Origin of the sequence: Streptomyces sp. NBC_00503, assembly GCF_036346895.1 — a bacterium.
Taxonomy (GTDB): Bacteria; Actinomycetota; Actinomycetes; order Streptomycetales; family Streptomycetaceae; genus Streptomyces.
This window is the reverse complement of sequence record NZ_CP107855.1, coordinates 6,981,224-7,208,051: the sequence shown is the minus strand read 5'-3', so window position 1 is coordinate 7,208,051 and position 226,828 is coordinate 6,981,224. Positions and strand designations below refer to the sequence as shown.

Below are 226,828 nucleotides of genomic sequence, written 5' to 3'. Positions count from 1 at the left end.
GCCTGATCCATGGCCGCCGCAGTCGCACCCGAACGGCCGGGCAGGGCCCCGGAGTCGGCGGCCACGGTCATCCTGGCCGGCGGCCACGAAGGCGCGGCCGCGGCCGGGGCCGTGAGCGCGGGCCGGCCGCTGGCCGAAGCCGTGCGCCGGGCGCTCGCCGCCTCGCCCGACCCGGTCTGCGTGGTCCCGATGACGCTGGGGCGCGACCCCGGGCTGATCGCCGACTGCGCCCGCGCGCTGCGCTGGCTGGGCCGTGACGAGGGCCGCGGGCGGCTCGCGCTGGCCCCGCCGTTCGCCACGGTGGACCATCTGACCGCGTGGCTGCGTACCGCCGCCCTCAAGGCGGTGCGCGAGGCACCCGGCACCTCGGCCGTCCTGGTCACGGCGCCCGCCGCCGGGCCCTTCGAGGACGCCGACCTCTTCCGGGTGGCCCGGCTGGTGCGCCAGTACGGGCACCACCGCTGGGTCGAGGTCGCCTTCGACGGCGGCGACCCGGACCTCGCGGAGGGCGTGGAGCGGTGCCGCCGCCTCGGCGCCGGTCACGTCGCCCTGATCCGCGCCGCGTTCGCCGCTCCCGCCGAGCTGCCGGCCGGGGTCCTGGACACCGGCCCCCTGCTGTCGCAAGCGGCGCTCGCCCAGGTGGTACGGGCCCGGGTGCAGGAGGCCCTGCACCGGCTGTCCCACGGGCAGGACGGCATCACCGAGGGGCTGGACGCCGAGCACGGCCACGGGTACGCGCACACCCACGGCCCGGGCGGCGACCACGGGCACCCGCACGGCGAGGGCGAGGGCCAGGGACACGAACACGGGCACAGGCACAGGCACAGGCCCGAGCATCCCCACGCACCCGAGCATCCGCACGGGCAAGGCCACACGCACGGCCACTCCCACCACTGATCCGAGGGAAGGGAAGTACCACCATGTCCGGTGGCGCCAAATACCTCTACGGAGAAGGCTCCGTAGAGATCAACGCCGGCCGCCGCAAGGCCAAGGTCACCGTGTCCAACACGGGCGACCGCGCGGTCCAGGTCGGCTCGCACTACCACTTCTTCGAGGCCAACCGGGCCCTGGACTTCGACCGCAACGCCGCCTACGGCATGCACCTCGACCTCCCCGCCGGTACCGGCGTGCGCTTCGAGCCGGGCGACACCCGCGAGGTCGAGCTCACCGCGTACAGCGGACACGGCCGGCTGATCGGCTTCAGCTCCCTCGTCGACGGCGGCCTCGGCTCCACCGACACCCGCATCCGCGCCCTGCGCCGGGCGGTCGAACTCGGCTTCAAGGGCGCCCGGATCGAGGACGTCCACACCGAGACGGCGCCCCGCGCCGCCGGCGCCGGTGACTCCGGTGCGGGCGGCTCCGGTGCGGGCGGCTCCGGTGCGGGCCGGGGCCACGGGGCCAAGGGCGAAGACGGCAAGAAGAAGAACAAGACCCCCAAGAAGGGCGAGAACTGATGGCCGTCCTGAGCCGCAAGCAGTACACCGACCTGTTCGGGCCGACCGTCGGCGACCGCTTCCACCTGGCGGACACCAACCTGGTCGTCGAGGTCGAGAAGGACCACAACGAGGGCCACTACGGCGACGAGGCCGTGTACGGCGGCGGCAAGGGCATCCGCGACGGCATGGCCCAGGACCCGCAGGCCACCAACGCGCAGGGCGCCCTCGACCTGGTCATCACCAACGTCGTCGTCATGGACGCGATCCTGGGCGTGGTCAAGGGCGACCTCGGCATCAAGGACGGGTTCATCGCGGGTCTCGGCAAGGCCGGCAACCCGCACACCCAGTCCGGGGTCCACCCCAAGCTGGTCATCGGGCCCGGCACCGAGGTGATCTCGGGCGAGCACCTGATCGCCACGGCCGGGGGCATCGACACCCACATCCACTTCATCGCCCCGCAGCAGGCCGAGCACGGCCTGTCCAACGGCATCACCACGCTCATCGGCGGCGGCACCGGCCCCTCCGACGGCACCAACGGCACGACCTGCACCCCGGGTCCGTGGAACATCGGCCGCATGTACCAGGCGGTCGAGGACATGCCGGTCAACGTCGGTCTGCTGGGCAAGGGCAACGGCTCGCTGCCGGACGCCCTGATCGAGCAGATCGAGGCGGGCGTCTGCGGTCTGAAGGTGCACGAGGACTGGGGCACGACCCCGGCCGCCCTGAGCAAGGCCCTGGACGTCGCCGACGACTACGACGTCCAGGTCGCGGTGCACACCGACACCCTGAACGAGTCCGGTTTCTTCGAGGACACCCGCTCGGCCATCGACGGGCGCACCATCCACACCTTCCACACCGAGGGCGCGGGCGGCGGCCACGCCCCCGACATCATGCGGGTGGCCGGAGAGCCCAACGTCCTGCCGTCCTCCACCAATCCGACGCTGCCGTACACCGTGAACTCGGTGGACGAGCTCCTCGACATGGTGATGGTCTGCCACCACCTGTCGCACGACATCCCGGAGGACGTGTCCTTCGCGGACTCCCGCGTGCGCGCCGAGACGATCGCCGCCGAGACGGTGCTGCACGACGAGGGCGTCATCTCGATCTTCTCCTCCGACTCGCAGGCCATGGGCCGCATCGGGGAGTCCTGGACCCGCGCCTTCCAGACCGCGCACCACTGCAAGGACAAGCGCGGCAAGCTCGACGGGGACACCGAGCGCAACGACAACTTCCGGGTGCTGCGCTACCTGGCCAAGATGACGATCAACCCGGCGATCGCCTCGGGCACGGCCGACTACATCGGTTCCCTGGAGGCGGGCAAGCTCGCCGACATCGTGCTGTGGCCGATCAACTCCTTCGCCGCCAAGCCGAAGATGGTCATCAAGGGCGGGCTGATCAACTGGGCGCTGATGGGCGACCCGAACGCCTCGCTGCCGACCCCGCAACCCGTCTACTACCGGCCGATGTTCGGCGCGTACGGCAAGGCCCGGCAGGCCACCCGCGTCTCCTTCATGTCCCAGGCCGCGATCGACCTGGGCGTACCGCAGAAGCTGGGCCTGGACAGCAAGGTCCTGCCGGTCCGGCACTGCCGGACGGTCGGCAAGCAGCACATGGTCCGCAACGACGCGCTGCCCCGGATCACGGTGGACCCCGAGACGTACAAGGTCAGCCTGGACGGGGTGCCGGCCACCATCGAGCCGGCCCGCGAACTGCCGCTGAACCACCTGTTCTACCTGGCATGAGCATCACCGTGGACTCCCCCGGCGCCACGCCGGTACAGGCCTTACTGGTCAGCCTCCAGCTGACCGACTCGGCCTTCCCCAGCGGCTTCTACACGCTCTCGCACGGCCTGGAGGGCTACGCACAGGCCAAGGCCGTGACCCCCGAGGGCGTGCCGGAGCTGCTGGCCGACCTGCTGCGGCACTCGGTGGGCCCCTCCGACGCCACCGCGCTGGCGCTGGCCCACCGGGCCGCGCTGGCCGGTGACTGGGACGCCCTCGCCGAGACGGACCAGCGGCTGAACGCGACCAAGCTGAACGAGGGCCTGCGCCGCGCCGCCACCCGCACCGGCCGGCAGCTGCTGGACCTGGCCCAGGAGTGCGTCGGCGGCGAGCCGCTGGAGCAGTACGCGGCGCTCGTCGCCGCCAAGCGGGCCCCCGGCTCACAGGCCGTGGCCGCCGGGGTCGCCTACGCGGCCGCCGGGGTACCGACCCAACAGGCGGTGGTGAGCGACCTGTTCGCGTACGCCGCCAGTTTCACCGGAGCGGCGCTGCGGCTGCGGCTCACCGACCACCGCAGGGCCCAGGTGGTCCTGCGGTCCATCGCGCCCGTCATCGAGGAGGTGGCGGGCGCCGCCCTGCGGCGCGAACTCGCCGATCTCGGCGGGTGCGTTCCGATGGCGGACGTGATGTCGGGCCGTCACGAGCGGGCCGAGGCACGGCTGTTCGCCACCTGATCCCTGTTATCCGGATGTCTCTCCAGAAGGTATGTGACTTGCGATGAACGTGGACAACGTCCTGCGCGTCGGCGTCGGCGGCCCCGTCGGCTCGGGGAAGACGGCGCTGATCGAGGCCCTGGTTCCCGTGCTCATCGAGCGCGGCCACCGGCCCGCCGTGATCACGAACGACATCTACACGCAGGAGGACGCCCATCACGTGCGCCGCACCCTCGCCGGGGTGCTCGACCCCGAGCGGGTCGTCGGCGTGGAGACCGGGGCCTGCCCGCACACCGCCGTGCGCGACGACCCGACGATGAACCTCGCCGCCGGCGCCGAGATGCTGGAGCGCTTCCCCGACGTCGACACCCTGCTCTACGAGTCCGGCGGCGACAACCTCACCCTGACCTTCAGCCCGGTCCTCGTCGACATGTTCCTCTTCGTCCTGGACACCGCGGAGGGGGAGAAGATGCCCCGCAAGCGCGGGCCGGGCATCACCGAGTCCGACATGCTGGTGATCAACAAGATCGACATCGCCCAGTACGTGCGGGCCGACATCCGGGTGATGGAGCGCGACGCGCACCACGTGCGCGAAGGGCGCCCCGTCGCCCTGACCAACTGCCTCACCGGCGAGGGCCTGGAGGAGATCGCGAACTTCATCGAGTCCTTCCGCCGGGTACCGGCGTGAGCATGGTGGCGGCCGTGCCCGAAGCCCCGGTCCCGCCCGAAACCCCGTTCCCGCCCGGTGCGCCGGTCCCGCCCGCACGGCTGGACCCGGCGCACTACGAGCCCCCGCGCATCCCCCTGGAGGTGCTCCGGCACGCTTCGGTGCCGGACACCCTGGGCGTGGGGCGACCGGGGAAGGTCGGCCTGCTGGAGCTCGGCTTCGAGCGCGCCGGCGGGCGCACGGAGCTGGTGCGGCACTACCAGAAGTCCCCGCTGCAGATCATGCGGCCGCTCTACTTCGACCCGCACCGCCCCGACCTGCCGATCACCTTCCTCATGTCCACCGGCGGCGGGATCATCCAGGCCGACCGGCTCCGCACGGACCTGGTCTTCGGCCCCGGCACCTCGGGGCACGTCACCACCCAGGCGGCCACCAAGGTCTACCGGATGGAGCACGACTACGCCGTCGCGCAGACCTTCCTGACCGCCGGGCCGGACGCGTACGTCGAGTACCTGCCGGATCCGGTCATCCCCTACGTCGATTCGCGCTTCTACCAGCGCACGATCGTCACCGCCCACCCCACGGCCACGGTGCTGGCGAGCGAGACGGTGCTGTCCGGCCGGCTCGCGCGCGGGGAGCGCAACGCCTACGAGGTCTTCGCCTCGGACTTCGAAGTACGCAGGCCCGGCGGCGAGTTGGTCGCGCTGGACACCGTACGCCTGGAGCCCGGCGGGTCCGGGGTCGACGGTCCCGCGGTACTGGCCGGACATTCCGTGATGGCCTGCTTCTTCGCGGTCAGTCCGCTCGCCCCCGCCCGGGAGCTCGCCGATCTGCTGCACGCGACGCTGGCGGGCCGCGGACTCCCCTACGGGGTCAGCGTGTTGCCGCAGGAGTGCGGGGCCTGGGTGCGGATGCTCGGCGAGCACACCGAGGCGGTGACCCTGGCGCTGGCCGCCGCCTGGGACGCGGTGCGGCGGCGCCTGATCGGCGTACCGGCCCCTGACCTGCGCAAGACGTAGGCCGCACGAAAGAGACGGCCCAACCCAACTCCACCTCCTGCCCGTTCACGATCAAAGAGAGCTCCGCCCATGCCCAGTGGCTACGACACGGGTAATACCGCCTGGATGATGGCGAGCACCGCGATGGTGCTGCTGATGACTCCCGGCCTCGCCTTCTTCTACGGAGGCATGGTCAAGACCAAGCACGTGCTGGTGATGCTCAAGATGAGCTTCGCCTGCCTGTCGCTGGTGACGATCCTGTGGCTCGCGGTCGGTTACACCCTCGCGTTCGGCAAGGACTCCGGCGGCGGCCTGATCGGCAATCTCGACCACGCCTTCTTCCAGGGCATCGGGATGGACTCGCTGCACGGCTCCATCCCGACGGTGATCTTCGCCTGCTTCCAGATGTCGTTCGCGATCATCACGGTGGCGCTGATCAGCGGCTCGATCGCGGGCCGGGCCACCATGAGGGGCTGGCTGGTCTTCGTCATCGCGTGGACGATGCTGGTCTACGTGCCCACCGCGCACTGGGTGTTCGCCCCCGACGGCTGGATCCAGCAGTCCCTGGGCGCGCTCGACTACGCCGGCGGCCTGCCGGTCGAGCTCAGCTCGGGCGCCTCGGGACTCGCGGTCGCCATCGTGCTGCGCAAGCGCCGGGACTTCGAGCGCGAACCGATCCGCCCGCACAACCTGCCGCTGGTGGTCATCGGTCTGGCCCTGCTGTGGTTCGGCTGGTTCGGCTTCAACGCGGGCTCCGCGCTCCAGGTCGCGGGCAGCGCCCCGACCACCTTCTTCAACACCCAACTCGCCGCCGCGGGCGCGATGATCGGCTGGCCGATCATCGAGAAGTGGCGCCTGGGTCACGTGGAGATGCTGGGCGTGGCTTCGGCGGCGGTCGCGGGCATGGTGGCGATCACCCCGGCCTGCGGCGAGGTCTCCCCGCTGGGCGCGCTGATCATCGGTTTCATCGCCGGTGTGGTCTGCTGCTTCGCCATCAACCTGAAGTTCAAGATCGGGGTCGACGACACCCTCGACGTGGTCGGCGTGCACGGCTGGGGCGGCATCGTCGGCGTCCTGTCCATCGGCTTCTTCGCGACGGCCGCGATGAGCGGCAAGAAGGGCCTCTTCTACGGGGGCGGCCTCGACCAGCTGTGGCGCCAGGCGGTGGCCATCCTGGCGGTGGGCACCTTCGCCTTCGTCATGACCTGGCTCATTGCCCGGGCGATCGACAGGACCGTCGGCTTCCGCGCCTCCGAGGAGTACGAGAACGTACCCGGCCGCGAGGAGGAGGTCGCCTACGACAACGAGACCCTCGAGCAGATCCGCGACCGGATGGACGAGTCCGGTGGCGCGCCCAAGGAGCACGCGGTGGTGGGCGCCGACGAGCGTCAGGACGCCGCGCTGCTGGCCGAGATCCTCTCCGTGCTGGACCGAAGGGAGCGCGACAAGTGATCACCCTGACTGCTGCCGCCGTTGCGGACTCCGGCGACGCCTCGTGGCTGATGATGGCTTCGGCCCTGGTGCTGCTGATGGCCCCCGGCGTGGCCTTCTTCTACGGCGGCATGGTCCGCACCGGCCAGATCATCGCCATGCTGAAGATGATCTTCTTCTGTGTCGTGATCGTCACCGTCCTCTGGTACGCCGTCGGCTACTCGCTGGCCTTCGGCCCCGACGCCGGCCACCTCGGCATCATCGGCACCCTGGACCACGTCTTCCTGCGCGGGATCGACGCCTCCTCGGTGTCCGGAACCGTGCCCACCGTCACCTTCGTGGTCTTCCACATGTCCTTCGCGATCGTCACGGTGGCCCTGATCGCCGGTTCCATCGCGGGCCGTGCGAGCATGCTCGGCTGGATCGCCTTCGTCATCGCGTGGACCCTGCTGGTCTACATCCCCATGGCGCACTGGGTCTTCGACCCGGAAGGCTGGGTCGCCAAGCAGCTCGGCGCCGTGGACTTCTCGGGCGGCACGGTCGTGGAGATCGGCTCGGGAGCGGCCGGGCTCGCCCTCGCGATCGTCGCGGGCAAGCGGGCGGACTTCGACCGCCAGGGCATTCGGCCGCACAACCTGCCGCTCGTCGTCATCGGCCTGTCGCTGATGTGGTTCGGGTGGTTCGGCTTCAACACCGGCTCCTCGCTGGGGACCCCGGGCGGGGCCGCGATGGCCTTCCTCAACAGCCAGCTCGCGGCGGGCGCGGCGATGGCCGGCTGGGCGGTCACCAGCTGGTGGCGCACCCGGCAGGTCGGCCTGCTCGACATGTGCATGGGCGCCGTCACGGGCCTGGTCGCCACCACCCCGCTGGCGGGCGGGGTGAGCCCGGTGTGGGCCACCGTCATCGGCTTCCTCGCGGGCCTGACCTGTGCGTTCGCGATCAGCTGGAAGTACCGGCTCGGCGTGGACGACACCCTGGACGTCGTGGGCATCCACGGCTGGGGCGGCATCGTCGGCATGGTGATGGCGGGGCTGTGCGCGACCGGCACGCTCACGGGCCACAAGGGCCTGTTCTACGGCGGCTCCTGGGACCTGCTCGGCAAGCAGCTCACCGCCACCGTGGTGCTGGGCCTGTTCTCGTTCGCGATGACCGCGCTGATCGGCAAGGTCATCGAGGCCACCATCGGCCTGCGCCAGCCCGGCGGACTGGTCGAGAAGGAACAGGCCTACGCCGAGGTCCTCTCCGACCACCTCAAGCAGCTCTCGGCCGACGACAGCCGCGCGACCGGGACGAGCGAGGAGCCGGAGAGCGCCTCCGCCCTGGTGGCCCGGCTCCGGGAGGTCCTGCTGACGGGTCGGGAGAACGGCGGTGACCTGGGGCGTTAAGAGCGCGTCAGGATCGTGACCCGCGCGTGAAATTCCTGTCAGGTTCCGTACGCTCAGTGCTCGGTCGTACTGATGGCCGAAAATCGAGTTGCACGACAGGAGCACCACGATGGCCTCCGCCACCGCCACCCCGACCACGCGCCTGCGTGCCTGGCTGCTGGACGGTCTCACCGACCGCCCGAAGCACCACGCCGGCGAGGACGGCCCGCAGGCGACGGGAACCGACCCCGAGGGCCGGCCGTGGTGGCGGGTGATGTGCCTGACGGGTCTCGACTACTTCTCCACCCTCGGCTACCAGCCGGGCATCGCGGCGCTGGCTGCCGGCCTGCTGTCACCCCTGGCGACGATCGTGCTCGTCGTGCTGACCCTGTTCGGCGCGCTGCCGGTGTACCGGCGGGTGGCCGAGGAGAGCCCGCACGGCGAGGGCTCGATCGCGATGCTGGAGCGGCTGCTGTCCTTCTGGAAGGGCAAGCTGTTCGTCCTGACCCTGCTCGGGTTCGCGGCGACCGACTTCCTCATCACCATCACGCTCTCGGCGGCCGACGCCACCGCGCACCTGGTGGAGAACCCGCACCTGACGAGCGTGCTCAGCGGTCACCAGATGGTCATCACCCTCATCATGATCGCCCTGCTGGGCGCCGTGTTCCTCAAGGGGTTCAGCGAGGCCATCGGCGTCGCCGTGGTCCTGGTCATCGCCTACCTGTCGCTGAACGTCGTGGTCATCGGGAACGGGCTGTGGCAGGTGCTCAGCGAGCCGCACGTCATCGGGGACTGGACCGAGGCGCTCACCGCCCAGCACGGCAACCCGGTCATGATGGTCGCCATCGCGCTCCTCGTCTTCCCCAAGCTCGCCCTCGGCATGTCCGGCTTCGAGACGGGCGTGGCCGTCATGCCGCACGTCCAGGGCGACACGGGCGACACCCCCGCCAAGCCCGCCGGACGGATCCGCGACACGAAGCGCATGCTGACCACGGCCGCCGTGATCATGAGCGTCTTCCTCATCACCAGCAGCTTCGTCACCACCCTGCTCATCCCGGCCGATCAGTTCAAGCCGGGCGGCGATGCCAACGGGCGCGCCCTGGCCTACCTGGCCCACGAGCACCTGGGCTCCGCCTTCGGCACGGTCTACGACGTCTCGACCATCCTCATCCTGTGGTTCGCGGGGTCCTCCGCGATGGCCGGCCTGCTCAACCTGATGCCGCGCTACCTGCCCCGCTACGGCATGGCCCCGCACTGGGCCCGCGCCCTGCGCCCGATGGTCATCGTCTTCACCCTCGTCGCCTTCCTCGTCACCTGGATCTTCGACGCCGACGTCGACGCCCAGGGCGGCGCGTACGCCACCGGCGTCCTCGTCCTCTTCACCTCCGCCGGCGTGGCCGTCACCATCGCCGCCCGCCGAGCGGGGCAGCGCGGCTGGACCATCGGCTTCGCCGTGATCTCCGTGGTGCTGCTCTACACGACCGCGGTCAATGTCGTGGAGCGGCCTGACGGCGTGAAGATCGGCGCCTGCTTCATCGCCGGCATCATGGCCCTCTCCCTCCTCTCCCGCCTCGCCCGGGTCTTCGAGCTGCGCGTCACCCACGTGGAGCTGGACGACATGGCGGAGCGGTTCGTCCGCGACACCGCCAACCGCACGATCCGGTTCATCGCCAACGACCCGGGCAACCGGGACAAGGCCGAGTACCGCGACAAGGTCGAGCAGATCCGGACCGACAACGACATCCCGGCCGGCGACGACGTGCTGTTCGTCGAGGTCACCGTCCTGGACCCGTCCGAATTCGAATCGGGCCTCAAGGTGCGGGGCGAGGTGCTCCACGACCGCTACCGTGTCCTGACGCTGGAGAGCTCCACCGTGCCCAACGCGCTCGCGGCCCTCCTGCTCCACGTGCGCGACAGCACCGGCCAGCGCCCCCACATCTACTTCGAGTGGACCGAGGGCAACCCGATGGCCAACTTCCTGCGCTTCTTCCTCTTCGGCCAGGGCGAAGTCGCCCCCGTCACCCGCGAGGTCATCCGCGAAGCCGAACCGGACCGGGCCCGCCGCCCCCACGTCCACGCCGGTTGATCCACCACGACCTACTACAGTGATGCGGACGCTCTGCATCACCGTAGACGCGGAAGTGCGGAGGAGCCTCCCGGATGGGCGACACGAAGGCGGAACGCCGGCCGGCCGGTGAGCTCGAAGCCGCCGTACTGGCCGCCCTGTGGGCCGCCGGGACCCCGCTGACCCCGGTCCGGATGCAGGACGCGCTCGGCGGGACGCTGGCGCGGACGACCGTCACCACGATCCTGTCCCGCCTCTACGACAAGGGCACGGTCGACCGGATACGCTCCGGCCGCGGCTTCGCCTACCTGCCGACCGAGGACGCCTCGGGACTGACCGCCCGGCGGATGCACGCCGAGCTGGAGAAGACGGACGACCGCGGCGCCGTACTGACCCGCTTCGTCTCCCGGCTCAGCGACGAGGACGAACAACTGCTCCGCGCACTGCTCGAAGGGGACGCCCCGTGATCTACATGGTGTGGCTGCCGCTGCTCCTCCCCTTCCTGGCCGGCCCCGCGGCCGGCCGGCTCGCCCCCTCGCTCCACCCCCGCCGGGCGGCCTGGCTGCTGGCCGGCACCGCCGTGGGCCTGGCCGCCGCCAGCACCACCGCACTCGCCCTGCTGATCGTCCCGGGCGCCACGCACCTGCACGCCGTGGCCGCCCTCGGCAAACTCCTGACCCCCCTCGCCACCGGTTCCCCCGACTCCGTGATCGCGGTGGCCGTCACCGCCGCCGGACTCCTCACCTGGTGCGCGCTCTCGCTGGGCCGCGCCCTCCACCGCCGCCTCACCCAGCTGCGCCGCGCCCGCCGGCTGGCGGCGCGCGCCGACGGCGAGCTCCTCGTCCTGCGCGACGACTGCCCCGACGCCTACGCGCTGCCCGGCCGGCCGGGCCGGATCGTGGTGACCACCGGAATGCTGCGGACCCTGTCGGCCGAGGAGCGCGAGGCCCTGTTCGCCCACGAGCGGGCCCACCTGAGGGACCGCCACCACCTCTACGTGGCCGCGGCCGAGCTGGCCGCCCTGTGCCACCCCGCGCTGCGCACCCTGCGCGAGCCGCTGACCTACGTGCTGGAGCGCAGCGCCGACGAGGCCGCCGCCGCGGCGGTGTGCGACCGCCGGCTGACGGCCCGCGCGATCGGCAGGGCCGCCCTGGCCTCCCGGGCCGCGGCCACCCGCACGGCGGACCGGCCCGGACTGGCACTGGCCGCGACGGCCGGACCGGTCCCGCGCCGCGTCGCCGCCCTGCTCGGCCGGCCCGCCGGAGCCGCCCTGGGCAGGCCGGGGAGCCCCGGCCTGCCCCGGCGGCTGGCCGCGCCCCTGATCGCCGCCACCCTGCTCGCCTGCCTCGCCCTGTCGGCCGCCGCGACGGTCGAGGCCGCCGACGATCTGCACGCCGGGATCGAAGCGGCCCAGGGCGAGGCTCCGCGGAGCCAGCCGCCGACCCGCTGAGCGGGCCCGCTCCCCCGCATGGCGAACACTTGACGCAAGGTTGACCGCTTCCAAGGAGAGCCCGCGGCGAAGGTCAACTACTTTCCCTGGCATGCCCCTACACCCCCCACCCCTGCCGGTCCTCCCGTACCGCAAGCCCACCCGCGGCCGCGACTACTGGGAACTGGACAACGTACTGCCGGATCCGGAAGCCGTACGCGAGCGCCTGCTCGCCCGGAACGACTGGACCGAGGGGTACCCCCACAAGCCCGAGGCCTGGCCGGGCCTGCGCTCCATGCCCGCGCTCGAACCGGACGAACTCGCGCACGTGGAACGGCTGGTGCGCAAGGCCACCGGAGCGCCGCGGATCTGGGCGCAACAGCCCGCCGGCGGCGGCACCTTCAATCACAACTGCGTACAGGTCGTCGGCGAGGGCGAGTGCGAGCCGCGGCCCCACACCGATTCGCGCACGCTGTGCCGGTACGCGGCGGTGCTGTACCTCAACCCCCGGGTCCCCAAGGGCTGCGGCACCAGCTTCTACCGCCAGAGCCTGCCGGGCGGCGCCCTCGGCGGCAACCAGGTGGCCGCGCCCCACAACAACCTGGTCGACGCGTTGGGCACCCGCTTCGTCGCACCGGACTCCTTCGTCGAGGACATACGGGTCCCCCACCGGGCCAACAGGCTGCTGCTCTACTCCGCCAACCTGATCCACACCGCCACCGCCTACTGGGGCCAGACCCTGGAGGACAAGCGGATGACGGCGGTGTTCTTCTGGATGGCCTGACCGACCGGTCACCGGACCAGGTCCCCGGCGTACAGCGGCCGCCGCCACACGATGCGGCGGCGTACGGCGTCCAGGTCGGCCCGCAGCGGACTGGGCGGCACCGCCAGCACCGGGCAGGGGGCGTGCGCCAGGCAGTAGCGGGAGACCGAGGGGCGCAGTGCGCGCAGCAGCGGGCCGCGCGGGCCCGTACCGACGACCAGCAGGTCGTCGGGGTCGCGGACGGAGTCGACCAGCGCCGCGCCCGGTGTGCCCCGGACCGTCAGCCCGGCCAGCGTCACCCCGGAGGGGGTACCGCCGAAGGCGGTGAGCAGGACCTCACGCAGCCGCTCCACCGCCGCGTCCCGGGATGCGGCGAGCAGCGGTGTGCCACCCCCGCCGCGCCGGGCGCCGGGTCCGCCGAGCGGGGGCTGCCAGGCCAGGACGACCCACAGCTCCGCGTCCCGCGCCCGTGCCTCGGCGTGCGCCACGTGCAGTGCCGTCACGCTCCCGAGGGATCCCCGCGCCCCCACCACGACTCGTCCTCGCACCGCGCCGTCCTCCCTGTCCGCTGCCTCCGTCACCTTCATGGAACGGCGGCCGCGGACTCCGGGACAGGCTTCCTGACGGCCTCATGACGCCGGGACCGCAAACCCTGACGGACCTCTGACGGGCCCCTGACGGACCCGGCGTCCTCGGCGAGGCCACGGACCCGGTACTCGGCCCGCACCTGAACGGTTCAGCCGGTGAAACCCCGCTCGCGCAGCGCCTGCTCGATCCGCGAGCGGTGCTGCTCCTCCCAGGCGTCGAGGGACTCCCCGGCCTCCTTGGCCAGCTTCGCCAGCGCGGCCCGCAGGACCTCGTCCTGGCGGGCGGCCGGGGTGACCACGACGCCCTCCTCGTCGGCGACCACGATGTCCCCGGGGTGCACGAGGACCCCGCCGACCCGGGCCGGTACGCCGAGCTCCCCGATCTTCTCCTTGGCGCCGGGGATCGGGACGACCCCGCGGGAGAAGACGGGGAACCCGGCTTCGCGCACCTCGCCGAGGTCGCGGATGACCCCGTCGAGCACGAAGGCGGCGATGCCCCGCCGCTGCGCGACGGCGCACACGTTGCCGCCGGCCAGCGCGTACTCCACGTCGCCCGACTCCACGACGACGACGGAGCCCGGCTCCGCGCGGTAGATGGCCGCGTGCAGCATCAGGTTGTCGCCGGGCTCGCACCGCACGGTGTACGCGGGTCCCGCGATGCGCGGCGAGTCCCACAGCGGGCGGATGCCGATGTCCATGACCTGCTCGCGGCCCAGCAGGTCGGCGAGGGTGGTGGGGGGAACATCCTTGAATGCGTCGTCCATGCCGGTCGGCCTCCGTACTGTGAAAGTGCTGGTCGCAGCTGGTTCCGCGGTCCGGCCCCGACCTTACGGGTGCGCGCGCGACCCGGGCCCGCCGCCCCTCGTACCTCCTTGTATCTGCTCGCATCTGCCCGTACCTGCCTGCACTTCGACGATGCCCCGGGGTCTGCTGTCCGCGAACCCGCCCCACGGCGGCGGGCTTCGCGTGATTGGCTGCCGAGATGGAGATCTTGGTTCTGGGTGGAACGGCATGGCTGGGCCGGGAAGTGTCCCGGCAGGCGATCGAACGCGGTCACCGGGTGACGTGCCTGGCGCGCGGCGAAAGCGGAGCGGTCGCCGACGGGGCGACGCTGGTGGCCGCCGACCGGCGCGGCCCTTCGGCGTACGAAGCCCTTCGCGGCCGCACCTGGGACGCGGTCGTAGAGGTCTCGTGGCAGCCGGGCTTCGTCCGCGCGGCGCTCGACGCGCTGGGCGACCGGGCCCGCCACTGGACCTACGTCTCCTCGGTCAGCGCCTACGCCTCCCACGGCACTGCGGACGCCGACGAATCCGCGCCGCTCCTGGCCCCGACCGAGCTGGACGAGGTCGGGCGCGAGGCCTACGGCGAGGCGAAGGCCGCCTGCGAGCACGCGTCCACGGCCGCCGTGGGCGAGCGCCTCCTCATCGCCCGCGCCGGGCTGATCGGCGGCCCCGGCGATCACAGCGGCCGCTCCGGCTACTGGGCCGCCCGCGCCGCACTCGATCCGCGCGGCCCGATGCTGGTCCCCGACGAACCGGACATGCCCACCCAGGCGGTCGATGCGCGGGACCTCGCCGCCTGGATCCTCGACTCCGCGGAGAAGGGCACCACCGGTACGTTCAACGCCGTCGGCCCGGCCGTCCCGTTCTCCGAGTGGATCGAGCTGTCCCGCGGCGTCGCCGGCCACACGGGTCCGGTGGTCACCGCCGATTCGGCATGGCTGCTCGACCGCGGCGTGGCCGAGTACATGGGGCCCGACTCGCTCCCGATGTGGGTGGTCGAGCCGGGCTGGGAGGGATGGTCCGCCCGCAACGGCTCCGCGGCAGCCTCCGCCGGCCTGCGACACCGCCCGCGGGCGGAGCTGCTGGCAGACACCCTGCGCTGGGAACGCGAGCAGGGCCTGACCCGGGACCGCCGGGCCGGCCTCGCCCCCCGCCGCGAGCGCGAGCTGCTCGACGCGCTCGGAGTTCCCGGCGCCTGCTAACCCGACCGCTCGGCTCCGTATCCCGCCGAGGCGATCGCCGCGACGACGGCGGCCGGATCCACGGACCCGTCGGTGTCGACGACGGTGCGGCCCGTGCGGATGCTGGTCGCGCTGGCGACCACCCCCGCCAGCTCCTCCACCTCGTCGTCGATCAGCAGGCCGCAGCTCGCGCAGTGCATGCCGGTCACGGTGAATTCCATCCGCGTGTTCCCCGTCCCCCGCGTCCTCACTGGGTGCCTCCCGGCGTCTCGAAGGTGATCCGGCCGCCGTACATGCCCATGCCGCAGCTGTACGACAGGGTGCCGGGCTTGCGGGTACCCAGGTCGATGGCGGTCTTCCCGGTCGTGGGGAGGATCTTCTGGACGCCCAGGTCGGGGACGACGAAGGAGCGGACGCAGCCGCCCGTCCCCTGCGTGGCGACCACCAGCGTGGTGGGAACCCCGGCCTTCACCGTGACGGCGGCCGGGCTGTACGAGGTCGTACGGGCCTGGATGGTGACGGTCTGGCTGCCGTCCGCGTCGACCACGACGTCCTTGGCCGCCCCGCCCTCCGGCGCGCCCTCGCCCACCGACGCGGCCGCGGCCGCCGAGGGCCCGGCGACCGGCCACCAGCCGCCGAGGCGCAGCCCGGACCCGAGCGTCCACACCGCGACCAGCAGCACCACGACGGCGGTCACCAGGGTCAGCCGCCCCTGCCACAGGCGGGCGGCGGAGCGCAGGAAGAAGCCGAGGACGGCGAAGAGCGGTCCGGTCCCGAGGACGAAGCCGGCCATCACCGCCGCTCCGGCCAGCGGGGCGCCGGAGGTGACGGCGACGAGTTCCACGCTCAGCGTGACCCCGCACGGGATGAGCACGGTCAGGAAGCCGAGTACGGCCGGAGTGGTGACGGCGGTGGACTTCGCGGACCGGCGGACCCTCCTGCCCCAGGAGGCGGGCGGCCGGGGCACGAAGCGGCGTACGGCCGGCACCCCGAACATGTCCAGCGCGAAGAGCAGCATCAGCACGCCGGCGAGCAGCATCAGCGCGGCCTGGGTGCGCGGGCCGGGCTGGATCGCGGCGCCGAGCAGACCGAGGGCGGCGCCGAGCAGGGTGTGGGAGACGAGCTTGGCGCCGAGGAAGGCGCCGACGGGAGCGAACAGGCCGCTGCGCTCCCACCTCTCCTTCGACCACTCGGCGGAGCGGCGGCCGACGGCTCCGGCGAGCAGACCTCCCTGGACGGCGGCGCAGGACGCGCCGCCGGCGAACAGACCGGTGGAGACACCGGTGACGAACAACGCGGTGGTGGAAGCCATGAAGGGACGGACTCTCTGTGCGTCACAGCGGATCAGGACACGGCGCAGCACCCCGGCCGCCCGGCATGCGGGCGGGTACGGGTGCGGGGCCGGTCAGGTCCGGCTGACGCAGAGGGAGTCGAGATCGGGCGCGCGCGGCTGCGCGCACACCCGGTGCGGTACGGGCCCGGCGGGGCCCGCGGCCACGGGAGGCGGGTCCCAGGCGGCGGAGCCGGCGAGGTTTCCGGCCGGCACGGCCGTGTCGGCCGGGGTCCACGCCGAGGCCAGTGGGCAGTCCTCCCCGGAGACCGAGCAGCCGCCGTCGGCACCCTTGTCCGCGGTGGGGCCCGTTCCCATGTCCATGGCCGGGTCCATGGCCGGGTCCATGGCCGCCGAAACGGCCGAGTCCATCGCGGGCACGGCAGTCATGGCAGGCATGCCCGCCATCTCAGCCATGGGATGCACGGGATGCGTGAACAGACCTCCGCAGACGAGCAGCACCACCGCCACGACGCCTGCGACGACGGCCGCCGTGCGTCGTGGGGCCCGGATGATCTGCATGGCCGCGATGCTACGCCAGCCGCCCGGCCGTCTCGCGGACCGGGGCGGCTCTGCCACTCTGGAGCCATGGACGCACCTCTGCGCGGCGCATGGCTGCGCGCCGGAATCAGCCGTGACGACGGCCCGCTGCGGGAAACCGGGCACGTCGTGTGGCTCCAGACCGGCGGCTTCTACGCGGACAGCCGCGGTTTCGCCGGAACCACCTCCTACGAGGGCGGCCGGGTCACCTTCCACCACGACGCCGGCACCCCGGGCCACGACGTCGGGACCCTGCGCTCCGAGGGCACCCTCATGATCGAAACCGGCACCAACCTCGACGGCAGCACGTTCATGGAGGTCTGGACACCGCTGCCCCACGTCGAGGGCCCCGAGGGTTCCTGGACCAGCGGGGGCGCGCAGACGGTCCGGGTGGGCAGCCACGTCGTCCACGTCGACGCGGCCGGCCGCGGCACCCACCTGCTCCTCCCGGACTGACCTCCCCCGCCTGTCTTCCTCCCCTCAGCTCCCCGGGAGCAGCCGGGTCTCCGCGGTCGGCAGCTTGTTCCACCAGTGGCCGTACCGGCTGTAGACCGCCGGGTCCCGGTCCGCGAGGAAGGCCGTCAGCGACCGGGCCTCGTCGGCCAGTGCCTCCCAGGTCCCGTCCGGCAGCGGGTGGAAGGCGGTCGCCTCGATCCCGCCCGCGGTGGGGCGCCACACTCCGGCGACGTACCCGTCGACCAGCAGGGTCGCCAGGGTGTCGCCGTTCACGCGGGTGACGAGCTTGCGGTACTGCGGCGGGACGACGCGGTCGCGGTCGGAGTAGGCCAGCAGGGTGCTGTCCCACATGGCCATCAGCCGGGGCGGTGCCGGTGTGTCCTCGTCCGGTCGGGGTGCGCCCGGGACGTCGAAGAGTTCTTCGCCCTTCGGCCCTTCGAGGCGTTCCACGCGCGGCCCGTGGCCTTCGGGCTCCGTCGGCGCCCGCAGTTCCTGGAGTGCCTTCCTGACCCTGGCACGCTGGACCATCGCGAACTGGGCCACGTCCGCCACCGAAGCCGGTCCGAACCCCTCGAGGTAGCGCAGCACCAGCTTCCGCAGGGACTCCTCGGAGGCCTCCGGGTCCGCCGGCACCGCCCTCGGGACGGTCGGGGGCGCGATGTAGGACGGGCGCTCACCGAAGGACCACGGCCGGGCGGTCGGTGCGTGCAGCAGCGGTGCGTACTGCCGCAGCCCCCACCAGGCGCCCGGCTGGGCGGGCGCACCGAGCCGCTCGCCCAGCCAGGCCTCGCACTCGGCGTTCGTCCGGGGCCGGTCGGCGAAGGCGAGCAGCTCCGGAACCAGCGCGTCGGCGTCCTCGGCGGTCAGCCCGGACGCCGTGAAACGGTCCCCCAGCCGGGATGCCCGTACCCCCGGCTGCACGGCCTCGCGGAAGGCGGTGAAGTCCTCGTGGTGGACGGCGTGCAGGGTGATCCGCATCAGGGTCGCCTTGACGACGGTGTGGCGGGCGAAGGCGGCGTCGAGACCGGCCGGGTCGAAGCCGCTGAGCCGGTTCCACAGCGCGAGATAGGGGGAAGCCGGCTGCTGCGCCTGCAGGGCGACCACGCGCCGGATCCCGTCCTCGACGCCGAGCGGCGCCCGCTCCAGCAGCAACTGCCGGGCAAGAGTGGAACGGTTGAGTCCTCGTGCGGTGATCGTCACGGCGGTCACTGGATGCTCCTGCGGTGCGGGTGTCCGGGGTCGGCGGGGCAGGCGAAGACGTTGAGTTTGCCCCAACGGCCCACGGTGGTTCGGGTGGGCTCACCGGCGTCCGCGGCGGCCGGGGCCCGGTCCTCCCGCGGTTGCCAGCTGTGGTGTCCGCCGCCCCACTCGGAGCTGTCGATCGTCAGCAGCAGTCGCATGGGGGTCGCGCAGGTCGGGCAGTCCATGGCGGAGGCGTCGGTGAGGTTCCAGGACGCGTGGCCGCCGGCGCGCCAGCCGGGCGGGATGGAGAGGTCGAACTGGTAGGTGGGCCAGTCCCATTCCTCTTCCTCCAGGTCCGCTTGCTCCGCCGCCTCCTCCAGGGCCTCTTCCCGGGCCTCGATCCGGGCGCTCAGCTCTTCGGGCAGCAGACCGGCGAAGGGGTACGTGACCACCTGCTCGGGATGGAGCACGCACGGCTCCGGCACGTAGCCCTCGTAGCCGACGACCTGCGGGCGCGCAGGCTCGGCCAGCACCTCGGCGACCTCCCACGAGCGGCGCCAGCGCAGGTCCGTGAGCATGCCGGTGCGGTTCTCGCCGTGGGCGTCGAAGGGGCACCAGAACACCTGGAGCAGATCGCAGCCGTCCGGTCCCGCGAGCAGGTCGGGGACGTCCTTGCGGTACAGCTGGGCCAGGCCGATCAGCGGGAGCGGATCGGTCTCCTCGGCCCCCGTCACCCGGTGCCTGCGCCGCAGTTCGGCCAGGAGCGAGCGTTCCTCGTCGGTGGGCCCGGAGTCCGGGTCCCGGGCCCACGCGGTGGCCAGGACCCGCCGCTCCCGGTGGATGTCCTCGGGACGGCGGCCGCTGCGGTGGCGGTGCGGCTCGGTGCACACCGGCCACGGCTCGTCCGCCGGCCACAGCAGCGGCCCGCCCACGGAGCTGACGGACGCGTCCGGACTGCCCGGCCGCGGGTGCAGCCGGGTGGTCGTGGCTCTGTGGGCGGCGAGCTCGGGGAAGAGCGCCTCGACGTCGAGCGGGCGCGGCGGGGTGGTCCTCGTCATGGCCCGACCCTAGTGCTGTGGCCGGAAAGGTTTGCCGGGTCGCGGCGTCCGGTGCGGTGCATCGCAAGGCGGAGGACTGCGGCTCGTACTGGACGTACCGCCGCGGTCCGACAACGTGGCGAGGTGCCGTGCCGGGCGCCTCGACCCGGCAAACCTTTCCGGTCACAGCACTGGACAACGGGCCGCCGCGGACTCCCGGCCGCCCCGCCCCGGCCCGCCCCGGCCCGCTCAGCCCCCGCCCGCTCAGCCCTTGGTGATCCTGACCACCCCGGTTTCCGTGCCCTGGTAGAGGGTGCCGTCGGGGCCGGTGGTTCCGGTCATCTGGAGCGGGTTGTACACCAGGCCGATGCCCAGGAAGGAGCTGGTGAGCTGCGCCCCGGTGGCCGGGTCGAGCACGGAGTGGCGGTACGAGGCGAAGGTCTGGACGCCCGCGCTGCCCGTCGGCCCGGTGACGGAGACGGTGTAGATCTTGCCGTCGGCCACGGAGAGCCGGGGCAGGGCGGCCGACTTCACGGAGCTGTTCCACACCAGGCTGCAGCCCGTCCCCTCGGCGTTGACGTCGACCCGGCTGAGGCCTCCGTCGAAGTTCGCGGAGGACGGCTTGCTCTCCGGTGCCCCCGCGGGCAGGGCCGGGTAGGGGTATCCGTAGGTGTTGGTGACGAAGACGCTGCGGCCGGAGGCGATGACGGCGTCCTCGGTCCCGCTGTTGGCGTACTGGGTGAGCACCGGGGTGGAGCAGATCGGCGCGGGTCCCCCGTCCACCCGGTAGACGAGCAGGTTCTCGTGCCCGGCGGCGTTGTCGGTGATGGTGACGTACTCCGTGCCGTCGCCCGGTCCGAAGAAGCTCGGGGTGGCCCCGGTGCCCCAGCTGAGCTGGCCGGGCTTGCGGCCGGGACCCCGGTCGTACGGGGCCCGCCAGTCGATGACGGGGGTGCCGTCCGGCGATTCGGACAGCAGGTAGAGGGCGTGGTCGGTGGCGACCGCCGTGTGACCGGGCACGGTGGAGATGCTGTTCTGCACGCCTTCGCCGGTGCCGATGGCGCGTACCGCTCCGGTACCGGTGTCCGCGGTGCCGATCACACCGCCGGTGGTGGCGAACCAGACCTTGCCGTTCCACGCGGGGGCCAGGCCGACGATGTTGTCGCCTGCGGGGACGGCCGCCGTGAGCGGGGTGGACTGATCGACCGTCAGGGTCCAGCCGGAGCCGCTGCGGTGGTGGCCGATGCGGACGAGGTTGTTGTCGCCGTCCACGGCGACGAGCCGGTCGTCGTTGTCGAGGTAGGAGTAAACGCCCCCGAACAGGCTGCCCTTGGGCAGGGCGAGGGAGGCGAGGTCGGTTCCGGTGGCGGGATCGAGCAGGTGCACGGTCGGGGTCTGTCCGAAGATCGTGGTGCACAGGGTGACGACGTAGCCGTCCGATCCGATGACCACGGTCGGGCAGGCCGAGGCCAGCGCGGTACGGGAGTACGCGATCTTCCCGGTTCCGGGGCCCGGGTAGGGCGTGGTGTCGCTGGAGGCGCTGTCGCCGTGCATTCCGGCGGTGCCGTTGGGTGCGCCGGCCGGGTTCCGGGGCGGCAGCGGACCGTAGGCCGTGGTGTCGGCGGAGGCGTCGCCGGCGGTGGCGCCGAAGGTGCCCAGGGCAACGACCAGGGCGAGGGAGAGCGCGGCGAAGCGCCCGCCCGCGGGCAGGGAAAACGGCATGGGGGTGTCCTCGGACAGGAAGGGGCGGCAAGGAGACGACATGGGGGCCGCACGGTCGATCGGCGTACGGCGAGGGCCGGTTGTGGTGGCCCGGGCCGCGCTCCGATCGCGGTGGCGCACCGGCACGGCCCTGACGGAGACGCTAGCCGGTGATCGCGACCACCGGCCGGCTCCGGTCCACACCGCACAGCATGTTCATGCCCCTGCAGCACTCTCGCAACAGACCGCCGCGAGCGGACGCCCGAGGTTCGTCTACACTCCTGTAGACAATGGTTCGGGGGCCGACGGCTGCCCGGCCGGCATCGGCTGTGCGGCGCGGGCCGCGCCGGAAGGGGTGGGGCGGAGATGTCGGAGACGGACGGCCGGCCGAAGACGGAGCGACGGACGCGGATACCGTCCGCGGCGGACGGCGGGGCTCCCCGCCCGGACCGGACCGCGGCCGGCCTCTCCAAGGTGCCCGAGGTCACCGCCTGGTTCTGGACGGTCAAGGTCCTCACCACCGGCATGGGGGAAACGGCCTCCGACTTCCTGGCGAGGACCCTGGGCCCGGTGCCGGCCGGCTGCCTCGGGCTCGCGGGCCTCACGGCCCTGCTGGTCCTGCAGTTCCGGGCCCGCGCGCTACCGACCCTGGACCTACTGGTCGGCGATCGTCATGGTCAGCGTGTTCGGGACGATGGCCGCGGACGTCGTGCACGTCATCGCCGGCATCCCCTACTCGGTGTCGGCCGTGGGCTTCGCCCTCGCCCTGGCCGCGGTCCTGGCCCTCTGGTACGCCTCGGAGCGGACCCTGTCCATCCACAGCATCCACACCACCCGCCGCGAGGCCTTCTACTGGGCGACGGTGCTCACCACCTTCGCCCTGGGCACCGCGGTGGGCGACCTGACCGCCGGGACCCTGCACCTGGGCTACCTGCCGTCCGGATTCCTCTTCGCCGCCCTCATCGTGCTGCCGGTGCTGGGCCGCCGCTTCCTGGGGCTGAACGCCGTGGCCGCCTTCTGGGCCGCGTACGTCCTGACCCGGCCGCTCGGCGCCTCGTTCGCGGACTGGATGGGCGTTCCCACCGCCCGCGACGGCCTGGGCTGGGGAACCGGCCCGGTCAGCCTCGCGCTGCTGGTCCCGATCGTCGCCCTCGTGGGCTACCTGGCGGTGAGCCGCGCCGATACGCCGGGCGGGGGCCCGCGCCGCTGATCCGCCCGGCCGTCCGACCACCCGACCACTCGGCCGCCCGGTTGCCCGGGCGGACCCACCCGGCCCTCAGCCGGCCGCCGGTCTCGGGTGCACGACCGCCCGGTCGCCCCGCGGCCCGAACAGGTGCAGGATCTCCACGGCGGTCGTGCCCGCCGGACCGAACCAGTGCGGTTCCCTGGTGTCGAACTCGGCCACCTCGCCGGGGCCGAGGGTGGATTCGTGCTCCCCGATGACCAGGCGGAGCTCGCCCGCGAGGACGTACAGCCACTCGTAGCCCTCGTGGGTGACCAGCTTCGGCTCGCGCGGAGCCAGTACCTGCTTGAACACCTGCACCCGGCCCGGATACTGCGTCAGGGGTACGAGGGTGCTGCCGTGCCCCTTGTGCAGGGGCGCGAGGTGCACCCGGGGGTCGCCGCTGGCGGGCGCGGCCACCAGCTGGTCGAGGGCGATGCGGTGCGCACGGGCGAGCGGGATCAGCAGCTCCAGGGTCGGGCGCCGCTTACCCGATTCGAGGCGGCACAGCGTGCTCACCGAGAAACCGGTCGTGGCGGCCAGCGCCTCCAGCGTGAGTCCGCGGTCCCGGCGCAGCGCGCGCAGCCGGGGCCCGATGGCGTCGAGGATCCGCTCGACCTCCCCGCCCGTGCCGTTGTCGTTGTCCATGGCTCCATTTTGCAGTCTTCGCAAATCTTCTGGGTCCTCGAGGGCGTCCGGCCGGAGCATGGCCGCACAGATTCCGACCCTGTGAGGTAGGCCGTGACCGCCACGATTCACGCAGTTCCCCCCACGCCCGCGCTGAGCGCACGCAGACGCTGGACGGTGCTGGCCGTCTGCTGTCTGAGCATGTTCCTGGTGGGCCTGGACACCACCATCGTCAACGTGGGCCTGCCCGCCATCGGGCGCGGACTCCACGCCGGGACCCGGTCGCTCGAATGGACCGTGGACGCCTACACCCTGGTCCTGGCCAGCCTCCTGATCACCTCCGGCGCGATGGCGGACCGCTTCGGGCGCCGCAGGGTGTTCCGGCTCGGGCTGAGCGTGTTCGCCCTCGCCTCGCTGCTCTGCGCGATCGCCCCCTCGGTGGAGATGCTCGTCGCGGCCCGGGCGGTCCAGGGAATCGGCGCCTCGATGCTCAGCCCCGTGGCACTGGCGATCGTGGTGAACGCGATGCCCGACCCGAAGGAGCGGGCTCAGGCCATCGGGGTCTGGGCGGCGGTCTTCGGGCTCAGCATGGCCGTCGGCCCGGTCACGGGCGGCGCCCTCGTCGCCTCCTTCGGCTGGCGGTCGCTGTTCTGGATCAACGCGCCGGTCATCGTGATCGCCCTGGTGCTCAGCTCCGTGTTCGTCCCGGAATCCCGGGCGCAGCGGCCGCAGCGCCTCGACCTGCCGGGCCAGCTCCTGCTGACGGCGGTCATCGGGAGCTCGGTCGCCGTCCTCATCGAGGGTCCGCACATCGGCTGGACCTCGCCCCGGGCGCTGTGCGCGTACGTGTTCACCGCCGCGGCGGCGGCCGCGTTCGTACGGGTCGAGTCCCGCCGGAGCGAGCCGCTGATGGATCCGCGGCTCTTCCGCACCCCGGCCTTCCGCAGTGCATTCCTGGGCGCCGTCGCGGTCTTCGTCGCCCTGAACCTGACCCTGCTGCTCAACACCCTCTACCTGCAGCACACCCGGGGATGGACCCCGCTGGCCGCGGGTACGGCCACCTTGCCGATGGCGGTCGGAGCGGTGTTCTGCGCTCCGCTGTCCGGCCGGATGACCGGCCGCGGCGGGCCCCGGCTGCCGCTGCTGCTGGCCGGCGGGTTCATGACGGCGGGCGGGCTCTGCCTGGTCCGGCTCGATGCGGACACCGGCGTGCCGCTGCTGCTGCTCGCCTACCTGCTCATCGGCACCGGGTTCGGGTTCGCCAACGCTCCGATCACCAATACGGCGGTGAGCGGACTGCCGCCGGCCAGGGCCGCGGTGGCCGGAGCGATCACGTCCACGGCACGGCAGTTCGGCGCCGCGATCGGTATCGCCGTCGCCGGCGGGCTGGTCGCCGGTGCGGACCCGGCCGCTCTGGCGCGGGCCTCGCGGCCGGGCTGGATCCTGGTCACCGCCTGCGGGCTGTTCCTCTTCCTCGTGGCCCGGTCGGCGAGGCGGCCGGCCGCCATCGGTGGATGACGGCCGGCCGCGGGCCCGGACTCGGGCTCAGCCTCGGGCCCGGAATCGGGCTCAGACCAGGTCGAACCGGTCCAGCCTCATGACCTTGTCCCAGGCCGCGACGAAGTCCTTGACGAACTTCCCCTTCGCGTCGTCGCTCGCGTAGACCTCGGCGAGCGCGCGCAGCTCGGAGTTCGAGCCGAAGACGAGGTCGACGCGGGTACCGGTCCACTTGACCGCCCCCGCGGCGTCCCGGCCCTCGAAGGTGTCCTCGTCCCCGGCCGTCGTCTTCCACGTCGTGCCCAGGTCGAGCAGGTTGACGAAGAAGTCGTTGGTCAGCGTCCCGGGGGCCGTGGTGAGGACGCCGAGCTTCGACTGCTGGTGGTTCGCGCCGAGGACGCGCAGACCGCCGACGAGGACCGTCATCTCGGGGGCGCTCAGGTTCAGCAGGTTCGCCTTGTCGAGCAGCAGGTACTCGGCCGACAGGCGGTTGCCCTTGCCGAGGTAGTTGCGGAACCCGTCGGCGGCCGGTTCGAGCGCCGCGAAGGACTCCACGTCCGTCTGCTCCTGCGAGGCGTCCGCGCGGCCCGGGGCGAAGGGGACCTCGACCTGGACACCGGCGTCCTTGGCGGCCTGCTCGACGGCCGCGCCGCCGGCCAGGACGATCAGGTCGGCCAGCGAGATCTGCTTGCCGCCGCTCTGCGCCGAGTTGAAGGACTCCCGGATGCCCTCCAGCGTGCGCAGCACCGTGGCCAGCTCGTCGGGGTTGTTGACCTCCCAGCCGCTCTGGGGCTGGAGGCGGATGCGCGCGCCGTTGGCGCCGCCGCGCTTGTCGCTGCCGCGGAAGGAGGAGGCGGAGGCCCAGGCGGTGGAGACGAGCTGGGACACCGACAGGTCCGAGGCGAGCACCCGGCTCTTGAGCGCGGCGATGTCCGCGGCGTCGACGAGCGGGTGCGTCACCGCGGGGAGCGGGTCCTGCCACAACAGCGTCTCGGAGGGGACCTCGGGGCCGAGGTAGCGGACGACCGGGCCCATGTCGCGGTGGGTCAGCTTGAACCAGGCGCGGGCGAAGGCGTCCGCGAACTCGGCCGGGTTCTCGTGGAAGCGGCGCGAGATCTGCTCGTAGGCCGGGTCGATCCGCAGCGACAGGTCGGTCGTGAGCATCGTCGGCGCGTGGCTCTTGGACGGGTCGTGGGCGTCGGGCACGGTGCCGGCTCCGGCGCCCGCCTTCGGCCGCCACTGGTGGGCGCCGGCCGGGCTCTTGAAGAGCTCCCACTCGTAGCCGAAGAGGATGTCGAAGAAGGTGTTGTCCCAGGTGATCGGGGTGTTGGTCCAGATCCCCTCGAGACCGCTGGTGATGGCGTCGCCGCCCTTGCCGGTGCCGAAGGAGTTGGCCCAGCCCAGGCCCTGCGCCTCGATCGGGGCGGCCTCGGGGTCGGCGCCCACGCTCTCCGCCGGGCCCGCGCCGTGGGTCTTGCCGAAGGTGTGGCCGCCCGCGATCAGGGCGACCGTCTCCTCGTCGTTCATCGCCATCCGCAGGAACGTCTCGCGGATGTCGCGCGCCGCGGCGAGCGGGTCCGGAGTGCCGTTGGGGCCTTCGGGGTTGACGTAGATGAGGCCCATCTGGACGGCGCCGAGGGGGTTTTCGAGCTCCCGGTCCCCGGTGTAGCGCTCGTCGTCGAGCCAGGTGGTCTCGGGACCCCAGTAGACGTCCTCGTCGGGCTCCCAGACGTCGGCCCGGCCGCCGCCGAAACCGAAGGTGTCGAAGCCCATGGACTCCAGGGCCACGTTGCCGGTGAGGATCATGAGGTCGGCCCACGAGAGGCTCTGGCCGTACTTCTTCTTGACCGGCCACAGGAGGCGGCGGGCCTTGTCCAGGTTGCCGTTGTCCGGCCAGCTGTTGAGGGGCGCGAAGCGCTGCTGGCCGGCCCCGGCGCCGCCGCGGCCGTCGCTGATGCGGTAGGTGCCGGCACTGTGCCAGGCCATTCTGATCATGAACGGGCCGTAGTGGCCGAAGTCGGCGGGCCACCAGTCCTGCGAGCTGGTCAGGACCTCGGCGATGTCCCGCTTCACCGCCGGGAGGTCGAGGGTGTTGAAGGCCGCCGCGTAGTCGAACTCCTCGCCCAGCGGGTTGGCCACGGCGGGGTTCTTGGCGAGGATCTTCAGATTGAGGCGATCCGGCCACCACTGGCGGTTTCCGCCGCCCTGGGTCGGGTGCGCGGCGCGTTCGTGCGCGACCGGACAGCCCGTCGCGCCCTCCGCCTTCGCGTCGGTGACGATTGCATCATGGTTCTCAGACATGGGAATCCTTCCGGACCGGACCAGGCGGTCACGGTGATCAGGAACTGCATGCGGTGGAACATTGGTGGCTCAGGACCCCGGCAACGGGCCCGGCTCCGTGGATCGTCCTGACGCCGAGGTTGTCGCTCACGTCCAGTCTCCCGCTGCTTTGGAGTCTGTCTGTCCCTTGGCTATCGACGGAACCGATCCTACGATCGACGGAATCCAAGTCAAGAAAGACACCAAGCCCATATCCCGTCGGTTTCCGGACGTCGGCCGGTAAGTTTCGGGGTACCCGTCGAACCTGAAAAGGTGAGCCGATATGAGTGACCTGCTGGAACGGCTACGAGGGCGCGCCTGGCGGATGACCTCCCAGCGGCGCGTGGTCGCGGAGGTCCTCGACGGCGACCACACGCACCTCACGGCCGACGAGGTGCACGCCCGCGCGGTGCGGCTGCTGCCCGAGATCTCCCGGGCCACCGTCTACAACGCCCTGGGCGAGCTCGTCTCCCTGGGCGAGGTCGTCGAGATCACCACCGACGGCCGGGCCAAGCGCTACGACCCCAACGCGCACCAGCCTCACCAGCACCTGGTCTGCTCCGGCTGCGGCCTGATCCGCGACGTCCACCCGCGGAGCAGCCCGCTGGCCGGGCTTCCGGACGAGGAGCGGTTCGGCTTCACGGTGACCGGGGCCGAGGTCACGTACCGCGGACTGTGCCCCGCCTGCGCCCAGTCAGCGCAAGGCGGCGCCTGATTCGTCCCGTTGCATCTGGGGACGCCCGGTGATGCCGGTCGCCGTCAGGACGGCCATGATCCACCCCACGGACCAGCGGCCGATCCCGATGGCGTCGGGGAGGCAGCTGGGTGGCGCCCTGCGGAATCGGATGCCACCGGTACGGCGCCGGAGCCCTCCAGGACCCGGCCCCTACGAGGCAGCCGACGCTCAGCGGCGGTGGATCCGGTCGATGTCGTACCACTTCGAGACGCAGGCGGAGACCCAGTCGCGCTGGTAGTTCTTGGTGTAGAAGGGCTCGGCGAGGTTTCCGATGTAGAGGGGCTTGTAGCCGACGTCGGTGGTGCCCTGCCGGGCTTCCTTCTCGATCCGGGCGTTCTGGGCGTCCCAGGCCACCGATCGGGTGACGGTGGTGGTGGTGAGGGTCTGGACGGCGGGGACGAGCGTGGCCATCGAGGCCAGCGCGAAGGCGCCTGTGGCGATGACGGCGAGGGGTGCGTACCTGGTGGTGGTCGCCCGGCTCGCGAGGTGGCGGCCGGCCCACTGGCCGAGCAGGGCTCCGTAGGCGCAGAGGGCCAGCACCATGGGGACGAGGTAGTTGGTCCAGGTTCGGGCGTAGGTCCAGCCGGTGGGGCCGTAGCCGCTGCGCAGGCCTGCGGCGACGGCGAAGGAGCCGAGGACGACGACGAGTGCGGGGAGGAGCCACAGGGCGATGCGGGTCAGTCGCGGGACGGTGTGGTCCAGTGCTCGCCGGCCGGTGGTGGTGCGCAGGCCGATGGCGAGGCCGATGAGGATGCCTGCGGCGGCGGCTCCGAGGTAGGCCCACTGGCCGGTGACGGAGTCCCACATGAGGAGCCAGTCGTGGGTGGTGGCGCGCAGGCCCTTGCGGGTGAGGAGGGATTCCTTGGAGGGGTTCTGGGCGCGGCGCCAGCGGGCTCCGGGGGAGGTGTAGAGGAGGAGCAGGCCGCTGAGGAGTCCCAGGCACCAGGTCAGGCACCAGGTGAAGGGGCGCCAGGTGGTCGCGAGCCGGAACCGGGGGATGGCCAGGAGTCCGGCGCCTGCGCCGAGGAGTCCGGTGACCAGCGTGAACGGCTCGCTCAGGGTGCCGAGCGCGGCAGCGATGAGGAACGTCGCCACGAACCCGAAGGTCCGGGCTCTGCCGTTGGGCCGGCGGACGGTCCAGATTCCCAGCAGCAGTGCCCACACTCCGATGGCGCTGGGAACGGTGTGCGAAATGGTGGCCGGTGCCCACAGCAGTACTTGATAGTTGCGGGTTCCGGCGAAGTAGATCAGGGCCTGGAGGACCAGGGCGGTGGCGGTGAGGAGGAGCAGGCGGGGCCTGGCTCCGAGGAACCGCATGAACTGGGCGCCGAGGAGGACCAGGCCGAGGGTGAAGGTGACGGCGATGACGGTCGGCAGGATCTTGGTGCCGATGAGTCCGTCGCCGTAGATGACACCGCTCAGGAAGGCGTTGGCGACGCGGCCGTTCTGGGTCATGTAGAAGTCGGAGGTGATGCCGAAGACGCCCATGTCACGGGATTTCCAGGCGGCGCACCAGTCGTCCGAGGTCGGTCGCACGTAGAGCCCGAGGAAGCATCCGACGGCGACCAGCGCCCCGGACACGGTCACGAGGATCCCGGCAGTGCCGAGCATGAACCCGCGGCCGAACGCCCGCCGGTCACTGCCCCGGACCGCTGCGGGGGAATCCGTCAGGGGATCTCCCTCCCCCTCGAACCCGCGCTTGTCCGCGCCGGTCACATCAGTGCTCATTCACCAGTCCTTAACGTCGGCGCAGGGCGGGTCCGGTCACAACAATGTGCACGGCGCCGCGCCCACCGGCATCCGGAGGCCACGCGGGTGGGCGAGTTCGCGAGGGGCCTGGGTCGTCTCTTTCGGATCTTGTCGGTCAGGTCCGCGTCGTCCGGTGCCGTGCCTCGGCGCGCTGCCGGGGCTGCCGCGTACTGGACGTACTCGGGTGCCCCGGCAGTGCGCCGAGGTGCGGTGCCGGGCGGCGCGGACCCGACAAGATCCGAAAGAGACGGCCCAGGTCACCCGGGCGGCGGCCCTGTCGTGGTGGGCTCGGCCCGTCGCGTCCACGATGGAAAGTCCGGGGCGACCCGCACACGCACCTCCTACGGAAGGAACGGCGATGCCCGCTGCCCCGCTCGTCCGCTGGGCGGTCGTGGCGGCGTCCCTCGTGAGCGTCGCCCTTCCCGTGTGCATCTCCACGGGGCCGGCCGGCCGGCCCGCCGAGGGAGCACGCTCGCCGTTCCTCGTCAGACCCACGGGACACCAGGGTCACGGCGCCGCCCTGTACGGCAGCTACGCGTTCCTGCCGATGCCCGCCGCCCTCACCCCCGCCGTCGGGGTCCTGTCCAACACGACCGCCACCGAGGGCATCACCCCGTCCGTGGCCGCGGGCGCGCGGTACATCGAGCGGAGCAACGTACTGCGGCTGGCGTCCGGCCGGTGGAAGTACCTCCCCGACGGCCGGACGGCTTCGGTGGTGGTGGCCCCCGAGGATCCGGCGGCCCGGCGGCAGATCGAGCGGAGCCGTGCCTGGCTGGCCGCCGGACGGGTCCCGGGCAGGTCTGCGGCGCAGCGCGCGGCGGCCGGGCGGGCCCTGCTGGGGATGCGCGCCCTGCTCCGGCCGGACGGGGCCATGGCGGCGGGGTGGACCCCCGGCTGGATGTACTCCTGGCCGCGCGACTCCAGCTTCGCCGCCGCCGCGTTCGCACACACCGGGCACGAGGCCGAGGCCTATCGGATCCTGCGCTACAGCGCGCGGACCCAGCGCGCGGACGGCACCTGGGAGGCGCGGACCAGGCTCGACGGTTCCGGACCGCCGGACGGCAGGCGGTGGCAGCTCGACGCCAACGGCTGGGTTCCCTGGTCCACTTGGCAGTGGTACCGGACGGCGCCCGGCGCGACCCGGCAGGCCCGGCTGGCCGTCCTGTACCCGATGATCCGCAAGGCGGCCGACCATGCGGCGGCCTCGCTGGGGAAGGACGGGCTGCCCCCGGCCTCCCCGGACTACTGGGAGCTGATGACGGCCACCCCGAACATCGGCACGGCCGCCCCTCTGCTCGCCGGGCTCAACGCCTCCGCGGACCTCGCCGCGGAGCTGAACAAGCCGCAGGACGCGGCCCGTTGGCGCGCCGCCGCCGGGCGGCTCTCCTCCGCGCTGGCCAAGAGCTTCGCCCCCCTGGGATACCGGCGCACGGCCGACGGACGGCACGGCCACGACAGCGCGGTGACCTTCATGGCACCCCCCTTCAACGCGGCCCCGGCCGGTCTCCCCCGAGCGCTCGACACCACGTACGAGGCCCTGCTCCTGCCCAACGGCGGCATCACCCCGGGGAACGATCCGAAGGCACCCTGGGGCGGGAACGCCTGGACTCCGAGCACCTCGCTCTTCGCCCTCGCCTGGGCCGGCACGGGGAGGACGGAGAAGGCCGGGCAGGTCCTGGACTGGGTCCTGTCCAAGCGGAACCCGCTCGGGGAGCTGCCCGAGAAGGTCGACGGCGCCGGCCGGCCCTCTTCGGTCGCGCCGCTGGCCTGGACGGGCTCGATCACCGTCCTCTCCCTGCTGGCGCTGGACGGCGAGGCGCTCCCGACGCCACCTCTGCGCCCCTAGACCGTCTCCAGCGGACCCGGCAGGATCCGAAAGGGGCGACCTACGGCTTGACCGCCCGGTGCCACGGGGCCGGCGGGCCGGCCGGCGGCTTGGATCCGGGCGGCGGGGTCGGGGTGATGACGTGCAGATCGGCGTCCAGGCCGAGGGCCGCCGCGACGTCCGTGCGGGGTCCGTCGGCCACGCCCGCCGGGGCGCCCGTGAACAGCATCCGGGATTCCTGCCAGTCCTGCGGGCCGCCCGTGCCCGCCATGCCCACCAGGCCGACCGCGCCCGTGCTCGCGCGGCCCACCAGCATGTCGCCCACGACGCCCACGGCGCCGTAGCCGCCCGGACCGCCGGTCTCGGTCACCGGGGAGAACCGGGGTGCGGGCTGCCCGCCCGCGGTGGCCAGGGTCGTGGCGACGGTGCCCTTGCCGGGCCTGCGGAAGAACAGGCGGACGCCGTCGCCCTCCGGCACCGCCGAGAGCACGCCCGTCGTCGGGGGCAGATAGGTCGGGAAGGGGCCGCCGAGCGGGGCGCCCGGCGTCGGCTGGACCCAGGCGAGTACGGAGCCGTGCGTAGCCGCGTACACGTGGCGCCGCCCGGACCTGTCGGTCTCGGCGACCGGATCGCCCTGAAGACCGGCGCCGCCCAGGGCCTTCCATTCGCCGAACGCCCCGTCCGGAGCCGACTGCGCCGCGGCCCGCAGGGTGCGCCGGGAGTCGCGTACGTACGCCGTCATGCGGCCCGACTGATCCACGGCCACGGCCGGCCCGCTGATCGCCGAGGTGCCGGACCGGTCGACGGTGTCCGGGGAGCCCAGTGACCTCCACGGGCCGAATGCGCCGTTGGCCTCGGACTGGACGGCGTACACGAGGTCGCGGCTGTAGTCCTGGTGCTTCGCGCCCAGGGTGGTGCGGGTGGCGAACACCGCGAGCCTGCCGCCGGGGAGCCGGACCGCGGTCGCCCCGGTGTCGAGCGCGGTGCCGGGGCCGGTGCCGGGGCCGGGGATGAACTGGGGCCCCTGCCAGGGAGCCTTCTCTCCGCCGCGCGTCCAGTACGCCATGCGACCGTCCAGTACGGCGAAGGCCCACACCCGTCCGGGGGCGCCCTCGGCCATCCAGGAGGCGGCGTCGCCCCGGCTGTAGCGGATGGTCTGGTTCCAGCCGGCGCCGGTGGGCCGGGTCGCGGTCTTGCGGTCTCCGCAGCCGGCGGGGCTGCGGCACCAGTCCTCGCGGTCCGTCCAGGCGTAGGTCTTGAGGTAGCCGAGCTTCTCCTCGGCCGCGCGCGCGTCGAGCGTCGGGGGCAGGCCGGTGTTGGGGTAGCTGATGTAGTTCTGGATGGAGAAGTGCGGCCGGTCCGCGGACTGCGCGTAGCGTTCGCTGGCGGCCTGGACGAAGCGGGCGCCGTACATGTGGTCCTGGTGGTCGAGGAAGACCCCCGTGGCCTCGATCCTGCCCGGGGTCGGGTCCTGCGTCCGTATCGTGGTCGGCTTGTACGTCGACAGCACGCCCGCGATCGCGGCTATCGCCTGGTCCTTGGTGTACGAGAACGTCTGCTTGACCGGCGAACCGGAGGACAGCTGGGCCTCGAGGGCGGTTATCTTGCCGTCCCACAGTCCGCGCAGGCTCTGCGGGTTGTCCCCCGAGATGCTGCGGGCCTCGCGGAGCTCCATCCACACGAGGTTGACCTCGGGGCGGGCTATGAGGACGTCGACCTCGGCACTGCCCCCGCCGGCGGTCCGTACGGACTTGCGTTCCCAGGGGCTGGTCCGGTCGCCGGTGGCCATCTGCGCGTAGGCGCCGCGTACGCCGTTCTGCCGGGCCTCCGAGTAGGCGGCGTGGTCGGCGGGCCCCACGGGGTCCTGCAGTGCCCCGCCGTGCGCCTCGTTCCTGCCGTCGGACTCGCCGGAGGTGAGGTAGACGGTGGTGACCTTGATGCCGGCGGCTATGGAACGGCTCACGTCGGGGTTCATGAAGAAGAGGTCGTCGTCGGGGTGCGCGACGATCTGGAGGGTGGAGCCCTCGGTCACACTGGCCTGGTCCGCCGTTTCCTGGCCTGCGCCGTCCTGCCGCCCGGTGTCGCCCGCGCCGTCGTCGTAGGCCCATGCCGTCACACCGGCGGCGCCGACGCATACCGCGGCGACCAGGGCCGCGAGGCGGGTACGGCTGACCAAGGACATCTGGAACACCTCGGGGTATCGGAAACGGCCGGGCCCAATTATGCCTTGTTCGCTTGCCGATGACGCACCTTCAAACGCCATATCAAACAAACTGAGTTGAATGCGCAATATCAGGGATTTATCCCCTTTGTCGCTTTCGGGGCCAAGGCCTCCCGCCCCGCTCCCGGTTTGGGGACCAAGGCCTCCCGTCCCGGCGCAGGCTCCCGTGACGGACGGCACACCGCTCGGCGGATCCGTCCGGCGTCGGCACCGGAGCGACGGGCCCCGCGCGGCGAGCGCGCCTGCGGTGGCCATCGAGACGCTCGGCTACGGGTCGTACCAGGTCAGGCCGCGTTTACGGCCGGGCGGCGGCGGTTCGGGGCTGTTGGAAAGCCCCGAGTCCGCCGCCCGCCCGGACGTCTTCTCCCGGTACTGGCGGTACGGTCCGCCCGGAACCGGCGGACGGGTCTGCCGCCGAGCCGGTTCCACCGGATCCTCGTGAGCAGTCTCACGCCGGTGGAGGTCAGTCGACGCCCAGGAGGCGCCGGCGGTCTTCGGGGCTGGACCCGAACTCCGCGCAGGGCGCCCGGTGGACGATGCGGCCCTTCTGTACGACCACCACGTCCTGGGCGGCGGAGAAGGCGAGACCCAGGTTCTGTTCCACGAGGACCACCGACATGCCCTGCGCGCTCACCTCGCGGATGACCTCGCCCACTTGGGAGACGATCGCGGGGGCGAGGCCGTCGGACGGCTCGTCGAGGAGCAGGAGGCGCGGATTGCGCAGCAGGGACCGGGCGATCGCGAGCATCTGCTGTTCACCGCCGGAGAGCTGGTCCCCGCGGTGGCCGAGCCGCTCCCCCAGCCGCGGGAGCAGGGCGAGGACTCGGTCCCTGGTCCACGGGCCGCGGGCCGGTCGCCTCGAGGCGATCGTCAGGTGCTCCGCCACCGTCAGCGGTGCGAAGACCCGGCGGCCCTGCGGTACGAGGCCCACCCCGGCCCGGGCGATCACATCGACGCGGGATCCGGCGATCTCCCGGCCGCCGAGGGTGACGCTGCCTTCGTACGGCCGGACGAGACCCATGACGGTCGAGACGAGTGTGGTCTTCCCCACCCCGTTGCGGCCGAGGACCGCGAGGGTCCCGCCTTCCTCCAGGTCGAGATCGACACCGTCCAGGACGACGCCCCCGGCGTAGCCGGAGCTCAGTCCACGGATTGTGAGGAACGGATTCACGAGGCGGCTCCCGTCGTGCCGAGGTAGGCGTTCTGGACCTCGCTGGAGGCCCGGACCTCGTCCGGGGTGCCGGTGATCAGGTGTCTGCCGAGATGCATGACCGTCACCGTGTCGGCGAGCTCGAAGACCATGTCGAGGTCGTGCTCGATCAGGAGCACGGTCACTTCGGCGGGCAGGGCGGCGACGAGCTCGGTGAGTCGCGCCGTCTCGGCCGGAGACATCCCGGCGGCCGGTTCGTCCAGCAGCAGCAGCCGGGGTTCGGTGGCCAGGGCGACGGCCACCTCCAGCTGCCGCCGTTCGCCGTGCGAGAGGGCGGCCGCCTCGGCGTCGTGCCGGGTGGGCAGCCCCACCCGCTCGAGCAGCGTCCGCGCCTGCGCGATCGCCGCCGTCCGGGCGCTCACCCTGCGCCAGCCGCCGGCACCGGCCGCACGGCGCAGCACGGCGAGGAGGACGTTCTCCAGCACGGTCTCGCGCAGGAAGAGGCTGGAGTGCTGGAACGTCGCGGCGACGCCGAGCCCGACCCGGCGGTCCACCGGCAGTCGGGTCACGTCCTGGCCGTCGACGAGGATGGTTCCGGCGGTGGTCGCCAGCGTTCCCGAGATCAGGCCGAACAGCGTCGACTTTCCGGCGCCGTTCGGGCCGATGACCGCGTGCCGGGCACCCCGGCGCACGGTGAGGCCGACCTCGTCCAGGGCCCGGAAGGAGCCGAAGTGCCGGGACACCCGGCGTAGTTCCAGTAGATCGCGTGTGGTCACGCCGTCCTCCTTCGGATCAACCGGGCCGGGAGCCGTACGCCGGCCAGCCCGCGGGGCAGCGCGTAGACGGCGATGACGAAGAACACTCCGAGCAGCAACGGCCCGCGGCCCGCGACGACTTCGAGGTGTCCGAGGTAGTCGCGGGTGAGCCAGACGAGCGCGGCTCCGGCGCAGGCCCCCCACAGCGAGCCGGAGCCGCCGATGACGACGGCGAGCAGGGCCAGGGCGGCGATCTCGAACCCCGCGTCGCCGGGTGAGACGAACCGCTGCACGGACACCCACAGGCCGCCGGCGACCCCGGCCAGCGCACCGGCGCCGCAGTAGGCGGCCAGGGCGTACCTTCGGGTGGGGTATCCGATCGCGCTCATGCGGCGCTCGTTGTCCCGGATTCCGCGCAGGGCGAGGGCGAAGGGGGTCGAGCCCAGGCGGGAGACGGCCGCGAAGAGCGCCAGGAACACGGTCAGGACGTAGAGGTACACCAGCCCGTCGAGTTCCAGCGCGGGCATCCCCGGCAGCGGTACGACGGGCGGGATGCCGGACACGCCGTCGGTGCCGTTGGTCAGCGACTTCCAGTTGACGGCGGCGCTGTAGACGATCTCGCCGATGGCGAGCGTCAGCATCAGGAACACCACGCCCCGGGCCCGCACCGCCAGCCATCCCGTGACGGCGGCCACCAGCGCGGAGACGCCGGCGGCGATGAGCAGTTGGAACGCCCCGACGTCGGTGAGCCGGGTCGCGACGATGGCCGCCGTGTAGGCGCCGACGCCGAAGTAGGCCGACTGGCCCAGGGTCGGCAGTCCGGTCAGACCGGTGAGCAGGTTCACGCTGATCGCGAGGAGGGCGAACACCAGGATCCGCGACAGGGTGCCGATGGCGTACGGGCCGAGGAGGAAGGGGGCCGCCGAGAGCCCGAGGACGACGGCGGTCGTGGACAGCCGCCGTGCGGCGGTTCCGTCGGATCCGGGCGGGCTCATGCGCGAACCCCCGACGGGACCAGGCCGTGCGGGCGGACGACGAGCACGGCCAGCATGGTGCCGAAGAGCAGGAAGGGGGCGTACTCCGGGAGGAGCGCCACCCCCAGTGTCTGCACCTGGCCGATGAGGAGCGCGCCGACGAGCGCGCCGCGCACGGATCCGAGACCGCCCACGACCACGACGACGAGCGAGAGGACGAGGACGGTCTCGTCGACGCCCGGGCCGGGACCCAGGATCGGTGCCCCGAGGACACCGCCCGCCACGGCCAGGGCCGCGCCGAGCGCGAAGACCCCGTAGAGCACCTTGCGGATGTCCACGCCGAGCGCGCGGACCATGTCGCGGTCCGCGACGGTGGCCCGTACCAGGGCTCCGAGCGGGCTGCGCTCGAAGAGGAGGTGGACGACGGCGGCGAGGACGGTGGCGACGCCGATGAACACGAGCCGGTAGAGGGGGTAGGCGTGGCCGAGGAGGTCCACGGTCCCGCGCAGCGACCTCGGCGGGTCGGTGGGCAGCACCTCGCCGCCGAAGGCGGCGGCGAGGAGATCGGCGACGATGAAGGTGATGCCGAGCGTCAACACGGCTTGGTCGAGGTGCCCGCGCCGGGCCAGCGGCTGGGTGAGGAACGTCAGCGCCGCTCCGCCGCAGACCCCGACGAGGGCGCCTGCGGCCAGCGCGAGGAGCAGGCCCCACAGGCTTCCGTCGGAGAGGGCGTAGGCGATGTAGGCCCCGGCGAGGTAGAGCGTGCCGTGAGCCAGGTTGAGCACGTCCATCATGCCGAAGACCAGGGAGAGGCCGACCGCGATCGTGAACAGCAGCAGACCGAAGGCGATTCCGTCGACGACGCTGACGAAGTTGCCGTCCAACCATCCGTACATGTCAGCCGCCCAGCCGGACGAGCTCTGAACCGACGCTGTTGGCACCCTGCTTGACCTCGCGCAGGTACCAGGGCTGTACGGGCGTGCCGCCGGCGTTGAAGTGCCAGGTGCCCCGCGGGCTGTCGATGTCCCCCACTGCGGCGATGGCGGCGTTGACCGTTTCCGAAGTCACCGTGGAACCAGCGGACTTGATCGCCTTGTCGAGCACCTGCGCCGCGTCCCATGACGCCATCGCGTAGGTGGTGGGGGCCGAACCGTAGGCGGCCGTGTAGGCGGGGGCGAACTGCTTGTTGGCCGCGTTGTCCAGGTCGGCGCCGTAGTTGAGGGCGGTGAGGATGCCTTCGGCCGCCTCGCCCTGCCCCTTGAGCACGCCGCCCTCGGTGAGGAAGCCGGGTGCGTAGAGCGGGATCTTGCCGGCCAGGCCGAAGTCCCGGTACTGCTTGACGAAGTCGACGGCCGCGCCGCCGGCGTAGAAGCAGAAGACGGACTTGGCTCCGGACCGCTCGATCTGCGCGAGGTAGGGCTGGAAGTTCTTGGTCGCCGGGAACGGCGTGTAGACCTCCTCCCCCGCGATCCTGCCGCCCGCCGGGAGGAAGGTGGACTTGAAGCCCTCCACCTCGTCCTTGCCCGCCTGGTAGCCCGCGGCGATCAGGAAGACCGGGCCGCCGGCCTTCTCGGCCACGTACTTGCCCAGCGCCTTGCCGGGTTCGTCGTTGACGTACGAGGTGCGCCAGATGTACTTGGTCCCGGTCAGGGTCGTGGGCGAGGCGTTCGAGCCGACGAGCGGGACCTTGGAGGTCTCGAACAGGTCCTTGACCCCGTTGATGGTGGCCGAGCTGACCACGCCGCTCACCGCCAGCACGTGGTCCTGCTTGACCAGCTTCTCCGCCGCCGCCTTGCCCGAATCGGCGCTCTCCCCCTCGTCCGCGACCACGATCTCCACCTCGCGCCCGCCGAGTCTGCCGCCGCGCTGTTGGACGTAGAGCTCGAAGCCCTGCTTCATGTCGTCGCCCAACGCCTTGTAGGTCCCCGACTGCGGGACGAGGAGCCCGATCTTCAGGGGCCCGTTCTGCTTGTCGCCCTCGCCTGTCCCCAGGCTCGCGCCGCCACATGCCGTGGCCAGGAAGAGGGTTGCCGTCGTCGCGGCGATCAGAGCAATGGGACGGGTTCGACCTGCCATGGAAACTCCGAACGTTGTCAACCGGCGCTGGAGGGCCGGATGTTGCTGATGGCCTGGGCCTGGGCGAGCTCGCTGGCTGCCCGGCAGCGCATCGGAAGTGACACGTGTCTATCTCGTATTGCTGACGCACGTCAATAGTTCGCAATATCACCGGCCGCGCAGGACCCGAACCCCTTGACCCCGGCCCAAGTCATGGCGCAATACTGACCATCGTCAAAATCACGCTATGCCGATTTCGGCGACGGGCTCTTGATCAGTCAGGGAGTGAAGCACCATGACCGACGTTCCATCGCGGCGCGAAATCCTCAAGAACACCGGGGTGTTGGCCGGCGCCACGCTGCTCTCCGGCCTGCCGGGCACGGGCACGGCGCAAGCCGCCCCGCGCACGGCCGGATCCCCACCCGTGGTCGACGCGCCCGCGGGCCGGCTCCTCGGAAGTGCCGAAGGGGGCCTCGAAGTCTTCAAGGGCGTGCCCTACGCGGCCCCGCCGGTCGGCGCCCTCCGATGGCGCCCGGCCCAGCGCCATCCCGGATGGCAGGGCACGCGCGATGCGACCGCCTTCGGGCCCAGCGCACCGCAGCCCTACCGGGAAGGGGGCGACCAGGTCCTCGGAACCCACGGCTCACCCCCCTTCGACGAGGACTGCCTCACGCTCAACGTCTGGACCCCCGGGGCCGGTTCCGCCAAGCGGCCCGTACTGGTGTGGATCCACGGCGGCGGCTTCATCTCCGGATCCGGCTCGCTGCCGAACTACTCCGGCGAGACCTTCGCCCGCAACGGCGACCTCGTCGTCGTGACCATCAACTACCGCCTCGGACCCCTTGGTTACCTCTACTTCGGGGAGGACGGCGCCGGCGGGAACTTCTGGCTCACCGACCAGCTCGCGGCACTGAACTGGGTACGGGACAACATCGCCGCGTTCGGCGGCGACCCGGACAACATCACCGTCGCCGGACAGTCCGGCGGCGCGCTGTCGGTCGCGGCGCTGGCCGGAGCCCGGACCAAGGGCCGCCCGCTGTTCCGGCGCGCGATCCTGCAGAGCCCGCCGCTCGGACTGAAGATCCCCACCCGCGCCGAGTCGCTGCAGCGCACCGCGAGCTTCCTGGACATCGTCGGAGCCAAGGACGTCGCGGAGCTCCGCGCCGTACCCTGGCCGCGCCTGATCGCCGCCACCTTCGAGATGTTCGGGCGTACCGCGCAGTGGGGGTACTGGTCGACCCCCTTCCTGCCGGTGCTGGACGAGGTCACCCTGGACCGCAACCCGGCCGACCTGCTGCTCAGCGGCGCCGGGGCGGACATCGAGGTCCTGGTCGGCTGGACCAGGGAGGAGGCGAACTTCGCCTTCGCCCTGAGTGAGCCCTACGCCGCTGCGACCAAGGAGCAGGTGCTCGCCAGGGCCCGGAACACCTTCGGAAACCGGGCGGCGCAGGCCTACACCGCGTACGAAGAGGCCCGGCCGGGCGCCCGCCCGCTGGACGTGCTCATGGACCTGATCACCGACGACCTGTTCCGCATGCCCTGCGTGGCGCTGGCCGAAGGGCGGGCGGCCCGTGGACGCCCGGTCTGGGCGTACCAGTTCAACCTCCCGACGCCCGCGCACAACGGTCAACTCGCCGCCGCGCACTGCCTGGAGCTGCCGTTCGTGTTCAACAACTTCGACAAGTGGTCGCAGGCCCCCTTCCTCGCGGGGCTGGGCCCCAGGGTCCGTGACGGTCTCGCCGCGACCGTGCACGCGTCCTGGATCTCCTTCATCCGCACCGGCGACCCCAACCACCACCCCATGCCGCAGTGGGACCGCTACGGCCGGGACTCCCGCACGACGATGACCCTGGACTCGGTCACCACCGCCACCGAGGACATCGCCGGATACTGGCGCCGCCTGCACCATCCGGCGCTGCCGTAGCCACGAAGCCGCCCCGGGGCCCCGGTTCCGCGTCAGAGGTGCTGGAGGAGGGTGGAAGTGAACTCGGCGGTGGTGGCGCTGCCGCCGAGGTCGCGCGTGCGCACCGGGGTGGTGGCCAGGACGCGGGCGATGGCGTCCGTGATGTCGGCCGCGGCCGCGGGGTGGCCGAGGTGGTCGAGCATCATGGCGGCGGACCAGATCGCGCCGATCGGATTGGCGATGCCCCGACCGGCGATGTCGGGGGCCGATCCGTGGACCGGTTCGAACATGGACGGGTGCTCGCCCCGCGGGTTGAGGTTGGCCGACGGGGCGATGCCGATGCCGCCGGCCACCGCGGCCGCCAGGTCGCTGAGGATGTCCCCGAAGAGGTTGGAGGCGACGACGACGTCGAAGCGTGCGGGGTCGAGGACGAACTTGGCGGCCAGCGCGTCGATGTGCTCCTGGTTCCACTCCACCTCGGGGTGCTCGGCGGAACGCTCGGCCACCAGCTCGTCCCAGAACGGCATGGTGTGCACGATGCCGTTGGACTTCGTCGCCGACGTGAGCGGGCCGCCGCGGCGTTCGGCGAGGCCGAAGGCGAAGTCGAGGACCCGGGTCACTCCCGCCCGCGTGAACACCGCTTGCTGCACGGCCATTTCGTCGGGGCGCCCGCGGTTCATCCGGCCGCCGATCTCGCTGTACTCGCCTTCGGTGTTCTCCCGCACGACCACGAAGTCCACCTCGCCGGGCACGGCCCCGCGTACGGGGCTGGGCAGGCCCTCGAACACGCGGATCGGGCGGAGGTTGACGTACTGCTCGAAGGCGCGGCGGATCGGGATGAGCAGCCCCCACAGGGAGACGTGGTCCGGCACTCCCGGGTAGCCGACCGCGCCGAGAAGGATCGCGTCGTGACGGCGGAGCTGTTCCAGTCCGTCCTCGGGCATCATCGATCCCTGGCTCAGGTAGCGCTCGCAGGACCAGTCGAACTGCTCGTAGGTGAAGGTGATGCCGTGGCGCTGCCCGACGGCGTCCAGGACCTCGCGTGCCGCCGGGAGGACTTCGGTGCCGATGCCGTCACCGGGGATGAGGGCGATGCTGTGGTGGGTCATGGCCCGCATTCCAGCAACCGGACGCCGTCCGGGTCCAACACGTATCCCCGATCTCTCTCATAGGCCGGCCCTATGAGTGGGTGGGACGGGGATCCGGGACGGCGATCTCCAGGAAGGCGCGGGCCGCCGGTGTCAGCTGCGCCTTACGGCTCACCAGGACGTTGTGCTGGAGGCAGGCCGGTTCCAGGTCGAGGACGAGGGCTCCGGCCCGTTCGGACAGGTCGGCCCAGGACCGTGTCACCACCGCCAGTCCGACACCTGCGAGCACCAGGGGCAGGAAGGCCATGCGGTGTTCGGTCTCCACCGCGATGCGGACGTCGACGCCCTCTGCTTTCAGGTCGTCGACGTAGGCCCGGATCCCGGTCCCCCGCTGCCCGACGATGAGCCGGTGCCCTGCGAGCTGCTCCGCCCGCACGGCCCGTCCGGGCGGGAAGGGGCCGTCCACCGGGGTGATCAGGACGAGCCTGTCCTCTCCGAGGCGGTGCGGGACGACGTCCCGGCCCGGCAACGGCGAGGAGGTGGTCAGCAGCCCGAGTTCACAGCCTCCCGTGCGCACCGTCTCGACCACGTGCTCGCGGGTGAGGGCGACGCGCAGGCTGAGCGACACCTCCGGATGGCGCTCGGTGAAACGCTGGACCAGGGTGCTGAGGGGTTCGATCGTGGGTGAGGCCATCGCGGCGATCTCCAGGCGCCCGCCGCGCAGTTCACGGACGGCGCCGACGCTCGCCCTGGCCAGTTCCAGCGCGTGCAGGGCTTCCCGCGCCCGCGGAACCAGCGCGGTGCCGGCCTCGGTCAGGACCACCCTCCTGCCGATCCGGTGGAACAGGCTGCTGCCCAGGTCGCGTTCCAGGGTCTGCACGGCCTGGGACAGGGACGGCTGGGACACGTAGAGCGCCGCGGCCGCCCGGTTGAAACCGCCGTGGTCCACGATGGCGAGGAAGTACGTCAGCTGCCGGAAGTCCACGGTTCAGCGCCTGCCGTCCGCGACGGACCGAACTTTGTGGATCACCGTCGTACCGATACGCCACGTCGTCATGCATGCCTCCGCTTCCATCATGGGATCGAAGAATATTGACGGTCGCCATAAATGCGCAATATCTTGAGCGGGCCGAAGACTCCCGATCCCGGTCTGGAAGGACGCACCGAATGGGTTTCGCCCAGGACCGCACCGCGCCCGTCGTTCACACCCGCTCGGGTCCGATCCGCGGCATCGCCGAAGACGGGCTGGCCGTGTTCAAGGGCGTGCCGTACGCGGCGCCGCCCGTCGGGCCCCTGCGGTGGCGCCCCGCACAGCCGCATCGCGGATGGAGCACCACCCTCGACGCGACCGCGTACGGACCCAGCGCCCCGCAGGCCGTCCGCGAGGGCGACCCCGTCCTCGGCGGCCACGGCTTCCCGCCCTTCGACGAGGACTGCCTGACGCTCAACGTCTGGACCCCCGGAGCCGACGACGCCCGCCGCCCCGTCCTGGTCTGGATCCACGGCGGCGCCTTCGTCTCCGGGTCCGGAGCGATGCCGAACTACTCCGGCGAGACCTTCGCGCGCCACGGCGACCTGGTGGTGGTGAACCTCAACTACCGGCTCGGGCCGCTCGGCCTGCTGTCCTTCGCGTCGGACGACGGCGCCGAGTGCCGCAACCTCTGGCTCACGGACCAACTCGCCGCACTGCGCTGGGTCCAGGACAACATCGCCGCCTTCGGCGGGGATCCCGACAACGTCACCCTCGCCGGCCAGTCCGCCGGCGCCCTGTCCACCGCGGCACTCGCGGACCCCGGAGGCCGCGGCCGCCTCTTCCGGCGAGCCATCCTGCAGAGCGTCCCGCTCGCCATGCCCCTGGCCACACCGGCCGAGTCCCTGGCCCGCACCGCCGCCTATCTGGAGATCGTCGGCGCGAAGGACGAGGACGAGCTGCGCACGGTGCCGTGGCCGCGACTGGTCGAGGCCACCACCGGACTCCTCGCCGCCACGACGCAATGGGGGCACTGGACCGCACCGTTCATGCCGGTGCAGGACGAGGGGACGCTGGCGCGGCACCCCGCCCTCAGCCTCCTCGACGGTCCGGGCGCCGACATCGACGTCCTCATCGGCTGGACCGGGGAGGAGTCCGCCTTCACCTTCGCGCTGGGCGAGGCGTACGCGGCCACGACCAGGGACCAGGTGCTCCGCCGGGCACGGGACAGCTTCGGCGACGGCGCGGCCGGAGCGTACGCGGCGTACGAGGCCGCCCGCCCGGGCGCCCGACCGCTCGACGTCCTCGTCGACCTCACCACCGACGAGCTGTTCAGGAAGCCGACCCTGGCCTTCGCGGAAGCGCGGGCGGCACGGGGTCGCCCGGTCTGGACGTACGAGTTCGGTTTCCCCACCCCCGCGCACGAGGGCCGCCTGGGCGCCCCGCACTGCCTGGACCTGCCGTTCGTCTTCGACAACTTCGACAAGTGGGCGCACGCGCCGTTCCTGGCGGGGATGGACACCGGGATCAGGGACGACCTCGCCAGGACCGTGCACCGGGCGTGGATCTCGTTCATACGCACCGGCGACCCCAACCACCCCGCCATGCCGCGCTGGGACCGGTACGACCAGCAGTCGCGCACCACCATGCGCTTCGACACCGTCACCTCGGCCGTCTCACATCTGACGCGGCACTAGTGCCGCGTCAGGGAAGGATCCGGTCTTCGCGTCTGTTCGGTGAGGGAGTGGTCCCAGGAATTTCCGAGCAGAGGGGCGAGGCTGTGTCAGAGCTTTTCGATGAGGAGACGCGCAAGCTGCTGGACGGGAGGAACTTCGCCACCGTCGCGACGCTGAACCGGGACGGCGGGCCGCAGACATCGGTGGTCTGGATCCTCCGGGAGGGCGATACCGTGCTGTTCTCCACGACGGCCGGGCGCCAGAAGGCGCGGAATCTCGCGCGGGATCCACGGATCAGCCTCACGGTCTTCGACACCGCGAACCCGTACCGGTCCGTAGACGTCCGCGGCACCGCCGAGCTGATCGACGACCCGGCGAAATCGCTGCCGTACAGGCTCTCTCAGAAGTACCTGGGCGAGGATCCCCTGGCCGAGTCGGAGGAGGTGCTCCGGCTGATCGTCCGGGTGACCCCGCAGAAGGTCACGGGCTTCTCCGTCTGAGGCACGCGGACGCCGGTCGCCCGGTCGCCCGCCGTGCCGAGCACAGCGGGTCGGCCGGACGGGCTACGCGTCGTGGTTGCCGACGGTCTTGCGGGGCAGGGCCAGGCACAGCGCCGCGCACAGCAGGTAGGCCGCGATCGCCCAGGGCCCCGCGTGGGTGAGGGCGCTCGTGAGGCCCTTGTCGGCACGGGAGAAGAAGACGCTGCCGATCACCGCGACGCCGAGGGCCCCGCCGAACTGCTGGGCGGTGGACAGGATCCCGGAGGCCCCACCGGCGAGTTGGCCGGGCACGGTGCTCAGGATGGTGTTGACCAGCGGGATGATCAGGAAGATCAGGCCCACTCCGGCCAGGAACAGTCCCGGAACCAGCGGCCAGGCACCGGTGTGGGACGGGGCGGAGTCCCGGGCCGCCCGGCTCACCCAGTACAGGCCGCCGGCCATGGCCAGGGCGCCGAGGATCAGCACGGAGCGGCCGAGCTTGGCGGCCAGCGGGTCGACCGCGGGAGCGGCGAGGATCGAGCCCGCGCTGAAGGCGATCATCAGCAGCCCGGCCTGGGTGGGGGTGTAGCCCTGCCCGTTCTGCAGCCAGATGGTGAAGACGAGCATGAAGCCGGACATGCCCCCGTAGAAGAGGAGCTGGATGAGCAGACCGGCGCTGAAGGCGGGCTTCCTGAACAGGCTGACGGGGAGCAGCGGATGTTCGATGCCGCGCCTGGACTCGAGGGCGGCGGTCGCGATCAGGGTGAGGACACCGGCCGCCAGGCAGAGCCAGCCCCACAGCGGCCAGCCGTTGGAGCGGCCCTGGACCAGCGGCAGCACGATGGCTACGAGGGCGGTCGCCAGCACCAGGTTGCCCACCGCGTCGATGCGCCCGGTGAAGGATCCGTCCCTGGAGGCGGGTATCCACTTGGCGCCCAGGAGCAGGACGAGGGCGGCGAGGGGCAGGTTGACGGCGAAGATGGTGCGCCAGCCCCATCCGAACAGGTCCCAGTCGGTCAGTACGCCGCCGAGCAGCACGCCGACCGCGGTGGACAGGCCCGCGATCGCCCCGTAGAGGGCGAAGGCCTTCCCGCGTTCCTCGCCGTCGAACATCGTGCGGAACGAGGCGAGGACCTGGGGCATGATGATCGCCGCCGCCACTCCCTGGACTCCGCGAGAGGCGACCAGGACCTCGGCGCTGCCGGCGAGCGCGCTGGCCAGGCTCGCGGCGGCGAAGGCGCCCACCCCGGCCATGAACAGCCGCTTGCGCCCGTAGCGGTCCCCGAGGTGCCCCGCGATGATCAGCGTGGCGGCGAAGCCCAGCATGTACGCGGAGACGGTCCACTGGAGCTCGGCCGGTGTCGCTCCGAGCTCCTTGCCCATGGACGGAAGCGCGGTGTTCACGATCGACCCGTCGATCATGTCCATGAGCGCCGCGAGGATCATCACGAACGCCGCCGCCCATCGCCGGGGATAGGGCGTGAGCGTCCCCTCGGGGCGGGTCTCGGCCGCGTCCCGCCTGTCGCTCGTGCTGGAGGTCATGTCGCTCCCTAGAATTGCTGGACTTTCGGGTATCTTGAATACCGAGCTATTCGCCACCATGGAGGAAGGATCCCTTGAATGTCAAGCGAGACTGAGCCGGTCGAGTCGCGACTGGGCAGAGCCGTACAGGCCTACCAGTCGGCCGTCGACGACTTCGACCGCGAGCTGGCCCGCCTGATGGGAGTGAACGAGACGGATCTACGCTGCCTGGAGATCCTCATGGGCACCGAGGAGACCACCCCCCGCGAGCTGGCCACCCGCCTCGGCCTGACCACCGGCAGCGTCACCACGATGCTCGACCGCCTGGAAAAGCTGGACTACCTCACGCGCAGCCCGCATCCGACCGACCGCCGCATGACCCTGGTCCGCGTCACACCCGAAGCCACCCGGCGCGCCCACGGGCTGATGGCCCCGTTCCTCGGCGACGCCGGCCAGCAGGTCACGACCCGCTACGACGCCGAGCAACTGGAGCTGGTCGCGGACTTCCTGACCTTCACCCAGGAGATCCAGCAGCGCCACGTGGACCGGCTGCGCACCATGGAGTCACCCCGCCCCGGGCGGACCGGCGGCCGGCAGAGCCCCGGCCCGCGCGCAGGCGGAGCCGCCCGGTCGTAGCTGCCCGGCCGTAGCCGCCCGGCCGTGACCGGTCGATCGCAATCGATCGTATCGATCGCTTCCATTCCCTATGATGGCGGTACCGGGGCACACCCCCCGCACCGTCACGACCCCAGGGGGACCGGATGAGACCGCACGTGGACCAGCGGCAGGCGCAGGTGCGCGAGATCCTGCGGGTGCGGGGCAGCGTCCGCGTGGCGGAGCTCGCCCAGGAGCTCGGCGTCTCCCCCGTGACCCTGCGGCGGGACATCGAAGCGATGGCGGCGCGGGGCGAGATCCAGCGGATGCACGGGGTGATCAGCAGGGTGGCGGCGGGTCGTGCCACCACGGCCGCACCGGTGTCGGCCCGGGCCGCCGCTCCGTCCGGTGACGGCGGCGAGGGCCTGGTGATCGGCATGGTCGTACCGACGACCGAGTACTACTACGCCGACGTCGTGCGCGGGGCCCGCGAGGTGATCGAGGCGCGGGGGGCGAGGCTCACCGTGGGACTGACCCGGTACCTGCCGGGCGAGGACCGGACCCAGGCGGACCGGCTGCTGTCGACGGGGGCGGACGGCCTGCTGCTGACCCCGACCTGGGACACCGGGTCGCCCGGGCCCGGCGAGGGCGCCTGGACGGCGGAGCTGCCGGTGCCGACCGTCCTCGTGGAACGGTGGGCTCCGCCGGGCCATCCGGCGGCGGGGCTGGACCGGGTGGCCTCGGACCACGCGCACGGCGCGGCGCGGGCCGTACAGCACCTGGCGCAGCTCGGGCACCGGCGGATCGCGCTGGCCAGCCGCGAGACGCCGACGTCCGCGCGGCTGCGGGCCGGGTTCGAGGCGGCCGTGGCCGCGCTCGGGCTGGAGCCGGCGCCCGCGTGGCCCGAGTCCGGGGCGAAGGCGGCGGCCGGACAGGGGCCGCTCGCGGAGGCGGAGCTGTTCGCGCGGACCCTGGACTACCTGTGCGCGGCGGTCCAGGAGAGCGGAGTGAGCGCCGCCCTGATCCACAGCGACACGGACGCGATCATGCTGATCCCACGGCTCCAGGCGCGGGGAGTGCGGGTGCCCGAGGACCTGATGGTCATCACCTACGACGACGAGGTCGCCGGACTGGCCGACGTACCGCTGACGGCCGTGGCTCCCGCCAAGCGCGAGGTGGGCGCGCGGGCGGCGGCGCTCCTGCTGGACCGGTTGTCGGCGGGCGCTCCGCAGGACGTTCCCCGCCAGCACCTGGAGCTTCTTCCGCTCCTGACCGTCCGCCCGTAGGGGGTCGGGCCGCACCGGAATCCAATTGATGGTCGATACGAGCGTAAAGAACGTTCGATCGATACAATCGATTGCGATCGGGCCGGGACCGTTCGGCCCGTGCCCGAGAGCGCCTGGGGGGCCCGTGCGAGAACACGTCCGCGAGCGACACGAACGGGCGGTCGCGATCGTGCGCGACCACGTCAGCCTGCCCGTCGCCGACCTCGCCGTCCTGCTGGACGTCTCGATGGCCACCGTCCGCCGCGACGCGGAGATCCTCGTCTCCGAGGGGCGGCTCGGGCGGATCCACGGCGCTCTGGTGTGGCCGGGGACCGGTCGGCCGGTCCCCACCCCCGCACGGGCCGCCCCGCGGGCCGCGGAGGGGACCGTGGTCGGGATGGTCGTGCCGACCATGCACTACTCGTTCTCCGAGATCGTCCAGGGTGCCCGCAGCGTGCTGGCCATGCGCGGGGCGCGGCTCGTGCTCTCGCTCTCCGGCTACTTCGCCGACGAGGACCGCACCCGGATACGGCGGCTCACGACCTCCGGGGTGCACGGCCTGCTGGTGGCCCCCAGCTGGGAGGACGGAGCACCCGGCCCCGGGGAGGCCGACGCCGTCCTGGAGGCCTCCGTGCCGACCGTCCTGGTCGAACGGTGGACCAGGACCGGCAGCCCGGCCGACGCCCTCGACCGGGTGCGTTCCGACGCGGCCCACGGGGCGGGATCCGCCGTCCACCACCTGGCCTCCCTGGGCCACCGGCGCATCGCTTACGCACTCCAGAACAGCCCGCACGCACAGCAGTTGAAGGCGGGCTTCGAGACCGCCCTGGCCACCCTGGGCCTTCCCGCCGCGGTGGCTCCCGGCTTCGGCCCGGGCACTCCCGCCTCCGAGTCGCACCGCTACGACCTCACCCTGGAGCACCTGCGTGCCGGTGTGCGCGATCACGGGGTCACCGCCGCGCTCGTGCACACCGACGCCGACGCCGTCGTCCTCCTGCCGCGCCTCCAGGCCCTGGGGATCCGCGTCCCCGAGGACCTCGCGCTGGTGGTCTACGACGACGAGGTGTCCGGGCTGTCCGAGCCGGCGCTGACCGCCGTGGCCCCGCCCCGGCACGCGGTCGGCGCGGCGGCCGCCGGGCTGCTGCTCGACCGGATCGACGGCCGGGCCGCCGCGAACACGGGGCCCCCGACCGTCCCCGCGCCCCGGCTCCACATCGACCTGCTGCCCCAACTGCGCGTCCGGGACTCGTGCGGCGCTCGCTCGCCGCGTACAGATATGACCGTTCGAACGAATCGATCCCTGCACGACTCTTGAGTCATATTTCGATCACATGCTAGAAATCCGGTGAGCGGAACGCCCCCTCCCCGCTCCCACCCCGTCACCGCCTCGATGCCGAGCGGTCGCCTCCTGCCGCGCGCGGACCCCGCTCGCGGCCGTGGCATGCCGTCCGGCCAGACGGTCACGCCCCCACCCTGGAGGCTCCATGTCCAGCCCATGGTCCCGCCGTTCCTTCCTCCGCCTCTCCGGCACCGCCGTCCTGCTCGGCTCGGCCTCCTCGGCCGGCGTCCTCGCATCGGCCGGCGGCGCGTTCGCCGTCGACGCCTACGACACCCTCCGCCTCAAGTGGCGGGACATGGTGCTGGGCACCGGGTTCGACCCGGCGGCCGCCCCCTTCGCCCAGAAGCTCGCACTGCTGGGCACCCAGGCCTCCGAGGTCCGGTCCACGATGGCCGCCGTCAGCGGATCCCTCTGGCCGGACCTGCCCCTGACCGTCTCCAGCTCGATCACCGGCAGCTACGCCCGCCTGGCCACCATGGCTCAGGCCCACGCCCAGCCCGGCACCGGGCTGACCGGCAGCACGGCGCTGGCGCAAGAGATCAAGACCGGCCTGGACCACCTGTACAACCAGGCCTACAACCCGTCGAAGAGCCAGTTCGGCAACTGGTGGGACTTCCAGATCGGTTCTCCGCAGCTCCTGCTGGACATCACCACGGTCCTCTACGACCAGCTCTCCGCCACCCAGATCGCCAACCACCTCGCCGCCGTCGACAAGTTCGTCCCCGACTCCTCGGTCACGAGCTACACCGGAACCAGTACCGGAGCCAACCGGGTCGATCTGTGCCGCTCGCTGGCGCTGCGCGGCGTCCTCGGCAAGAGCGACGCCAAGATCACGCTCGCGCGGGGCGCCCTCTCCCCCGTCTTCCCCTTCGTCACCAGTGGCGACGGCTTCTACGCCGACGGATCGTTCGTCCAGCACAACTACCTCGCCTACACCGGCTCCTACGGCGCGGTGCTGCTCGGCGGACTGGCGAGCCTCTTCTCCCTCCTGAGCGGTTCGCCCTGGGCGGTCGGCGACACCAACCGGCAGATCATCTTCGACTCGGTGGAAGGATCCTTCGCCCCGTTCCTCTACAACGGCCTGATGATGGACTCGGTCTCCGGGCGCTCCACCAGCCGGGGCAACCCGAGGACCAACGCGTACGGGTTCCAGGGCGGCGACCACGGCCGCGGCCACGGCGTCCTCTCGTCCATCGTCCTGCTGGGCGGCGCGGCGAGCAGTGCGGAGAACCAGCGCTGGCGCGGTGTGGTGAAGGGCTGGATCCAGCGCGACTACTACAGCCCCGTCCTCACCGACACCGACCTGGGCATCGCGGCGCTGGCCCGGCTCAAGGCCGTACAGGACGACAGCGCCGTCACCGCGATCGCCGAGCCGACCGCGCACCGGATCTTCCCCGGCATGGACCGGGCCGTCCACCGCCGGCCCGGCTGGGCGGCCTCCATCAGCATGGCCTCGAAGCGGATGGGGTACTACGAAACGGGCAACGGGGAGAACCTGCGCGGCTGGCACGCCGGCGCCGGAATGCTCCAGTGGTGGGGGGACACGTACGCCAACGGCCAGTACACCGACGGCTTCTGGGCCACCGTCGACCCGTACCGGCTGCCCGGGACCACCGTCTCGAAGAAGGCCCTCGCCGACGCCGAGGGCGGCGCCTGGGGCCTGCCGCGGCCGGACGTGAACTGGGTCGGCGGCGCCACCGACGGAGAGTACGCGGCCATCGGCCAGTTCGTCCGCGGGTTGTCCAGCACGCTGTACGCGAAGAAGTCCTGGTTCTGCCTGGCCGACTCGATCGTCTGCCTCGCGGGCGCCGTCCGGGGCACCGACGGCGTCGCGGTGGAGACCGTGATCGACAACCGCAACCTCGGCGCCGCGGGAACCCAGGCCCTCACCGTCAACGGCGCCGCCCAGTCCGCGGCCCTCGGCTGGTCGGCCACGCTCACCGGAACCAACTGGGCACAGATCGCCGGCCACGGCGGGTACGTGTTCCCCGGCGGAGCCACGGTCAAGGCGCTGCGCCAGGCCAGGACCGGGTCCTGGCACGACGTCAACACCAGCGGCACCACCGACCCGATCACCCGCCGCTACCTGACCCTCTGGATCGACCACGGCGTGGACCCGGTGGACGCGGCCTGCGTCCACATCCTGATGCCCGGGGCCACCACCGCGGCCACGGCGGCACGGGCCGCCGCCGCCGGCTGGCTGACCGTCCTCGCCAACGACAACGACCAGCAGGGCATCGCGGTGCCCTCGCTCGGCGTCACCGCCGTCAACTTCTGGTTCGCCGGCACGGTCGGCGCCCTCACCGCCGACAACCCCGCCTGCGTACTGGTGCGGGAGCACGGCGACGGCACCGCCACCCTCTGCGTGTCGGACCCCATGCGGATGCGGACCGCCCTCACGGTCACCTGGAACCGCCCGGTGGCCTCCGTGATCTCCAAGCCGGCCACGGTCACCTCCGCGACCACCGGCTCCGCCCTCACGCTCACCTTCGGGGACCTCACCGGGAAGGCGGGAGCCACCCAGGAGATCGAGGTCGTCCTGGGCTGACCCGGACCACGAGGGAACGCAGCAGCTCCGGGTCCGCCTCGGTCAGCCGCTCCAGGACCAGCCGCCCAGCGGCCGGCTCCACCGGCACGGTGGAGGGGACGACCAGGACCGCGCAGCCGGCCGCCTGGGCGGAGGCCGTACCCGTGGGGCTGTCCTCCACGGCCACGCAGGACCGGGCATCGACGCCCAGGGCCTTCGCCGCGGCGAGGTAGGGGTCGGGATGCGGCTTGGTCCTCGGGGTCTCGCCCTCCGCCACGGTCACGGCGAACCGGTGTGCGCCGAGCCGCTCCAGGACCAGGTCCACGATCGGGCGGGGGGAAGCGGAGACCAGCCCGATCGGGACGCCGGCCGCGGCCAGCGCGTCGAGGAGTTCCACCGCCCCCGGCATGAGCCGGGGGCCGCGGGCGACCCGCTCGTGGAATCCGGCCAGGAGGTCCTCCTCGATCTCCACCACCGTCCGCGTGGCCCCGCCGGCGGCGTGCAGGTGGCCGGCCGTGTCCGCAACCGACCGTCCTACGACGTCGGCCACGTCGGCCTCCGTCAGCGTGTACGCCAGGGACGCGGCCACCGCTTCGGCCGCCTGCCACCACAGCGGCTCGGAGTCGATCAGCGTCCCGTCCATGTCGAAGAAGACCGCCCGCACGTCAGACCCCGGCCGGTACGGGGGCGACGGGGGCCGAGAACGGCAGTCCGTCGAGGGTCCAGTGCGAGTCGGCGGTGAGCCCGAGGCTCGCGTACACCTGCGCAGCGACGTCCTCGAAGCGCAGCTCCCGGGCGGGAGTTGCGGTGGGGACGTCCGGGCCGCAGCAGGCGACCCAGGCCGTCCGCTCCTCGACGCTACGACCGCCGTGGCCGCCGCTGTCCCGGTGGCCGTGGTCGGTGACGACGATGACGGTCCAGGTCTCCCGTGCGTATCCGGGACGGGCGCGGACCGTGTCGAGCAGGCGGCCGAGGCGTTCGTCGGCCCGCTCTATCGCCCGCAGGTACGCGTCCCCGCAGCCGAGCAGGTGTCCGGTCTCGTCGACCGAGCCGAGGTAGACGAAGGAGACCTCCGGGTCGTCGGTCGCCAGCACGTGGACGGCTTCCCCGGTGACCTGGTCGTCGCAGACCTGCCAGTCCTCGCTGGTGTCCGCGCGCGGTGCGACGTACGAGAGCCTGCTGGGTGCGGCGAACAGCGGGCCGCCCTGGCGGGCGAGCAGCAGCGGCTCCCAGCCGGCGGCCACGAAGGTCTTGCGGCCGTTCTCCTGGGCGAGCCTGGTGGTGAAGTCCGGGAACACGTCGAGGCGGTGGCCCGCGAAGTTGTTGCCGTAGACGCCGTGCTTGGCGATGCCCACTCCGGTGACGACGGTGGCCCAGCAGGGACCGGACATCGTGGGCGTGGCCTCGTCGATCTCGATGGGGCCGAGGAATCCGGCGGCGGCCACCGCGTCGAGGTGCGGTGTGGCCACGGCGGGGAGCGCGTCGAGTCGTACCCCGTCTATGCCGACGACGAGGACGTGGCGGCGGGGGTCGGGCGAGGTGGACAAGGGTCGGTTTCCCGTCTTCGGTAGGTGGATGGATGGGTGGAGGCGGCCGGTCAGTGGACGGGGTCCTCGAACTTCTCCGTGGCGCCGCGGGGTTGCTCTTCGAGCGCGGGGGCGGCTCCACGTCCCGTGAAGAATCCCGACAGGCCGGCCAGTCGGCTGCCGGGGCCGGTGAGCCGGATGCTCAGCTTGGTGACCTCCACGGGAGGGAACGCGTGGATGCGGCGGACGCCGACGGTCCGGCCGGAGGCGATGACCTCGCCGTCCACCAGGATCTCGTGCCCGCTGATGAACTGGCCGTCCGTGAGCTCTTCGTTCAGTTCCAGGTGGTCGAGCACGACGGGCCTCGTGAACCGGGCCTCGACCGTGCCGCCCGGTCCGGTGGCCAGCCGCGGGACGAAGGGCCGGGCGAAGCTCCGTTGCACCTCCGTGGTGAATTCGAGCAGGCGCGCGCGGTCCGCGGGGTCGATGCGGCCCGTGCGATCCGGCGGGACGTTCAGGAGCAGGCCGGCCCCGAGTCCGAGCGAGCGGTACCAGATGGCGAGGAGGTGATCGCGGCTCTTGAGGGTGTGCAGGTCGTCCGGCTGCCAGAACCAGTGCCCGCGGATGGGTACGTCGCACTCGGGCGGCAGGTACCGGGCCCGGCCGAGCGGGGCCGCGCCGTCGTCGTAGATGCTGATGCCGGTCGTGTCGACGGTGTACCGGCAGGGGTCGGCCGCCAGGCCGTCCTCGTTGCCGATCCAGCGGATCGTCGGGGAGCCCATGTTGAACACCATGGCGTCCGGCTGGTGTTCGGCGATGACGGCCGTGACGGCGTCCCAGTCGTAGGTCCTGCCCTCGGATCCCGCGCCGTCGAACCACAGCTCGTACAGGGGGCCGTACTGGGTGCACAGCTCGGTGAGCTGCTCCAGGTAGAAGGCGTCGTAGGCTCCGGGGTCTTCGTAGCAGGGCGCGTTGCGGTCCCAGGGGGACAGGTAGAGGCCCAGTCCGATGTCCGCTTCCCGGCAGGCTTCGGCGAGTTCGGCGACGACGTCGCCCCGGCCGTCGCGCCAGGGCGACGAGGCGACCGAGTACGCGGTGGTGGCGGTCGGCCAGAGGCAGAACCCGTCGTGGTGCTTGGCGGTGAGGACGACGTACCTGGCGCCGGCCGCGACCGCGGTCCGCACCCATTGCCGGGTGTCCAGGGCGGTCGGGTCGAAGGTGGCCGGGTCCAGCGTGCCGTCGCTCCACTCGCGGCCGTTGAAGGTGTTGATGCCGAAGTGCAGGAAGAGACCGAACCCGCCTCTCTGCCAGGCGAGTTGTGCGGGTGTGGGGCGGGTGGTCATATCGCGTTCCCTTCGGGATCGGGAGGCGGGACGGAGCCGGCCCCTGCGCCCCCACGGCTGCGGGCCGGCTCCTCACAGTGGTCACGGCGCCGTCAGGCGGTTCGCATCCACACGGCGGTTCCTCCTGGCAGCAGTCCGCTCCCGGTGAGCGGCCCACTGGCCAGCAGGAGGCTGGAGCGAGGTGGCAGTTCGACGGCGTCGACGCCTAGGTTGACGAGGCAGGTGAAACCGGCGCCGCGGGTGAAGGCGAGGACCCCGTCCGGGGCCGGGAGCCATGCGAACTCCCCCGCCACCAGGTCGGGTTCCTTGCGGCGCAGGCCCAGGGCGCCGCGGTAGAGCTCCAGCGTGGAAGCCGGGTCGCCCTGCTGCGCGGCGGCGCTGAACCCGGCCCAGTCCGGGGGCTGCGGGAGCCAGGGGCTGTTCGTCGCGCCCTCGGGGCTGAACCCGTACGGGGCCCCGTCCCCGGACCAGGGCAGCGGCACCCTGCAGCCGTCGCGGCCCCGGTCGGTGAATCCGGAGCGGGGCCACCTCGGGTCCTGGAGCAGCTCGGCCGCGATGTCCTCGACCTCGGCCAGGCCGAGTTCCTCGCCCTGGTAGACGTATGCGCAGCCGGGCAGGGCCAGGGTGAGCAGCGCCGCGGCGCGGGCGCGGCGCCTGCCGAGGGCGAGGTCGACGGGGACGCCTTCGGTGACCGGATCCCAGCTGTGCCGGGTGTCGGCCCTGCCGTAGCGCGTGACGTGGCGGATGACGTCGTGGTTGGAGAGCACCCAGGTCGGGACCGCGCCGACCGGCCCGTGGTCCGCGAGGGTGCGGTCGATGACCGTGCGCAGCGCTTTGGCGTCCCAAGCGGTGCCGAGGAAGGGGAAGTTGAAGGCGGTGTGGAGTTCGTCGGGACGCAGGTAGGCACGGAAGCGGTCCCGGTCCTCGAGCCAGATCTCTCCCACGAAGACCCGCTCGCCCTCGTAGGAGTCGGGGACGGTACGCCAGGAACGGTAGACCTCGTGCACCGGGTCCTGGTCGGTCCACGGGTTGTCGTTCGCGTCGCGTGCCCGGTAGTCGCTGACCTCCGGCAGGCCGGGGGCCTTCGCGAGGTGGTCGGCGACGTCGATGCGGAAGCCGTCGACCCCGCGGTCCAGCCAGAACCTCAGGACGTCCTCGAACTCGGCGCGGACGTCGGGGTGTTCCCAGTCGAAGTCCGGCTGTTCGGGGGCGAAGAGGTGCAGGTACCACTCGCCGTCGGCGACCCTGGTCCAGGCGGGGCCACCGAAGTGGGACTGCCAGTCGTTGGGCGGCAGTTCGCCGGCCGGTCCGCGTCCGGGGCGGAAATGGAAGCGGTCCCGCTGCGGTGATCCCGGGCCGGCGGCCACAGCCCCGGCGAACCAGGGGTGTTGATCGGAGCAGTGGTTGGGGACCAGGTCGATGATGATGCGCAGGCCCAGCGCGTGGGCTTCGGCGATGAGTTGCTCGGCCTCGGCGAGGGTGCCGAAGACCGGGTCGATGTCGCGGTAGTCGGCCACGTCGTAGCCGCCGTCGGCCATCGGGGAGGCGTACCAGGGGCTGATCCAGACGGCGTCGACGCCGAGTTCGGCCAGGTAGGGCAGGCGGGCGCGGATGCCGGCGAGGTCGCCGACGCCGTCGCCGTTGCCGTCGGCGAAGCTGCGGGGATAGATCTGGTAGACGACCGCGCTCCGCAGCCAGTCCTTGTTCTTCATCTACTTCACTGCTCCGGCGGTGAGTCCCGATCGCCAGAAGCGCTGCAGGCAGAGGAAGGCGATCACCAGCGGGATCACTGCGATCAGGGAACCCGTGATGGCCAGCGAGTACATCTCGGGGCTCTCGGTGGTCGAGACGTTCCACATGTGGAGGCCGAGGCTGACGGGGTACAGGTTCTTGTCGTTGAGCATGATCAGCGCACCGTAGAAGTTGTTCCAGCTCGCGGTGAAGGAGAAGAGGAAGAGCGTCATGAATCCGGGCGCGAGCATCGGCAGCGCGATCTTGCGGAAGGTCCGCACCTCGCCGGAGCCGTCGACCCTGGCCGCCTCGATGACCTCGTACGGCACGTAGCCCTCGGAGAAGACGCGGGCGAGGTAGACGCCGAACGGGTTGACGAGCGAGGGGATGAGCAGGGCCCAGTAGGTGTTGGTGAGACCGGCCTTGGAGGCCAGCAGGTACATGGGCAGGGTCAGGACGGCCCCGGGTACGAGGACGCCGGCGAGGACCACGCCGAAGAGCTTCTCCTTGCCCGCGAAGGCGTACTTGTCGAAGGCGTATCCGGCCGCGACGGAGACGAGCGAGGAGAGCGCGGAACCGACGACGGCGTAGACGACCGTGTTGAGCAGCCAGCGCCCGTAGATGCCGTCGTTGTGGGTGAAGACCTCGTGGATGTTGGAGAAGAGGTTGAACTCCCCGAACTGGAAGCCGTTGGTGGCGAAGAGGTCGCGGCGGTTCTTGGTGGCGGCGATCAGCAGCCAGCTGATCGGCATCAGCGTGTAGAGCGCCAGCATGACCAGTACGGTGTTGACGGCGGTCTTGGAGGCCCAGGCCCGCGGGGCGCGGGGGCGGCTCGGCGCCGTGGAGTCGACGGGCGGCACGGGGGTGCGCTCGACGGTGCGGGAGGGGAGGGCTTGCGTGCTCATGATTCCTGCCACCGCTTCCCGATCCGGGTGACCAAGAAGGACAGCGCCCCGGCCACGAGGGCCAGCAGCAGCGACGCGGCGGCCGCGGAGGCGTAGTCCTGGTCGATGAAGGCCTTGCTGACTATGTACATCGTGGGCGACCAGTCGTTGCCCAGTGCCTGCGCCTTGTCGGAGAGCAGCCTGGGCTCGGTGAAGAGCTGGATCGCTCCGACGCAGGTGAACAGGACGGTCATGACGACGGAGGACCGAATGATCGGCACCTTGATGCCCAGGGCGATGCGCCAGGCGCCCGCTCCGTCCACAGTGGCGGCCTCGATGACCTCGCGGGGCACCGCCTGGAGCGCCGCGAAGAAGATCACCATGTTGTAGCCGATCCACTGCCAGACGGCGATGTTGACCATCGACGAGAGGGAGTTGGCGGGTGAGAAGAAGTTCCAGCTGCCGCCCGCGCCGTCGATCCATTCGATCACGGGGCTGAGTCCGGGGGTGTAGAGGTAGATCCAGATGATCGCGGCGATCAGTCCCGGCACGGCGTGCGGCAGGAAGAAGGCGAGCTGGAAGAAGCGCTTGGCCCGGGCATAGGTCGAATCGACGAGGAGGGCCAGGCCCAGCGCGCCGCCGATCATCACCGGGATGTACAGCACGCAGTACGTGGCGACGTGCAGGAAGGACGTACGGAACTCCGGATCGGCCAGCACCGCCGAGTAGTTCGCCAGACCTGCGAAGGTCCGTTCGACGCCGCCGAACCCGAGTCCAGAGGACTGCTCCCGAAACACGCTCATCCACCCCGCGTAGACGACCGGCGCCACCATGACGAGGGCGAACAGGACGAAGAACGGGACGAGGAACAGGGCTGCGGCGGCGCGCTGGTTGCGGCGCAGCGCGTTTCCGGCGCGTGCCGGAGCGACGGGGGGTGATGCCACGGTTGGCTCCTTGGCGGTGCGGGTGGTTCAGACTTCAGGCGGCCGGGGTCCGGGGTGCGGCTTCCGGCTTCCGGCTTCCGGCTTCCGGCTTCCGCGGAGGGGGGTGGCCGCAAGGGTTCGCGGCCGCCCCCGTCGCGTCACTTGGCGAGCTTGAGCCCACGGCTCTCGATGGTGGTCCGGGCCGATTCCTGGGCCTTCACCAGACCGCCGGCGAGACCGTTCTTGGCCGCCTCGTCCTTGAAGTCGGCGTTGACCTTGCCCCAGACCGGGCCCCAGGTCCAGCCGGGGACGATCGTGTCGATCTGCTCGCCGGTCAGCTTGTAGAAGTCCTGACCGCCGAAGTAGGAGGTGTCGAAGGCCTTCGCCGCCACCGCGGCCATCTCCCGGTTCGCGGGCAGGCTGCTGCTCGGGTTCTTCAGGGCGCCGATCCGGGCCGTCATCGCGGCCGGGTCCGTGGTCACCCACTTGACGAACTCGGCGGCGGCCTTGGTGTGCTTGCTGCCCTTGGGCACGGCGAAGCTGGTGCCGCCGAACATGCCGCTGGCCGGGGTGCCCCAGTTCGGGATGGGGGCGACGCCCCACTTGCCCTTGAGGTCCGGCATGGTGGAGATCATTCCGCCGCCGCTCCAAGCGGCGCCCACGATGCTGGCGGACGTGCCGTCGGCCCTGGACTTGTTCTCCTCCGGAGTGCCGGAACCGTAGTTGAAGACCAGGTCGTCCTTGAGCATCCCCTGCCAGAAGGCGGCGACCTTCTGCGAGGGGGCGTCGTTGATCTCGGGCTTCCAGGCGCCGTCCTTGATCTGGAACCATTTGGCGCCGGCCTGCCAGGAGAGCGTGGCTTCCAGCGGAGTGTCGGTCGGGAAGTTGCCTATGCGCGCCTTGGGGTCCGCCGCCTTGATCTTCTCGGCGGCCGCACGGTACTCGTCCCACGTCGTCGGCACGGACACCGCGTACTTCTCGAAGAGGTCCTTGCGGTAGAAGTACACCTGCGGAGTCGCGTCGAAGGGGACCGACCACGTCTTTCCGCCGAAGGTCACCAGGTCCTGGATGCCGGCCGGGAAGCTCTTCTTCACCAGTTCGCCCGAAGAAGCGGTGAGGTCCTCCAGGTAACCCTGGCTCGCGAACTCCGGGACCATCGCGTACTCGATGGTCGTCACATCGGGCGCGGCGCCCGCCTTGATCGCGTTGCTGATCTTGCTGTAACCGTCAGCCCCGCCCGGGATCTGGGAGAACTGGACCTGGATGTCGGTGTGCGTCTTGTTGAACTCCGCGGCCGCGGCCTCGGCGCCGGCGGTCCAGGTCCAGTACGTGATCGTCACGGGCTTGCCGTCGTCCTTCGGGGCCGACGAGGTGGTGGAGCCGGAACCGCAGGCGGAGGTCAGCAGGGCAAGGGACACCGCTGCGGCCACCGCGCCGTAGACACGCAAGGACTGAGCCTTCATCTGTACTGCTCCTTGGCGAGTGGGCTGAACGACTTGAATCATTCGCCCACGCATCTTGAACGTCAAGACCATGTGAACTATTGATCAAAACGATCAGATCGCCAGCCCGTCACCGGGTGGCCGAGCTCGGCGCCGTGCCCACGGCCTCGGCATGGCGGGCCGTCCAGTCCCTGAGGCCGAGCAGCCGGTCGGCCTGTTCCGGCGGGATCGTGCCGTCCTCCTTCGGGCCGACGTCGAGCAGCGGATTGCCGCCCATCCCGATCGTTTCGGTGAACAACCGCACCAGCTGGCCCACCGACTTGTGGTTGCCGTCGGCGCGCTGGTAGCCCCACGAGTCGTTGATCGTCAGGCACAGCTCCCACGGACCGTCCGGAGCCTCCACGGGTGGTCGGTGTGGGCGTGCACGGGACGTCCGCGGCGCGGGAGGTGTTCCGGCTCCCGGACCTGTGGCAGCTGCCTCGGCACTGTCCGAACTGCTCCACAACGCCATCGCGGCCGCACCAGGCTCCCCGGCCCGGGCGTCCGCCGAGATCTGGGCGGCGCTCTGGCGGGTGGCCCAACTGCCACCGCCGGTCCTCCAGGGCGCCCCGCACCCGGCCGTCACCCTGGCCGTCGCACACATCGAGGCACACCTGGCCCGGCCCCTGGCCGTACCGGACGTCGCACGGGCCGCCCGGGTGTCCCACAACCAGCTGACCCGGCGCCGTCCGCGCGGCGGCGACGCCGGCCTCCGGCTGAGCGCAGGTCGATTCGGCCGACGAACCGCGGGCCGCATCGATCAAGGTCGCGCCACGCGTTCATGGCGCCCGGATCGCCCGCGGTGCGACGCCGCTCTCGCCGCCGGTCCTCGGGTTGGGTGGCGAGCCCGGCGGGAGCGGGGCTGTTATTTCAGGTACTTGTCGAAGAACGCGGTGGCGTAGCGGATCGCGGTCTCGCGCTGCTCGGCGGGCTTCAGCTGCTGAGGGGTGCCGGTTGCGTTCGCGCTCTCGCACCGGCCGCCGGGGCGGTTGCGGTGGTCGACGGTGACGTCGTCGGTTGCGAAGGCCGGTCCGGTGCCGGGTGTCCAGACCGTGTTGAAGAAGTTGTGGTTGCCGCCGGGTACGTCGTGGTGTTCGACGTGCGGGTTCCCGGCGGCCATCGCGACGGGGATTTTGCTGTCCTCCCACATGGCGTCGCAGGTTCCGGCGACCAGGGAGAGGGGGACGCGGGTGATGTGTTCCTTGTCCGCGTCGATGCCGTTCATGGCGGGCGCGAGTGCGAGGGTGGCACGGAGGTGGACGCCGGACGGGAGCTTGTGGCTGTCCAGGGCCTGGGCGAGGACACCACCGCCGCCGCGGGAGTGTCCGAGCGTGCCGACCCGGTCGAGATCCACGTGGTCCGTGAACTGCTTGAGCTCCCGCAGCGGGCCTTCCCCGGTGGACAGCTGCTCCCACATCTCCATGTGCTTGTCCAGCAGGGCCGCCCGCGCGACCTGGCCCTGCTTCTTCTCCTGGGCCTGGATGCCGTTGGCCGCCACCGACACCACGATGTAGCCCTTGTCGGCCAGTGCCTCGGCGAGGTAGGAGTAGCCCAGGTAGTTGCCGACCGGCTCGGCGCCCTTGGCGCACGGCCAGCCCTGGGCGCGGACCGGTTTGTCACCCGCGGCGCAGGTGTCGCCCCAGCCGTGCAGCATCATCACCAGGGGATGCTTGCCCCCCTCCAGATCGCGCGGGTAGGTGACGGCGGCCTTCAGCTCCGTACGCTTGCCGTCCAGGCCCGGTGGCGCGTAGGCGCTGTCACCGAAATCGTAGGTGAGCCGGGCCGAACCGGCCGTTGCGTCCTGTACTGAGACCTTCGCCGAGCCGACGATCTCGGGCTGGGCGTTGCCGCAGGAAGCGGCCCCCAGGACGACCGAGGCGACGGCCGTCAGGGGGAGGAGGCAGCGGCGCAGGGAGCGAGGGGGCATACGCATGGGCAAAGGGGCCTTTCGGGACGCGGGGCTTCGGCGGGGACGGCCGCTCGGGCCGGTGGGCGCCGTGGCGACCCTCTCGACGGTATGCACCCTGGTCGTCAGGGATGTATCAGGCGAAGCGCGCAGGCGTATCAATGAGCGTCAAGGGCTACGAGATCGCGCCGGAGCCGGGGTTGCGGGGTGGCGGGGTGGGCCTTTCGGTCATGGAGTGCGACCTGCGATGCAGGCACCGTTCCTCCTGAAAGGTGACGATTAGCAGCCGCTTTCGCTCCGCTTGGATGGGGGCTGAGGAGGCCCACGGTGGGCGTCCGGATGGAGCGGTGTGATGAGTGCTCGGCGTACGGCTTGCTGTGTGACACCCCTGGTCGTGGGTGTGATCGGGCTGCTCGCGGTCTTCGCGGCGGTCCGGTTCAGCGGCGACTTCGGCAAGGCCTGGGCGATCACCTACACGGCGAAGACCTCCGGATCCGGCACGTACGGCGTCACCTACCAGGACACCGAAGGCCGCTATCCGTGGGAGGACACCGACGTGCGTCGGCACTCCGAGGGCGATACGGCCGGAGACTGGCGGAAGGAAGTGGTGATCGTCGACGGGAAGAACGCCAAGGTGACCATCATTCCCGCCAAGGGAGCGGTGGCCACCTGCGCGATCCTCCTGGACGGCCGCAAGGTGCTCGCGCGGGGGACCTCGCCCGCGGCCGGGCAGCCTGCCGTGTGCGAGAGCGCCATCAAGGACTGATCGCGGACGCGGCCGTTGCGAAGGACTGCGCGGCCATGAGCAGCATCGGGAAACCGAGCTCGGCCTCGAGGGGGGACAGGCTGCCCGGGGTTCCGCTCACACCGACCACGACTCTTCGCACAGCTGCTTCCCCTCGCCTCTCCATCGACCGGATCCCATGAAAGGGCTCGTTTCGAACGTGCGGGGTGGTCGCTTATCGCCTTCTGACGCGAGAACGGGAAACCATGACGCGTTTCTGACGGCCCCCGGCGCCGCCTGTCAGCGATGCGTATGGACTCGGCCGGTCGCCGTCAAGGTCCCGTCATGGGGTGTCCACTGCGGTGAGAACTCGGGGATAGCTTCGGTGTCGTGCCCCGGACCGCCTCCCCGCATCCGGGGCCTCCCCACTGCCACTCGTGGTTCCTCTGGGAGGGCCTCATGTGTTTGTTCCAGTACGAAGACGACCCGGAGCCTGAAGAACGGGTCCCGGCCGGGCCCCTGTACGTACCGGCCCGGCCGGGAGCCGCGCAGGTGGTGGTGCGCCTGTTCCGCACCCCGCTGGGGGCCCGTACCGCCGTCGGCTTCACCACCGCGGAGCGACTGGCCGCCGTCCTCGGTGAGGGGCAGCCCTGGATCCGGCTCTCGGAGGCCGCGCTCCGCGCGATGGCCGAGCCGCTCGGAGCCTCGCTGCTGACCGTGGACCCGACCCTCACCGCTCCTGCGGTCACCACGGCGACGGCCACCAACGGTCCGGCCACGGCTTCTGTCCCGCAGGTGCCCGAGACCGTTGCCCGGACCGTCTGAAGGGGGTCACGCCATGACCATCACCGCTCTCCCGGAGATTCCGGCCGGTACCGATGACCTGTCCATATGGCCCGCCTCCACCACTCCGCTCCCGCACGGCGGCGACCTGGCCGTCGGCGGGGTGTCGCTGACGGAGATCGCCGAGCGGTTCGACACCCCGGCCTACGTGCTGGACGAGGGCGAGGTTCGTGAGCGCTGCCGTACCTACCGCAGCGCCTTCCCCGACTCCGCCGCCGACGTGCTCTACGCCGCCAAGGCGTTCCTCTCCCGCGCGATGGTGCGCTGGGTCCGGGAGGAGGGCCTCGGCCTGGACGTCTGCTCCGCCGGGGAGTTGGAGCTCGCCGTCACCGCCGGTTTCCCGCCCGAGCGGATCGTGCTGCACGGCAACGCCAAGTCGCCCCGGGACATCGAGACCGCGCTGCGGCTCGGGGTGGGCCGGATCGTCATCGACGGCCCCTCCGAGATCGCCCGGATCGCGGCCGCCGTCGGTGCCACTGGACACCAGAGGGTCATGGTGCGGGTGGTGCCGGGGGTATCCGCCGGGGGCCACGAGAAGATCCGCACGGGCACGGACGACCAGAAGTTCGGGCTCTCCCCTGCCGACGGATCCGCCCAGCAGGCCGTGGCCAGGATCCTGGGCCAGCCGCAGCTCGAACTCACGGGCCTGCACTGCCACATCGGATCCCAGATCACCACCGTGGACTCCTACCTGGTGGCGCTGCGCCGCATGGTGCGGCTGATGGCCGACATCCACGCAACCCACGGAGTCGTCCTGCCCGAGCTGGACATGGGCGGCGGCCACGGCATCGCCTACCGGGCGGGGGAACCCGCCCTCGACCTCACGGCGCTGGCGCGCATGCTCCGTACCGAGCTGGCCGCGAGCTGCGCCGCCGCCGGACTGACCGTCCCCCGCCTCCTCGTCGAACCCGGCCGGGCCGTCGTCGGGCCCGCAGGGGTCGCCCTGTACCGGGTGCTCGCCGTCAAGCACACGGGCGAGAAGGTCTTCGTCGCCGTCGACGGAGGCATGAGCGACAACCCGCGCCCCGCCCTGTACGGAGTGCGCTACGCACCCCGGCTCGTGGGACGCCACTCCCCCTCCGGATCCCGTACCACCACGGTCGTCGGCCGGCACTGCGAGGCGGGCGACATCCTCGCGGCCGACGTGGAGCTGCCGGGCGACATCCACCCCGGCGACCTGCTCGCCGTCCCGGTGTCGGGCGCGTACCAACTCTCCATGGCCTCCGGGTACAACATGGTCGGCCGTCCCCCGGTCATCGCGGTCCACGAGGGCACGGCCCGGGTGCTGGTCAGGCGCGAGACGCTGGACGACTTCCGCAGCCGCGACATCGGCGACTGATGCCACATCGTGCAACGTCTGCCGTGTGGTGCGCGGCGCGCCGACTCGTCCCCCTGCACACCGGGGTCAGCCGGCGTGGACGTGGGGGCGGCGGGCCCGGTCCGGTTCGGCTTCGCGGATGACCTCGCGGGTGACGGGGGCGACTTCGCCCTGGCCGAAGAGGAAGAAGCGCAGGAAGTTGGCCATCGGGTTGCCCTCGGTCCACTCGAAGTAGATGTGGGGGCGCTGGCCGGTCTCGTCGCGTACGTACAGGAGGAGGGCGGCGAGGGCGTTGGGGATGGAGGAGCTCTCCAGGGTCAGGACCCGGTAGCGGTCGTGGAGCACCTCACCGCGGACCCGCATGCCGGACTCGAACTCCGACGCGTCCAGGACGGTGACCTCCACGAACATGACGTCGTCCTCGGACGGGATGTCGTTGTCCGCGCGGATCTGCTGCTTCTTCTGCCGGTACTCGGCGAGGTCCCGGCTGTCGGGCTCGTTGGCGATGAAGCGGATCGTGCGGTTGGAGGTGTCGCGGATGAAACGGGCCGCCATGTCGTCGAGCTCCACGTGCGTGACGCGCAGTTCGAAGACGCGTGCGAGACGGGAGAGGAGGGAGAGGGCCATGATGCCGGCGATGAAGCAGGCGCCGATCTTCACGCCGTCGGGGCGCTCGACGACGTTCACGGCGGTGGTGTAGACGAGGACGGCGGAGATGACGCCGAAGCCGATGGTCCAGCCGCGCTGACCTGCTTTGCGGGCGGCGATGGTCACGGCGACGGCCGCCGAGGTGATCAGCACGAGGACGCCGGTGGCGTACGCGCCGCCCTGGGCGTCGACGTCGGCGTTGAACAGCCAGGTGACCAGGAACGCGATGAGGGTGAAGACGATGACCATCGGGCGCAGGGCGCGGGCCCAGTGCGGGGCCATGCCGTAGCGGGGCAGGTAGCGCGGCATCAGGTTCAGCAGGCCGGCCATGGCCGAGGCTCCGGCGAACCAGAGGATGAGGATGGTCGAGACGTCGTAGACGGTGCCGAAGGCGGAGCCCAGGTGCTCGTGGGCCAGGTAGGCCAGCGCGCGGCCGTTGGCCTCGCCGCCCGGCTTGAACTGATCGGCCGGGATGAGCAGGGTGGTGATGAAGCTACTGGTGATCAGGAAGACGCTCATGATCACGGCGGCCGTGGTGAGCAGCTTCTTGGTCCCGCGGATCCGTCCCTCCGGCTTCTCCGGGGTGTCGTCCGCATCGCCCTGCACGTGCGGCATGACCGCGACGCCCGTCTCGAATCCGGACATGCCGAGCGCGAGCTTGGGGAACACGATGAGCGCGATGGCGATCATCATGAACGGGTTTCCGTGCTCGGTGGTCAGCGCGTCCGACCAGTCACCGATGACGTGCGGCTCGCTGATCACCTGCCACATGCCGACCCCGATGACGACGACGTTCAACGCGAGGTACGAGGCCACCAGGACCACGGCCACGCCGATGGCCTCGCTGAACCCCTTCAGGAACACCGCGCCGAGCAGGGCGACGAGGATCAGGGTGATCAGTACCTCGTGGCCGTGGAGGGTGGAGGTGAGGTGCGGGTTCTCCACCATGTGCGCGGTGGCGTCGGCCGCCGAGAGCGTGATCGTGATGAGGAAGTCGGTCGCCGCGAACCCGAGCAGGGTCAGGACGAACAGCTTGCCCTTCCAGAAGGACAGCAGCCGCTCCAGCATGGCAATCGAGCCCTCGCCGTGCGGGCTCTCCTCCGCCACCCGCCGGTACACCGGCAGCGCACCGAACAGCGTGAGCAGGACCAGCACGATGGTCGCCACCGGCGACAGCAGTCCGGCGGCCAGCGCCGCGATACCGGGCTGGTAACCGAGGGTCGAGAAGTAGTCCAGGCCGGTCAGGCACATGACCCGCCACCAGGGGCGGCCCTCGTGTGCGGTATCGGCGTGGGACTGCTGCTTGGGGCGGTCGGTCAAGCCTTCCAGCAGCCACGCGCGCAGGCGTGAGGTGCGGGCAGGGGTGGCCATCGTGGGGGGCTCCTGTCGTACGGCAAAGAATCAGCCATCGGCGTCGACGGCTGAGCAAGCGTACGCAGCCTGATCACTTATGCCCGCAGTTGAGCCAATCCTGACGCGTCCTTAACACGCACCCTCCCTGTGGCGTAGTGGACGTACTCCCGTTGCAGCCGGAACCCCGCCTGCCAGGCCAGCAGACGGCTGGGCCGGTTGTGGCGGGAACAGGACCAGCTCGGCATCCGGCCGCGAGCCGCGATGTCCTCGCACAGTGCGTTCACGCAGGCCAGGGCCAGGTGCTGACCGCAGTGGCCGGGATCGGCGTGGACGGCGACGTCCTCGTACCGGCTCCCCATGAGGTACGTACATGCCACCGCGAGCAGGCGTCCGCGCTGGAACGCGCCCCAGGCGGCGCCCGACCCCGCGAGTCCGTGGGGCCCGCCCCACGTCGCATGGATCCAGGAGGCCTCGGGCGGGAGCCCGGCCAACGCCGGGGCGTCCTCGGCCGTCAGTCGCCGGACGGTCGCACCGCGCGGCGGCCGCACCTGCAGTGGGGGTTCCTCCTGGACGTAGACCATCCACTCGCGTGGCTCGACCCGGGAGAGGACAGCGCGCATGGCCGGCGCGAACTGTTCCGGAGCCTCGACACGGGTCACCGCGAGGGAGGCCAGAACGCTCGACGGGAGCTCGTCCGGATCGCCCCGCAGGACGACGCGGTCACCGCACGAGACGGCGACGACCCGGGGAGAGTCGGGCCGGTCGGCCCACCAGAGCCCGTTGCCCGTGGTCAGGACGTGCTCGGCGAGAGCCGCGACTCCCGAGGCGCCGACAGGAAACCAGCGGGCGAGGGCGGGATGGCGGGAACGCCTGAGCTCCATCACGTGCATGCCTCCTCTCAGGGCAGAAGACGGAGGGCGGGGGCGGCCCGGACGGGGGCCGCCCCCGCCAAGGAGCCGACGAGGTGTGGATCAACACCGGCTGTCCATCCAACTGCCCCGCCGGGCGGTACCCAAGGGCTCATACGGGCAATTGACGCCACCTTTACGGAACCCCTCCGAGGCGGCGTCTCAGCGTGATCGCGCTGACGCCGAGCAGTGCCAGACCTGGTCTCCGCCGTCCGGGATGGAGATGCCGCTGAACACGCTGAAGGTGACGTGGGACGAACTTGCCTCAGGGATATCCGAACAAGAAATGATCACCTGTCGATTGGATATGACCGCACTCACAGTCGACTGGCCCGGAACAGAATGTTCCGGCGAACCTCCGGCTATTTTCGGCCAGATTCCTTGGCGGAAAGGGTGTTGAGCAGTGCGGCGCCTCGTTCGGCGTCGTCGACACTCACTGCGAACTCGACGCCTTTGCGGGGGCGGATCACCAGGCATTCGCCCGCACGGAGCATGACGGTCGTGCCCAGCCCGCTGAGGCGGTAGCCCCAGCCGCCCACCTGCGCGGGGGTGCGGACCTCCATGCGGGCCGAGTCGATCTCCCCCGCCGGCCAGCGTCGTCGCGGCCAGCCGAGCGGCCCGAAGGCCACCTCCAGGCTGGAGTCCGTCACGCGCGCCTGCACGGAGGAGCAGAAGAGCACCAGGACGGAGGCGATCGCGAACGGTGCGATCAGCGTCCACTGCAGGCCGATCAGGCCGCAGGCGGCCGCCAGTACGCCGGCCGCGGCCACCAGGCCCGTGAGGGCGGCGGTCAGGTGGAGCCAGGGGTTGGCGGTGCGGGAGAGCCAGACGAAACGTTCCCCCTCGGGGATCTCCATCACCCCGCCGGCCGCGTCCGGACCCCCCGGAACGCTGTGCACCCCGCGCCGCCCGGCCAGCCATCCGAGCAGGCCCGCGGCCACCGCGGCCACGGCTGTGATCGCGACCCCGGCACCCACCGACCCGGCGTCCCTCCAGTCGGCCCGGTCCAGATTGGCGCGCACGATCGAAGCCTGTGCGCCGGCCAGGAACACTCCGCCGAAGCGGAGCGGCGCATCGAGGTGCGGGTACCCGGCGGTGATCCGGCTGGCGAGCCTCTCGACTGATGAGCCCCTGACGGGCTTCAGCCGAGGCCGGGGACGGTGGATACGAAGAGGTCGATGAGCTTGATGCCGACGAACGGCAGGACCAGGCCGCCGAAGCCATAGACTGCGAGGTTCCGGCGCAGCAGGTCGTGGGCGGAGGCGGGCTTGTAGCGGACGCCGCGCAGGGCGAGCGGGATGAGGGCGACGATGATCAGGGCGTTGAAGATGATCGCCGAGGTGATCGCTGAGGTGGGGCTGCTCAGGCCCATGATGTTGAGCGCGCCGAGTCCCGGGTAGGCCGCGGTGAACATGGCCGGGATGATCGCGAAGTACTTGGCCACGTCGTTCGTGATGGAGAAGGTGGTCAGGGCGCCTCGGGTGATGAGGAGCTGCTTGCCGATTTCGACGATTTCGATGAGTTTGGTGGGGTTGGAGTCCAGGTCCACCATGTTCCCGGCCTCCTTGGCGGCCGAGGTGCCGGTGTTCATCGCCACGCCTACGTCCGCCTGCGCCAGGGCGGGCGCGTCATTCGTGCCGTCGCCCGTCATGGCGACGAGCTTGCCGCCCGCCTGCTCCCGCTTGATCAGCGCGAGCTTGTCCTCGGGGGTGGCTTCGGCGAGGTACTCGTCGACTCCGGCCTCGGCGGCGATGGCCCGGGCCGTCAGTTCGTTGTCGCCGGTCACCATGACCGTACGGATCCCCATGGCGCGCAGCTCCGCGAAGCGCTCCCGGATGCCGTCCTTGACCACGTCCTTGAGGTGGATGATGCCGAGGACCCGCGGGCCGTCCCAGTCGTGGACCGCCACCAGCAGCGGGGTGCCGCCGGACTCGGACACCGCCGCCGACCACTCGGCGGCCTCGGCCGGAACGGTCCCGCCGCGTGCCACCACCCAGTCGCAGACCTGCGTCACCGCGCCCTTGCGGATCGCGCAGCCGGCGCCGTTGTCCCAGCTCAGGTTGACGCCACTCATTCGGGTGCGGGCACTGAATTCGGTGAAGCGGGGGTTGCTCAGATCCTCGGCGGCGGCCGGCTGGAGCCCGTACTGCAGGGCCAGGGCCACGACGGAGCGGCCTTCCGGTGTCTCGTCGGCGAGGGAGGACAGCTGGGCGGCGTCCGCGAGCTTGACGTGGTCCACGCCGGGTAGCGGGATGAAGGCCGCGGCCTCGCGGTTTCCGAGGGTGATGGTGCCGGTCTTGTCGAGGAGGAGGGTGTTGATGTCGCCGGCCGCCTCGACGGCACGCCCGCTCATCGCGATGACGTTCCGCTGGACCAGGCGGTCCATACCGGCGATGCCGATCGCGGAGAGCAGGGCGCCGATCGTGGTGGGGATGAGAGTGACGAGGAGGGCGACCAGGACGGTCGTGGACTGGGCGGTGCGCGCGTACGCGGCCATCGGCTGGATGGTGACGACCACCAGGATGAAGATGACGGTCAGGGCGGCCAGCAGGATGTTGAGCGCGATCTCGTTCGGGGTCTTCTGCCGGGTGGCCCCCTCGACCAGAGCGATCATCCGGTCGATGAAGCTGTTGCCGGGCCGCGAAGTGACCCGTACGACGATCGAGTCCGACAGGACGGTCGTACCGCCCGTGACACCGGTCCGGTCGCCGCCCGACTCCCGCAGGACCGGGGCCGATTCGCCGGTGACGGCCGACTCGTCCACCATCGCGGCGCCGTCGACCACGTCCCCGTCGGCCGGGATGAGCTCGCCCGCCTCGACGAGGACGAAGTCGAAGGGCTGGAGCTCGGCCGGGGCCACCGCCTCGGTCTCGGCGCGCCGCAGGTTCGTCCCGTACGTCCAGTGGTTCAGCCGGAGCGCGACCGTGTCCGTACGGGCCTTGCGCAACGACTCGGCCTGGGCGCGGCCGCGACCTTCGGCGACGGCCTCGGCGAGGTTGGCGAACAGGACCGTCAGCCACAGCCAGACGCTGATCACCCAAGTGAAGACGGACGGGTGGACGAGCGCCGAGAGCGTCGTCAGGACCGATCCGACCGCTACGACGAACAGCACCGGCTTCTTGACCAGTTCACGCGGGTGGAGCTTTCCGACGGCCTCACGCGCGGAGGCTGCGAGGAGCTCGGGCTCCAGCATGTTCACCTGGCCGGAACGCTTCCGGGACGGGCGGTTGACCGGGGTCCGCGGAGGGGTTCCGAGACCCGGGGGAACGTGCTGCGCGGTGGCGGGAGCCATGAAAGGACCTTCTGGTGAGTTCGGCTTCGGCAAGACACCCCTGCCGGCAAGCCGGGCAGGGGTGCTTGAGAGAGGGGTGTCGCCGCCGGGGGACTACTCCATGGACCCCCTCGGCCGTCATGTGAGTGATCGAGGCCCCCCGGCAGCGCAACAAGCAGGAAACTACCGCCCGATGCCGAGCTGTCCCCCATCAACGCGGAGGAATTGGCGCCGTCTTGACGGCCGCGCACGAGATCCGTCAAGCGTCCGTCAGGGGTGCGTCAACGCAGGTCAGCGCGGTTCACTGCACGTCAGCGCACGTCGTCGGTGATGCGGAAGCGCAGCCGGCAGATGACCGCGTCGGTGTCGCGGCGTACCGCGTGGGCGACGACGGAGCCGCGCTGGTTCTGCAGCATCCGCTGCCACAGGTGGGCGGGTTCGGTCTCCGGGATGAGGACGGTCACCTGGGTGCCCGGGTGCGTCTGCGTCAGCTCGCGCACGTATGCCGACACCGGGCGGCCCAACGAGCGGGTGACGGAGGGCACCTCGACCAGTTCGACCCCGGGCTTCCACAACTCCCAGTCCCGTCTCAGGGCTTCCGCAGCCTGCTGGTCCTCGGGAGTCGGGTGGGTGACGGTCACGGCGAGGACCTCGTCGCCGAGCGAGCGGGCGGCGGTCAGGGCCTGGCAGGTCAGTTGGGACAGTCCGGAAACCGGTACGACGACCAGCGAGCGGGAGCGCAGGGGCGCCTGCGGGATGCGGCCGAGCTCCAGGCGTTCACCGATCTGGGCGTAGGCACGGTGGATCTTCTCGAACCCGAGGACGATGAGTGGCAGGGCGAGGACGATCAGCCAGGCGCCCTCGGTGAACTTCGTGGCCGTCACGACCACCGCCGAGACACCGGTGAGCAGCGCGCCGAACCCGTTGAGGGCCGCCTTGGCCCGCCAGCCCCGGGGACGTTCGCCGCGCCAGTGCCGGACCATGCCGACCTGGCAGATGGTGAAGCCGACGAAGACGCCGATCGCGAAGAGCGGGACGAGGGTGTTGGTGTCGCCGCCGGAGAAGACGAGCAGGGCCGCCGAGACGAGTGCCAGCCAGACCACACCGTGGCGGTGCACCTGGCGGTCGGCCTTGAGGGCGAAGACGTGCGGCAGGAAGTTGTCGCGGGCCAGCAGGCTCATCAGCACCGGAAGCCCGCCGAAGGAGGTGTTCGCGGCGAGCGCGAGGAGCACCATGGTGGCGAACTGGACCACGTAGAAAGCAGCGTTGTGACCGAAAGACGCGTCCGCGAGCTGAGCGAGGACGGTGACCCCCTCGACCGGCTGGAGGTGGAAGCGTCCGATCAGGACCGACAGGCCGATCAGCATCACACCCAGCAGGGCGCCGAGCGCCACCTCGGTGCGCTGAGCACGGCGAGCGGCCGGGGCACGGAAGGACGGCACGGCGTTGGCGACGGCTTCGACGCCGGTCAGGGCGGAACAGCCGGCCGCGAAGGCCTTCAGCAGCAGGAGCGCGCCGACCGTGGTGGCACCGTCCCCCAGGGCGGAGGCGTGCCCGGAGGCCGAGGCGGTGCTCACCGGCCCGTCGCGGAACAGGCCGACCACGACCATCGCGAGGATGGACCCCACGAACACGGCGGTGGGGACGAGGAAGGCCTTGGCCGAGTCCACAACCCCCCGCAGGTTCACCGCCGTGACCAGGACCAGCACCCCGAGGCAGATCCACACCCGCTCCGGGTAGAGCTCCGGGAAGGCCGAGGTCAGGGCGGCCACGCCGGCCGTGACGGAGACCGCCACGTTCAACACGTAGTCGAGGATCAGTGAGGCCGCGGCGACGAGGCTCGTACGTCGGCCGAGGTGCCTCTTGGCTACGGCGTACGATCCGCCGCCGTCCGGGAACGCTGCGATCACCTGCCGGTACGAGGCCACCAGGACGGCCAGCAGCGCCGCGATGGCCAGGGTGACGGGGAGCGTGAATCCGAGGCCGTAGGCGCCCGCCGCCGCGAGGACCAGCACGATCGACTCGGGCCCGTAGGCGACGGAGGCCATCGCGTCGAGCGACAGCGCGGCGAGGCCCTGGAGCGCGGTCAGCCGGTGCGGGTCCTCCGCCCCCTGCGTCCGTGCGCCGGTATCAGGAGGTTCCTCCGTGCCCGGCGTCTGTCCTGCCGTCGTCGACTTTTCCATGTGCATGGTCATCTCGCTCGTTCCTCCGTTGGACAAAGTGAGGACAGCGTCCGGACGGCGCGGCCGGATGACCAGTGCTCTTGGCGCGATCCATACGGCTGCCGCCCCACTCTTCGCGCACTCCTTACGCCGGGACCGGCGCGTCGTATGGGATGCGTCAAGACCTCGCTGGGGTGCGTGACTCCCCCTGCGGCGGGGGCAGGCTTGCTGTGGGGGCAGGCTTGCTGTGAGGGCACAGGAGGCATCACATGTCCGGGTACCGACACCGACTCCACGACCGCGCCGTTCTGCTCGCGGCGCTCGTGGCCCCCTTCCTCGTAGCGCTGGCGCTCGTGCCGTTCCGCGGAGATCTCTCGGCGACCAACGAGGCTCTGATCATGGTCGTCGCCGTGGTCGCCGTCGCCGCACTCGGCACCCGGGCGGCCGGCGCCCTGGCCGCGCTTTCGGCGGCCGCCTGGTTCGACTTCTTCCTCACCAGGCCCTACCAGCGGTTCGCCATCGCCGACGGCGACGAGATCCAGACGGCCGTCCTGCTGCTCGTCGTCGGGCTGATCGTCTCCCAGCTGGCCGTACGCGTGCGCCGGCTCCAGACGGTCGTGGTCACCGACGCCTCCCACCTGTCCAGCCTCCAGGGCACCGCCCGGCTGTCCGAGGACGGCGGCTCACCGGAAGCCGTGGTCGAGTACGTACGGCGCGAGCTCGTCGGCCTGCTCGGCCTGCGCGCCTGCCGCTTCGAGTACGGGACGCTGATGGGGAGCTTGCCCAGGCTTGAGCACGACGGCAGCCTGTGGCTGCGCCGCGGCGGCAGGATCACCCAGTACGCGGACTGGCCGGACGGAGAGACGGAACTGCGGGCCGTCGGCGGCGGCCACTACTACGGCCGCTTCCTCCTCGATCCACTGCCGGACCGGCCCCTGCCCCCCGAAGAGGCCCGCCTGGTGGCGGTCGCGCTGGCCGCGCAGGCGGGCGCCGCTCTGGACACGGCCGGCCTCTCCCACCAGGGCTGACCGGCGGTTGACCGGCGATTCACGGCCCCTGGCGTAAGTGCGGCGTTAAGAGTTCCCTGGCGGCCGTATGGACACCGTCAAGGCCTCTTAACGCCGGGATGAAGACACGGTTATCTCGTCATCGGCCGTCTGGCCGATTCTTTTCTTCCCTCTTCATCCAGGAGCTCACGGTGGCCGATCTGGCCTTCGTCGTCACCACGGTCGCGGTTTTCGCGCTGGTGGCCCTCATCGCCCGGGGGGTGACCAAGCTGTGAACGCCGAAAACATCATCGGCCTCGTCGTGGCCGTCTCCCTGCTCGGATACCTCATCCTCGCCCTCGTGTACCCGGAGAGGTTCTAGCCACCGATGAGTCCCGTTCTCGCTGGTGTGCTCCAGCTCCTCGCACTGATCGCCGCGCTCGCACTGGCCTACCGCCCCCTGGGCGACTACATGGCCAAGGTCTACTCCTCCGAGAAGCACTACAAGCCGGAGAAGTGGATCTACAAGGCCGTCGGCGCCAACCCGTCGGCCGAGATGCGCTGGCCCGCCTACTTGCGCGCCGTCCTCGCCTTCTCCGCGGTCTCCGTCCTCTTCCTCTACGGCCTCCAGCGGGCCCAGGGGATCCTGCCCGGCTCGCTCGGCTTCTCCGCGATCGACCCGGACCAGGCCTTCAACACGGCCGCCTCCTTCGTGTCGAACACGAACTGGCAGTCGTACTACGGCGAGCAGGCCATGGGCCACGTCGTGCAGACCGGCGGCCTGGCCGTTCAGAACTTCGTCTCCGCCGCCGTGGGCATGGCCGTCGCGGTCGCCCTCGTACGGGGCTTCGCCCGCTCCCGCACCGGTGAACTCGGCAACTTCTGGGCCGACATGGTCCGCGGAGTCGTCCGGATCCTGCTGCCCATCTCGGTGATCGGCGCGATCGTCCTGGTGGCGTGTGGTGCGATCCAGAACTTCGCCGGGATCCACGAGGTCGGTCAGTTCATGGGCGGCTCGCAGCAGTGGAACGGCGGCGCGGTCGCGTCGCAGGAGGTCATCAAGGAGCTGGGTACGAACGGTGGTGGCTACTTCAACGCCAACTCCGCCCACCCCTTCGAGAACCCGGGCCCCTTCTCGAACCTCTTCGAGATCTTCCTGATCCTCCTCATCCCCTTCTCGCTCACCCGCACCTTCGGCCGCATGGTCGGAAACCTGCGCCAGGGCTACGCGATCCTCGCCACGATGGCCACCATCTGGCTCGGCTTCACCGCGCTGATGATGTGGACGGAGTTCAGCCACCACGGCCCGGCGTTGGACATCGCCGGCGGGGCGATGGAAGGGAAGGAGACCCGGTACGGCATCGCCGCATCGTCGATCTTCTCGGTCGCGACCACGCTCACCTCCACCGGCGCGGTCAACTCCTTCCACTCCTCCTACACCGGCCTCGGCGGCGGCATCCAGCTGCTGGGCATGCAGCTCGGCGAGATCGCGCCCGGCGGCGTCGGCTCCGGCCTCTACGGCATGCTGGTCATGGCGATCATCGCGGTGTTCATCGCGGGCCTGATGGTCGGCCGGACCCCCGAGTACCTGGGCAAGAAGATCGGCACCCGCGAGATCAAGTTCGCGGCGCTGTACATCCTCATCACCCCGGCCCTGGTGCTGTGCTTCACGGCTGCGGCGATGGCCCTGCCCACGCCGGCCAACTCGATGACCAACAGCGGGGCGCACGGCTTCTCCGAGATCCTCTACGCCTACACCTCCGGCGCGAACAACAACGGCTCCGCCTTCGCGGGTCTGAACGCCGACACCCAGTGGTTCAACTCGACGATCGGCATCGCGATGCTGCTCGGCCGCTTCCTGCCCATGGTGTTCGTCCTGGCGCTGGCCGGTTCGCTCGCCGAGCAGAAGCCCGTCCCCGAGACGGCGGGCACCCTGCGCACCGACAAGCCGCTCTACACCGGCCTGCTCGTCGGAACCATCCTCATCGTCACCGGTCTGACCTACTTCCCGGCCCTCGCGCTGGGTCCGCTCGCCGAAGGGCTCGCATCATGAGCACCGCCACACCTACGAGGGCTCCGCACCAGGACGTGCCCACCGGACACAAGCCGGACAGCGGCCGCGTGGGCGGCGGCCTCTTCGACCCCAAGCAGCTGCTGAAGTCCTTCCCCGACGCGGTGAAGAAGCTCGACCCGCGCGTGATGGTCAAGTCCCCGGTCATGTTCGTCGTCCTGATCGGCTCGGTCGTCACCACCGTCCTCGCCATCAAGGACCCGACCGACTGGTTCGGCTGGGCGATCACCGGCTGGCTGTGGCTGACCACCATCTTCGCCAACCTCGCGGAGGCCGTCGCGGAAGGCCGGGGCAAGGCCCAGGCCGACACCCTGCGCAAGGCCAAGACCGACACCATCGCCCGCCGTCTGACCAAGGACGGCATGGGTGAGGAGCAGGTTCCCGGCACGGAGCTGCGCATCGGCGACCTGGTCGTGTGCCAGGCCGGGGACATCATCCCGGGCGACGGTGACGTCGTCGAAGGCGTCGCGTCCGTCGACGAATCGGCCATCACAGGTGAGTCCGCTCCGGTGATCCGCGAGTCGGGTGGAGACCGCAGCGCGGTCACGGGCGGTACGAAGGTGCTCTCCGACCGGATCGTCATCAAGATCACGACGAAGCCCGGCGAGACGTTCATCGACCGCATGATCGCCCTCGTCGAAGGCGCGGCCCGGCAGAAGACGCCCAACGAGATCGCGCTCAACATCCTGCTGGCCTCGTTGACGATCGTCTTCCTCCTCGCGGTCGTCACTCTCCAGCCGTTCGCCATCTACGCGGGCGCCGAACAGTCGATGATCGTGCTGACCGCCCTGCTGGTCTGCCTCATCCCCACCACCATCGGCGCCTTGCTCTCCGCCATCGGCATCGCCGGCATGGACCGCCTGGTCCAGCGCAACGTCCTGGCCATGTCGGGGCGCGCGGTGGAAGCGGCGGGCGACGTCTCGACGCTGCTGCTCGACAAGACCGGCACCATCACCCTCGGCAACCGCCAGGCCTCCGAATTCGTCCCCGTCAAGGGCACGACGGAGGCCGAACTCGCCGACGCCGCCCAGCTGTCCTCCCTCGCCGACGAGACCCCCGAGGGCCGCTCGATCGTGGTCCTCGCGAAGGAGAAGTACGGACTGCGCGAACGCCACCAGGGCGAGCTCGCGCACGCCACCTGGATCGAGTTCACCGCCCAGACCCGCATGTCGGGCGTGGACGTGGACGGCAAGCAGACCCGCAAGGGCGCGGCCGGCTCGGTCATCACCTGGGTCAAGGAGCAGGGCGGCCACGTCTCCGACGACGCCGACCTCCTCGCCAACCGGATCTCCGAGGCGGGAGGCACCCCGCTGCTGGTCGCCGTCAAGGACGACAAGGGCGCCCGGATCCTGGGTGTCATCCACCTCAAGGACGTGGTCAAGGAGGGCATGCGCGAACGCTTCGACGAGCTGCGGCGCATGGGCATCAAGACCATCATGATCACCGGCGACAACCCGCTCACCGCGAAGGCCATCGCCGAAGAAGCGGGCGTGGACGACTTCCTCGCGGAAGCCACTCCCGAGGACAAGATGGCCCTCATCAAGCGGGAGCAGGCCGGCGGCAAGCTCGTCGCCATGACGGGCGACGGCACGAACGACGCCCCCGCCCTCGCCCAGGCGGACGTCGGCGTAGCCATGAACACCGGCACCTCGGCCGCCAAAGAGGCCGGGAACATGGTGGACCTGGACTCCAACCCCACCAAACTCATCGAAATCGTCGAGATCGGCAAGCAACTCCTCATCACCCGAGGCGCACTGACCACCTTCTCCATCGCCAACGACGTCGCGAAGTACTTCGCGATCATCCCGGCCATGTTCGCGGTGGTCTACCCGGGCCTCGACAAGCTCAACATCATGGGCCTCCACTCCCCGGAGTCGGCGATCCTGTCCGCGGTCATCTTCAACGCGTTGATCATCATCGCCCTGGTCCCCCTCGCCCTCAAGGGCGTCCAGTACAAGCCGACCAGCGCCGACAAGATGCTCCGCCGCAACATCGGCCTCTACGGACTCGGCGGCCTCATCGCCCCGTTCATCGGCATCAAGATCATCGACCTTCTCATCTCCCTCATCCCCGGAATCGGCTGATCTGCCATGAACACTTCCGTATCCAGCACCATCCGCCTGATCGGCGCGGGCCTGCGCGCCCTCCTCGTCCTGACCGTGATCTGCGGGGTCATCTACCCGCTCGCCGTCACCGGCATCGCCCAGGCCGCCTTCAACAACAAGGCCAACGGCTCCGAGATCAAGGACAAGAGCGGCCAGGTCGTCGGCTCCTCCCTCATCGGCCAGACCTACAACCTGCCGAAGAAGGACCCCAACGACGCGGAGGAAGCGTCCAAGCCGGACCTCAAGTGGTTCCAGCCGCGCCCCTCCAACGGTCTCGGCGCCAACAGCGTCAACACCCAGTACTCGCTGATCCTCTCCGGCGCCACCAACCGCTCCGCCGACAACGGCGCCGTCAACGGCAAGTGCACCGACCAGGCGGAGGAAGGCACCCTCTGCGCCCAGGTCACCGCCGCCAAGGCCGCCGTCATCGCCGACAACACGACCGCGTCCTACGCGGTCAAGCCCGAGGACGTGCCGGCCGACGCCGTCACCTCCTCCGGCTCGGGCCTGGACCCGGCCATCTCCCCCGAGTACGCCAAGCTCCAGATCCACCGCGTCGCCGAGCAGAACAAGCTCGACGTCAAGCAGGTCGAGAAGCTCGTCGCGGACCACACCGAGGGCCGGACGCTCGGCTTCATGGGCGAGCCCCGCGTCAACGTCCTCGAGCTCAACATCGCCCTGAAGGCACTGTCCAAGAGCTGATGTTCCACATCGCACGGTCAAAGAAGCCGGCGGGGCGCCGAAGCTCCCCCAGCCACCGCTGGGAGGAGCCCAGTGCCCCGCCGGCTTCTTGCCGTGCCCGCAACGAAGGAAAGGCTGCACACCGATGACCCGGGTGCTGGTAGTGGAGGACGACCCGCAGCTCGTCCGCGCACTGAAGATCAACCTCCAGGCGCGCAAGTTCGAGGTCGAGGAAGCCACGGACGGCAGCACGGCCCTGCGGCTCGCCGCCGCCCACAAGCCGGACGTCATAGTGCTCGACCTCGGACTCCCCGACATGGACGGTATCGAAGTCATCAAGGGTGTCCGCGGCTGGAGCAAGGTCCCCATCCTGGTCCTCTCCGCCCGGCACACCTCGGAGGACAAGATCCGCGCCCTGGACGCCGGCGCGGACGACTACGTCACGAAGCCCTTCAGCATGGACGAGCTGCTGGCCCGACTCCGCGCCGCCACCCGCAGACAGGAGCCGCTCGAGGCCGACCAGTCGGCCGAGGTCTCCGTCGTCACGACCGACGAGTTCAGCATCGATCTGATCGCGAAGAAGGTGCACCGGGGCGAGCGCACCGTACGGCTGACCCCGACCGAATGGCACCTGCTGGAGATCCTCATCACCCACCCGGGCCGACTGATCAGCCAAGGGCAGCTGCTGCTGGAGGTCTGGGGACCGACCTACGGGGAGAACACCAACTACCTGCGCGTGTACATGGCTCAGCTACGGCGCAAACTGGAGGCGGATCCCTCACACCCGCGCTATCTGATCACCGAGCCGGGCATGGGATACCGCTTCGAACCCTGATCCCCCGCACGAAGATCCACAGCAGAGCCCACACCACCAGCAGAGAAGAAGAGTCGGAACATGGGACGCGGCAAGCTCCGCATCTACCTCGGCGCGGCACCGGGCGTCGGCAAGACGTACGCGATGCTCTCCGAGGCGCACCGCCGGACCGAGCGGGGCACCGACTGCGTCGTCGGCTTCGTCGAGCACCACCACCGCCCGCGCACCGAGGTCATGCTGCACGGCCTCGAACTCGTCCCGCGGCGCGAGATCGCGTACCGCGGCTCCACCTTCACCGAGATGGACGTGGACGCGATCCTCGCGCGGCGCCCCGCCGTGGCGCTGGTGGACGAGCTCGCGCACACCAATGTGCCCGGCTCGCGCAACGCCAAGCGCTGGCAGGACGTCGAGGAACTCCTCCAGGCCGGCATCGACGTCGTCTCCACCGTCAACATCCAGCACCTCGAATCGCTGGGCGACGTCGTAGAGACGATCACCGGGGTCCGGCAGCGGGAGACCGTGCCCGACGAAGTCGCCCGGCGGGCCGACCAGATCGAGCTCGTCGACATGTCCCCGCAGGCGCTGCGCCGCCGGATGGCCCACGGCAACGTCTACAAGTCCGACAAGGTCGACGCGGCCCTCTCCAACTACTTCCGCCCCGGCAACCTCACGGCCCTGCGCGAGCTCGCCCTGCTCTGGGTCGCCGACCGGGTCGACGAGTACCTCCAGGAGTACCGCGGCGAGCACAACATCCGCTCCACCTGGCAGGCCCGCGAACGCATCGTCGTCGGCCTCACCGGCGGCCCGGAAGGCCGTACGCTCATCCGCCGCGCCGCCCGCCTCGCCGAGAAGGGCTCCGGCGGCGAGGTCCTCGCCGTCTACATCGCCGCCAGCGACGGCCTGACCTCCGCCTCCCCCAAGGAACTCGCCGTCCAGCGGACCCTGGTGGAAGACCTCGGCGGCACCTTCCACCACGTCATAGGCGACAGCGTCCCCGACGCGCTGCTGGAATTCGCGCGCGGGTGCAATGCCACGCAGATCGTGCTCGGCGTCAGCCGCCGCCGCTCCTGGCAGTCCGTCTTCCGACCGGGCGTCAGCGCCACCGTGGCCCGCGAGTCCGGCCCCGACCTCGACGTCCACATCGTCACCCATGACGAGGCCGCCAAGGGCCGGGGCCTGCCGGTCGCCCGCGGAGCGCGGCTGGGGCGCTCGCGCATCATCTGGGGCTGGGTGGCCGGTATCGCCGGCCCGGCTCTGTTGACCGTCCTGCTCAACCAGATCGTCCCCGACATCGGGCTCGCGAACGACATGCTGCTCTTCCTCACCTTCACGGTGGCGGCGGCACTGTTCGGTGGGCTCCTCCCTGCCCTGGCGTCGGCGGCCTTCGGGTCCCTGCTCCTGAACTACTTCTTCACCCCGCCGCTGCACGAGTTCACCATCTCCGACCCGAAGAACATCGTCGCCATCGCGATCTTCGTGGGCGTGGCCGTGTCCGTGGCCTCCGTGGTCGACCTGGCCGCTCGGCGCACCCACCAAGCCGCCCGACTGCGGGCCGAGTCCGAGATCCTGTCCTTCCTCGCCGGCAGCGTCCTGCGCGGCGAGAACTCCCTCGACGCCCTGCTGGAGCGCCTCCGCGAGACCTTCGCCATGCAGTCGGTCGTCCTCCTGGAACGCACCAGCGAAGTCGACCCGTGGACCACGGCCGCATCCGTCGGCACCGGCGCCGTCAGCCGCCCCGAGGACGCGGACGTCGACCTGCCCATCGGCGACAACATGGCCCTCGCCCTCACCGGCCGGGTGCTCCCGGCCGAAGACCGCCGGGTACTGGGTGCGTTCGCAGCCCAGGCAGCCGTCGTACTCGACCGCCAGCGCCTCGTCGACCAGGCCGAGAAGTCCCGGGAGCTCGCCGAGGCCAACCGCATCCGCACCGCGCTCCTCGCCGCCGTCAGCCACGACCTGCGCACCCCGCTCGCCGGCATCAAGGCCTCCGTCAGCTCCCTGCGCTCCGACGACGTCGAATGGTCCGAGGAGGACAAGGCCGAGCTCCTGGAGGGCATCGAGGACGGCGCCGACCGCCTCGCCGCCCTCATCGGGAACCTCCTCGACATGTCCCGCCTCAACACCGGCACCGTCGTCCCCCTGATCCGCGAGACCGACCTCGACGAGGTCGTCCCCATGGCACTGGGAGGCGTACCCGAGGACAGCGTCCTCCTCGACATCCCCGAAACCCTGCCGATGATCGCCGTCGACCGCGGACTGCTGGAACGGGCCGTCGCCAACATCGTCGAGAACGCCGTCAAGTACAGCCCCGACGGCCAACCGGTCAACGTCTCGGCCAGCGCCCTCGCCAGCCGCGTCGAACTGCGCGTCGTCGACCGCGGACCCGGCGTCCCCGACGAGGCCAAGGACCGCATCTTCGAACCCTTCCAACGCCACGGCGACGCCCCGCGCGGAGCCGGAGTCGGCCTCGGCCTCGCCGTCGCCCGCGGCTTCACCGAGGCCATCGGCGGCACCCTCACCGCCGAGGACACCCCCGGCGGCGGCCTCACCATGGTCATCACCCTCCCCATAGCGGGCAGCGCCCCGCCGGTCACGGCGGAACTCCCGACCTCGGCGGTCACCTGACATCGCGGCGACCGCCGACCAGGCTCGGTCCCGGCGATCGCCGGTCACTTCCCGTGGCCGGCGATCGTCGCTCGTCTCAGTGCAGTGGGCCCGCGATCGCGGTCAGCGCGGCGAGGTGGCGCTTGTAGGTGTCCAGTCCCTCCCCGGTCAGGCACAGCCAGGTCCGGGGCCGGCGTCCGACCTGCCCCTTCTCGACCGTCACCCAGCCCGCTTCTTCCAGGCGCGAGACCTGTTTCGACAAGGTGGAGTCGGTGATCTCCACGAGATCCCGGACGTAGGCGAACTCGGCCTTCTCCACGGCAGCGAGCGCCGCGACGATCGACAGGCGGACCGACGACTCCAGCAGGGGCGCGAGTCCGTGTCGCGGATGGGAACCCTGACCCGCACCCTTCGAGGCTTCCGGCGTCATACGGCGCGCGCCTCCCGCCAGGCCGCCACGGCGGCCGGCAGCGCGCACGCGACGGCGGCCACGGCCGCAAAAGCGATGCTGTCCAGGAAGACGGTGAGGCCGAGCACGAGGGCCAGGACGTAGGCGACCGCCCAGACGCCGATCACTCTGAGGTGGCGGCCGCCGTACCCGCGCGGGACCACGGGCTGCCGAGTCGCGAACAGGGACAACCCCATGACCACAAGGGCGTTCGCCAGCGTGCTGACGATGGTCCCCGTCGGCCCGTGCCACATCAGCACCGCCGGTACGAGCGCGAGCTGCCACACGGCGAACAGCCAGAGGTAGCCGGCGTACCAGCCACTCCGCCCCCTCGCGGCCGACTCGATCCGCGCGATCCCCTTCAACGATGCGACCGCATCGGCCTGTTCAGGCATGGCACACCCCTCCCGTCGCCGCCGGGCAACCTTGACCTGCCACCCCGGCGTCTACTTTCCGCACTAGCAACTACTTGCCGATGAGGAAGCCAACACCTCTTGACGCGCTCCTTCCGCGCGACCGGCGATCTTTGACGCGGCCCTGATGACCTGTAGGAAGACCGGACTCACCCCTTCACCCGACGGCCATCAGAAGGACGTCAAAGTCCCGTTCAGGAGCTTGCCGCCGCATCCCCCGTACGCTGGGATGGAGTCATGAACAGCGGTCCACGCCACGACGATCGGCCACCGAATCAGGTGCAGCCGACGGCGCCCGCTGTCCGCCCGGCCGTCTGAAACCGGCCGCGCGTCCTCCGCGTATCTGCCGACTGCCCCCGAGGGGTGCCGGTCTTGGCCTCGTACGCGCCCTCACCTCCACCGCATGACCTGAGCCCGCGCCCCTGCTTCAAGCCGGGGCGCCAGGGGCGTCAGTCATGCCTGCTTCCAGGAATCGACATGTCCTCATCCCTGCCCGCATCCCTGCCCGCATCCCTGTCCGGACGTACCGTCCTCGTCACCGGAGCCACCTCCGGCATCGGCTACGAGACCGCCCACCAGCTCGCCGAGCTCGGCGCCACCGTCCTCGTCCACGGCCGCACCCCCGAAGAGGCACAGGCCGCGACCGACCGGCTGATCGCCTCCGCAGACATCTCCGCCGCTCTACTGCGGCCGCTCGCCGCCGACTTCGCCCGCCTGGACGAGGTCGAGAACCTCGCTCACGCCGTCGTACGGGACCACCCGCGCTTGGACGTGCTCGTCAACAACGCGGCCATCGCGGCGCCGGAGCGCCACACGCTCACCGCCGACGGCAACGAGATCTCCTTCCAGGTCAACTTCCTCGCCCACTACCTCCTCACCAACCTCCTGGAGCCCGCCCTCACCAGTGACCCCGGCGGGCGCGTCGTCAACGTCTCGTCGGCGCTGCACCGTTCCGGGGCCATCCAGTGGAACGACCCGCAGCGGGTGCGGCGTTACTCCCGCCTCGCCGCGTACGCCCAGTCGCAGCTGGCCCTGACCGTCTTCGCCGCCGACCCGCGCGTCACCGCCGTCTCCGTCAACCCCGGCGTGTGCGAGACCGGCCTGCTCCCCCTCTACGGGCACGAGGGCGCGCCGGCCGCCGAGGGCGCCGAGCACGTCGTACGGCTCTGCGACCCGGCCACCGAGATCGTCAACGGCGCCTACTACGACCGCTCCGAGCGCGTCGCCCCGGCCGCCGCCGCCACCGAGGACCGGACCATCAAGCGCCTCAACAAGCTCGCCGACCTCCTCGTCGGCCACACCGCCTGAAGGGGTACCCGCACATGTCCAAGCGCGCCCGCAAGAAGAGGTCCCGCCGCAAGAAGGGCTCCAACCACGGCAGCAAACCCTGCTGCTAGTGCCGCGTCAGGCAACGTTTGCCTGTTGAGGAGCGGCGTCCGGTGCGTGCTCTCGGTGCGCCGGCCGGAAGCGCTCGTACTGGACGTACTTGGCTTTCGGCCGGTGCGGCGAGAGTGCGTGCCGGGCGTTGCGACGGGGCGAACGTTGCCTGACGCGGCACCAGCCACCAGCCCGTTCCGCGGGGCGGCCTCTGACCAAGGCCGCCCCGCCGCCATGTCCCGACAAGGAACCTCATGATCAACCTGCCGTCCCACCGACTCCCGGACCTCCTCCGCTGGTTCCCCACGGGGGCTCCGGGCTCAGCCGCCCTCACCGAGCACGTCCTGACCACCGAGGCCGGCCGCTGGTGGGTGGACCGCGTCATCCAGCCGCGCGTCATCGCCGCCGAATGCGGGGACCACGTACTCCTGCGCGGAGACCCGCAGGCTTTGGCGCCGCATGACCTCTCGGTCTTCGCCGACCGCTCCATCGAGGCTGCCGGGCGCTTCCTTCCCCTGATCGGGGCCGCCTTCGACCGGGTCGTACCGTGGCAGCGCGTGGTGTACATCAAGCGCTCCCCCGTGCCGGCCACCCTGGCGCCCAGGGGCGTGACCGTACGCAGGCTGAACGCCCGGGACACACGCACCCTCACCACCCTGCCGATCGCAATGAGCTGGATCCACCGCACCTGGGGCGGACCGGAAGCCCTCGCCCGCTCGGGCTATGCCTGGGCCGCCTTCCACAATGACCGCATCGTGGCCCTGGCCTGCACCTACTTCCTCGGCACCGCCTATGAGGACGTGGCCTGCGTCACCGTGCCGGACCCGCGCCTGCAGTACCTGGCGCTCGACTGCGTCAACGCCCTGGGCTCGGACATAGCGGCCCGCGGCCACACGCCCAGCTGGACCTGCTCCGCGAGCAACCGCCCCGGACGCCTGCTCGCCTGGACCGCCGGTTTCCGTCCGGAGCGGGAGTACGCCCACTACGCCGTCGGCAAAGCTGCGGCAACCGGAAGAGTGGCGGTGGGGTGAGAGGCGATACTCACCGGGTGGACTCCATCTACCGCAGCACGGCGGGCCGCGAGCACATCCGCCGCTGGTGCACCGACCGGCTCGACGCATGGCCGGTGCCGCACGAGCGGGCGACCTTGACGGCCGGTGGAGCACAGACCCACCTGGTGAGCGCCGGTTCCGGCCCGACCACGGTGATCTTCGTGCCGGGTACGAACTTCAACGCCGCCGCATCTCTTCCCCTGGCCACCGCCCTGGTCGCGGCCGGCCATCGGCTCGTCCTGCCGGACGTCCCCGGACAGCCCGGTCTCAGCTCCGGGGAGCGCGGAATCTCCGGCGGCCGCCTCTCGTGGTACGGCACCTGGCTGAGCGAGGTCCTCGACGCGGCCGCCGCGACGGGTCCCGTGGTGGTGGTCGGGCACTCCTTCGGCGCCGCGATCGCGCTGTCCAGCCCGTCGCCGCGCATCGACCGTCTCGTGCTCGTCTCCCCCGGCGGACTGGGCAGGCTGCGCCTCACTCCCGGGCTGCTCGTCGTCTCCGCCGCCTGGTTCGTCCGACCGACTCAGGCGCGCAGCACCCGGCTCCTGCGGGCCATGCTCGCGCCCGGCCACCAGCCGCGCGAGGAGCTGGTGGAGTGGATGACACTGGTCGCACGTCACTCCCGCTCGAGTGGAGCTCCGGGCGTGGCGGACCTCCCGGCGTATGCCGTTCCCCGGCTGGTCGCCACGGGAGCGCACGACATCTTCCTGCCCCCGCGACGGCTCGCCCCGGCCGTCCGGACCCTGCTCGGCACCGACCTGCGCGTCATCCCGGACGCCGGCCACCTCGTGACCGAGGAACACCCCGGCCGGCTGGCGGACCTTGTATGAGCGGAATCATCGAGCACAGCGATCGCCCCCGCGGCTGTAACGCTCACCGGAACTCGGCCAGCCGGCGCCGCAGCCCCAACACCGTCAACCCGGCCGCGAGCAGCAGCGACGCGCCGGCCAGCGGGCCCCGCGTGTTCAGCGCCCCGCGGCCTTCCTGGACGGCTAGGTCGAAGTGCCGCTGGTTGACGGCGGTGACCTCGTCCAGAGCCTTCATCCATCCGCCGAAGTGGGCGTTTGAGGTGTCCGACGCCCAGCCGATGCAGAAGACCGTGGCCTCTTGCTGCTTCCCTTCGGCCACCAGCCGCCGGATGGTCCGGTCGTCGCGCTGGTAGACGGCGTACGCCTCGACAGTCTTCTCCGCGGCCTCCCGCTCCCCCGCGAAGGTAATGTTGTCCAGCTCGCGCCGGTACTCACCGGTGAACCGCTTGTCCTCATGGTCCTTCCGGTACCCCGCCCAGAGCTCGTCGAGCTTCCGGTCGTACGTGTCGAGTCCGGCGCCCGCGATCCCGTACAACTGCTGCGACTTGTCGAGGAAGGACAGCTCGTACGCAGCTCGGCGGTCCGGGTCCAGGAGGTAGCGGCTTTCGTCCGCGTTGGCGTCGTAGCCGATCGCCTTGGACCGCGACAGTGCGATGACGGAGTCGAAGGAGTCCCGACGGGCCACCTTCATACGGTCGTTGGTGATCGCGAGCAACTGCGCTCCGGACACCACCGCGACCACGGCACAGAGGGTGGCGGCGATCAGGCCCGGGTTGAAGACCCGGTGGAAGCGGCGGGCCAGGCGGACCTGGAGCAGTACGAGCGCGGCGATCAGTAGCATCCCGAGGACTGCTTCGGCGATCCGCTGCACGGCGAGGTCGCTGCGCGCCGCGGCATACCGCCGCTCGTACACCGCGTTGTTCGCGTCGACGAGCTTGCGGGCCTGCGGCAGCAACCGGTCGGCGAGGAGATCGGTCGCGGTCCGGTAGTCCTCGCGCGCGGCGTCCTTGCCGCCGGCACGGCTGTCGTTCTCCAGTGCCCGCCCGAGTAGCTCCTGGTAGTGCGCGAAGTCGTCGGTGAGCGTCACGACGACAGCCTCGGTGGCCGGGTCGCCCTCCGAGGAGGCCGCGAGTGTGCGCAAGGAGCGGCTGATGGTCTCCTGGGCGTCCCGGTAGAAGCCGTTGGCCTTCGCGTTCGACTCCTCGAAGCGTCCCTGACCGGTGCCCGAATCTCCGCTGGAGAGCAACATGTTCGCCGCTTGGGCGTCCATGTCATTGAGTGCGAGGTTGAGTTGGGTCGCGGAAATAGTGCGGGGTGCGTCTCGCTGGGCCGTCTCGTCCCAACTGGTACTCGCCCCCGCCGCCGCGACCACGAGCAGTATCAGCAATCCGGCGGCAAGGAGCACACAGGCCCCGCGGGCGAGGCGCAGCCGGCCGAGCAGGGTGGCCCGGTAGCGGTCGGCGATCAGCCGGGCCGCCCGGACGATCGCGGCAGGAGGCCGCAGTCCCGACGATCCTCCGCCGCGTTCCTCTCCGGTGAGCGGTCGCAGAGGCCCGGGGTCGCCAGCGTCGGGTGCGGGGCTCTCCGTGAGGGTTCCCGGAGCCCCGGCTACCTCGGCCTGTTCGGTACCGGCGGTGATCGTCACGCACTCTCCAGCCCACACCCGGGCCGTTCGTACGGCCCTGCGTGCACGCCAGCATCTGGCTCAACTGTTCTACTCACCAGGCGCGTTGATGGACCCCATACGCGGAGGGAATCCAAATTGACGGGGCCTTGACGTGGTACTTACGGGTCCTTGTCAGCGCCCCCGCCGCCTTCACCCCGCTCACGCGTCGAAGCGGTACCCCATGCCGGGGGCGGTGATCAGATGGCGCGGGTGCGATGGGTCCGCCTCAAGCTTCCGCCTGAGGTGCGCCATATACACCCGGAGGTAGTTGGTCTGGGTTCCGTACGAGGATCCCCACACCTCCTGGAGCAGCCGGCGCTGGCTGACGAGCTTGCCCCGGTTGCGGATCAGGACCTCCAGGAGGTGCCATTCCGTCGGTGTGAGCCTGATGTTCGCCCCTCCGCGTCTGGCCTTCTTCGCGAGCAGATCGACGGTGAACTCCTCAGTCTCCACGACCGATTCGTCCACGGCGTCCGTGCCCCGTGCCGGTGTGCGGCGGACGACGGCTCCCAGCCTGGCCATCAGCTCGTCCATGCTGAAGGGCTTGGTGATGTAGTCGTCGGCGCCCGCGTCCAGGGCTTGGATCTTCTCCTCGGAACCGTGGCGGGCGGAGACCACCAGGACGGGCACCTGCGACCATACGCGAAGCCGCGTAAGCACCTCGATCCCGTCCATGTCGGGCAGCCCGAGGTCGAGCAGGACGGCGTCCGGGCGTCGCGCCGCCACGGCGTCCAGAGCCGCGCGCCCGTCGTGCGCGCAGTCCACCTCGTACGTGCGCGCCTTCAGATTGATGACCAGCAACCGTGCGAGCCGCGGCTCGTCGTCCACCACCAGCACCCGGGTCATCGGCGTGCCACCTTCCTGTCGTTACGTCCCCCATGGACATCCGATCACCAGAGAACAGCGGATTCGGTCCGCCTCGGCAGGCGTTGACGACCTCCATACGCCGACGGACGTGACCTTGACGCCCCCCTGATGACGATCAGCCCCTCCTTGACGCACCGCTGATGCCACCCCGGAGCACACATGGCCCGGGAGGCCGGAACCCTCCCGGTCCGCCCGTATCAGGGCCGTGTCAGAGCGGTGTCAAGGTCGGGGCGACCTCCTTGAGTCCGTCCTCACAAGGCAGTTGGATGAAGGACGTGAACAGCGGTCTGCGCCACGACGACCGGCCACCGCATACGGTGCGCCCGGCCTCGCGCGCTGCTCACCCGCCGGTGCGTTGACGCACCGCCCCGTTCGCGGCCGCCCGCCCCTCCGCCCGTAAGTCGGGCTGCCGCTCGCGCCCCGTGCCCGCCCCCATCCCTGGCGGGCACGGGGCCGCGCTCTTCGCACGCCCCGGTTCCGTCCGCCCGGTCGGCAGTCGGATGCCGCGCCGCGCCCACGTTCCCGCGTACCACTGGAGACAGTTCATGATCGAAATCGCCCCGCAGCAGCTGCCCGCCCTGAGCCGCTGGTTCCCCACGGGCTCACCCGGTCCCGGGGCCCTCGCCGAGCACGTGCTGACCACGGGTTCCGGCGTCTGGTGGGCCGACCGCCCCGACCGGCCCCGCGTCCTCGCCGTCTCCTGCGCGGCCCACGTGCTGCTGCGCGGCGACCCGAGCGCGCTCGCCCCGGGCTCCCTGAGCCGGTTCGCCAACCAGTACGTGGAGGCACCCGCACGGTTCTGGCCCTCCCTCGGCGCCGCCTTCGAGCGTGTCGACCCCTGGGAACGCATGGTCTACGTCCACCATGCACGGGCGCTGCTCCCCCGGCCGCTGCGTGGCGTCACGGTACGGCGCCTGGTGCCCGGGGACGCTCCGGCGCTTGCCCAGCTGCACTCCGAGAACGCCTGGATCCACGCCAGTTGGGGCGGGCCCGCCGGCCTCGCCGCCTCCGGCCACGGTTGGGCCGCGTTCGCGAAGGACCGGGTCCTCTCGGTCGCCTGCACCTACTTCCTCGGCAGCGCCTACGAGGACATCGCGGTGGTCACCGTGCCCGACCGGCGCCGCGAGCACCTCGCGCTCGCCTGTGTCGCAGGCCTGACGGACGACATCCAGGCCCGTGGACACACCGCGAGCTGGTGCTGCTCGCGCGACAACCGGCCCAGCCGGCTCCTTGCCTGGTCGGCCGGGTTCCGGCTGACCCGCGAGTACGTCCACCACGTCACGGGACGCGCCAGGGCGCTTGCGGTCCGGGCCGCCCCGGTACCCGCTTGAGCGGCGCACCCGCCTGCGTATCTCAGGTCGCCAGGTCGAGGCGTGCCTCCTCCAGGTCCAGGGAGCGCTGGAGCCGTCGGCGGGTGGTGTCGCTGATGCGGTGGTCGTCGTAGAGGCGTTGGAGTTCTACGGACTCCACCCGGATCAGGTCGCGGCGCAGCAGCCGGTAGACGTGGTCCGCCGATCCGGCCGGGTCGGCTTCCTCCAGGCGGTCGCGGGCATGCTCCAGGCGTGCCTGCAGACTGCGCCGGAGCCGGTCGGCCACCACGTCCGGTACGGCTTCGAGGTCGGACATCTCATCCAGCCGCCGGATGCCGGCCGCGGCCAGACTGCACCGGGCGGAGGCCTCCTCGCGCTCGGTGTGGTCGGGCTCGAGGGCGATCCCGGAGCGGCGGACCACGTCGGCCAGGGTGAAGCCCTGGGCGACCAGCGTGACCACCACCACCGAGGTGGTCAGTACGAGCACCAGCGGGCGCTGACCGAGCAGGCTGCCGTCGTCCGCCGCGACGGGGATGGAGAGGGCCGCGGCCAGGGGGACGACGCCCCGCGTACCGGCCCAGGTCAGCACGGCCGGAACCCGCCAGGAGGGCCGCGCGCCCGCGCTCCTCTGGACGACGGCCGACAGCGGCAGCACCCACAGCAGGCGCACGGCGATCAGTGTCACGGCGACCACCAGCGCGTACAGGGGCCAGAGCCGGTCGGCAGCGCCGAGCGCGGCGACCTGCCCCGGCAGGGTGAGGCCGATCAGGCTGAAGACCACGCTCTCCAGCAGGAAGACCACGGTGCCGTTCACCGCGTGCAGCTGGATCCGTATGGGGGCGTTGGTGAACCGGTCGGCCCGGCCGCCGAGCACCACGCCCGCCACCACGACGGAGGTCACGCCGGACGCGTGCACCGCCTCGGCCAGCACGTAGGCGGCGTACGGCGTCACCAGGGCGATGACGGTCTCCAGTACGGGGTCCTCGGTCCTGCGCCGGATCAGTGCCACGACCCCCGCGACCGCTCCGCCGATCAGGATGCCGCCGCCGGCGAGCAGGGCGAACTCGGTGCCCGCCGCCCGCCAGGAGAACCCCGCCGAGGCCGCTGCGACGACGACCGCGACCCGGAAGAGCAGGAGCGAGGTGGCGTCGTTGAAGAGGCTCTCGGCCTGTACGAGGACCTGGACGCGGGGCGGCAGGGCGAGCCGGCGGCCGAGTGCGGTGACGGCGACCGGGTCCGTACTCGCGAGGATGGCCCCCAGGACCAGCGCCATCGGCCAGGTCAGCGGGGTGAGCAGCGATGCCACCGCCCCGACCGCAGCCGCCGAGGCCAGCACCAGACCGACCGCGAGGACGCTCACCGGCTTCCACACCAGGCGCAGTTCGCGCCAGGACAGTTCCTCGGCGCTCGCGTAGAGCAGGGGCGGGAGAACGACGAGACCGATCAGTTCGGGACTGACCCGGATCTCCGGAGTGCCCGGGATCAGCGCGACCACGAGGCCCGCGACAACGAGCAACGACGGCGCGGGAATTCGCCAACGCCGGGCCCCGGTCGCCACGACCGTGGCCAGCACCACGAGGAACAGGACCGTACCGACGCTGCGCATGTGAAGCCCCCACCGATTCGACGCAGGCCACGCGGCCCGCGACGCCGACCAGACTTCCCGGCACACCGCCTTCACCCTATCGGCGCATCGGCCGTCAATACACCGTCAAAGTCCCGGCCGAGGACCGTCAGGAGCGCGTCAGGGAGGTTCTGTTCACGGTATCGCTGGTGTTCGCTGGTCAGGTTGAGGGCGCACAGAGGAGTCGGGTACGCGTGAGTACGGAAACCATCGTAGGAATCGTCGTCGCGGTCTGTCTGGGGGGCTATCTGGTCCTGGCCGTGTTCTTCCCGGAGAAGTTCTGACGATGGCGACCACGCAGGCGTCCGGCCCGGAGGCGGAACCGGGGACGGAGCCGCAGACGCAGGACCGACGGGCCATCGCGCGCCCCGGAAGACTCAAGGTCTTCCTCGGGGCCGCCCCCGGCGTCGGCAAGACCTACCGGATGCTCGACGAGGCCCACCGCCGGGCAGCCCGGGGTTCGGACGTGGTGGCCGGCTTCGTCGAATGCCACCGGCGCCGGCACACCGAGGCGAAGCTCGACGGCCTGGAGAGCCTCCCCCGCGCCGGACACGAGTACCGCGGCGGCCGGTATGCCGAACTGGACAGGGAAGCACTCCTGTCCAGACGGCCCCAGATGGTGCTGATCGACGAGCTCGCCCACACCAACGTCCCGGGGGCGGGCCGGCACCCGAAGCGTTGGCAGGACGTCGAGGAGATCCTCGCCGCCGGGATCGACGTCGTGACCACCCTCAACATCCAGCACCTGGAGTCGCTCAGCGACGTCGTCGAGAAGATCACCGGTGTTCCGCAACGCGAGACCGTGCCCGACGAGTTCGTACGCCGCGCCCACGAGATCGAGCTGGTCGACATACCTCCCGAGGGGCTCCGCCGCCGGATGGCGCACGGCAACATCTATCCCCCGGAACGGATCGACGCCTCCCTCGCCAACTACTTCCGCCCCGGCAACCTCATCGCGCTACGGGAGTTGGCGCTCCTCTGGCTGGCCGACCGGGTGGACGAGGCCCTCCACAAGTACCGCACCGAGCACGGCATCGGGGATGTCTGGGAGACCCGGGAGCGGGTCGTGGTGGCCCTCACCGGTGGACCCGAGGGCGAGACCCTCATCCGCCGCGCGGCCCGCATTGCGGGCCGCTCCGCCGGGGGTGAACTACTCGCCGTGCACGTAGCGCGCAGCGACGGGCTCGCCGCGGGCGTCTCCCACGCGGCTCTGGCCGGACAGCGGGCCCTCGTGGAGGACCTCGGTGGCAGCTACCACTCCGTAGTCGGTGACGAAGTACCCACCGCACTGGTGGACTTCGCGATGGCGGAGAACGCCACCCAACTGGTCCTCGGTACGAGCCGCCGCCGTCGGCTGGAACGTTTCCTCACCGGCCGGGGCATCGGCGAGACCGTGGTGGCGCTGTCCGAGGACATCGACGTCCACATGGTCACGCACGAGCGAGCGGGCCACGGCCGGCTGCTGCCCTCCCGCCGCCGTACGCTCCCCACGTCGCGGCTCATCGCCGGACCGGCGGCCGCCCTGCTGCTCCCGTTACTGCTCACGCTCGCCCTCGACCGCGTGCGCGGCACTCTGAACCTCACCAGCGAGGCGCTGCTGTTCCTGGTGGCCGTCGTCGGCGTGGCCTGCATCGGCGGGGTGGTCTCGGCCCTGATCGCGGCGCTCACCGCCGCACTGCTGCTGAACTACTGGTTCATGCCGCCGATCGGGGAGTTCACGATGAGCGACCCGGACAGTGTGCTGGCGCTGGCGGTGTTCGCCGTCGTCGCCGCTACGGTGGCCGCCGCGGCGGACCGGTCCCTGCGACTCTCCCGCCGCTCGGCGCGGGCGACGGCCGAGGCGGAGACGATGTCCTCCCTCGCCGGCAGCATCGTCCGCGGCGACCAGACGATCCCGGCCCTGCTGGAACGCACGCGGGAGACCTTCGCCATGGACACCGTCGAGCTGACCGCCGAAGCCCCCGACCCGGGTGCGGGAACGGACGGCGGACGCCGCACCCCCGGCGCGGCGGATCCCGCCCTTGTGGTGGCCGCCGGCCACGAGGCCTTCCTCGTCCTGCGCGGCCGTACCCTGCCGTCCTCGGAGCGCCGCGTCCTGGCCGCCTTCGCCGCGCACGTCGGTGCCGCCGTCGAGCGGGCCCGTCTGGCCGAGGCCGCAGCCGAGGTGGCGGCCGAAGTCGAACCCATCAAGGCGGCCGACCGCCTGCGCACCGCCCTGCTCCGGGCCGTCAGCCACGACCTGCGGACCCCCTTGGCCGGGGCGCTGGCCGCAGTCGGCTCCCTGCGCAACCAGGAGGTGGAGTTCTCCGCCGAGGACCGGGCCGAACTGCTGGAATCCGCCGAGGTGTCCCTGCACCGGCTGAACCGCCTGGTGGAGAACCTGCTCGATCTCAGCCGTCTGCAAGCCGGCGCCCTCACCCTCGACCTGCGGGCCACCACACTCGAGGAGGTCCTTCCCGTCGCGCTCGACTCGCTGGAACTCAGCCCCGGACACCGGCCCGCCATCGACGTACAAACCCTGGAAGCGGTACCGGCCCTGCTGGCCGATCCGCCCCTCCTCGAACGGGTACTGGCCAACCTCGTCGGCAACGCCGTCCGCCACGCGCCCGCTGACCGTCCGGTCCTGGTGACGGCCAGCGCCCTGGCAGGGCGGGTCGAAGTCCGGATCGCCGACCACGGCCCTGGCATCGCCGCCGACGACCGCGAGCGGGCCTTCGAGCCCTTCCAGCGCCTCGGCGACCGCGACAACACGGCCGGACTCGGCCTCGGACTCGCCCTGGCCAGGGGACTCACCGAGGCCATGGACGGCACGCTCACCCCCGAGGACACACCCGGAGGGGGCCTGACCATGGTCCTGTCCCTGCCCGTCGCCGCCCAGGTGACAGCGGGACGGCCCTGACCGCATGACGTCGACCCTCCACCTGCGAGCCGAACCCGGGCAGCGCTCCCAGCACATGATCATCTGCGGCGACGACGGACTCGCGCACCGCCTGGCACAGGAGCTCGACGCCGTCTGCGGTGAGGCCGTCACGGTCGTACTGCCTTCGCGGCGCGAGGGGCACGGCGGCGGGGTCGCCGCCCTGCACCGCGATCCGCGCTCCCCCGTAGAGCTGCTCGTCTCCGCCCGCCCCGATGAGCAGGCCCTTCGGCAGGCCGGCGTGGAGCGTGCCGCCGCGCTCGCGCTGACCTACGGCGACGACCAGGTGAACACGACCGCGGCCCTGCTCGCCCGCAGCATCAACCCGCACGTGCGCCTCGTCATCCGCATGTTCAACCGGGAGCGCGGCCGCCACCTCGAACTCCTCCTCGACCGGGCGGCAGCCGCTCATTCCTCGTACGACGACGGCCTCATCGACGCGTCCACGACGATCCTCTCCGACGCCGACACGGCCGTCCCCGAACTGGTCGCCGCGGCGGCGGTCGGACACGGACCCACCCTCCAGGTCGAGGGCAAGGTGTTCCGCGGTGTCGTACGCCCCGCCGGGACCCCGCCCCACGCGACGGACCTGGCCACGCTCGCCGTTCTCTCCGGCACGCACATGGACGACCCGCAGGGCGGGGACAGTGCGGAAACCCCGGGCACGAACGGCACCCAGCTGCTCCCCGATACCGCGACGGCCTACCACCGCCAGTTCACGCACGGCCGCCTCATGCTCGAAGAGGTCACCCAGCACCACGCGCCGGAGTCCCCCTCCCGACGGCGGGACTACCGCGGCTGGCTGCGGGACCGGTTCGGGCACCTGCCCTGGAGGATCTTCGTCTCCCGCGAAGTGACCGCCGTGTTCGGGGTCCTCGGCGTGGCCGTGGTCCTCCTGGCCACGGTGACGGCCCTCGTGGAGGACGGCCCCCTGTGGAAGTCGGTGTACCTGCCCCTCCTGGACATCTTCACCATGGGCGACCCGGCGACCGAGGAGTCCACGGCCCGCCAGGTCCTCCAGCTCATCGCCGGTTTCGTCGGCCTGGCCGTGCTCCCCCTCGTCGTAGCCGCCGCGATGAACGCCACGCTGGCCTTCCGCGCCGCATCGGCCAACCACGTACCGGACGCGGCCCTGCGCGACCACATCGTCCTGGTCGGCCTCGGCAAGATCGGCACGCGCGCCCTGGCACAGCTGTGCACGACCGACCACACGGTCGTGGTCATCGAGCGGGACCCGCAGGCGCGTGGGGTCGCGCTGGCACGCGAGCTCGGCGTGCACCTACTGCTCGAGGACGCCGCCGCTCCCGGGGTGCTCGACCTCGCCCGCATAGGCACCAGCAGATCGCTGCTGGTCCTCACCCACGACGACGGCGAAAACCTCGACATCGTGATGGCCGCCCGCGAGAGCAACCCCCAGGTGCGTGCCGTGATGCGCCTGTACGACGACGACTTCGCCGCCACCGTCTCCCGCACCCTGCGCGCCGGCTACCCGGAGGCGCTCACCCGCAGCCGCAGCGTCTCGGCGCTGGCCGCGCCCTCCTTCGCCGCCGCGATGATGGGCCGCCACGTACTGGGCGTCATGCCCGTGGAACGCGGCTCCCTCCTCTTCACCGTCGTGGACGTGGCGGGCCATCCCGACCTCGAAGGCCGCTCGATACACGCGGCCTTCAAGGAGCACGAGTGGCGGGTACTCGCCGTCGGCCCCACGACCACCGGCCGGCAGTCGGCATCCTCGACCGACACCCTCGGTGGTTTCCGCACGGACCGGCCCGCCTTCAACTGGCGCCCGCCCCACGGACGGGTGCTGCGCCACGACGACCGCGTCGTGCTGGTGACCACACGCCGCGGCCTGGACATCCTCATGACGGGCGTCCAGCCCCGCCCGACGGGCCGCCGGCCTCGCCCGGCCCAGTGATCTACCCTCGACCGGAGTCGACGTCCGACGGATCCTCAACAACCTTCGACCGGGAGGCAGCCTGTGCACCACGACGACGAACCGGTCTTCAAGCGGAGCCAGTGGGGAACGAACCGCTATTACTACAACGCCCGCAATCCCGTCGGGCTCGTCCTCATCGTCATCACCGTACTCGCCGTCGGAACGATGCTGATCCTCATGGCCAACCGCGCCGGCCCCTTCGCACCACCACCTGCCCCCGCACCCTGGAATTCCCCCTCAGCCGCCCCCGGCTCATCAGGCCGCTGACCCGACAGGGGCCACCGCGAATCGGCCACCGTCAAAAGGCCGTAGCGATCACATCAGCAGTGCGTCAGGGTCCGGCACCCGGGCTCTGACCGGCCCTAACGTCACCTCCATGGAACGACGTTTCACACAGTCCGCGACCGGTGCAGACACCACCGCCTCGGAGCCTCCAGGACCTCTCGCACGCGACATCCACTGGGCCGGCGAGCGGCGCTCGGCCATCGGTATCGCGTCGCTCCTGTGGTCGGCCCTGCTCGTCCTGGACGCGGGCGTCGGGCGGCTCGACGCGACCCGCGGGGCCCTGTGGACCGGTCTGGCCGTCCTCGTCTTCGTGATCCTGCTGCCCGCGAGGGTCTCCGTAGGCCCCGGTCTCCTGAGCGCCCGAGGACTGCTGGCGGAACACACGATCCGCACCGACTCCCTGGTCTCGGTGAAGTGGTCCGACGGGGTGGCCCAGCGACTGGTCCTCCACGACACGGCAGGAAACCGGGCCGAGATCGATCCGACCGTCCTGATCCGCAACCCCGCGATGTGGCACCGCCTCGACACCGACACCCGCACATCGATCCAGCGCGGCACCCTGCGGTACGGGGTGACCGCCCTGGGCGAGTTGGCGGAGCGCATCGACCGCGAGACGGCCCTGACCGTCTTCAAGGCCTCCGGCCTGCATTGACCGGCCGCCGGGGGGGCCGCCGCCGGAAGCGTGAGCGTCACGGCGAAGCCGGGGCCGGCAGACGCAGCTTCAAGGGCGCCTCCCATGCTCTCCATGAGGTCACGGCACATCCGCAAGGTCAGACTGTCCGGCCTGCGACTCGGATGCGTCCCGCGTTCCGCGCCCAGGACCGTCTCGTCGGCACCGTCTTCCATGTGGATCTCCACCTGCCCGGCACGGACCTCGGCCGTCAGCTGCGGGGCCCGGTCCAGCGGGCTGTATCGCTGTGCCTCGGCCGCCGAAGCGGTCAGTACGCGCGTGAGCACGGCCGCGTCGGCGATCACATCGGGCAGCTGCTCCGGCAGCCTGCACTGGATCGTGTGACCGCCGGGTCCCAGTGCATCGAGCACTGCGGTCAGCACCTCGTCGAGGGCGACCGGCCGCAGGTACAGGTCGAGCGCCCCGGCGTGCAAGCGGCTCAGCTCGTCGAGATTCGAAAGGAGCTGGACGGCGCGGCCCACCGACGACCGGGCTGCGGCGAGGAGCCGGGTCTCCTCCGGATCCGTACCGGCGCCCATGCTGCTCAGCGCTTCGTCGGCCGTACTCAGCGGGCCCCTCAGGTCGCGGCTCGCGGTGAGGAGGAGTGAGGCCCTGGTGTGCTCGGCCTCGGCGCGCAGCCCGGACTCGGCATCGTGGGCGGCGAGCCGGCCATGGGAGTAGGCCCCCCGGTACTCCATGGTGCGCCGGGAAAGCATCTCCAGCCCCGCTGCGAGAGCAGCGGTGGGCCGCCGCCCGTGCGGCTCGACGAAGCCGACGACCACGTCGGAGCCCGCCTGGGCCAGGCGCTGCCCTTCCTGGAGCATCGCGTGCGTCTTTCCCACCCCGGGGGCGGCCCCGAGATAGATCCGCAATCGCCCACGCGCCATGGTCGGGCTCCTGCCCCGTCGTCACGCCCGCACCCTCATCTCCATGGTGCTCCGCCGTGACCGCCTGCGCCCTCTGCCGTGCCGGTCCGGGCCGGTGCCGATCTGCTGCTGCGCGGCCGCTTCGCTCCTCAGGCCCGCCGCCCGTCGGCCGGTGCCTTCAGCAGTCGGTCCAGCTCCTTCCCGGCCTCGCTGTACCCGGCGTCGGAGATCCGTTGCAACTCAAGCAGGTCGCCGGTCGAGGCCGCGCGTCGAGTGAGCAGAAGGCCGGCGTGCATGGATCCCTCGTCCAAGAGCTCGCTCAGCTCCTCAAGGTCTCCGGCCGTGTCAGCGAGGTCGGCCAGCCGGTCCAGAGCGGTCTCGTTGCCCTCGTCGGCCAGCGCCCGCAGCGTCTCCCGCTCCATACTCATGTTCGCCATGACCCCATGCTGCAACCCTGCCCCTGGGGCAGGGTCAAGTGGGAGGATCGCCGGGTGATGATCACCATCGGGCAGCTGGCCAGGTACGCCGGAGTATCGATCAAGACCATCCGCGTCTACCACGACAAGGGACTGCTCCCCGAGCCCGACCGCGACGCGTCCGGCTACCGCCGGTACGGCGCGAGCGACGCCGTCGACCTGATCAAGATCCGGACGCTCGCCGAAGCCGGAGTCCCCCTGGCCCGTATCCGCGACCTGCGGTCCGCGACCGACGAGGAGTTCCAGCAGTCGCTGCGCACGATCGACGACGAGCTCACCGCCCGCATCCGCGACCTGCAGACAACACGGGGACGCCTGCGCCGACTCGCCGCCGGGCAACTGTCACCGCTGCCCGCCGAGGTCTGCGCTCATCTGGAGCACCTGGCCGGCTGGGGGTTCTCTCCTCGATGGGTGGACCTGCAACGCGACCTGTGGATCCTCGTGTTCGCCACCCACCCGGAGCTCGCGACCACCCTGTTCCACGACCAGGCCGAGACCCTGGCCGACCCGGCGACACGGCAGCTCTTCCTCGACTACGACCGCGCGTACGACCTCGACGCCGAGGATCCCCGCATCGACGACCTCGCCCACCGGATCGCCGAAGCGACCCGTAACCGCTACGGACCCCACGAACTGCCCGGGCAGGACGCGCCCTCCGAGATCCCCGCCCTCATCCAGGGCACGGTCAACGCCTCTTCCCCGGCATGGCAGCGACTCGACACGCTCATCCGCGCGCAACTGAACGCATGACCCCGACCCGATCCGGTTCAGTACAACAGGTTGCACCGAGCCCGCGCAGGGCGCCCGAGGCCCTTCGCCCGCCTCACGACGGTCTACCAGGAGAAGAAGGCCGCTCCCAGGAACCAGGGCAAGGCTGAGCGCATCCAGAAGTACGGTGCGATGCAGTTCCGCGAGTACACCGCGGAGTGGAAGGCCGGCCGGCGCGACCTCGCCGAGTCCTCGCTCCGCACCCTGGAGTCCCTCCTCGAGCACCACATCCTCCCGACCCTCGGCAGCCGCCGGATGAGCACCTTCGACCACAAGGTCGTGGCCGGCTTCATCCGGACCATGGAACGCAACGGCGCCGGCCTCGCCACCCAGTCCAACGCCTTCGACAAGATGAAGTCGGTCCTCCTCGACGCCTACCGCCTCGGCATCTACACCGAGAACCCCGTCCTGGGCGTCTAGCGCATCACCGAGCAGGTCAACCAGACCACGAAGACCTACGGCCGCCTCAAGCACCGCAAGCCCACCGACTACCGCGACGTCCCCCTCCCGGCCCGCGTCCGGGAGACGATCGAGTGGTACGCCGACAAGCACGGCACTGTCGACGGCTACCTCCTCCGCCACCCCATGGACCCCACCAGGCCGTTCCTGGCTTACTACGTCCAGACGTCGGGGAGCCCTGTTCCTAGGGACTGTTTCTTGGATCATGTGCGGAGCCAGATGATGAGGGCTGCGAGGGTGTTGCGTTTCTTGTATCGCTCGCTGTCGAAGCCGGTGGGACGGCCGCCTCGGGAACCTCGGTTCTTGCGGTGTCTTTGCTGGTCGAGGCGTTCGGGGATGGTGTGCCGGATTCCGCGTCGTCGCAGGTAGCAGCGGTTCCTTCGGGATGTGTAGGCCTTGTCGGCCAGGACATGGTCGGGGCGGGTGCGGGGCCTTCCGACGCCGATGCGGGGCACGGAGACCTGCTCCAGCACCCGCTCGAACTGGGGCCCGTCGCCGTAGTGTCCGGGTGTCAGGAGGAGGGCGAGAGGCCGGCATCGGCCGTCCGCGACGAGGTGGATCTTGGTGGTGAATCCGCCGCGGGAGCGTCCCAGGCACTCGCCGATCTGACCACTTCTTCGAGCCGGACCTCCAGTTTCCGCAACACCGGATCGACCTGGTTCGTCCCCCGAACGTCCCCCTTTTGAGGACCGGATGCCGCCGGTGTCTTCCTCGCGTCGGCAGCGTGCTGGTGGGCCCGCGCTGCTGTCGAGTCCACCGACACCTCCCAGTCGATCCGGCCCGCGGCATCCTCGGCGGCCTGGATCCGAGAGAGCAGCATCGCCCACGTCCCGTCCACTGACCAGCGGCGATGGCGTTTGTAAACGGTCTCCCACGGCCCGAACCGCTCCGGAAGATCCCGCCACTGGACACCCGTCCGGACCCGGTAGAGCACCCCGTTGATCACCCGGCGGTGATCACTCCACCGGCCCCCACGAGCACCACCAGGAGGCAGGAACGACTCCAGCCGACCCCACTCCTCGTTCGTCAGATCCCCACGGCCCATACGGCAAGCCTGACCCCAACACCCCACTCACGTCGGGAGATCCGAAAAACAGTGCCTAGGACTAGCGGGGCTCGCTGTGCCCGCCGAACCATTTGGTGCGCCTGCGACCCGTGGCCGGGGCGGGCGTCGGGGTGGGGCGGTCCTCGCCGAGGGCTTGGGCGGTTTGCGCGCGGGCGGCGTCACGCTGCTCGATCAGGTCCTCGCGTTCGCGGTCCACGACCGCGCTCTCCCGCTTCGAGGTGAGGGAAGCATCGTGGCGGGCCAGGCGGTTGCGGCGGGAGGCCCGGCGGGCCGCCGCCAGGACGAGAGCAAGGCCCAGGACGGCGGCCGCTCCGACAGCGATGCCGTAGAGGAACAGCGCGCCGGTCGAGCTGGTGACGTGGTAGCCGAAGACCGAGAAGTCATTGGTGAGCTCGTGGGCACTGCCGAGATTCGCCATGACGCCTGCCACGGCGAAGATCAGCGCAGCGATCAAAAGGATGAGACCGAGGATGAGGATCATGGAGCACTCCCTGCTCCGCACTGCCACGTGCGAATGAGCTGCGGCCGGCGGAAGCCCGCCGATCCACACAGCGTCTACCCGAAGGCGACAGGGCCAAGCGATCCCGGCCCGGCGTAACCGGCGGCCCACTCGCGTCCGCGGCAAATCCGGGCCCCATCGAACAAGGTGTCCCAAAGCCCCCCTTTCCTTCGGGCTGAGCATCCCGGCCGCGGGGCCGTCGGCGGATGAGTCCGGGGCCGATCAGCCGCGGTGGATGCCGTGGCGGGCCGTGACCCACCCGTCACCACTCCGCGGCCCTGAAACGATCCGGCAGGCACAAGCGTCACCGGGGCCGGGGCCGGGGATGTTCACTCCCGCTCGGCCAGGATCCGGCCCGCCATCAGATGAGGACACCCCCACCTCCAACCCGGCGTCGCCATCCGCATCCGTCTGACAGCAGCAGCCATCGCCCACCTGCCGGATGACCGGCGGGCAGGACGAACGTGATCTCGGTCCGCTGCTCGCTCCGGGTGCGTTCCCACATGGACGGTCAGCTCCTCTCCTGCGGGGGCGACGGCTCGGCCATCCCTGCCTGCTGAGCCGACGCCGGTAGCGGGTGGTTGCGCCACCCGCTACAACTGTCGCCCGCACGGCCGCACGGTCCCGGATTCGGGTCTGCGCCTACGGCCCGAGGTGGGGCGCGCGTCGGTGCGCCCACGCGCCGGTCGGCAACCAGCCAGAAGAGGCCTGCTTGCGCTCCTCCGCCGATACCGGCGCCGGGCTATGCTGCGGGACAGAGCGTTCCCGTTCCAGACCCTGACGGCGCGTTGCCTGCCAGATTTCCGCGTCGCGGCCCGGTCACGATCCGCCGGCCCCGGCGCATCCGAGGGCGTGGTCCGTCCCCATCCTGGAACGCAGGTTGCCGGACCGGCCTTGCCCGCCGCGCGCACACCCGCACCGGGAAGCGACAGGAGGAGCCGGAGAGTCCGGCTCCGACCGGCACGTACCCGGCTGGTCCCGAACCGAGGCACCCCATCATGCGTGTCCCCGATCCGAACGCCCACAGGTACGACGAGAACGGCCGGGTGCTGATCGCTCCGGCCGGTGAGCTCGACATCTCCACCGTCCACTCGCTGCGCGCCTCACTGGCGCGATGCCTGGACGACGGCGTCCGCACCATCGACATCGACCTGTCCGCCGTCACCTTCTGCGACTGCAGCGGCCTGGGCGTCCTCCTCTCCTCCTGGTGGCGCATCACGGCGGCCGGAGGAACCCTGAGGCTGCACCACCCGCCGCCCGCACTGGTCCGGATCATCGACATCACCCGTTCCGGCTTCCTGCTCGGCGACCCTCCCGCTCCCCTCCTCACCGCCCTTCCCGCCGGCCTGGGCGGTGTGCTGTGACGGACACCTCGCCGCTGGGGCGTTCCCAGAGGATCCGCCGCGGGGCTCCGTACGGTCCCGACAACATGATCGCGATCCGCCTGCGGCGGCTGAACCGGTGGCAGGCCGAGGGCCTGAGAGAAGACGTGGCGGACCTGTACGTGGAGTCCTCCCACCCGGCCGCGGGCACGGCCCACAGCAGCCGGCAAGCCTTCCTCCAACGCTTCACGGGCGATGTCCGCCAGCCCGGATTCGCCATGCTGGTCGCGGAGCGGTCCGCCTTGCTCGGATGCGTCTTCGGCTTCCCCCTGCGGCGCGACGGCTCCTGGTGGAGGGGGTTCCTCGGTCCCCTTCCCCGGGACATCGAACAACTCACCGCCTCCGGCCACGTCTTCGCCGTCACCGAAGTCGTGGTCGCCCCGCACGAACAGGCCCTCATCCTCGGCCGACGGCTGCAGGAGCGGCTGCTGGACGACCATCGCGCGTCCCTCGGCGCCACCCTGGTGGCCGAGTCCGACACCAGGAGCCTGGCCGCCTTCCGGTCCTGGGGGTGGCGCGAGGTCGGCAGGGTCCACAGGCCGCCCGGCACGGCGCTGCACCGGGCGCTGGTGCTGCCCCTCGGGAAGGCACCGGCAGCCTCGTCCGGCCGGGGGCTCCCCCCGGGTGCCCGGCGGCCGGAGCGGTGACGGGTGGCCGGTCGGCCAGGATCCGGGTCCTGGTGGCCGAGCAGGCGGCCCGGCGCGGCGAACGGATCGCGGTGATGGACGTGTGCACGGCTGCGGTGGCCGCGCTCCCGATCGACGGAGCAGGAGTGTCGGCCATGTCCAAGGCCTCGCCCGGCCATCCCCTGTACGCCACCGGCCCGGTGAGCGAGCGGATCGAAGAACTCCAGCTCACGCTGGGCGAGGGCCCAGGTGTGGATGCCTTCGCCCTCGGGTCGGCCGTCCTGGCACCCGATCTGCGGGCCGACGGGGAACGGCTCCGATGGCCCGTCTTCGCCCTGGAAGCCGTCACCGCCGGTGCGGTGGCGGTGTTCGCGTTCCCCCTGCGAATCGGTGGGATCAGCCCCGGTGTACTGGACCTCTACTCCGGTGTGCCGGGCGAGCTGGACTCCGCGGCACTGGCCGATGCCATGGTGTTCGCCGACACCGCCACGCTCGTACTCCTCGGGGCCCGGATCGACGGGGTGGGCGGCGAGGAACTCGGCGGCTACCGGGCGGAGATCGACCAGGCCACCGGCATGCTCACCGTCCAGCTCGGTGTGGGCATCGAGGAGGCGTTCGTCCGTCTGCGCGCCTACGCCTATGCCCACGGACGGCGGCTCGCCGAAGTGGCGGCCGATGTGGTGGCCCGCAGACTGCGGCTGTCGCCGGACCGGGACGCGGACGAGGAACAGAGCGCCGCCGACGATGCCTGACAACAGAAGGTGTACACGATGAATGAACAGCTCCTCGCCAAGGCATTCGTCGAACTTGCGGACAACCTGGTCGCGGACTTCGACCTGATCGACTTCCTCCGCATGCTGACCGACAGATGTGTCGGCATGCTCGACGTGAACGCGGCCGGCGTGCTCCTCGCCGACCACAACGGCGAACTCCGCGTGATGGCCGCCTCCGACGAGCAGGTCCGCCTCCTCGAACTGTTCCAGCTCCAGAACGACGAAGGCCCGTGCCTGGAGTGCTTCCACACCGGCGCACCCGTCACCATCCCGGACCTGAGCACGGAAACCGCCCGCTGGCCGCGCTTCACCGCGCAGGCCCGCCACAGCGGGTACTCGGCGGTCCAGGCCCTGCCGATGCGACTGCGGGACGAGGTCGTCGGAGCGCTGAACCTGTTCCGTGCCCGCCCCGGCCCCTTCGATCCGGCCGCCACGCCCGTCGCCCAGGCCCTGGCCGACGTCGCCACCATCAGCCTCCTGCAACAGCGCTCCTCCCAGCAAAGCACGGTGCTCAACGAGCAGTTGCAGACCGCGTTGAACAGCCGTGTGCTGATCGAGCAGGCCAAGGGCAAGCTCGCCGAACGGCAGGGCATCGGCATGGAGGAGGCCTTCAGCGCACTGCGCGGCTACGCCCGCGCGCACAACCGGCGACTGTCCGACCTGGCCGGCGCCTTCGTCGACGGAACCGAACCTCTCGCCGGGCTGATCACCTGACCGTCAGCGTGCTTCCTCACGCCCCCCGGTCGCGGTCCCGACCTCGGTAGCGGTCCCGGTCGCGGCGTTCCTCACGGCTCCGGCGACCACGGTGCTGCCGGGCGTAGCGGCGGTCCCAGCGGTGCTCCTGGTCCCGACGGTCGCGGTAGTCGCCGTAGTCCTCATAGCCGTGATGATCTTCGTAGCCCCGGTGGTCGTCGTGGCCGCGGTGGTCGCCCTGATGACCCGATCCGCCCCGCCGTCTGCGGTGCACCAGGGCGAAGAGCAGGATCCCGGCGGCCACCCACAGCAGGTGGTTGAGGTAGCCGAAGAGGAACAGGGCCACCAGGAGCACGAGAAGCACGACGGACACGAGTGGTCCCTTCCACAGCGGAACAGGTCATCGCTGCCGGGGACCGGGGCTTCACCCAGCAGCGTAGCCCCGCAGGGAGCCCGGCGACAGCCGTCGGGCCCCATTGACAGCCGCCACCCCTCGGCGTTGACTGACTGGGACGGCGTTGGGCCGTAGCGCCCCGGACAGCTCCGGAGCCAGGCCTTCCACCACCCGCTTCGCCCGGACCCCGCGGAACGCAGGTACCACCCCTGTGTCCGCCGTGCAGGTCCCGGCCGCGCCCTTCCGGATCGTTCTCCGCCTGCCGGCACCAACGCGCCATCGAGCGAGGAGAGTCGACGGATATGCAGCACAACGACGTACGAGCCGGCAACAGCGGGGGAACTCCATGTCCAGGTCCGTGATCATCATCGCGGCCCTCGTCGCCGCGGCCCTCATAGCCGTGACGGCCGTCCTCCTGGCCACGCTCGGCCACCACCGGATCGGACACGGTCTGAAACGGCGCTTCGGCCCCGAGTACGAACGCCTCGTGACCCGCCACGAAGGCGACACCGAGGCCGCGGACCGAGAACTCGGCGAACGCCTGAAACAGCACGGCTCCGTCAGGGAACGGCCGCTGTCGCCGGCCTCCCGGGAGCAGTACGCGGCCCAATGGGCCGGAATCCAGAAGCGGTTCGTCGACTCCCCTCAGGAGGCGGTCGCCGAGGCCGACGCGCTGCTGGCGCGATTGACCGCGGACCGGGGCTTCCCGGCCGACGGGCCGTTCGAAGAGCGGCTCGCCGCGCTCTCCGTCCACCACGCGCAGCACGTCGACGGCTATCGCGGCCTGCACGGAGCCGCCCGCGGCCGTGGCAGCACGGAGGAGAACCGCAGGGCCATGACCGGGGCGGGGGAGCTCTTCGACGCGCTGGTCGCAGAGCAACCGGCCGACTCGGGCCGGCACCGTCCACAGCGCCACCACGCCCGGGGAGGCGGTCCGCGATGACGTACGACCAGGAACGCGCACAGCAACTCCCGCCCCCCGGTCCGCTCCCCGGGCGGCACGATCCACGCGGGGGCCCGGTTCGACGGCCCCTGCCCCCCGAGGGGCCGCCCGAGACCCGCACGGACATCCCGGCCTTCGTGTCGCTGCTCGCGCAGAGCGACCGGGACCGGCTGACCCTCCGCCTCCAGCACGCCCTCGGCACCTTCGTCCGGAGCCCGCGCGAAGCGGTCGACGAAGCCGACACCGCCTTCGCCGACGCCACCACCCGCGTGACGGCCGCGCTCGTCGAGCGGCGGCGCGTCATCGACTCCGCCCACCGCAACCTCGGATCCGAAGCCGAGACGGAAGACCTGCGGCTCGCCCTGCGCCAGTACCGGGAGATCACCTTGCGGCTGCTACGCATGTGAGCGCCCCCGCTCCGACCGGCCCCTGACAGCCGGCGGGGCGGCCCATCCTCCCCGATGAGCCGCCCCGCCGGCCTCTCGTCGTCACCGCACGAACGAAGCGGTCCTTGGCTGCGTGTGGAACGCGGACCGTACGAAGCGGGCCGCGGTGAATCCGATCAGGGCCGTGGCTGCTGCCAGTCCGATGCCGGTCGCGTCGAGCGGTTCGGTCTCCAGGATCGACCGGAGTGCGGGGAGGTAGAGCGCGGCTGCTGCGAGGAGCGCGGAGGCGAGGACTGCGACAGGGAGGAAGAGGTTCTCCCTGGTCATCAGGCGGGCTCGCAGACCCAGGACCACTCCGAGCTGGCCGGCGAGCAGGGCGAGGAAGAGCACGCTCTGCCAGGGCAGGTTCCAGGCGCGGGCGAGGAGAGCCGCTGCGAGACAAGAAGCGGTGACCACGGTGGCGAGCAGGAGCAGCCTCTGCCAGGCGCCGGCGCCGAGGATGTGTTGTCCGGGCGGGCGGGGAGGTCTGTTCATGGCGCCCGGTGAGACGGGTTCGGCGCCCATGGCGACTCCGGTGAGGCCGTGGGTGAGGAGGTTGATCCAGAGGATCTGTCCGGCCCGCAGGGGCAGGGGGAGGCCGATGAGGGGGCCGGTGAGCATGACGAGGATCTCGGCCGTTCCGCCGGCCAGGCCGTACACGAGGAAGCGCCGGATGTTGTCGTAGACGCGACGGCCTTCCTCGACCGCCGCGACGACGGTCGACAGTTCGTCGTTGGTGAGCACGAGGTCGGCGGCCTGCCGTGCGACCTCCGTGCCGCGCGCGCCCATGGCGACGCCGATGTCGGCCTGGCGCAGGGCGGGCCCGTCGTTGACGCCGTCGCCGGTCATCGCGGTGACGGCGCCGTGGGAGCGCCAGGCTTCGACGATGTCCAGCTTCTGCTGCGGAGTCGTCCGCGCGAATACGCGGACGGTAGTGAGGTCCGCGACCCGGCCGGCGGCGAGGTCCGCACCCGTGACCACCTTCTCGTGCGAGCTGTCTGCGGACAGCAGGCCGACCTCGCTTGCCACGGCGCGCGCGGTGGCGGGGTGGTCTCCGGTGATGAGGATGGGGGTGATGCCCGCGGCCCGGCAGGCGGCGATCGTGGCCGCGGCCTCCGTTTTGGGCGGGTCACTGATGGCGACCAGGCCGAGCAGGTGGAGGCCGGACTCGGCGTCGGCGGGGTGGTCGGGGACTTCGTCCCGCATACCGGAAGCGACGGCCAGGACGCGGAAGCCTCGGGCAGCGAGTAGCGCGGCCTGCTGTTCCGCTGTGTGGAGCAGGTCCCTGGGGTCGGCCAGGACTGCGGGGTCGAGGATCGCTTCGGGCGCGCCCTTCAGGCACACGAGCACCCGGCCCTCGGGCGTGGTGTGCAGGGTGGTCATGCGTTTGCGCAGGCTGTCGAAGGGGGCTTCGTCCGCACGCGGGTGGTTTTCGTGGAGGTCGGCCTGATCGGCACAGCCCGCCTTGGCCGCGGCCGTCAGGAGGGCCGCCTCGGTGGGATCGCCCATGGGGGTCCAGCGGTCGTCGGGCGCGGCGGGTCCCGTCGGCGGGCGGATCGAGGCATCGTTGCAGAGCGCCGCCGTGGTCAGCAGTTCGCGTAGCGGATCCCATTCCACCGGCGTCGGGCGCCGGCCGGCGATCAGGACGTCGCCTTGCGGCTCGTAGCCGACGCCGGAGAGCTCGGCCGTGGCATGGGGCATCCAGACCTGCTGGACCACCATGCGACCTTCGGTGAGGGTGCCGGTCTTGTCCGTGGCCAGGACCGATACGGAACCGAGCGTCTCCACAGCGGGCAGACGGCGTACGAGCGCGTGCCGCGTGGCCATGCGGCGGGCACCGAGGGCAAGGGCGAGGGTGACGACGGCGGGCAGCGATTCCGGTACCGCGGCGACCGCCAGGCTGATGGCGGTCACCGCCATGATCCCGACGGGCAGGCCTTGCAGGAGGCCCAGTACGAAGACGACCAGGCACAGTCCGAGGGTGGCGGCGGCCAGGATCCGTCCGAGGGAGGCGAGGCGGTGCTGCAGCGGGGTCGGCTCCCGTCCGCCGTCGAGGAGGGCGGCGATACGGCCGAGTGCGCTGGCCGCACCGGTCGCCGCAACGGTGGCCACGCCCCTCCCCCGTACGACGACGGTTCCGGCGCTCAAGGTCGTACCCGGATCCTTGTCCACCGCGACGGACTCGCCGGTGAGCATGGACTCGTCGACGAGGAGGGCCGATGCCTCGGTGAGTTCGGCGTCGGCGGCGACGATGTCGCCCTCGCCGAGGAGGAGCACGTCCCCGGGTACGACGTCGGTGGCCGGGACTTCGCGTGGCGTGCCCTCCCTCAGTACGCGTGCTCCAGGGGCCGACATGGCCGAGAGGGCGGCCACCGCGTTGTCGGCGCGGATCTCCTGGGCCACGCCGACGGTGGTGTTGAAGAGGATCACCAGGCCGATGACGACGGAGTCGGCGTGGTCGCCGATGGCGATCGTGAGCAGGACCGCGCCGATCAGGACCATGACCAGGGGGTCTCGGAGCTGGGCCAGGACCCGCACGTAGAGAGGTGTGGCCGGCTGGGCGGCGATTTCGTTGCGGCCGTGTTCGACGAGGCGGCGCCCGGCCTCCCGTTCGGTGAGGCCGCTGGGTTTCAGCGGGGTGGCGGGTGCTTGGCTGGCCGCGGGCGCGGACATCAGGTCCCTTGCGCGAGGGGGACGGTGATGACCGGGCAGTGTGCCCGGTGCAGCAGTCCGTGGACGACGGAGCCGAGCCTCATGCCGGTGTAGCCCCCGTTTCCGCGGCGGCCCAGGACCAGGGCCAGGGCGTGTTCGGCCGCCTTCGCCAGCTCCTCGACCGGGTGGCCTGCCAGCACTTCGTGGGTGAGCGAGACGTCCGGGTATTTCTCCGACCAGCCGGCGACGGTCTCGGACAGCATGCGGCGCTGCGCCTGGAGGCCTTCGTTCCTGTCCTGGAACGAGAGCAGGGGCTGGTGCCACACCGAGATGGCCCGCAGCATGCATCCGCGTACGCTCGCTTCCTCGAAGGCCACGGCCAGCGCCGCCTTCGACGACTCGCTGCCGTCGACCGCGACGACCATGTACGGCGACAGTTGACTGACGTGCTCCGCATCGCCGACGACCACGATCGGACAGTGCGCCTGCGCGACGACGGGCACCACCAGCGAACCTGCACTGAGGAACTCCTCGGTGCGGCTGAGGTGTCGCGAACCGAGCACCAGCATGGGGGCGTTCAGGGAAAGCCGGCCGAGGACGGGGGCCGGAAGCCCGTCGAGCAGGTGGGTGGACGGCTCGAGATCCGGGTGCCGCGAGCGCGTCCACACGGCGGCCGCTTCGAGGGTTTCCGCTCCGGTCCGGCGCAGGTCGATGCGGTGCGTGCTCCCATCGGCGTGCTGGGTGTTGTGTTGCGGTGGCACCACCAGTGCGAGATCCAGGCCGAGCGCCCGGCGGTGCGCCTCGTCGGCGGCCCACGCCAGGGCCATGTGCCAGTCCCTGACCGGGTCGATTCCGACGACGATCTCACGACCTGTCATGTTCTCCATTACGACTCGCTCCCCTGATCGTTGCCGTGCCGCGGGATGAGCAGCACGGGACACCGCGCGTGGTGCAGGAGGCTGTGGGCCACGTGCCCCAGCGTGCGGCCGATGTAGCCCGGCGAGCGCCTCCCGCCGACGACCAGCAGGTCCGCGTCCTGCGAGGCCTCGGCCAGTACACCGGCCACCGAGAAGCTCTTCTCCAGGTCGGCGTGCACGGTCAGGTCCGGGAACTCCTCGCGGATCAGGGCGGCCATGGCCGTCAGGCGCTCCGCGTGCCGGCCGCTGATCTCCTCGACGTCGTCGAGCATGCTCACGACGTTGCCCACGGAGTGCAGCAGGTTCCATACGTGCAGCAGCCGCAGCGACGCCTTGCGCAGCCCGGCTTCGCACGCCGCGTACCGGACGCAGTCGAGGTCGTGTTCGTCGTGGACTCCGGCCAGCACGCTGCCCGTCTCGACCCGCGGGTCCGTACCCCGCAACACGACGAGGGGGGGTGGTGGCGCTCGCGGCGGCCTTGAGTCCGACGGAGCCGAGCATCAGCGAGGTGAACCCGCCGAGACCACGGTGGCCGACGACGATCGTGCCGTGGACGCCGGCGGCCCGGTGGAGGCTCAGTACGGGTGCGTTGCGGCTGAACTCCGTGGTGACGGACAGATCGGGATGGAGTTCCGCTACGGCCGCGGCGGTGTCATCGAGCAGTTCGCGGCCCGCCGTGCGGACCCGTTCGATGGTTTCCACCGATGCGTAGACGGCTCTGCTGTCCGTGTCGGCGGCGTGGACGATGTGCAGGGTGCTCCCCCGCCGTGCTGCTTCGGCCGCGGCCCACAGGGCTGCCCCGCGTGCGGGGTCCGACCCGTCGACGCCGACGATGACCGACCCGAGTTCCGGACCGGCAGTGATGCCTTCCATGGTTTCTCCTGATCGAGGGCCATCGTGCTTGCCCTCTCACGCTGACATCGCGGGCGCGTGGCCGGCGAGGGCCATAGGGGCCAGGGCAAGGGCCGACTGGCCCCTCCCCGGCTCCCCTCCCCGGCTCCCGGAATCGGCGTACGCCCCCGTGGACGGACCCGGTCGGCCCTCGTACAGGACCGTTCGGCCCTCGATAGGGATGCCGGCGGGGCGGATGGTGGCTGGTACGGGTGGTGCACACCAGCCCTCTGCGCCCCTGCATGACGACGTACGGGAGGTCCGCTCGTGAAGTACACCCAGGTCGGCGAGGTGATGACGGCAGATGTCGTCTCGGTGGACCGTTCGACGACGTTCCGGGGAATCGCCAAGCTCCTCGCCGACTACGACATCACCGGACTGCCCGTCGTGGACGAGGACGACCGGGTGGTCGGCGTCGTCTCCGAGAGCGATCTGCTCGCCCGCAAGGCCCTGACGGCCGCGGACATCATGACGGCTCCCGCTGTCACGGTCCGCGCGCAGGAAGGCGTCTCGGAGGCCGGGCAGCTCATGACGCGCCTGGGTCTGCAACGCCTTCCGGTCACCGACGAGGAAGAACGCCTCGTCGGCATCGTCACCCGGCGTGACCTCCTGCGCGTCTTCCTGCGTCCCGATGCCGAGATACGGCGGCACGTGAGCGAGGACGTGCTGTCGGACAGCATCGGGGCGCCCACCGGGGCGGTGGACGTCCACGTCCTGGACGGTGTCGTGACCCTCGCGGGCCGGCTGGAACGGCAGAGCCAGATCCTCCTCGCCCTGCGCCTCACCGCACGACTGGACGGTGTCGTCGCCGTGGTCGACGAACTCACCGCCCGCACGGACGACTCCCGTCTGATCCCGCCCGAGCGCGGAGCGCAACCCATCACCTGGTGACCGCGGAACACTCCGCGCTGCCTGAGGAGGCCACCGTCATGAACCACCACGTAACCGTCGGCGTCGACGGCACCCCCCAGAGCCTCTCCGCAGCCCGCTGGGCAGCCCGCGAGGCCATGCTCCGGCAGGCCCCCCTACGGATCGTCCACGCCGCGGACTGGTCTTCCGGCACGCTGATACCCGAACTGGATCCCGGGACGCGCGACCGCTGGGCCGACGAGGTCCTGGGCTCCGCCACCGACGAGCTGAAGCGGGCGTATCCCCATCTGGAGATCTCCACCCGTCGCCTCTCGGGCAGGCCTTCCACGGCTCTGGCGGCCGAGGCCGAGAGCGCCGGCCTCCTGGTGCTCGGCTCCCGCGGGCTGGGCAGTGCGGTGGGCTTCATGGTCGGCTCCGTGAGCCTGTCCACCCTCACCGCCACCGACACACCCGTCGTCCTCGTACGGGCGGAGGAGGACGGCCGGGAGAACGCGGCCCGCACCCCCTACGGCGAGATCGTCGTGGGCGTCGACATCCACCAGGCCTGCGACAGGGTCCTGGCCTTCGCCTTCGAGGAAGCCGCGCGCCGCGACTGCGCGTTGCGGGCGGTGCACGGCTGGAAGCTCCCTCCCGCGTCCGGCTACTCTCCCGTCCTCAATCCCTCGATCGCCCGCGAGGTCGACCGCACCGTCGCCCAGATGCTCGACGACATGCTCATGCCGTGGCGGCTGAAGTTCCCGGACGTGCGGCTCGAGGAGGAGACGTTCATCGGATCGGCGGGACGCGAGCTCGTCCAGGCCACCACGGGCGCGGACCTCGTCGTCATCGGACGCCGCATCCGCCGCTCCCCCATGGGCACCCACCTCGGCCCGATCGCCCACGCCGTCCTCCACCACACGGCCGCGCCGGTGGCCGTACTCGCCCACGACTGACCACCCACGCGGCCGGCTCTTCCGACCTGCTGGTGCTGGGTTCCCGAGGGCTCGGCAGCATCGCCGGATTCATCCTCGGGTCCATCGGCGCCGGGACCATCGCCGCGGCCGACCGGCCGGTCGTCCTCGTCCGGGCACCGCTCGACGGGGCAACGCCCGCCGAAGGTTCCGGAACCGACGGCCCGATCGTGACGGGAATCGGTCGCGCCATCGCGACGGCCGTGGACGAAATGATCCGCCCCTGGTGCGAGAAGTACCCCTCGGTGACCGTCAGCCCCGAAGTGCGCATCGGGCAGTCCGCGATCCAGCTCGTGGACGCCTCCGAAGGTGCCGCGCTCGTCGTCGGCAGGCGCATCCGACGCTCCGCCTACGGCACCCGCATCGGGGCGATCACCCACGCGGTCCTGCACCACGCCACCTCGCCCGTCGCCGTCATTGCCCACGAGTGAACGCACCGGTGTCCCCTGCTCGGGTCAGGTTTGCGCGGGCTTGCGGGTGCGTCGCCTCAGGCGGCGCAGCTCGTCGGTGCCCCACACCAGGGCGGGGAAGACCGCGATGAGGGCGACCACGTCGAGGGGCAGGGCGGCGGTGGCGAAGAGGCCTTGCAGGGGCGGCACGTAGACGAGGGCCGCCGTGAAGACGAGTTCGAAGGCGATGCCGGCCAGGAGCAGCGGGTTGGTGAAGAACCCGATGGAGCGCAGTGACGCGTGGTCGGTGCGGGCGGCGACCGCCGTGCCGACCTGGCAGGTGACGATGCCGGCGAAGGTGGCGGTCGTCGCGGTGACGTAGGCGTGGTGCAGTGGGGTTCCCGGGCCGGTGGGGTCCCCGGGGGTCCAGCCGGCCCGCCACAGCACGTAGAAGAACGCGGTCATGACCAGGGCGGCGGAGACGGTGCCGAGGTAGCCCCAGCTGCGGATGAGCATGTCCTTGGAGATGACGCCCTGAGAGCTCGGCCTGGGTGGCCGGCTCATGCTGCCCGGCTCCGCTCGTTCGCGGCCCAGGGCGAGCGCTGGGAGGGTCTCGGTTCCGAGGTCGATGGCCAGGATCTGCAGGACGGTGAGGGGAAGCGGGACGGAGCCGCCCGAGAGGGCGAAGACCAGGAAGGGGATCACCTCGGGGGTGAGGTGGGCGAAGATGTAGACGATGAACTTCCGTACGTTGTCATAGACTTGGCGGCCGGATTCGATCGCGGTGACGATGGTGGCGAAGTTGTCGTCGGTCAGCACCATGGTGGACGCCTCGCGGGCGACGTCGGTGCCGGAGAGCCCCATCGCCACGCCGATGTGGGCGCGGTGCAGTGCCGGGGCATCGTTGACGCCGTCGCCGGTCATCGCGACGATCAGCCCGTGGGCCCGTAGGGCGTCCGCCACCTTCAGCTTCGTCTCCGGCGAGGAGCGGGCGAAGACCACCTCGGCGTCGCCGTCCGCGAGGAGGCGGTCGAGGTCGTGGTCGCCGATCGACTCGGACTCCGCGACCACGATGAGGCGGGGTTCCCCGATACCTACCTCGCGGGCCACGGCGGCGGCGGTTGCTCCGTTGTCACCGGTCACGATGTGTACGAGGAGTCCTGCTTCGTGGCAGCGCCGTACCGCGGCGGCGACCTCGGGCCGCGGGGGATCGTAGAGGCCCACGAGGCCCAGCAGGGTCAGCTCCGTCTCCGCGTCCTCGCGGCGGGTCGCCGAAGCGGCGCCGCCCAGTTCGCGGGTGGCGACGGCGAGTACGCGCATGCCCCGCCCGGAGAGTTCTTCCGCCGCGGCGTGCGCCGCGGCGTTCTGGGCGGCGTCCAGGGTGCGGGCCAGGACGGATTCCGGGGCTCCTTTGACGATCAGTCGCATGCCGCCGTCCGCCGGATCCCGCTGGACGACGGACATCAGACGCAGGCGGGGGTCGAAGCGGAAGACGGTGTGGCGGCCCGTGTCGCGAGCGCCGAGGTCGAGCGGGGCACCTCGATCGGCGGCGCCGGCCACGAGCGCGATCTCCGTGGGGTCGCCGTGGAGTTCACCGTCTGCGTCCCTGGTGACGGTGGTGCACAGGGCAGCGGCAGCTGTGAGTCGTACGGCCTCGGGGCCGGGGTTCGCGCCGCCGGCGGGTGTCCAGGTGCTCTGGAGCCGCATCCTGTTCTGGGTGAGGGTGCCGGTCTTGTCGGTGCAGATGACGTTGGTGGATCCCAGGGTCTCCACGGCGCTGAGCCGCTTGATGACCGCCCCTTGGCGTGCCAGGAGGCGCACTCCGACGGCGAGGGCGAGCGTGATGGTCGGCAGCAGCCCTTCGGGCACGTTGGCGACGAGCAGCCCGATGGCGAACATCAACGCGTCCGTCAGCGGCAGGCCCACGGCGACGCCCAGGACCAGGAACAGCGCGCCCATCGCGACCGCGACGGCGGCGATGAGCCATGCGACCTTCTTGACCTGCTGCTCCAACGGGCTCGGGTCCCGTCGCGTGCGCTGACTGAGAGCGGCGATGCGCCCGAGTTCAGTGTGGTCACCGGTGGCGAAGACCATCGCCCGGGCCTGGCCGGCGGTGCAGGTCGTGCCGCTGAAGACGAGGTTGGGTTCATGCAGGAGCGTGGACCCCGCGGTACCCGGCCCGGCGATGCGCTGGGCCGGGGTGGACTCCCCCGTCAGCATGGACAGGTCGACTTCGAGTCCACCGTCGACGAGTCGGACGTCGGCGGGCACTTTGTCGCCCTCGTCGAGGGTGATGATGTCGCCCGGCACCAGGGTGCGGGCCTCCGTCTGCCGGGACTTGCCGTCACGGATCACCATGGCGTGTTCGGGGAGGTACTTAGCGAGGGTTTCCACCGCCTGCTCGGCCTGGCGCTCCTGGAGCAGGGCGAAGGCGGCGTTGACGAGGACGATGGCGACGATCGCGATTCCGAGCACGCGGATGTCGGCGACGAACGCCATGGCCGCGGCGGCCCACAGCAACAAGGCGAGCGGGTGCACCAGTTGACGTACCAGCTCGCGTCCCAGGGAGGTGTGGCCCTTGCGCCGGACCTCGTTGGGCCCGTAGACCGCGAGCCGGCGTTCCGCCTCCCGCGTGGACAGCCCGTCCGCTCCCGTGTCGAGCTCCCGGCGCAGCAACGGCAGCGGTTCGCTCGGATCGCGCGGTGTGGGCGGCACTCCTCCCTGAGGAGGGAGATGGCCGGTGAGCGCCTCAGTCATCGTCGACTCCTGATTGAGTGGGCAGTCGGCCGGACCAGCCGGGTTCCACGCGCTGCCAGTCCCGTCCCATGGCGGGTCTCCGGCACCGGGAGTCTTCTCATGGAGCGGGTGAGGCGGCAGCGGTGAGTTCGGCGCCGATGTGGTGCGCCCAGGCCTGGATGCGCTCGGGGTTGCGGAAGTCTCCGCCCTTGCCCTGGCGTACGAGGGTGCGGGCGAGCAGGCCGGGCGTACCCTCCGTGAGGCTGCCGCCGAAGGTGATGTGGTCGCGGGCGCCGAGCTGCCGCATCTGCCGGGCGACCGCCCGTACCGGCGGGATGTCGTTGCGTTCGGCGGAGGAGTCGACCGGTCCGCTGCTGAACAGCCAGACGGGACGGTGCTTCAGGTACCGGGCGTTGCGCTTCGCGCAGCGCCGGGCCCGGCCGTTCCACCGCCCCGCGTACAGGGAGCCGCCCAGCACCACCCCGTCGTAGCCGCGGACGTCCGTGACTTCGCCGGCCGGGACCACCCAAACGTCGATGCCGTCCTCGCGCAGCGCCGTTCCGATCTGCTCCGCGATCCCGGCGGTCGCACCGTGCTTGCTTCCGTAGGCGACCAGAACCTGTTTCGCACTCATGCGCTTCCTCCTTCGGTCGTTCCTGCGAGCCCGTACGCGATACGTCTTGGCGCTTCCTCCACTGTCCACTTGGGAACGCCCGGCCCGTAGGGCCCACCGGGGGCCGGGTAGGGGCCGTTCGGCCCTCTCGGGGCCGGGTCCCGGCCATGAGGGCGGCCTAGTCCCCGGGAAGCCGGAACCAGTGCTCGTCTCCGGCCGCCACCACGACGGCCTGTTCCCCGGGGAGCATGAGGGCCAGGGGACCCTGGCAGGATTCCGGCACGGTGACGCCGAACCTGCCGGGGAGCAGTCGGACGCGGACCCCGCGGTGTCCGCGATGGCAGAGCGTGAAGGAGACGGGCTCCATCTCCCGTAGGGGGACGGGATCGATGTACAGGCCTTCGGGGCCGGTCTCCAGACCCGTGATGCCGCGCTCCGCGAGGTCGAGGGTGCCGGCCATGGCGCCCAGGTGGATACCCTCGCCGGTGGTCCCGCCCTGGATGTCCGTGACGTCGCCGAGGAGTGCCTCCTGGCAGTACTTCCAGGCGTCCGGGTCCTTCTGGCGGGCCAGTACCCAGCCGTGGACGAGGCTGCTGAGCGTCGATCCGTGGCTGGTGCGCGGCAGGTAGTAGGCGACGGTCTCCCGCCACACCGCGTCGTCGAGCCGGTAGCCGAGCCGGGCGAAGAGGCCGTACAGCTCGGCGGGCCGGAAGAGGTGGCCGAGCATGATCACGTCGGCCTGTTTCGACGCCTGGTAGCGGTTGACCGTGTCCCCTTCGGCTTCCAGGATCCGGTCGAGCCGGCGGACGTCGCCGTAGCGGGCGCGGTAGGCCGCCCAGTCCAGCTCGGCCAGGTCTCCGTATCCCTCGAACTGGCTGATGACGCCCCGGTGGAACGGGACGTACAGGCGGCGGGACACCTCTTCCCAGCGCTCCAGCGCGCCGCGGTCCAGCGCGAGCCGCTCGGTCAGTTCCGTCCGTCGCGCGGGGGGCAGTTCGTCGAGCAGTTCGAGCCCCTGGTGGATCACCCAGGCGGCCATCACGTTGGTGTAGGCGTTGTCGTCGATGCCGGGTTCGGTGACATCCGGATAAGCGTCGTGGTATTCGTCCGGGCCCAGCACACCGCGGATGCGGTAGCGCTTTCGTCCGGGGTCGTATGCGGCGGCTCCGGCCCAGAAGGCCGCTATCTCCAGGAGGAGTTCGGCGCCGGGGCCGTGCAGGAAGCCGGTGTCCCCGGTGGCCCGCCCGTACCGGCAGACGTTCAGGGCTATCGCGGAGCCGACGTGGCGCTGCAGGTGCGAGTGGTCGGGCAGCCAGCGGCCCGAACGCGGGTTGAGGTGCAGGGCCTGGCTCTCCTCCTGTCCCGAACTTCCGCTCTGCCAGGGGAACATCGCCCCGCTCTGACCGGCTTGCCGAGCAGCATCGCGGGCGGCCGGGAGACGTCGGTGGCGGTACATGAGCAGGGCCCGCGCGACCTCGGGGAAGTGCAGGGTGATGTAGGGCAGGACGAAGAGTTCGTCCCAGAAGACGTGGCCCCGGTAGGCCTCGCCGTGCAGCCCCCGCGCGGGGACGCCCACGTCCAGCTCGGCCGTGTGCGGGGAGAGCGTCTGCAGCACGTGGAAGACATGGAGGCGCAGGATCCGGCCCGTCTCTCCCGCGACGGTCAACTCCCCTTGCTCCCAGAGCCGTTCCCAGGCCGAGTGCTGTGACGTGAGCAGGTCCGGGAATCCGGGGGCGCGCGAAGCGTGTTCGATCGCGCGTGACAGGAGATCGCCGGTCGGCCTGTCGAGGGAGGTGTACAGGGCCGCGGTCTTCACCACCACTGCGGAGCGCCTGGGGGCCACGGGCAGTCGAAACGTCTGCACCGTCCCGGCCGCGGCGTGGCTCCTCATGGTGGGCGTGCGGGGTCGGGTGACCGTCCTTACGGCGAGGGCGATTTCGGTGCGGGAGGAGGTGGTGCGGCAGGCGATCCATGCGACGCCGTGCGGTGCGAAGCCCGTCCGGTGATCCGTGAGGTGGTGGCCGTCGAGCCCGCTGTAGCGTTCCACTCCCGTGTTGGCCACGTCGCCGTCGAGCCCTGATTCCACTTCGACCTGGCCGCTCCAGCCGTACGCGTGGAAGGTGGTCCGCTGGGCCGCGAGGTAGGGGTCCCCCATGTGCACGACGCGGACGTGGGTGACGGCCAGGCGGCCGCCGTGGCCGTTCCGGAAGAGCATGTGCCGGGTGAGCGTTCCCCGGCGCAGGTCGAGCACCACCTTGTGGTGCAGCAGGCCGGGGTCGTCGGGAGTCAGCCAGTCGCCCGGGAGTCCGTCGTCGGCGATGCAGCGGTACCGCAGCTCCGTCCAGTTGGGCAGGTTGACCATGTCCTCGCTGTCGACCTGCCGTCCGGCCACGTGAGAGGTGAGCCGGTTGTAGCAGCCGGCGGCGTAGGTGGCGGGATAGTGCACGGGGCCCGCAGGGGTCTCGGGGGCCGCACCGCGCGTGGCGAACCTGCCGTTGCCCAGTGTGCACAGGGCTTCGACGAGCCGCTCCGTCTTGGGGTCGTAGGCGCCGTACTCCCACGTCCACGAGGCGGTCACGGTCCGGCCCCGCAGACAGTGTCGGCGACGGCGTGGAGTTCGGCGGTGACCAGGTCCGCCCCGTGTTCCCGGAGTGTCCGCGCGGTGTCGGGGTCCTTCGTCCTGTCGAGGCCGATGACGAGGCCGAAGTGGCCGCGCCGGCCTGCTTCGACACCCGCGAGGGCGTCTTCCACCACCGCGCAGCGGGCGGGGTCCGTCCCGAGCCGTACGGCCGCTTCGAGGAACAGAGCGGGGTCCGGCTTGCCCGCCAGACCCAGTTCGGCGGCGTCCGTGCCGTCCACCACCGCGTCGAAGTAGTCCAGGAGGGAGGCTGATCCGAGAAGGGGCCGGGCGTGTCGGGAGGCCGATACGGCAGCGCAGTGCACGCCGTGCGCCCTCAGCCGGGCGAGCGCCGGAGCGACGTCGGCGAAGGCCTCGACGGCCCCGGACCGCAGCGTGCCTACGAACGCCGCCTCCTTGCGCGCGGCGACCGCCCAGACCGTGCCGTCCCCCGGAGCACTGTCGGGGCTGCCGGTCGGCAGGTCGATGCCACGGGAGTTCAGGAAGGAACTCGCCCCGTCCAGCCGGGGCTTGCCGTCGACCCACTGGCGGTACTCACGGTCCGCGTCGAAGGGCGGCTGCCTCCCGTTCCCGGACGCGGCCCATGCGTCCAGACAGCTGTCGAAGGCGGTTTTCCAGGCTGCGGCGTGCAGCCGGGCCGAGTCGAGCAGCACTCCGTCGGTGTCGAAGACAACGGCACGCGGGGTGCTCACCCGGATCCCACACGTCGGCCTGTGATCCGGGTCGGGGCCACGGTCATCCAGTGCGTGCGGGGTCCGCCGGCCCAGGGGAGCGAGCGGGCGACGGAGTACAGGTGGCTGACCCGCTCCCCGTCCGTGACGCCGGACAGTTCACCGACGGCCATGATGCTCCAGCCTTCGCGCATCGCGTCGTCGATGTGGTCCACCTCGAAGGCGACCTCGGTCCCGGCTGCCTCGGCGAGCCGCGAGTCGGCCGCCGTACGGAACGCGATCTCGTCTCCTGCGACGACATAGTTGACGGGGAAGACGGCAAGTCCTTCCATGCCGGAGAACCCGACTCGGCCGATGCCGTGGGTGGAGAGCAGACGGTGGCACTCGGCCTCGCTCAGCACCGTCGACGCGGAACCGCGCATCGAGGTCCCCATGCCTGGAGGACTGTCCGTCGTTCTCCCGGTCAGCTCGGCAACGGTGGTCTCCAGGCCGTCCGCGAGACCTACGAGCATGCCCATGCTGGGCGCCGCCGCCCGCTCCTCCACGTAGGCGATGTACGACGCCGCGGCCCCACAGCGCTCCCCGAGTTCCTCACGCGTGATTCCCAGCTCTTCGCGGCGGGCCGTCACGCGGCGCCCGAGGTCACCCCGAGCAGCCGGAACCTTGATCGAGGACGCATCTGCCGTGGTCTCTCCCATGATCGTCACACCCTTGCGGTTCGTATTCGGTACAGGAACTTGGCGACGCACTGGGCGTCACCCTCAGGCTGTACCCGCCGCCGGTGCACGCACAGGGCCGGACGGTCCCCTACCAGGGCCGGTCGGACCCATACCGCCTTCTCCTCAGGGCGTGACGGGCGGTGGAGTCGGCTTCCCCCGCCGAAGGAGGCGTCGGGCGCAGAGCCGGGGTCATCACACAATGGCGCCTCGGAGAGAATCCTCAGGCTGCACGCGACCTGAGCCGGGAGTGACGCCGATGATGTCGCCGCGGGCGACCATCTCGGCGGCTGCGGGGTCTTCAAGGGCCTGCCGCTGGGCGGCGTCGCCACCGACCGTTCCAGGCCTCCTCAGGGACCTTCCCCCCTCAGCACGCCGATCGTTGAGTAACAACTTGGTGCGCGATTGCCTGGGGCAACGCGTTCGGACGGAGTCGGAGCTATCGGGTGTGCCGGGTCAGGCCGAACAGAGCGCCGGTGGGATCGCGCAAGACCATGTCTCCGTTGGGGTCCTGACGGACTTCGGTCGCACCGAGCTGTCGGGCCTGCTTGGCGTCGACATCGGGGCTGTTGCTGGCGAAACTGACCAGCCACAGTGATCGCTGCGCCGTTGGCCTGCCTGGCGGCGGGCCGGTGGCGGCGGTGGAGTCGTCCGGCAACCGGAACTCGGTGTGCTCGGGGTTGGAGCTCCAGTGCAGGGCTGGTCGGTAGAAGGCGGAGGCATGCTCGGGGTGGTCGGTGAGAAGGCTGATGCCGGCGAAGGTGCCCGGTTCGTGAGTCAGCTGCATGCCGTGGTGAGTGCCGGGCTGCCAGAGTGACAGTGGTGCGCCGACGGGGTCGAGGGCGACGGCGGCATGGCCGAGCATCCCGACCCGGGCGGGTGCCACGATGATCTGGGCGCCCAGGCTCGTAAGGCGGGCGGTGGTGGCTTGGATGTCCGACACGGTGACGTTGATCGTCCAGTAGGGTGCGCCGGGGTCCTCGGCCGGTCCCAAGGCGGCGACGAGTCGTCCGCGCAGTGTGCAGAGCCTGTAGCCGTTGGGGTCCGGTGGGGCGACGGTCCAACCGAACAGCGCGTTGTAGAACGCCGTCGTCGTCTCCATGTCGGGGGTGCCGAGGTCGATCCAGCTCACGCTGTTCTCGGGGTGCCGCGTGATGTTCATCGAGATGCCTTTCCGTTGGGGCCGCCTCGCCCCGGCGGCGGCGCGGGGCGAGGCGGTGTCCAGCACTGACGTCGGCGGCGGCCTGCGGTGTCAGGTGTAGTAGGGCGAGTCCAGGTCGATGCTGGCGTCTTTGACGATGTCGCCGTCGAACAGTCGTGTCGTTGCCGGGGCTCCGGCCCGGCGGGCTTCTTCGGCGAAGGGGCCCTGAGCGAAGGCCAGGGCGTTCTCGGCGCTGTCGAACTCGTAGAAGCCGCCGATGGTGTGGGTGCCGATCCCGGACAGCCAGGTCTTGCGGATCAGACCCGGCGCGGTCTTCAGTGCCGCGTTGACCTGGTGCCAGTCGAACTGCTCGAACGGCACTGCCGCCTGGATCTCGGTGTAGAGAAACGTCTTGCCCATCACGAACCTCCGGTTTCGGGGCCTGCTCGGCCCACGCTAGTAGTACGTGCGTCCTAGTAATCCGAGCATGGAGTAGGATGGCCGTACTAGTCAAGGGGGGTTGCAATGGCCACGGACACGAAGTCCCGCATGATCAGCGCGGCGATCGGGCTGCTGCAACGCCACGGCCTGGCCGCGATGTCCTTCACTGACGTCCTGGCCGAGAGCGGTGCCGCGCGCGGGGCGATCTATCACCATTTCCCCGGCGGCAAACAGCAACTCGCGCTCGAAGCCGCCAGCCGCAACGCGGAGGACGTCCGCGGTCACCTGCACGCACTGCCGGCGCACACGCCACGCGAAGTCGTGGAGGCGTTCCTCGGCAACGTCCGCCCCGTGGTGCAGGCGTCCGCTGGGGGCGGCGGCTGCGCAATCGCGGCGGTCACCGTCGACGGCGGTGCGGCCATTGCCGACCAGGGCAGCCTGCGCACTGTCGCCGCCGAAGCGTTCACTGGCTGGGCCGGCGAGCTCACCGGAAAACTCACCCAGGCCGGAATGGGCTCATCCCAGGCCGCCGATCTGGCCACCCTCATGATCGTCACGCTCGAGGGCACCCACATCCTGTGCCGCGCTGCGGGCAGCATCGCGCCTTTCGACAGAGCCGCCACGGCCCTGCTCTCCGCTCTCCCGAGCTCAGGTTGACCCGGTGTCAAAGCAGAACAATGTGCCGCACCGTAACGATCATGCTTCCGCTATGACATGAACAGAGCCGCGCGGGTTGGGTGCTGTTGTGACGCAACACCTTGGCCGCACGGCCTTGTCCCGTCATATTTTCACCGGCCTCCAGCGCCGTCGACTCGGTTCGCTGATCGCAGAGTTGGCCCAGGTGTGGATGGCCGCCGAGGAGAGCCGACTGCACGAGCGTCGAGGCCGCAGTCGGTTGCGTGCGGCCGGTGCGGGACCGAATCACCACACCCTATTCGTACCAAGGCCGTTAGCCTTCCCGCCTGCTGATCCCATCGGGGTGGAGGCTGCTCACAGCGCGCGAACTGAGCTGGAATGCGGTCGTGGCCAAGTCCGGGGAAGCCTGGTCTGCTGACCGAGGCCGCTCCAACTCTGACCGGGGCCATCGTGCGTGCTGTGCTGTGACCCCCTTCACCGTGCCGAAGACCCGCCGTCACTGTCCGCTTCGGGAACCAGCCGGCTGTGGAGTTCCGTGGTCATCGCGTGGATGGCACGGGTCAGTTCCGTATTGGTCTTGAGTTCCATCTCCTGCTCGACGAAGTCGTGGTCGGCCTTCTCCTGCTGGAACGCCGTCTGCCGGTTCTGGCCGATCATCACGAAGGTCGACAGGAAGATCGCCTCCAAGGAGACGACGAGGGTCAGCATCGGCCAGGGATTGGCCTCCACGAACAGCATCCAGAGGGCGAAGCCGATCGCGTGGAGATAGACGAACGGCATGGAGCCGGCGAACTTCGTGATCGCGTCGGCGACCCGCAGCTGGACATCGGCCGCCCGGTTCGTACGGTGCGCGACGACGACGGGATGATGCCGCGCCTCGACTTCGGCCTCGGCCTCGGCCGGGGTTCCCTTCACCTGCCTGCCTCCTCGGGACGAGCACCCTGGCGCGGTCCTGTGCCCGCATCGTCTCAACCGGCCGCCGTTCCCGGCGTACCGCCAGGGCCATGCCCTGGCGGCGGCGACACGACCCGGTATTGACCCGACTGCCCACACTCCACGCCCGGCCGTTGCCGCAGAAGGGGCCGACCGGCCCCCATGCAAGGGCCGGTCCTGCCCTTCCCGCCCCCGGCCCCGTCCCCGTGGGAGCACGGTTCAGGCATCGGCTCAACCTGCGCATGCTTCGGCCTGCGGTTTGAAGGAGCGCTCATGACGACCACGTACCGGACAGGGTGACGGGCATGAGGGGTCGAGCCGTGGCGAATCCGGTCAGGCTGTTGCCCACGAGCGGGGGCTGGGGGCCCGTTCACCTGCTGGGGACGGTGATAACAGGGCATTGCGCACGGTGGAGCAGCCCGTGGACGACCGATCCGAGCCGGATGCCCGTGTAGCCGCCCCTGCCCCGCCGGCCCACGACCAGGGCCAAGGCGTGCTCAGCAGCCTCGGCGAGGCACTCCACCGGGTGACCGGTGAGCACCTCGTGGGTCAGCTTGACGTCCGGGTACTCATGCGCCCAGCCGGCGGCCGTCTCGGTCAGCATGCGGCGCTGGGCCCCCACAGCCGCCGTCTCGTTCTGGAAGGAGAAGACGGGTGGCTGCCACACCGAGATCGCGTGCAGCTCACAGCCCCGGAGGCCGGCCTCCTGGAAGGCCAAGGCCATGGCCGCCTTCGACGATTCGCTGCCGTCGACTCCGACCACGAGATGGGGCGGGCCCTTGGGGATGCCCTCGGAGCCTCCCACCACGACGACCGGGCAGTGTGCCTGCGCCGCGACGGGTAGCACGACGGAGCAGCCGCTGAAGATCTCCTCGGGCCGGGTCAGGTGCCGCGAACCGAGGACGACCATGCGCGCATGTCGGGACGTCCCGCAGAGCACCGGTGCCGGGTATCCGTCGCGCAGGGCGGTTGCCAGTTCCGTCCCGGGGTGGCGCTCGCGCGCCCAGACCGCGGCCTCTTCGAGGGCCTCCGAGCTGGCCTGGCGTACGGCATTGTGCTGCGCGGTGTCGTCGACCATGTGCTCGGTGTCGTGGGGCGACGGCACGGCCAGGACGAGACGGAGGCGTACATTGGCGGCGGTGTGCCTCGTCGGCTGCCCAGGCGAGGGGCAGGAGCCATCTTCCGGTGGGGTCGATCCCCACCGCGATGTCCCGTCCTTCCGCGATGTCCGTCATGACGCGTCGCTCCCCTGCTCCTCGTCGTGCCGCGGAATGAGCTCCACGGGGCAGTGCGAGTGGTGGAGGAGACTGTGCGCGGTACGTCCCAGGGTGGGTCCGAAGTATCCGGGCGACCGGCGTCCTCCCATGACGAGCAGGTCCGCATGGCGTGAGGCCTCGACCAGGACCGAAGCCACCGACACGCTCTTCTCGGCATCGGTGTTCACCGTCAACGCGGGAAACTCCTCGCGTACTCGGTCGGCGACGGACTTCAGACTCCGGACATGACGGCCGGCGAACTCGTCGACGTCATCGAGCATGGTGACGGCGGTTCCGGCGTACTGGAGTATGTTCCAGACGGTCAGCAGCCGCAGCGTCGCCTTGCGCAGCTCTGCTTCGCGGGCGGCGCGTCGTGCGCATTCGAGGTCGTACTCGTCCCGGACCGCGGCCAGCACCACCCCGCTCTCGGCAAGGTCCTCGCCGCCGCGCACCACGATGACAGGGGTCGTAGCCGCTGCCACGACCCTCAGACCGACCGACCCGAGCCGCAGGGCCTCGAACCCACCCAGACCGCGGTGACCGACCACGGTGGTGCCGTACTTCGCCCCCACCCGGTGCAGACCGAAGACGGGGTCCCGGCGACTGTACTCCGTGGTGACGTGGAGGGCCGGGAACCGCTCCGAGACCGCAGCGGCCGTGACCTCCAACAGATCTCGTCCCTCCGCGTGGACGCGTTCGATGATCTCCGCCGAGAGGTAGAAGATCCGGTCGGCGGTGTCGGCCGCGTAGAAGAGGTGAAGCGTGCTGTTGCGTCGGGAGGCCTCGGCGGCGGCCCAGAAGGCCGCTGTCAGGGCGGTGCTCGATCCGTCGACACCGACGACGACCGAGCCGAGGTCCGGAGGGTGTTGGGTGGAGCCTTCCATGGCTTCCTCCTCTGTCGGACAGCGTCGGGGGTGCCTTTCACACTGCCACCCGCGGCCGCGCGAGGAATGGGCCGCAAGGGTCAGTCATGGGACCGAAGGTCCCTTGCCCGCCACGCACCGCCTCACCGGCCGTGTACCGCAGGGGACCGGTCAGACCTGACAGAGGACCGTTCGGCCCCTCGCACCGCGGGCGCACGGGGCGGATGGTGGCTGGTGAGGGCGCTCCGCAAGATGCTCTCGCTGATCGAAGCCGACAGGAGGGCCACAGATGAAGCACGCCAAGGTCGGTTTCCTGATGACCGACGAGGTCGTCTCGGTCCTCGGGAGGACACCGTCCGCGGACGTGGCCGCGCTGCTCGTCGAACACGACATCAGCGGCGTGCCGGTTGTGGACGCCGACGAGCGCGTCCTCGGAGTCGTTTCGCGTACTGACCTGCTCGCCCAAGACCACCTCACCGCGCAGGACTTGATGACCTCGCCGGCCGTCACGGTCCACGCCGAACAGAGCGTCACCGAGGCCGCCCGCCTCATCACCCGACGCGGCGTGACGCGGCTGCCGGTGATCGACGACGAGGACCGCCTGGTCGGCATCGTGACCCGCCGGGACCTGCTGCGCGTGTTCCTCCGCCCGGACCACGAGATACGCCGGGTGCTGGTCGAGGAAGTACTGGCGGACACGATGAGCATCGGCGCCGACGCTGTGAGCGTGCGCGTCGTGGACGGGGTCGTCACCCTGGCCGGCCGGCTGCCCAAGAGCAGTCAGATCCCCGTCGCGCTCCGGCTCACCGGACAGTTGGACGGTGTGGTCGCGGTCGTCGACCGGCTCACGGCCCACTCCGACGACACCCGCACCCGCACGGCTCCACTGGACCGCGGTACCGAGGACGCACCCCCCTGATCCAAATGTGGACCGTTCGGCTCCGCACTTGACAGTCCCCCCGTGGAGTGTCCGCGGGGCAGGGCCAACGCGGACAGACCCGGGGGGCCGACCGGCCCCACCCCACCGACGCCGGCGACGTGACGCAGCGGGGCCGTCATGCCTTCTGAACCCGGGACGGGTTCGATACGGCCAGGTCGTCGTGGCGCGGACCGCCCAGCACGACCTTCAGCGCGCCCGTCTCACCGGCGCGGGAGAACACCTCGTACGCCTCCTCCATCTGTCCCAGCCCGAAACGATGGCTGATCAGCGACGAGGTGGGCAGGCGTCCGGCCGCCAGCATGCGCAGCAGCATCGGCGTGGAGGAGGTGTCCACGAGCCCGGTGGTGATGGTGACGTCCTTGATCCACAGGTCTTCGAGGTGCAGGGTCGCCGGCTTGCCGTGGACGCCGATATTCGCGACCTGGCCGCCGGGGCGGACCATACGGGTGCACATCTCGAAGGTCTCGGGCACCCCGACGGCCTCCATGACGACGTCCGCGCCGAGACCGTCGGTCAGGTCGCCCACGAGCATTTCCGGTTCCTCGGCGGCGTTCACGACCGCGTCCGCCCCCAGTTCCCGAGCCTTCGCCAGCCTGGACGGCGATAGGTCGACGGCGATGACGCGGGCCGGTGAGTAGAGCCGTGCCGTGGCGATGGCCGCGAGTCCTACGGGGCCGGCGCCGACCACGACGACGGTGTCCCCGGGCCGCACGTTCCCGTTCAGCACTCCCACCTCGTAGGAGGTGGGGAAGATGTCCGCCAGCAGGACGGCGTCGGCGCTGTCGACCGTGCTCGGCAGCACGTGCACGGAGAGATCGGCGAACGGCACGCGGACGTACTCGGCCTGGGGTCCGTCGATCGTGTGGCCGAGTACCCAGCCGCCGCCCCCAAGGCACTGCCCGTAGCGGCTCTCACGGCAGAACCGGCACCGGCCGCACGAGGAGATGCAGGACACCAGCACCCGGTCACCGGGCCGCACCGAGCGGACATCACCGCCGCACTCCACCACCGTGCCCACGGCCTCGTGACCGAGCACCCGGCCGGGAACCACGTCCGGCAGGTCACCCTTCACGATGTGCAGGTCCGTACCGCAGATGGTCACGACGTCGACGCGCACGATCACGTCGCCCGGGTCCTTGATGCTCGGGTCCGGCACGTCCTGCCATGCGGTGCGCCCCGGCTCCTGGAAGACGAGTGCCTTCATGGCGCCACCTCTCTCTGTGTCTTCCGTGCTTCTGCAAAGGTCACCTCATGCTGTCGCCGCCGCTCGGGTCCCGGACAGGGCCGGACGGTCCCTCACCGGGGCCTGACAGGCCCGTCCGGCCCTTGCCGTGGAGGTGTGATGGTGGAAAAAGCGGCGTCTCCTCCGCCGGAGGACGGACGCCGATCTCCAGGACAGCCCGGAGAAACTCCCGCCTTCTCATCGAGGACCACGCCATGAACTCCAGTCCGCATCTCGTCCGCGACGTGATGACGAGAGTCGTCGTCAGCGTCACGCCCCTCGCCGAGTTCAAGGAGATCGTCGCCGTCATGAGCCAGTGGCAGGTGACGGCAGTACCGGTCACCGAAGGCGAGGGCGAGGGCAGGGTCATCGGTGTGGTCTCCGAAGCCGATCTGCTTCCGAAGGAGGCGTTCCGCGATCACGACACCGGGCTCATCGAGCAGATGCAGCGGCTCGGTGACACGCTGAAGGCCGGATCGACCCTGGCCAAGGACCTGATGACGACCCCCGCCGTCACCGTTCCGCCCGATACCACCCTCTCCCAGGCGGCCCGGCTCATGGCGGAACGGCACATCAAACGACTGCTGGTCGTCAACCCTGCCGGCATCCTTCAGGGCATCGTCAGCCGCACCGACCTCCTCAAGGTGTTCCTCCGACCGGACAGTGAACTCGCGGACGAGATACGGCGCGAGGTGGTCGGCCGACTGTTCCCGCTCGCACAGCACAGGGTGCGGGTCGACGTCCGCCACGGCGTGGTCACCCTCTCCGGCGGCATCCTCGACGCATCGCTCATTCCGGTGGCAGCACGCCTCGCACTCGCTGTGGAGGGCGTGGTCGACGTCAACTGCGCCCTGACCACGTCGGCCGCGCAGACGGCCGGAGCATGAACCTCCACCTCAACCGAAATACCTGGTCAGAACCCCTTTTGATCTCCGCACCGGAGTACGGTGGAGGTACCGGGAGTATTTCGCGCACCGGATGCAACTCAGGTGTCATTTCCGGCGATCAATACGCCGGGCCGTCGAACTGCGGGCGGCCCGGGGACAGGTCTCCACGATGACCGTCGCCCTGGAACACACCATGCTCCCCGCACCTCCTCGCCCCCCTCGTCTCGTGCTCACGCCGAAGACCCCTCTCGGCGGCCAGCTGGACGGCGCCTGGTGGCCCCGCTCCCGTGACCTCGCAGCCGAACTCCCCCTCCTCGTCGCCGCCTTGGACGAGACCTGGGGGCGCATCACACGCGTCACCGTGAACCCCGACCGCTGGCCCGTCATCCCGCACACGGTTGCCGTGGATGGGCGCACCCTGCACGTGGGCTGGTTCACCGAACAGGACCCCGACAAGCTGATCCTGCTCTCCTGCACCGCCGGCCGCTGGGACCTCCTCGTCGTCCCACCCCACACCGCACCGGCCGCCGCGGCCCGCCTCATGGCGGCCGCCGCCGCCCCCGGCAGCGTCCTGACCGCCGGCGCACTGATCGCCGCCGAAACCGTCATCGGCAGACGGCCCGATGTCCGGAACCGAGAGGACGCCTGGGAGAGCGAAGGCGGAGCGTGCATGTCCCCCATGGGGTTCACTGTCAGGCAACCGGTCGGCCCGCTGTCCGCAGGCGCCTGGTGGTGAGCCCGTGGACGCCCTCGTCCGCAGGCATATTGCCGTAGGCGGCATGAAGTGAGGAAAGGACCTGCTGGCGGCGATGACGGAGTTCTGTCTCCCGTGCATGGATCTCCGCATGGCCAACTACGTGGATCCCTGGCGATGAAGAATGGGGCGGGAAGTTCGTCGGTGGCCCAACGGACCAACAGCGCAAGTGGGTCATGGAGCAGATCGACAAGCTCCTCGACGCCGAGATCTACGTGCATCGCCTCGTGAGGGCAGCCAGTCACGCCGGGTCGCACAAGTCGCCATCGCCCCCACGACCGAGGTAGCGGGGCGCCATCAGACCTGACGAACTGTCAACAAAGTCGGCGTTGGGTCAGCATTGGTCCTGGCGAAGCTGACCCCAGCTGGTCACACCTGGGAAACGTCGAGGGCGCGTAGAGGGCCTTCCGGAGCCCCCGTCGCTTACCCCGCCGGAAGGATCTCCGCACGGGATGCGGCCTCTCCTCGGCCGATCCCGGCTGGCCACCTACTTTAAAAAACTGCAGGTCAGCGCACCCGCCCACGTGCCTTCAGCGGCCCCGGCGGGAGCTGCGGAGCGGGGATCGGGGGGCCGTCGTAACCCTTGACCTCGCCGTAGCGGGTGCCCTCCATCCAGTCCTTGCGGGCCTGGACGATGTCTTCGTTGCTGCGCCCGATCCAGTTCCAGAACATGACCAGCTCCTCCTCGAAGGGCTCGCCGCCGAGGAGCATCAGGCCGGCGTCGGAGAGTGCGCGCAGGGGGAGGTCCGTGCGGCCGCAGCCGAGGTAGAGCATCGAGCCGGGGAGGAGGCGCACGCCGTCGACGTCGGCCTCGCCCGACATCGACAGGACCGCGTACTCGAAGTCCGGGTCCAGCGGGAGGCGGGTTTCGGTGCCCGCCGCCAGGGCCAGGTCGGCGCCGACGATCGGGGAGTACGTGGATCCGGGCGAGGTGGCGGTGTCCAGGGTGCCCAGGATGACGGTCGCCGTCAGGCCGGGGGCGGTGACCTGCGGGAGGTCCGCGTGGTGCTGGAAGTGCGGGGCCACGTCGCGGTGGGCGTCCGGCAGGGCCACCCACAGCTGCGCGCCGTGCAGGAAGCGGGCGTGCCGGCGCGGGCTCTCCTCGGAGTGGCTGATTCCGTGGCCGGAGGTCATCAGGCCGAGTTCGCGGGGGCGGATGGTCGCCAGGCTGCCGACGCTGTCGCGGTGCAGTACCTCGCCCTCGTGGAGCCAGCTGACGGTCTGGAGGCCCGAGTGGGGGTGGGGGGCCACCGCCATGCCGGGCTCTTCGGCGATGTCGTCCGGGCCGTAGTGGTCGACGAAGCACCAGGCGCCCACCATGCGGCGGCCCAGGTTCGGCAGGAGCCGGCGGACCTCGGTGGATCCACCGAGCTTGACGGTGCGCGGGCTCAGGAGTTCGCGCACGGGCTCGGCCACGACGAAGCCGCGGCCGCCGCAGGTGGAGAGAGCGGGCTGGCGATCGAGATTGCTCATGGGGCACAACTTAGTACCGGCGCCGTCGCCGCGGTCCTTGGAATGTCGAACGCGCCGCCCGTGTTGGAGCGGGTGCCGGAGAGCGTGCCGGAGCCCCGCCGGAAGGGGCGGAGCCGCGCGCGGACCCGGCATCGGACGCCGCGGCGGACTGCCGCCCGGCGTGGCACTCGAACGGCGGAAGGGATTTCGAATGAACGCGTCGACCGCGTCCGGCTACCTGGAGCACGGGACCACGGCGGAGCGCTGGGAGCGGGCCCGGCTCTTCTTCGACGCCAAGGAGTACGCGACGGCCGCCCGGGTCCTTGGCACCGTGACCGCCGAGGCCCCCGAGCAGCTGGCGCCGCGGCTGCTGCTGGCCCGCGCCTACTACCACTCCGCCCAGCTCTCCCCGGCCGAGCGCGAGCTGCGGGCCATCCTGGACCGCTGGCCCGTGGAGGACTACGCGCAGCTGATGCTGGGGCGGACCCTGGAGCGCCAGGGCCGGGCCGCGGAGGCGGCGCCGTACCTGCGGATCGCGGCGGCGATGGCCGGCGAGTTCCCGGAGTAGAGGGCCCCCGAGCACTCCCCCGGCCCCGCCCATGCGGGACCGGGGCTGCCCCTCGGTTAGCCTGGGGGCAATATGAACCGTCTGACCACGCCCTTCGGCTCCTACGAGCTCGCCCGCTTCCCCGAGGACCCGCGCGACCGGCTCTTCGCATGGGACGCCGCCGACGAGTACCTGCTGCGCCACCTCGAATCCGGTACGGGCGAACGCGGCCCGGTGGATCTCGCCGGCGCCGGGCAGATCACCGTGATCGGGGACCGGTGGGGGGCGCTGACGACGGCGCTGGCCGCGCACCACCCCACCCAGATCACCGACTCCTCGCTGACCCGTTCCGCGACCGCCGCGAACCTGGACCGCAACGGCATCGGCACCGCCAAGGGCACGGTGACGCTGCTGACCGTCCAGGACCCGCCGCCGGAGCGGATCGACGTGCTCCTGGTGAGGGTCCCCAAGAGTCTGGCTCTGCTGGAGGACCAGCTGTACCGGCTGGCCCCGCACGTGCACGCCGGCACCGTCGTCGTGGGCACCGGCATGGTGAAGGAGATCCACACCTCCACCCTGCGGCTCTTCGAGAAGATCCTGGGCCCGACCAGGACCTCGCTGGCCGAGAAGAAGGCCCGCCTGATCTTCTGCACGCCCGGCAACCCCGGAGCGATGCACCCCACTACCCCCGGGCCGTGGCCGGTGACGTACACGGTCGACCAGGAAGCGGGGTCGGGCTCCGGCCTGACCGTCGTCAACCACGCCGGGATCTTCTGCGCCGACCGCCTCGACATCGGGACCCGGTTCTTCCTCCAGAACATCCCGACCAACACGGACGGGGCCCGGGTCGTCGACCTGGGCTGCGGCAACGGCATCGTCGGCACGGCGGTCGCGGTGGCCGACCCCGACGCCGAGGTGGTCTTCACCGACGAGTCGTACCAGGCGGTCGCCTCGGCGCGGGCGACGTACAGCGCGAACATCCAGGGCCGCCTGGACCGGGCCGAGTTCCTCGTCGGCGACGGTGTCGCGATGCTGCCGCCCGGGTCGGTGGACCTGATCCTGTGCAACCCGCCGTTCCACTCCCACCAGGCGACGACCGACGCGACGGCGCTGCGCATGTTCGCGCAGTCGCGCAAGGCGCTGCGGCCGGGCGGCGAGCTGTGGGTGGTCGCCAACCGCCACATGGGCTACCACACCCATCTGCGCCGGCTCTTCGGCAACAGCGAAGTCACCGCGAGCGAGCCGAAGTTCGTGGTCCTGCGGGCGGTCAAGCGGCGCGAGCAGACCCGCCCGGCGTGACCTGCCGCGACACCGGGCCGAAGGCCTCCCGGGACACCGACCGGAACACCGTGGGAACGCCCCTTCGGTAACCCGCCGGTAGGCCCGCCGCTTCGTCCTACACTCGGCCGCGTGAGCAGTCAGGTGGATCAGGACGGGAGCTCCGGCGGGCGCTACCGCCGGGAGGACGTGGCCCGCGCGGCCGGCGTCAAGGTGCGCAACCTGCGCTACTACCAGGAGCGCGGGCTGCTCCCGCCGCCGCGCCGCGAGGGCCGGATCGCCTGGTACTCGGACGACCACCTCACCCGACTGCGGCTGATCAGCGACCTGTTGGGGCGCGGCTACACCGTCAACGGCATCGCGGAGCTGCTGGCCGCCTGGGAGCAGGGCGGCGGGATCTCCCAACTGCTGGGCCTGGAGCGGGAGATGACCCGCGACTGGGAGCAGGAGGAGCCGGTCTCGATGTCCCGGGCCGAACTGCGCGAGCTGTTCGGCCCGACGGCCTCCTCGCAGGACACCCGGCGGGCGGCCGAGCTGGGCTACGTGACGATCGCCGGGGACCTGGTCACGCACCGCAGCGCGCGCCTGCTGGACGTCACGCTGACGCTGGTGCGCGCGGGGGTGCCGCTCGGGGAGGTCCTGGACGCAGGGGGCTTCGTACAGACGCAGGCGGCCGCGGTCGCGGACCGGTTCGTCGCCCTGTTCCGGACGCACGTGATCGGCACGGAGGGGCTGGAGCAGCTTTCGGCCACGCGGCTGCGGGAGATCACGGAGGCGGTCGCCGCCCTGCGTCCGCTGGCGGGCGAGGTCGTGGCCGCCGAGTTCGCGCGGGCGATGGCCCGGCGGGTGGACGCCGAGGTCTCCGAACTGCTGCGCACGGAGCCGTAACCCGCTCGGCCAGACGGCAGGACTCGGCCGAAAAGGTACGCTCGAGCAACCTTGCCAACCCCCATTGGCACTCTTACATTCAACTCGTCGGTAACAACGGTGCACAGCCGAAGACAAGGGTCGATCTCATGGCAGATTCCCCGAAGTTATCCGAACCGCCCGGCGACGCGAACGAGGGCAGAGCCGACGACGAGGGCCGGGTCCGCTGGCGCCGGTTCGCCGTACTGACCGTCCCCGCCATCGCCGTGACCGCGGGCCTCGGCATCGCCCTCGCGCAGGGCGCGCTCGCCGCCTCCTTCGCCGTATCGGGGCAGCAGTTCAAGGTCTCGGCGACGAGCCTGGAGGGCGAGGGCTTCGCGCAGTACGGCAGCGTGGACGTCAACGCCCGCCAAGAGCTCATCCCGGTGGCGGTCACCGCCATCAAGGAGGCCAAGCTCCACAGCCTCTGCCAGTCGGTGGTCACCACCCTGCCGCTCATCGGCGACATCTCGCTCAACCTCACCGCCGGCCAGAAGGCCCCCGTCGAGGCGAGCAACCTCTTCGTGGACGCCACCCAGCTCTCCGGCGACGCGGTCTTCACCAACATCGAGATCGGCCGGGACGCCTCCACCCTCGACAAGGGGCCGACCGAGGCGGTCGGGATGCAGGACCTGTTCGCCCAGCAGGCGGACACCGTCACCATCTCCGACCTCCACCAGACTGCCTGGGCCACCAACGCCGGCACCTTCAAGCTCTCCGGGCTCAACATGAACATCAGCAAGGGCAAGAAGGAATGCTTCTGAAGCGCTGGCGGCGATGGCGGCGCGGCCGGCCGTTCTGGGGCGGGGTCTTCGCCGTCATCGCCGGCGCCGAGATCTGCGCCCTCCCGCTCGCACCGTTGAAGATCATGCTCCAGCAGGGAGTGGCGGGGATCCCGTCCGTCCTGATGGGCATCGTCATGATCGTGCTCGGCCTCACCGCCTGGTTCTCGCCGGCGCAGCGCAGCCTGGCCGGCGTCCTGACCACCCTCATCGCCACCGCCGCGCTGGTCCTGTCGAACCTCGGCGGGTTCCTGATCGGCACCGTGCTCGGCATCATCGGCGGCGGCCTGATGTTCGCCTGGCAGCCGAACTCCGCCCAGCACGCTCCGCCCGCCGCCACCCCCACCCCCGCTCCTCCACAGCACCACGATCCCCAAGGAGCACAGCCATGAGCCGTACGCGCACCACCCTCACGCTCGCCGCGGCCGCCGCGGCGGGAGCGCTGTCGCTGGCCCCGGTCGCCGCCACCGCCGCGCCGTTACCCCTGGCCGGGTCGACCACCGTCACTCCGGCCGGACACGCTTTCAAGGCCACCCTCAGCGGCAAGGCCACCCTCAAGGCCGGTTCGGTCACGGTGACTTGTACGGTCTCCGTCTCCACCGGCGCGGTGCCGGCCGCCCCCGGCAACCAGAACGCCTCGGGCCCCGTCTCCTCCCCGATCTCGCCGCCCACGTACAGCTCCTGCACCTCCAGCATCCCCGGCGTGACCCCCACGGTCACCACGAGCGGCGCCTGGTCGGTGTCCATGCAGAACGGCTCCCCCGTCACCGCCACCATGACCGTGCCCACGGGCGGGCTCGTCGTGCACACCACGGGCCTGGCGGTCTGTACGGTCACCGCCGCGCCCTCCGGCCCGGCGGGCGTCGCCGGAAGCTGGGCGAACGGCGCACCGTCGAGCCTGACCTTCGCCAACGCCTCGGTGCCGGTCACCGTCACCGGCGGCTTCGGCTGCCCGACGAGCGCGACCTCGTCCACCTTCAACGCCGTGTACAAGGTGGCCGACACCACCGACCCGGCGCAGCAGATCACCGTCGGTCCCTGACCCCGGTCCGCCACCGTACGAAGAGGCCCGCCGGTCCCGGAGCGCTCCGGGGCCGGCGGGTGTCGTTGTGCGGACGGGCCCCTTTGTACGGGCGGGCCCGGACGGGTCTCAGCGGTGGGCGGGGAACTCCACCACCTGCTGATAGGTGGGCCGGTTCTGCCAGTTGATCTGCGGATGGGCCAGACCGCCCACCGGCCGCTGAACGATCGAGTCCGCGCACCACTGGTTGCCCGCGGCGCAGGTCCCGTCCGCCGGATAGACGGCGGCGGGGGTGGCCGCGGCCGCCTGCTTGAGGGTGGCTGTCAGAGCGTCGCGGCACGCGGGGAGCGAGCCGCCCCCGCAGTAGGTCCGGGCCAGCGGTCCGGACACCGGGCGGCCGAGCACCGTACGCAGGTCCTTGTCGGCGTAGCTCCACCAGCCGTACTGGAAGGCCGATCCGGCATGTGAACCGGTGGGCCCGTGGCCCGCGTTGGGTGCCTCGTCGATGGTGAGGGAGGCGCGCAGGGCATCGTAGAGCGATGCCCCGAGGCCCGGTTTGAACTCGGCCTCGACGAGCAGCGGCCACCAGGCGTCCATGATCCGGACGGCGTCGGCGTGCGCGTACGCCTTGGATCCGGGCGTGGTCTCCTTGCGCTCGGTGCCCGCCGCCTGCCACGCGGCGAGCTTGTCGACGGCGGCGGCCACGGCCGGATCGGCGCCGGGCCCGCTGCGCAGTACGGCCAGCAGTTCCGGCAGCAGGTTCTCGGCGCGCAGGTCGGTGACGGCCGCATCGGCCATGGCCTGGGTGAGCGTGGCGCGTGTCACCCCTCCGGCGGCCACCAGCGGCTTGACCCGCTGGTCCAAGAGGTCGCCGCGGTGGACGGAGCCCATCCCGAAGCCGGCCGCGCTGTACTCCTTGGCCTGCTTGTTGTTCCAACTGATGTAGTAGTCCTGGCCGATGGACTGCGGGTGTTCGGAAGGCGGGGCGTAGGCGGCGGTGTTGGCCACCGGGTCGAAGCCCTGCCACTCGTACCGCTGCTCGCCCCGGACCGGCAGTGCGGCGTCGACTCCGGCGGCCCTGACGGGGTTGGATCCGCTGTTGTAGTACGCCGCTTCGCGGGAGTCGGCGTAGAACCAGTTGAAGGCGTAGCCGATGTGCTGCGCCGCCTCCTGGAAGGTGCGGGCGTCCTTCACGTAGGAGGGGTCGTTGAGCATCTGGAAGCCGATGATCGAGTCGGCCTCGTGGCGGTAGGTGGAGCGCAGCGCGGTATAGGCGACGGGCTTGCCGGCGACGGTCGCGCGGTGGGTGACGATGCCGTAGTCGGTGCGCCAGACCTGCATCCGGTAGGAGCCGTTGGGGGTGGAGTCCGCTACGGAGGACTTCCAGGCGTTGGTGTGCTCCAGCTTCTCCATGGGTGTGCAGGCGCCGCGGTAGAGGTAGGAGGTGCTCGCCTTGGTGGGGGCGGCGCCGCCCGGCTCGCACAGTTCGACGGCGAAGGTGTCGGTGATGTCCTGGCCGGCGGAGGTGGCGCTCCAGGCGTAGTCCTGGCCGCGGCCGAGCTGTACGTACATGCTGACGCCCGCGAAGGAGGCGCCGCGCGCGCTGATGCCCGGGCCCTGGAGCTCCTGGAGCATGAGGAGTTGGGGCGCCAGGTAGCCGGTCTGCGGGCCGAAGACGGCGACCGGGTGGCCGCTCGCGGTCTTCGCGCCGGAGACGAGCAGGGCATTGGACATGCTCTGCTTCATCAGTTTCGGCGGGTTGGCCGCGGCGGCGGTCGCGGCCGCGCCCGTACGGTCGTACACGAGCGGTTCGGCGGTGACCGAGCCGGCGTCGGGCAGGGCGGTGCCCTGCGGGTTGGCGGGCTTCTGGGCGTAGGGGAAGCTCGTGCCGTCGTGCACGGTCAGCACGGCTTCCGGATCCTCGCGCTCGCGGAAGGACTCCCAGACCCGGGTGCCCTCCTCCACCCCGTACTGCTGCTGCGCGGAAAGCAGGGAGAGCGCGGCCTGCACCTCGCCGCCTCCGCCGCCGCCGAACAGGCCGCCGACGACGGAGGCGAGGGCGATCAGGTCGGTGAGTTTGAAGGGCTGGATCTCTCCGGCGTTGGTGATGGAGTTGATGTGGCCCGTCAGTACGTACTCGCCGGGGAAGTAGCGGCCGTTCTTGGACTGGACGCGGTAGGCGTTGATCCCGTCGATGTAGGCCTGCGAGTCCTCCATCGCCAGCCGTCCGCGCTCGCCCTCGGTGGTCCGGATCCGGTCCACCTGAGCCTGCAAGTCGGCCTCCGTGTACGGGGCTTGCGGCCAGAACTGCTGCTCCAGGCCCTGGTTGGCGAGGGCCCCGCCCGCGAAGGGGGTGAGGTCGCCGCGGCCGACGTGGCGGAAGAGGTCCATCTGCCAGAGCCGGTCCTGGGCGGCGGCATAGCCCGCACCGAAGGAAGTCCCGTAGCGGGTGGTGCCCTTGATGTGGGGGACGCCGGTCCTCTTGTCCCGGGTGATCGTCACGTCGGAGCGGGGGCTGGTGGTGGATTCGACCTGATCCGCGGGGACTCCGAAGGAGGCGTCGTTGAAGAAATCGTTGACCTTGGCGTCGGTGAGGCCCGGGTATCCGGCCACCAGCGAGTCGTAGCGCGCCAGTTGGTCGGAGGTGTGGGCGGGCAGGGTGCCGAAGGCCTTGTGCGCCAGGATCTGCGCGAGGGTGGCGTTGCCGCTCTGGCCGGGCGGCAGGATGTCGGCGCACTGCTGACCGCAGTAGTCGGCGATGGGGAGCGGTACGGGGCTGTCGGCCCCGGCGGCCGCGGCGGGCGGCGTCAGCAGGGCCGCGCCGAGGGCGATGAGTGCGGTGGCGACGGCAGTTCTCATGCGGGTGGTGGGGCGTCGCATACTTGCTCCTCCGTGGGGGGCAGGAACCGGTCACGGGGAGGGTACTGGCAGGTACTACCGCGCAGTAAGATGAACGACCGTCACTTTTTGCGCGGGAGTCCGGCGGCGGAAAATGCGTTGCCCCCGGACGGACCGCCGGGTGATGCTCGGCCATATGTCCCAGAACACCGAAGCACCCGCCGCGCGCACCCAGCGAGGCGTCGCCGACCTCTTCACCGCCGCCGGCCGCCTCGCCGTCATCCCGCGCAAGCCGGCCCGCCGCGAGCAGTTGCTCGTCCACCTCGCGCAGACCCTGTTCGCGACGGACCGCGACTACACGGAGTCCGAGGTGAACGGCCTGCTGCGCACCGTCCACGAGGACTGCGCCGCGCTGCGGCGGTACCTGGTCATCGCCGGGCACCTCATCCGGACCCGTGACGGCTCCGGCTACCGGCGGGCCACGACCACCCTGTAGTGGGTGGTCAGCCGCCCGTCCTCGCCGATGACGTGGAAGGCGAGGGCCGGCGGCTCGTCGAGGTGGAGGTACTCGCTCTCCCCGGACGCCGCCTCCCACGGAAGCCTGGCCGTGGACACCACCCCGGGCGCCACCAGCAGCGGACGACCCGCGAAGGTGGTGGCCGCACCCGTGTGCGCGTGCCCGCACAGGAAGGCGGTCAGGTGCGGGTGCCGTTCGGCGAGGGCCGCGAGCCGCTCCTCGCCGAACTGCCGGATCCCGTCCACGTACGGGATGTGCAGCGGTACGGGCGGGTGGTGGAAAGCCACGAGTACGGGCACCTCGCGCGGGGTGGCGGCGAGCACCCCGTCCAGCCAGTCGATCGTCGCGTCCTCCAGGTATCCCCGGTGTTCGCCGGGGACGGAGGAATCGCACACCGCGAGCACGAAGCCCTCGCCGCGCAGCACTTGGTCGACGGGGGCCGTCGACGGCCGCCCTTCGCCTGCTCCGCCGGCCTCGCCGGCCTCGCCGAGGAGCCCTCTGCGGAAGGCGGCCCGGTCGTCGTGGTTGCCCGGGCAGACGACCAACGGATGGCGCGAGCCGAGCAGTTCGCGCGCCTCCTCGTACTCCGCGGCGGTCGCGTGATCGGCTATGTCCCCGCTGACCAGCACCGCGTCGAGCTCGTAGGGGAGTTCCTCCAGGTACTCCATGACCGCTCGGGTCCGCTCGGCGGCCCGGCCGCCGCCGCCGTCGAGGTGGACGTCGCTGAGGTGGGCTATCACGATCACGGGCGGTGGCTCCTTCGGTCCGGACGTACGAGGGGATCGGTCAGACTTGTTCGAAATGGAACGCCTTGATGAAGCAGTCGCGGGGCTGGCCGACCGCGAAGACGATGCACTCCACGAGCGAGTGCGCGGTGAGGGTGTCCTTGGACCCGCGCGGGGCGTTTTCCCACTCCTCGGAGAGCGGGTCGGGGTTGTCGAAGTCGGGCGGGTAGAGCGATATCACCCGGACCCCCTGGGGGCGCAGACGCTTGGAGAGGATCTCGGTGAACCCTGCCTGGGCGCTCTTGGCAGCGTAGAAGGCATCGTGGGCGTCCGAGCGGTGATGGCCCGCGGCTCCGCACGTGGAGACCATCGTCACGACGTCCGGCTTGTCCGAGTTGAGCAGCAGCGGGAGAAAGTTCTTCACGGTCAGGACCGTGCCGGTGCCACCCGAGGCGATGGTGTCGATGACATCGGCGTCCGTCGCGGAGAGCAGATCCGGCCCTGCGAGCCAGCGGGATCCGTTGTTGATGAGAACGTCGACACGGTCCGTGTGCCGCGCGACACCGGCGGCGAACTCGCGGATCGAGGAGGGGTCCGTCAGATCGCAGGCGAAGGCGTGCACCTTCTGATGGCCGCGCTCACGAATCTCGTCGCGGACGCGCTCGGCGGCATCGAGACCGCGGGCGGAGAGGAAGACCTCTGCGCCGAGCTCCGCCAGCCGGATGGCCAGGGTTCGCCCGAAGTCGCGGCCGGCCGCGGTGACGACGACGCGGTGGTTGTCGAATCTCATGCAGTCACTCCTGTTGCCCGATTCCTTACAAATGCGCGAGTGTGCGCAGCGCCTGCTCGGATGCCGTGCCCGGCTCGGCGGCGAACAGGTCCAGGCCCCAGCACGACGGCTCGTCCGGCAGGGCGACGAGTTCGGCGTGCAGGGTCAGTTCGCCCACGACGGGATGGTTCAGCACGTACGCCCGGTCCCGGACCTGCGCGACCGGATGCTCCGCCCACATCCGGGCGAAGTCCGGGCTCAGTTCCCGCATGTGGTCGATGTGCGCCACGAGTCCGGCGTCCCCGCGGTAGCGCCCGAGCAGGACGCGCAGGTGCGCCACGTGCGCGCGTGCCGCCCGCTCCCAGCCGGTGCGGCGGAGCCGCAGGTACGGCTCGGTGAACCACAGGTGCGAGACCGTGCGGCGCTCTTCCGGCAGGGTGGGGAAGTCGCCGAACACCGCCACCGCGAGCCGGTTCCAGCCGACGATCTGCGTGTGCCGCCCGACCAGCAGCGCCGGAGTCATCACGAACGACTCCAGCAGGTAGCGAAGGCCCGGACGGACATCCGCCGCGGCCTCGCCTCCCGCGCAGGGGCGGGGGCGTCGGGCGATCCGGTGCAGGTACGCGGATTCGTCCGCGTCCAGGCGCAGCGCCGTGGCGATGGCGTCCAGGACCTCGTCCGAGACGCTCTCGCCCTTGCCCTGTTCCAGGCGCGTGTAGTGGGCGGTGCTCACGCCTGCCAGCCGGGCCAGCTCCTCACGCCGCAGGCCCGCCACCCGGCGCACCGCGCCGTAGTCGCGCAACCCGACGTCCTGCGGGCGCAGTCGGGCACGGCGTGATGTGAGGAACTCGCTCAGCTCGGTCCGGTCATCCACACCACGACGATACGACGCCCCTGCGCGCGCACGTGCGGCGGGTGATCACGCCGTGAGTACGCACCACACGGACCTGGCCGGACGGTCACGGCAGAGCCAGGCTGTCGGTCGAACGACCCGCACGAACGACCCGCACGCAGGGAGAGCAGGCATGGCTCGAACACTCGGACTCATCGGCAGCGGAATGATCGGTTCTTCCGTGGCCCGCCTGGCCATCGCGGCCGGCCTGGAGGTCGTCCTCAGCAATGCGCGAGGACCGCAGACCCTTGCCGGCCTGGTCGCGGACCTGGGCCCGCGGGCCCGAGCCGCCACACCGGCGGAAGCGGCACGCGCCGGGGACCTGGTGGTGGCGGCCGTCCCGCTGATGGCCCACGAACGGCTGCCCGCCGACGCCCTGGCCGGCAAGACGGTGCTGGACACGGCGAACTACTACCCCCAGCGCGACGGCCACCTGGCCGAACTGGACACGGGCGAACTGACCTCCAGCGCTCTGCTCCAGCGCCACCTCAAGGGCTCCCGCGTCGTGAAGGCCTTCAACAGCATCACCCCGCACCAACTGCTCTCCCTCGCCCGGCCCGTGGGCGCCCCCGATCGCAGCGCCCTGCCGATCGCCGGCGACGACGCGCAGGCCAAGGCGGAGGCCGCCCGGCTGCTGGACCTACTCGGCTACGACGCGGTGGACACCGGTGCCCTCGCCGCCAGTTGGCGCAGCGAACCGGACACGCCGGTGTACGTCCGGCCCTATCTCGGCGACGTGCCCGCCATGAACGTCGAGGACTTCCTCCGCTGGACCTTCGAGACACCGGGCATCGCCGTTCCCGCGGCGCAGGTCCGCAAGCTCGTCGACGGTGCGCTTCGCCGACCGGCGGGCGAGGCCCTGCTCCCGAGCAAGGACTGACCCCGCAACGGGGGCGGGTGGCGCAGCTCCGTAGCCCCCACAGTCTCCCCGCATCGTGAACCGCTGTGTTAACCACCGTTGCGGCACACGACCTTGATCCACTTCCCGGCTCCTCCGATCCTTGAGCGTGTCGCAAGACGCAACCCGGGAGGAGCTCGATACATGAACGTCATCGCGTCGGCTGTGTTGTTGACCGTTGGCGATCCGGCGGCATCGGGCCGGTTCTTCACCCGTCATCTGGGGTTCCGCGAGGTGTTAATGACCGAGGACGTCATCCACCTCTCGCGCGACGACGCGGCCACCGACCTGGTCATCCTGCAAGCCGAACCGGAAGCGCGCCCCGGGACGGGGCTGCCTGCACCGCGGGCCGAAGTGGCCGTGTCCTTCTCGGTCACCGACCTCCCCGGAGAGTACGAGCGGCTGCGGCGGGAAGGTGCGCGGATCGTGATGCCGCTGCGCCAGGAGCCCTGGGGCGAGTGGGTGTTGGAGCTCGAGGACCCCAACGGCGTGCCGGTCCAGTTGGTGGAGTGGGTGGCGCCCTCCGGTGCCTGACCCTTCCCCACCTCCTGCCCGAAACCCACCTCCTGCCCGAACGCCGTTCACCACCGCGCATCCACTCCGCCGGCACGCCCCAAGACGGCCCGGCCCGCATCCCCTTGAACGATGGAGCACACCATGAGCAAGAACACCCAAGTGGCCGTCATCGGCGGCGGATACGCCGGAGTCATGGCCGCGAACCGGCTGACCGGGCGCGGCGACGTGACGGTGACGCTGGTCAACCCGCGTCCGGACTTCGTCCACCGCATCCGCCTGCACCAGCTGGTGGGCGGGTCCGACGCGGCGGTCATCGCCTACCGGGACGTCCTGGCCCAGGGCGTCCGGCTGGTGGTCGACACCGTGGCCCTGATCGACGCGGGCGAGCGCAGCCTCGCGCTCGCCTCGGGCGGCACGCTCGGCTACGACTACCTGGTCTACGCGGTGGGCAGCGGCAGCGCCGACGCGGGCGTGTCGGGAGCGGCCGAGTTCGCCTACCCGATCGCCACCCTGGAGGACGCGCAGCGGCTGATCCCGGCCCTCGATGCGGCCCCGCAGGGTGCCGCGGTGACGGTGGTCGGGGCCGGACCGACCGGCATCGAGACCGCCGCCGAGCTCGCCGAGCAGGGCCACACGGTGACCCTGGTCTGCGGCGGGGGCCTGGGCCCGTACCTGCACGCCCGCGGCCGTCGCACGGTCGCAGCCCGGCTCGCCCGGCTCGGCGTGACCGTGCTCGACGGGCCCGGCACGAAGGTCACCGCGGTGAGCCACGACTCCGTACGGCTCTCCGACGGCCACGACCTGCCGAGCGCCGTGACCATCTGGACCGCAGGCTTCAGCGTGCCGGACCTGGCCGCGCGCAGCGGTCTGAGTACCGACGTGCTGGGCCGGCTGCTCACGGACGAGACGCTGACGAGCGTGGACGACGTACGCATCTTCGCGGCCGGCGACTCGGCCGCCCCGTCGGGCCTGCCGCTGCGGATGAGCTGCCAGGCCGCGATGCCCCTGGGTGCGCGGGCGGCCGACACGGTGCTCAGTCGGATAGCGGGCGAGGAGCCCGCGCCCCTCAACCAGCCGTTCGGCGCCCAGTGCATCAGCCTGGGCCGACACGGCGGCATCTTCCAGTTCGCCAACCGGTCCGACGTCGCGGTGTGGTTCAACGTCAACGGGTTCCTGGGCGCGAAGCTCAAGGAGACCGTGTGCAAGGTCGTCCCCAAGCACCTGGCCGACGAGGCGGGCAAGCCCGGTTCGTACAGCTTGCACCTCAAGTCGGGGGCCGAGGCGCGCCGGCAGCTGCTGGAGGCCGAGCGCGGCGGGGCGCCTGCCACCGCCGAGCGGGTGGCCTAGTGCGATGCGGTCCGACCCTGTCGGACCGCATGCCCTGCTCAACCCTCCTGCGGGCCGCGTTGATGATCAAGGTAGACTCCCGCGCTGTTCGACAACCGCCGGGTCATCGCCGGAGAACTGGGGAGCCGGTGGAACTGCGGGACATCGAGATCTTCCTGGTGCTGGCCGAAGAGCTGCATTTCGGCCGGACCGCGGAGCGGCTGCACGTCTCCCCCGCGCGCGTGAGCCAGGCCATCAAGAAGCAGGAGCGGCGGATCGGAGCCGAACTGTTCAGCCGCACCAGTCGGACCGTGCGCCTGACCGAGATCGGCCTGCAGCTCCGTGACGATCTGCGGCCGGTCCACGCGGGCCTGCACGCAGCCCTGGATCGCGCCCGGCTGGCCGCCCACGGCATCACCGCACAACTCCGCGTCAGCATGCTGCCCTTCAACCTCATCGATCTGCACCCCTACTGGAAGGCGTTCCGCTCGCGGTACCCCCACTGGGGACCCCAGATCCGCCAGACGACCTTCACCGATGTGTTCGGCCAGCTCCGTTCCGGTGCCATGGACGTCGTCGTCGCCTGGCTGCCGGTGGAGGAGGCGGACTTCACCGTCGGCCCGGCCCTGTGCACCGACTCCCGGATCCTCGCCGTGGCCGCCGACCACCAGCTCGTGGGACGGGACTCCGTTCCCCTCGAGCTGTTCGCCGAGTTCCCGCACAGTACGGCCCTCGGCCTGGCGGACTACTGGGAGGACAGCTACCTGCCCTTCCACACCCCACGGGGCCGGACGATCGAGCGGATCACCTCCGCGGACACCGCCGATGACCTGATCAGCATGGTCGGCATGGGCGAGATCATCCACAGCTTCCCCGGCCATGCCACCCGGTACTGGGGTGGTATGCCGAACATCCGATGGCTTCCCGTCCCCGACCTGCCGGCCATGACCTTCGCCCTGGTCTGGCGGGCCGAGGCCGAGAACGACCTGATCCGAGCCCTGGCCGACACGGTGGCCGACCTCGGCGCGTTCCGCTTCTGAGCACCGGCCGGCCGCGGCACGTCTCCAGCAGCCGCCGCACACCACGGAGTTGAGGAGCACGGCTCACTTCTCAAGTCGGGTCATGTCGGCTGCCCGCGCTCCGGCGGCTTCGCCCACCGTCTCGGCGGCCGCCCGCAGCAGGTCGGGCGAGAGGCTCAGGCCGAGGGACTGCAGTGCGGCGATCGGTGCCTCGGCGCAGCCCCGCCGCAGCGTCTCGGCGCTCACTTCGGAAGGCCCCAGGAATCGGACCTTGCCCTCGGCCACCAGGCCTGCCATCGCGCCGACGGTCTCCTCGATCGGCACATCCGGATTGCGGCGATGGAGGTAGAAGAGGCCGATGTGATCCACCGCGAGCCGCACTCGCTGCTCACTCGCCGCCCGACGTGGACTCCGTGGAGCGCATGGCTTCCTCGGACCGCTTCTCCATCTCGTCCGGGGGGACGTCCTCGATGTGCGTGGCGATGTTCCAGCGGTGTCCGAACGGGTCCTCGAACTGGCCGGTGCGGTCGCCGTAGAACTCGTCCTTGATCGGCCGCACCTCGGTGGCGCCGCGGGCGCGTGCCTTGACGAAGACCTCGTCGACGTCTTCGACGTACACGTGCAGGGTGACGGGCGTTCCGCCCACCGCCTTCGGTGAGCGGAATCCGATGTCGGGGAACTCGTCCGCGAGCATGATGACCGAGGTTCCGAGCTCCAGCTCGGCATGGCCGATCTTGCCTCCAGGTGCGGCCATCCTCATCCGCTCCCGTGCGCCGAGCACGGAGACGTAGAAGTCGATCGCCGCCGCGGCGCCGTCGATACAGAGGGGAGTGACGCGCGGAGCTGCGCGGCAGCCCTGCCCCCTCCCCCTCGCCCTGCGCAAGCCGACCGACAACGCAGAGAACTGTCAGTTTCCGCGCCGCGAGGGGCAGGGGCGGCCGGAATGCACCCCAGACAACTGGGATGTCCGAGGGCCTGTGGCCTCGTACAGAATCGGTCCGCGGGCGCCGCTCAGCTGTTCGACAGCGGGACGGTCCGGCAAGTCCGACGGTTCGGCACGTCCCAGGGTTCGGCACGTCCGAGGGTTCGGCATCGCGCCTTACGAGAGAGCCACGAGTGACCGGAAGGCTCCATTGACCACTACAGCGTTTCGTCGAGCAACGATCCGATTCGCCCACATGAATGCCGGGGAACTCGTCGACCGGTCATCCGTGGCGGCCTCCACGGCGGTGGACCGGGAATGGGCCTGGGGCGGGTCGCGCGGTGCGGGAGTCCGGATCTGCGTCATAGACAGCGGAGTCACACCGGACCATCCCGAGATCGGGCCCCTGGAGGGGTCGTACGCGGTGGAACGCATCGAGCAGGGCGACGCGGGCGACGGCGTGCCGAGCTACCGGATCGTCCCGGACGAGGAGGGCGACGCCGCCGGTCACGGCACCGCATGCGCGGCGATCATCCGGCGGATCGCACCGGACGCGGGCCTGACCAGCGTACGCATCCTGGGGCCGGGACTCGCGGGCGACGGCAACATGCTGCTGGCCGCCCTGCGCTGGGCGGTGGCGGAGCGCTTCCACGTCGTCAACCTCAGCCTCTCGTCGCGCAAGGGCGACTTCAAGGCCTCGCTGCACGACATCGCGGACGAGGCGTACTTCAACCGGGTGGCGATCGTGGCCTCGGCGCACAACAGCCCGGTCCGCAGCTTTCCCTGGATCTTTCCCTCGGTGATTTCCGTCGGGTCGCACGAGATCGCCGACGCGGAGCGCCTCGAGGTCAGTCCGCGGCCCCCCGTCGAATTCTTCGCGGCCGGTGTCGGAATCGAGGTCCCCTGGACGGGCGGCGGCCGTTCGTTCCTCTCCGGGAACAGTTTCGCGACCCCGCATGTCACCGGATTCGTGGCCCGCATCCTCGGAAAGCATCCGGATCTTCCGGTGAGCGAGGTCAAGCACGTCCTGGCCTCCCTCTCGGACAACTTCACCGACGCGTCCGACCCGCCCCGCGCCCCCACCCCTGTCACCACTTCCGCCGTACCCGCCTCATCCACCCCATCTGCCCCATCCACCCCATCCGCCGAAGGAGCCGAGCATTGACGAATCCGGCGTATGACGCCCCTCTCAGCGACCCTCCGCTGTCCCGGCGCGACGAGGTGCTGCGCTCGACCGCACGGCTGGCCCGGCTTGTCTTCGGCGCTCCCGCCTCGTCGGTCTTCCTGCACGACGCGGCGGGCGGGGCACTCGTCCTGGAGGCCATCTCCGACCCCCAGGAGGACAGCCTGGTGGGCTGGACCATCCCCGACTACAGCGGCATAGCCGGATGGGTCTTCCAGAGCGGGGAGGCGGTGATCGCCGACAACCTCGACAACCACCCGCAGTTCAACCGGGACTTCGCGGCCTCCACCGGCCGGATACCGAAGGCCATCATCGCCGCGCCACTGGACACCGACGGGTCCGTCTTCGGCGTTCTGGAGGTGCTCGACCCGGTGCTGGGCCAGCGCAGCGCGACCTCCGTCCTGGAGTTGGTCTCGGAACTGGCGCGCCAGTGCGCGGCGGCCCTGGCCCTGGCGGGCCCGCCGCCCGGCCCCGCCGGACGGCATGCGGCGGCCGCCGAACGGCTGACCACCCTGGTGGCCGACCTGGCCCGCACCGACGATCCGAATGCCGCGCGGACGCTCGCCTCGCTCGAGGAGATCGCCAGCGCCCTGTCATCGAGAAGGGGGTGATTCCGTGCACCTGCTGGAAATCGGCGCCATCCGCAACAAGCCCGCCGCCGGCCTCTATCTGGCCCTGACCCGCCGCTGCCCGCTGTCGTGCTCCCACTGCTCCACCGACTCCTCCAGTACCAGCGAACAGCATCCCGAGACGCCGTTCCGTCGACTCGTGGAGTCCTTCGACCACGAGACCCGACCGGACCTGCTGCTGATGTCCGGCGGTGAGGCGCTGCTGCGCGCCGCGCTCGTCGCCGACCTCGCGCGCACCGCCCGGGCCGCGGGTTCCCGCTCGTACGTGCTGTCGGGCATGTGGTTCGCCCGGGAGAACCGGCGGCTGCCCGACCCGGTGTCCGCGGCGATCCGCGAGGTGGACCACTTCGCGGCCAGCCTCGACGAGTTCCACGAACGCGAGGTGAGCCGGGCCGACGTCTTCCGGGCGATGCACCGCATACGCGAACTGGTGCCGCAGGTGAGTTTCCAGCTCACCGGGCGGGGGGACGACGATCCCTACCTCCAGGGTCTGGTCGACGATGTGCGCCGCGAGTTCGACGACCAAGTACCCATCCTGGTGGGCACCTTGAGTCCGATCGGCCGTGGCCGCCAGCTCGGCGGGCTGACTCCCACGCCCTCCTCCGGCATCCCGGTCGCGCCCGTGGACCCGTGCGACCGGATCACCTGGCCGCTGGTCACCTACGACGGCACCGTCTACGCCTGCTGCAATCAGGACCTGGTGGAGCGCCGCATGCCGGAGCACCTGATCCTCGGCCACGCGTCCCGCGAGTCCTGGCCCGAGCTGCGCGAGAAGTTCCTGCGCCGGGAGATGTACCGGGCGCTGCGCGTGCTCGGACCCAGCTTCGTGGCCGCCCGGTTCTCGGACGGACCGTGCGACAAGGGCATGTGCGGCAACTGCGTCGCGCTGTCCGGCGACGCCGCGGCCGAGCGGAAGGTGACGGAGTACCTGCGCAGCGACTCCGGGCGGCAGGTGGAGGCCGCCGCCCGCCGCATGGTCGAGCAGGTGGACGGGACCGCCTTCTCGGACCGCCGCTCCGGCCGCTACGGCGGCCTGGTGTCCCTGGGATGGGAGGCGGAGCGTGAACAGTCGTCCTGCACCAGCTGACACCGCGCCGGTCCGCAGCCGCCCCACGCTGGCGGACACCGAGGCGATGCGCCACCGTCGCGGCGAGTCGGTCCTCCTTTACATCACCGACCAGTGCCCGGTCGGCTGCGCACACTGCTCGGTCGACGCCCGCGCGGACAGTGACAGGGTCGCCGACTGGGAGGTGTTCCACGACGTCGTCGCCGGCATCGTCGCGCTGCCCGGCCTGCGGTCGGTGGCGGTCTCCGGCGGCGAGCCCTTCGCCGAGCAGCGGGCGCTGCCGTACGCGATCGGGGAGTTCGCCGACGCCGGGCTGGAAACCATCGTCTTCACCAGCGGGTACTGGGCACGCGAGAGCGGCTCCGCGCCCGGCTGGGTACGGCGGCTGCTGCCCCGGATCTCCACGCTCTTCCTGAGCACGGACGGCTTCCACCAGGGCGGGGTGTCGCACCACCGGTTCGTCGGCGCGCTGCGCGCGGCCCACGAGGCGGGCTGCCGCATCGTCGTCCAGGAGCTGGACACGGGCGACGGCGCGCGGGTGGCCGAGGGGCTGCTGTTGGAGGCGCTCGGCCCGCGGTGGGCCGACGCGGCGGAGACCAACGTGATCACCCCCCTGCGGTACGGGCGGGGCGCGGGGGTCTTCGCCCTCCAGCGCCGGCACGAGGTGGGGTCGTTCTCGGCGTGCACCCTGCTCGGCTCGCCCACGGTCCGCTACGACGGGGTGGTGATCCCCTGCTGCAACGAGGGACTGATCACCGGTCACGGCCCGGCCGCGCTGCGTGCCCCGACCCGGCGGCCCGAGGGCGTGGCGCAGGCGCTGAGCGGGTTCCGGAACGATCCGCTGCTGAGGGTCGTGGGGCGCCTCGGCCCGGGGGCGGCGGCCGACCTGCCCGGCTTCGAGGCCCTGCGCGAGGAACGCTTCGAGAACGTCTGCGGCGGTTGCTGGAAGGCGTACGACATCGCGGGCCGCCCGGGGCGGGCCGCCGACTCCGTGACAGCACTGGGCGCGGCCCTGAGGGAAGGCGGTTGACGGTGGAGGAGCAGACGAGGTCGCAGGCGCTGCGCCGCAAGATCGGGCTGCTGATGCCGGCGGTGGACGCCGCGTCCCGACAGATGTGGACCCATCCGCACAGCGACCAGGTGTACCTGGAGTGGCTCAGGACGCTGCACGGGACGATCCGGGCCACGGTGCCGCTGATGCTGGCGGCCGTCGAGCAGTGCACTGTCCGTCAGGACGACCCGGTGGCCGATCTGGTGGGCCGCTACCTGGCCAAGCACATCCGTGAGGAGTACGGGCACGACCAGTGGGTGGCCGACGACTACGTGGCGGCCGGGGGCGATCCCGAGACGCTGCGCACGACGCTGCCGGGGGCGGCCATCGCCTCGCTGGTCGGATCGCAGTACTACTGGCTGCGCCATGCGCATCCGGTGGCGCTCGTGGGGCACATCGCCGTGCTGGAGGGCAACCCGCCCGGTCCCGGGCTGGCCGGTGACCTGGCGGTCCGGACCGGGCTGCCGGAGGCGTCGTTCCGCACCATCGCCCGGCACGCCCAGCTGGACGTGCAGCACCGCGACGACGTGCACCGGCTGATCGACCGGCTGCCGCTCGACCCGGCGCAGGAGGAACTGCTGGGTGTGAGCGCGCTGCACTCCATGAGGGGGCTGATCGAGGTGATGGAGGACGTACTCGGCCGGGTCCACCGGCGCACCCCGGTGGCCCTGGCCGGGTGAGCCGCGTGCGGGTTCCGGGCCCGCTGGCGGGCCGCGACTTCCGGCTGCTGTACAGCAGCACGGTGGTCTCCGGTCTGGGCGACTGGCTGGACCAGGTGGCACTGCTGGTGCTGGTCACCACGGTCTGGCACGGCGGTGCGGGCGATCTGGCGCTGGTGGTGGCCGCGAGCATGCTGCCGCTGCTGGCGACCCCGTTCCTGGCGGTGCTGGTGGACCGCCGGCAGTCGCGCCGGGTGCTGATCCTCACCGACCTCGTGCAGGCGGGGCTCACCTTGGGCCTGGTGGTCGCCCCCGGGGTGTACTGGGCGGCCGGGCTGGTGCTGGTCCGTTCGGCGCTGGGCTCGGTCGGCGGGCTCGCGGGCCAGATCCAGTTGCGGGTCTCGGTGCCGCCCGACGGTGTCCAGGCCGCCACCGTGCTGCTCCAGACGGCGATGCAGTCGGTCAAGATCCTCGGGCCCGCGCTCGGTGGTCTGCTGGTCGCCTTCATGTCACCCCGGGCGGTGTTCGCGGCCAACGCGTGCACGTTTCTCGTCGGGGTGATCACCGCCCGCGCCCTGCGCAGCACTTCGTCACCTTCCCGGAATGCGGATCTGCATTATTTCAAAGAACTGGGGGAAGGCTTCCAGCACGTTTTCGGATCACGCCTTCTGCGTTCCCTTCTGTTCGTCATGTGCAGCCTGATGTTCGTCGTCTTCCTTTACGACTCCATGGCCGCCCTGATCGTGCCGGCCCTGGGAATGGGCACGTCCTTCATCGGCTACATGGTGTCCGCCGTCGGATTGGGCGGGGTCGTGGGTTCGCTGCTCATGGGCCGTTTCGCGGCGCGGCTTCGACCTTTCCTCACCGTGGCGGGGTCGGTCCTGGCGATCGGCTGCATCATCGTCGCCATCGGATTCGCCATTGTCCATGAAATACGTATTGACTCCGCCGTATGGCTGTGTGTTATTTTCCTTCTGGGAATCGCAAGCGCCGGAATTCTCGTCACTTTCCCCAGCGTCGTACATTCCGAGACGCCGGTCGAACTGACCGGCCGGGTATGGGCGCTCATGAATTCCGCGCCAGCCGTACTGAACGTGCTGGCCCCCGTGCTGGCGGCGGCCCTGGTCGTGTGGATCGGGATCGGAAACCTGCTGCTGCTGGCGGGCGCCGCCCTGCTGCTCGCCGCTGTCGTGGTCGCCGTCCGGCTCGGCGGCGTACCGCCGACCGCCCCGCCGTCCACCGCCCCGCCGTCCACCGCTCCGAAGTCCGGCGCGGACGACGGTGTCGGCCGGGCCGAGGCGCCGACGCCCGGACCGGCCCCCCTGAACTCCGGTGCACCGCACCGGGAAACCAGAGCCCCGCGCGTGAAACGCGCAGGCTCGTCAACCGAGGAGATCACCATGGCAGACAAGATCGACAAGCTCGCCGAGGCCGGTTTCGCCCTCAACGACGCCAACGACGCCCAGCAGGCGGTGCTCAAGTCCCTCACCGAGGACGAGATCGACGTCCTGCTGAGCGTCAAGTCCCGCGTCGAGGCCGCGGGTTCGGACGTGGAGGGCCACTCGGTCTCCGACCCCAGCGGTGGCTACCTCTGGTAGTGCCGACCCTCGTCAGGGGATCGGCCCCGGACCGGTGATGTCTGGGCCGTAGCACCAACAGGGTGGTTCACGACGGGGCAAGCGTCGTGAACCACCCGGTTGCCGCTCAGTGAACGGGGAGGACAGTATGACCAAGCCCACCGGTCCCATCGTAACCACCGCGAGCCCGTGCACCGGCTGCGGTGAGGACAACCCGTCGGCGGCCCGCTTCTGCATGGCCTGCGGGGCCGAGATCGGACCACCCGCCACTCCCGCCAGCGGCCTGCGCTTCGTCTCCGTCATCTTCTGCGACGTGGTCGGCTCCACCGGACTGGCCACCTCGCTGGAACCCGACCGGTGGGCGGCCGTCCTGGACGGCTACTTCTCCCTGGTCGGCTCGCTGGTGGAGCAGTACGGCGGCAAGGTGGAGAAGTTCATCGGCGACGCGGTCGTCGCCGTGTTCGGCGTCGAGGGGCACGGCGAGTCGGCCGCCGCCGCAGCGGTCTCCGCCGCCACCGCCATCGGGCACCGCACCGGCGAGTACGCGCGGAGCCTGGGCGAGCTGCTGCTGGGCGACTTCCCGGTGCGGTCCGCGGTCGCCTCCGGCCATGTCGCGGTCAGCGGCCGGACGTCGAGCTTCGTCATCGGCTCGGTGCTCAACCGGGCCGCCCGGCTCCAGCAGTACGCCCCCGACGACGGGGTGATCGTGGACCTGGCCACCCGGCTCCAACTGCAGGACCACTTCCCGCTGCGGGCGATCGAACCGGTCGCGGCCAAGGGCTTCGCCCGGGCCGTCCCGGCCTGGATCGTCGGCCCGGCCGGCGCCCCGGCCCCCGGGACGGGCACCGTCGGACGGACCGGCCTGGTCGGCGAGTTGGCCGCCCGCATCGGCGTGGCCGCCGCTGCCGACGGCCCGACCCTGATCCTGGTCGGGGGCCCCTCCGGGGTGGGCAAGTCCCGGCTGGTCGCCGAGGTGCTCGACCACTGCCCCGGCCTGGCCACAGCCGTCCTGCGCTGCCCACCCGCCGGGACCGGACTCGGCCTGCTGGCCTGCTGCCTGTTCCTGGAGGAGATCGAGAACGCCGCACGGCAGGGCCACGACAGGGTGGACGTGACGGTGCAGCTGACCGGCGCCTCCACTCGCGCCGAGCAGGCCCTGGCCCAGGACCGCGGCGAGCTGGGCCGTGCGCTCACCGCGGCACTGGACCGCCTGCGGGGCGCGCGGCCCCTGCTGCTGGTCGTCGAGGACAGCGAGTGGACCCCCGGGGCACTGGCCGACCTGCTCGACGAGCTGACCGCCGCACCGGGGCGGCCGGTCGTCGTACTGCTGGTCGGGGTCTCGGCCCCCGAGGCGCTGGCCGGCCGGGAGGACCACCGGCTCACCGTGCCGCCACTCGGACGGCCCGACGCGCGGCGCCTCGCCCACCGGCTGCTCACCGCGCAGCACGACCCGACCGCCGCCGACGGCTCCCGGTCCACCGGCACCGCGGTCCCTGGACAGGACCCGGCCCCCGCCGCCCCGCTCTCCCCCGGCACCGCCGCCGAGGAGATCGCCTCACGGGCCGGCGGCATCCCCCGGTACATCGAACAGATGGTCGTCCTGAGCCGCTTCGCCCAGCCCGGCGACGACTGGGCGCCACCCAGTGCGCACGCCGCGCTCGGCGCCCGGCTGGACCAGTTGGACACCGACTCACGGGAACTCCTGGTGCTGCTCGCCGCCGCCGGCCGGGCCCTGTCCCTGGAGGACCTGGGCGCCCTGATGGACCCCGACAGGGTCGCCGCGGCCGCGGCCTGCCTCCTCGAAGCCGGGCTGGTGGTGTCCGCAGGCGCCCACAAGGGCCGACTGGCCCCGGCCTTTCCGGTGGTGGCCGAGGTGGCACTGCGGCGGCTGACGCTCTCCGAGACCGCCGACGTGCACGCCGGGCTCGCGCGCTCCCTGGAACCGGTCGCCGAACGGCGCCCCGCCGTCGCCGAGTTGCTGGCCCGGCACTGGGAGGCCGCGCACACCGCGTTGCGCGGGGTGGAGCCCGGCTCCGACCGGACGGCCCGGGCCGCCGAGTCCGCCGTGACCGCATTCGGCGTCGCCGCCCGCTTCGCCCTCTCCCGCGGGCGACCCGAACTGGTGCTGACGCTCACCGGACGCGCCCGCGCACTGGCGGAGGCGGACCGCGCGCAGGGCCACGACCTGGACGTCCTCGAGGCGTACGCGCTCGGCACCCAGGGAATGCCGCAGGCCGCCCTCGAACGCGTCGAGCGCGTGCTGTCCGACCCGGGCCGGGCCGCTCCTGCCGCCCGGATCCACGCCCGCCTCAACTCGCTGTACTCCCGCACCTATCTGACCGGCGACGCGCCCGCCGTACCGGACGATCCGCACTACCTCGCCGCGGTCGCCTCCCCGGAGCCCGAGGCCCGGGTCGGGGCCCACCTGTACGCCGGGCTCCAGTCCCTGAGGGCGGGCGACCACCCCGCCGCCGAACGGGCCCTGCGCTCCGCGCTGCGGTCGGCCGACGGCGCCGGGACCTGCCTGGGCCTGACCGAGGTCTACGCCAACCTGGCGATGGCCCTGGTCAACGGCGACACCCCGGTCCCCGCCGCACTCGCCGACTGCGAGCGGCTGCACCAGGAGGTCGCCGGTTCCCGGCTGCTGAGCTCGGCCACCGGTGTCGCGCTGGCGCTGGTGCGCCACATGTCCGGCGACCGGGCGGCGGCCGACTCCGCGATGGACGAGGCCGAGGAGGTGCTGCGCGATCTGGGCCAGGGCACCGGGGCCGCGACCATCGCGGGCTGGCGTGCCGTCCTGGCGGCCCGGTCCGGCGACTGGGGTGCCGCGGCCGACTGGTGGACCGTCCAGGGCGATCGCTGCGCCGCCCTCGGCATGGTCCGCCAGGCGTCGCTGTCCTGCCTGCAGGCCGAGCTGGCCCGGGAGGCGTCCGGTGAAGGACGGTCCGGCGGCGCGCGGGGCGGGGCCGCGCTCGACGAGGTGACCGTTCCACCCCGCGAGGCCTGGGCGGAGTACACCGTCGCCTTGCAGGCCCGCGCCGTACGGGCGTTGCGGGCCGGCGACCCGGAACCGGCCGCGACGCACCTGGACGCCGTGGTCCGCCATCTGGGCCAGGTGCACGGCAGCGGCGCGGTGATCACACCGCTGCTCTTCAGCGCCGTCCTCGCCCGCCGTACCGGCCTCCCGGTGGCCGGGCGGGCGTTGACCGCGCTCCAGCGGGCCATCGAAGCCAAACAGGACCTGGGCGTGCGCGCCCCGCAGGCCTAGGCCGTCTCTCCGCACGACCCGTCCCCCGCGGGGGAACTCCGAGAAAGCAGCTGCCCGTGCGCGTCCTCCTGCTCTACGCCAACCCCCACCAGGTCCTGCCGGTCGGCCCGTACGGACTGGAGATCCTGCGGGCCGCGGTCACCGAAAGCGGGCTGCCGGTCGAGGTGTCCGTGTGCAACCCGTTCCTCGAATCGCTCGACCACACCGGCCTGTTGACCGAGGTGCTCGACCGGACCCGGCCCGACCTCGTCGCACTGTCGATCCGCAACATCGACAACGCCGTGGTCGCCTGCGACACGGCGGCCGGCTCGGACGGGCGGTGGATCGACGTGGTGGACTATCTGACGCCCATCGCCGAGCTGACCGCGACGCTGCGCGCCTGGGACCCCGGGCTGCCGGTGGTGGCGGGCGGCGCGGCGTTCACCTCCTGCCCGGTGGAGGTGATGGACCGGCTCGGACTGGACTTCGGACTCGCCGGTCCCGGTGAGTCCGCGTTCACCGCCCTGCTGGCGCGCGTGGTCGCCGACGGCGGCACACGGGGCGTGCGGCAGGTGGTCGCCGAGACGCTGTCCACAATCCCCGGCGGCCTGGTGCGCACCGCCGACGGAGCCCTGGGACCCGGCCTGCGGCCGCAGCCCGACGTGGTGTCCCGGCCCACCACCGCGCTGCCGCGGATCGCACCGGAGTACGTGCTGTTCGCCAAGGCCCGGGGCATCCCCACCGCGCTGCGCAGCCACGCGGGCTGCCCGCTGCGCTGCTCGTACTGCGTCGATCCGCTGAACGTGGGCAGGGTGGACGCGCGCCCCGCCCGGGCCGTCGCCGCCGAGGCGGAGCACTACGTCGAGCAGTACGGGCTGACCCACTTCCATCTCGCCGCCCCCGAGGTCAACCTCCCCTACGAAGGGGCGCTGACCGAGGTGTGCGAGGCACTGGCCGGAAGCCGCCACGGCGAAGTGATCAGCTGGCACGGCTACTTCAACGTCAGGCCGTTCTCCGAGCGGCTGATGGACGCCCTGATCCGGTCCCGCTGCGTGCGTCCGAGCTTCTCGGTGGACGCCTTCGACGACCGGATGCTGCGCGGGCACCACAAGAACTACCGGATGTCCGACGTCGAAGACACCTTCGGCCTGTTGCTGCGGCGTCGGCCGGAGTGGATGGACGTTCAGATCGGGGTGCTGTTCGGCCAGCCCGGCGAGACGGCCGCCACCCTGGAGAACGCGATCCGCCACATCCGCCGACTGGCCGACCGCGGCGTGTCGGTGGGCTACTCCTGCGGGCTCCGGGTCTACCCGCACACCCCGCTGGCCCGCACCCCTCTCGACCCCCGGCACCTGTACCGGGCGGACGGGCCGCTCTCCGCGACCGGCGGCGCCGGACCCCGTACCGTCTCCGCGGCCGACCTGCTGACACCGCTGGTGTACTGCGAGCCGATGCCGCCCCGGGAGCTGGCGGCCCACCTTTCCGACCGGCTGTCCGACTGTCCCGGAGTGACCTTCATCGACGAGGGGCCGGTGAAGGAGGCCCGGCAGCCGGACTGGCTGCGCCCCCTCAACGTGGCCACCGTGCACCTCGCGCACGGGCGTTCGGGGCCCGCGGCCGAGATGCTGCGGCTGGTGCTGGGCTCGGGCGACACGCGGGCGGCGGGCATGACGCAGCGACTGCTCCAGGAGGCGGCCGCACGGCCAGCCGTCCCGGTGGGCACCGGGGGCCTCCAGACCGCCATCGCCTGACCGTGTCCGCCCCGGCCCGCCCGCGCACCCCTCCCGTCCCCTGCCGTACCGCCTTCCCCGTCCACGGAGGACACCCATGGAACTGACCTGGAGCACGGATGACTTCGCCGTCTTCGACGACTTCCTCGCCCCAGAGGCCGCAGCCACGCTGTGGGAGCAACTGCGCACCGAGGACTACCACTTCGTACACGGACGCCGGGACGGGGCGTGGAACAAGGTCTACGGGCTGTTGGACGGCAGTCCCCTCAGCGGGCCCGGCACGCTGAACGACCCGGAAGGCCACTTCACGGGACTCTTCGCCGACCACGCTGCGCACCCGTCCGGCGGGGCGACCGACGCCGTGGTGAAGCAACTGGCTGAGGAGGCGACCCGCATCGAGCCGTGGACCGGGCGGTTCGGAACGGACTGGCACGCCTTCACCTGCCGCCCCTTCCTCTACCCGCAGGGCTCCGGGCTGGCCTGGCACGACGACTCCGGCGACCGGGCCGCCTCGTTCGTGTTCTACGCGCACCCCGAGTGGCAGGCGTCCTGGGGTGCCGAACTGCTCGTCTCCAGCGGAACACCCGGGGCGCGGTCCGCCGACCAGAACGCCCACCTCACCTCGCGGATCGGACACTACGTCGCCCCGCACCCCAACCGACTGGTCGTCCTGCGGTCGGGCGTACCGCACATGATCAAAAAGGTGGAGCCGCACGCCGGGGACCGGGTCCGGGGCTCCGTGGCGGGCTTCTTCCTGCGCCGCCCGGCCGATCGGCCGCAGTGACCCTCAGACCCGGTCGTCGCCGGGTTCCGCCGCAGGCGGGGCCTCCCCCGCGCCCCGGGCACGCCGACGGGCCGCCTCACGGACGGCGATCACGTCGATGAGGTCGCTGACGGTGCCGAGCGCCTCGGAGGAGAGCCCCACGGCGCGCAGTGCCACGCTGCGCACCCCGGCGTCCCGCAGGGCGCCGAGGAGTTCGATCTCCGCGGCGATCTTCGCACCGTGCTCGTCGTCGAAGAAGTAGGCGACCGGGACCTCGAAGTGGTCGGCCAGGGCCTCCAGATGGCGCTTGGTCGGGTTGTTCCTGCGCCCGGTGCGCAACTGCCACAGGTACGTGGTCGAGAAGGACACCCCCGTGGCCTCCCGGCACGCGGTGGCGACCTCCTCATTGCTGAACGGCTGGCCGTCGGGCCTGCGGGCCAGCCGGAAGAGTCCGTCGATCTTCCGGCTCAGTGACGTAGGTGTGGGTTCCGTTTCGGCCACTGCCGGCTCCCTTCTGCCGCCGCCTCCCGTGCGCCTACCCGCACAGGCGAATCCAAGTCCGTTGATTTTCACTGTAGTTGACACCCCCGGAGTCGGCAGCCATGCTGAAGTGGTATACGGATATGAAAACTGCGACATGGTTGTTCATCTCAGATGAAACGCCTGGCTGTCCCCACCCGCCTGGGTCCACCTCCCGGAGCCGTTCTTGACGATCCCCGCGCCCTCATCCGTAAAGAACGCCCGCCCGTCCGCTGCACGCCCACCCACCGCGTTCCCCGCCGACATGGTCGGACGGGACGCCGAGATCGCCGCCCTGTCGGCGCTGCTGACGGATCCGTCGACCCCCGGCGTCCTGCTGACCGGCGTCCCCGGCGCGGGCAAGACGCGGCTCGCGGCCGAGGCGGCGGCCGCGTACTGCGCGTCGACCGGCGCCACCACCGTGCTCGTGGAGACCGCGGCCGAGCCGTCCGCAGACAGCGCGCTCGACCTTCTCGCCGGCCTCACCACCGGCCGGAACACAGGAGGGCCCCGGCCGCTCCTCCTCGTCGACGACCTCGACCGCTCGGACCACCACCGGCTGCTGCGGGCCTGCGCAGCCGCGTCCGTCGTGGTTCTCGGCACGGCCCGCCAGCCCCCCGCGGCCCACGGCCTCGTCCCCTTCCCGGTGGACCCGCTGCCCGTGCCGCTCGACTGCTCGGCGCTGGATCTCGCCGCACTGGCGCGCGTTCCCTCCGTGCAGGTGTACCTGGCCTGCCTGCGCACGATCAACCCCGCTTTCTCCCTCCAACTGCACAATCAGCAGGTCATCGCCCGGACCTGCGTCGAGGTGGGCGGCAACCCCGGCGCGCTCTGCCGCACCGCACGGGTCGCCGCACTGGAGAGCCCCGAGGTGGCGTGGGCCTCGCTCGGCGACCGGACCGTCCCGTACCCGGTCCACACCGAGGACTGCGATCCCTCCCCGGCACCGGATGGCGATCCGCACGGCGCCCCTCCCCGGGCCGCCGACGGCACGCCGGTCCGACTGCTGGCCCACTGCCAGGTGTTCAGCGGCGGCTTCGGCCCCGAGGCGCTGCGCCACATCACGGCCGTCGCGCCGGAGGAGTTCTCCTCGGCGTTGGAGACCCTGCTGCGCGGCCATCTGCTCACCGCTTCCACCCTGCCGTCCGGCCGCCTGGACGGCACGGCCCGGTTCCGGCTGCGGCTGCCCCCGGACGGACCCGCGCACCGGCTCCCGCCGCCGGAGGACACCGCGGCCCGGCTGGCGCACGCCCGCTACTACGCGGCCCTGGCCCGCGCCGCCGCCGACCGGATCGTCTCGGGGAACCAGCGCTCGGGACTGATCGCCTTCTGGAGCGAGGAACGCAACCTCCGTACGGCACTGGAGACGCTGCTCCGCCACGGGCTGACCGGCGAGGCGCTCGACCTCGTCGACGGCATCCGCGTCCACTGGCGGGCAACGGGGGGCTGGAACACCTGGGCCGAAGGGCGCCCCCGCCCCGACCCGTCGTGGACCGCGACCGGCCATCGCGACCGGATCCGCGTCGACCTGCTGCTCGGCGAGGCGGGCATCCTGGCGGGCCAGCCCGAGGCCGCCACGGACCTGCTGGACCGGATCACGGCGGAAGCCGCCCAAGCCGCGGGACTCTCCGCGCGGGTGACGCGGCTGCGGGCCCTGTGCGTCCTGGCCGCCGACCCCCATCGCGGCGCTGCCCTGCTCCACGAGGCGGCCGACCGGCACCGGTCCGACGGAGACCGCCACGAGGCCCGCTACGTGTCGCTGGAGGCCGCACTCGCGGGATTCCGTCTCGGCGACACGGCGGCCGCGGCGGCCACCGCACTGGAGGTGCTGGCCGCGGCCCAGCAGGGGCGCGACACGCTCGCCGCCGGTACCGCCCTGCTCCACCTGGCCGTCTTCGCGGCCGCGGAGGGACGCGCGCAGGCCACGGCGCACTACTGCGAGCGGGCCCTTTCGGCCCTGCGCGCCCTGGGGCCGCCGGCCGTCCTGGGCGCCATCGCCACCACGCTGGGCAGTCCCGCTCTGCCCGACGTCGTCGAACGCGCCATCGGAACCGCCCGCGGCCTGGGCGCCTTCCACACCTGGCGCGGCGCGTTCCCGGAGGAGGCGGGCACGCCCGACTTCGCCATGGCCCGGCTGGAGGAACCGGTACGGGAGCTGCTGGGCGAGGCCGCCTTCTCCCGCGCCCTGGTCGAGGGTTCCAAAGTCTCGCTCCCGGACCTTCTGGCTTCCCTCGTCCCGGCCCCCGCCCCTCCCGCCGCCGCGCCCGCGGGCCACTTATCCCCGGACACCCGAACCAGGATCGAGCCGCTGACGCCACGCCAGACCGAGGTCTCGCGCCTGGTGGCGGCCGGTCTGAGCAACCGGCAGATCGCCCACCGGCTGGCGATCTCGGAGTGGACCGTGGTCAACCACATCCGGGACACGATGAAGAAGCTGGGCTGTTCCTCCCGAGTGGAGATAGCGAGCTGGATGCACCACTCCGGCCTGCGCCCGTCACCGGAACCGCCCCTGTTCCTCCGCAGGGCCCTCCCCCTGTCCGGACCGACCCTCATCCCGTCCTAGGACGGCAACGGTCGGGGTCGCACCTTGCCGAACGCCAGGCCCTACCCGGCGGCGCATGTGCTCCACCAGCCCGGCCACGGTGAACGCCTCGGCCACCTGGACCAGCCACGCAGCCTCCTCCTCCACCGAGCAGTCGACCGGGTAGGCGAGCGCGACGCCCTGGTCCCCGCAGGCGCCGGACCCGAGCCGGGCGGACTCCAGTGCGGCCGCGATGACCGCGGCCTCGGCCAGCGCCGCGCGGCCCGCCGGGGGCACGGGGAACCGGGCCAGCGCCGCGTCCGCCAGTGCGCGGGCGTCGGGGGGAACGTAGGAACGGAGTTCCAGGTAGCCGTCCCGGATTTCGATCACCCGGCGATAGAGGGCGAACTCGGACCGGCGCAGGGAGAACAGGCGCACCGACGGCCAACCCAGGTCCAGGGACGTCCCCGGGGAGACGGCCCGTAGCGCCGACCACAGCGGCTCCAGGGCGCGGTAGGTCCGGTAGGCCCGTACCCACCGCCCGACCGCAGTGGTGAGGGGGACCCAGCCCCCGGCGGTCCCGCCCAGGACGCCCAGCACCAGACAGCACAGGCCGAGCATCCGGCCCACCGGGTCCAGCCCGGCGCTCTGCCGGTTGTCCACGGCCATGGTGACGATCGACGACACGCCCCACAGGGCCCAGACGAGGCCCACCGTGACACTGGCCGTGATCAGCCGAAGGCCGGTGCGCAGCGCGCCCGGACCCAGCCCCCGGGCGAACCGGTGCACCGGGACCAGGAACACGGCCAGGCACCACAGGCTGTAGCCGGTGAAGACCGTGTCGCTGGAGGCGAGGAGCACCGCTCCGGTCCCCTCCGCGAGAAGCGAACCGTGCAGGGTGCGTACACCGGAGGAGAGGAACAGCACCCCGCACAGCACGATGGCCGAGACGGTGACGCCGATGTGCAGCCGCCCGGTCGGCAGTCGGGGCCGGGGCAGGCCGATTTCGATGACGGTCAGCGGGAGGAAGGCGAGGCCGGCCATCTCCATCTCGCGGCCCAGGAGGTGGGTCAGCTGCGGGCACCACGGCCACAGCCACTCCAGGTACATCGTCGGAGCGGCCAGCAGGGCCATCGCCGCGGCCATGCAGAATCCGAAGCGGCACAGGTAGCGCACCGCGAAGGGCGAGTCGCTTCCGCCGCGCAGCAGGCGCAGTTCGTAGCAGCCCAGCCACAGCGCGGCGACGGCCGGGAGGTACGCGAGCAGGTCAGGCACGGGGCCGCTCGGGGCGGCGGGAAGGGGCCCCTACGAGGGTTCCGGCCCATCCGTGGTCCCGTCCGTGGTCCCGTCCGTTGTCCGGTCCGTGGTCCCGTCCGTGGTCCCGCCCGTGGTCCGGTCCGTGGTCCCGTCCCGGCACGGCACCCTCCCTCAGCACCCGGTGCAGGATGAGGGAGGCGAGCAGTTCTGCCTCCTGCTCGGCGGGCTCGGTGTACACGGTGCGGCCCAGGACCCGACGCACCAGGTCGGGCGAGAGTCCGGGCAGCAGCGCGCGTACGCCCGGTGTCTCGGGGGTGGGCAACCGATCGTGCCCGCAGAGCAGGTGGGCCGCCTCGTGTACGAGGATGTGCTGCCGGTGCAGTGCGCTGGTCCCCGGGGTGCACAGGATGTAGTCGGCGTGGTCGGTCGTCACCAGCAGACCGCACGGGATCGCCGCGTCCACCGCGACCGGCAGGATCTCGATCGGGCGGCCGCGCCGTTCGGCCAGGAGGGCCACGAAGGTCTCGGCGTCGAAGGGGTCCGGCAGTTCCAGCCCCTCGGAGAGGGTGCGAACCCTCCGCCACAGGCGTCTGCGCGACCGACTGGCGAGCATCAGGGACCCCTCCCACCAGAACGGCGCCACCGCTCCGCGTCCGCTGTCGTCGAGCGACCCGACGTCCCTGCCCCGGGCCGCTCAGACGTCCGCTCCGAAGGATCTGCCCGAAGCATATTTTTTGATTGTGTGCGCGTCCAGTAGTACGCCGACAGAGCGCACGTCGCGCTCCCGTTGCGCGCCTCACCGCAGGTTGGAGACGGAAGGGTGCGACCCGCCGGTACCTACCTGTACCTACCCTCTATACGCCTCCAGCAGCCGGAGCCAGATCTCGCTGATCGTCGGGAACGCCGGGACCGCGTGCCACAGGCGGTCGATCGGGACCTGCGCCGCGACCGCGATCGTCGCCGCGTGCAGCAGCTCGGCCGCGCCCGGGCCCACGAAGGTCACCCCGAGCAGGATCTCGCGGTCCAGGTCCACCACCATGCGGGCCCGGCCGCGGTAGCCGTCGGCGTACAGGCCGGCGCCGGAGACCTTACCGAGGTCGTAGTCGACGGCCCGGACCCGGTGGCCCGCCCGCTCCGCTTCCGCGAAGGTCAGCCCGACCGACGCGGCCTCCGGGTCGGTGAAGACGGCCTGCGGAAGGGCCTCGGTGTCGGCGGTCGCCGCGTGGGCACCCCAAGGGCCGGTGTCGAGCTGCGCGTTGCCCGCCGCGCGGGCGGCGATGACGGCTCCCGCGATCCGGGCCTGATACTTCCCCTGGTGGGTGAGGAGCGCCCGGTGGTTGACGTCGCCGACCGCGTACAGCCAGTCGATCCCCGGGACCCGGCAGCTGTCGTCCACCTCGATCCACCCGCCCGGCGTGAGGCCGACGGTGTCCAGGCCGATGTCCTCGGTGCGCGGCGAGCGGCCGGTAGCCATCAGCAGTTCGTCGCCCTCCAGCCTCTCGCCGCCTTCGAGCACCACGGTGACCGGCCCGGTCGAGCCGTCCCGTACGACGGATTCGACCGCGACTCCCGTACGGACCTTCGCGCCCGCCTCGCGCAGCGCCTCGGCCACCAGCTCCCCGGCAAACGGCTCCATGCGCGGCAGCAGCCCGGAGCCCCGTACCAGCAGGGTCACCTCGGAGCCGAGCGCCTGCCAGGCGGTGGCCATCTCGGTGGCCACGACCGAGCCGCCGACGATCAGCAGCCGGCCCGGCGCCGCCTGGGCTGAGGTCGCCTCGCGGCTGGTCCACGGCCGGGCGTCCACCAGGCCGGGCAGATCGGGGACCACGGCCCGGGTGCCGGTCGCGATGACCACGGCGTGCCGGGCGGCGAGCACGTGGTGCTCCCCCTCGGGGCTGGTGACGGCGACCTTCCGGACCCCGTACAGCCGCCCGTGCCCCCGGTACACATCGGCGCCGACCGACTCCAGCCAGTCGATCTGGCCGTCGTCCTTCCAGTTGCCGGTCCAGTAGTCCCGGTGCGCGAACACCGCCTCCGCGTCCAGCGGGCCCGCGACGGCTCCCGCGAGACCCGGCACCCGGCGCGCGTCGGCCCGGGCGAGCACCGGGCGCAGCAGCGCCTTGCTGGGCACGCAGGCCCAGTACGAGCACTCGCCGCCCACCAGCTCGCTCTCGACCAGGGCCGTGCTCAGCCCGGCGGCGCGGGTCCGGTCCACGATGTTCTCGCCGGCCGGGCCCCCGCCGAGGACCACTACGTCGTACTCCACCGCTTCAGTCATACGGGCCAGTCTCACCGCGGGGCGAGGGCCCGTCACGTACTCAGGCGTCCGGCGCGGCGGCCTCCGGGGTCCCGGCGTCCGGTGCGCCGCCGGTCTCGCCCTTCTGCTCCGCGGCGATCTTGGCGCGCACCTCGTCCATGTCCAGGGCGCGGGCCTGACCGATGAGGTCCGTCAGGGCGGCTTCCGGCAGGGCGCCGGGCTGGGCGAAGATCGCCACCTGGTCGCGGACGATCATCAGGGTCGGGATCGAGCTGATCTGGAAGGCGGCCGCGAGCTCCTGCTGGGCCTCGGTGTCCACCTTGGCGAAGACCAGGTCGGGGTTGGCCTCGGCCGCCTTCTCGTAGACCGGGGCGAACTGCAGGCAGGGGCGGCACCAGCCCGCCCAGAAGTCGATCAGCACGAATGAGTTCTCGCTCACCGTCTGGTCGAAGTTCTCCTTGGTGAGTTCGACAGTAGCCACGATTGTCCAGACCTCCTGATTGCTGCACTTCTTGTCCTCCGTGAACGAACGGAGGACCCGAAGCATTCCGACCCCGGCGTTGCGCACGGTCGCGGTTCTGAAGCGGTGATGGAAGCGGTACCGAAAGCGGTGATGGAAGCGGTACTAGAACCCGTGCGGGCCGGGCGTGGCGCGGACCGTGGTCCAGCGCAGCTCGGTGAAGGCGTCCAGGTTCGCCTCGCCGCCGAAGCGGGCCCCGGTGCCGGAGGCGCCGACGCCGCCGAAGGGGGCCACCGCCTCGTCGTTGACCGTCTGGTCGTTGATGTGCGCGATCCCGGTCGGGATCCGGCCCGCCAGGTCCAGGCCGCGCGCCGCGTCGGCGGTCACGATCCCGAGGGCGAGCCCGTAGGGGCCGGCCGAGGCCAGCCGTACGGCCTCGTCCTCCGTCGCGAAGGACCGTACGGGCGCCACCGGGCCGAAGACCTCCTCGGCGTAGGCGGGGGTGTCGTCGCCGATGCCCGCGAGCACGGTGGGCCGGTAGAAGAGGTCCCGGTGGGTGCCTCCGGCGACGAGCTTGGCGCCCTGCGCGGTACTGGCCTCCACCAGGCCGTGGACCCGGTCGAGTTGGGACCGGTCGATCAGCGGGCCCAGGTGCACCTGCTCGCGGTACGGGTCCCCGACCGCGAGCTCGTCGGCCCGCGCGGCGAGCCGCTCGACGTACTCGTCGTAGAGCGAGGCGTGCACGAGGTGGCGGCCCGCCGTCATGCAGATCTGGCCCTGGTGGAAGAAGGAACCCCAGGAGGCCTGCGCGACGGCGGCTTCCACGTCGGCGTCGCGGAGCACGACGAGAGCCGAGTTCCCGCCCAACTCGAGGTGTGCGCGGGTGAGGTGACGGCCAGCCAGTGCGCCGACCGCCCGACCGCTCGCGGTGGATCCGGTGAACGACACCACCCGTACCCGGGGGTCGGCGACGACCGCCGCGCCCGTGTCGGCGCCGCCGGGCAGGACGTGCAGCAGCCCGGCCGGCAGGCCTGCCTCCGCGAGGACGGCGTCGAGCAGCAGGCCGCCGCACACGGCGGTGCGCGGGTCCGGCTTGAGGAGCACCGCGTTGCCCAGCGCCAGCGCGGGAGCCACCGAGCGGATCGCGAGGATCAGCGGGGCGTTGAAGGGGGCCACCACCCCGACCACGCCGACCGGTTCGCGGCGGGTGAAGGACAGCCGCGGCGCCTCGCTCGGCAGCACCTGACCGGCCGGGCGCGAGGCCAGCGCCGCGGCCTCGTAGCACTCCTGGGCGGCGACGTGCAGCTCGAAGTCGGCCTTGCCGGGTATCGACCCGGACTCCCGCACCAGCCAGTCCCGCAGCTCGTCGGGGTGGGCGGCGAACAGGTCACCGGCGCGGCGCAGCACGGCCGCCCGTTCCAGGTGGGTGGCCCGCGCCCAGTCGCGCTGCGCCGCGTGGGCCCGTACGGCGGCCTCCGTCACGTCGGCCGGGGCCGCCAGGCGGATGGTGGCGAGGGTCTGCCCGGTGGCGGGTTCGACCACGGGGGCGGTACCGCCGGTGAGGGTGGGTCCGTCCTGCCAGAGGGTCGGATCGAGAAGCGGCATGGCGCGGGGCCTCCGGGTGGGGATGGGCGGGGGGGGCGGCAGCTCGCGCCATCGTGCCACCACCCCGCCCCCGAGGCACCGATTCCCTTCGGCCAGCGCACACTTGTCGCCTACCTATGACCGAAAATGATCGTCGGGGGAACGATTCCCCGGCGGATCAGCGCTCCAGAACGAGAGCGATGCCCTGTCCCACGCCGATGCAGAGCGCCGCGACACCCGTACCCGAACCGGCCGCCGCGAGCTGATGTGCGATCGAGCCCGCCAGCCGGGCCCCCGAGGCGCCGAGCGGATGGCCGATGGCGATGGCCCCGCCACGCGGATTGACCAACGCCGGGTCCAGCTCCGGCCAGTTGGCGAGGCAGCCCAACGCCTGCGCCGCGAAAGCCTCGTTGAGCTCGAAGGCGGCCAGATCCCCGAACCCGCGGCCGGCCTTGGCCAGCGCACGCTCGACGGCGTCCACCGGCCCCAGACCGAAGAGCTGGGGCTCGATCCCGGTGACCGCGGACGCGCTGATCCGCGCCAGCGGCTCCCGCCCGGTGGCCACGAGGCCCGCCTCGTCGGTCAGCAGCAGCGCGGCGGCGCCGTCGTTGAGCGGGGAGGCGTTCCCGGCGGTGACCGTGCCGGTGCCGTCCTGGCGGAAGGCGGGCTTCAGCCGCGCCAGCGCTTCGGGCGTGGACCCCTCCCGAATGCACTCGTCCCGTACGAGGTCCACCCCGGGCCACGGCACGACCTCGGCGTCGTACTGCCCGGCGGCCCAGGCGGCCGCCGCCTTGCGGTGGCTCGCCAGCGCGAAGGCGTCCTGCGCCTCGCGGGTGATGCCGTGCTTGTCGGCGACGAGCTCGGCACCCTCACCGAGGGAACCGGTCCACTCGGCCGGCATCCGCGGGTTGGTCATCCGCCAGCCGAGGGTGGTGGACCACATCTGCTGGTGCCCGGCCGGATAGCCGCGCTCGGGCTTCTGCACCACCCACGGAGCCCGGCTCATCGACTCGACCCCGCCCGCGATGGCGACGGAGGCGTCACCGAGCGCGATGGCGCGGGCCGCCTGGATGACGGCTTCGAGCCCGGACCCGCAGAGCCGGTTGACGGTGACCCCGGGGACGCTCACCGGCAGCCCCGCGAGCAGCACCGCCATCCGGGCCACGTCGCGGTTGTCCTCACCCGCACCGTTGGCGTCGCCGAAGACGACGTCGTCGATCCGGGCCGGGTCGAGCGCGGGCGTCCGGTCCACGAGCGCGCGCACCACGTGGGCGGCCAGATCATCGGGCCGGACCCCGGCCAGGGCCCCGCCGAACTTGCCGATCGGGGTGCGGACGGCGTCGACGACGTAGACGTCGCGGACGGTACGGATGCTCATGGAGTCCCTCCTGGGCGAGCGAGTGGCGGTACGTCCTCACCGACGCCGTTGTCCGGCCCCGGCGCACGCCCCGCCCGCACCCGGTGGGGCGCGCCCGAAGTCTCCGTCCGCCCGTCCCCCCATGTCAACGCCCCTCCGGCCCGGCCGGGCGGGGCATGCGGTGTGGGGCAACCGGGACACGGCCGGAGCATGCGGTGTGCGGCACCGGAAGACGGGCGGGCCGCACGGTGGGCGGCACCGCGACGCGGCCGCCCCATCGGTGGGCGGCACCGCGACACGGGCCGGCTATTCGGTGTGCAGCACCGAGGCGATGGTCATCCGGGCCGCCGACCGGGCCGGGATCAGGGCGCCGAGGACCGCGATCGCCACGCCCGCCAGAAGCATCCCGGCCAGCTGCGGGGCGTGCCAGACGTCCTTCATGTATTCGGGGAAGTCGACGACTCCGACGTTGTCCACGACGAAGCGGTGCGCCGCGATCCCGATCGGGATGCCGATCAGCCCGCCGACCGCACCCAGCGCGGCGACCGAGGTCACCGTCATCACCACCACCTGCCGGGGGGTCATTCCGATCGACTTGAGCATGCCCAGGTCCCGGCGCCGTTCGCGGGTATTCAGCAGCACCGTGTTGAAGACACCGAGCGAGGCGACGAGGGTCAGCAGCACCGTGAACACCGTGGAGAAGGTGACGACGGTGGTGGTACCGGCATTGTCGGAGTCCATCACCGACGCGCTCAGGCCCGGGTCGAGCGCCTCGACCGCCTCGGCGTAGGCGCGCGCGTCGGCGCCGGGGGCGAGCCGTACGGTGTACTCGACGGCCGTGGTCTCCGGTGCGAGTTGGGCGAGGGTGGGCCAGCCGGCCTCCAGGGCCCTGGCATTGCCTTCGATGACCTGGCCGACGACGGTCACGGTGACCTGCCTGCCGTTCAGTTCCAGAGAGAACCGGTCGCCGATCTTCAGCCCGCGCTGGGTCAGGAACGACGGCCCAGCCACGATATCGCCCGCCGCGGCCGGCGCACGGCCCTTGACGATCGTGTGGTCGTACGAGGAATCGTCCCCGCGGTAGAAGTCGGCGAAGACGTGCTGGGTCTGCCCGGCCATGCTCGCCTGGGACATGGCGCGGGCCCGTACCCCCTTCGCACCCGGAAGGGAGCGGAGCCGTTCCTCGATCTGCTGGTCGCTGAGCCGGGGAGGCGTCCGGTCGTTGCCGGGGCCCCCCGCCGACACCTGGATCCGGGCCCCGCCGTCCTCCCGCCCGACGTTGCCGAAGGCCAGCATGGTGCTGGTCAATCCGGTCGACAGGGTCACCGTGGTGACCCCGAGCACGATGGCCGCCAGGGTCAGCAGGGTGCGGCCGGGTCGGGCGAAGGGCTGGCCCAGGCCCAGGCTGACCGGGCGCGGCAGCCGGGTGGCCCCGAGGATCCGCTGGACGCGGAGCCCGCGCCCGGTCCGCGGGGCGCCGCCCGCGCTGATGGCCTGCGCAGCGGGCAGCCGGTGCGCCCGCAGGGCGGGGACCAGGGCGGCCAGCAGGACGAGCACGGGCATGCCCGCCAGGCAGGCCACCGACACCCACGGGCTGATGTCGCCGACCGAGGCGCGGCCCACGTCGATGCCGGTGAACGCGACCTTCAGGATCGGCCCGGCCAGCACGTTGCCCAGCAGCGTGCCCAGTACGCAGCCCACGAGGGCCGGTACGGAGAGCATGATCAGGTAGACGGAGACGACCTGGTTCGGTGTGAAGCCGAGGGCCTTGAGCACCCCGATGTGCCGGTACCCGGAGACCACCGCCCCGCTGACCACGTTCCCGACGATCAGGACGGAGACCAGCAGCCCGAGGATGCCGAAGAGGGTCATGAAGGGCAGATAGGAGTCGGCGAGCGCGGAGAAGGCCTGCTTGAGGGTGAGGTAGGTCTGCGCGCCGGTCAGCGCGTCCGCGGGCAGACCGGCGGTGGCGCGGGCCAGCCCGGCGCCGAGCTGGGCCTCCGTGGCGGAGTCCGTGAAGCGGTAGAGCATCTGGGTGGACGACGGATGCAGCGCGGCCATCTGCTCGGGCGAGACCCAGGCGCTCGCCGACTTGCTCATGCTCGCGGCGAAACCGACGACGGTCAGCGTCTGCCCTCCGGGGACCTCCAGCTCCGTGCCCAGCAGCTTCGTGCCGGGCGAGCCCTGGACGGACCAGTTGACGACGATCTCGCCGGGCTTGGTGGCCCAGTGGCCCTCCAGCAGCTCGATCCGGTCCACGGGGCCCGCCGGATCGGCCCGGCCCACCACGGTGAGGGTGCCGCCCGCCGTCCAGAGCCAGCCCTTGGGGATGTCCAGGACGGCCTGCCCAAAGGGCCCGGCTGCGGCCTCCACCCCGGACTGCCGGGCGGTCCGCTCCAGTTGCTCCGGCGAGACCTTGGTGGCGTCGAAGGTCGCCACCACATGGGCCCCGCGCTGCTCCTCGTACGCCTTGTCGAAGGGGCCCGAGGCGGCGCTCAGCAGCCCCAGGGCGAGCAGGATCGTCGTGGTGGAGCACAGGACGACGAGTCCGATGACGAAGGTCTGAATCCGACGGCGCTTGACGGCCGCGCGCGAGGCCCTCCACACGGCGCTCACGCCGTCGCCTCCAGCGCGCTCTCGCCGGCCACCCGGCCGTCGGCGACCTGGACCAGCCGGCTGGCACAGCGGGTGGCCAGCTCCGGGTCGTGGGTGACGATCAGCAGGGTCTGTCCGATCTGGTTGAGGTCGATCAGCAGGTCCATCACCTGTTCCCCGGAGCGGCTGTCGAGGGCGCCGGTCGGCTCGTCGGCCAGCAGCAGTGCCGGACGGTTCATCAGGGACCGTGCCACGGCGACCCGTTGGCGCTCACCGCCACTCAGCGTCGCCGGGTAGTTGTTCCGGCGTCCGGCGACACCGAGTTCGTCGAGGAGGTCCAGGGCCCGGCGGCGCGCCTGCCGGGTCGGGGTGCCGGTCAACTGCGCGGCCAGGGCCACGTTGTCCAGGACCGGCAGATCGTCGATGAGGTTGAAGAACTGGAAGATCATGCCGACGTTGCGCCGCCGGAAGAGGGCCAGACCGGTCTCGTTCAGCTTCCCGAGGTCATGGCCCTGCACCTCGACCGTGCCCGAGGTCGGCCGGTCCAGACCGGCCACCATGTTGAGCAAGGTGGACTTGCCGCAGCCCGAGGGCCCCATCACGGCGACCGCGTCCCCCGCCCTGATCTCCAGCGACAGCCCGTCCAGGGCCTTCGCGTCGCCGTACTCCTTGTGCACCTGGTCCAGCCGCACCACCACTTGCCGGGCACCACCGTGATCATTTGTCATGGCTCGAACCTAGGCCGCAGTCCGCGGACCCGGCGTCACCCCCTCGATGTATCCGTCGGGCCGGGTCATCCCGGAGATGTACGGGGCTGCATCCAGGGGCCGATGGCGCGCACTTCGCCGAGCTGCGAAGATGATCACGTGTGGGGATCCGGGACGATCTGGCTGATCATTGCCCTGGCGGCGGCAGTTGGCGCCGCCGGGTGCCTCGGCGTGATGGTGGTCCGGGGTCGGCGGCTGCACCGGGCGGCCATCGAGGAGCGCGGCTGGCTGCTGGAGCGCGAGCGGGAGAGCGCGGCGCAGACCGCGGTCGACGCCGAGCGGGCCAGGATCGCGGCCGAGCTCCATGACATCGTCAGCCACAACGTGAGCCTGATGGTGGTTCAGGCCGGGGCGGCCCGCGAGGTGTTGGCCACGATGCCGGAGGAGGCTGCGGCGGCCATGAGCGCCGTCGAGACCGCCGGACGGAACACGATGACCGAGCTGCGGCACCTGCTCGGCCTGCTCGCACCCGCGCAGAACGGCGAGGACGAACCCTACGGAATGGACCTGTCCCCGCAGCCGAGCCTGAGCCGGATCGGTCCGCTGATCGACCGCATCGCCTTCGCGGGCCTGCCCGTGGAGATGCGCATCTCGGGCGAGCCGCGCCCGCTGCCGACCGGGATCGACGTCACCGCCTACCGGATCATCCAGGAGGCCCTGACCAATGCCCTCAAACACGGGGACGGGGCGAAGGCCGAGGTGACCGTGCGGTACGCGGACCACTGCCTGCGCGTCGAGGTGCTCAACAGCGGACCGAGCGTCCTGTCGGTCCGCCACCCCGCCGAGCGGGGCGAGCCGGCCGCAGGACGCGGGGACGGCACGGGAGCCGGGGACGGAAAGGCGCCCGGGGACCCGAAGGGCCGCGCGGACGGTTCGGGACGCCGGGACGCGAAGGACCGCACGGACGACCCCGGTCGAGCCGACGGCACCGGACGCGGGCTGCTCGGCCTGCGCGAGCGGGTCTCCGTCTACGGCGGCGACCTCGACGCCCGTCGCCGCCTCGGCGGCGGCTACCGCGTCCGCGCCCGGATACCGCTGGACCGGCCGTGACGACGAACCCCGCGCCCGGGCCCTCTCCTTCGGATCCCGCCGGGTCCGCGCCGCCCGGCCCCCGCGTCGTGATCGCCGACGACCAGGAGCTGGTCCGCACCGGCTTCCGCATGATCCTGACCGCCCGCGGCATCGACGTGGTGGGCGAGGCCTCCGACGGAGCCGAGGCCGTGGCCGTCGTACGTGAACTGCGGCCCGACGTCGTGCTGATGGACATCCGGATGCCCGTCATGGACGGCCTGGAAGCCGCCCGCCGGGTGCTCGCGCAGCACCCGGACTGCCGGGTGATCATGCTGACCACCTTCGACCTGGACCAGTACGTCTACGCGGCCCTCGCCGCCGGAGCCAGCGGGTTCCTGCTCAAGGACGTCACCCCCGCACACCTGGCCGCCGCCGTACGCCTGGTCGACACCGGCGACGCCCTGCTCGCGCCCTCGATCACCCGCCGCCTGGTGGAGCGGTTCGCGCCCGGCGCTCCCCCGGCCGGTCCGGATCCCGCCGCCCCGGCCGTCCACCGGGACCTGGCCGTACTGACGCCGCGCGAGCTCGAGGTACTGACGCTCATGGGCCGGGGGCTCTCCAATGCCGAACTGGCGCGGGAACTGACCCTGAGCGAGGCGACGGTGAAGACGCACGTGGCCCGGATCTTCGCCAAGCTGAGCCTGCGGGACCGGGCCCAGGCCGTCGTCATCGCCTACGAGACGGGACTGGTCTCACCCGGCGATTCCGCCGACGCCACGGACAGCGGCGGCACCGGCCGATAACCTGCGGTCGCAGGCCGGCGGGCACGGACCACGGGCACCGGCGCCGCGGACCGAGGCCACCCCCGCCCCGACGGCGTGGGGATCCGGCGAAACGCCCGTCGGGTCGAATCGCGCGGCAGCGCACCGCCCCCGTCAGGTCGATTCGCGCGGCAGCGCCACCGCCGCCATCAGATCGTGCCGCCTCACCACGGCCGAAGGCTCCCGTACCGCCTGGTCCACCAGGCCGGCCAGCCGCTCGCCCGTCGGCATCTCGATCTGGACCGTGCTCAGCCTCGGCCGCAGCAGCCGGCCGATCAGCAGGTCGTCCGCGCCGATGACGGCCACGTCCTGCGGCACCCGCAGCCCCGTGTCCTGGAAGGCCCGCATCAGCACCATCGCGTACTCGTCGTTGTACGCGAACGCCGCGTCCAGGCCGAGCCCGGTCCACCGCTCCGCGAGGGCCGCCGCGGACTCCTCCGAGTAGGCCATCGGCAGGGCCACGACCTCGGCTCCGGCCACCGACCGGGCACCGGCCAGCCGGGGCTCGGAGAAGAGCTCCAGCCCTTCCTCCTCCGGCACGATCACGCCGATCCGGCGCCGGCCGCGGTGCACCAGGTGCTCCGCCGCCCGCACGCCGACCTCCGCCTGGTCCATGACGAGCGCGTGCGCTCCGGGGACGCTCTGCGGTCCCATCGTTATCACCGCGCGCGCCCCGGCCCGTTTGAGGGTGGCGACGTTGTGCGCGGACAGCATGATCTCGCCGAGGGAGATCACCGCGACCGGCCGCAACTCCGCCCAGGCGCGCGCAGCCTCGTCACCGGTCAGGCCGAGGCTGCCGTACTGGACCACCGTGTAGTCGAGGCGGCGCAGCGCCCACTGCAACTCGTTCAGGAAGGTGCTGTAGAGCGGGCCGATCGGCACGTGCGAGGTGGGCAGCAGCACGATGCGCGTGTGCCCGGCGCGCAGACTGCGGGCGGCGGCGTGGGGGACGTAGCCGAGCTCCTCGGCGGCTTGGCGCACCTTTCGGCGGGTGGGCTCGCTGATGCGCACGGCTTCCGCGTTGTTCAGGACGTACGAGACCGTCGCGCGCGACACCCCGGCGAGCCGGGCCACGTCCGCACTGGTCGGCACGGACGGCGGCGTGGTCGGATTCGGCACCGACGGAGTCGGCGCGGGCGTGGTCGGCGCCGCGGGGGCCGGAGCCTGCGACTCGGGCGGCTTCGGAGGCTTCGATGACTGAGACATTGCCGTCGCATCTTTCCAGACCGGTTGCGCCCAGGGGCTAGCGGATGGCCGGAAACGAATGCTACACAGTGGTTACACGATTCACTGACACGTGTAACCAAGGCGTCACCCGAGCTTCATCAAAGGTGTCTCCGCACGTGCCGTGGCGTGTCCAGTCGTGCCCGCCGCCCCGTCGCGTTCATCGCACCCCCGCCGTCGTGACAGGGCGGCGAGCACTCCTCCCCGTACCGCCTCCCGTACCGCCTCCCGCATCCCTCCCACACCTTCACGCACTCCTCCCGCACCCCTCATCCCCTCGAAATCTGCCCAGGAGGGCACCGTGGCCCTTTCCTCCCCCGGCACCGGCACCGCCGCCGCCACCACCGACGCCCCCGCCGAGTCCGCCCCCGGACGCGGCCTGCTCCCCTTGCTGCTCCTCGGCAACAGCGCCATGTACGCCCTCTACATCGGCGTGGGCGGCATGCTGCTCGCACTCCAGGTCGAGGACATCGACCCGGCGAACAAGGTCGCCAACTTCGGCCTGATCGCGGGGGTCTCCGCGATCTTCGCGACGGTCTTCAACCCGGTCGCGGGCGCCCTGTCCGACCGCAGCGGGCGGCGCAATCCCTGGATCCTGGGCGGCGGGATCGCCGCCATCCCGGTGATGCTGCTGCTCGGCGCCGCGGACACGATCCTGCTGATCACCATCGCCTGGTGTCTCAGCCAGGCCGTGATGAACATCTACCAGGCCGCCATCACCTCCGTGGTCCCCGACCGGGTCCCGATGAGCGCCCGCGGCAAGGCCTCGGCGGCCGTCGGCCTCGGCCTGCCGTTCGGCTCCACCATCGGCGCCCTGATCGGCGCGGCCTTCTCGGACGACTACCGCACCGGCTACCTGATCTTCGGAGCGATCGTCGCCGGCGCCGCCGTCCTGTTCACCACCTGCACCCGCGAGCAGCGGCTGCCGGCGCGGGCCCCGATGCCGGTCAAGCAGCAGCTCGCCGCCTTCACGAGCGCCCTGAAGGACCACGACTTCCGCTGGGCCTTCATCGGGCGGGCGCTGCTCGTCCTCGGCTACTTCGCGGTGAGCGGCTACCAGCTGTACATCCTCCAGGACCACACCGTCCTGCCCGAGGGCATGAAGCCCGAGTCGGCCGTGGCCGTCATGATGCCGCTGACCAGCGTGGCGATGGTGGTCTCCACCGTCCTCGGCGGCTGGCTCTCGGACAAGTACGACCGCCGCAAGCTCTTCGTCGGCGCCTCCGCGCTGCTGTCCGCGATCGCGCTGGTGATTCCGGCCCTGTCGACCAGCTGGACCGCCATGCTGGCCTTCGCCGTGATCAACGGCCTCGCCTTCGGCTGCTACATGGCCGTGGACACCGCCCTGGTGACGATGGTCCTCCCGAAGGCCGAGGACGCGGCCCGCGACATGGGCGTGCTCAACATCGCCAACGCCGGCCCGCAGATCGTCGCGCCGTTCATCGCCTCGGTGATCGTGTCGGTGAGCGGCGGCTACACCGCCCTGTTCGTCGTGGCGGCCGTACTCGCGGTCGCGGGCGCACTGGCGGTCAGGCCGATCCGCAGCGTCCGCTAATGCGGTGACCCCTGAACCGACCGCGTACACCACTCCCTTGACCATGAAAGGCACCACCGTGCAGCTTCACACCCACACTTGGGGCGAAGGCGACCGCATCGCACTCCTGATCCACGGGATCATGGCCGACCACCGGACCTGGCGCCGGGTCGGTCCCGCCCTCGCCGAGCGCGGCTACCGCGCCATCGCTGTGGACCTGCGCGGCCACGGGGCCAGCGGCCGGGGCGAGTACAGCCCCGAGGCCTTCGCCGACGATGTGGTGGAGACGCTGCCCGCGGGCGCCGAACTGGCCATCGGGCACTCCCTCGGCGGCCTGACGCTCTCGCTCGCCGTCGACCGCCTGAAGCCGAAGCGGGCTGTGTTCTCCGACCCGGCATGGCACCTGGCCGCTCCCGAACCGGGCTTCACCCCCGAGATGTTCGCCCAGTTCAAGGCCGCGTCGAAGGAGCAGATCCAGGCGATGAACCCGCGCTGGGACGAGGCCGACGTCGACATCGAGCTGGAGACCCTGGCCGTCTGGGACGAGGCGACCGCACTGTGCCTCGGCCCCCTGATGGGCGCCGACCTGCTGCCGGCCGCGCCGGTGGTCCCCTCGCTCGTACAGCTGGCCGATCCCAGCTTCCTGATCAACGAGGAGCGGGCGGCGGTGCTGCGGGAGCGCGGCTTCGAGGTCCGTTCGGTGGCCGGAGCCGGACACACCATCCAGCGGGACGACTTCGACGGATTCATGGCCTCCCTCGAAGGCTGGATCTAGGACCTGCCCGGGGGCGCGGTGGCCGGCCGGAGCCGGCCACCGCGCCCCGATCCCCCGTCAACCGATCGGCCACTCCCTATAGTTGGCCATGTTCCTGACAGTGGTGGCGCTGCGCCACCGCCATGGACGGCACCACACCCGAAGGGAGCGATCGGCACATGACCAGGCCTGAGAGCGCGGGATACGAGTACGACGTCGTCATCAGCGGAGCCGGCCTCGCCGGCAGCGCCGCGGCGATCCTGCTCGCTCGACGCGGTGTCCGCGTCGCACTGATGGAACGTCGCTCCGACCCCGAAGCGTACAAAGTGCTGTGCACCCACTCCCTCACGGCCAACGCCTACCCGGTGCTGGAGGAACTCGGCCTCGTCCCCGCTCTCGAGGAAGCCGGAGCCGTCCGCAACGAGGCCCGCTATTACACCCGTTGGGGATGGATCGACCCGAGGGGTGCGGCCACGGGACCCGAGCTGCCGTACGGGTACAACGTGCGGCGCAGCACCCTGGACCCGCTGATCAGGTCCCTCGCGGCCCGCACTCCCGGCGTCGAACTGCTCCTCGGCCACCAGGTGACCGGGCTGGTGGGGAAAGCCGGGCGCACCATCGGGGTACGCGCGTCGACGCCCCTGGGCGAGCGCGAGATCCGGGCCCGCCTGGTCGTCGGCGCCGACGGCAAGGACTCGGCCGTGGCGAAGTTCGCCGACGTACCCGCGCAGCAGCACGAGAACGGCCGGTTCGGCTACTTCGCGCACTACCGCAACCTGCCGCTGCCCGGCGGGATCAGCCAGACCTGGTTCCTCGAACCCGACATGGCGTACGCGTTCGCCAACGACGACGGGGTGACGGTCCTCGCGGTGCTGCCGGACAAGAAGCGACTGCCCGCCTTCCGGGAAGACCTGGAGGGCAGCTTCCTCGAGTTCGTCCGGGCCCTGCCCGAGGGGCCGGCCGTCGACTCGGCGGAGCGCATCACGAAGATCACCGGCACCCTCGACTACCCGCTGCACAGCCGCAGGCCGACCGCACCCGGCATCGCGCTCATCGGCGACGCGGCCCTGACCAGCGACCCCTTGTGGGGAGTGGGATGCGGGTGGGCCCTGCAGTCCGCGCGGTGGCTGGTCGAGGCGGTCGCCCCCGCCGCAACCGGCCGGGGCGACCTCGACGCGTCGCTCGCGGTGTACGCACTCAGGCACCGGCGCGAGCTGCGCGGTCACCAGTACCTGGCCGTCGACTTCGCCAAGTCCCGCCCGTTCAACCCCATCGAGCGGCTGGTGTTCTCGGCGGCCGCGCGCGACGCGTCGCTGGCGCGGCACATGCACCTGTTCGCATCCCGCCTGATCGGTCCACTGCGCTTCTTGAACCCCGTGGTGCTGGCCAGGTCCTCGGCCGTCAACCTCAAGCACCGCGGGGCGGCCGCGAAACCTCGGCCCACCAGTGCGACAGGGGCCTCAAAACCCAGTAATCTCCCCTAAATGACGGCACTTTCACACCACAGCAACGGTCACGTCGAGCAGCCCGGCCGCGACGGGCACACCGCGACGGCCGAGGCCGATCCGCACGCCATCGGGCCGGTGCAGACCTCGTACGCCCCCGATCGCGACGGGGATCCCGATCCCGGCGAGATCGTGTGGACCTGGGTCCCCTTCGAAGAGAACGACGGGCGCGGGAAGGACCGGCCGGTGCTGGTCGTCGCGCGGGAGGCGGCCGGCACTCTGCTGGCCGTGCAGCTCTCCAGCAAGCGGCACGACCACGACCGGGAATGGGTCCCGATCGGGACCGGGCCCTGGGACGCCGCCGCCCGGGAGTCCTGGGTGGATGTGGACCGGGTGCTGCGCGTGCACGAGGACGGCATGCGGCGCGAGGCGTGCGCGCTGGACCGGGGGCGCTTCCAGCTGGTGGTCGACCGGCTGCGCGAGCGGTACGGCTGGCGGTAGCCGGCCGGGCCGGGGCAGGCCCGCGGGGGCCGCGCCCCGGCCGCCGCCCGCATCGCCCGCATCGCCCGCATCGCCCGCATGGGACTCCCCCTCGGCGTCACCGACGGTCAGGTCCGATCACAACCGGTGTCGAATCGGCCCGTGGCGCGTCACTCCGCCGGTGGCGCGTCACAGGGCTCGCGGCGGCCGTCACCCGAATGCGGGTAGCGAGGGGCACCAACCCTGCCCGTGCCCCGCACGCCCCCGACCGCGCCCCTGCCGTGCCGCCCGGGGCTGTTCCCCGTGGTCACACGAGCTCCGCCAGCACCCGCTCGAAGGCCTCGCGCGTCTCCGGCTTCCGGTCCAGGATCCCGAACACCACCCGCTCGAACACCCCCGCGAACCGCCCCGTCAGCAGCGCCCTGAAGGCCTCCGCCACCTGGGCCGGGTCGTTCATGAAGACCCCGCACCCCCAGGCCCCCAGCACCAGGTCCCGGTACCCGTGCAGCGCGGCCACTTCCAGCACCAGCTCCGCCCGGCGCGCGAGGGCGGCGGGGATCTCGGGCTCGCGCTCCGGCTCCTGGCGGCGGATCGTGCCCGCGTTCGGGGCCGGGGAGGTGAGGAAGCCGGCCCGGAAGGGGGTCTCCATCAGCTCGCCCCGGTCGTCGCGGAAGACGGGGACCCCGGGTGAGTGAATCACCCGGTCGGTGTAGAAGGTGCTGACCTCGGCCCGGTGGATCTCGTAGTACTCCGGGGCCTCCAGCAGGGTCTCGTACAGGGCCGAGGCGCGGCAGAGCGCCTCCTCCTGGGCCTTGGCCCCGCGGACGTAGCCGCCCCCGGGATTGCGGGCCGAAGCGAAGTTCAGGACCGCCACCGAGGCCGCCTCCGGACGGTCCCCCGCGAGCCTGCGGGCCGCCGCCGTGCTGCTCTCCCCCGTGACCTCGACGACGGTCCTGCCGGTCTCCCCGGGGGACGGTTCGCCTGGAATCACACGGTTTGGGCCATATATCCTGGTTCCTGCCTTGGCCTCCGCCACGGCGGCGGCGAGCGCCACCTGCCGCCCCGACCGCGCCCGGTACCCACCGGACGCCACGATCTCCGCGTTTTCTCGCGCCATCTCACGCAACCTGCCACTCATGCTGTGATCTTTGACGCTCCCGGCAAGCGGTAGCAAGGGAGTTTGCGCCCCTAAGGACGGGTAGGCACGGGTGATGTCACATCCGACGACACGAGACGAGGGCCCCGTCATGCCCCAGGACTCCGTCCAGGAAACACCCGAGCACCCGCCCGAACAGCCGTCCCGTCCCACCAGCCTCACCGAATCCGCCGCCGAGGACCTGATCCACGGCATCTGTTTCAAGACCGGCCCACCCCGCCTCCTCGGGGCCGAGCTCGAATGGCTGGTGTTCGACGCCGAACGCCCCGGTCTGCGCGTGTCCCCCGAGCGGCTGGCCGCCGCGCACGACGCGGCCCGCGCCCTGCCCCTCACATCCCGCGTCACCGTCGAGCCCGGCGGCCAGCTGGAGCTGAGCTCGGCCCCCGCCGCCTCCCTGACCGGCTGTGTGGACGGGCTCCAGTCCGATCTGACCGCCGTACGGGGAGTCCTGCGCGAGCAGGGCCTCGTCCTGCGCGGCCTCGGCCAGGACCCGCGCCGCCCGTACCGCCGGATGCTGGCCAGCCCGCGGTACGAGGCGATGGAGAGCTACTTCGACCGCACCGGCCCCGCAGGCCGCGCCATGATGTGCGCCTCCGCCTCGGTGCAGGTGTGCGTGGACGCCGGGCAGGAGGAACCGGGGCCCCTCGGGCACGGCCGCCGCTGGCGGCTGGCCCACCTCCTCGGCGCGGTGCTGGTCGCCGCCTTCGCCAACTCCCCCGCGCACGAAGGCCCGTACGCCGGCTGGCGCTGCGCCCGCCAGGGCGTCTGGAGCGATATCGACACCCGGCGCGCGCTCGCCCCCGCACTGGAGGCGGAGCCGCGCGGCGCCTGGACCCGGCAGGCACTGGACACCGACGTGATGTGCGTACGGCCGTCCGGCGACGGCACCGGAGACCACGGCAGCACGCCCTGGACCGTGCCGCGCGGGCTCACCTTCCGCGACTGGCTGCGCTCCGGCGGCGGACCGGGATCCGGTAGCGGGTCGGGATCCGGCGGCGGACCGGGATCCGGCGGCGGATTGCGGCCGCCCACCACCGAGGACCTCGAGTACCACCTGACCACGCTGTTCCCCCCGGTGCGGCCCCGCGGCCACCTGGAGCTGCGGATGATCGACGCGCAGCCCGGCGACGACGGCTGGCTGATCCCGGTGGCCGTGGTCCACGCGCTGTTCGACGACCCGGAGGCCACCGAGACCGCGTACCGGGCGGTGAAGGCGCTGGCCGACGGCTACGGCGCCCAGCCCGCCCCGCGCAATCCGCTCTGGCGCAGCGCCGCGCAGCACGGGCTCGCCGATCCGGAGCTGCGGTCCGCGGCCCGCGCGTGCTTCCGGGCCGCGTCCGAGGCGCTGCCCCGGCTGGGCGCGAGCACCCGAGTGGCGGACTCCGTAGCCGAGTTCGGCGACCGCTACGTCAAGCGCGGCCGATGTCCGGCCGACGACGGGCTCCCGCAGCATCCCTCCCGGCGCCGGCCGCAGGCCCGTCCGCGCCCCCATCCGCAGCCGACCGGCGAGGAGGCACGCTCATGACCACCGAACCGGAGCTCCTGCGCGAGCGGGCCGCCGCCGCGCTGACCGCCGCACGGGTCCGTACGGCCGGGCTCACCGACGCGAGCGCCGTCTCCGACGCGGACCTGACCGCCCAGCACTCCCCCCTGATGTCCCCGCTGGTCTGGGACCTCGCGCACATCGGGAACATGGAGGAGCTCTGGCTGCTGCGCAACGTCGCCGGCCGCGAGTCCATGCACCCCGAGATAGACCCGCTCTACGATGCCTTCGAGCATCCCCGTTCGGAGCGGCCGAAGTTGCCGCTGCTGGGCCCCGACGAGGCCCGCCGGTACGCGGCCGAGGTGCGCGGCCGCGTCTTCGACCTGCTGGAGCGCACACCTCTGGAAGGCACCGCCCTGCTGGACGGCGGCTACGTCTTCGGGATGATCGCGCAGCACGAACAGCAGCACGATGAAACGATGTTGATCACCCATCAGCTCAGACAGGGCGGCCCGGTCCTGACCGCGCCCGACCCGGATCCGCCGCGGGGGGCTCCGCCGCACGCGGCCGAAGTCCTCATACCCGGCGGCCCGTTCACGATGGGCACCTCCGCCGAACCGTGGTCGCTGGACAACGAACGGCCGGCGCACGTCCGGGACACGGAGGATTTCTGGATCGACACCGTGCCCGTGACCAACGCCGCGTACCAGGCCTTCATCGCCGACGGCGGGTACCACGGCCGGCAGTGGTGGGCCGCGGAGGGCTGGGAGCAGATCCGCCGGCACGGCATCGAGGCTCCGCTGTTCTGGCGCCGCGAGGGCGATACGTGGCTGCGCCGCCGGTTCGGGGTGACCGAGCCGGTCCCCGCGGACGAACCGGTGCTGCACGTCAGCTGGTACGAGGCCGACGCGTACGCCCGCTGGGCGGGGCGGCGGCTGCCCACCGAGGCGGAGTGGGAGAAGGCCGCCCGCCACGATCCGGCGACGGGCCGTTCCACCCGCTATCCATGGGGGGACCAGGACCCGACCCCGGACCGCGCCAACCTCGGCCAGCGCCATCTGCGCCCGGCCCACGCGGGCAGCTACCCGGCCGGGGCCTCCCCGCTCGGAGTGCGCCAGCTCATCGGCGACGTCTGGGAGTGGACCTCCTCCGACTTCCTGCCCTATCCCGGGTTCCGGGCCTTCCCGTACCGCGAGTACTCGGAGGTGTTCTTCGGCCCCGAGCACAAGGTCCTGCGCGGCGGCTCGTTCGCCGTGGACCCGGTGGCCTGCCGGGGCACCTTCCGCAACTGGGACCTGCCGGTGCGCCGGCAGATCTTCTCCGGCTTCCGGACCGCCCGGGACGCACGACCGGCGGACGGTGCCTGATGTGCCGTCACATCGCCTATCTGGGGCCGACGGTGACGCTCGGGCGGCTGTTGAGCGACCCCGAGCACTCCCTGGTGCGCCAGTCCTGGGCGCCGCGCCACCAGCACCACGGCACCGTCAACGCCGACGGATTCGGCATCGGCTGGTACGCGGAGGGCGACCCGGTGCCGGCCCGCTACCGGCGGGCCGGGCCGATCTGGGGAGACCTGGCCTTCGCCGATCTCGCGCGCGTGGTCCGCAGCGGCGCCGTGCTGGCCGCCGTACGGGACGCCACGCGCGCCGGGGCGGACGGCGAGGCGGCGGCCGCGCCGTTCGCCGAGGGGCCCTGGCTGTTCAGCCACAACGGATCGGTTCGGGACTGGCCCGACGCGGCGGCCCCCGTCGCGGCCTCGCTGGCGCCCCAGGAACTGCTGTCGCTGGCCGCCCGGACGGATTCGGCGCTGCTGTGGGCGCTGGTCCTGCACCGGCTGCGCAAGGGCGACGCCCTCGGCGCGGCGCTCGCCGCACCGGTCCGGGAGCTGGCCGAGGCGGCGCCCGGGTCCCGGCTGAACCTGCTGCTGACGGACGGGCGGACGATCGCGGCCACGGCCTGGGGGGACTCCCTCTGGTACCTGGCCGACGCGGCGGCGCAGCGCACGGTGGTGGCGTCGGAGCCCTACGACGACGACCCGCGCTGGACCGAGGTGCCCGACCGGACCCTGCTGACCGCCACCCGTACCCGCATCGAACTCTTCTCCTTGAAGGAACCCCCGCAGGACGCGAAGGGCCACTTGAAGGAGACCTCTACGAGCGCACCGCACCAAGGAGACGAAGGCCCGTGAACGACTTCCGGCTGACCCGCACGCTCGACGAGGACGCCGCCGACGCGGCGCTGCGCACGGACGTGCTGCACGGGCTGAGCCAGTCCCCGAAGACGCTGCCGCCCAAGTGGTTCTACGACGCCCGGGGCAGTGAACTCTTCGAGGAGATCACCCGGTTGCCCGAGTACTACCCGACCCGCGCCGAGCGGGAGATCCTCCTGGAACGAGCCCAGGAGATCGCTTCGGTGAGCGGCGCCCGCACCCTGGTGGAGCTGGGCTCCGGCTCTTCGGAGAAGACCCGGCACCTGATCGAAGCCATGCCCGCGCTGGACACCTACGTACCGGTGGACGTGAGCGAGAGCGCCCTGAAGGGAGCGGCCGAGGCGCTGTTGGCCGAGCATCCGGGCCTGCGGGTGCACGCACTGCTGGCCGACTTCACGAAGCCGCTCCAGCTGCCCGAGGTGCCGGGACCGCGGCTGGTGGTGTTCCTGGGCGGCACGATCGGCAATCTCCTGCCTCCGGAGCGGGCCGTGTTCCTGGCGGACGTACGGGCGATGCTCTCGCCCGGTGACGCACTGCTGATGGGGACGGACCTCGTGAAGGACGAGGCCGTGCTGGTGGCGGCGTACGACGACGTCCAGGGGGTGACGGCCGAGTTCAACAAGAACGTGCTGACCGTCATAGACCGGGAGTTGGGTGCGGATTTCCACACCGCCGACTTCGATCACGTGGCGGTGTGGAACCGTGAGCACGAGTGGATCGAGATGCGGCTGCGAGCCCGGGAGCAGGCGTTGGTGAAGGTCCGGGCCCTGGATCTGGAGGTGTCCTTCGAGGTGGGTGAGGAGATCCTGACGGAGATCTCGGCGAAGTTCCGTCAGGAGGGCGTCCGGAAGGAACTGGCGTCCGCCGGACTGGAACTGACGCACTGGTGGACGGACGCGGCGGGCCGCTTCGCCCTGTCCCTGGCGGTGGCCGACGGCATCGGCGCCGACGGCTGGGAGGGAACCCCCGGCAGCAGCGGCCGAGTCGGTGCGACGGGTGGCTCCGCGGGAACGGGCGACTCGGGTCGCGGTTCCGGTTCCGGTTCCGGCCGCCCCAGTACGGCGGCCTGAGCCGCGGCCGCGAGGTCCCGCCGGTCCGGGTACCGGCCCGGCGGGATCCGCGGCAGCAGCCACACCTCGGCCCGCACTCCGCGGGCCCGCGCGATCCGCCACAGGGAGGCGGTCAGCGGGTCGTCCCCGACGAAGGCGGGCGCCCCTGCCGTTTCCCCGGCCTGCTGCCCGGCCCGGTCGCCGCCGTCGAGCACGTAGGCGATCCGTACCGGCTGTACGGGCACCCGCGCGTCCAGAGCGGCCTGGAACGCGGCGCGCCGGAAGGTTCCCTGGGCCCGCCCGCACCAGGTGGAGCCCTCGGGGTAGACGGCGACGCGGTCGCCCGCGAGCAGGGCGCGCGCCATGGCGTCGACGGTGGCGGGCAGCGCACGGATCCGGTCGCGCTCGATGAACAGGGTCCCGGCCTGCCGGGAGAGCGGGCCGAGCACGGGCCAGCTGCGGATATCGCTCTTGGCCAGCATCCGGCAGGGCAGGACGGCCGCGACGAGGGGGATGTCGAGCCAGGAGATGTGGTTGGCGACGATCAGCCGGCCACCGCCCGCGCCGGGGCTCCCGTGCACGGTGATCCGTAGGCCGAAGGCGCCCAGCAGTGCGGCCGCCCAGGCCCGGACCACCAGGTGCCGGGGCCGCTGCGGCAGCAGGCGCAGCGGCGGGGCGCCCAGGATCCCGAGCAGGATCAGGGCGATGGCGGCGCCGAGCCGCAGGACGGCGCGCGGCACGCTCGCGGTGGCGCCCTCGTGGCCGGCGCAGGCCTCGGGCGTGCAGGGCGAGGTGGGGAGCCAGACGCTCATGCGCCCGGGGCGAGCGAGAGGAAGTGCTTGAGGTAGCGCGGGTTGGTGCGGCGCAGGGAGAGCAGGACGTAGAGGTCGGCGCAGCCGAACTCGGCGTCGAGGGCGGGCTCCCCGCAGACCCAGGCGCCCAGGCGCAGGTAGCCGCGCAGCAGCGGCGGCAGTTCCATCCGGTCGGGGAAGGCGATGCCCTCCGGGTTCCAGGGAAGGTGCGGGGTCACCCGGTACTCGGTGGGGGCGAGGCTCCTGGTCAGGACGTTCTCGCGGGTGGCGGCGGCGAGGATCCCGCCGTCGGCGAGCGGGATCGAGCAGCAGCCGGCCAGCCAGTTGTGTCCGGAGCGGTCCATGTAGCGGGCGAGGCCGGCCCAGATCAGGGCGATGACGGCGCCGTTGCGGTGGTCGGGGTGGACGCAGGACCGGCCGACCTCGACGAGGTCGGGGCGGATGGGCGCGAGCGCGGAGAGGTCGAACTCCCCCTCGGAGTAGAGGCGTCCGGCGACGGCGGCACGCTCGGGGGGCAGCAGCCGGTAGGTGCCGACGACCTGCTCGGTCTCCTCGTCGAGGACGAGGAGGTGATCGCAGTAGGCGTCGAAGGCATCGACGTCCAGGCCCGGCTCGGGGCCGTCGAGGCGGGCGCCGAGCTCGCCGGCGAAGACCTGGTGGCGCAGCCGCTGGGCGGCGCGTACCTCGTCCTCGTCGCGGGCGAGGCGTACGGCGTAGCGGGGCACGGCCGGGGGCGCGGAGGCCGGGGGCGCGACCGCGGAGGCGGGGGCCGCAACGGCCGAGGTCGCGGCGGTCGCGGTCACGGCGTTCAGCGTGGCCACCCGGGAGACGGCCGGGGCCGAGGTGGGGGGAAGGGCGGACGGGGACAGGGGGGCGATGGTCATGGCGGCTCCTGATCCGGACACGGAGAGCCAGGCCGACAGGACGCGTGGCCTGGCTTCTTTACTTCTTCCGTGCAGGACTGGATTCGACATGACCGCTTCGCGGCACTTGGATGTGCGAACGCTGAACTCGGCGGTCCGAGCATCCGCCGCACCGGGTCAGTGGTCGGCGCTGAGGACCTTGCTGATGGTCTCGGAGGCCGTCTTCGCGGCCTCCTTGGGGTCCCGACCGGTGAGGACCGCTGTCATGAACGGCTTGATCGGGTTCTTGGCCTCGACCTCGGCCCAGCGGGCGGACTTCGGGGTGGCGCGGCCCTGGGCGGCGCCGGGGGCCATCGCGGCGGCGCCCTCGTTGCCCTCGACGACGTGCGCGAGGGTGGTCTTGTTGGGTACGTAGCTCATGGTGGTGGCCAGCTCGGTCTGCCACTTCTCGCTGACCAGGGCCGTGATCACGTTGACGGCGTTCTTCCGCTGCTTCGTCCGCTCCGGGATGATCAGGTCGGAGCCGCCGGTGAAGACGGCGCCCGGCTTCTCGGCGGTCTTGCCGGGGATCGGGAAGAAGCCGAGCTTGCCCTTGAGCGCCGGGTTCGCGGCCTCGATCGCGGCGGCCTGGCCGGGCGGGGCGATGATCTGTGCGATCCCGCCGCGGGCGAAGACCTCGGACTGCGGGGGCGTCTCCTCGTCGGCGTCCTTGGGGCCTTCGCCGAGGGCCTGGAGCTGCTTGTAGAACTCCATTCCGGCCATCGCCTTCTCGTCGTCCAGGGTGCCGAGCCACTGGCCGCTCGTCTCGACCGCGAGCTCGCCGCCCTCGTCCCAGATGAAGCCGGAGAGCACGTACCAGTTCTGTCCTGCGAGGTAAATGCCCTGCTGGCTCCCCTTGTCGAGCTTCTGGGTGGCCTGGATCCACTCCTGGCGCGTCTTGATCGGCGCCTTGATCCCGGCGTTCGCGAACAGGTCCTTGTTGTAGATCACCACCCGGTTGGCGGCGTACCAAGGGACGCCGAACTGGGCGCCGTTGACGCTACCGGGGTCGGCGAGGCCCTTCAGCCAGTCCTTGCCGTCCCACTCGCGCAGTGCTTCCAGGGTGAGTTCGGAGACGCCGCCGCTCTCCACGTACTGGGCGACCTGGGTGTTGCCGACCTCGATGACGTCGGCGCTCTCCTCGCTCTTGCCGGCCAGCACGGCGTTGACCTTCGCGCCTATGCCCGTCCACTCCTGGATCTTGACGTCGAGGTCGATCCCCGGGTTGTCCCTCTCGAAGGAGCTGGTGAACTGGGTGATGAACTCGTCCGACGCGCTCCCCTTCATCAGCCAGAGCGTCACCTTCTGCGGACCCCCCGCCGATCCGGCCAGACTGCACCCGGTGAGGGCGGTCGCGGCCGCGAGTGCGGTGGACACGGCAAGGAAGCGCATCTTCACGAAGGTCACCTTCTGGGGATGGATCTCAGATGGCTTGAAATTGGCATGGACCAATGAGTGGGTCAAGAGGGTTGGGCTGTGGATTGTTCACGCAAAGTTCGCGCACCCGGACTTACTGGGGCACCGTAGAACAAGGCAACTGCCACCCAGTGTCGGGAGACGTCCATGTCCAATCACACGTACCGGGTGACCGAGATCGTCGGCACGTCCCACGAAGGCATCGACCAAGCGATCCGCAACGGGGTCGCGCGCGCGGGCGAGACCCTGCGCGGGCTGGACTGGCTCGAGGTGACGCAGATCCGGGGCCACATCGAGAACGGCGAGATCGCGCACTTCCAGGTGGGACTGAAGCTCGGCTTCCGCCTCGACGGCGAGGAGTGAGGAACCGGAACCGTACGCGGCCCGCGCGGCGGACACGGCCCTACGGGGCCTTGCGCGGCCCGGCTCCGGCTCCGGCCGCCCGGGCGCTCAGGTGCTCAGGTGCTCAGGTGCGGCCCTGACCCTCCTGTGCGTCCTTGAGCTCCGGCGCCTCGGCGGCCCAGTCCGCCAGGACCACGCGGAACCCCGCCGCGCGCGCCGCCTGGCACACCAGCTCGTCGTCGTCCACGAGCATCCGCACCTCGCGGCCCCGCGAGATCCGCCGGAGCACCTCCAGCTTGGTCGTCCGGGCGGGCCGCCGGTCCTGGTTCCCGCGCATCCACAGCCGCCCCTCGGGCAGCCCGTGCCGGGTCAGCCATTCGGCCGTGTCCGCGCGGCACCGCTCCGGCCGGCCGGTCAGGTAGACGACCTCGCAGTCGGCCGCGCTCTCCACCGCGAGCGCGATCCCCCGGGCGAGCGGCGGATCGGCGGGGGCCGCGCCGAAGAAGCCTTCCCAGTCGCGGGGCCGGCGCTCCAGCCAGTGCTGGCGGTGGGCGGTGTCGGCCAGGGTGTTGTCGATGTCGAAGACGGCCAGGGGCCGGCGGTTCTGAGTCTCGGTCACCCCGCCAGCCTAAGCAGCGGCCGCGCCCCGGCAGCGCTTGGGGAATCCTGGAGCGCCCCGTGCGTTGACCTCCATGTGATCCGGAAACTCTCGATACTCGACCGGTCCCGCACCCGCGAGGGGCATCCCGCCCCCGAGGCCCTGCGGGACACCGTGGAGCTGGCGCGCGCCGCCGAACGGCTCGGATACCACCGGTTCTGGGTCTCCGAGCACCACAGCGTGCCCGGAGTCGCCGGTTCCGCACCCACCGTGCTCGCCGCCGCCGTCGCCGGGGCGACCGGCCGGATCCGGGTCGGCACCGGCGGGGTGATGCTGCCCAATCACCAGCCGCTGGTCGTGGCCGAGCAGTTCGGGGTCCTCGAAGCGCTCTTTCCCGGCCGGATCGACATGGGCCTCGGCCGCTCGGTCGGCTTCACCGGCGGGATCCGGCGGGCGCTGGGCCGCGACACCGGGGACGCCGACCGGTTCGAGGAGCAGCTCGCGGAGCTGCTGGGCTGGCTGGACGGCACGCAGCGGGCGCACCCCGAGGTGCACGCCCGCCCGGCGGAGGGTCTGCGGATCCCGCCCTACGTGCTGGCCACGGGCGAGGGGGCCGCCATCGCGGCCCGCGCGGGGCTGCCACTGGTGGTCGGCGATGTCCGGGCCCGCGCCCGGGTGGTGGAGATCATCGAGAAGTACCGCGCGAAGTTCCGGCCCTCCGGGTGGGGCGCGGAGCCGTACGTGATCGCCTCCGGGACGGTCGCGGTCGCCGCCACCACCGAAGCCGCCCGCCGGATCCTGATCCCGGAGGCGTGGGCGCTGGCGCAGTCGCGCACGCGCGGCAGTTTCCCGCCGCTCCGCCCGGCCGAGGAGATCGAGGCCCTGACCATGGCCCCCAAGGAGCGGGAGCTGTACGAGGGGGCCCTCACCGGGCACGTCCACGGCACGGAGGCGCAGGTCGCGGCCGAGCTCACCGCCCTCGCGGAACTGACCGGGGCGGACGAACTGCTCGTCACCACATCCACGTACGACCGGACCGCGCTGCTGGACTCGTTCACCGGACTCGCCCGCCTCGCGGGCATCACCGATCACACCAGCCTCATCGGCCCCGAAGGCCACACGGAGTAGCCGCTGACCCCAGGCACTCCAGCCACTAAACTAGGACGAATGCACCAGCCCGCAGCCCCGCACCTCCCCGGTCCGCACGACCCCTACGTCCGCGTCCGCGGCGCCCGGGAGCACAATCTGCGCGGGGTGGACGTGGACATCCCGCGCGACGCGCTGACCGTCTTCACCGGGGTCTCCGGCTCGGGCAAGAGCTCGCTCGCCTTCGGCACCCTCTTCGCCGAGGCCCAGCGCCGGTACTTCGAGTCCGTGGCCCCGTACGCCCGCCGCCTGATCCACCAGATCGGCGCCCCGAAGGTCGACTCCGTCACCGGGCTGCCGCCCGCCGTCTCGCTGGAGCAGCGGCGCTCCTCCCCCGGGTCGCGGTCCTCCGTCGGGACGGTGACCATGCTGTCCAACTCCCTGCGGATGCTCTACTCGCGGGCCGGTTCCTACCCGCCGGGCGCCGCACGGCTCGACTCCGACGCCTTCTCCCCCAACACCGCCGCGGGCGCCTGCCCCTCCTGCCACGGGCTCGGCCGCATCCACCGCACGAGCGAGGAACTCCTCGTCCCCGACGGCTCCCTGTCGATCCGTCAAGGAGCCGTCGCCGCCTGGCCCGGAGCCTGGCAGGGCAAGAACCTGCGGGACATCCTGGAGGCGCTGGGCCACGACGTGGACGCGCCGTGGCGGTCGCTGGCGGCGAAGGACCGCGAGTGGATCCTGTTCACCGATGAGCAGCCGGTGGTGACAGTGCACCCGGTGCGGGAGGCCGACCGGATCCAACGGCCCTACCAGGGCACGTACATGAGCGCACACCGGCACGTCATGCGGACCTTCTCCGACAGCAAGAGCGCCACCTTGCGGGCCCGCGCCGAGAAGTTCCTGACCTATTCGCCGTGCCCGGTGTGCGAGGGCCGGCGGCTGCGGCCGGAGGCGCTGGCCGTCACCTTCGCGGGCCGCACGATCGCGGAGCTGGCGGCCCTGCCGCTGACCGAGCTGGACGGCGTACTGGCCACCGCGCTCGGGGGCGCCGAAGGCGAAGCGGCGCGGGTGCTGGCCGAGGACCTGTGCTCCCGGATCGGCCCGGTCGCCGAGCTCGGGCTGGGCTACCTGAGCCTGGACCGGGGCGCCGGGACCCTGTCGGCGGGCGAGCTGCAGCGGCTGCGGCTGGCGACGCAGCTGCGGTCCGGGCTCTTCGGAGTGGTGTACGTCCTGGACGAGCCTTCGGCGGGGCTGCACCCGGCCGACACCGAGGCGCTGCTCGGGGTACTGGACCGGCTGAAGGAGGCCGGGAACACGGTGTTCGTGGTGGAGCACCACCTGGACGTGGTCCGGCACGCGGACTGGCTGGTGGACGTCGGTCCGCTGGCCGGTGAGCACGGCGGGCGGGTGCTGCACAGCGGGCCCCCGGAGGGGCTGGCCGCGGTGGCGGAGTCGGCGACGGCCCGGTACCTGTTCCCGGACCCGGACCCGGACCCGGCTCCCGCGCGGAGCGGGCGCGGCGGGCCGCCCGTGCGGGAGGCCACCGGGACCATCCGCCTCAGCGGGGTGGACCGGCACAACCTCCGTGACGTGACGGCCGAGTTCCCGCTCGGGGTGTTCACGGCCGTGACCGGGGTGTCGGGGTCCGGGAAGTCCACGCTGGTCGGGCAGGCGCTCGCGCGGGAGGTCGGCGAGCGGCTGGCGGAGCCGGCCTTCCCGGTGCGGCGGCTGGTGGAGGTGGACCAGAAGCCGATCGGGCGCACCCCGCGCTCCAACCTGGCCACGTACACAGGGCTGTTCGACGTGGTGCGGCGGCTCTTCACGGCGGCTCCGGAGTCGAGGGCTCGGGGCTGGAAGGCGGGTCGGTTCTCCTTCAACGTGCCGGGCGGCAGGTGCGAGTCCTGCCAGGGCGAGGGTTTCGTCTCGGTGGAGCTGCTGTTCCTGCCCAGCACGTACGCCCCGTGCCCCGAGTGCGCGGGGGCCCGGTACAACTCCGAGACCCTCGAAGTGCGTTACTCGGGACTGAACATCGCCGAGGTCCTCGCTCTGACCGTGGACGCGGCGGCCGCCTTCTTCGCGGAGGTCCCGGCGGCGGCGCGGAGCCTGGGCGCGCTGAAGGACATCGGCCTGGGATATCTCCGACTCGGCCAGCCGGCCACGGAGTTGTCGGGCGGCGAGGCGCAGCGGATCAAGCTGGCGACGGAGCTCCAGCGACAGCGCCGCGACCACACGCTGTACCTGCTGGACGAGCCGACGACCGGACTGCATCCGGCCGATGTGGAGGTGCTGCTAAGGCAGTTGCACGGGCTGGTGCACGCCGGGCATTCGGTGGTCGTCGTGGAACACGACATGGCGGTGGTGGCCGGCGCGGACTGGGTCATCGACCTGGGCCCGGGCGGCGGTGCGGACGGCGGCCTGGTGGTGGCCGCGGGCACACCGGCCGAGGTGGCCCGCGCCGCCGGCAGCCGGACGGCGGCCTACCTGGCGCGGGCCCTCGCCGTTCGGGCCTAGCCTCGCCCCCTAGGAGCCGGCCGCCTTGGCGAAGTCCCCGTAGCCCTGCCAGTCGAGGACCACGCACGGCTCGTCTCCGAGCACCCAGGCGTCGTGGCCGGGGTCGATCTGGATGAAGTCCCCGGACCCCGCCTCGACGCTGTCGCCGTCGTCCATGACGATCTTCATGCGGCCGCTGACCACGTAGCCGACGTGGGCGGCCTCGCAACTGTCGGTTCCCGCTATCGGCTTGATGTGCTGCGACCACTGCCATCCGGGCTCGAACACGGCGCGCCCCACCGGTCCGTGGCTGGTGTTGAGCAGATCGAGCCTGCCCTTGCCGTCTTCGAACTGGCGCGTTTCGTCCGCGGAATCGAAGCCGCGGTGCACGATTCCAGACATGATCGTCTACCTCCCGGCGCACGACTGCCCCGAGTCCACTTCTCAGCGTACGCCCGTACCCCGCGGTACCCGGCCTTACCCGGCAGTACCTACGCGTCGCCGGAGAGCAGGCGCTGCGGCAGCTCCCGGAAGCTCCAGACGCCCTGTCTGCGCGTGAACGTCCACACCAGGTCGTAGCGGTCGGGCCAGGCGGCGGGCAGTCCGATCAGCCCCTGCGCTCCGAGGCCCCGGATCAGCCGGGGCATGCCGGTGTGCTCCCAGCAGACGAGTACGGGCATCCGGGCCGCGAGCACCGCGCGGGCCAGGGCCGGCTCGGCTCCGACGGCGAACTCGGTGCGCACGCTCGTGTGGAGCGAGGTGGCCAGCGCCTCCACGGTCTGGCGGCACCGCGCGGGTGCTCCCGCCTTGCCGCCGGCCGCGAAGACGGCCTCGGGCCGGGGCAGGGCCGCGCCGCGGGTGGGTCCGAAGAGGGTGGGCAGTTCCTGGGCCCGGCGCCATCCTCGGACGGCGAGGAATCCGGGGTCCTCGTTGCCCTCGTCGTCCTCGCCGGTGTCCCCCGCGTACGGCTTCTCCGCGTGCCGGATGACCATGACCAGGGCGTCCTTGGCGGCCTCGGGTCCGGGCCGCGGGGTACGCGGCCGCTCCTCCCCGGCGCAGCCGGCCACCACCAGCGGGGCGAGGGCGGCGGCCAGTACGGTGCGGCGGCGCGGGCCGGACCCGGCGGGGGCCGGGCCGGACCGGGCTGGACCGGGTCGGACCGGACCGGATCGGGACGTGCCCGCCCGGCCCGCGGCGTCCGGTTCCACTTCTCGCACACGACCCAGGGGCATGGGGCCACTGTCGCCCATGCCCGGGAGGCCGGGCGGTCACGGCACGGCGGGCACCGCGCCGGTCATCCGATCGGCGGACGATCGACGGACGACCGGCACCGTGAGGGCGCGGCTCATCCCGGCATTGAACGGCTCAGCGCGGGCCCTTGCGGACCGCCCGCAGCCACTCCTTGTTCATGGCCGCGATGGAGGGCAGCGGTATCCCCTTGGGGCAGGCCGTCGCGCACTCCCCGGTCAGCGTGCAGCCGCCGAACCCCTCCGCGTCCATCGTGGCCACCATGTCCAGTACCCGGGTCTCGCGTTCCGGGGAGCCCTGCGGGAGCACGTTCAGGTGGTTGATCTTGGCGGAGGTGAAGAGCATCGCGGAGCCGTTGGGGCAGGCCGCCACGCACGCCCCGCAGCCGATGCACTCGGCGTGCTCGAAGGCGTAGTCGGCGTCCGGCTTGGGGACTGCCGTGGCGTGCGCCTCGGGGGCGGCGCCGGTCGGGGCGGTGATGTAGCCGCCGGACTGGATGATCCGGTCGAAGGCCCCCCGGTCGACGACGAGGTCCTTGACCACCGGGAAGGCCGAGGCCCGCCAGGGTTCGACGTCGATGGTGTCGCCGTCGGCGAAGGCGCGCATGTGGAGCTGGCAGGTGGTGGTGCGCTCCGGCCCGTGGGCGTCTCCGTTGATGACGAGGCTGCACGCGCCGCAGATGCCCTCGCGGCAGTCGTGGTCGAAGGCGACCGGGTCCTCGCCGCGCAGGGTGAGGTCCTCGTTGAGGGTGTCGAGCATCTCCAGGAAGGACATGTCCTTCGAGATGCCGTCGACCTCGTACGAGGCCATCGCGCCGGTGGCGTCTGCGTTGCGCTGGCGCCAGACGCGCAGGGTGAGCTTCATGCGTAGCTCCGCTGGGTGGGGTGGACGTACTCGAAGACGAGGTCTTCCTTGTGCAGGACGGGGGCGACGCCGGTTCCGGTGTACTGCCAGGCGGCGGCGTACCCGAACTCCTCGTCGCGGCGGGCGGCTTCGCCGTCCGGGGTCTGGGACTCCTCACGGAAGTGTCCGCCGCAGGACTCGGCGCGGTGGAGGGCGTCGAGGCACATCAGCTCGGCGAGCTCGAGGTAGTCGATGATGCGGTTGGCCTTCTCCAGCGACTGGTTGAACTCCGCGCCGCTGCCGGGGACCTTGACGCGCCGCCAGAACTCCTCCCGGATCTCGGGGATCCGGGCGAGCGCCTTGCGCAGTCCCGCGTCGGTGCGGGCCATCCCGCAGTACTCCCACATCAGTTCACCGATCTCGCGGTGGAAGGAGTCGGGCGTGCGGTCGCCGTCCACGGCGAGCAGCTTCGCGAGGCAGTCGCGCGTTTCGCGGACGGCGGCCGCGGCCTCGGGGTGGGTGTCGTCCACGGCTTCCAGGTGCGGGTGGCGGGCCAGGTAGTCGTTGATGGTGGACGGGAGCACGAAGTAGCCGTCGCCGAGCCCCTGCATGAGCGCGGAGGCGCCGAGCCGGTTGGCCCCGTGGTCGGAGAAGTTGGCCTCGCCGATCGCGAACAGGCCGGGGACGGTGGTCTGCAGGTCGTAGTCGACCCACAGTCCGCCCATCGTGTAGTGGACGGCGGGGTAGATCCGCATGGGGACCTCGTACGGGTTCTCCGCGGTGATCCGCTCGTACATCTCGAAGAGGTTGCCGTACTTCTCCGCGACGCTGTCCTTGCCCATCCGGCGGATGGCGTCGGCGAAGTCGAGGTAGACGCCCTGCCCGCCGGGGCCCACGCCGCGCCCCTCGTCGCAGACGTTCTTGGCGGCCCGGGAGGCGATGTCGCGGGGGACGAGGTTCCCGAAGGAGGGGTAGATCCGCTCCAGGTAGTAGTCGCGCTCGGCCTCGGGGATGTCGGCGGCGGGGCGGTCGTCGCCCTTGGCCTTGGGGACCCAGATGCGGCCGTCGTTGCGCAGCGACTCGCTCATCAGGGTGAGCTTGGACTGGTGGTCGCCGGTGCGCGGGATGCAGGTGGGGTGGATCTGGGTGAAGCAGGGGTTGGCGAACCAGGCGCCGCGCCGGTGTGCCCGCCAGACGGCGGTCGCGTTGGAGTTCATGGCGTTGGTGGAGAGGTAGAAGACGTTGCCGTATCCGCCGCTCGCGAGCACCACGGCGTCCGCGTAGTACGTGTCGATCCTGCCGGTGACCAGGTCGCGGGCGACGATGCCGCGGGCCACGCCGTCGACGGTGATCAGGTCGAGCATCTCGGTGCGGGCGTGCATTTCGACGTTGCCTGCGGCGATCTGCCGCGAGAGCGCCTGGTAGGCGCCGAGCAGCAGTTGCTGTCCGGTCTGGCCGCGGGCGTAGAAGGTGCGCGAGACCTGGACTCCGCCGAAGGAGCGGGTGTCGAGGAGGCCGCCGTACTCGCGGGCGAAGGGGACGCCCTGGGCCACGCACTGGTCGATGATCTCGACGGAAATCTGCGCGAGGCGGTGGACGTTGGACTCGCGGGCCCGGAAGTCGCCGCCCTTGACGGTGTCGTAGAAGAGGCGGTGTACGGAGTCGCCGTCGTTGCGGTAGTTCTTGGCGGCGTTGATGCCGCCCTGCGCGGCGATGGAGTGGGCGCGGCGCGGCGAGTCGGAGAAACAGAACTGGACGACGTGGTAGCCCTGTTCGGCGAGGGTGGCGCCGGCCGCTCCGCCGGCCAGGCCGGTTCCGACGACGATCACGGTGTGCTTGCGCCGGTTGGCCGGGTTGACGAGCTTGGCCTCGAAGCGGCGGCGGTCCCAGCGCTCGGCGATGGGGCCCTCGGGGGCCTTGGCGTCGGCGATCGGCTCGCCGGTGGTGTAGTCGGCGTAGGAGGCGCTCATGCTCTCGTCATCGTTCGCGGCGGCGTTCTCGTCCGTGTCCGTGTTCGTGTTCGTGTTCGTGTTCGTGTTCGCGCTCATGGTCAGCTCACCACTCCGGTCATGACGGCGACGGGTACGGACACGAAGCCCGAGAAGAGGACGAGGGCGAGGGCATTGGCCAAGAACTTGAGCGTCCGCTCCCGTCGGGCGCTGCCCGCGCCCAGGGTCTGGGCGGCGCTCCAGAAGCCGTGGCGGACGTGCAGACCGAGGGCGGCCATCGCCACGATGTAGATGGTGTTGCCGTACCAGGTGGAGAAGGTGGCGAGGACGTTCTCGTACGGATGCCCCGCCCAGGCACGCTCGTTGACGGTGAGCGTGGTGAGGTCGAGCAGGTGCCAGACGATGAAGAGGGCGAGGATGATGCCGCCCCAGCGCATGGTGCGGGTGGCGTAGCTCGCGCGGCGGCGCTTGTGGACGTACTTCACCGGGCGCGCCTTGATGTCGCGGCGGCTGAGCTGGTAGGCGCAGACCGCGTGTGCGACGACGGCGGCGACGAGGGCGATGCGGACGATCCACAGGGCCCATTCGTGGTGGAGGAAGGGCGAGCCGAGGGTGCGCAGCCAGTGGGCGTAGCCGTTGAACTCGTCCGCCCCGAAGAAGATCTTGAGGTTGCCGAGCATGTGCACGACGAGGTAGCCGAGCATGATCAGGCCGGAGACGGCCATCACGGACTTCTTGCCGACGGATGAGTCCCAGAGCGTGCGCGTGGTGGACGGCCGTCGATCCGTCCGCGTTGCCAATGCCATGACATCGACCGTAGGGACCAAGGTCCCGAAAGGTCCAAGACATGGTGGAGCTCAAGTCCATAGGGAACACCTATGCAGGGCGCTATCCTGGGACGATGCAGTTCCAGCAGCTCGTCTACTTCGTCGCCGTCGCCGAGACCCGGCACTTCACGCGGGCGGCGGAGCGCGAACACGTGGCCCAGCCGTCCCTGTCGCAACAGATCAAGGCGCTCGAGCGGGAACTGGGCGCCGAGCTGTTCAGCCGGGCGCGCGGGAACATCGCGCTCACCGACGCCGGCGAGACCCTGCTGCCGCTGGCCCGGCGGATCCTCGCGGACGCGGACACCGCGCGGCTGGAGGTGCAGGAGCTGGTGCAGCTGCGGCGGGGCCGGGTCCGGCTGGGGGCCACCCCGAGCGTGTGCACCGGCCTGCTGCCCGACGTGCTGCGGGCCTTCCACACCGCCCATCCGGGGATCGAGCTGCTGATCGAGGAGAGCGGCTCGCTGGACCTCGTACGGGAACTCGCGCGCGGGTCCCTGGACCTCGCACTGATCGCCCTGCCGCTGCCGCCCTCCGCTCCGGCCCTGACCACGGTGGAACTGCTGACGGAGGACCTGGTGGTGGTCTCCTCGGCGGCCCTCCCGCCCCCGGCGGGCGGCGGCCCGCTCACGGTGTCCGCGCTGCGCGACGAGCCGATGGTGATGTTCCGGCACGGCTACGACCTGCGGGACCTGACGGTGGCGGCCTGCCGGGCGGCCGGGTTCGAGCCGGTGTTCACGGTGGAGGGCGGCGAGATGGACGCCGTACTGGGCTTCGTCCGCGCGGGACTGGGCATCGCGGTGGTCCCGGCGATGGTGGTGGACCACGCGGGCCCCGGACTGCGCACCACCGCCCTGGCGGGCTCCCCGCTGCGCCGCACGGTCGCCCTGGCCCACCGCACGGACGTGGCACCGCCGCGCGCGGCCCGCGAACTGAAGCGCATCCTGCTGGGCTGACCCCCGGGGGCCGCGGCGCCTTGCGGAGTCAGAGGCCTACGGGGCTGCGGGCGCGCGGGGCGCGAGCACCCTGTCGAGGCCGTCGGCCAGCATCGCGAAGGCACGCTCGGCTTCGGCCGCTGCGGCCGGGTGGGCCTCGTCCGCGCTCCGACCGGAGTCGAGGCGGCGCCAGTTCTCCCGGCCCAGCTCGTGACGGGTCGCCACCAGGTGCATGGCGGCCAGCCGGGCGGTCAGCGGGTCGGCCGCTTCGGCTTCGAGCACGGCGGCCAGCAGCTCCACCTCGCGGCCGGTGTAGTGGGCCAGACGGGATTCCAGGCTGGCGGTGGAGTAGAGCAGCCGCTGGAAGGCGAGCACGTCCGGGTGGTCGCAGAGCCCGGTGATGGGATCCCGCTCGGCGAGGGCCTCCAGGAACTGGGCGCGCACCGCCGCCACCGGGGTCTGACCGGCGGGCCGGTCGCGCACGATGCGGGCCGCCTCGTCCTGGTGGTCGGCGAACCGGTCCAGGAGCAGGTCTTCCTTGCTGGGGTAGTACCGGAACAGCGTGGGCTTGGAGACCTCGGCGGCCGCCGCGACGTCGGCCACGGAGACGGCATCGAAGCCCCGCTCCAGGAAGAGCTCCAGCGCCGTGGCCGCCAGCTGGCGGCGCGTACGGAGCTTCTTGCTCTCGCGCAGGCCCGTCACGTTTTCCATGGGCTCAGTCTCCGCGGGTTCGGTCGTCTCCATGGGTTCAGGATAACACGAACTAGTGACCGAGTAATTTTCGTAACCGGGTTGTGTTTTTGGTCGGGAGCCGCTTTCCTTGAGTCATCGACAACGGATCCAACGGATCGCCAACGAGAGGACCACCGATGACCGACGTACTGATCGCGGGCTCCGGCCCCACCGGACTGACGCTCGCCTGCGACCTGGCCCGCCGCGGCATCGGCGTACGGGTCATCGAGGAGCGGCCGGCGCCGCACCGCGAGTCCCGCGGCAAGGGGCTCACCCCGGGCAGCCTGGCGGCCTTCGCGGAACTGGGGGTGGCCGAGCGCCTGACACCCGTCGGGCAGCGGGAGACCGTGCTGCGCAAGTACTTCGACGGGGCGCACATCAGCGACACCGCCGTGGGCGACGGACTGCTCATCGGCCAGTGGCAGGTCGAGGGAGCCCTGCGCGAACGCCTCGCCGAGCTGGGCGTCCAGGTCGAGTACGGGGCCCGGCTCGCCGCGATCTCACAGGACACGGCCGGAGTCGACGCGAAGCTGGCGGACGGAAGCGTCATCCGGGCCCGCCATCTCGCGGGGTGCGACGGGGGCCGCAGCACCACCCGCGGACTGCTGGGGATCCCCTTCGAGGGGTACAGCGCCCCGGAGGAGTCGATGGTGATCGGGGACGTCCGGGCGCCGGGGCTGAGCCGGGACTTCTGGCACCAGTGGTTCTCCTCGGAGGGCGGCGGGATGCTCCTCTGCCCGATGCCGGGGACGGACACCTTCCAGCTCCAGTCCTCCCCCGAGCGGGACGAGCGGGGCGAGCTCCTGCCGCCGTCGGTGGAGAGCTTCCAGCGGCTCTTCGACCGCCATGCGCGGATGCCGGGGATCCGCCTCGCGGAGGCCGGCTGGCTCTCGGTCTGGCGGGTCAACGTCCGCATGGCCGCCCGGCTGCGCGAGGGCCGGGTCTTCCTCGCCGGAGACGCCGCGCACGTCCATCCGATAGCCGGCGGCCTGGGGATCAACACCGGGGTCGAGGACGCGGCAGCCCTCGCCCGGACGCTTGCCACCGCCCTCGGCGGGCCGGCCGGGACCGGCGCCCGCGTGACAGTCGACGTACCCGACGTACTCGACGCCTACGAGGCCGAGCGGCTGCCCGCCGCCGCCGCGGTGCTGGCGGACACCGCGGAGCGGCACGAGCGCGTCATGGCGGCCGTGCGCACCCCCGGCCGCGGGACGGAGGCGGGCCGGGGGTGAGTCGGAAGGTGAGCCAGGAGGTGAGTCAGAAGGCGCTCGGGACGGCGTCGGAGAGCGACAGGGTGTGGATGCGGTCCGGTGCGCCGGGGCGGGCGTAGTACCACCCCTGAGCCGTGTCGCAGCCCAGGGCGCGGAGCTGGGCGGCCTGAGCTCCGGTTTCCACGCCTTCGACGGTGACGGCGAGTTCGAGGCTGTGGGCCAGGGCGACGATGCCCTCCACGATCTTGACGTCGACCGGGTTGGCCGGGTGCTGCTGCATCCCCTTGGTGAAGGACCGGTCCAGTTTCAGGACGCTGACGGGCAGGCGGCGGAGGTTCGCCAGGTTCGAGTAGCCCGTGCCGAAGTCGTCGAGGGCGATGTCCACGCCCAGGGCGGCGAGGCGGCGCAGCGGTTCGAGGAGTTCGTCGTCGGCACCGATCAGGGCCGACTCGGTGACCTCCAGGCACAGCGTGCCCGGAGCCAGGCCCGAGGACTCCAGGACCCGGACCGTGTCGGCGACCAGGCCGGGGTGGTGCAGCTGGGTCGGGGACAGGTTGACGTTGATCCGCAGGGTGGCACCACCCTGCTGGTGCTGCCAGTTGCGGGCCTGGCGGACCGATTCCTCCAGGACCCAGCGGCCGAGCGGCACGATCAGCCCGGTCCGTTCGGCGAGCGGTATGAAGCGGTCCGGGCCCAGCACCCCGTGCTGCGGGTGGGACCAGCGGACCAGCGCCTCCGCACCGTGCACGCTGCCGTCGTGCATGTGCACCAGCGGCTGGTACTCGATGAAGAACTCGCCGCGCTCCAGCGCCGCCGGCAGGGCGTTGGTCAGGCCGTGGCGGGTGATGGCCCGCGCGTCGGCCGCGGCGTCGGCGAACTCGAAGCGGTTGCCGCCGGCCGCCTTGGCCCGGTACATGGTGATGTCGGCGCTGCGCAGCACCTCCGCCGGGGTGCGCTCGCGCGCCGGGCCCTCGACGATGCCGATGCTGCCCCGGACGGTCAGCTCCCGGCCCTCCAGCCGGATCGGGACCGAGAGGGCGGAGAGGATGTTGACCGCGAGTTCGGTGGCCTTCTCCTCGGTGTCGGGGCCGGTGGTCAGCGCGACGAACTCGTCGCCGCCGAGGCGTGCGACCACTTCACCGGGCCCGGTGGCGCAACTCTGCAGCCGGTCGGCGACCTCCACCAGCAGCCGGTCGCCGGCCGAGTGGCCGAGGCTGTCGTTGACCGCTTTGAAGCCGTCGAGATCGAGGTAGCACAGGCCGAAGCGGGCGCCGCCGGACCCGCTCAGGGCCTTCTCCAGGCGTTCGAAGAACAGCGTCCGGTTGGGCAGGCCGGTCAGGGCGTCGTGGGTGGCCTCGTAGCGCAGCCGCAGGTTCAGCAGCCGGCGTTCGGTGGTGTCCTCCATCAGGGCCAGCTGGTACTGCGGCACGCCCTCGGCATCGCGCAGCAGCGAGACCGTCAGGTTGGTCCACAGGACCGTCCCGTCGTGCCGGTAGTACGGCTTCTCCACGCGGTAGCTCTCGCGCTCGCCGCGCACGAGTTCCCCGTACATCCGCCAGACGTGCGGGGTGTCCTCGGGGTGGCTCCACTCGCTGACGTTGCGGCCCCGGACGTGCCCGTCCATGCCGCCGAACATCTGCAGCAGCGCGTCGTTGACCTCCAGGACGTTGCCCTCGAGGTCCGCGATGCCGATCCCGATGGCCGCGCCCTCGAAGACCGCCCGGAAGCGGGCTTCGCTCGCGTGCAGCGCCTGCTGGGCGTCGATGCGCGCGGTGAGCGCGGAACGGGCGATGGCCTCCTGCTCCTTGAGGGTGCGCTCGCGCAGCGCCCGGGCGAATCCGGCCGCGATGGCGTGCTGGAGGCGGGCGCACCGGGAGCGGTACTCCTCGACGCCCTCCGCACCCGGACCGTCCGGCCCGCAGTACAGCACCAGGTACGACTCGACCACGCCGAGGGTGCCGGCCAGCGCCTCCGGGTCGGTGCAGTGGACGGCGACGAGCTCCGTCCCGACCCGCTGGCCCGAGGAGGCGTCGAAGGGCCGGGCGTGCAGGGCCTCGACGAGCGTGCGGGTGAGCGGCAGGAGGTGCTGCTCGAACTCGGTGCGGGTGAGCGAGGTCGCCGTGACGGGGAAGATCGCCCGCCCCCAGATGGTGGCGAACCGGCCGATCCGGTCCTCCAGTCCGCCCTGCGGCGCGCTCGCGCCACCCGCCGTCTGTGCCGGCAGTCTCACGCCTTGCGTCCCACACCTGCGAAGCCCGAGAAGGCGAACGGGTCCTCGTCCGCGGCCCCGCCCTCCAGCCCCTCCAGCCCCTCGGGGGCGTCGGGCGCGTCGGGACGCCAGTTGGGCATGGCCACCAGACCGGGTTCCACGGGTTCGAAGCCGTCGAAGAAGCGCTCGACCTGTTCGCGGCCCCGCATGACCAGGGGGTTGCGGATGTCGCGGTAGACGCCCACGGCCCCGCCGGCGACCTCCTCCGGGAGCGGGATCCCCTCGTACGAGGCGTGCGTGAGGATCAGGAGGCTCCCGGGGGCCAGTGCGTCGCGCAGCTCGGCGACTGCGGCGTAGGGCTCGTCCGAGTCCTCCAGGAAGTGCAGGACGGCGACCAGCATCAGGGCCACCGGGCGGCTCAGGTCGAGCACCCGGCCGACCTCGGGGGCGGTCAGGATCTCCTGGGGCTTGCGCAGGTCGGCGGCGACGACCCCGGTCCGCTCGGTGCCGGCGAGGACGGCCTGGCTGTGGGCGACGGCCACCGGGTCGTGGTCGACGTAGACCACGCGCGCCTCGGGGCTGGCGGCCTGGGCGATCTCGTGGACATTGCCGAAGGTGGGGATGCCGGAGCCGATGTCGAGGAACTGGGTGACGCCCTGGGCCACGGCGTACCGGACGGCCCGGCGCATGAATGCCCGGTTCGCCTGCATGATCTTGGGCAGGCCCGGCAGGAATTCCATGGCGCGGCGGGCGGCCTGCCTGTCGACCTCGAAATTGTGGGAACCGCCCAGGTAGTAATCGTAGATACGGGACACGCTGGGCACCGATATGTCGATGCCTGGCGGGGCCCAGGCGGGGCGCTCCATCGGGGTCTCCAAGCCGTAGTCCTGCGGAGGTCCGGAGGGGTCGGACTCCTGTCCGAGCCGAATGTACTGATCATTGCCCAACGGAGCGAGCGAAAGCGGAAATTGGCGATCCGTTCTTCGTCACACGACAAAGACGCGCACGGGCCGACGCCCACCCATTGATCGAAACCGACAAATACCTTTTGAGAAAAGGTCGGTGACGGAGCGGACACACTCCGAAGCTGGCTTAAACCTCCATAGCCAACGGACCACCCGTTCAGGGGAACCAAAGCCAACCGTCGCGTGCGCGGGCGCGCGCGACCCCATGCTCCCCGGGTGAAAAGAGCCTCTTCCAGGCGCCTGCTGGCGGTCCCGGTCCTGCTGTGGGCCGCACTGTCGACCACACCGGCCATGGCCGATAGCAGTGCCTACGCGACGTACGACGCCGGTGACGGGGCGAGCGCCTTCAGCCTGGTCGCGTCCGCCGCCCACGGCGCGGCCGGGGGCGACCAAGGTGGCGGAGATCACGGAAATCGCGCCGATTCCGGCCACGGCAAGGACCACGGCAACAGCCACGGCAAGGACCACGGCAACGAGCACGACCCGGGCGGCCACCACGGCGGGGGCCATCACCACGACCCGCCCTGCCCGCCGCCCCCTCCGCCACCGCCGTGCCCGCCGAAGCCCACCCCGAAACCCACCCCCACCCCCACCCCCACCCCGACCCCGACCCCGAAACCGACCCCGCCGCCACCCGCACCCCCACCCAAGCCGGCGCCGACCCCGCCGCCTCCCCCACCGCCGCCACCCCCGGCGCCCGCACCGAAGCCCCCGGCCCCACCGCCCGCGAGGAAGGCGCCCGAGCCCAGGCCCGCGAAGCCGACCCCGCCACCGCCTCCCGTGGTAATACAGGCGGCCGCGCCCAAGAAGGCGGTCGCGCGCCCCGATTACCACGCGGCGGCCCGCAAGCCGATCGAACACCACATCTCGCCGGTGACCTTCACCTTGATGACCGCGGCCCCCGCGGTGCTCGCGATCATCGCGCTGCGCCCGCGCTAGCCACGAGGTTTCACCGCCCGACCGCAATTTGGAGTCATCTTGTCGGAATGGCTCGTCCTGTCCATCGCGATGGCGGCCGCCTGTGCCGTGGTCCTGTCCATCGCCTTCTTCAACCAGCGCCGCATCGGCGACGACGACGACCCCAGCGAGACCCCGGACGTCATCGAGTACATGACGATGATGATCGGGGTGATCTACGCGATCGTGCTGGGCCTGGCGATCGCCGGCGTCTGGGAGGGCCGGGGAGCCGCCCAGGAGTACGTGCGCCAGGAATCGCAGGCCCTGCACGAGATCAGCGTCCGCTCCGAGGTCTACCCGCCCGACGTGCGCAAGAAGATCCGTGCCGATGTGGACGCGTACGTGACCTACGTCGTGGACACCGAATGGAAGGAGATGGCCGAGAACGGCGCTCTCACCGATCAGAGCGGGCAGCTTCTGGAACGTATCCGCCGTGATGTGACGGACTACGAACCGCAGACCGACCACGAGGGCCAGGCCTACCAGCCGCTCGTGGACCAGGTCGCCGTGGTCGACGACGCGCGCAACGCGCGCGGCCAGAGCGCGGGGGCCACCATGCCGGGGGTGGTGTGGTTCGGGCTGATCGTCGGAGCCCTGGTGACGGTGGGGCTGATCTTCACCCTGCAGATCAGGCGCTCGTTCCGGGAGCTCCTGCTCGCGGGGCTGTTCAGCGCGCTGATCGCCTTCTTACTCTTCCTCATCTGGGACTTCGACGCCCCGTTCGGCCGGGGCGTCGCCGCCACCGCCGAGCCCTTCTTCGCCCAGTTCCCGCATCTGAACCTGCGCGACTGAGACCCCACCGGCACACCACGGTGTGAGCGCCCGGCAAACCGGGGGCGGGCCTCCCGTCCCCGGTTCGGCCTACCCCCATGCCCCATTCGCCCGTTCCTGATCGCGGGTCACCGCGCCCGGACCTAGCGTGGCGGACATCGAGGCGCACGACCCCCCACGTGCGGAAACCGTTCCGCGGCTGCTCCTCGGGGATCCGGAGAATCAACCATGGGCGCGATACGCACCTCCCCCTCATCCCTGTTGGGCGCCGCCGCCGCGGGCGCCGCCCTGATACTCGGCGGGGCCCTCGCCCCCACCGCGAGCGCGGCCGGGGCCGGGTCCGAAGCCGCGCCCATCACCTCGTTCGGCTTCGCCATCACCCCCTCGACGGTCGCCCCCGGCGGCCAGGTGGTGCTGTCCGTGACCGGCTGCAACGCCGCCTACGCCACCGCCTCCTCCGGGATCTTCGACACCGTGAGCATCGAGCGGGGCAAGACCGTACGCGTCACCGTCGACCGGGACGCCCGGCGCGGAGCCCAGTACTCCGTCTCCTTCACGTGCAACGGCGAGACCGGCTCGGCCGACCTCACGATCTCCGGTGGCGGCGCGAAACCCACCACCAGCTCCACCACCGGAACCCGCCCGGGCACCGGCACGCGTCCCGCTGCGAGCGCCGGCACGGGTACGGGCGCTTCGCGCCCCGCCGCCCAGGGCGTCCGGGGCGGCCTCGGCGGCAGCGTGGCCCGGATGAACCCCCTGGAACTCGCCGCCGGCGGGGGGCTGCTGCTCGGCGGCCTGGTCGGTCTCGGCTACGCCCTGCGCCGCCGTGACATCCGGCGGGTCCACTGAAGCCCGTCCGCCGCAAACCCGCCCCAACCGCCGGTCGCCCCGAGTCCTGGCCAGGACTCGGGGCGACCGGCGGTTGTCCGGGCTGACCGGGGAGGTCGGCCGGTCAGACCCGGCCACGGATCGGGCGGCGACGGCGCATCACGTGAGCACCGGCACCGAGGGCCGCGGAGCCGACGAGGCCCGCGCCGATGGCGGTCTCGGTGGCGGACGGGCCGAAGGAGCCGCCGATGCCGCCCTGGGCGCCGTTGCCCTCCAGGATGGTGAAGCGGTGGGTGGCGACCAGGCTGTTGTCGTGGCACTTGACCGACAGCGTGTGGTGGCCGGGCGAGGCGTGGTTGAAGATCCGGACGGTGGCGAACCCGACGGAGCCGGCCGACAGGTTCGTCTGCGGAAACTGGCCCTGGGAGAAGACGACGCCCCCGTGACCGCAGCCGGCCGCGCTGACCTGCATCACGGAGCCCTGGTGCACGGAGTACGGGTTGACCGTGACGTTGCTGGGCCCGCCGCTTCCGCCCGGCCCCGGCGGACCGCCCGCGGGGTTCGCGGAGGCGAACGGAATACTGAGCCCGATCGCGGCGCAGGCGGCCGCGGTCACGGTAAGGGCGCGGAAAGCACGCATGGTGGAACCTCCAGCGGGAAGCGCCCCCGAGCGGTGGCCCGGGAAGATCGACGAGAACGCCTCCCATCACGAACCCTCGGGGCGGTCCGCAACCAGCGCATTTCCGGCTTTGGGCCGCAAGGTTGAGCGACACGCCGAGGAGCGGACGCGTTTGCTGACGGATCCGCAGGTCACGACCCGTCAGGCATTTATGTGACGATTACCTGGATGGGCGCACCCCTTCCGGCCCCACCACCCGTTCGCCCTTCCCCGATCGCCGCCTCGCGCGAACCGCCTTAGCGTGCGTGAAGTAGGGCGTAAAGGGGTGGGACAAGAACGCGGGTCGGGACCCCCGCGTCGGGAAGGGAGAGCCATGACCGAGGACGAGAGTGAGAGGCCGCCGAGAAGACGCTCCCCGTGGGGCGCGATCGCGCTGGTCATGCTCACCGGCCTCGCCATGATGCGTAACGGGGCCGATGTCGGAGCCGGACCTCCGCAGCCGGCCGCCGCGGCGGCCGTCTCGGCCACGTCCGGGGCCGCTGTCGGGGCGCAGAACGACCAGTCGGCCGCTCAGGCGCCCACGCCTTCGCCGGACACGGAGGTGCTGGAACACTCGTCGGTCCAGCGCATCCGGATCCCGACGATCGGCGTGGACGCACCGGTGATGACGGTCGGGCTGGACGCCCAGGGCTGGATCGACGCGCCGCCCCCGCAGGACAAGAACCTGGCCGGCTGGTACCTCAACGGCATCTCCCCGGGCCAGCAGGGGTCGGCGGTGATCGTGGGCCACGTGGACAACGCACAGGGCCCGGCCGTCTTCTACGGCCTGGGTTCGGTCCGCAAGGGCAGCCAGATCGAGGTGGCGCGCTACGACGGGCGCACGGCGGTGTTCGAGGTGTACGGCGTGGAGGTGTTCTCCAAGGACACCTTCCCCGGAGCCCGGGTGTACGGGGACACCGGACACGCCGAGCTCCGGGTGATCACCTGCGGCGGCGGCTACTCGAAGGCGAAGGGGTACGACGGCAACGTCGTGGTCTTCGCACGGATGGTGGAGGCCCGCTGACCGCCCGGACGAGCGGACCCCGCTGCCCCGACCGCCGTCGAATACCGCCGCCGGGCACCGCCGTCGAAGGCCGCCGCCGCGCCGCAGGAACGAATCCTCAGCGCGGCGGCCACGTCGGCAGCGTCATCCGGTAGCCCCGCCCGAGCAGTTGCGGCAGGTAGGTCGCCAGCGCCTGGACGCTCTGCGAACGGTTGCCGCCCGCGTCGTGGTTCAGCACGATCACCCCGGGCGCGGCCCCCTTGAGGACCCGCGAGACGATCGTGGTGGTGCCCGGCTCCTTCCAGTCCAGGGTGTCCACGGTCCAGGCGAGCGGCTCCATGCCGAGTTCCGCGCCGATCTCGAAGGCGGCCCGGTTCCAGGCCCCGTAGGGCGCCCGGAACCACATCGGCGCCTCGCCCACCGCCTGCTGCACGACCTCGCTCGTGCGGCCGATCTCATCCGCGAGGGCGGGCCGGCTGAGCTTGGGGATGAGCGGGTGCGTCCAGGTGTGGTTGCCGATGACGTGGCCCTCGGCGACCATCCGGCGCAGCAGGTCCCGGTTGTCGGTCGCCATCTCCCCGCAGACGAAGAACATGGCCCGTACGCCGTAGCGCGCCAGGGTGTCGAGGATGCCCGGGGTGTAGCGCGGGTCGGGCCCGTCGTCGAAGGTGAGCGTCATGGCGCCGCCCGTGCGCGCCTCGTCCGGGAGTTCCAGGATGGGCCGGGTCCGCACGGCGGGCTTCGCCGCGGGCGGCCGCTCCGGAGTGCCTTCGGAGGTCATCGGCTGGAGCCGGTACGAGGCCCCGCGCGGGCTCTGCGGCCGCGCGGCCACCCCTGGGGCTCCGGCCAGCGGCCCCGGCCCGGCGGCTCCTCCGGGTCCCGGCCCGAACCCGGCTTCGCCGAGGGCCCCGGGCCCCCCGGCCCCCGTGACCCCGGGGGCTCCGCGGCCGGCGGCCCCTCCGGAGCCGGGCAGGCCGGTCTCGCCACCGGTGAGCAGTCCGGCCGCGGCGGCGACTCCGAGGAAGACGGCGGAGCGCAGGAGCACGCGTCGCCCTACTGTCGGCTCGTCATTTTTCATTACTACTACGTATCAACGACATCGCCGCAGATGTCGAGAGGCGCGATCGGGCCGGGCAGCGCTCACCCGCTCAGCGCACAGTCCCGTCGGTCAGCCGCGCCGCACCAGCGGGAACGGCAGCGTCTCGCGGATCGTCAGACCCGTGAGGAACATGACCAGCCGGTCCACGCCGATGCCCAGCCCGCCGGTCGGCGGCATCGCGTACTCCAGCGCGTCCAGGAAGTCGTTGTCGATCTCCATCGCCTCCGGGTCGCCGCCCGCCGCGAGCAGTGATTGCGCGGTGAGCCGGCGCCGCTGCTCGACGGGGTCGGTCAGCTCCGAGTAGGCGGTGCCCAGTTCGGTTCCGAAGGCCACCAGGTCCCAGCGCTCGGCGAGCCGCGGGTCCTTGCGGTGCTGGCGGGTGAGCGGGGAGACGTCGGTCGGGAAGTCCTTGTAGAAGGTGGGCAGCTTGGTCCTCTCCTCCACCAGCCGCTCGTACATCTCCAGCACCACGTCACCGCGCGTGTTCTCGGGCGTGTGCGGGACGCCGGCCCGGTCGCAGTGCCTGCGCAGGACGGCCTCTGCCGTATCGGCGTCGACCTCCTCGCCGAGCGCCTCGCTGATCGCCCCGTACATCGTCTTGACCGGCCACGGCCCGGAGATGTCGTGGACGACGAGCTTGCCGTCGGGGCCGGCCTTGTGAGCGATGGGCGAGCCGAAGGCGGCGGTGGCGGCGCTCTGGATGAGTTCGCGCGTCAGGTCGAGCATCACGTCGTAGTCCGCGAAGGCCTGGTAGGCCTCCAGCATCGTGAACTCGGGGTTGTGCTTGTAGGAGACGCCCTCGTTGCGGAAGGTGCGGCCCATCTCGAAGACCTTCTCCATACCGCCGACGCACAATCGCTTCAGGTACAGCTCGGGCGCGATGCGCAGGTACAGGTCGAGGTCGTAGGCGTTGATGTGGGTGCGGAACGGCCTGGCGTTGGCGCCGCCGTGGATCTGCTGGAGCATCGGGGTCTCGACCTCCAGGTAGCCCCGGTCCAGCAGCCCCTGGCGCAGGCCCTGGACCGCGGCGGACCGGGCCCGTACGACGTCGCGCGCCTCGGGGCTGGCGACCAGGTCGAGGTAGCGGCGCCGGACCCGGGCCTCGGGGTCGGCCAGGCCCTTGCGCTTGTCGGGCAGCGGGCGCAGGCACTTGCCGGTGAGCTGCCAGGAGTCGACCACGACGGAGAGTTCGCCGCTCCTGCTGGCGCCGACCTCTCCGCTCGCGACCACGTGGTCGCCGAAGTCGACCTGGGTGGTGAAGGTGTCGAGCACCTCGGCGCCCGCCTCGTCGCGGGTGAACATCAGCTGGACGTCGCCGGACCAGTCCCGCAGGACGGCGAAGACCACGCCGCCGAGGTCGCGCACGACCATCACGCGGCCGGCGAGCGTGACCGGGGAGCCGGTGCGGGTGCCGGGCGGGTAGCCGGGGTGCGCGGCCTTCATCTCGGCGACCGTGTGGGTGCGCTGGCGGATGCCGACGGGGTACGGGTCGGTGCCGGACGCCCGGATCCGCGCCAGCTTGTCGTGCCGGACCCGGACCTGTTCGGGCATCCGCTCGGCCGGGACCGCGTCCCCGTCCTGTCCTACGAGTTCCAGCCCGAGGGAGTCGATGGGCGGCAGGCCCGCCGTGGTGGCGGGGGCGGTGAGTCCGCGCGGGTGGCCGTTGCCCCACAGGGTGCGCATGCTCGGCACGGACACGAACCCCTCGGCGATACCGGAGGCGAGGCTGACCCGGGCGAGCGAGCCGGCGTCCTGGTAGCAGAGGAACCGCGGGTACCACTCGGGGCCGTACTTGACGTTCGAGCGGTACAGCGCCTCCAGCTGCCACCACTTGGAGAAGAACAGCAGCAGCTTGCGCCACAGCTTGAGGACGGGGCCGGCGCCGATCCGGCCGCCCTCCTCGAAGGCGGAGCGGAAGACGGCGAAGTTGAGGGAGATCCGGCGCACGCCCAGGCCGGGGGCGGCGGCGCAGAGCTCGGCGACCATGAACTCCATGACCCCGTTGGGGGCCGCGCGGTCGCGGCGCATCAGGTCCAGGGAGATGCCGTCCTTGCCCCAGGGCACGAAGGACAGCAGGGCGATCAGCTCGCCCTTGTCGTCGAAGGCCTCCACGAGCAGGCAGTCCCCGTCGGCGGAGTCGCCGAGCCGGTCCAGGGCCATGGAGAAGCCGCGTTCGGTCTCGGTGTCCCGCCATTTGTCGGCCCGGTCCACGATCATCTGCATCTCGTCCTCGGAGAGGGCGGAGTGGCGGCGGATGACGGTGGTGGCTCCGGTGCGCTTGACCCGGTTCACGGCCTGGCGGGTGACGCGCATGTCGCGGCCGTCGAGGTCGAAGTGGGCGATGTGCAGGATCGCCTCGTCGCCGAGCTGGAGCGCGCCGAGTCCGGAGCGGGCGTACGCGGTCGCGCCCTCCTCGGAGGCGCCCATGACGGCGGGCTGCCAGCCGTAGCGGCGGGCGACGGCCAGCCAGGCGTCGATGGCGGGGGTCCAGGCGGCCGGGTCGCCCACGGGGTCGCCGCTGCCGAGGCAGACTCCGGCCTCCACGCGGTAGGTGACGGCGGCCTTGCCGTTGGGGGCGAACACCACGGCCTTGTCGCGGCGGGTGGCGAAGTAGCCGAGCGAGTCGTTGCGTCCGTAGGCGCCGAGCAGGGCCCTGATGCGGGGCTCCTCGTCCCCGTGCAGGGCGGCGGTAAGCCGTTGGGAGCGGAAGAGGGTGGAGGCGGCGTTCAGCAGGGCGACGGCTCCGAAGAGGCCGAGCAGGAAGTACAGGATCCTGGCCGGGTGGCCGTCGAACTGGCGGGCCGAGAAGAGCCCGCCGAAGACCTGCTTGGCGGCCCAGTCGAGCCACTGCCCCTTGGGCAGCGTCCCGGGGAACAGCGCGACCAGGCCCCAGCCGAGGAAGACCGCGGCGAGCAGTCCGAGGCCGAGCACGAGCATGGCCCGCCAGAGGGCGCCCGGACGGGAGGCGGCGTAGAACTCCTTGCGGGCGGCGATCAGGATCACGAGGGCCGCGACCGAGATGGCCATGGAGGAGAAGCCGACCCAGTAGTCCTCGTCGGCGATGATCAGTACGTCGGTCAGGAGCAGCAGGGCCAAATAGGTGACGACGATCCACCAGGCGATCTTCTTGCGCATGCCCAGTGCCGCGGCGAGCAGGAAGAGGAAGACGGCGTAGGCGAGGTTGGCGCTGACGGGCACCACGATGTCGTCGAGGAAGCGCACGACGTGCCGCAGCAGCCGCCTCAGCGTCGGGGAGAGCGCCAGCAGGGCGCAGACCAGACCGAGCGTTCCGAAGAACGCGCCGAAGGCGTCGGGCACCCGGTTCAGGAAGCGGTTCCGGGTCCCGCGCGTCTCCTCCACGGTGGCACTCATGGTTCGCACTGTAGGGAGGGCTACGGATCTCCGCGCGCCGAACCGGTTAACCTCGGACGGGTGACGGAGCACGTGAACACGGGATTCGAGCGCGGCACCGACGGCCCCAAGGTGATTCTCGCCGGGGTGGACGGATCGGAGTCCTCGCTGCGCGCGGCGGCGTACGCGGCGGGGCTGGCCCGGCGGCAGAACGCGCTGCTGGCGCTGGTGTACGTACAGCCGGTGATGGCGGCCGGGGCCTCGCTGGGCGCGCCGGTGGGCGACGCCACCGCGGAGATCGCGGAGGGGCTGATGGCCGAGATCCGGGACTACGCGGAGCGCCTGAAGGGGATCTACGACATCCGCTGGCAGTTCCACACCTTCCGCGGCGACCCGTACGCGGGCCTGGTGAGCGCGGCGGAGGACCTGACGGCGGACGCCGTGGTGGTGGGCGCCTCGGAGCGGGCCGGGCACCGGATCGTCGGCTCGGTGGCGGTCCGCCTGGTGAAGGCGGGCCGCTGGCCGGTGACCGTGGTCCCGTAACCCGGCGACCGCCGTGCCCTCATCAGGCGGCCGTCGGCGCCGCGCCTACTTCGCCGCCGTCAGGCCGTCCTTGGCCGCGCCGCGGCCGAGCACGGCCTCGGTGATGGCGTCGCGGGCGGTCTCGTAGTCCTCGCGGCCGGGGTGCTCGGCGAGGGCGGCGGGGAGGTTGACCACCCGGCCCGCCCCGAGGTCCATCATCTGCGGGACGAACTCGGCCTTGGTGACCTGCCAGCGCTGCCCGGGGGCGGCGGGCGGGGCGAAGGTGAAGCGGCCGATCGACCCGTAGTTGCCGCGCAGGTCCCGGGCGCCGGTGTGGTTGAACATCTCCCCGGCGACCTGGTCGCCCATGCCGTAGACGATCCAGGTCCCGTTGACCTTCTCGTACGCCTGCGGGATGTGGGCGTGCGTGCCCAGGATCAGGTCCACGTCGGGGCGTCCGCCGGTCTGCGAGGCCGTGAGCGCCTTGCCCAGCGAGAGCTGCTTCTCGTCCGGCTCGGTCTCCCATTCCGTGCCCCAGTGGAGGCTGACGAGGACCACGTCCGCGCCCGCCTTGCGGGCGGCCCGCGCGTCCGCGACGATCTTCTCCTCCTCCATCAGGTTGACGGCCCAGGGCTGGCCGTCGGGCATCGGGTAGCCGTTGGTGTCGTACGTGTACGCGAGGTGCGCGACCTTCGCGGAGCCGGCCGTGTACATGGTCACGGTGCCCGCCTCGGCGGCCGTCCGGGCCGAACCCGCGTGCTTCAGGCCGGCCTTGTCGAACTTGTCGAGCGTTCGCCCCAGGCCTGCGGCGCCGCCGTCGAGGGTGTGGTTCGAGGCGGTGGAGCAGCCGTCGTACCCGGCGTCCTTGAGGCCGTCGGCCACCTCGGGCGGCGACTGGAAGGCGGGATAGCCGCTGAACGGCCCGCCTTCCTCGCCGTAGACGGTCTCCATGTGGCAGATGGCCAGGTCGGCGGCGGAGACCACCGGTTTGACCGCGGAGAACATCGGACGGAAGTCGTATCCGTCGCCGTCCGCGTCGGAGGCCGCCCGCCGGATGACGGATTCGTGGGGCAGCACGTCGCCGCTCGCGACGAGGGTGAAGCCCTTCGCCGCGGGGGCCGTGGTGGCTCCAGGGGCGCCGGACGGGGCCTGTGCCGGGGAGCCGCCGAGGCGGGCCGGGGCCCGGTCCCCGCCCGTGGAGCAGCCGGCCACGGCCGACAGGACGACGAGGGCGAGGAGTGCGAGGGCGTGGCGGGTGCGCGCGGTCATCTGTCCCGGCTCTCCTTAAATAAATATGACTACCTGATCATCAATCAATTCATAGAGGAGTCGACATCAAGTCAAGGAGCGGCTCCGGCCACCGGCCGCGCGCTCACTCCAATGGCCGTTCGGCGCGCCGTTCGACCGTTCACCGCCCCGCGCTGCCGCCCGCCGGGTCACCGGGGTGCTTGGGCGCACCGCCCGCGCCGGACCGTTCCCGGGCGGCTCCGTGCAGGTCAGGGTGGATCCGTCGAGCCCGGACGCAACCACCCCACGACCCCGGACGCACCCCGGAAGGAGCCTCCCGTGCCCCTTGCCCCCACCCTGCTGCGCACCGAACCCGAGGCGTTGGCCGAACTCCAGCGCGAACACGGGCGAGCCCTGTTCGGATTCCTGCTGGGCCTCACCGCCGGGGACGCGCAACGCGCGGAGGACCTCGTACAGGAGACGCTCCTACGGCTCTGGCAGCATCCGGAGGTCCTGGCCAGCGGGCACGAGTCCCTGCGGCCCTGGCTGTTCACGGTGGCCCGGCGGCTCGCCATCGACGCCCGGCGGGCCCGGCTGTCGCGGCCGCTGGAGGTGGACCCGGAGGGGCTGGAGCACGCGGTGGCGCCGGGGGACGCGGTGGCGGGCTCGGTGACGGCCATCGACGTCCGGCGGGCCGTCGGCTCCCTGGGACCGGAGCACCGGGAGGTGCTGATGCAGGTCTACTTCCGGGACCGCTCGGTGGCCGAGGCCGCGGCGGAGCTGGGCATTCCGGCGGGTACGGTCAAGTCCCGCACGTACTACGCCCTGCGCGCCCTGCGCAAGGGCCTCCAGGGATACGGGTACGGGCTCGGCGCTTGAGGGCCTATATACCGGCATCCCGGAAACGCGTCAAAGAATGGCCCGAACGCGCACGGACCGGACATCAACCGCATCGAAATCGGCACCAGACCGTTCAAGTTGAGTAAACATCCCCCGGTCCGCGAGCCGCGCAAGGAAGGCTCTGGACTGACGACGGGATTGCTCGACGCGTGCGGGAGAAGGTGGAACGGTGCAGCCCGAGGGTATGAACGGCACCAGTGACGGCGGGCTAGCGGTGCCCATGGCGTGGCTCTACGCGGAGTACATCGCCGACGAACTGCTGCGCACGGGCCGGCTGATCCCGGTCAGCACCCTGGAGTTCCGCGCCGGGCGCGACACGCTCGCACTGACCATCTACCTCTCGGACGCGGCCGGCGAACTCTCCGGGATCCGGGTCGTCTCCCAGCTCGACGAGTGGATGTCGCTGACGGCGTACGGGCACCCGTGGCGCGACTGGGTCCACACCCGGTTCCTGGCGCTGGGCGAGGAAGCCCGCGAACGCGGCTCCGGCGCCGGCCCCGGCGAGGAGCCGGAGGAGGACCCGGACCTGGAACTGGCCCGGTCGGCCTGGCGCTGGCTGGACCACACGGAGCTGTTCGCCACCAACCTCGACCCGGGCCGCCACGGCCACGCCGACACCCCGCCGGGGCTGGACGAGAACGCCAGGGTCTGGACCCCGGCCTGGCAACTGGGACTGCCACTCGGGCATTTGGCGATGCACCTCTTCTGAGCGGCCGGCCTCTCAGCGGCCAGTCTCTGAGCGGCCAGTCTTCTGAGCGGTCAGTCGGGGCCGCGCTGCCCCGGAGCCTCGGCCGGATCGGTGACCAGCCCGGTGAAATCGGCCTCGTTGCGCTCGGCCCGGATCACGTAGGTGCGGGCGATGAACCACAGCAGCGGGTACACCAGCACCCCGAGCGCGATCCAGACCAGCGGACCCGACGCGACGCTCGGGAGCAGGAACAGCAGCGGCAACGTACCCACCAGGCACACGAGCACGGCCAGCGCGCCGAGTCCGGCCCGGAGCTGGCTGCGCATGAGGGCCCGTACGTAGGTGGCGCCCAGGGTGGTCTGCTCGGAGATCTCCGAGCGGGCCGGTGTGTGCGCGTGCGGGCGGCGGGTACCCCGCGGGACCCCGGTGACCACTTCCCGCCGGGGTGGCTGCGGCTGCTGCGGCTCGGCCATGGCCGGAGTCTACGGGCGCCCCCCGGCCGACGGGCCGGCCTGCGCGGGCGCGGGTCCTACTTGAGGAGCTTCGACAGCCTGCGGTCCGCGAGCGGCTTGCCGCCGGTCTGGCAGGTGGGGCAGTACTGGAGCGAGGAGTCCGCGAAGGACACCGACCTGACGGTGTCCCCGCACACCGGGCACGGCTCCCCCGCCCGGCCGTGCACCCGCAGTCCGCTCTTCTTCTCCGCCTTGAGCCGCCCGGCGGCCACGCCGTGGGCCCGCTCGACGGCCGAGCGCAGGGTCTCCTGGACGGCCTCGTACAGGTGGTCCACCTGTACCTCGTCGAAGGCGGCGGCCAGCTTGAAGGGGGACACCTTCGCATGGTGGAGGATCTCGTCGCTGTACGCGTTCCCGATCCCCGCGATGACGCTCTGGTCGCGCAACACGCCCTTGATCTGGCGCCGTTCACCGGCGAGCAGCGCGCCGAACGCCTCCCGGTCGAAGTCCGCGGCCAGCGGGTCGGGGCCCAGCCGGGCGATCCCGGGGACCTCCTGGGGGTCGCGGACCACGTACACGGCGAGCCGCTTCTGGGTGCCCGCCTCGGTGAGGTCGAAGCCGCCGCCGCCCTCCAGTACGAGGCGCAGCGCGAGCGGCCCCTTCCCGGGGCCCGGCGGCCGCTCCGGGACCTGGTCGAGCCAGCGCAGCCAGCCGGCCCGGGCGAGGTGGGTGACGAGGTGCAGATCGCCGATCCGCAGCGCCAGGAACTTGCCGTGGCGTGCGGTGGCTCCGGCGGCCTGTCCTTCGAGGGCGCTCAGCGGCGGGTCGTAGGTCTTGAGCACGCTCACGGCGAGCGGGAGGACGCGCTCGACCACCCGCCCGGCGAGGTGTTCGTCGAGGAACTCCCTCAGGGCCTCGACCTCGGGCAGTTCGGGCATGCCCCCAGCCTGCCGCGCCCTCAGGCGAAGCGCGAGCTGTGGACGGGTCCGGCGGAGCGGATCCGGTCCCGGGGGCCGGTGAGCCAGCCGGGCCCGAGGGCCGCGGCACGGGCCCGGAAGGCCTCGTCGGTATCGGGCGGGGTGGCTCCGTCGCCGGTGTCCGGGGCGGGGTCGGCGGCGGCGACGTCGCGGGCGATCTCCTCCTCGGGCCGGGTGTCGTCCTGCCACGGCTCGGTGACGAACTGTGCCTGCAGCGCGCTGAAGTCCGCACTGACCGGCGGCGGGCTCGTCCACCGGGTGGCGTGCTCGTAGAGGATCTGGCCGTCGGCCCGCTCGTGCAGGCGGGGGTCCGCCTCGTCGAGGCTGTAGGCGACGACGAGGGTGTCGGGCCGGGTGGGCTCGTACGGGACCGCGAGCAGCCCCAGTACGGTCGCGGCGGCCAGTCCGAGGATCCGGTCGGAGCGGCCGGGCAGCAGCGAGACCGTGCCGGGTCGCCGCCCGGTGGCCTCCAGGGCGAGGGCGAGGCGGGCGAGGCCGTGGCGGCAGGTGTCGTAGGTGTCGCCGAGGAAGGCGTAGCGGCCGGTCATGCCGGCGTCGTAGCCGTACGGGGAGAGGGTGCCGAGCAGGGTCCCGGTGAGGGCGAACTGCCAGCCGCGCAGGTCGGTGTAGTCCAACGGCCCGGAGGTGGCGGCGAGTTCGGCGCGGGCGAGCATCCGGCGCTGACGGGCACGGGCCCCCTGCCAGGTCTCGTCCTCGGGGTCGGGGAGCCGGTCCGCGGCGGCGCGGGCGGCGGCGAGGTCCCCGGCGAGGAGGGTGTGGTGCACCAGGAGGTAGGTCTCGGGCCAGGCGGCCAATTGCTCGCCCCGGGCGGCAAGCAGCGCGGCGGCCTCGGCGTGCCGCTCCTCGTCCTCCAGGGCCGAGACGAGCTCGGCGAGCAGGGTGCGCGAGTCGGGGACCCGGGCGAGCGCGGCGCGCAGCGGGGCGACGGCGAGGAAGGCGATGCCGTGCTCGACGCAGCCGTAGCCGAGGTCGTAGAGGGCCTGGGGTTCGCCGGGCTTCTTGGCGGCTGTCTTGGCCGCCTTGGCGAGGTCCTTGAATCCGGCGGCCTCGGCCAGGGCCCGTACGGCCTGGGCCAGTTCGGCGAGCGGGAGGGTCTCGGCGTGCGGGCGCAGCGATCGTACGGCTCCGGGCAGATCGCCGGACTTCAACAGGGTGCGGAGGTCATCCGTCGCTTGGGTCATCGCCGTCGATCATCCGCGACGGCCCGCGCCGGTCGCAACGGACTTTCGCCCCGCGCGCCCAACCCCCCGCAGGGGTCAGGTCATCACGAACTCGCACCACACGCACTTGCCGCTCCCCCGCGACTCCACGCCCCAGACGTCCGCCAGCCGGTCGACCAGCATCAGCCCGCGGCCCGAGACCCCGGAGTCGCCCGCCTCGCGCCGTCTGGGCAGGGCGGAGGACCGGTCCTCGACCTCGACCCGGAGTCTGCGTTCGGGGCCGGTCAGCACCCGCAACGTCACGATGGCGGGGCCGTCGGTGTGCATGAGGGCGTTGACGATGAGCTCGTCGGCGACGAGTTCGATCTCGTCGGCCCGGTCCCGCGCACCCCAGGCCCGGACCGCCGCGCCGATCATGTGGCGGGCCGACACGAGGGCTTCGGGGTCGCCGGGGGCGACGTGCTGCTGGAGGCGGCCGCCGCCCTGGGGGACGTCCTCGACCTCGCGGCGCAGGAGCAGCAGCGCCATGTCGTCGTCGCCGCCGCGGTCGTCGACCACCTCGCACAGCCGGTCCGCCAGCCGTGCGAGGTCCGCCGGTCCGGTGCGGATCAGGGAGCTGAGGAGTTCGATGCCGTCGTCCAGGTCGGCGCCGGGCTGTTCCACGAGGCCGTCCGTGCACAGCAGGAGCGTTTCGCCCGGCTCCATCTCCACCGTCGTCACGGGGTATTCGAGCCGCCCGAACTCGGCGGACAGGCCGAGTGGCATCCCGCCCTCCAGCGTGAGCCGCCTGCAGTCCCCGTCGCGGGTGCGCAGCAGGGGGTCGAGGTGGCCGGCCCGGACCATTTGCAGCACCCCGGTCGTGAGGTCGGCCTCGACGTAGGTACAGGTGGCGAAGCGGTCGGTGTCCAGCTCGTGCAGGAAGACCGAGGCCCGTGCCATGACGGTGGCCGGCGAGTGCCCTTCGGCCGCGTAGGCGCGCAGCACGATGCGCAGCTGTCCCATGACCGCCGCCGCGTGGGTGTCGTGGCCCTGGACGTCGCCGATGACGGCGCCGACCCGGCCCCCGGGCAGCGGGATGACGTCGTACCAGTCGCCGCCGATGTCCTGGCCCATCCGGGCCGAGCGGTACCGTACGGCGATCTCGGCGCCGGGCACGGACGGGATCCTGCGCGGCAGCATCGCCTGCTGGAGGCCCTCGGCGAGATCGTGCTCCTGCTCCAGCAGCATCGCCCTCTGGAGGCTCTGCGCGATGCTGCTGCCGAGTGCGACGAGGAGGTTGCGCTCGTCCTGGGTGAAGCCGTCCTTGTCCCGGTAGAGCAGCCCGATCGCGCCGATCGGGCGGGCCTGGGCGATCAGCGGCAGGTACGCGGCCGCCGAGATGTCCATGGACGAGATCTTCGCCCAGAGCCCGGGATACCCGGCGGCGAACTCGGCCGCGGAGTCGAGGAACCGCGGCTGGAGCGAGCGGACGACCTCGCTCATCGGGTACTGCTCGTCGATGCGGGTGTACCGGGTGCCGGGGACGAAGCTGCCCTCCGGGCCCTCGGCGACGAGGTGGATCCGGCCCGCTTCGACCAGGCCCATCACCATGCCCATCGAGCCGAGCCGCTCCAGGCCGTGGGCGTCGCCGAGGGCGTCGATGACGTCCTGGACGGTACGGGCGTGCGCGAGCGCGGCGGTGGTGCTCTCGACCACCGAGGTCTGGCGGCGGCGTTCCTCGTCGAGTCCGAGGCGTTCGGCCGAGTGGCTGAGCTCCTCGGTGGCGTCGCGGACGATGCCGATGATCCGGTAGGGGCGGCCCTCGGGGCCGCGCATGACCCGGCCCTGGGTGTGCGTCCAGCGCAGTCGGCCGTCGTGGCAGCGGATGCGGAAGTAGGCGCCGTAGCTGTCGACCCCGCTCTTGAGGGCGGAGGAGACGAGGGCGTCGAGCCGGGTGGCCTCGGCGGCCGGGACGCGCGGCCCGAGGGACTCGGGCCGGCCGTCGTACTCCTCGGGGGTGGTGTCGAAGACGTCGAGGGCGGCGGAGTCCATGTGCATGAGACCGGTGACCAGGTCCCAGTCGAAACTGCCCATGCGATTCAGTGCGAGCGACCGGTCCGGATGTGCGGGCCAGTCGTCCGGCAGCGATACGGCGGTCGGCACCGGTCCACCATGACACACGGGCCGGTCAGGCGCTCTCCAGATACGGTGCTTCGCTCGCCGGCGTGGGCTGCTGCTGGTCCGGTACGGCATACGGATCGGCGTACGGGTCCGCGTACGGGTCGTAGGGCGCGTACGGGTCGCTCGGCCGCGGCGATGCTCCGTCCGGGCCCACCAGGGTCCCGGGGTCGCTCGGCAGCTGGCCGGGCAGGTCGGACGGGATGTCCGTGGGGACGTTGGAGGGGAGGTCGGAGGCGGGGGGCGGAGCGGTCTGCGGCCCGGTGGGGGGCTGCGGGGTGTCCGGCGCGGTCTGCGGGGAGCCCGGCGGGCAGTCGGCGGGCGGCCCGCCGGGGCTCGCGCTCGGGCTCGGCGTCGGTGCCCCGGACGTGGGCGGGGCGGACGTGGGCGGGGCGGTACGGGCGAGGCTGTTGCTGTCCGGGGTCGGGCAGGGGTCGGCCGGGGAGGTGCCGGGCGGGGTCGCGGGACCGGCGGGGATCCCTTCGGCCGGGTCGTACGGGGGCGGGTTCTGCGGGGCGTGGTCCTGGGCTCCGTCGTCGCCCGTCCTGCGCTCGATCCAGGTGTTGTCGGTGATGTTGACGATCACCAGGTTGTTGATCACCTGCGCGGTCGGCTCGATGACGACGACCTGGTTGGGCTGGTAGCCCGTCCAGGGCTCGCCCTTGAGCACCGGGGCGCCCTTGGCGGCACGCGGCGCTTGCAGCGGGTTTCCGCAGGCGCAGCGGACCCGGGGCATTCCGTGGTTGTCCACGAGCACGGCGGTGCCGGCCTGGAGGACGGACTGGAAGGCGGTCGGGTCGCCGTCGGCGAAGCCGTGGTTGGTGACCCGGGTGTCGGCGCGCAGCACGACCGGGGTGAGGCCGCGCAGGAACTCGGGGATCTTCTCCTGCTCCACCTGGGAGGCGGCGGCGAAGGCCCGGGCCTTGGCGTCGTCGGCGGTGAGCGACTGGACCTGTGCTTCGACGTCGCAGCTGCCGAGCCGCTGGGTTCCGCCGTACAGGCCGGGGGTGGCCGCGTTGACGGTGCGGATGCCCTGGCCGGTCGGGTTGGGGAGCGGGGGCTGGACGGGAGCCGACTCGCCGGTGGCGGAGGAGGTGGTGAAGGGGTCGGGGCCGGCCGAGGCGACGGGCTGGAGGTGCACGTCCTGGCTCTCGGCGGCGGGGCCCTTGGTCTGCCCTTCGTCTCCGGAGGCGCCGCAGGCCGCGGCGAGGAGTCCGAGGACCGTGAAGAGGGCCGCGCGGGCCGGTGCGTGACGACGCGGCGCCTGACGAGGTGTCGGTGCGTACACGTTGCATCTCCCTGTTTGCCCCGGTTGCTCCCTCTTGTCTGCCGTATGTACGGGGTCCCCGCAACCCGAGATTCAAGAACCCGACCCAGTCTTGAACATGTTCAAGCAACCCTCTAAGCTCACGACCGTGAGTTGAACGCGTTCAAAGCGTTCGGCCGTCGGAGGGGAGTCCAAGGTGACGGTACTGGTGAATCTGATCGTCACCCTGGGCATGTTCTACGTGGTCCCGGCCGGTCTGCGCCTGATCGATCCGGCCCGGCTCGGCCGGACCGCACGGCTCTGGCCCCTGCTCGCGGCCCCGGGAGCGGTATGCCTCTGGCTGCCGCGCGGCGCCCCCGCCACGGCGCTCGCCGCACTCTACGCGGCGGCCACCCTGACGCTCGCGGCCCGGGTCCCGGCCCGGCTGCGACGAGCCCTCGCCCGGACCCCGTCCGGGCGGATGCACCTGGCCCCCGCCGAGGCGGCCGTGCTCACCGCACTGGCCGCGCCCTCGGTCGCCGGGCTCGCCCTGGTCAGCGAACGCGCCGGATACCGGCTCTTCGGCTTCGACCTCGACATCCTGGCGCTGACCGTGCCGCACTTCCACTTCGCCGGCTTCACCGCGGCCCTGGTCGCCGGGCTGGTGTGCCGGGCCGCCGGGGGTGGAGCGGACCGGAACACGGCCGACGGGGACGGGGACGCCGTACGGAGAGACACCTCGGCCGGAGCCCTCGCACGCTGGGCCGGGTACAGCGTCCCGGCCGGCACCCTGCTCGTCCTGCTCGGCTACTTCGTCGACGACTGGGCCGAGCTGGTGGGCGCGGTGACGCTGACCGGCGGGATGTGGGCGGTGGCCCTGCTGACCTGGCGCGACATCCGCCCGGCGGCCCGCGACCGGACCACCGGCGCGCTGCTCGCCACCTCGGCCGCCGTCCTGGTGGCGACCATGCTGCTCGCCCTGTGGTGGGCGCTCGGCGAAGCCACCGGGATCACGCACCCCACCTTGACCTGGATGGCCGCCACCCACGGCCTCGGGAACTCCCTCGGATTCGCCTTGTGCTCACTGCTCGCCTGGCGCCGGCTGACCGCCGCCCCGGCCACCGCACACCATCCGGCCACCGCACGCCGACGGGCCACCGCGCCCGCCCGGACCACTCGGCCCGATCACACCGCTCGAACGGAGACCGTGACACCATGACCCGCCTCATCAGCGAAGGCCGCAGCACCTTCAACTACCCCGACCGGGGCGCCACGGCCCGGCGGCCGCTGCCCGCCGGATACCACCTCACCCACCACCGCACCCGGATCGGATACGGACCGGCCGTCCTCGAAGCGGCCGGGGCCGCCGTCACCACCTTCGGCGCGCACCGCGCCTCGGGCATGCTCGTCCAGGCCGCCCCGGACCCCGTCCGCCCCGGCGACCGGGTCGTCGTCGGAATCGGGATCGGACCGCTGCGGATCGACGCCCCGTGCGAGGTGATCTGGACGGCGTACGAGCCCCGGCGGATCGGGTTCGCCTACGGGACCCTGGCCGGCCACCCCGAGCGCGGCGAGGAGTCCTTCGTCGTCGACATGGACGCGGACGGCGCGGTGTGGTTCGAGGTCAACGCCTTCAGCCGCCCGGGAAGCTGGTACACCCGGCTCGCGGGCCCGGTCGTCCCCTTCCTCCAGCATGCCTACGCCCGCAGGCTCGGACGGTACGTGCGCAAGCTCGCCACCGAGGCCCGGTCGGCCGGATACTGGAGGGGATGGACTGGTACACGGCGCCCGGATACTGGCTGGGGCGGCTGATCTTCCAGCGGGCCCTGGCCGGTGTCTACCTCCTCGCCTTCGCCGGGGCCGCCCTGCAGTTCCGGGCACTGATCGGGGCGCACGGCATGCTGCCCGTGCCGCAGTACGTGCGGTACGTGCCCTTCCGGCGCGCCCCGAGCCTGTTCCAACTGCACTACTCCGACCGCTTCTTCGCCACCTGCGCCTGCACCGGTGCCGCGCTCGCCGCGGCCCTCGCCGCCGGGGCCGGGGACGCCGTGCCGCTGGGCGCGGCGATGGCGATGTGGGCGCTGCTGTGGCTGCTGTACCTGTCCATCGTGAACGTGGGGCAGACCTGGTACTCCTTCGGCTGGGAATCGCTGCTGCTGGAGACCGGCTTCCTCGCCGTCTTCCTCGGCAACGCGCGGGTCGGGCCGCCGGTGCTGGTGCTCTGGCTGCTGCGCTGGGTGGTCTTCCGGGTCGAATTCGGCGCCGGGCTGATCAAGATGCGGGGAGACCCCTGCTGGCGCAGGCTGACCTGCCTGTACTTCCACCACGAGACGCAGCCGATGCCGGGGCCGCTCAGCTGGTTCTTCCACCATCTGCCCAGGCCGCTGCACCGGGTGGAGTGCGCGGCCAACCACGTCACCCAACTGGTGGTTCCGGTCCTGCTGTTCGCCCCGCAGCCGGTGGCCTCGTGCGCGGCCGCCGTCATCGTGGCCACCCAGCTGTGGCTGGTGCTGTCGGGGAACTTCGCCTGGCTGAACTGGCTGACGATCACGCTCGCCCTCCCCGCCGTCGAATTCACCCGGTTCACCGGGCTCGCGGGCCCGCCGCCCGCGGCCGCCTCCCGGACCGGGCCGCTCTGGTACGTGCTCCTCGGGTGCGCGGCGACCGCGCTGGTGCTGGTGCTGAGCAGGCATCCGGTGGCCAACATGGTCTCGCGCCGCCAGGTGATGAACCGGTCCTTCGACTCGCTCCACCTGGTCAACACCTACGGGGCGTTCGGCACGGTGGGCCGGATCCGCGAGGAGGTCGTCGTGGAGGGCACCGCCGACCCGCTGCCCCGGGCGGACGGCGAGTGGCGGGAGTACGGCTTCAAGGGCAAGCCGGGTGAACTGCGCCGGATCCCGCGCCAGTTCGCCCCGTACCATCTGCGGCTGGACTGGCTGATGTGGTTCGCGGCGCTCTCCCCCGGCTATGCGCGGGACTGGTTCGGGCCGTTCGTGGAGCGGCTGCTGGCGGGAGACCGGGACACCCTGCGGCTGATCCGGTACAACCCCTTCCCGGACGCCCCGCCGCGCTACGTCCGGGCGCGGCTGTACCGCTACCGGTTCACGACCTGGCGCGAGCTGCGCGAGACGGGCGCCTGGTGGCACCGCACGCTGGTGCGCGAGTACCTCCCGCCGACCCGGCTCGCGGGAGCCGCCCGGTCGCAGCCGTCAGAGCCCTCAGAGCCCGAGTAGCGCCGCCTCCTGCTCCGCGTCCATGCCCGGGGCGGGCCGGTCCGCGCGCTGCGGGGCCACCCGGCCCAGGCTCCGGAGCCAGGCCCAGGTGTCCGCGACGGTCTCCTCGACCGGGCGGCACACGAGGCCCGCCGCCAGCGCCTTGGTCACGTCGCCGCCGAACATGTAGTCGTGCTGCTCCCCCTCGGGCAACCAGACCGGCAGCTCGGTCCAGGGCTGCACCCCGGCTTCCTCGATGCGGGCCGGATCGGTCCAGCGCAGCTGCGCGCCGCCGCCGGTCACGGCCGCACAGGCCTCCAGGAGGCCGCCCATGGTGGCGTGGCCGGTCGGGGAGACCAGGTTGTACGGGCCTGCGCGCCCGGCTTCGGCCGCGTCGAGGGTCCAGCGCGCGAGATCGCGTACGTCCACGTACTGGAGCGGGAGTTCGCGGGGGCCGGGGGCCGGTACGGGTCCGCCGCGGGCGGTGCGGTTGAGCCACCAGGGCAGTCGCCCGACGTTCTCGTACGGGCCGAGGATCAGCCCGGCGCGCACCAGCAGGGCCCGGTCGCCGAAGGCGGCCAGTGCGGCGAGCTCGCCGCCGCGCTTGTCCTCGGCGTAGGCGACGGGGCCCGCGTCGGGCGACCCGTCGACGAGCGGGCCGTCCTCGGCCATGCCGGCCGGTGCGGGGTAGGAGTACACCGAACGGCTGGATATGTACGCGTACCGGCCGACCCGGTCGGCCAGGAGCCGGGCGCTGTCGCGGACGGCGGTGGGGGCGCCGCCCCAGGTGTCGACGACGAGGTCCCACTCCCCCTCGGCGAGGGCGGCCAGGCCGCCGGGGGCGGTGCGGTCCCCGTGCAGGGCCGTGGTCCCGGGCGGGGGTGCGTGGTGACCGCGGTGGAAGACGGTCACCTCCCAGCCGCGGCCCAGGGCGTCTTCGGTGATCGCGCGCCCGACGAATTCGGTACCACCCAGCATCAGCAGCTTCATGCGGATGAGCGTGCCCGCGGCCGGTCCCTCGCGTAACCCTTGATCGCCCACAGCGATGACGCTGACGGCGTACGCGTCATGGGAACCCGGCGCCGCCCCGGGCAGCAACGAGCCCCCGCACCGGTCGTCGGTGCGGGGGCTCGGAGCGGGTCCCGGGCTCAGGGCCCGGGGCCTCGGTCAGTCGATCCCGGGCAGGATGTGCGGCTCGGCGAGGTCGTCCTCGTAACCCGCGAGGCGGATCGGAGCGGACCGAGCCCAGACCTCCAGGTTGCCGAGCGTCTCGGGGCGCTTCTTGCTCCGCGGCCCCGTACGTTCCATCAGCGCCTGGTCGGTCGTCGTCAGTTCTGGTGTCACCGCGCACTCCTTTGTGTCGCGTAACCCGGCGGGCGAGCCGCGCACCGGGGGCAGGTGTCAAGGGTTTCCGGACGCGGTGGCGCCTTGGTGGAGCGAGTGCCCGGGTGGGGCTCTCATGTGCATCAGAGTACACATATGAGCGGACCCCTGCTCGATGGAAAGGTAAAATCCACTCTGGACCGCTTGTTTTCGCCACCCGTTCAGTAACTCGTACGGTGACACGTCGCGCGCGTCTGATCTGCTCGGCGGCGCCATACGGGTGATGCGCGGTCGGGCGACGGAGGGAACGACAGTGGCGAGATCCGAGGTGCCGGCGGTCGTCGGAAGCGTCGAGGAACTGATGGACCTGCTGCGGGACGGGCCCGGCGGCGGACACGGGCTGCGCGCCGCCGCCCTGCTGCGCCGTTCGCACCCCTCCGACAAGGAACTGCAGGTCGCGGGGTTGCTGATCGCCCAGTCCGCGGAGGCGATCCGGCCCCTGCTCGGCGAGCGGGTGGCCCGGCTCGTACGGCTCCACGCGCCGGGCACACCGGACCCGCAGGACGACCTCGACGTGGACGCCCTGTGCCGCGCGGTCGAAGCGGGTCGGGCCGGGGGCCCGGACGCGGGGGTCCTGGAGGACTGGCGGCCGGTGCTGGAACTGGTCGCGGCGGGGGCCTACGGCCGGACGAGGTGAATTCGAGGCCCCCTCCACCACCGCTCACATGAGAAACGCCCCCGGTCGCTCATATGAGTGACCGGGGGCGCCGTGGGCGAAGTGGACGGCCTACCAGTTGGCGGGCGCGTAGTCCTTGAGGAAGACACCGAACAGGTCCTCGCCGGCCTCGCCGCGGACGATCGGGTCGTAGACCCGGGCCGCGCCGTCGACCAGGTCGAG

Annotated in this window: 204 protein-coding genes and 7 pseudogenes (2 of these 211 cut by a window edge); 110 read left to right on the top strand and 101 right to left on the bottom strand. The window is 71.7% G+C overall.

All coding sequences use genetic code 11. From position 1 onward, the window contains the following. The 13 genes from OG490_RS32840 to OG490_RS32780 all read left to right on the top strand — a co-directional run. Positions 1-6: the end of an urease subunit gamma gene (locus OG490_RS32840; protein WP_330299901.1), read on the top strand. 300 nt of this gene lie to the left of the window's left edge; the window shows 6 of its 306 coding nt (coding positions 301-306); the start codon falls outside the window, past its left edge; the stop codon is at positions 4-6. Between the two features lie 3 nt (positions 7-9). Next, positions 10-897: a sirohydrochlorin chelatase gene (locus tag OG490_RS32835; RefSeq protein WP_330299900.1), complete on the top strand. Its 888-nt coding sequence runs from the start codon at positions 10-12 to the stop codon at positions 895-897. Positions 898-920: 23 nt separating this feature from the next. Beyond that, positions 921-1,454, top strand: a complete 534-nt coding sequence (locus tag OG490_RS32830; RefSeq protein ID WP_330299899.1) for an urease subunit beta — start codon at positions 921-923, stop codon at positions 1,452-1,454. Next, positions 1,454-3,178, top strand: a complete 1,725-nt coding sequence (gene ureC / locus OG490_RS32825) for an urease subunit alpha (protein ID WP_330299898.1) — start codon at positions 1,454-1,456, stop codon at positions 3,176-3,178. The genes OG490_RS32830 and ureC overlap by 1 nt, the downstream gene beginning before the upstream one ends. Next, a complete protein-coding gene (locus tag OG490_RS32820; RefSeq protein WP_330299897.1) occupies positions 3,175-3,891 on the top strand; it encodes an urease accessory protein UreF in 717 nt (238 codons plus the stop codon). The genes ureC and OG490_RS32820 overlap by 4 nt, the downstream gene beginning before the upstream one ends. Before the next feature lie 43 nt (positions 3,892-3,934). After that, positions 3,935-4,558, top strand: coding sequence for an urease accessory protein UreG (gene ureG, locus OG490_RS32815; protein WP_330299896.1), 624 nt, complete (start codon positions 3,935-3,937; stop codon positions 4,556-4,558). Between the two features lie 14 nt (positions 4,559-4,572). Further along, complete coding sequence (locus tag OG490_RS32810) at positions 4,573-5,556, top strand: urease accessory protein UreD (RefSeq protein ID WP_330299895.1); 984 nt, start codon at positions 4,573-4,575, stop codon at positions 5,554-5,556. A gap of 69 nt (positions 5,557-5,625) precedes the next feature. After that, positions 5,626-6,987 carry an ammonium transporter gene (locus tag OG490_RS32805; protein ID WP_330299894.1) on the top strand — a complete coding sequence of 454 codons (1,362 nt, stop codon included), beginning with the start codon at positions 5,626-5,628 and terminating at the stop codon, positions 6,985-6,987. After that, positions 6,984-8,351, top strand: a complete 1,368-nt coding sequence (locus OG490_RS32800) for an ammonium transporter (protein WP_330299893.1) — start codon at positions 6,984-6,986, stop codon at positions 8,349-8,351. The genes OG490_RS32805 and OG490_RS32800 overlap by 4 nt, the downstream gene beginning before the upstream one ends. 109 nt (positions 8,352-8,460) lie before the next feature. Beyond that, on the top strand, positions 8,461-10,416 hold the full coding sequence (locus OG490_RS32795; RefSeq protein WP_330299892.1) for an APC family permease: 1,956 nt from the start codon (positions 8,461-8,463) through the stop codon (positions 10,414-10,416). 74 nt (positions 10,417-10,490) lie between these two features. Beyond that, a complete protein-coding gene (locus tag OG490_RS32790; protein WP_330299891.1) occupies positions 10,491-10,862 on the top strand; it encodes a BlaI/MecI/CopY family transcriptional regulator in 372 nt (123 codons plus the stop codon). A gap of 5 nt (positions 10,863-10,867) precedes the next feature. Continuing rightward, the gene (locus OG490_RS32785) at positions 10,868-11,845 is read left to right on the top strand and encodes a M56 family metallopeptidase (RefSeq protein WP_330301156.1); all 978 of its coding nucleotides are present in this window, start codon (positions 10,868-10,870) and stop codon (positions 11,843-11,845) included. A 91-nt stretch (positions 11,846-11,936) separates the two neighbouring features. After that, positions 11,937-12,608, top strand: coding sequence for a DUF6445 family protein (locus OG490_RS32780; protein WP_330299890.1), 672 nt, complete (start codon positions 11,937-11,939; stop codon positions 12,606-12,608). Between the two features lie 8 nt (positions 12,609-12,616). Here the strand turns inward: OG490_RS32780 and OG490_RS32775 are convergent, their stop codons facing one another. Both OG490_RS32775 and OG490_RS32770 read right to left on the bottom strand, forming a co-directional pair. Further along, the gene (locus OG490_RS32775; protein WP_330299889.1) at positions 12,617-13,174 is read right to left on the bottom strand and encodes a universal stress protein; all 558 of its coding nucleotides are present in this window, start codon (positions 13,172-13,174) and stop codon (positions 12,617-12,619) included. A 149-nt stretch (positions 13,175-13,323) separates the two neighbouring features. After that, positions 13,324-13,938 carry an RraA family protein gene (locus tag OG490_RS32770; RefSeq protein ID WP_330299888.1) on the bottom strand — a complete coding sequence of 205 codons (615 nt, stop codon included), beginning with the start codon at positions 13,936-13,938 and terminating at the stop codon, positions 13,324-13,326. A gap of 218 nt (positions 13,939-14,156) precedes the next feature. Between OG490_RS32770 and OG490_RS32765 the strand changes: the two genes are divergently transcribed. Next, the gene (locus tag OG490_RS32765; protein ID WP_330299887.1) at positions 14,157-15,158 is read left to right on the top strand and encodes an NAD-dependent epimerase/dehydratase family protein; all 1,002 of its coding nucleotides are present in this window, start codon (positions 14,157-14,159) and stop codon (positions 15,156-15,158) included. Here the strand turns inward: OG490_RS32765 and OG490_RS32760 are convergent. The 3 genes from OG490_RS32760 to OG490_RS32750 form a co-directional block, all read right to left on the bottom strand. Next, positions 15,155-15,358: a heavy metal-associated domain-containing protein gene (locus tag OG490_RS32760; RefSeq protein ID WP_330299886.1), complete on the bottom strand. Its 204-nt coding sequence runs from the start codon at positions 15,356-15,358 to the stop codon at positions 15,155-15,157. The genes OG490_RS32765 and OG490_RS32760 overlap by 4 nt on opposite strands. A 26-nt stretch (positions 15,359-15,384) precedes the next feature. Continuing rightward, positions 15,385-16,449: an urease accessory protein UreH domain-containing protein gene (locus OG490_RS32755; RefSeq protein WP_330299885.1), complete on the bottom strand. Its 1,065-nt coding sequence runs from the start codon at positions 16,447-16,449 to the stop codon at positions 15,385-15,387. A 93-nt stretch (positions 16,450-16,542) separates the two neighbouring features. After that, on the bottom strand, positions 16,543-16,989 hold the full coding sequence (locus OG490_RS32750; protein WP_330299884.1) for a hypothetical protein: 447 nt from the start codon (positions 16,987-16,989) through the stop codon (positions 16,543-16,545). Positions 16,990-17,055: 66 nt separating this feature from the next. Between OG490_RS32750 and OG490_RS32745 the strand changes: the two genes are divergently transcribed. Next, a complete protein-coding gene (locus OG490_RS32745) occupies positions 17,056-17,463 on the top strand; it encodes a hypothetical protein (protein ID WP_330299883.1) in 408 nt (135 codons plus the stop codon). 24 nt (positions 17,464-17,487) lie between these two features. Here OG490_RS32745 and OG490_RS32740 read toward each other — a convergent pair whose 3' ends face one another. From OG490_RS32740 to OG490_RS32730, 3 genes are all read right to left on the bottom strand, one after another. Next, positions 17,488-18,663: a winged helix DNA-binding domain-containing protein gene (locus OG490_RS32740; RefSeq protein WP_330301155.1), complete on the bottom strand. Its 1,176-nt coding sequence runs from the start codon at positions 18,661-18,663 to the stop codon at positions 17,488-17,490. Between the two features lie 5 nt (positions 18,664-18,668). Further along, positions 18,669-19,703 carry a hypothetical protein gene (locus OG490_RS32735; RefSeq protein ID WP_330299882.1) on the bottom strand — a complete coding sequence of 345 codons (1,035 nt, stop codon included), beginning with the start codon at positions 19,701-19,703 and terminating at the stop codon, positions 18,669-18,671. A 243-nt stretch (positions 19,704-19,946) separates the two neighbouring features. After that, positions 19,947-21,404 (bottom strand): hypothetical protein, encoded by a 1,458-nt coding sequence (locus OG490_RS32730; RefSeq protein WP_330299881.1) that lies wholly within the window; start codon positions 21,402-21,404, stop codon positions 19,947-19,949. A 345-nt stretch (positions 21,405-21,749) separates the two neighbouring features. Between OG490_RS32730 and OG490_RS32725 the strand changes: the two are divergent. After that, positions 21,750-22,593: pseudogene (locus tag OG490_RS32725) on the top strand (COG4705 family protein). Between the two features lie 66 nt (positions 22,594-22,659). Here OG490_RS32725 and OG490_RS32720 read toward each other — a convergent pair. Next, complete coding sequence (locus OG490_RS32720) at positions 22,660-23,253, bottom strand: XRE family transcriptional regulator (protein ID WP_330299880.1); 594 nt, start codon at positions 23,251-23,253, stop codon at positions 22,660-22,662. A 93-nt stretch (positions 23,254-23,346) separates the two neighbouring features. Between OG490_RS32720 and OG490_RS32715 the strand changes: the two genes are divergently transcribed. Then, positions 23,347-24,750: an MFS transporter gene (locus OG490_RS32715; RefSeq protein ID WP_330299879.1), complete on the top strand. Its 1,404-nt coding sequence runs from the start codon at positions 23,347-23,349 to the stop codon at positions 24,748-24,750. Between the two features lie 51 nt (positions 24,751-24,801). On the opposite strand, the gene katG is transcribed toward OG490_RS32715, so the two are convergent. Beyond that, a complete protein-coding gene (gene katG, locus OG490_RS32710; RefSeq protein WP_330299878.1) occupies positions 24,802-27,030 on the bottom strand; it encodes a catalase/peroxidase HPI in 2,229 nt (742 codons plus the stop codon). A 301-nt stretch (positions 27,031-27,331) separates the two neighbouring features. Here katG and OG490_RS32705 point away from each other — a divergent pair, with 301 nt between their 5' ends. After that, positions 27,332-27,763, top strand: coding sequence for a Fur family transcriptional regulator (locus OG490_RS32705; RefSeq protein ID WP_330299877.1), 432 nt, complete (start codon positions 27,332-27,334; stop codon positions 27,761-27,763). A gap of 189 nt (positions 27,764-27,952) precedes the next feature. Here the strand turns inward: OG490_RS32705 and OG490_RS32700 are convergent, their stop codons facing one another. Next, the gene (locus OG490_RS32700) at positions 27,953-29,512 is read right to left on the bottom strand and encodes a DUF6056 family protein (RefSeq protein WP_330299876.1); all 1,560 of its coding nucleotides are present in this window, start codon (positions 29,510-29,512) and stop codon (positions 27,953-27,955) included. A 379-nt stretch (positions 29,513-29,891) separates the two neighbouring features. On the opposite strand from OG490_RS32700, the gene OG490_RS32695 reads away from it, so the two are divergent. Next, positions 29,892-31,379, top strand: a complete 1,488-nt coding sequence (locus OG490_RS32695; RefSeq protein ID WP_330299875.1) for a hypothetical protein — start codon at positions 29,892-29,894, stop codon at positions 31,377-31,379. Positions 31,380-31,419: 40 nt separating this feature from the next. Here the strand turns inward: OG490_RS32695 and OG490_RS32690 are convergent, their stop codons facing one another. The 6 genes from OG490_RS32690 to OG490_RS32665 form a co-directional block, all read right to left on the bottom strand. Beyond that, positions 31,420-33,540 (bottom strand): PIG-L family deacetylase, encoded by a 2,121-nt coding sequence (locus OG490_RS32690; RefSeq protein ID WP_330299874.1) that lies wholly within the window; start codon positions 33,538-33,540, stop codon positions 31,420-31,422. A gap of 502 nt (positions 33,541-34,042) precedes the next feature. Further along, positions 34,043-34,750 carry an ABC transporter ATP-binding protein gene (locus OG490_RS32685; RefSeq protein ID WP_330299873.1) on the bottom strand — a complete coding sequence of 236 codons (708 nt, stop codon included), beginning with the start codon at positions 34,748-34,750 and terminating at the stop codon, positions 34,043-34,045. Further along, positions 34,747-35,505 carry an ABC transporter ATP-binding protein gene (locus tag OG490_RS32680; protein ID WP_330299872.1) on the bottom strand — a complete coding sequence of 253 codons (759 nt, stop codon included), beginning with the start codon at positions 35,503-35,505 and terminating at the stop codon, positions 34,747-34,749. Before OG490_RS32680 ends, OG490_RS32685 begins: the two co-directional genes overlap by 4 nt. Further along, positions 35,502-36,479, bottom strand: a complete 978-nt coding sequence (locus tag OG490_RS32675) for a branched-chain amino acid ABC transporter permease (protein WP_330299871.1) — start codon at positions 36,477-36,479, stop codon at positions 35,502-35,504. The genes OG490_RS32680 and OG490_RS32675 overlap by 4 nt, the downstream gene beginning before the upstream one ends. Then, positions 36,476-37,354: a branched-chain amino acid ABC transporter permease gene (locus tag OG490_RS32670; protein WP_330299870.1), complete on the bottom strand. Its 879-nt coding sequence runs from the start codon at positions 37,352-37,354 to the stop codon at positions 36,476-36,478. The genes OG490_RS32675 and OG490_RS32670 overlap by 4 nt, the downstream gene beginning before the upstream one ends. A 1-nt stretch (position 37,355) precedes the next feature. Then, a complete protein-coding gene (locus tag OG490_RS32665) occupies positions 37,356-38,534 on the bottom strand; it encodes an ABC transporter substrate-binding protein (protein WP_330299869.1) in 1,179 nt (392 codons plus the stop codon). Positions 38,535-38,808: 274 nt separating this feature from the next. Here OG490_RS32665 and OG490_RS32660 point away from each other — a divergent pair, with 274 nt between their 5' ends. Continuing rightward, positions 38,809-40,437: a carboxylesterase/lipase family protein gene (locus tag OG490_RS32660; RefSeq protein WP_330299868.1), complete on the top strand. Its 1,629-nt coding sequence runs from the start codon at positions 38,809-38,811 to the stop codon at positions 40,435-40,437. A gap of 32 nt (positions 40,438-40,469) precedes the next feature. Here the strand turns inward: OG490_RS32660 and OG490_RS32655 are convergent, their stop codons facing one another. Further along, entirely contained in the window at positions 40,470-41,525 is a 1,056-nt protein-coding gene (locus OG490_RS32655; RefSeq protein WP_330299867.1) for a tartrate dehydrogenase, read from the bottom strand. Between the two features lie 70 nt (positions 41,526-41,595). After that, positions 41,596-42,489 carry a LysR family transcriptional regulator gene (locus OG490_RS32650; protein WP_330299866.1) on the bottom strand — a complete coding sequence of 298 codons (894 nt, stop codon included), beginning with the start codon at positions 42,487-42,489 and terminating at the stop codon, positions 41,596-41,598. A 182-nt stretch (positions 42,490-42,671) separates the two neighbouring features. Here OG490_RS32650 and OG490_RS32645 point away from each other — a divergent pair, with 182 nt between their 5' ends. Both OG490_RS32645 and OG490_RS32640 read left to right on the top strand, forming a co-directional pair. Next, on the top strand, positions 42,672-44,171 hold the full coding sequence (locus OG490_RS32645) for a carboxylesterase/lipase family protein (RefSeq protein ID WP_330299865.1): 1,500 nt from the start codon (positions 42,672-42,674) through the stop codon (positions 44,169-44,171). Between the two features lie 83 nt (positions 44,172-44,254). After that, the gene (locus OG490_RS32640; RefSeq protein ID WP_330299864.1) at positions 44,255-44,650 is read left to right on the top strand and encodes a PPOX class F420-dependent oxidoreductase; all 396 of its coding nucleotides are present in this window, start codon (positions 44,255-44,257) and stop codon (positions 44,648-44,650) included. A gap of 63 nt (positions 44,651-44,713) precedes the next feature. Here the strand turns inward: OG490_RS32640 and OG490_RS32635 are convergent, their stop codons facing one another. Then, positions 44,714-46,171: an MFS transporter gene (locus OG490_RS32635; RefSeq protein WP_330299863.1), complete on the bottom strand. Its 1,458-nt coding sequence runs from the start codon at positions 46,169-46,171 to the stop codon at positions 44,714-44,716. Between the two features lie 78 nt (positions 46,172-46,249). On the opposite strand from OG490_RS32635, the gene OG490_RS32630 reads away from it, so the two are divergent. The 4 genes from OG490_RS32630 (at position 46,250) to OG490_RS32615 (ending at position 51,896) form a co-directional block, all read left to right on the top strand. Beyond that, on the top strand, positions 46,250-46,786 hold the full coding sequence (locus OG490_RS32630) for a MarR family winged helix-turn-helix transcriptional regulator (RefSeq protein ID WP_330299862.1): 537 nt from the start codon (positions 46,250-46,252) through the stop codon (positions 46,784-46,786). A gap of 125 nt (positions 46,787-46,911) precedes the next feature. Further along, entirely contained in the window at positions 46,912-48,030 is a 1,119-nt protein-coding gene (locus OG490_RS32625) for a substrate-binding domain-containing protein (RefSeq protein WP_330299861.1), read from the top strand. Between the two features lie 124 nt (positions 48,031-48,154). Next, complete coding sequence (locus OG490_RS32620) at positions 48,155-49,324, top strand: LacI family DNA-binding transcriptional regulator (protein ID WP_330299860.1); 1,170 nt, start codon at positions 48,155-48,157, stop codon at positions 49,322-49,324. A gap of 169 nt (positions 49,325-49,493) precedes the next feature. Beyond that, the gene (locus OG490_RS32615; protein WP_330299859.1) at positions 49,494-51,896 is read left to right on the top strand and encodes a polysaccharide lyase 8 family protein; all 2,403 of its coding nucleotides are present in this window, start codon (positions 49,494-49,496) and stop codon (positions 51,894-51,896) included. Here the strand turns inward: OG490_RS32615 and OG490_RS32610 are convergent. From OG490_RS32610 to OG490_RS32570, 9 genes and pseudogenes are all read right to left on the bottom strand, one after another. Continuing rightward, the gene (locus OG490_RS32610) at positions 51,847-52,539 is read right to left on the bottom strand and encodes an HAD family hydrolase (protein WP_330299858.1); all 693 of its coding nucleotides are present in this window, start codon (positions 52,537-52,539) and stop codon (positions 51,847-51,849) included. The two genes, OG490_RS32615 and OG490_RS32610, sit on opposite strands and share 50 nt — an antisense overlap. A gap of 1 nt (position 52,540) precedes the next feature. Further along, positions 52,541-53,422, bottom strand: coding sequence for an alkaline phosphatase family protein (locus OG490_RS32605; RefSeq protein ID WP_330299857.1), 882 nt, complete (start codon positions 53,420-53,422; stop codon positions 52,541-52,543). Positions 53,423-53,472: 50 nt separating this feature from the next. Beyond that, a complete protein-coding gene (locus OG490_RS32600; RefSeq protein ID WP_330299856.1) occupies positions 53,473-54,744 on the bottom strand; it encodes an alpha-L-fucosidase in 1,272 nt (423 codons plus the stop codon). Between the two features lie 92 nt (positions 54,745-54,836). Then, entirely contained in the window at positions 54,837-56,456 is a 1,620-nt protein-coding gene (locus OG490_RS32595; RefSeq protein WP_330299855.1) for a glycoside hydrolase family 13 protein, read from the bottom strand. Further along, entirely contained in the window at positions 56,457-57,380 is a 924-nt protein-coding gene (locus tag OG490_RS32590; protein ID WP_443065902.1) for a carbohydrate ABC transporter permease, read from the bottom strand. After that, positions 57,377-58,192: a carbohydrate ABC transporter permease gene (locus OG490_RS32585; RefSeq protein ID WP_443065999.1), complete on the bottom strand. Its 816-nt coding sequence runs from the start codon at positions 58,190-58,192 to the stop codon at positions 57,377-57,379. Before OG490_RS32585 ends, OG490_RS32590 begins: the two co-directional genes overlap by 4 nt. Before the next feature lie 248 nt (positions 58,193-58,440). After that, on the bottom strand, positions 58,441-59,745 hold the full coding sequence (locus tag OG490_RS32580) for an ABC transporter substrate-binding protein (protein WP_330299853.1): 1,305 nt from the start codon (positions 59,743-59,745) through the stop codon (positions 58,441-58,443). 139 nt (positions 59,746-59,884) lie between these two features. Beyond that, positions 59,885-60,130: pseudogene (locus tag OG490_RS32575) on the bottom strand (alpha-L-fucosidase); the annotation flags it as partial. 498 nt (positions 60,131-60,628) lie between these two features. After that, complete coding sequence (locus OG490_RS32570) at positions 60,629-61,696, bottom strand: alpha/beta hydrolase family protein (protein WP_330299852.1); 1,068 nt, start codon at positions 61,694-61,696, stop codon at positions 60,629-60,631. Positions 61,697-62,021: 325 nt separating this feature from the next. Here OG490_RS32570 and OG490_RS32565 point away from each other — a divergent pair, with 325 nt between their 5' ends. The 3 genes from OG490_RS32565 to lysA all read left to right on the top strand — a co-directional run bounded on the left by OG490_RS32565 (position 62,022) and on the right by lysA (position 64,575). After that, positions 62,022-62,435: a hypothetical protein gene (locus OG490_RS32565; protein WP_330299851.1), complete on the top strand. Its 414-nt coding sequence runs from the start codon at positions 62,022-62,024 to the stop codon at positions 62,433-62,435. Positions 62,436-62,852: 417 nt separating this feature from the next. Further along, on the top strand, positions 62,853-63,218 hold the full coding sequence (locus OG490_RS32560) for an SAV_915 family protein (RefSeq protein ID WP_330299850.1): 366 nt from the start codon (positions 62,853-62,855) through the stop codon (positions 63,216-63,218). Positions 63,219-63,231: 13 nt separating this feature from the next. After that, complete coding sequence (lysA, locus tag OG490_RS32555) at positions 63,232-64,575, top strand: diaminopimelate decarboxylase (protein WP_330299849.1); 1,344 nt, start codon at positions 63,232-63,234, stop codon at positions 64,573-64,575. 66 nt (positions 64,576-64,641) lie between these two features. Here lysA and OG490_RS32550 read toward each other — a convergent pair whose 3' ends face one another. The 5 genes from OG490_RS32550 to OG490_RS32530 all read right to left on the bottom strand — a co-directional run bounded on the left by OG490_RS32550 (position 64,642) and on the right by OG490_RS32530 (position 72,929). Continuing rightward, entirely contained in the window at positions 64,642-66,573 is a 1,932-nt protein-coding gene (locus OG490_RS32550) for an amino acid transporter (protein ID WP_330299848.1), read from the bottom strand. A gap of 77 nt (positions 66,574-66,650) precedes the next feature. Further along, positions 66,651-67,436, bottom strand: a complete 786-nt coding sequence (locus OG490_RS32545) for a GNAT family N-acetyltransferase (protein WP_330299847.1) — start codon at positions 67,434-67,436, stop codon at positions 66,651-66,653. 389 nt (positions 67,437-67,825) lie between these two features. Then, a complete protein-coding gene (locus OG490_RS32540; protein ID WP_330299846.1) occupies positions 67,826-68,485 on the bottom strand; it encodes a hypothetical protein in 660 nt (219 codons plus the stop codon). A 119-nt stretch (positions 68,486-68,604) separates the two neighbouring features. After that, on the bottom strand, positions 68,605-70,755 hold the full coding sequence (gene kdpB / locus OG490_RS32535; RefSeq protein WP_443065901.1) for a potassium-transporting ATPase subunit KdpB: 2,151 nt from the start codon (positions 70,753-70,755) through the stop codon (positions 68,605-68,607). 290 nt (positions 70,756-71,045) lie between these two features. Further along, entirely contained in the window at positions 71,046-72,929 is a 1,884-nt protein-coding gene (locus tag OG490_RS32530; protein WP_330299845.1) for an APC family permease, read from the bottom strand. Positions 72,930-73,165: 236 nt separating this feature from the next. On the opposite strand from OG490_RS32530, the gene OG490_RS32525 reads away from it, so the two are divergent. The 8 genes from OG490_RS32525 to OG490_RS32490 all read left to right on the top strand — a co-directional run bounded on the left by OG490_RS32525 (position 73,166) and on the right by OG490_RS32490 (position 82,178). Further along, on the top strand, positions 73,166-73,924 hold the full coding sequence (locus OG490_RS32525) for a DUF4118 domain-containing protein (protein WP_330299844.1): 759 nt from the start codon (positions 73,166-73,168) through the stop codon (positions 73,922-73,924). A gap of 98 nt (positions 73,925-74,022) precedes the next feature. Beyond that, on the top strand, positions 74,023-74,178 hold the full coding sequence (locus tag OG490_RS32520; RefSeq protein ID WP_330299843.1) for a hypothetical protein: 156 nt from the start codon (positions 74,023-74,025) through the stop codon (positions 74,176-74,178). After that, complete coding sequence (gene kdpF / locus OG490_RS32515; protein ID WP_330299842.1) at positions 74,175-74,264, top strand: K(+)-transporting ATPase subunit F; 90 nt, start codon at positions 74,175-74,177, stop codon at positions 74,262-74,264. Before OG490_RS32520 ends, kdpF (OG490_RS32515) begins: the two co-directional genes overlap by 4 nt. A gap of 6 nt (positions 74,265-74,270) precedes the next feature. Then, complete coding sequence (kdpA, locus tag OG490_RS32510) at positions 74,271-75,935, top strand: potassium-transporting ATPase subunit KdpA (RefSeq protein ID WP_330299841.1); 1,665 nt, start codon at positions 74,271-74,273, stop codon at positions 75,933-75,935. Continuing rightward, entirely contained in the window at positions 75,932-78,037 is a 2,106-nt protein-coding gene (kdpB, locus tag OG490_RS32505; RefSeq protein ID WP_330299840.1) for a potassium-transporting ATPase subunit KdpB, read from the top strand. Before kdpA ends, kdpB (OG490_RS32505) begins: the two co-directional genes overlap by 4 nt. 6 nt (positions 78,038-78,043) lie before the next feature. Next, positions 78,044-78,760, top strand: a complete 717-nt coding sequence (locus OG490_RS32500; protein WP_330299839.1) for a potassium-transporting ATPase subunit C — start codon at positions 78,044-78,046, stop codon at positions 78,758-78,760. A gap of 124 nt (positions 78,761-78,884) precedes the next feature. Further along, positions 78,885-79,574, top strand: coding sequence for a response regulator (locus OG490_RS32495; protein WP_330299838.1), 690 nt, complete (start codon positions 78,885-78,887; stop codon positions 79,572-79,574). Positions 79,575-79,634: 60 nt separating this feature from the next. Then, positions 79,635-82,178, top strand: a complete 2,544-nt coding sequence (locus tag OG490_RS32490) for a sensor histidine kinase KdpD (RefSeq protein WP_330299837.1) — start codon at positions 79,635-79,637, stop codon at positions 82,176-82,178. 76 nt (positions 82,179-82,254) lie between these two features. Here the strand turns inward: OG490_RS32490 and OG490_RS32485 are convergent, their stop codons facing one another. Together OG490_RS32485 and OG490_RS32480 are read right to left on the bottom strand one after the other, a co-directional pair. Further along, on the bottom strand, positions 82,255-82,587 hold the full coding sequence (locus OG490_RS32485; RefSeq protein WP_330299836.1) for a winged helix-turn-helix domain-containing protein: 333 nt from the start codon (positions 82,585-82,587) through the stop codon (positions 82,255-82,257). Continuing rightward, positions 82,584-83,000, bottom strand: a complete 417-nt coding sequence (locus tag OG490_RS32480) for a hypothetical protein (RefSeq protein WP_330299835.1) — start codon at positions 82,998-83,000, stop codon at positions 82,584-82,586. The genes OG490_RS32485 and OG490_RS32480 overlap by 4 nt, the downstream gene beginning before the upstream one ends. A 495-nt stretch (positions 83,001-83,495) precedes the next feature. On the opposite strand from OG490_RS32480, the gene OG490_RS32475 reads away from it, so the two are divergent. The 3 genes from OG490_RS32475 (at position 83,496) to OG490_RS32465 (ending at position 86,274) form a co-directional block, all read left to right on the top strand. Further along, complete coding sequence (locus OG490_RS32475; RefSeq protein ID WP_330299834.1) at positions 83,496-84,326, top strand: SDR family NAD(P)-dependent oxidoreductase; 831 nt, start codon at positions 83,496-83,498, stop codon at positions 84,324-84,326. 323 nt (positions 84,327-84,649) lie between these two features. After that, a complete protein-coding gene (locus OG490_RS32470; RefSeq protein ID WP_330299833.1) occupies positions 84,650-85,426 on the top strand; it encodes a GNAT family N-acetyltransferase in 777 nt (258 codons plus the stop codon). Between the two features lie 17 nt (positions 85,427-85,443). Then, on the top strand, positions 85,444-86,274 hold the full coding sequence (locus OG490_RS32465; protein WP_330299832.1) for an alpha/beta fold hydrolase: 831 nt from the start codon (positions 85,444-85,446) through the stop codon (positions 86,272-86,274). A gap of 43 nt (positions 86,275-86,317) precedes the next feature. Here the strand turns inward: OG490_RS32465 and OG490_RS32460 are convergent, their stop codons facing one another. Next, entirely contained in the window at positions 86,318-87,898 is a 1,581-nt protein-coding gene (locus OG490_RS32460; protein ID WP_330299831.1) for a hypothetical protein, read from the bottom strand. A 180-nt stretch (positions 87,899-88,078) separates the two neighbouring features. Further along, positions 88,079-88,765 (bottom strand): response regulator transcription factor, encoded by a 687-nt coding sequence (locus tag OG490_RS32455; protein WP_330299830.1) that lies wholly within the window; start codon positions 88,763-88,765, stop codon positions 88,079-88,081. Between the two features lie 566 nt (positions 88,766-89,331). Between OG490_RS32455 and OG490_RS32450 the strand changes: the two genes are divergently transcribed. Continuing rightward, on the top strand, positions 89,332-90,117 hold the full coding sequence (locus OG490_RS32450) for a GNAT family N-acetyltransferase (RefSeq protein WP_330299829.1): 786 nt from the start codon (positions 89,332-89,334) through the stop codon (positions 90,115-90,117). 22 nt (positions 90,118-90,139) lie between these two features. Here the strand turns inward: OG490_RS32450 and OG490_RS32445 are convergent, their stop codons facing one another. Then, positions 90,140-91,702, bottom strand: coding sequence for a Na+/H+ antiporter (locus tag OG490_RS32445; RefSeq protein ID WP_330299828.1), 1,563 nt, complete (start codon positions 91,700-91,702; stop codon positions 90,140-90,142). A gap of 212 nt (positions 91,703-91,914) precedes the next feature. On the opposite strand from OG490_RS32445, the gene kdpF (OG490_RS32440) reads away from it, so the two are divergent. From kdpF (OG490_RS32440) to OG490_RS32415, 6 genes are all read left to right on the top strand, one after another. Further along, a complete protein-coding gene (gene kdpF / locus OG490_RS32440) occupies positions 91,915-92,004 on the top strand; it encodes a K(+)-transporting ATPase subunit F (RefSeq protein WP_330299827.1) in 90 nt (29 codons plus the stop codon). Between the two features lie 2 nt (positions 92,005-92,006). Continuing rightward, positions 92,007-94,619 carry a sensor histidine kinase gene (locus tag OG490_RS32435; RefSeq protein WP_330299826.1) on the top strand — a complete coding sequence of 871 codons (2,613 nt, stop codon included), beginning with the start codon at positions 92,007-92,009 and terminating at the stop codon, positions 94,617-94,619. A 4-nt stretch (positions 94,620-94,623) separates the two neighbouring features. Next, positions 94,624-96,552, top strand: a complete 1,929-nt coding sequence (locus OG490_RS32430; RefSeq protein ID WP_330299825.1) for an NAD-binding protein — start codon at positions 94,624-94,626, stop codon at positions 96,550-96,552. 63 nt (positions 96,553-96,615) lie between these two features. Beyond that, positions 96,616-96,840 carry a hypothetical protein gene (locus OG490_RS32425; protein WP_330299824.1) on the top strand — a complete coding sequence of 75 codons (225 nt, stop codon included), beginning with the start codon at positions 96,616-96,618 and terminating at the stop codon, positions 96,838-96,840. Positions 96,841-96,949: 109 nt separating this feature from the next. After that, a complete protein-coding gene (locus OG490_RS32420) occupies positions 96,950-97,510 on the top strand; it encodes a hypothetical protein (RefSeq protein ID WP_330299823.1) in 561 nt (186 codons plus the stop codon). Between the two features lie 143 nt (positions 97,511-97,653). Beyond that, a complete protein-coding gene (locus OG490_RS32415; RefSeq protein ID WP_330299822.1) occupies positions 97,654-98,136 on the top strand; it encodes a hypothetical protein in 483 nt (160 codons plus the stop codon). A gap of 75 nt (positions 98,137-98,211) precedes the next feature. On the opposite strand, the pseudogene OG490_RS39255 reads toward OG490_RS32415, so the two are convergent. After that, positions 98,212-98,415, bottom strand: a pseudogene (locus OG490_RS39255) (pressure sensor protein); the annotation flags it as partial. A 128-nt stretch (positions 98,416-98,543) separates the two neighbouring features. Next, positions 98,544-98,831: a hypothetical protein gene (locus OG490_RS32405; protein WP_330299821.1), complete on the bottom strand. Its 288-nt coding sequence runs from the start codon at positions 98,829-98,831 to the stop codon at positions 98,544-98,546. 57 nt (positions 98,832-98,888) lie between these two features. Between OG490_RS32405 and OG490_RS32400 the strand changes: the two genes are divergently transcribed. Continuing rightward, entirely contained in the window at positions 98,889-99,620 is a 732-nt protein-coding gene (locus OG490_RS32400) for a MerR family transcriptional regulator (RefSeq protein ID WP_330301152.1), read from the top strand. A gap of 30 nt (positions 99,621-99,650) precedes the next feature. Further along, positions 99,651-100,058: a hypothetical protein gene (locus OG490_RS32395; protein ID WP_330299820.1), complete on the top strand. Its 408-nt coding sequence runs from the start codon at positions 99,651-99,653 to the stop codon at positions 100,056-100,058. Between the two features lie 260 nt (positions 100,059-100,318). On the opposite strand, the pseudogene OG490_RS32390 reads toward OG490_RS32395, so the two are convergent. Beyond that, positions 100,319-101,142: pseudogene (locus OG490_RS32390) on the bottom strand (IS5 family transposase); the annotation flags it as partial. A 61-nt stretch (positions 101,143-101,203) separates the two neighbouring features. Beyond that, positions 101,204-101,644, bottom strand: a complete 441-nt coding sequence (locus OG490_RS32385) for a hypothetical protein (RefSeq protein WP_330299819.1) — start codon at positions 101,642-101,644, stop codon at positions 101,204-101,206. Positions 101,645-102,660: 1,016 nt separating this feature from the next. On the opposite strand from OG490_RS32385, the gene OG490_RS32380 reads away from it, so the two are divergent. The 4 genes from OG490_RS32380 (at position 102,661) to OG490_RS32365 (ending at position 105,157) form a co-directional block, all read left to right on the top strand. Then, on the top strand, positions 102,661-103,026 hold the full coding sequence (locus OG490_RS32380; protein ID WP_330299818.1) for an STAS domain-containing protein: 366 nt from the start codon (positions 102,661-102,663) through the stop codon (positions 103,024-103,026). Between the two features lie 65 nt (positions 103,027-103,091). Continuing rightward, entirely contained in the window at positions 103,092-103,691 is a 600-nt protein-coding gene (locus OG490_RS32375; protein WP_330299817.1) for a hypothetical protein, read from the top strand. A 32-nt stretch (positions 103,692-103,723) separates the two neighbouring features. Next, a complete protein-coding gene (locus OG490_RS32370; protein WP_330299816.1) occupies positions 103,724-104,422 on the top strand; it encodes a GAF and ANTAR domain-containing protein in 699 nt (232 codons plus the stop codon). 18 nt (positions 104,423-104,440) lie between these two features. Then, positions 104,441-105,157 carry a GAF and ANTAR domain-containing protein gene (locus tag OG490_RS32365; protein ID WP_330299815.1) on the top strand — a complete coding sequence of 239 codons (717 nt, stop codon included), beginning with the start codon at positions 104,441-104,443 and terminating at the stop codon, positions 105,155-105,157. 16 nt (positions 105,158-105,173) lie between these two features. Here OG490_RS32365 and OG490_RS32360 read toward each other — a convergent pair whose 3' ends face one another. Then, positions 105,174-105,509 (bottom strand): hypothetical protein, encoded by a 336-nt coding sequence (locus OG490_RS32360; RefSeq protein WP_330299814.1) that lies wholly within the window; start codon positions 105,507-105,509, stop codon positions 105,174-105,176. Positions 105,510-105,876: 367 nt separating this feature from the next. Here OG490_RS32360 and OG490_RS32355 point away from each other — a divergent pair, with 367 nt between their 5' ends. Both OG490_RS32355 and OG490_RS32350 read left to right on the top strand, forming a co-directional pair. Next, the gene (locus OG490_RS32355; RefSeq protein WP_330299813.1) at positions 105,877-106,473 is read left to right on the top strand and encodes a hypothetical protein; all 597 of its coding nucleotides are present in this window, start codon (positions 105,877-105,879) and stop codon (positions 106,471-106,473) included. Then, on the top strand, positions 106,470-106,880 hold the full coding sequence (locus OG490_RS32350) for a hypothetical protein (protein ID WP_330299812.1): 411 nt from the start codon (positions 106,470-106,472) through the stop codon (positions 106,878-106,880). Before OG490_RS32355 ends, OG490_RS32350 begins: the two co-directional genes overlap by 4 nt. 81 nt (positions 106,881-106,961) lie before the next feature. On the opposite strand, the gene OG490_RS32345 is transcribed toward OG490_RS32350, so the two are convergent. The 4 genes and pseudogenes from OG490_RS32345 to OG490_RS32330 form a co-directional block, all read right to left on the bottom strand. Next, complete coding sequence (locus OG490_RS32345; RefSeq protein ID WP_330299811.1) at positions 106,962-109,571, bottom strand: cation-translocating P-type ATPase; 2,610 nt, start codon at positions 109,569-109,571, stop codon at positions 106,962-106,964. Further along, a complete protein-coding gene (locus OG490_RS32340; RefSeq protein WP_330301151.1) occupies positions 109,571-110,428 on the bottom strand; it encodes a universal stress protein in 858 nt (285 codons plus the stop codon). The genes OG490_RS32345 and OG490_RS32340 overlap by 1 nt, the downstream gene beginning before the upstream one ends. 8 nt (positions 110,429-110,436) lie before the next feature. Then, on the bottom strand, positions 110,437-110,913 hold the full coding sequence (locus OG490_RS32335; protein ID WP_330299810.1) for a universal stress protein: 477 nt from the start codon (positions 110,911-110,913) through the stop codon (positions 110,437-110,439). Positions 110,914-110,980: 67 nt separating this feature from the next. Then, positions 110,981-111,340 (bottom strand): annotated as a pseudogene (locus OG490_RS32330) (universal stress protein); the annotation flags it as partial. A 285-nt stretch (positions 111,341-111,625) separates the two neighbouring features. Between OG490_RS32330 and OG490_RS32325 the strand changes: the two are divergent. From OG490_RS32325 to OG490_RS32315, 3 genes are read left to right on the top strand one after another with little or no spacing between them, the layout of a single operon-like run. Further along, on the top strand, positions 111,626-112,249 hold the full coding sequence (locus OG490_RS32325; protein WP_330299809.1) for a CBS domain-containing protein: 624 nt from the start codon (positions 111,626-111,628) through the stop codon (positions 112,247-112,249). A gap of 38 nt (positions 112,250-112,287) precedes the next feature. Further along, the gene (locus OG490_RS32320; protein ID WP_330299808.1) at positions 112,288-113,160 is read left to right on the top strand and encodes a universal stress protein; all 873 of its coding nucleotides are present in this window, start codon (positions 112,288-112,290) and stop codon (positions 113,158-113,160) included. A 32-nt stretch (positions 113,161-113,192) separates the two neighbouring features. After that, positions 113,193-113,609, top strand: coding sequence for a universal stress protein (locus OG490_RS32315; protein WP_443065900.1), 417 nt, complete (start codon positions 113,193-113,195; stop codon positions 113,607-113,609). A 24-nt stretch (positions 113,610-113,633) separates the two neighbouring features. Here OG490_RS32315 and OG490_RS32310 read toward each other — a convergent pair whose 3' ends face one another. From OG490_RS32310 to OG490_RS32280, 7 genes are all read right to left on the bottom strand, one after another. Further along, positions 113,634-116,324, bottom strand: a complete 2,691-nt coding sequence (locus OG490_RS32310; protein ID WP_330299807.1) for a cation-translocating P-type ATPase — start codon at positions 116,322-116,324, stop codon at positions 113,634-113,636. A gap of 97 nt (positions 116,325-116,421) precedes the next feature. Next, positions 116,422-116,937: a flavodoxin domain-containing protein gene (locus OG490_RS32305; protein WP_330299806.1), complete on the bottom strand. Its 516-nt coding sequence runs from the start codon at positions 116,935-116,937 to the stop codon at positions 116,422-116,424. Positions 116,938-117,094: 157 nt separating this feature from the next. Continuing rightward, the gene (locus OG490_RS32300) at positions 117,095-119,494 is read right to left on the bottom strand and encodes a glycoside hydrolase family 65 protein (protein WP_330299805.1); all 2,400 of its coding nucleotides are present in this window, start codon (positions 119,492-119,494) and stop codon (positions 117,095-117,097) included. Continuing rightward, positions 119,491-120,252 (bottom strand): HAD family hydrolase, encoded by a 762-nt coding sequence (locus tag OG490_RS32295; RefSeq protein ID WP_443065998.1) that lies wholly within the window; start codon positions 120,250-120,252, stop codon positions 119,491-119,493. Before OG490_RS32295 ends, OG490_RS32300 begins: the two co-directional genes overlap by 4 nt. Next, positions 120,243-120,923 (bottom strand): helix-turn-helix domain-containing protein, encoded by a 681-nt coding sequence (locus OG490_RS32290; RefSeq protein WP_330299803.1) that lies wholly within the window; start codon positions 120,921-120,923, stop codon positions 120,243-120,245. Before OG490_RS32290 ends, OG490_RS32295 begins: the two co-directional genes overlap by 10 nt. Positions 120,924-121,380: 457 nt before the next feature. After that, on the bottom strand, positions 121,381-122,103 hold the full coding sequence (locus OG490_RS32285) for a VOC family protein (RefSeq protein ID WP_330299802.1): 723 nt from the start codon (positions 122,101-122,103) through the stop codon (positions 121,381-121,383). Between the two features lie 90 nt (positions 122,104-122,193). After that, entirely contained in the window at positions 122,194-122,502 is a 309-nt protein-coding gene (locus OG490_RS32280) for a hypothetical protein (RefSeq protein WP_330299801.1), read from the bottom strand. 105 nt (positions 122,503-122,607) lie between these two features. Between OG490_RS32280 and OG490_RS32275 the strand changes: the two genes are divergently transcribed. Continuing rightward, positions 122,608-123,180, top strand: coding sequence for a TetR/AcrR family transcriptional regulator (locus tag OG490_RS32275; protein WP_330299800.1), 573 nt, complete (start codon positions 122,608-122,610; stop codon positions 123,178-123,180). Positions 123,181-123,633: 453 nt separating this feature from the next. Here the strand turns inward: OG490_RS32275 and OG490_RS32270 are convergent, their stop codons facing one another. The 3 genes from OG490_RS32270 to OG490_RS32260 all read right to left on the bottom strand — a co-directional run bounded on the left by OG490_RS32270 (position 123,634) and on the right by OG490_RS32260 (position 126,232). Continuing rightward, positions 123,634-124,074: a DUF1003 domain-containing protein gene (locus OG490_RS32270; RefSeq protein ID WP_330299799.1), complete on the bottom strand. Its 441-nt coding sequence runs from the start codon at positions 124,072-124,074 to the stop codon at positions 123,634-123,636. A 388-nt stretch (positions 124,075-124,462) separates the two neighbouring features. After that, entirely contained in the window at positions 124,463-125,197 is a 735-nt protein-coding gene (locus OG490_RS32265) for a universal stress protein (protein WP_330299798.1), read from the bottom strand. 126 nt (positions 125,198-125,323) lie between these two features. After that, on the bottom strand, positions 125,324-126,232 hold the full coding sequence (locus OG490_RS32260; protein ID WP_330299797.1) for a universal stress protein: 909 nt from the start codon (positions 126,230-126,232) through the stop codon (positions 125,324-125,326). A gap of 268 nt (positions 126,233-126,500) precedes the next feature. On the opposite strand from OG490_RS32260, the gene OG490_RS32255 reads away from it, so the two are divergent. Further along, complete coding sequence (locus OG490_RS32255; protein ID WP_330299796.1) at positions 126,501-127,130, top strand: CBS domain-containing protein; 630 nt, start codon at positions 126,501-126,503, stop codon at positions 127,128-127,130. 136 nt (positions 127,131-127,266) lie between these two features. On the opposite strand, the gene OG490_RS32250 is transcribed toward OG490_RS32255, so the two are convergent. Next, the gene (locus tag OG490_RS32250) at positions 127,267-128,355 is read right to left on the bottom strand and encodes a zinc-binding dehydrogenase (protein ID WP_330299795.1); all 1,089 of its coding nucleotides are present in this window, start codon (positions 128,353-128,355) and stop codon (positions 127,267-127,269) included. A gap of 233 nt (positions 128,356-128,588) precedes the next feature. On the opposite strand from OG490_RS32250, the gene OG490_RS32245 reads away from it, so the two are divergent. Further along, positions 128,589-129,260: a CBS domain-containing protein gene (locus OG490_RS32245; protein WP_330299794.1), complete on the top strand. Its 672-nt coding sequence runs from the start codon at positions 128,589-128,591 to the stop codon at positions 129,258-129,260. Positions 129,261-129,429: 169 nt separating this feature from the next. Beyond that, on the top strand, positions 129,430-129,996 hold the full coding sequence (locus OG490_RS32240) for a DUF5994 family protein (protein WP_330299793.1): 567 nt from the start codon (positions 129,430-129,432) through the stop codon (positions 129,994-129,996). A 525-nt stretch (positions 129,997-130,521) separates the two neighbouring features. Here the strand turns inward: OG490_RS32240 and OG490_RS32235 are convergent. Continuing rightward, entirely contained in the window at positions 130,522-131,487 is a 966-nt protein-coding gene (locus OG490_RS32235; RefSeq protein WP_330299792.1) for a pirin family protein, read from the bottom strand. 190 nt (positions 131,488-131,677) lie between these two features. Between OG490_RS32235 and OG490_RS32230 the strand changes: the two genes are divergently transcribed. From OG490_RS32230 to OG490_RS32205, 6 genes are all read left to right on the top strand, one after another. After that, the gene (locus OG490_RS32230) at positions 131,678-132,034 is read left to right on the top strand and encodes a tetratricopeptide repeat protein (RefSeq protein WP_330299791.1); all 357 of its coding nucleotides are present in this window, start codon (positions 131,678-131,680) and stop codon (positions 132,032-132,034) included. A gap of 81 nt (positions 132,035-132,115) precedes the next feature. Continuing rightward, positions 132,116-133,312, top strand: a complete 1,197-nt coding sequence (locus tag OG490_RS32225; RefSeq protein ID WP_330301149.1) for a methyltransferase — start codon at positions 132,116-132,118, stop codon at positions 133,310-133,312. Positions 133,313-133,423: 111 nt separating this feature from the next. Continuing rightward, positions 133,424-134,179 (top strand): MerR family transcriptional regulator, encoded by a 756-nt coding sequence (locus OG490_RS32220; RefSeq protein WP_330299790.1) that lies wholly within the window; start codon positions 133,424-133,426, stop codon positions 134,177-134,179. 128 nt (positions 134,180-134,307) lie between these two features. Beyond that, positions 134,308-134,961 carry a DUF6230 family protein gene (locus tag OG490_RS32215; protein WP_330299789.1) on the top strand — a complete coding sequence of 218 codons (654 nt, stop codon included), beginning with the start codon at positions 134,308-134,310 and terminating at the stop codon, positions 134,959-134,961. Beyond that, a complete protein-coding gene (locus OG490_RS32210; RefSeq protein ID WP_330299788.1) occupies positions 134,952-135,371 on the top strand; it encodes a DUF6114 domain-containing protein in 420 nt (139 codons plus the stop codon). The genes OG490_RS32215 and OG490_RS32210 overlap by 10 nt, the downstream gene beginning before the upstream one ends. Next, positions 135,368-136,021, top strand: coding sequence for a hypothetical protein (locus OG490_RS32205; RefSeq protein ID WP_330299787.1), 654 nt, complete (start codon positions 135,368-135,370; stop codon positions 136,019-136,021). The genes OG490_RS32210 and OG490_RS32205 overlap by 4 nt, the downstream gene beginning before the upstream one ends. A 108-nt stretch (positions 136,022-136,129) precedes the next feature. On the opposite strand, the gene OG490_RS32200 is transcribed toward OG490_RS32205, so the two are convergent. Beyond that, a complete protein-coding gene (locus OG490_RS32200) occupies positions 136,130-138,880 on the bottom strand; it encodes a penicillin acylase family protein (protein WP_330299786.1) in 2,751 nt (916 codons plus the stop codon). Positions 138,881-139,034: 154 nt separating this feature from the next. On the opposite strand from OG490_RS32200, the gene OG490_RS32195 reads away from it, so the two are divergent. Then, on the top strand, positions 139,035-139,334 hold the full coding sequence (locus tag OG490_RS32195) for a DUF2087 domain-containing protein (protein WP_330299785.1): 300 nt from the start codon (positions 139,035-139,037) through the stop codon (positions 139,332-139,334). Here OG490_RS32195 and OG490_RS32190 read toward each other — a convergent pair. The 3 genes from OG490_RS32190 to OG490_RS32180 are packed head-to-tail and all read right to left on the bottom strand — an operon-like array spanning position 139,307 to position 141,723. After that, positions 139,307-140,101, bottom strand: coding sequence for a metallophosphoesterase (locus tag OG490_RS32190; RefSeq protein WP_330299784.1), 795 nt, complete (start codon positions 140,099-140,101; stop codon positions 139,307-139,309). The genes OG490_RS32195 and OG490_RS32190 overlap by 28 nt on opposite strands. Before the next feature lie 40 nt (positions 140,102-140,141). Beyond that, the gene (locus tag OG490_RS32185; protein ID WP_330299783.1) at positions 140,142-140,870 is read right to left on the bottom strand and encodes an SDR family oxidoreductase; all 729 of its coding nucleotides are present in this window, start codon (positions 140,868-140,870) and stop codon (positions 140,142-140,144) included. A gap of 25 nt (positions 140,871-140,895) precedes the next feature. Continuing rightward, the gene (locus OG490_RS32180) at positions 140,896-141,723 is read right to left on the bottom strand and encodes a helix-turn-helix domain-containing protein (protein WP_330299782.1); all 828 of its coding nucleotides are present in this window, start codon (positions 141,721-141,723) and stop codon (positions 140,896-140,898) included. Between OG490_RS32180 and OG490_RS32175 the strand changes: the two genes are divergently transcribed. The 4 genes from OG490_RS32175 to OG490_RS32160 all read left to right on the top strand — a co-directional run bounded on the left by OG490_RS32175 (position 141,689) and on the right by OG490_RS32160 (position 145,521). Continuing rightward, positions 141,689-142,621: an NAD(P)-binding domain-containing protein gene (locus tag OG490_RS32175; protein WP_330299781.1), complete on the top strand. Its 933-nt coding sequence runs from the start codon at positions 141,689-141,691 to the stop codon at positions 142,619-142,621. The genes OG490_RS32180 and OG490_RS32175 overlap by 35 nt on opposite strands. 162 nt (positions 142,622-142,783) lie before the next feature. Then, positions 142,784-143,173: a VOC family protein gene (locus OG490_RS32170; RefSeq protein ID WP_330299780.1), complete on the top strand. Its 390-nt coding sequence runs from the start codon at positions 142,784-142,786 to the stop codon at positions 143,171-143,173. 123 nt (positions 143,174-143,296) lie between these two features. Further along, positions 143,297-144,502 carry an NAD(P)/FAD-dependent oxidoreductase gene (locus OG490_RS32165; RefSeq protein ID WP_330299779.1) on the top strand — a complete coding sequence of 402 codons (1,206 nt, stop codon included), beginning with the start codon at positions 143,297-143,299 and terminating at the stop codon, positions 144,500-144,502. 128 nt (positions 144,503-144,630) lie between these two features. Further along, a complete protein-coding gene (locus OG490_RS32160) occupies positions 144,631-145,521 on the top strand; it encodes a LysR family transcriptional regulator (RefSeq protein ID WP_330299778.1) in 891 nt (296 codons plus the stop codon). Positions 145,522-145,686: 165 nt separating this feature from the next. Here OG490_RS32160 and OG490_RS32155 read toward each other — a convergent pair. Then, positions 145,687-145,878, bottom strand: a pseudogene (locus tag OG490_RS32155) (aldo/keto reductase); the annotation flags it as partial. Positions 145,879-145,888: 10 nt separating this feature from the next. Further along, positions 145,889-146,383: a VOC family protein gene (locus OG490_RS32150; RefSeq protein WP_330299777.1), complete on the bottom strand. Its 495-nt coding sequence runs from the start codon at positions 146,381-146,383 to the stop codon at positions 145,889-145,891. Positions 146,384-146,678: 295 nt separating this feature from the next. On the opposite strand from OG490_RS32150, the gene OG490_RS32145 reads away from it, so the two are divergent. The 9 genes from OG490_RS32145 (at position 146,679) to OG490_RS32105 (ending at position 158,348) form a co-directional block, all read left to right on the top strand. Further along, positions 146,679-147,587 carry a S8 family serine peptidase gene (locus OG490_RS32145; RefSeq protein WP_330299776.1) on the top strand — a complete coding sequence of 303 codons (909 nt, stop codon included), beginning with the start codon at positions 146,679-146,681 and terminating at the stop codon, positions 147,585-147,587. Next, positions 147,584-148,216 (top strand): GAF domain-containing protein, encoded by a 633-nt coding sequence (locus OG490_RS32140; RefSeq protein ID WP_330299775.1) that lies wholly within the window; start codon positions 147,584-147,586, stop codon positions 148,214-148,216. Before OG490_RS32145 ends, OG490_RS32140 begins: the two co-directional genes overlap by 4 nt. A 4-nt stretch (positions 148,217-148,220) precedes the next feature. After that, entirely contained in the window at positions 148,221-149,321 is a 1,101-nt protein-coding gene (locus OG490_RS32135) for a radical SAM/SPASM domain-containing protein (protein ID WP_330299774.1), read from the top strand. Then, complete coding sequence (locus OG490_RS32130; RefSeq protein ID WP_330299773.1) at positions 149,296-150,330, top strand: radical SAM protein; 1,035 nt, start codon at positions 149,296-149,298, stop codon at positions 150,328-150,330. The genes OG490_RS32135 and OG490_RS32130 overlap by 26 nt, the downstream gene beginning before the upstream one ends. Positions 150,331-150,332: 2 nt before the next feature. Then, positions 150,333-151,031 carry an iron-containing redox enzyme family protein gene (locus tag OG490_RS32125; protein ID WP_330299772.1) on the top strand — a complete coding sequence of 233 codons (699 nt, stop codon included), beginning with the start codon at positions 150,333-150,335 and terminating at the stop codon, positions 151,029-151,031. Continuing rightward, on the top strand, positions 151,028-152,608 hold the full coding sequence (locus OG490_RS32120) for an MFS transporter (protein ID WP_330299771.1): 1,581 nt from the start codon (positions 151,028-151,030) through the stop codon (positions 152,606-152,608). The genes OG490_RS32125 and OG490_RS32120 overlap by 4 nt, the downstream gene beginning before the upstream one ends. A 127-nt stretch (positions 152,609-152,735) precedes the next feature. After that, positions 152,736-155,855, top strand: coding sequence for an AAA family ATPase (locus OG490_RS32115; RefSeq protein ID WP_330299770.1), 3,120 nt, complete (start codon positions 152,736-152,738; stop codon positions 155,853-155,855). A 56-nt stretch (positions 155,856-155,911) separates the two neighbouring features. Further along, positions 155,912-157,585 (top strand): B12-binding domain-containing radical SAM protein, encoded by a 1,674-nt coding sequence (locus tag OG490_RS32110; RefSeq protein WP_330299769.1) that lies wholly within the window; start codon positions 155,912-155,914, stop codon positions 157,583-157,585. A gap of 76 nt (positions 157,586-157,661) precedes the next feature. Then, the gene (locus OG490_RS32105; protein ID WP_330299768.1) at positions 157,662-158,348 is read left to right on the top strand and encodes a 2OG-Fe(II) oxygenase; all 687 of its coding nucleotides are present in this window, start codon (positions 157,662-157,664) and stop codon (positions 158,346-158,348) included. A 3-nt stretch (positions 158,349-158,351) separates the two neighbouring features. Here the strand turns inward: OG490_RS32105 and OG490_RS32100 are convergent, their stop codons facing one another. Then, on the bottom strand, positions 158,352-158,828 hold the full coding sequence (locus tag OG490_RS32100) for a helix-turn-helix domain-containing protein (protein WP_330299767.1): 477 nt from the start codon (positions 158,826-158,828) through the stop codon (positions 158,352-158,354). Positions 158,829-159,111: 283 nt separating this feature from the next. On the opposite strand from OG490_RS32100, the gene OG490_RS32095 reads away from it, so the two are divergent. Next, the gene (locus OG490_RS32095; protein ID WP_330299766.1) at positions 159,112-161,409 is read left to right on the top strand and encodes a LuxR C-terminal-related transcriptional regulator; all 2,298 of its coding nucleotides are present in this window, start codon (positions 159,112-159,114) and stop codon (positions 161,407-161,409) included. Here the strand turns inward: OG490_RS32095 and OG490_RS32090 are convergent. The 8 genes from OG490_RS32090 to OG490_RS32055 all read right to left on the bottom strand — a co-directional run bounded on the left by OG490_RS32090 (position 161,341) and on the right by OG490_RS32055 (position 171,605). Beyond that, the gene (locus OG490_RS32090; protein WP_330299765.1) at positions 161,341-162,642 is read right to left on the bottom strand and encodes an MAB_1171c family putative transporter; all 1,302 of its coding nucleotides are present in this window, start codon (positions 162,640-162,642) and stop codon (positions 161,341-161,343) included. The two genes, OG490_RS32095 and OG490_RS32090, sit on opposite strands and share 69 nt — an antisense overlap. Next, positions 162,635-163,237: a ParH-like protein gene (locus OG490_RS32085; RefSeq protein WP_330299764.1), complete on the bottom strand. Its 603-nt coding sequence runs from the start codon at positions 163,235-163,237 to the stop codon at positions 162,635-162,637. Before OG490_RS32085 ends, OG490_RS32090 begins: the two co-directional genes overlap by 8 nt. A gap of 234 nt (positions 163,238-163,471) precedes the next feature. Beyond that, positions 163,472-164,902 carry a dihydrolipoyl dehydrogenase family protein gene (locus OG490_RS32080; RefSeq protein WP_330299763.1) on the bottom strand — a complete coding sequence of 477 codons (1,431 nt, stop codon included), beginning with the start codon at positions 164,900-164,902 and terminating at the stop codon, positions 163,472-163,474. Between the two features lie 40 nt (positions 164,903-164,942). Then, positions 164,943-165,428 carry a thioredoxin family protein gene (locus OG490_RS32075; protein ID WP_330301148.1) on the bottom strand — a complete coding sequence of 162 codons (486 nt, stop codon included), beginning with the start codon at positions 165,426-165,428 and terminating at the stop codon, positions 164,943-164,945. Between the two features lie 78 nt (positions 165,429-165,506). Further along, positions 165,507-166,946 carry a benzaldehyde dehydrogenase gene (locus OG490_RS32070; RefSeq protein ID WP_330299762.1) on the bottom strand — a complete coding sequence of 480 codons (1,440 nt, stop codon included), beginning with the start codon at positions 166,944-166,946 and terminating at the stop codon, positions 165,507-165,509. 157 nt (positions 166,947-167,103) lie between these two features. Next, positions 167,104-168,303, bottom strand: a complete 1,200-nt coding sequence (locus OG490_RS32065) for a thiolase family protein (RefSeq protein WP_330299761.1) — start codon at positions 168,301-168,303, stop codon at positions 167,104-167,106. A gap of 285 nt (positions 168,304-168,588) precedes the next feature. Continuing rightward, complete coding sequence (locus OG490_RS32060; protein WP_330299760.1) at positions 168,589-170,898, bottom strand: FtsX-like permease family protein; 2,310 nt, start codon at positions 170,896-170,898, stop codon at positions 168,589-168,591. Continuing rightward, positions 170,895-171,605: an ABC transporter ATP-binding protein gene (locus OG490_RS32055; RefSeq protein ID WP_330299759.1), complete on the bottom strand. Its 711-nt coding sequence runs from the start codon at positions 171,603-171,605 to the stop codon at positions 170,895-170,897. The genes OG490_RS32060 and OG490_RS32055 overlap by 4 nt, the downstream gene beginning before the upstream one ends. Before the next feature lie 138 nt (positions 171,606-171,743). Between OG490_RS32055 and OG490_RS32050 the strand changes: the two genes are divergently transcribed. Together OG490_RS32050 and OG490_RS32045 are read left to right on the top strand one after the other, a co-directional pair. Beyond that, positions 171,744-172,694: a sensor histidine kinase gene (locus OG490_RS32050; RefSeq protein WP_330299758.1), complete on the top strand. Its 951-nt coding sequence runs from the start codon at positions 171,744-171,746 to the stop codon at positions 172,692-172,694. 68 nt (positions 172,695-172,762) lie between these two features. Beyond that, the gene (locus OG490_RS32045; RefSeq protein ID WP_330301147.1) at positions 172,763-173,458 is read left to right on the top strand and encodes a response regulator transcription factor; all 696 of its coding nucleotides are present in this window, start codon (positions 172,763-172,765) and stop codon (positions 173,456-173,458) included. Between the two features lie 132 nt (positions 173,459-173,590). On the opposite strand, the gene OG490_RS32040 is transcribed toward OG490_RS32045, so the two are convergent. Further along, complete coding sequence (locus OG490_RS32040; RefSeq protein ID WP_330299757.1) at positions 173,591-174,568, bottom strand: LacI family DNA-binding transcriptional regulator; 978 nt, start codon at positions 174,566-174,568, stop codon at positions 173,591-173,593. On the opposite strand from OG490_RS32040, the gene OG490_RS32035 reads away from it, so the two are divergent. The 5 genes from OG490_RS32035 to OG490_RS32015 all read left to right on the top strand — a co-directional run bounded on the left by OG490_RS32035 (position 174,480) and on the right by OG490_RS32015 (position 178,934). Further along, the gene (locus OG490_RS32035) at positions 174,480-174,677 is read left to right on the top strand and encodes a hypothetical protein (protein WP_330301204.1); all 198 of its coding nucleotides are present in this window, start codon (positions 174,480-174,482) and stop codon (positions 174,675-174,677) included. The two genes, OG490_RS32040 and OG490_RS32035, sit on opposite strands and share 89 nt — an antisense overlap. Before the next feature lie 324 nt (positions 174,678-175,001). Then, positions 175,002-176,255, top strand: coding sequence for an MFS transporter (locus OG490_RS32030; protein ID WP_330299756.1), 1,254 nt, complete (start codon positions 175,002-175,004; stop codon positions 176,253-176,255). Between the two features lie 58 nt (positions 176,256-176,313). Next, complete coding sequence (locus tag OG490_RS32025) at positions 176,314-177,009, top strand: alpha/beta fold hydrolase (protein ID WP_330299755.1); 696 nt, start codon at positions 176,314-176,316, stop codon at positions 177,007-177,009. Positions 177,010-177,167: 158 nt separating this feature from the next. Next, positions 177,168-178,472 (top strand): NAD(P)/FAD-dependent oxidoreductase, encoded by a 1,305-nt coding sequence (locus tag OG490_RS32020; protein ID WP_330299754.1) that lies wholly within the window; start codon positions 177,168-177,170, stop codon positions 178,470-178,472. Beyond that, positions 178,473-178,934: a type II toxin-antitoxin system PemK/MazF family toxin gene (locus tag OG490_RS32015; RefSeq protein ID WP_330299753.1), complete on the top strand. Its 462-nt coding sequence runs from the start codon at positions 178,473-178,475 to the stop codon at positions 178,932-178,934. It abuts the gene before it with no gap. A gap of 286 nt (positions 178,935-179,220) precedes the next feature. Here the strand turns inward: OG490_RS32015 and OG490_RS32010 are convergent, their stop codons facing one another. Next, positions 179,221-180,051 (bottom strand): TIGR02452 family protein, encoded by an 831-nt coding sequence (locus OG490_RS32010; RefSeq protein WP_330299752.1) that lies wholly within the window; start codon positions 180,049-180,051, stop codon positions 179,221-179,223. Between the two features lie 109 nt (positions 180,052-180,160). Here OG490_RS32010 and egtA point away from each other — a divergent pair, with 109 nt between their 5' ends. The 4 genes from egtA to egtD are packed head-to-tail and all read left to right on the top strand — an operon-like array spanning position 180,161 to position 184,831. Beyond that, positions 180,161-181,594, top strand: coding sequence for an ergothioneine biosynthesis glutamate--cysteine ligase EgtA (gene egtA / locus OG490_RS32005; protein WP_330299751.1), 1,434 nt, complete (start codon positions 180,161-180,163; stop codon positions 181,592-181,594). After that, positions 181,591-182,919 (top strand): ergothioneine biosynthesis protein EgtB, encoded by a 1,329-nt coding sequence (egtB, locus tag OG490_RS32000; RefSeq protein WP_330299750.1) that lies wholly within the window; start codon positions 181,591-181,593, stop codon positions 182,917-182,919. The genes egtA and egtB overlap by 4 nt, the downstream gene beginning before the upstream one ends. Continuing rightward, positions 182,919-183,740 (top strand): ergothioneine biosynthesis protein EgtC, encoded by an 822-nt coding sequence (gene egtC, locus OG490_RS31995; protein WP_330299749.1) that lies wholly within the window; start codon positions 182,919-182,921, stop codon positions 183,738-183,740. The genes egtB and egtC overlap by 1 nt, the downstream gene beginning before the upstream one ends. Then, positions 183,737-184,831, top strand: a complete 1,095-nt coding sequence (gene egtD, locus OG490_RS31990) for an L-histidine N(alpha)-methyltransferase (protein ID WP_330299748.1) — start codon at positions 183,737-183,739, stop codon at positions 184,829-184,831. Before egtC ends, egtD begins: the two co-directional genes overlap by 4 nt. A 260-nt stretch (positions 184,832-185,091) precedes the next feature. On the opposite strand, the pseudogene OG490_RS31985 reads toward egtD, so the two are convergent. The 3 genes and pseudogenes from OG490_RS31985 to OG490_RS31975 form a co-directional block, all read right to left on the bottom strand. Continuing rightward, positions 185,092-185,622: pseudogene (locus tag OG490_RS31985) on the bottom strand (lysophospholipid acyltransferase family protein); the annotation flags it as partial. Next, entirely contained in the window at positions 185,619-186,506 is an 888-nt protein-coding gene (locus OG490_RS31980; protein WP_330299747.1) for a GNAT family N-acetyltransferase, read from the bottom strand. The pseudogene OG490_RS31985 and the gene OG490_RS31980, both read right to left, overlap by 4 nt. Before the next feature lie 156 nt (positions 186,507-186,662). Next, positions 186,663-187,922, bottom strand: coding sequence for an extracellular solute-binding protein (locus OG490_RS31975; protein WP_330299746.1), 1,260 nt, complete (start codon positions 187,920-187,922; stop codon positions 186,663-186,665). A 165-nt stretch (positions 187,923-188,087) separates the two neighbouring features. Between OG490_RS31975 and OG490_RS31970 the strand changes: the two genes are divergently transcribed. Beyond that, positions 188,088-188,303: a dodecin gene (locus tag OG490_RS31970; RefSeq protein ID WP_330299745.1), complete on the top strand. Its 216-nt coding sequence runs from the start codon at positions 188,088-188,090 to the stop codon at positions 188,301-188,303. Between the two features lie 103 nt (positions 188,304-188,406). Here the strand turns inward: OG490_RS31970 and OG490_RS31965 are convergent, their stop codons facing one another. After that, a complete protein-coding gene (locus OG490_RS31965) occupies positions 188,407-188,901 on the bottom strand; it encodes a phosphatase domain-containing protein (RefSeq protein ID WP_330299744.1) in 495 nt (164 codons plus the stop codon). Between the two features lie 75 nt (positions 188,902-188,976). Here OG490_RS31965 and OG490_RS31960 point away from each other — a divergent pair, with 75 nt between their 5' ends. Both OG490_RS31960 and OG490_RS31955 read left to right on the top strand, forming a co-directional pair. Next, positions 188,977-190,008, top strand: a complete 1,032-nt coding sequence (locus tag OG490_RS31960) for an LLM class flavin-dependent oxidoreductase (protein ID WP_330299743.1) — start codon at positions 188,977-188,979, stop codon at positions 190,006-190,008. A 39-nt stretch (positions 190,009-190,047) separates the two neighbouring features. Further along, positions 190,048-192,480 (top strand): excinuclease ABC subunit UvrA, encoded by a 2,433-nt coding sequence (locus tag OG490_RS31955; protein ID WP_330299742.1) that lies wholly within the window; start codon positions 190,048-190,050, stop codon positions 192,478-192,480. A 9-nt stretch (positions 192,481-192,489) separates the two neighbouring features. Here the strand turns inward: OG490_RS31955 and OG490_RS31950 are convergent, their stop codons facing one another. From OG490_RS31950 to OG490_RS31930, 5 genes are all read right to left on the bottom strand, one after another. Continuing rightward, complete coding sequence (locus OG490_RS31950; RefSeq protein WP_330299741.1) at positions 192,490-192,861, bottom strand: cupin domain-containing protein; 372 nt, start codon at positions 192,859-192,861, stop codon at positions 192,490-192,492. Between the two features lie 89 nt (positions 192,862-192,950). After that, entirely contained in the window at positions 192,951-193,691 is a 741-nt protein-coding gene (locus OG490_RS31945; protein WP_330299740.1) for a hypothetical protein, read from the bottom strand. Positions 193,692-193,824: 133 nt separating this feature from the next. Continuing rightward, the gene (locus OG490_RS31940) at positions 193,825-194,571 is read right to left on the bottom strand and encodes a succinate dehydrogenase/fumarate reductase iron-sulfur subunit (protein WP_330299739.1); all 747 of its coding nucleotides are present in this window, start codon (positions 194,569-194,571) and stop codon (positions 193,825-193,827) included. Then, positions 194,568-196,520 (bottom strand): fumarate reductase/succinate dehydrogenase flavoprotein subunit, encoded by a 1,953-nt coding sequence (locus tag OG490_RS31935; protein WP_330301146.1) that lies wholly within the window; start codon positions 196,518-196,520, stop codon positions 194,568-194,570. Before OG490_RS31935 ends, OG490_RS31940 begins: the two co-directional genes overlap by 4 nt. Positions 196,521-196,600: 80 nt before the next feature. Next, the gene (locus OG490_RS31930) at positions 196,601-197,305 is read right to left on the bottom strand and encodes a succinate dehydrogenase (protein ID WP_330299738.1); all 705 of its coding nucleotides are present in this window, start codon (positions 197,303-197,305) and stop codon (positions 196,601-196,603) included. A 95-nt stretch (positions 197,306-197,400) separates the two neighbouring features. Here OG490_RS31930 and OG490_RS31925 point away from each other — a divergent pair, with 95 nt between their 5' ends. After that, positions 197,401-198,279 (top strand): LysR family transcriptional regulator, encoded by an 879-nt coding sequence (locus OG490_RS31925; protein ID WP_330299737.1) that lies wholly within the window; start codon positions 197,401-197,403, stop codon positions 198,277-198,279. A 36-nt stretch (positions 198,280-198,315) separates the two neighbouring features. On the opposite strand, the gene OG490_RS31920 is transcribed toward OG490_RS31925, so the two are convergent. Then, a complete protein-coding gene (locus tag OG490_RS31920) occupies positions 198,316-198,969 on the bottom strand; it encodes a TetR family transcriptional regulator (RefSeq protein WP_330299736.1) in 654 nt (217 codons plus the stop codon). A 158-nt stretch (positions 198,970-199,127) separates the two neighbouring features. Here OG490_RS31920 and OG490_RS31915 point away from each other — a divergent pair, with 158 nt between their 5' ends. Further along, positions 199,128-200,222 (top strand): FAD-dependent monooxygenase, encoded by a 1,095-nt coding sequence (locus OG490_RS31915; RefSeq protein ID WP_330299735.1) that lies wholly within the window; start codon positions 199,128-199,130, stop codon positions 200,220-200,222. Between the two features lie 25 nt (positions 200,223-200,247). On the opposite strand, the gene OG490_RS31910 is transcribed toward OG490_RS31915, so the two are convergent. Beyond that, complete coding sequence (locus OG490_RS31910; protein ID WP_330299734.1) at positions 200,248-202,431, bottom strand: putative bifunctional diguanylate cyclase/phosphodiesterase; 2,184 nt, start codon at positions 202,429-202,431, stop codon at positions 200,248-200,250. Further along, a complete protein-coding gene (locus tag OG490_RS31905; protein WP_330299733.1) occupies positions 202,428-203,276 on the bottom strand; it encodes an SAM-dependent methyltransferase in 849 nt (282 codons plus the stop codon). The genes OG490_RS31910 and OG490_RS31905 overlap by 4 nt, the downstream gene beginning before the upstream one ends. Before the next feature lie 315 nt (positions 203,277-203,591). On the opposite strand from OG490_RS31905, the gene OG490_RS31900 reads away from it, so the two are divergent. The 3 genes from OG490_RS31900 (at position 203,592) to OG490_RS31890 (ending at position 205,952) form a co-directional block, all read left to right on the top strand. After that, on the top strand, positions 203,592-204,314 hold the full coding sequence (locus tag OG490_RS31900) for a hypothetical protein (protein WP_330299732.1): 723 nt from the start codon (positions 203,592-203,594) through the stop codon (positions 204,312-204,314). 39 nt (positions 204,315-204,353) lie between these two features. Then, positions 204,354-205,124 (top strand): bestrophin-like domain, encoded by a 771-nt coding sequence (locus tag OG490_RS31895; RefSeq protein WP_330299731.1) that lies wholly within the window; start codon positions 204,354-204,356, stop codon positions 205,122-205,124. A gap of 207 nt (positions 205,125-205,331) precedes the next feature. Continuing rightward, positions 205,332-205,952 (top strand): hypothetical protein, encoded by a 621-nt coding sequence (locus OG490_RS31890; RefSeq protein ID WP_330299730.1) that lies wholly within the window; start codon positions 205,332-205,334, stop codon positions 205,950-205,952. Between the two features lie 103 nt (positions 205,953-206,055). On the opposite strand, the gene OG490_RS31885 is transcribed toward OG490_RS31890, so the two are convergent. Next, positions 206,056-206,571 (bottom strand): hypothetical protein, encoded by a 516-nt coding sequence (locus OG490_RS31885; RefSeq protein WP_330299729.1) that lies wholly within the window; start codon positions 206,569-206,571, stop codon positions 206,056-206,058. A gap of 352 nt (positions 206,572-206,923) precedes the next feature. Here OG490_RS31885 and OG490_RS31880 point away from each other — a divergent pair, with 352 nt between their 5' ends. Continuing rightward, entirely contained in the window at positions 206,924-207,613 is a 690-nt protein-coding gene (locus OG490_RS31880) for a class F sortase (RefSeq protein ID WP_330299728.1), read from the top strand. 97 nt (positions 207,614-207,710) lie between these two features. Here the strand turns inward: OG490_RS31880 and OG490_RS31875 are convergent, their stop codons facing one another. Both OG490_RS31875 and lysX read right to left on the bottom strand, forming a co-directional pair. Next, positions 207,711-208,670 (bottom strand): polysaccharide deacetylase family protein, encoded by a 960-nt coding sequence (locus OG490_RS31875; protein WP_330299727.1) that lies wholly within the window; start codon positions 208,668-208,670, stop codon positions 207,711-207,713. A 90-nt stretch (positions 208,671-208,760) separates the two neighbouring features. After that, entirely contained in the window at positions 208,761-212,063 is a 3,303-nt protein-coding gene (gene lysX / locus OG490_RS31870) for a bifunctional lysylphosphatidylglycerol synthetase/lysine--tRNA ligase LysX (RefSeq protein WP_330299726.1), read from the bottom strand. A 60-nt stretch (positions 212,064-212,123) separates the two neighbouring features. Here lysX and OG490_RS31865 point away from each other — a divergent pair, with 60 nt between their 5' ends. Beyond that, positions 212,124-212,585 carry a universal stress protein gene (locus tag OG490_RS31865; RefSeq protein ID WP_330299725.1) on the top strand — a complete coding sequence of 154 codons (462 nt, stop codon included), beginning with the start codon at positions 212,124-212,126 and terminating at the stop codon, positions 212,583-212,585. A 45-nt stretch (positions 212,586-212,630) separates the two neighbouring features. Here the strand turns inward: OG490_RS31865 and OG490_RS31860 are convergent, their stop codons facing one another. After that, complete coding sequence (locus OG490_RS31860; RefSeq protein WP_330299724.1) at positions 212,631-213,833, bottom strand: CapA family protein; 1,203 nt, start codon at positions 213,831-213,833, stop codon at positions 212,631-212,633. Positions 213,834-214,130: 297 nt separating this feature from the next. Between OG490_RS31860 and OG490_RS31855 the strand changes: the two genes are divergently transcribed. After that, positions 214,131-214,670: a sigma-70 family RNA polymerase sigma factor gene (locus OG490_RS31855; protein ID WP_330299723.1), complete on the top strand. Its 540-nt coding sequence runs from the start codon at positions 214,131-214,133 to the stop codon at positions 214,668-214,670. A 205-nt stretch (positions 214,671-214,875) separates the two neighbouring features. Then, on the top strand, positions 214,876-215,400 hold the full coding sequence (locus OG490_RS31850) for a hypothetical protein (protein WP_330299722.1): 525 nt from the start codon (positions 214,876-214,878) through the stop codon (positions 215,398-215,400). A gap of 50 nt (positions 215,401-215,450) precedes the next feature. Here the strand turns inward: OG490_RS31850 and OG490_RS31845 are convergent, their stop codons facing one another. From OG490_RS31845 to OG490_RS31825, 5 genes are all read right to left on the bottom strand, one after another. Then, positions 215,451-215,852, bottom strand: a complete 402-nt coding sequence (locus tag OG490_RS31845; protein WP_330299721.1) for a hypothetical protein — start codon at positions 215,850-215,852, stop codon at positions 215,451-215,453. Between the two features lie 56 nt (positions 215,853-215,908). Next, entirely contained in the window at positions 215,909-216,769 is an 861-nt protein-coding gene (locus OG490_RS31840) for an Fpg/Nei family DNA glycosylase (RefSeq protein WP_330299720.1), read from the bottom strand. A 20-nt stretch (positions 216,770-216,789) separates the two neighbouring features. Then, positions 216,790-218,010 (bottom strand): hypothetical protein, encoded by a 1,221-nt coding sequence (locus OG490_RS31835; RefSeq protein ID WP_330299719.1) that lies wholly within the window; start codon positions 218,008-218,010, stop codon positions 216,790-216,792. A gap of 75 nt (positions 218,011-218,085) precedes the next feature. Further along, positions 218,086-220,149 (bottom strand): SpoIIE family protein phosphatase, encoded by a 2,064-nt coding sequence (locus OG490_RS31830; protein WP_330299718.1) that lies wholly within the window; start codon positions 220,147-220,149, stop codon positions 218,086-218,088. 7 nt (positions 220,150-220,156) lie between these two features. Further along, a complete protein-coding gene (locus OG490_RS31825; RefSeq protein ID WP_330299717.1) occupies positions 220,157-221,434 on the bottom strand; it encodes a DUF6777 domain-containing protein in 1,278 nt (425 codons plus the stop codon). Between the two features lie 175 nt (positions 221,435-221,609). On the opposite strand from OG490_RS31825, the gene OG490_RS31820 reads away from it, so the two are divergent. From OG490_RS31820 to OG490_RS31810, 3 genes are read left to right on the top strand one after another with little or no spacing between them, the layout of a single operon-like run. Next, positions 221,610-222,611: a YndJ family protein gene (locus OG490_RS31820; protein WP_330299716.1), complete on the top strand. Its 1,002-nt coding sequence runs from the start codon at positions 221,610-221,612 to the stop codon at positions 222,609-222,611. Beyond that, on the top strand, positions 222,608-223,204 hold the full coding sequence (locus tag OG490_RS31815) for a DUF1990 family protein (protein ID WP_330299715.1): 597 nt from the start codon (positions 222,608-222,610) through the stop codon (positions 223,202-223,204). Before OG490_RS31820 ends, OG490_RS31815 begins: the two co-directional genes overlap by 4 nt. Next, complete coding sequence (locus OG490_RS31810) at positions 223,162-224,628, top strand: lipase maturation factor family protein (protein WP_330299714.1); 1,467 nt, start codon at positions 223,162-223,164, stop codon at positions 224,626-224,628. Before OG490_RS31815 ends, OG490_RS31810 begins: the two co-directional genes overlap by 43 nt. Here OG490_RS31810 and OG490_RS31805 read toward each other — a convergent pair. Together OG490_RS31805 and OG490_RS31800 are read right to left on the bottom strand one after the other, a co-directional pair. Then, positions 224,614-225,597: an NAD-dependent epimerase/dehydratase family protein gene (locus OG490_RS31805; protein ID WP_330299713.1), complete on the bottom strand. Its 984-nt coding sequence runs from the start codon at positions 225,595-225,597 to the stop codon at positions 224,614-224,616. The two genes, OG490_RS31810 and OG490_RS31805, sit on opposite strands and share 15 nt — an antisense overlap. A gap of 177 nt (positions 225,598-225,774) precedes the next feature. After that, entirely contained in the window at positions 225,775-225,951 is a 177-nt protein-coding gene (locus tag OG490_RS31800; RefSeq protein ID WP_330301203.1) for a hypothetical protein, read from the bottom strand. 340 nt (positions 225,952-226,291) lie between these two features. Here OG490_RS31800 and OG490_RS31795 point away from each other — a divergent pair, with 340 nt between their 5' ends. Beyond that, on the top strand, positions 226,292-226,627 hold the full coding sequence (locus OG490_RS31795; RefSeq protein WP_330301145.1) for a hypothetical protein: 336 nt from the start codon (positions 226,292-226,294) through the stop codon (positions 226,625-226,627). A 90-nt stretch (positions 226,628-226,717) separates the two neighbouring features. Here the strand turns inward: OG490_RS31795 and OG490_RS31790 are convergent, their stop codons facing one another. Further along, positions 226,718-226,828, bottom strand: the final stretch of a protein-coding gene (locus OG490_RS31790; protein WP_330299712.1) for an SDR family NAD(P)-dependent oxidoreductase. Its footprint extends 1,377 nt past the window's final position; only the last 111 of its 1,488 coding nucleotides appear in the window; the start codon falls outside the window, past its right edge; it ends in the stop codon at positions 226,718-226,720.

What these genes read in the sequence shown, in the direction of transcription:
- OG490_RS32835 (WP_330299900.1), top strand. Translation starts at nt 10, where the DNA reads ATGGCCGCCGCAGTCGCACCCGAACGGCCGGGCAGGGCCCCGGAGTCG.
- OG490_RS32830 (WP_330299899.1), top strand. Translation starts at nt 921, where the DNA reads ATGTCCGGTGGCGCCAAATACCTCTACGGAGAAGGCTCCGTAGAGATC.
- ureC (WP_330299898.1), top strand. Translation starts at nt 1,454, where the DNA reads ATGGCCGTCCTGAGCCGCAAGCAGTACACCGACCTGTTCGGGCCGACC.
- OG490_RS32820 (WP_330299897.1), top strand. Translation starts at nt 3,175, where the DNA reads ATGAGCATCACCGTGGACTCCCCCGGCGCCACGCCGGTACAGGCCTTA.
- ureG (WP_330299896.1), top strand. Translation starts at nt 3,935, where the DNA reads ATGAACGTGGACAACGTCCTGCGCGTCGGCGTCGGCGGCCCCGTCGGC.
- OG490_RS32805 (WP_330299894.1), top strand. Translation starts at nt 5,626, where the DNA reads ATGCCCAGTGGCTACGACACGGGTAATACCGCCTGGATGATGGCGAGC.
- OG490_RS32795 (WP_330299892.1), top strand. Translation starts at nt 8,461, where the DNA reads ATGGCCTCCGCCACCGCCACCCCGACCACGCGCCTGCGTGCCTGGCTG.
- OG490_RS32790 (WP_330299891.1), top strand. Translation starts at nt 10,491, where the DNA reads ATGGGCGACACGAAGGCGGAACGCCGGCCGGCCGGTGAGCTCGAAGCC.
- OG490_RS32785 (WP_330301156.1), top strand. Translation starts at nt 10,868, where the DNA reads ATGGTGTGGCTGCCGCTGCTCCTCCCCTTCCTGGCCGGCCCCGCGGCC.
- OG490_RS32780 (WP_330299890.1), top strand. Translation starts at nt 11,937, where the DNA reads ATGCCCCTACACCCCCCACCCCTGCCGGTCCTCCCGTACCGCAAGCCC.
- OG490_RS32775 (WP_330299889.1), bottom strand. Translation starts at nt 13,174, where the DNA reads ATGAAGGTGACGGAGGCAGCGGACAGGGAGGACGGCGCGGTGCGAGGA.
- OG490_RS32770 (WP_330299888.1), bottom strand. Translation starts at nt 13,938, where the DNA reads ATGGACGACGCATTCAAGGATGTTCCCCCCACCACCCTCGCCGACCTG.
- OG490_RS32765 (WP_330299887.1), top strand. Translation starts at nt 14,157, where the DNA reads ATGGAGATCTTGGTTCTGGGTGGAACGGCATGGCTGGGCCGGGAAGTG.
- OG490_RS32760 (WP_330299886.1), bottom strand. Translation starts at nt 15,358, where the DNA reads ATGGAATTCACCGTGACCGGCATGCACTGCGCGAGCTGCGGCCTGCTG.
- OG490_RS32755 (WP_330299885.1), bottom strand. Translation starts at nt 16,449, where the DNA reads ATGGCTTCCACCACCGCGTTGTTCGTCACCGGTGTCTCCACCGGTCTG.
- OG490_RS32750 (WP_330299884.1), bottom strand. Translation starts at nt 16,989, where the DNA reads ATGCAGATCATCCGGGCCCCACGACGCACGGCGGCCGTCGTCGCAGGC.
- OG490_RS32745 (WP_330299883.1), top strand. Translation starts at nt 17,056, where the DNA reads ATGGACGCACCTCTGCGCGGCGCATGGCTGCGCGCCGGAATCAGCCGT.
- OG490_RS32735 (WP_330299882.1), bottom strand. Translation starts at nt 19,703, where the DNA reads ATGACGAGGACCACCCCGCCGCGCCCGCTCGACGTCGAGGCGCTCTTC.
- OG490_RS32730 (WP_330299881.1), bottom strand. Translation starts at nt 21,404, where the DNA reads ATGCCGTTTTCCCTGCCCGCGGGCGGGCGCTTCGCCGCGCTCTCCCTC.
- OG490_RS32720 (WP_330299880.1), bottom strand. Translation starts at nt 23,253, where the DNA reads ATGGACAACGACAACGGCACGGGCGGGGAGGTCGAGCGGATCCTCGAC.
- katG (WP_330299878.1), bottom strand. Translation starts at nt 27,030, where the DNA reads ATGTCTGAGAACCATGATGCAATCGTCACCGACGCGAAGGCGGAGGGC.
- OG490_RS32705 (WP_330299877.1), top strand. Translation starts at nt 27,332, where the DNA reads ATGAGTGACCTGCTGGAACGGCTACGAGGGCGCGCCTGGCGGATGACC.
- OG490_RS32700 (WP_330299876.1), bottom strand. Translation starts at nt 29,512, where the DNA reads ATGAGCACTGATGTGACCGGCGCGGACAAGCGCGGGTTCGAGGGGGAG.
- OG490_RS32695 (WP_330299875.1), top strand. Translation starts at nt 29,892, where the DNA reads ATGCCCGCTGCCCCGCTCGTCCGCTGGGCGGTCGTGGCGGCGTCCCTC.
- OG490_RS32690 (WP_330299874.1), bottom strand. Translation starts at nt 33,540, where the DNA reads ATGTCCTTGGTCAGCCGTACCCGCCTCGCGGCCCTGGTCGCCGCGGTA.
- OG490_RS32675 (WP_330299871.1), bottom strand. Translation starts at nt 36,479, where the DNA reads ATGAGCCCGCCCGGATCCGACGGAACCGCCGCACGGCGGCTGTCCACG.
- OG490_RS32670 (WP_330299870.1), bottom strand. Translation starts at nt 37,354, where the DNA reads ATGTACGGATGGTTGGACGGCAACTTCGTCAGCGTCGTCGACGGAATC.
- OG490_RS32665 (WP_330299869.1), bottom strand. Translation starts at nt 38,534, where the DNA reads ATGGCAGGTCGAACCCGTCCCATTGCTCTGATCGCCGCGACGACGGCA.
- OG490_RS32660 (WP_330299868.1), top strand. Translation starts at nt 38,809, where the DNA reads ATGACCGACGTTCCATCGCGGCGCGAAATCCTCAAGAACACCGGGGTG.
- OG490_RS32655 (WP_330299867.1), bottom strand. Translation starts at nt 41,525, where the DNA reads ATGACCCACCACAGCATCGCCCTCATCCCCGGTGACGGCATCGGCACC.
- OG490_RS32645 (WP_330299865.1), top strand. Translation starts at nt 42,672, where the DNA reads ATGGGTTTCGCCCAGGACCGCACCGCGCCCGTCGTTCACACCCGCTCG.
- OG490_RS32635 (WP_330299863.1), bottom strand. Translation starts at nt 46,171, where the DNA reads ATGACCTCCAGCACGAGCGACAGGCGGGACGCGGCCGAGACCCGCCCC.
- OG490_RS32630 (WP_330299862.1), top strand. Translation starts at nt 46,250, where the DNA reads ATGTCAAGCGAGACTGAGCCGGTCGAGTCGCGACTGGGCAGAGCCGTA.
- OG490_RS32625 (WP_330299861.1), top strand. Translation starts at nt 46,912, where the DNA reads ATGAGACCGCACGTGGACCAGCGGCAGGCGCAGGTGCGCGAGATCCTG.
- OG490_RS32615 (WP_330299859.1), top strand. Translation starts at nt 49,494, where the DNA reads ATGTCCAGCCCATGGTCCCGCCGTTCCTTCCTCCGCCTCTCCGGCACC.
- OG490_RS32600 (WP_330299856.1), bottom strand. Translation starts at nt 54,744, where the DNA reads ATGACCACCCGCCCCACACCCGCACAACTCGCCTGGCAGAGAGGCGGG.
- OG490_RS32595 (WP_330299855.1), bottom strand. Translation starts at nt 56,456, where the DNA reads ATGAAGAACAAGGACTGGCTGCGGAGCGCGGTCGTCTACCAGATCTAT.
- OG490_RS32590 (WP_443065902.1), bottom strand. Translation starts at nt 57,380, where the DNA reads ATGAGCACGCAAGCCCTCCCCTCCCGCACCGTCGAGCGCACCCCCGTG.
- OG490_RS32585 (WP_443065999.1), bottom strand. Translation starts at nt 58,192, where the DNA reads ATGGTGGCGCCGGTCGTCTACGCGGGGTGGATGAGCGTGTTTCGGGAG.
- OG490_RS32580 (WP_330299853.1), bottom strand. Translation starts at nt 59,745, where the DNA reads ATGAAGGCTCAGTCCTTGCGTGTCTACGGCGCGGTGGCCGCAGCGGTG.
- OG490_RS32570 (WP_330299852.1), bottom strand. Translation starts at nt 61,696, where the DNA reads ATGCGTATGCCCCCTCGCTCCCTGCGCCGCTGCCTCCTCCCCCTGACG.
- OG490_RS32565 (WP_330299851.1), top strand. Translation starts at nt 62,022, where the DNA reads ATGAGTGCTCGGCGTACGGCTTGCTGTGTGACACCCCTGGTCGTGGGT.
- OG490_RS32560 (WP_330299850.1), top strand. Translation starts at nt 62,853, where the DNA reads ATGTGTTTGTTCCAGTACGAAGACGACCCGGAGCCTGAAGAACGGGTC.
- lysA (WP_330299849.1), top strand. Translation starts at nt 63,232, where the DNA reads ATGACCATCACCGCTCTCCCGGAGATTCCGGCCGGTACCGATGACCTG.
- OG490_RS32550 (WP_330299848.1), bottom strand. Translation starts at nt 66,573, where the DNA reads ATGGCCACCCCTGCCCGCACCTCACGCCTGCGCGCGTGGCTGCTGGAA.
- OG490_RS32545 (WP_330299847.1), bottom strand. Translation starts at nt 67,436, where the DNA reads ATGGAGCTCAGGCGTTCCCGCCATCCCGCCCTCGCCCGCTGGTTTCCT.
- kdpB (WP_443065901.1), bottom strand. Translation starts at nt 70,755, where the DNA reads ATGGCTCCCGCCACCGCGCAGCACGTTCCCCCGGGTCTCGGAACCCCT.
- OG490_RS32530 (WP_330299845.1), bottom strand. Translation starts at nt 72,929, where the DNA reads ATGACCATGCACATGGAAAAGTCGACGACGGCAGGACAGACGCCGGGC.
- OG490_RS32525 (WP_330299844.1), top strand. Translation starts at nt 73,166, where the DNA reads ATGTCCGGGTACCGACACCGACTCCACGACCGCGCCGTTCTGCTCGCG.
- OG490_RS32520 (WP_330299843.1), top strand. Translation starts at nt 74,023, where the DNA reads ATGAAGACACGGTTATCTCGTCATCGGCCGTCTGGCCGATTCTTTTCT.
- kdpA (WP_330299841.1), top strand. Translation starts at nt 74,271, where the DNA reads ATGAGTCCCGTTCTCGCTGGTGTGCTCCAGCTCCTCGCACTGATCGCC.
- kdpB (WP_330299840.1), top strand. Translation starts at nt 75,932, where the DNA reads ATGAGCACCGCCACACCTACGAGGGCTCCGCACCAGGACGTGCCCACC.
- OG490_RS32500 (WP_330299839.1), top strand. Translation starts at nt 78,044, where the DNA reads ATGAACACTTCCGTATCCAGCACCATCCGCCTGATCGGCGCGGGCCTG.
- OG490_RS32495 (WP_330299838.1), top strand. Translation starts at nt 78,885, where the DNA reads ATGACCCGGGTGCTGGTAGTGGAGGACGACCCGCAGCTCGTCCGCGCA.
- OG490_RS32490 (WP_330299837.1), top strand. Translation starts at nt 79,635, where the DNA reads ATGGGACGCGGCAAGCTCCGCATCTACCTCGGCGCGGCACCGGGCGTC.
- OG490_RS32485 (WP_330299836.1), bottom strand. Translation starts at nt 82,587, where the DNA reads ATGACGCCGGAAGCCTCGAAGGGTGCGGGTCAGGGTTCCCATCCGCGA.
- OG490_RS32480 (WP_330299835.1), bottom strand. Translation starts at nt 83,000, where the DNA reads ATGCCTGAACAGGCCGATGCGGTCGCATCGTTGAAGGGGATCGCGCGG.
- OG490_RS32475 (WP_330299834.1), top strand. Translation starts at nt 83,496, where the DNA reads ATGTCCTCATCCCTGCCCGCATCCCTGCCCGCATCCCTGTCCGGACGT.
- OG490_RS32470 (WP_330299833.1), top strand. Translation starts at nt 84,650, where the DNA reads ATGATCAACCTGCCGTCCCACCGACTCCCGGACCTCCTCCGCTGGTTC.
- OG490_RS32455 (WP_330299830.1), bottom strand. Translation starts at nt 88,765, where the DNA reads ATGACCCGGGTGCTGGTGGTGGACGACGAGCCGCGGCTCGCACGGTTG.
- OG490_RS32450 (WP_330299829.1), top strand. Translation starts at nt 89,332, where the DNA reads ATGATCGAAATCGCCCCGCAGCAGCTGCCCGCCCTGAGCCGCTGGTTC.
- OG490_RS32445 (WP_330299828.1), bottom strand. Translation starts at nt 91,702, where the DNA reads ATGCGCAGCGTCGGTACGGTCCTGTTCCTCGTGGTGCTGGCCACGGTC.
- OG490_RS32435 (WP_330299826.1), top strand. Translation starts at nt 92,007, where the DNA reads ATGGCGACCACGCAGGCGTCCGGCCCGGAGGCGGAACCGGGGACGGAG.
- OG490_RS32430 (WP_330299825.1), top strand. Translation starts at nt 94,624, where the DNA reads ATGACGTCGACCCTCCACCTGCGAGCCGAACCCGGGCAGCGCTCCCAG.
- OG490_RS32420 (WP_330299823.1), top strand. Translation starts at nt 96,950, where the DNA reads ATGGAACGACGTTTCACACAGTCCGCGACCGGTGCAGACACCACCGCC.
- OG490_RS32415 (WP_330299822.1), top strand. Translation starts at nt 97,654, where the DNA reads ATGCGTCCCGCGTTCCGCGCCCAGGACCGTCTCGTCGGCACCGTCTTC.
- OG490_RS32405 (WP_330299821.1), bottom strand. Translation starts at nt 98,831, where the DNA reads ATGGCGAACATGAGTATGGAGCGGGAGACGCTGCGGGCGCTGGCCGAC.
- OG490_RS32400 (WP_330301152.1), top strand. Translation starts at nt 98,889, where the DNA reads ATGATCACCATCGGGCAGCTGGCCAGGTACGCCGGAGTATCGATCAAG.
- OG490_RS32385 (WP_330299819.1), bottom strand. Translation starts at nt 101,644, where the DNA reads ATGATCCTCATCCTCGGTCTCATCCTTTTGATCGCTGCGCTGATCTTC.
- OG490_RS32380 (WP_330299818.1), top strand. Translation starts at nt 102,661, where the DNA reads ATGCGTGTCCCCGATCCGAACGCCCACAGGTACGACGAGAACGGCCGG.
- OG490_RS32375 (WP_330299817.1), top strand. Translation starts at nt 103,092, where the DNA reads ATGATCGCGATCCGCCTGCGGCGGCTGAACCGGTGGCAGGCCGAGGGC.
- OG490_RS32365 (WP_330299815.1), top strand. Translation starts at nt 104,441, where the DNA reads ATGAATGAACAGCTCCTCGCCAAGGCATTCGTCGAACTTGCGGACAAC.
- OG490_RS32355 (WP_330299813.1), top strand. Translation starts at nt 105,877, where the DNA reads ATGTCCAGGTCCGTGATCATCATCGCGGCCCTCGTCGCCGCGGCCCTC.
- OG490_RS32350 (WP_330299812.1), top strand. Translation starts at nt 106,470, where the DNA reads ATGACGTACGACCAGGAACGCGCACAGCAACTCCCGCCCCCCGGTCCG.
- OG490_RS32345 (WP_330299811.1), bottom strand. Translation starts at nt 109,571, where the DNA reads ATGTCCGCGCCCGCGGCCAGCCAAGCACCCGCCACCCCGCTGAAACCC.
- OG490_RS32340 (WP_330301151.1), bottom strand. Translation starts at nt 110,428, where the DNA reads ATGACAGGTCGTGAGATCGTCGTCGGAATCGACCCGGTCAGGGACTGG.
- OG490_RS32320 (WP_330299808.1), top strand. Translation starts at nt 112,288, where the DNA reads ATGAACCACCACGTAACCGTCGGCGTCGACGGCACCCCCCAGAGCCTC.
- OG490_RS32310 (WP_330299807.1), bottom strand. Translation starts at nt 116,324, where the DNA reads ATGACTGAGGCGCTCACCGGCCATCTCCCTCCTCAGGGAGGAGTGCCG.
- OG490_RS32305 (WP_330299806.1), bottom strand. Translation starts at nt 116,937, where the DNA reads ATGAGTGCGAAACAGGTTCTGGTCGCCTACGGAAGCAAGCACGGTGCG.
- OG490_RS32290 (WP_330299803.1), bottom strand. Translation starts at nt 120,923, where the DNA reads ATGGGAGAGACCACGGCAGATGCGTCCTCGATCAAGGTTCCGGCTGCT.
- OG490_RS32285 (WP_330299802.1), bottom strand. Translation starts at nt 122,103, where the DNA reads ATGAACATCACGCGGCACCCCGAGAACAGCGTGAGCTGGATCGACCTC.
- OG490_RS32280 (WP_330299801.1), bottom strand. Translation starts at nt 122,502, where the DNA reads ATGGGCAAGACGTTTCTCTACACCGAGATCCAGGCGGCAGTGCCGTTC.
- OG490_RS32275 (WP_330299800.1), top strand. Translation starts at nt 122,608, where the DNA reads ATGGCCACGGACACGAAGTCCCGCATGATCAGCGCGGCGATCGGGCTG.
- OG490_RS32260 (WP_330299797.1), bottom strand. Translation starts at nt 126,232, where the DNA reads ATGGAAGGCTCCACCCAACACCCTCCGGACCTCGGCTCGGTCGTCGTC.
- OG490_RS32255 (WP_330299796.1), top strand. Translation starts at nt 126,501, where the DNA reads ATGAAGCACGCCAAGGTCGGTTTCCTGATGACCGACGAGGTCGTCTCG.
- OG490_RS32250 (WP_330299795.1), bottom strand. Translation starts at nt 128,355, where the DNA reads ATGAAGGCACTCGTCTTCCAGGAGCCGGGGCGCACCGCATGGCAGGAC.
- OG490_RS32245 (WP_330299794.1), top strand. Translation starts at nt 128,589, where the DNA reads ATGAACTCCAGTCCGCATCTCGTCCGCGACGTGATGACGAGAGTCGTC.
- OG490_RS32240 (WP_330299793.1), top strand. Translation starts at nt 129,430, where the DNA reads ATGACCGTCGCCCTGGAACACACCATGCTCCCCGCACCTCCTCGCCCC.
- OG490_RS32235 (WP_330299792.1), bottom strand. Translation starts at nt 131,487, where the DNA reads ATGAGCAATCTCGATCGCCAGCCCGCTCTCTCCACCTGCGGCGGCCGC.
- OG490_RS32230 (WP_330299791.1), top strand. Translation starts at nt 131,678, where the DNA reads ATGAACGCGTCGACCGCGTCCGGCTACCTGGAGCACGGGACCACGGCG.
- OG490_RS32215 (WP_330299789.1), top strand. Translation starts at nt 134,308, where the DNA reads ATGGCAGATTCCCCGAAGTTATCCGAACCGCCCGGCGACGCGAACGAG.
- OG490_RS32210 (WP_330299788.1), top strand. Translation starts at nt 134,952, where the DNA reads ATGCTTCTGAAGCGCTGGCGGCGATGGCGGCGCGGCCGGCCGTTCTGG.
- OG490_RS32205 (WP_330299787.1), top strand. Translation starts at nt 135,368, where the DNA reads ATGAGCCGTACGCGCACCACCCTCACGCTCGCCGCGGCCGCCGCGGCG.
- OG490_RS32200 (WP_330299786.1), bottom strand. Translation starts at nt 138,880, where the DNA reads ATGCGACGCCCCACCACCCGCATGAGAACTGCCGTCGCCACCGCACTC.
- OG490_RS32195 (WP_330299785.1), top strand. Translation starts at nt 139,035, where the DNA reads ATGTCCCAGAACACCGAAGCACCCGCCGCGCGCACCCAGCGAGGCGTC.
- OG490_RS32185 (WP_330299783.1), bottom strand. Translation starts at nt 140,870, where the DNA reads ATGAGATTCGACAACCACCGCGTCGTCGTCACCGCGGCCGGCCGCGAC.
- OG490_RS32170 (WP_330299780.1), top strand. Translation starts at nt 142,784, where the DNA reads ATGAACGTCATCGCGTCGGCTGTGTTGTTGACCGTTGGCGATCCGGCG.
- OG490_RS32165 (WP_330299779.1), top strand. Translation starts at nt 143,297, where the DNA reads ATGAGCAAGAACACCCAAGTGGCCGTCATCGGCGGCGGATACGCCGGA.
- OG490_RS32145 (WP_330299776.1), top strand. Translation starts at nt 146,679, where the DNA reads ATGAATGCCGGGGAACTCGTCGACCGGTCATCCGTGGCGGCCTCCACG.
- OG490_RS32115 (WP_330299770.1), top strand. Translation starts at nt 152,736, where the DNA reads ATGACCAAGCCCACCGGTCCCATCGTAACCACCGCGAGCCCGTGCACC.
- OG490_RS32105 (WP_330299768.1), top strand. Translation starts at nt 157,662, where the DNA reads ATGGAACTGACCTGGAGCACGGATGACTTCGCCGTCTTCGACGACTTC.
- OG490_RS32095 (WP_330299766.1), top strand. Translation starts at nt 159,112, where the DNA reads ATGGTCGGACGGGACGCCGAGATCGCCGCCCTGTCGGCGCTGCTGACG.
- OG490_RS32085 (WP_330299764.1), bottom strand. Translation starts at nt 163,237, where the DNA reads ATGCTCGCCAGTCGGTCGCGCAGACGCCTGTGGCGGAGGGTTCGCACC.
- OG490_RS32080 (WP_330299763.1), bottom strand. Translation starts at nt 164,902, where the DNA reads ATGACTGAAGCGGTGGAGTACGACGTAGTGGTCCTCGGCGGGGGCCCG.
- OG490_RS32075 (WP_330301148.1), bottom strand. Translation starts at nt 165,428, where the DNA reads ATGCTTCGGGTCCTCCGTTCGTTCACGGAGGACAAGAAGTGCAGCAAT.
- OG490_RS32070 (WP_330299762.1), bottom strand. Translation starts at nt 166,946, where the DNA reads ATGCCGCTTCTCGATCCGACCCTCTGGCAGGACGGACCCACCCTCACC.
- OG490_RS32065 (WP_330299761.1), bottom strand. Translation starts at nt 168,303, where the DNA reads ATGAGCATCCGTACCGTCCGCGACGTCTACGTCGTCGACGCCGTCCGC.
- OG490_RS32055 (WP_330299759.1), bottom strand. Translation starts at nt 171,605, where the DNA reads ATGACAAATGATCACGGTGGTGCCCGGCAAGTGGTGGTGCGGCTGGAC.
- OG490_RS32035 (WP_330301204.1), top strand. Translation starts at nt 174,480, where the DNA reads ATGCGCACGGCTTCCGCGTTGTTCAGGACGTACGAGACCGTCGCGCGC.
- OG490_RS32020 (WP_330299754.1), top strand. Translation starts at nt 177,168, where the DNA reads ATGACCAGGCCTGAGAGCGCGGGATACGAGTACGACGTCGTCATCAGC.
- OG490_RS32015 (WP_330299753.1), top strand. Translation starts at nt 178,473, where the DNA reads ATGACGGCACTTTCACACCACAGCAACGGTCACGTCGAGCAGCCCGGC.
- OG490_RS32010 (WP_330299752.1), bottom strand. Translation starts at nt 180,051, where the DNA reads ATGAGTGGCAGGTTGCGTGAGATGGCGCGAGAAAACGCGGAGATCGTG.
- egtA (WP_330299751.1), top strand. Translation starts at nt 180,161, where the DNA reads ATGCCCCAGGACTCCGTCCAGGAAACACCCGAGCACCCGCCCGAACAG.
- egtB (WP_330299750.1), top strand. Translation starts at nt 181,591, where the DNA reads ATGACCACCGAACCGGAGCTCCTGCGCGAGCGGGCCGCCGCCGCGCTG.
- egtC (WP_330299749.1), top strand. Translation starts at nt 182,919, where the DNA reads ATGTGCCGTCACATCGCCTATCTGGGGCCGACGGTGACGCTCGGGCGG.
- OG490_RS31980 (WP_330299747.1), bottom strand. Translation starts at nt 186,506, where the DNA reads ATGACCATCGCCCCCCTGTCCCCGTCCGCCCTTCCCCCCACCTCGGCC.
- OG490_RS31970 (WP_330299745.1), top strand. Translation starts at nt 188,088, where the DNA reads ATGTCCAATCACACGTACCGGGTGACCGAGATCGTCGGCACGTCCCAC.
- OG490_RS31955 (WP_330299742.1), top strand. Translation starts at nt 190,048, where the DNA reads ATGCACCAGCCCGCAGCCCCGCACCTCCCCGGTCCGCACGACCCCTAC.
- OG490_RS31950 (WP_330299741.1), bottom strand. Translation starts at nt 192,861, where the DNA reads ATGTCTGGAATCGTGCACCGCGGCTTCGATTCCGCGGACGAAACGCGC.
- OG490_RS31945 (WP_330299740.1), bottom strand. Translation starts at nt 193,691, where the DNA reads ATGCCCCTGGGTCGTGTGCGAGAAGTGGAACCGGACGCCGCGGGCCGG.
- OG490_RS31940 (WP_330299739.1), bottom strand. Translation starts at nt 194,571, where the DNA reads ATGAAGCTCACCCTGCGCGTCTGGCGCCAGCGCAACGCAGACGCCACC.
- OG490_RS31935 (WP_330301146.1), bottom strand. Translation starts at nt 196,520, where the DNA reads ATGAGCGCCTCCTACGCCGACTACACCACCGGCGAGCCGATCGCCGAC.
- OG490_RS31930 (WP_330299738.1), bottom strand. Translation starts at nt 197,305, where the DNA reads ATGGCATTGGCAACGCGGACGGATCGACGGCCGTCCACCACGCGCACG.
- OG490_RS31925 (WP_330299737.1), top strand. Translation starts at nt 197,401, where the DNA reads ATGCAGTTCCAGCAGCTCGTCTACTTCGTCGCCGTCGCCGAGACCCGG.
- OG490_RS31920 (WP_330299736.1), bottom strand. Translation starts at nt 198,969, where the DNA reads ATGGAAAACGTGACGGGCCTGCGCGAGAGCAAGAAGCTCCGTACGCGC.
- OG490_RS31915 (WP_330299735.1), top strand. Translation starts at nt 199,128, where the DNA reads ATGACCGACGTACTGATCGCGGGCTCCGGCCCCACCGGACTGACGCTC.
- OG490_RS31905 (WP_330299733.1), bottom strand. Translation starts at nt 203,276, where the DNA reads ATGGAGCGCCCCGCCTGGGCCCCGCCAGGCATCGACATATCGGTGCCC.
- OG490_RS31890 (WP_330299730.1), top strand. Translation starts at nt 205,332, where the DNA reads ATGGGCGCGATACGCACCTCCCCCTCATCCCTGTTGGGCGCCGCCGCC.
- OG490_RS31885 (WP_330299729.1), bottom strand. Translation starts at nt 206,571, where the DNA reads ATGCGTGCTTTCCGCGCCCTTACCGTGACCGCGGCCGCCTGCGCCGCG.
- OG490_RS31880 (WP_330299728.1), top strand. Translation starts at nt 206,924, where the DNA reads ATGACCGAGGACGAGAGTGAGAGGCCGCCGAGAAGACGCTCCCCGTGG.
- OG490_RS31875 (WP_330299727.1), bottom strand. Translation starts at nt 208,670, where the DNA reads ATGAAAAATGACGAGCCGACAGTAGGGCGACGCGTGCTCCTGCGCTCC.
- lysX (WP_330299726.1), bottom strand. Translation starts at nt 212,063, where the DNA reads ATGAGTGCCACCGTGGAGGAGACGCGCGGGACCCGGAACCGCTTCCTG.
- OG490_RS31860 (WP_330299724.1), bottom strand. Translation starts at nt 213,833, where the DNA reads ATGACCGCGCGCACCCGCCACGCCCTCGCACTCCTCGCCCTCGTCGTC.
- OG490_RS31850 (WP_330299722.1), top strand. Translation starts at nt 214,876, where the DNA reads ATGAACGGCACCAGTGACGGCGGGCTAGCGGTGCCCATGGCGTGGCTC.
- OG490_RS31845 (WP_330299721.1), bottom strand. Translation starts at nt 215,852, where the DNA reads ATGGCCGAGCCGCAGCAGCCGCAGCCACCCCGGCGGGAAGTGGTCACC.
- OG490_RS31840 (WP_330299720.1), bottom strand. Translation starts at nt 216,769, where the DNA reads ATGCCCGAACTGCCCGAGGTCGAGGCCCTGAGGGAGTTCCTCGACGAA.
- OG490_RS31835 (WP_330299719.1), bottom strand. Translation starts at nt 218,010, where the DNA reads ATGACCCAAGCGACGGATGACCTCCGCACCCTGTTGAAGTCCGGCGAT.
- OG490_RS31815 (WP_330299715.1), top strand. Translation starts at nt 222,608, where the DNA reads ATGACCCGCCTCATCAGCGAAGGCCGCAGCACCTTCAACTACCCCGAC.
- OG490_RS31810 (WP_330299714.1), top strand. Translation starts at nt 223,162, where the DNA reads ATGGACTGGTACACGGCGCCCGGATACTGGCTGGGGCGGCTGATCTTC.
- OG490_RS31805 (WP_330299713.1), bottom strand. Translation starts at nt 225,597, where the DNA reads ATGAAGCTGCTGATGCTGGGTGGTACCGAATTCGTCGGGCGCGCGATC.
- OG490_RS31795 (WP_330301145.1), top strand. Translation starts at nt 226,292, where the DNA reads ATGGACCTGCTGCGGGACGGGCCCGGCGGCGGACACGGGCTGCGCGCC.